The organism is Candidatus Pseudomonas phytovorans (assembly GCA_029202525.1).
In the GTDB taxonomy this organism is placed as follows: domain Bacteria; phylum Pseudomonadota; class Gammaproteobacteria; order Pseudomonadales; family Pseudomonadaceae; genus Aquipseudomonas; species Aquipseudomonas phytovorans.
Genome location: CP119325.1, coordinates 3,231,125 through 3,461,810, shown reverse-complemented (window position 1 = coordinate 3,461,810; position 230,686 = coordinate 3,231,125). Strand labels below are relative to the sequence as shown.

The 230,686-nt window shown below is 63.2% G+C and carries 194 protein-coding genes, 1 pseudogene and 1 riboswitch (1 of these 196 only partly in view); of the genes and pseudogenes, 83 read left to right on the top strand and 112 right to left on the bottom strand.

The genetic code is table 11. The features are described 5' to 3' along the window. The 27 genes from csgE to mdcA form a co-directional block, all read right to left on the bottom strand. Positions 1–79: the start of a curli production assembly/transport protein CsgE gene (gene csgE / locus P0Y58_15430; GenBank protein ID WEK28302.1), read on the bottom strand. 323 nt of this gene lie to the left of the window's left edge; 79 of the gene's 402 nt are visible here — the first part of the coding sequence; the start codon lies at positions 77–79; its stop codon lies off the left edge, out of view. Then, positions 76–603, bottom strand: a complete 528-nt coding sequence (locus P0Y58_15425) for a type II secretion system protein (GenBank protein ID WEK28301.1) — start codon at positions 601–603, stop codon at positions 76–78. Before P0Y58_15425 ends, csgE begins: the two co-directional genes overlap by 4 nt. Then, positions 578–952, bottom strand: coding sequence for a type II secretion system protein (locus P0Y58_15420; protein ID WEK28300.1), 375 nt, complete (start codon positions 950–952; stop codon positions 578–580). Before P0Y58_15420 ends, P0Y58_15425 begins: the two co-directional genes overlap by 26 nt. Before the next feature lie 5 nt (positions 953–957). Then, positions 958–1,437 (bottom strand): type II secretion system protein, encoded by a 480-nt coding sequence (locus P0Y58_15415; GenBank protein WEK28299.1) that lies wholly within the window; start codon positions 1,435–1,437, stop codon positions 958–960. Continuing rightward, positions 1,434–3,299: a secretin N-terminal domain-containing protein gene (locus P0Y58_15410; GenBank protein WEK28298.1), complete on the bottom strand. Its 1,866-nt coding sequence runs from the start codon at positions 3,297–3,299 to the stop codon at positions 1,434–1,436. The genes P0Y58_15415 and P0Y58_15410 overlap by 4 nt, the downstream gene beginning before the upstream one ends. Continuing rightward, the gene (locus P0Y58_15405) at positions 3,296–3,805 is read right to left on the bottom strand and encodes a hypothetical protein (protein ID WEK28297.1); all 510 of its coding nucleotides are present in this window, start codon (positions 3,803–3,805) and stop codon (positions 3,296–3,298) included. The genes P0Y58_15410 and P0Y58_15405 overlap by 4 nt, the downstream gene beginning before the upstream one ends. Continuing rightward, positions 3,805–4,368, bottom strand: coding sequence for a type 4a pilus biogenesis protein PilO (gene pilO, locus P0Y58_15400; protein ID WEK28296.1), 564 nt, complete (start codon positions 4,366–4,368; stop codon positions 3,805–3,807). The genes P0Y58_15405 and pilO overlap by 1 nt, the downstream gene beginning before the upstream one ends. Further along, positions 4,355–4,897 carry a pilus assembly protein gene (locus P0Y58_15395; protein WEK28295.1) on the bottom strand — a complete coding sequence of 181 codons (543 nt, stop codon included), beginning with the start codon at positions 4,895–4,897 and terminating at the stop codon, positions 4,355–4,357. The genes pilO and P0Y58_15395 overlap by 14 nt, the downstream gene beginning before the upstream one ends. A 1-nt stretch (position 4,898) precedes the next feature. Continuing rightward, entirely contained in the window at positions 4,899–5,678 is a 780-nt protein-coding gene (locus P0Y58_15390) for a hypothetical protein (protein WEK28294.1), read from the bottom strand. Beyond that, positions 5,662–7,335, bottom strand: coding sequence for a GspE/PulE family protein (locus tag P0Y58_15385; GenBank protein WEK28293.1), 1,674 nt, complete (start codon positions 7,333–7,335; stop codon positions 5,662–5,664). The genes P0Y58_15390 and P0Y58_15385 overlap by 17 nt, the downstream gene beginning before the upstream one ends. 166 nt (positions 7,336–7,501) lie before the next feature. Then, complete coding sequence (locus P0Y58_15380) at positions 7,502–8,035, bottom strand: response regulator (protein WEK28292.1); 534 nt, start codon at positions 8,033–8,035, stop codon at positions 7,502–7,504. 249 nt (positions 8,036–8,284) lie between these two features. Continuing rightward, a complete protein-coding gene (locus P0Y58_15375) occupies positions 8,285–8,926 on the bottom strand; it encodes a SurA N-terminal domain-containing protein (protein WEK28291.1) in 642 nt (213 codons plus the stop codon). A gap of 12 nt (positions 8,927–8,938) precedes the next feature. Further along, complete coding sequence (locus P0Y58_15370; protein ID WEK28290.1) at positions 8,939–10,456, bottom strand: ABC transporter substrate-binding protein; 1,518 nt, start codon at positions 10,454–10,456, stop codon at positions 8,939–8,941. Positions 10,457–10,461: 5 nt separating this feature from the next. Next, positions 10,462–11,127, bottom strand: a complete 666-nt coding sequence (locus P0Y58_15365) for an SCO family protein (protein WEK28289.1) — start codon at positions 11,125–11,127, stop codon at positions 10,462–10,464. Next, positions 11,124–11,780: an SCO family protein gene (locus P0Y58_15360; GenBank protein ID WEK28288.1), complete on the bottom strand. Its 657-nt coding sequence runs from the start codon at positions 11,778–11,780 to the stop codon at positions 11,124–11,126. Before P0Y58_15360 ends, P0Y58_15365 begins: the two co-directional genes overlap by 4 nt. Next, positions 11,777–13,753 (bottom strand): cytochrome D1 domain-containing protein, encoded by a 1,977-nt coding sequence (locus tag P0Y58_15355; GenBank protein WEK28287.1) that lies wholly within the window; start codon positions 13,751–13,753, stop codon positions 11,777–11,779. The genes P0Y58_15360 and P0Y58_15355 overlap by 4 nt, the downstream gene beginning before the upstream one ends. A gap of 18 nt (positions 13,754–13,771) precedes the next feature. Further along, positions 13,772–19,633 (bottom strand): manganese-oxidizing multicopper oxidase MnxG, encoded by a 5,862-nt coding sequence (gene mnxG, locus P0Y58_15350; GenBank protein ID WEK28286.1) that lies wholly within the window; start codon positions 19,631–19,633, stop codon positions 13,772–13,774. A gap of 197 nt (positions 19,634–19,830) precedes the next feature. After that, positions 19,831–21,348, bottom strand: a complete 1,518-nt coding sequence (locus P0Y58_15345; protein ID WEK28285.1) for a hypothetical protein — start codon at positions 21,346–21,348, stop codon at positions 19,831–19,833. A 142-nt stretch (positions 21,349–21,490) separates the two neighbouring features. Then, on the bottom strand, positions 21,491–22,255 hold the full coding sequence (gene madM, locus P0Y58_15340) for a malonate transporter subunit MadM (GenBank protein WEK28284.1): 765 nt from the start codon (positions 22,253–22,255) through the stop codon (positions 21,491–21,493). A gap of 2 nt (positions 22,256–22,257) precedes the next feature. Beyond that, positions 22,258–22,680: a malonate transporter subunit MadL gene (gene madL, locus P0Y58_15335; GenBank protein ID WEK28283.1), complete on the bottom strand. Its 423-nt coding sequence runs from the start codon at positions 22,678–22,680 to the stop codon at positions 22,258–22,260. Between the two features lie 198 nt (positions 22,681–22,878). Continuing rightward, complete coding sequence (mdcH, locus tag P0Y58_15330; protein ID WEK28282.1) at positions 22,879–23,799, bottom strand: malonate decarboxylase subunit epsilon; 921 nt, start codon at positions 23,797–23,799, stop codon at positions 22,879–22,881. Beyond that, positions 23,796–24,410 (bottom strand): malonate decarboxylase holo-ACP synthase, encoded by a 615-nt coding sequence (locus tag P0Y58_15325; GenBank protein ID WEK28281.1) that lies wholly within the window; start codon positions 24,408–24,410, stop codon positions 23,796–23,798. The genes mdcH and P0Y58_15325 overlap by 4 nt, the downstream gene beginning before the upstream one ends. 1 nt (position 24,411) lies before the next feature. Then, a complete protein-coding gene (mdcE, locus tag P0Y58_15320; protein WEK28280.1) occupies positions 24,412–25,203 on the bottom strand; it encodes a biotin-independent malonate decarboxylase subunit gamma in 792 nt (263 codons plus the stop codon). Continuing rightward, a complete protein-coding gene (locus tag P0Y58_15315) occupies positions 25,200–26,048 on the bottom strand; it encodes a biotin-independent malonate decarboxylase subunit beta (GenBank protein WEK28279.1) in 849 nt (282 codons plus the stop codon). Before P0Y58_15315 ends, mdcE begins: the two co-directional genes overlap by 4 nt. Then, positions 26,041–26,340 carry a malonate decarboxylase subunit delta gene (locus P0Y58_15310; protein ID WEK28278.1) on the bottom strand — a complete coding sequence of 100 codons (300 nt, stop codon included), beginning with the start codon at positions 26,338–26,340 and terminating at the stop codon, positions 26,041–26,043. Before P0Y58_15310 ends, P0Y58_15315 begins: the two co-directional genes overlap by 8 nt. A gap of 1 nt (position 26,341) precedes the next feature. Further along, entirely contained in the window at positions 26,342–27,193 is an 852-nt protein-coding gene (locus tag P0Y58_15305; protein WEK28277.1) for a triphosphoribosyl-dephospho-CoA synthase, read from the bottom strand. Positions 27,194–27,297: 104 nt separating this feature from the next. Continuing rightward, complete coding sequence (gene mdcA, locus P0Y58_15300; GenBank protein WEK28276.1) at positions 27,298–28,959, bottom strand: malonate decarboxylase subunit alpha; 1,662 nt, start codon at positions 28,957–28,959, stop codon at positions 27,298–27,300. 255 nt (positions 28,960–29,214) lie between these two features. On the opposite strand from mdcA, the gene P0Y58_15295 reads away from it, so the two are divergent. Both P0Y58_15295 and P0Y58_15290 read left to right on the top strand, forming a co-directional pair. Further along, positions 29,215–30,285 (top strand): enoyl-CoA hydratase/isomerase family protein, encoded by a 1,071-nt coding sequence (locus P0Y58_15295; GenBank protein WEK28275.1) that lies wholly within the window; start codon positions 29,215–29,217, stop codon positions 30,283–30,285. Between the two features lie 16 nt (positions 30,286–30,301). Then, positions 30,302–31,453: an acyl-CoA dehydrogenase family protein gene (locus P0Y58_15290; protein ID WEK28274.1), complete on the top strand. Its 1,152-nt coding sequence runs from the start codon at positions 30,302–30,304 to the stop codon at positions 31,451–31,453. A 185-nt stretch (positions 31,454–31,638) separates the two neighbouring features. On the opposite strand, the gene P0Y58_15285 is transcribed toward P0Y58_15290, so the two are convergent. Then, positions 31,639–32,571 (bottom strand): LysR family transcriptional regulator, encoded by a 933-nt coding sequence (locus tag P0Y58_15285; GenBank protein ID WEK28273.1) that lies wholly within the window; start codon positions 32,569–32,571, stop codon positions 31,639–31,641. Between the two features lie 126 nt (positions 32,572–32,697). Here P0Y58_15285 and P0Y58_15280 point away from each other — a divergent pair, with 126 nt between their 5' ends. Beyond that, positions 32,698–32,958 (top strand): DUF2790 domain-containing protein, encoded by a 261-nt coding sequence (locus tag P0Y58_15280; GenBank protein WEK28272.1) that lies wholly within the window; start codon positions 32,698–32,700, stop codon positions 32,956–32,958. 1 nt (position 32,959) lies between these two features. On the opposite strand, the gene P0Y58_15275 is transcribed toward P0Y58_15280, so the two are convergent. Then, the gene (locus tag P0Y58_15275; protein ID WEK28271.1) at positions 32,960–33,652 is read right to left on the bottom strand and encodes a tRNA (adenine(22)-N(1))-methyltransferase TrmK; all 693 of its coding nucleotides are present in this window, start codon (positions 33,650–33,652) and stop codon (positions 32,960–32,962) included. A gap of 137 nt (positions 33,653–33,789) precedes the next feature. Here P0Y58_15275 and P0Y58_15270 point away from each other — a divergent pair, with 137 nt between their 5' ends. The 3 genes from P0Y58_15270 to P0Y58_15260 all read left to right on the top strand — a co-directional run bounded on the left by P0Y58_15270 (position 33,790) and on the right by P0Y58_15260 (position 37,143). Further along, positions 33,790–34,170 carry a RidA family protein gene (locus P0Y58_15270; GenBank protein WEK28270.1) on the top strand — a complete coding sequence of 127 codons (381 nt, stop codon included), beginning with the start codon at positions 33,790–33,792 and terminating at the stop codon, positions 34,168–34,170. 208 nt (positions 34,171–34,378) lie between these two features. Beyond that, the gene (locus P0Y58_15265) at positions 34,379–36,379 is read left to right on the top strand and encodes a U32 family peptidase (protein WEK28269.1); all 2,001 of its coding nucleotides are present in this window, start codon (positions 34,379–34,381) and stop codon (positions 36,377–36,379) included. 206 nt (positions 36,380–36,585) lie between these two features. Further along, positions 36,586–37,143 carry a transcriptional regulator gene (locus P0Y58_15260; GenBank protein WEK28268.1) on the top strand — a complete coding sequence of 186 codons (558 nt, stop codon included), beginning with the start codon at positions 36,586–36,588 and terminating at the stop codon, positions 37,141–37,143. Positions 37,144–37,295: 152 nt separating this feature from the next. On the opposite strand, the gene P0Y58_15255 is transcribed toward P0Y58_15260, so the two are convergent. The 13 genes and pseudogenes from P0Y58_15255 to P0Y58_15195 all read right to left on the bottom strand — a co-directional run bounded on the left by P0Y58_15255 (position 37,296) and on the right by P0Y58_15195 (position 52,464). Further along, a complete protein-coding gene (locus tag P0Y58_15255; protein WEK28267.1) occupies positions 37,296–37,643 on the bottom strand; it encodes a hypothetical protein in 348 nt (115 codons plus the stop codon). Between the two features lie 48 nt (positions 37,644–37,691). Then, on the bottom strand, positions 37,692–38,474 hold the full coding sequence (locus P0Y58_15250) for a hypothetical protein (protein WEK28266.1): 783 nt from the start codon (positions 38,472–38,474) through the stop codon (positions 37,692–37,694). Positions 38,475–38,781: 307 nt separating this feature from the next. Next, the gene (locus P0Y58_15245) at positions 38,782–39,309 is read right to left on the bottom strand and encodes a hypothetical protein (GenBank protein ID WEK28265.1); all 528 of its coding nucleotides are present in this window, start codon (positions 39,307–39,309) and stop codon (positions 38,782–38,784) included. Positions 39,310–39,356: 47 nt separating this feature from the next. After that, on the bottom strand, positions 39,357–40,139 hold the full coding sequence (locus tag P0Y58_15240; protein WEK28264.1) for a hypothetical protein: 783 nt from the start codon (positions 40,137–40,139) through the stop codon (positions 39,357–39,359). Positions 40,140–40,187: 48 nt separating this feature from the next. After that, positions 40,188–40,970 carry a hypothetical protein gene (locus P0Y58_15235; protein ID WEK28263.1) on the bottom strand — a complete coding sequence of 261 codons (783 nt, stop codon included), beginning with the start codon at positions 40,968–40,970 and terminating at the stop codon, positions 40,188–40,190. Positions 40,971–41,018: 48 nt separating this feature from the next. Continuing rightward, positions 41,019–41,801 carry a hypothetical protein gene (locus tag P0Y58_15230; protein ID WEK28262.1) on the bottom strand — a complete coding sequence of 261 codons (783 nt, stop codon included), beginning with the start codon at positions 41,799–41,801 and terminating at the stop codon, positions 41,019–41,021. A gap of 47 nt (positions 41,802–41,848) precedes the next feature. Beyond that, on the bottom strand, positions 41,849–42,631 hold the full coding sequence (locus P0Y58_15225; protein ID WEK28261.1) for a hypothetical protein: 783 nt from the start codon (positions 42,629–42,631) through the stop codon (positions 41,849–41,851). Between the two features lie 48 nt (positions 42,632–42,679). After that, complete coding sequence (locus tag P0Y58_15220; GenBank protein WEK28260.1) at positions 42,680–43,462, bottom strand: hypothetical protein; 783 nt, start codon at positions 43,460–43,462, stop codon at positions 42,680–42,682. A gap of 25 nt (positions 43,463–43,487) precedes the next feature. Beyond that, on the bottom strand, positions 43,488–45,518 hold the full coding sequence (locus P0Y58_15215; GenBank protein ID WEK33337.1) for a lipase family protein: 2,031 nt from the start codon (positions 45,516–45,518) through the stop codon (positions 43,488–43,490). A gap of 73 nt (positions 45,519–45,591) precedes the next feature. Continuing rightward, positions 45,592–46,503: pseudogene (gene vgrG / locus P0Y58_15210) on the bottom strand (type VI secretion system tip protein VgrG). A gap of 510 nt (positions 46,504–47,013) precedes the next feature. Beyond that, positions 47,014–50,145: an efflux RND transporter permease subunit gene (locus tag P0Y58_15205; protein ID WEK28259.1), complete on the bottom strand. Its 3,132-nt coding sequence runs from the start codon at positions 50,143–50,145 to the stop codon at positions 47,014–47,016. Between the two features lie 15 nt (positions 50,146–50,160). Continuing rightward, positions 50,161–51,303, bottom strand: a complete 1,143-nt coding sequence (locus tag P0Y58_15200) for a MexC family multidrug efflux RND transporter periplasmic adaptor subunit (GenBank protein ID WEK28258.1) — start codon at positions 51,301–51,303, stop codon at positions 50,161–50,163. 102 nt (positions 51,304–51,405) lie between these two features. After that, positions 51,406–52,464: a sigma-54 dependent transcriptional regulator gene (locus P0Y58_15195; GenBank protein WEK28257.1), complete on the bottom strand. Its 1,059-nt coding sequence runs from the start codon at positions 52,462–52,464 to the stop codon at positions 51,406–51,408. 295 nt (positions 52,465–52,759) lie between these two features. On the opposite strand from P0Y58_15195, the gene P0Y58_15190 reads away from it, so the two are divergent. From P0Y58_15190 to P0Y58_15165, 6 genes are all read left to right on the top strand, one after another. Further along, positions 52,760–53,833, top strand: coding sequence for an ABC transporter substrate-binding protein (locus tag P0Y58_15190; GenBank protein WEK28256.1), 1,074 nt, complete (start codon positions 52,760–52,762; stop codon positions 53,831–53,833). 11 nt (positions 53,834–53,844) lie between these two features. Further along, the gene (locus tag P0Y58_15185) at positions 53,845–55,068 is read left to right on the top strand and encodes a lipase family protein (protein WEK28255.1); all 1,224 of its coding nucleotides are present in this window, start codon (positions 53,845–53,847) and stop codon (positions 55,066–55,068) included. A 12-nt stretch (positions 55,069–55,080) separates the two neighbouring features. Beyond that, on the top strand, positions 55,081–56,280 hold the full coding sequence (locus P0Y58_15180) for an LLM class flavin-dependent oxidoreductase (GenBank protein ID WEK28254.1): 1,200 nt from the start codon (positions 55,081–55,083) through the stop codon (positions 56,278–56,280). 4 nt (positions 56,281–56,284) lie between these two features. Further along, positions 56,285–57,838 carry an ABC transporter substrate-binding protein gene (locus tag P0Y58_15175; GenBank protein WEK28253.1) on the top strand — a complete coding sequence of 518 codons (1,554 nt, stop codon included), beginning with the start codon at positions 56,285–56,287 and terminating at the stop codon, positions 57,836–57,838. A 218-nt stretch (positions 57,839–58,056) separates the two neighbouring features. Next, on the top strand, positions 58,057–60,633 hold the full coding sequence (locus tag P0Y58_15170) for a TonB-dependent receptor plug domain-containing protein (protein WEK28252.1): 2,577 nt from the start codon (positions 58,057–58,059) through the stop codon (positions 60,631–60,633). 28 nt (positions 60,634–60,661) lie between these two features. After that, the gene (locus tag P0Y58_15165) at positions 60,662–61,750 is read left to right on the top strand and encodes an LLM class flavin-dependent oxidoreductase (protein ID WEK28251.1); all 1,089 of its coding nucleotides are present in this window, start codon (positions 60,662–60,664) and stop codon (positions 61,748–61,750) included. A 325-nt stretch (positions 61,751–62,075) separates the two neighbouring features. Here P0Y58_15165 and P0Y58_15160 read toward each other — a convergent pair whose 3' ends face one another. The 7 genes from P0Y58_15160 to P0Y58_15130 form a co-directional block, all read right to left on the bottom strand. Next, positions 62,076–63,860: an ABC transporter ATP-binding protein gene (locus P0Y58_15160; GenBank protein ID WEK28250.1), complete on the bottom strand. Its 1,785-nt coding sequence runs from the start codon at positions 63,858–63,860 to the stop codon at positions 62,076–62,078. Further along, positions 63,857–64,684, bottom strand: coding sequence for an ABC transporter permease (locus P0Y58_15155; protein WEK28249.1), 828 nt, complete (start codon positions 64,682–64,684; stop codon positions 63,857–63,859). The genes P0Y58_15160 and P0Y58_15155 overlap by 4 nt, the downstream gene beginning before the upstream one ends. Next, a complete protein-coding gene (locus P0Y58_15150) occupies positions 64,677–65,753 on the bottom strand; it encodes an ABC transporter permease (GenBank protein WEK28248.1) in 1,077 nt (358 codons plus the stop codon). Before P0Y58_15150 ends, P0Y58_15155 begins: the two co-directional genes overlap by 8 nt. Then, on the bottom strand, positions 65,746–67,320 hold the full coding sequence (locus tag P0Y58_15145) for an ABC transporter substrate-binding protein (GenBank protein WEK28247.1): 1,575 nt from the start codon (positions 67,318–67,320) through the stop codon (positions 65,746–65,748). The genes P0Y58_15150 and P0Y58_15145 overlap by 8 nt, the downstream gene beginning before the upstream one ends. Positions 67,321–67,330: 10 nt before the next feature. Next, on the bottom strand, positions 67,331–68,518 hold the full coding sequence (locus tag P0Y58_15140) for an LLM class flavin-dependent oxidoreductase (protein ID WEK28246.1): 1,188 nt from the start codon (positions 68,516–68,518) through the stop codon (positions 67,331–67,333). Positions 68,519–68,684: 166 nt separating this feature from the next. Continuing rightward, on the bottom strand, positions 68,685–69,416 hold the full coding sequence (locus tag P0Y58_15135; GenBank protein ID WEK28245.1) for a class II aldolase/adducin family protein: 732 nt from the start codon (positions 69,414–69,416) through the stop codon (positions 68,685–68,687). A gap of 18 nt (positions 69,417–69,434) precedes the next feature. Next, positions 69,435–70,496, bottom strand: a complete 1,062-nt coding sequence (locus P0Y58_15130; GenBank protein ID WEK28244.1) for an ABC transporter substrate-binding protein — start codon at positions 70,494–70,496, stop codon at positions 69,435–69,437. A 375-nt stretch (positions 70,497–70,871) separates the two neighbouring features. On the opposite strand from P0Y58_15130, the gene P0Y58_15125 reads away from it, so the two are divergent. From P0Y58_15125 to P0Y58_15075, 11 genes are all read left to right on the top strand, one after another. Next, positions 70,872–72,104 carry an acyl-CoA dehydrogenase family protein gene (locus tag P0Y58_15125; protein WEK28243.1) on the top strand — a complete coding sequence of 411 codons (1,233 nt, stop codon included), beginning with the start codon at positions 70,872–70,874 and terminating at the stop codon, positions 72,102–72,104. A gap of 93 nt (positions 72,105–72,197) precedes the next feature. Continuing rightward, positions 72,198–73,973 (top strand): ABC transporter ATP-binding protein, encoded by a 1,776-nt coding sequence (locus tag P0Y58_15120; GenBank protein ID WEK28242.1) that lies wholly within the window; start codon positions 72,198–72,200, stop codon positions 73,971–73,973. Beyond that, the gene (locus P0Y58_15115; protein ID WEK28241.1) at positions 73,966–75,816 is read left to right on the top strand and encodes an ABC transporter ATP-binding protein; all 1,851 of its coding nucleotides are present in this window, start codon (positions 73,966–73,968) and stop codon (positions 75,814–75,816) included. The genes P0Y58_15120 and P0Y58_15115 overlap by 8 nt, the downstream gene beginning before the upstream one ends. 474 nt (positions 75,817–76,290) lie before the next feature. After that, on the top strand, positions 76,291–77,439 hold the full coding sequence (locus P0Y58_15110) for an LLM class flavin-dependent oxidoreductase (protein ID WEK28240.1): 1,149 nt from the start codon (positions 76,291–76,293) through the stop codon (positions 77,437–77,439). A gap of 14 nt (positions 77,440–77,453) precedes the next feature. Beyond that, positions 77,454–78,518, top strand: a complete 1,065-nt coding sequence (locus P0Y58_15105) for an ABC transporter substrate-binding protein (protein ID WEK28239.1) — start codon at positions 77,454–77,456, stop codon at positions 78,516–78,518. Beyond that, entirely contained in the window at positions 78,515–79,573 is a 1,059-nt protein-coding gene (locus P0Y58_15100) for an ABC transporter substrate-binding protein (GenBank protein WEK28238.1), read from the top strand. The genes P0Y58_15105 and P0Y58_15100 overlap by 4 nt, the downstream gene beginning before the upstream one ends. 296 nt (positions 79,574–79,869) lie before the next feature. Then, on the top strand, positions 79,870–82,113 hold the full coding sequence (locus P0Y58_15095; GenBank protein WEK28237.1) for a TonB-dependent receptor: 2,244 nt from the start codon (positions 79,870–79,872) through the stop codon (positions 82,111–82,113). A gap of 140 nt (positions 82,114–82,253) precedes the next feature. Beyond that, on the top strand, positions 82,254–84,701 hold the full coding sequence (locus P0Y58_15090) for a TonB-dependent receptor (protein WEK28236.1): 2,448 nt from the start codon (positions 82,254–82,256) through the stop codon (positions 84,699–84,701). 266 nt (positions 84,702–84,967) lie between these two features. Continuing rightward, positions 84,968–85,720: an ABC transporter permease gene (locus P0Y58_15085; GenBank protein ID WEK28235.1), complete on the top strand. Its 753-nt coding sequence runs from the start codon at positions 84,968–84,970 to the stop codon at positions 85,718–85,720. A gap of 10 nt (positions 85,721–85,730) precedes the next feature. Then, complete coding sequence (locus P0Y58_15080; GenBank protein WEK28234.1) at positions 85,731–86,486, top strand: ABC transporter permease subunit; 756 nt, start codon at positions 85,731–85,733, stop codon at positions 86,484–86,486. 11 nt (positions 86,487–86,497) lie between these two features. Continuing rightward, positions 86,498–87,283: an ABC transporter ATP-binding protein gene (locus P0Y58_15075; protein ID WEK28233.1), complete on the top strand. Its 786-nt coding sequence runs from the start codon at positions 86,498–86,500 to the stop codon at positions 87,281–87,283. On the opposite strand, the gene P0Y58_15070 is transcribed toward P0Y58_15075, so the two are convergent. Beyond that, entirely contained in the window at positions 87,284–88,609 is a 1,326-nt protein-coding gene (locus P0Y58_15070; GenBank protein ID WEK28232.1) for a sigma-54 dependent transcriptional regulator, read from the bottom strand. Positions 88,610–88,950: 341 nt separating this feature from the next. On the opposite strand from P0Y58_15070, the gene P0Y58_15065 reads away from it, so the two are divergent. Next, complete coding sequence (locus P0Y58_15065; protein ID WEK28231.1) at positions 88,951–89,217, top strand: hypothetical protein; 267 nt, start codon at positions 88,951–88,953, stop codon at positions 89,215–89,217. A gap of 105 nt (positions 89,218–89,322) precedes the next feature. On the opposite strand, the gene P0Y58_15060 is transcribed toward P0Y58_15065, so the two are convergent. The 4 genes from P0Y58_15060 to cobW form a co-directional block, all read right to left on the bottom strand. Beyond that, positions 89,323–89,889 carry a VWA domain-containing protein gene (locus P0Y58_15060; GenBank protein ID WEK28230.1) on the bottom strand — a complete coding sequence of 189 codons (567 nt, stop codon included), beginning with the start codon at positions 89,887–89,889 and terminating at the stop codon, positions 89,323–89,325. 101 nt (positions 89,890–89,990) lie between these two features. Further along, positions 89,991–91,013, bottom strand: a complete 1,023-nt coding sequence (locus tag P0Y58_15055; protein ID WEK28229.1) for an AAA family ATPase — start codon at positions 91,011–91,013, stop codon at positions 89,991–89,993. 1 nt (position 91,014) lies between these two features. Then, the gene (gene cobN / locus P0Y58_15050; protein WEK28228.1) at positions 91,015–94,776 is read right to left on the bottom strand and encodes a cobaltochelatase subunit CobN; all 3,762 of its coding nucleotides are present in this window, start codon (positions 94,774–94,776) and stop codon (positions 91,015–91,017) included. Between the two features lie 3 nt (positions 94,777–94,779). Beyond that, entirely contained in the window at positions 94,780–95,847 is a 1,068-nt protein-coding gene (cobW, locus tag P0Y58_15045) for a cobalamin biosynthesis protein CobW (protein WEK28227.1), read from the bottom strand. Between the two features lie 99 nt (positions 95,848–95,946). Further along, a riboswitch (cobalamin riboswitch) is annotated at positions 95,947–96,161 on the bottom strand. A 171-nt stretch (positions 96,162–96,332) separates the two neighbouring features. On the opposite strand from cobW, the gene P0Y58_15040 reads away from it, so the two are divergent. The 3 genes from P0Y58_15040 (at position 96,333) to P0Y58_15030 (ending at position 99,597) form a co-directional block, all read left to right on the top strand. Next, on the top strand, positions 96,333–96,695 hold the full coding sequence (locus P0Y58_15040; protein WEK28226.1) for a hypothetical protein: 363 nt from the start codon (positions 96,333–96,335) through the stop codon (positions 96,693–96,695). A gap of 168 nt (positions 96,696–96,863) precedes the next feature. Next, positions 96,864–98,441, top strand: a complete 1,578-nt coding sequence (locus P0Y58_15035) for an ATP-binding cassette domain-containing protein (GenBank protein WEK28225.1) — start codon at positions 96,864–96,866, stop codon at positions 98,439–98,441. Between the two features lie 136 nt (positions 98,442–98,577). Continuing rightward, positions 98,578–99,597: a branched-chain amino acid aminotransferase gene (locus tag P0Y58_15030; protein ID WEK28224.1), complete on the top strand. Its 1,020-nt coding sequence runs from the start codon at positions 98,578–98,580 to the stop codon at positions 99,595–99,597. 195 nt (positions 99,598–99,792) lie between these two features. On the opposite strand, the gene P0Y58_15025 is transcribed toward P0Y58_15030, so the two are convergent. After that, positions 99,793–100,221, bottom strand: a complete 429-nt coding sequence (locus tag P0Y58_15025) for a multidrug/biocide efflux PACE transporter (GenBank protein ID WEK28223.1) — start codon at positions 100,219–100,221, stop codon at positions 99,793–99,795. A 92-nt stretch (positions 100,222–100,313) separates the two neighbouring features. Here P0Y58_15025 and P0Y58_15020 point away from each other — a divergent pair, with 92 nt between their 5' ends. Next, positions 100,314–101,168 carry a LysR family transcriptional regulator gene (locus tag P0Y58_15020; protein ID WEK28222.1) on the top strand — a complete coding sequence of 285 codons (855 nt, stop codon included), beginning with the start codon at positions 100,314–100,316 and terminating at the stop codon, positions 101,166–101,168. A 45-nt stretch (positions 101,169–101,213) separates the two neighbouring features. Here the strand turns inward: P0Y58_15020 and P0Y58_15015 are convergent, their stop codons facing one another. Both P0Y58_15015 and P0Y58_15010 read right to left on the bottom strand, forming a co-directional pair. Beyond that, complete coding sequence (locus tag P0Y58_15015; protein WEK28221.1) at positions 101,214–102,107, bottom strand: DUF2950 domain-containing protein; 894 nt, start codon at positions 102,105–102,107, stop codon at positions 101,214–101,216. Further along, positions 102,104–103,483, bottom strand: a complete 1,380-nt coding sequence (locus P0Y58_15010) for a DUF3300 domain-containing protein (GenBank protein WEK28220.1) — start codon at positions 103,481–103,483, stop codon at positions 102,104–102,106. Before P0Y58_15010 ends, P0Y58_15015 begins: the two co-directional genes overlap by 4 nt. Before the next feature lie 205 nt (positions 103,484–103,688). On the opposite strand from P0Y58_15010, the gene P0Y58_15005 reads away from it, so the two are divergent. Then, positions 103,689–103,940 (top strand): hypothetical protein, encoded by a 252-nt coding sequence (locus tag P0Y58_15005; protein WEK28219.1) that lies wholly within the window; start codon positions 103,689–103,691, stop codon positions 103,938–103,940. Positions 103,941–103,972: 32 nt separating this feature from the next. Here P0Y58_15005 and P0Y58_15000 read toward each other — a convergent pair whose 3' ends face one another. The 4 genes from P0Y58_15000 to P0Y58_14985 all read right to left on the bottom strand — a co-directional run bounded on the left by P0Y58_15000 (position 103,973) and on the right by P0Y58_14985 (position 106,220). After that, the gene (locus P0Y58_15000) at positions 103,973–104,845 is read right to left on the bottom strand and encodes a DMT family transporter (protein ID WEK28218.1); all 873 of its coding nucleotides are present in this window, start codon (positions 104,843–104,845) and stop codon (positions 103,973–103,975) included. 100 nt (positions 104,846–104,945) lie between these two features. Next, positions 104,946–105,356, bottom strand: a complete 411-nt coding sequence (locus tag P0Y58_14995; GenBank protein WEK28217.1) for a RidA family protein — start codon at positions 105,354–105,356, stop codon at positions 104,946–104,948. A gap of 97 nt (positions 105,357–105,453) precedes the next feature. Next, entirely contained in the window at positions 105,454–105,666 is a 213-nt protein-coding gene (locus P0Y58_14990; GenBank protein WEK28216.1) for a PLDc N-terminal domain-containing protein, read from the bottom strand. Positions 105,667–105,749: 83 nt separating this feature from the next. Next, positions 105,750–106,220, bottom strand: coding sequence for an FAD/FMN-containing dehydrogenase (locus tag P0Y58_14985; protein ID WEK28215.1), 471 nt, complete (start codon positions 106,218–106,220; stop codon positions 105,750–105,752). Positions 106,221–106,379: 159 nt separating this feature from the next. Between P0Y58_14985 and P0Y58_14980 the strand changes: the two genes are divergently transcribed. Beyond that, positions 106,380–107,387 carry a GlxA family transcriptional regulator gene (locus P0Y58_14980; protein WEK28214.1) on the top strand — a complete coding sequence of 336 codons (1,008 nt, stop codon included), beginning with the start codon at positions 106,380–106,382 and terminating at the stop codon, positions 107,385–107,387. Positions 107,388–107,394: 7 nt separating this feature from the next. Here the strand turns inward: P0Y58_14980 and P0Y58_14975 are convergent, their stop codons facing one another. Both P0Y58_14975 and P0Y58_14970 read right to left on the bottom strand, forming a co-directional pair. Continuing rightward, the gene (locus P0Y58_14975; protein ID WEK28213.1) at positions 107,395–108,066 is read right to left on the bottom strand and encodes a TetR/AcrR family transcriptional regulator; all 672 of its coding nucleotides are present in this window, start codon (positions 108,064–108,066) and stop codon (positions 107,395–107,397) included. Between the two features lie 117 nt (positions 108,067–108,183). After that, the gene (locus P0Y58_14970) at positions 108,184–109,068 is read right to left on the bottom strand and encodes a hypothetical protein (GenBank protein WEK28212.1); all 885 of its coding nucleotides are present in this window, start codon (positions 109,066–109,068) and stop codon (positions 108,184–108,186) included. 197 nt (positions 109,069–109,265) lie between these two features. On the opposite strand from P0Y58_14970, the gene P0Y58_14965 reads away from it, so the two are divergent. The 4 genes from P0Y58_14965 (at position 109,266) to P0Y58_14950 (ending at position 113,287) form a co-directional block, all read left to right on the top strand. After that, on the top strand, positions 109,266–110,246 hold the full coding sequence (locus P0Y58_14965) for an aliphatic sulfonate ABC transporter substrate-binding protein (GenBank protein WEK28211.1): 981 nt from the start codon (positions 109,266–109,268) through the stop codon (positions 110,244–110,246). Between the two features lie 16 nt (positions 110,247–110,262). Next, on the top strand, positions 110,263–111,654 hold the full coding sequence (locus P0Y58_14960) for an LLM class flavin-dependent oxidoreductase (protein WEK28210.1): 1,392 nt from the start codon (positions 110,263–110,265) through the stop codon (positions 111,652–111,654). A gap of 106 nt (positions 111,655–111,760) precedes the next feature. Then, positions 111,761–112,597, top strand: coding sequence for a bifunctional allantoicase/(S)-ureidoglycine aminohydrolase (locus P0Y58_14955; protein WEK28209.1), 837 nt, complete (start codon positions 111,761–111,763; stop codon positions 112,595–112,597). Positions 112,598–112,687: 90 nt separating this feature from the next. After that, a complete protein-coding gene (locus P0Y58_14950) occupies positions 112,688–113,287 on the top strand; it encodes an START domain-containing protein (protein WEK28208.1) in 600 nt (199 codons plus the stop codon). A gap of 453 nt (positions 113,288–113,740) precedes the next feature. On the opposite strand, the gene P0Y58_14945 is transcribed toward P0Y58_14950, so the two are convergent. After that, positions 113,741–114,163, bottom strand: a complete 423-nt coding sequence (locus P0Y58_14945) for an Lrp/AsnC family transcriptional regulator (GenBank protein WEK28207.1) — start codon at positions 114,161–114,163, stop codon at positions 113,741–113,743. Between the two features lie 190 nt (positions 114,164–114,353). Here P0Y58_14945 and P0Y58_14940 point away from each other — a divergent pair, with 190 nt between their 5' ends. Next, positions 114,354–115,406: an ornithine cyclodeaminase gene (locus P0Y58_14940; GenBank protein WEK28206.1), complete on the top strand. Its 1,053-nt coding sequence runs from the start codon at positions 114,354–114,356 to the stop codon at positions 115,404–115,406. Positions 115,407–115,477: 71 nt separating this feature from the next. Continuing rightward, entirely contained in the window at positions 115,478–116,380 is a 903-nt protein-coding gene (locus P0Y58_14935) for an arginine deiminase-related protein (GenBank protein WEK28205.1), read from the top strand. A gap of 196 nt (positions 116,381–116,576) precedes the next feature. Here the strand turns inward: P0Y58_14935 and P0Y58_14930 are convergent, their stop codons facing one another. Further along, positions 116,577–117,458: a LysR substrate-binding domain-containing protein gene (locus P0Y58_14930; protein ID WEK28204.1), complete on the bottom strand. Its 882-nt coding sequence runs from the start codon at positions 117,456–117,458 to the stop codon at positions 116,577–116,579. Positions 117,459–117,502: 44 nt separating this feature from the next. Beyond that, entirely contained in the window at positions 117,503–119,293 is a 1,791-nt protein-coding gene (ggt, locus tag P0Y58_14925; GenBank protein WEK28203.1) for a gamma-glutamyltransferase, read from the bottom strand. A 116-nt stretch (positions 119,294–119,409) separates the two neighbouring features. On the opposite strand from ggt, the gene P0Y58_14920 reads away from it, so the two are divergent. Further along, positions 119,410–120,060, top strand: a complete 651-nt coding sequence (locus P0Y58_14920; GenBank protein ID WEK28202.1) for an ankyrin repeat domain-containing protein — start codon at positions 119,410–119,412, stop codon at positions 120,058–120,060. 46 nt (positions 120,061–120,106) lie between these two features. Here P0Y58_14920 and pobA read toward each other — a convergent pair whose 3' ends face one another. Further along, positions 120,107–121,294: a 4-hydroxybenzoate 3-monooxygenase gene (gene pobA / locus P0Y58_14915; protein WEK28201.1), complete on the bottom strand. Its 1,188-nt coding sequence runs from the start codon at positions 121,292–121,294 to the stop codon at positions 120,107–120,109. 171 nt (positions 121,295–121,465) lie between these two features. Between pobA and P0Y58_14910 the strand changes: the two genes are divergently transcribed. The 3 genes from P0Y58_14910 (at position 121,466) to P0Y58_14900 (ending at position 123,739) form a co-directional block, all read left to right on the top strand. Beyond that, positions 121,466–122,344, top strand: a complete 879-nt coding sequence (locus P0Y58_14910; GenBank protein ID WEK28200.1) for a helix-turn-helix domain-containing protein — start codon at positions 121,466–121,468, stop codon at positions 122,342–122,344. Between the two features lie 77 nt (positions 122,345–122,421). Next, positions 122,422–122,820 (top strand): MerR family DNA-binding transcriptional regulator, encoded by a 399-nt coding sequence (locus P0Y58_14905; protein WEK28199.1) that lies wholly within the window; start codon positions 122,422–122,424, stop codon positions 122,818–122,820. A gap of 19 nt (positions 122,821–122,839) precedes the next feature. Next, the gene (locus tag P0Y58_14900) at positions 122,840–123,739 is read left to right on the top strand and encodes a hydroxymethylglutaryl-CoA lyase (GenBank protein ID WEK28198.1); all 900 of its coding nucleotides are present in this window, start codon (positions 122,840–122,842) and stop codon (positions 123,737–123,739) included. A 529-nt stretch (positions 123,740–124,268) separates the two neighbouring features. Here the strand turns inward: P0Y58_14900 and P0Y58_14895 are convergent. After that, positions 124,269–124,787 (bottom strand): MgtC/SapB family protein, encoded by a 519-nt coding sequence (locus P0Y58_14895; GenBank protein ID WEK28197.1) that lies wholly within the window; start codon positions 124,785–124,787, stop codon positions 124,269–124,271. Between the two features lie 253 nt (positions 124,788–125,040). Between P0Y58_14895 and P0Y58_14890 the strand changes: the two genes are divergently transcribed. From P0Y58_14890 to P0Y58_14870, 5 genes are all read left to right on the top strand, one after another. Next, entirely contained in the window at positions 125,041–125,280 is a 240-nt protein-coding gene (locus P0Y58_14890) for a DUF3203 family protein (protein ID WEK28196.1), read from the top strand. Between the two features lie 121 nt (positions 125,281–125,401). Next, the gene (ccoG, locus tag P0Y58_14885) at positions 125,402–126,805 is read left to right on the top strand and encodes a cytochrome c oxidase accessory protein CcoG (GenBank protein ID WEK28195.1); all 1,404 of its coding nucleotides are present in this window, start codon (positions 125,402–125,404) and stop codon (positions 126,803–126,805) included. Positions 126,806–126,855: 50 nt separating this feature from the next. Continuing rightward, positions 126,856–128,265: a GntR family transcriptional regulator MpaR gene (mapR, locus tag P0Y58_14880; protein ID WEK28194.1), complete on the top strand. Its 1,410-nt coding sequence runs from the start codon at positions 126,856–126,858 to the stop codon at positions 128,263–128,265. A gap of 56 nt (positions 128,266–128,321) precedes the next feature. After that, a complete protein-coding gene (locus P0Y58_14875; GenBank protein WEK28193.1) occupies positions 128,322–129,938 on the top strand; it encodes an ATP-binding protein in 1,617 nt (538 codons plus the stop codon). A gap of 151 nt (positions 129,939–130,089) precedes the next feature. Beyond that, positions 130,090–131,814, top strand: a complete 1,725-nt coding sequence (locus P0Y58_14870; protein WEK28192.1) for an ATP-binding protein — start codon at positions 130,090–130,092, stop codon at positions 131,812–131,814. 125 nt (positions 131,815–131,939) lie between these two features. On the opposite strand, the gene P0Y58_14865 is transcribed toward P0Y58_14870, so the two are convergent. Genes P0Y58_14865 through P0Y58_14855 form a run of 3 tightly spaced genes read right to left on the bottom strand, consistent with a single transcriptional unit; the run spans position 131,940 to position 135,169 of the window. Next, positions 131,940–133,475, bottom strand: a complete 1,536-nt coding sequence (locus tag P0Y58_14865; GenBank protein ID WEK28191.1) for a DHA2 family efflux MFS transporter permease subunit — start codon at positions 133,473–133,475, stop codon at positions 131,940–131,942. Further along, positions 133,472–134,665: an HlyD family efflux transporter periplasmic adaptor subunit gene (locus tag P0Y58_14860; protein WEK28190.1), complete on the bottom strand. Its 1,194-nt coding sequence runs from the start codon at positions 134,663–134,665 to the stop codon at positions 133,472–133,474. Before P0Y58_14860 ends, P0Y58_14865 begins: the two co-directional genes overlap by 4 nt. Positions 134,666–134,695: 30 nt before the next feature. Then, positions 134,696–135,169: a MarR family transcriptional regulator gene (locus P0Y58_14855; GenBank protein WEK28189.1), complete on the bottom strand. Its 474-nt coding sequence runs from the start codon at positions 135,167–135,169 to the stop codon at positions 134,696–134,698. Between the two features lie 284 nt (positions 135,170–135,453). Between P0Y58_14855 and P0Y58_14850 the strand changes: the two genes are divergently transcribed. Further along, the gene (locus P0Y58_14850) at positions 135,454–136,461 is read left to right on the top strand and encodes a FecR family protein (GenBank protein WEK28188.1); all 1,008 of its coding nucleotides are present in this window, start codon (positions 135,454–135,456) and stop codon (positions 136,459–136,461) included. Between the two features lie 12 nt (positions 136,462–136,473). Here the strand turns inward: P0Y58_14850 and P0Y58_14845 are convergent, their stop codons facing one another. Continuing rightward, positions 136,474–137,793 (bottom strand): Na+/H+ antiporter NhaC family protein, encoded by a 1,320-nt coding sequence (locus P0Y58_14845; protein ID WEK28187.1) that lies wholly within the window; start codon positions 137,791–137,793, stop codon positions 136,474–136,476. A 514-nt stretch (positions 137,794–138,307) separates the two neighbouring features. Between P0Y58_14845 and P0Y58_14840 the strand changes: the two genes are divergently transcribed. The 6 genes from P0Y58_14840 to P0Y58_14815 all read left to right on the top strand — a co-directional run bounded on the left by P0Y58_14840 (position 138,308) and on the right by P0Y58_14815 (position 145,160). Continuing rightward, positions 138,308–140,452, top strand: coding sequence for a methyl-accepting chemotaxis protein (locus P0Y58_14840; GenBank protein ID WEK28186.1), 2,145 nt, complete (start codon positions 138,308–138,310; stop codon positions 140,450–140,452). Between the two features lie 98 nt (positions 140,453–140,550). Next, positions 140,551–141,567, top strand: a complete 1,017-nt coding sequence (locus P0Y58_14835) for an ABC transporter substrate-binding protein (GenBank protein WEK28185.1) — start codon at positions 140,551–140,553, stop codon at positions 141,565–141,567. Continuing rightward, positions 141,564–142,412: an ABC transporter permease subunit gene (locus P0Y58_14830; GenBank protein WEK28184.1), complete on the top strand. Its 849-nt coding sequence runs from the start codon at positions 141,564–141,566 to the stop codon at positions 142,410–142,412. The genes P0Y58_14835 and P0Y58_14830 overlap by 4 nt, the downstream gene beginning before the upstream one ends. Positions 142,413–142,482: 70 nt before the next feature. Next, on the top strand, positions 142,483–143,346 hold the full coding sequence (locus tag P0Y58_14825; protein ID WEK28183.1) for a LysR family transcriptional regulator: 864 nt from the start codon (positions 142,483–142,485) through the stop codon (positions 143,344–143,346). Positions 143,347–143,597: 251 nt separating this feature from the next. Continuing rightward, complete coding sequence (locus tag P0Y58_14820) at positions 143,598–144,515, top strand: AEC family transporter (protein ID WEK28182.1); 918 nt, start codon at positions 143,598–143,600, stop codon at positions 144,513–144,515. Between the two features lie 33 nt (positions 144,516–144,548). Continuing rightward, on the top strand, positions 144,549–145,160 hold the full coding sequence (locus tag P0Y58_14815) for a cell wall hydrolase (GenBank protein WEK28181.1): 612 nt from the start codon (positions 144,549–144,551) through the stop codon (positions 145,158–145,160). A gap of 1 nt (position 145,161) precedes the next feature. On the opposite strand, the gene P0Y58_14810 is transcribed toward P0Y58_14815, so the two are convergent. Continuing rightward, positions 145,162–147,321 carry a TonB-dependent siderophore receptor gene (locus tag P0Y58_14810; GenBank protein WEK28180.1) on the bottom strand — a complete coding sequence of 720 codons (2,160 nt, stop codon included), beginning with the start codon at positions 147,319–147,321 and terminating at the stop codon, positions 145,162–145,164. Positions 147,322–147,581: 260 nt separating this feature from the next. Between P0Y58_14810 and P0Y58_14805 the strand changes: the two genes are divergently transcribed. Further along, positions 147,582–148,433 carry a CAP domain-containing protein gene (locus P0Y58_14805; GenBank protein ID WEK28179.1) on the top strand — a complete coding sequence of 284 codons (852 nt, stop codon included), beginning with the start codon at positions 147,582–147,584 and terminating at the stop codon, positions 148,431–148,433. On the opposite strand, the gene P0Y58_14800 is transcribed toward P0Y58_14805, so the two are convergent. Then, positions 148,400–149,404: a helix-turn-helix domain-containing protein gene (locus P0Y58_14800; protein WEK28178.1), complete on the bottom strand. Its 1,005-nt coding sequence runs from the start codon at positions 149,402–149,404 to the stop codon at positions 148,400–148,402. The genes P0Y58_14805 and P0Y58_14800 overlap by 34 nt on opposite strands. A gap of 105 nt (positions 149,405–149,509) precedes the next feature. Between P0Y58_14800 and P0Y58_14795 the strand changes: the two genes are divergently transcribed. Further along, positions 149,510–150,121, top strand: coding sequence for a LysE family transporter (locus tag P0Y58_14795; protein ID WEK28177.1), 612 nt, complete (start codon positions 149,510–149,512; stop codon positions 150,119–150,121). A gap of 153 nt (positions 150,122–150,274) precedes the next feature. On the opposite strand, the gene P0Y58_14790 is transcribed toward P0Y58_14795, so the two are convergent. Both P0Y58_14790 and P0Y58_14785 read right to left on the bottom strand, forming a co-directional pair. After that, positions 150,275–151,474: an MFS transporter gene (locus P0Y58_14790; protein WEK28176.1), complete on the bottom strand. Its 1,200-nt coding sequence runs from the start codon at positions 151,472–151,474 to the stop codon at positions 150,275–150,277. Positions 151,475–151,579: 105 nt separating this feature from the next. After that, positions 151,580–152,485: a LysR family transcriptional regulator gene (locus P0Y58_14785; protein WEK28175.1), complete on the bottom strand. Its 906-nt coding sequence runs from the start codon at positions 152,483–152,485 to the stop codon at positions 151,580–151,582. Between the two features lie 347 nt (positions 152,486–152,832). On the opposite strand from P0Y58_14785, the gene P0Y58_14780 reads away from it, so the two are divergent. From P0Y58_14780 to P0Y58_14770, 3 genes are all read left to right on the top strand, one after another. Continuing rightward, on the top strand, positions 152,833–155,250 hold the full coding sequence (locus P0Y58_14780) for a glucose/quinate/shikimate family membrane-bound PQQ-dependent dehydrogenase (GenBank protein WEK28174.1): 2,418 nt from the start codon (positions 152,833–152,835) through the stop codon (positions 155,248–155,250). 108 nt (positions 155,251–155,358) lie between these two features. After that, positions 155,359–156,627, top strand: a complete 1,269-nt coding sequence (locus P0Y58_14775; GenBank protein WEK28173.1) for a carbohydrate porin — start codon at positions 155,359–155,361, stop codon at positions 156,625–156,627. Positions 156,628–156,804: 177 nt separating this feature from the next. Then, positions 156,805–158,307, top strand: coding sequence for an amino acid permease (locus P0Y58_14770; GenBank protein ID WEK28172.1), 1,503 nt, complete (start codon positions 156,805–156,807; stop codon positions 158,305–158,307). Between the two features lie 114 nt (positions 158,308–158,421). Here the strand turns inward: P0Y58_14770 and argE are convergent, their stop codons facing one another. Both argE and P0Y58_14760 read right to left on the bottom strand, forming a co-directional pair. Further along, on the bottom strand, positions 158,422–159,582 hold the full coding sequence (gene argE / locus P0Y58_14765; protein ID WEK28171.1) for an acetylornithine deacetylase: 1,161 nt from the start codon (positions 159,580–159,582) through the stop codon (positions 158,422–158,424). Continuing rightward, entirely contained in the window at positions 159,575–160,252 is a 678-nt protein-coding gene (locus tag P0Y58_14760) for a DUF1028 domain-containing protein (GenBank protein ID WEK28170.1), read from the bottom strand. Before P0Y58_14760 ends, argE begins: the two co-directional genes overlap by 8 nt. Before the next feature lie 327 nt (positions 160,253–160,579). Here P0Y58_14760 and P0Y58_14755 point away from each other — a divergent pair, with 327 nt between their 5' ends. Both P0Y58_14755 and P0Y58_14750 read left to right on the top strand, forming a co-directional pair. After that, positions 160,580–161,899: an NAD(P)/FAD-dependent oxidoreductase gene (locus P0Y58_14755; protein ID WEK28169.1), complete on the top strand. Its 1,320-nt coding sequence runs from the start codon at positions 160,580–160,582 to the stop codon at positions 161,897–161,899. Further along, positions 161,899–162,315, top strand: a complete 417-nt coding sequence (locus P0Y58_14750; protein ID WEK28168.1) for a RidA family protein — start codon at positions 161,899–161,901, stop codon at positions 162,313–162,315. Before P0Y58_14755 ends, P0Y58_14750 begins: the two co-directional genes overlap by 1 nt. Here the strand turns inward: P0Y58_14750 and P0Y58_14745 are convergent. The 4 genes from P0Y58_14745 to P0Y58_14730 are packed head-to-tail and all read right to left on the bottom strand — an operon-like array spanning position 162,306 to position 166,088. Next, positions 162,306–163,136, bottom strand: a complete 831-nt coding sequence (locus tag P0Y58_14745) for a TIM barrel protein (protein WEK28167.1) — start codon at positions 163,134–163,136, stop codon at positions 162,306–162,308. The two genes, P0Y58_14750 and P0Y58_14745, sit on opposite strands and share 10 nt — an antisense overlap. Then, entirely contained in the window at positions 163,133–163,873 is a 741-nt protein-coding gene (locus P0Y58_14740) for an SDR family NAD(P)-dependent oxidoreductase (protein WEK28166.1), read from the bottom strand. Before P0Y58_14740 ends, P0Y58_14745 begins: the two co-directional genes overlap by 4 nt. Beyond that, a complete protein-coding gene (locus P0Y58_14735; protein WEK28165.1) occupies positions 163,870–165,219 on the bottom strand; it encodes an MFS transporter in 1,350 nt (449 codons plus the stop codon). The genes P0Y58_14740 and P0Y58_14735 overlap by 4 nt, the downstream gene beginning before the upstream one ends. 41 nt (positions 165,220–165,260) lie before the next feature. Further along, the gene (locus P0Y58_14730) at positions 165,261–166,088 is read right to left on the bottom strand and encodes an amidohydrolase family protein (GenBank protein WEK28164.1); all 828 of its coding nucleotides are present in this window, start codon (positions 166,086–166,088) and stop codon (positions 165,261–165,263) included. A gap of 147 nt (positions 166,089–166,235) precedes the next feature. Here P0Y58_14730 and P0Y58_14725 point away from each other — a divergent pair, with 147 nt between their 5' ends. Continuing rightward, positions 166,236–167,174 carry a LysR family transcriptional regulator gene (locus P0Y58_14725; protein WEK28163.1) on the top strand — a complete coding sequence of 313 codons (939 nt, stop codon included), beginning with the start codon at positions 166,236–166,238 and terminating at the stop codon, positions 167,172–167,174. Between the two features lie 161 nt (positions 167,175–167,335). Here the strand turns inward: P0Y58_14725 and P0Y58_14720 are convergent, their stop codons facing one another. From P0Y58_14720 to pgm, 4 genes are all read right to left on the bottom strand, one after another. Next, positions 167,336–169,741, bottom strand: a complete 2,406-nt coding sequence (locus tag P0Y58_14720) for a TonB-dependent receptor (protein WEK28162.1) — start codon at positions 169,739–169,741, stop codon at positions 167,336–167,338. A 66-nt stretch (positions 169,742–169,807) separates the two neighbouring features. After that, positions 169,808–170,752, bottom strand: a complete 945-nt coding sequence (locus P0Y58_14715) for a FecR domain-containing protein (GenBank protein WEK28161.1) — start codon at positions 170,750–170,752, stop codon at positions 169,808–169,810. Then, positions 170,749–171,261 (bottom strand): sigma-70 family RNA polymerase sigma factor, encoded by a 513-nt coding sequence (locus tag P0Y58_14710; protein ID WEK28160.1) that lies wholly within the window; start codon positions 171,259–171,261, stop codon positions 170,749–170,751. The genes P0Y58_14715 and P0Y58_14710 overlap by 4 nt, the downstream gene beginning before the upstream one ends. Positions 171,262–171,339: 78 nt before the next feature. Next, complete coding sequence (gene pgm / locus P0Y58_14705; GenBank protein ID WEK28159.1) at positions 171,340–172,977, bottom strand: phosphoglucomutase (alpha-D-glucose-1,6-bisphosphate-dependent); 1,638 nt, start codon at positions 172,975–172,977, stop codon at positions 171,340–171,342. A 167-nt stretch (positions 172,978–173,144) separates the two neighbouring features. On the opposite strand from pgm, the gene P0Y58_14700 reads away from it, so the two are divergent. Continuing rightward, positions 173,145–173,792, top strand: coding sequence for a DUF1345 domain-containing protein (locus P0Y58_14700; protein ID WEK28158.1), 648 nt, complete (start codon positions 173,145–173,147; stop codon positions 173,790–173,792). A 273-nt stretch (positions 173,793–174,065) separates the two neighbouring features. After that, complete coding sequence (locus P0Y58_14695) at positions 174,066–174,326, top strand: DUF1652 domain-containing protein (protein WEK28157.1); 261 nt, start codon at positions 174,066–174,068, stop codon at positions 174,324–174,326. On the opposite strand, the gene P0Y58_14690 is transcribed toward P0Y58_14695, so the two are convergent. The 9 genes from P0Y58_14690 to P0Y58_14650 all read right to left on the bottom strand — a co-directional run bounded on the left by P0Y58_14690 (position 174,323) and on the right by P0Y58_14650 (position 190,637). Beyond that, positions 174,323–176,410 (bottom strand): EAL domain-containing protein, encoded by a 2,088-nt coding sequence (locus tag P0Y58_14690; protein WEK28156.1) that lies wholly within the window; start codon positions 176,408–176,410, stop codon positions 174,323–174,325. The two genes, P0Y58_14695 and P0Y58_14690, sit on opposite strands and share 4 nt — an antisense overlap. A gap of 279 nt (positions 176,411–176,689) precedes the next feature. Then, complete coding sequence (locus P0Y58_14685; GenBank protein ID WEK28155.1) at positions 176,690–178,180, bottom strand: efflux transporter outer membrane subunit; 1,491 nt, start codon at positions 178,178–178,180, stop codon at positions 176,690–176,692. Further along, complete coding sequence (locus tag P0Y58_14680; GenBank protein WEK28154.1) at positions 178,177–181,284, bottom strand: efflux RND transporter permease subunit; 3,108 nt, start codon at positions 181,282–181,284, stop codon at positions 178,177–178,179. The genes P0Y58_14685 and P0Y58_14680 overlap by 4 nt, the downstream gene beginning before the upstream one ends. Continuing rightward, on the bottom strand, positions 181,281–184,379 hold the full coding sequence (locus P0Y58_14675; protein WEK28153.1) for an MdtB/MuxB family multidrug efflux RND transporter permease subunit: 3,099 nt from the start codon (positions 184,377–184,379) through the stop codon (positions 181,281–181,283). The genes P0Y58_14680 and P0Y58_14675 overlap by 4 nt, the downstream gene beginning before the upstream one ends. Then, the gene (locus P0Y58_14670; GenBank protein ID WEK28152.1) at positions 184,376–185,683 is read right to left on the bottom strand and encodes an MdtA/MuxA family multidrug efflux RND transporter periplasmic adaptor subunit; all 1,308 of its coding nucleotides are present in this window, start codon (positions 185,681–185,683) and stop codon (positions 184,376–184,378) included. The genes P0Y58_14675 and P0Y58_14670 overlap by 4 nt, the downstream gene beginning before the upstream one ends. 347 nt (positions 185,684–186,030) lie before the next feature. Then, on the bottom strand, positions 186,031–186,531 hold the full coding sequence (gene tpx, locus P0Y58_14665; GenBank protein ID WEK28151.1) for a thiol peroxidase: 501 nt from the start codon (positions 186,529–186,531) through the stop codon (positions 186,031–186,033). Positions 186,532–186,698: 167 nt separating this feature from the next. Continuing rightward, positions 186,699–187,979 (bottom strand): serine/threonine transporter, encoded by a 1,281-nt coding sequence (locus P0Y58_14660; protein ID WEK28150.1) that lies wholly within the window; start codon positions 187,977–187,979, stop codon positions 186,699–186,701. Positions 187,980–188,189: 210 nt separating this feature from the next. Next, positions 188,190–189,386 carry an aspartate/tyrosine/aromatic aminotransferase gene (locus P0Y58_14655; protein WEK28149.1) on the bottom strand — a complete coding sequence of 399 codons (1,197 nt, stop codon included), beginning with the start codon at positions 189,384–189,386 and terminating at the stop codon, positions 188,190–188,192. A gap of 225 nt (positions 189,387–189,611) precedes the next feature. Beyond that, a complete protein-coding gene (locus P0Y58_14650) occupies positions 189,612–190,637 on the bottom strand; it encodes an Ldh family oxidoreductase (protein ID WEK28148.1) in 1,026 nt (341 codons plus the stop codon). A 142-nt stretch (positions 190,638–190,779) separates the two neighbouring features. Between P0Y58_14650 and P0Y58_14645 the strand changes: the two genes are divergently transcribed. From P0Y58_14645 to P0Y58_14595, 11 genes are all read left to right on the top strand, one after another. Beyond that, entirely contained in the window at positions 190,780–191,652 is an 873-nt protein-coding gene (locus tag P0Y58_14645) for a MurR/RpiR family transcriptional regulator (protein WEK28147.1), read from the top strand. A gap of 22 nt (positions 191,653–191,674) precedes the next feature. Continuing rightward, the gene (locus P0Y58_14640) at positions 191,675–192,427 is read left to right on the top strand and encodes a transporter substrate-binding domain-containing protein (GenBank protein WEK28146.1); all 753 of its coding nucleotides are present in this window, start codon (positions 191,675–191,677) and stop codon (positions 192,425–192,427) included. Positions 192,428–192,571: 144 nt separating this feature from the next. Continuing rightward, positions 192,572–193,291, top strand: coding sequence for an ABC transporter permease subunit (locus P0Y58_14635; protein ID WEK28145.1), 720 nt, complete (start codon positions 192,572–192,574; stop codon positions 193,289–193,291). Further along, on the top strand, positions 193,288–193,998 hold the full coding sequence (locus P0Y58_14630; GenBank protein WEK28144.1) for an ABC transporter permease subunit: 711 nt from the start codon (positions 193,288–193,290) through the stop codon (positions 193,996–193,998). The genes P0Y58_14635 and P0Y58_14630 overlap by 4 nt, the downstream gene beginning before the upstream one ends. Positions 193,999–194,014: 16 nt before the next feature. After that, entirely contained in the window at positions 194,015–195,259 is a 1,245-nt protein-coding gene (locus tag P0Y58_14625) for an FAD-binding oxidoreductase (GenBank protein ID WEK28143.1), read from the top strand. Between the two features lie 22 nt (positions 195,260–195,281). Continuing rightward, a complete protein-coding gene (locus P0Y58_14620) occupies positions 195,282–196,064 on the top strand; it encodes an amino acid ABC transporter ATP-binding protein (GenBank protein ID WEK28142.1) in 783 nt (260 codons plus the stop codon). Positions 196,065–196,424: 360 nt separating this feature from the next. Next, positions 196,425–197,234 carry a gamma-glutamyl-gamma-aminobutyrate hydrolase family protein gene (locus P0Y58_14615; GenBank protein WEK28141.1) on the top strand — a complete coding sequence of 270 codons (810 nt, stop codon included), beginning with the start codon at positions 196,425–196,427 and terminating at the stop codon, positions 197,232–197,234. Positions 197,235–197,624: 390 nt separating this feature from the next. Continuing rightward, positions 197,625–198,536, top strand: a complete 912-nt coding sequence (kdgD, locus tag P0Y58_14610) for a 5-dehydro-4-deoxyglucarate dehydratase (protein ID WEK28140.1) — start codon at positions 197,625–197,627, stop codon at positions 198,534–198,536. A 104-nt stretch (positions 198,537–198,640) separates the two neighbouring features. Beyond that, on the top strand, positions 198,641–200,005 hold the full coding sequence (locus P0Y58_14605) for an MFS transporter (protein ID WEK28139.1): 1,365 nt from the start codon (positions 198,641–198,643) through the stop codon (positions 200,003–200,005). Between the two features lie 78 nt (positions 200,006–200,083). Continuing rightward, entirely contained in the window at positions 200,084–201,637 is a 1,554-nt protein-coding gene (garD, locus tag P0Y58_14600; GenBank protein ID WEK28138.1) for a galactarate dehydratase, read from the top strand. Between the two features lie 174 nt (positions 201,638–201,811). Next, a complete protein-coding gene (locus P0Y58_14595; GenBank protein ID WEK28137.1) occupies positions 201,812–203,392 on the top strand; it encodes an aldehyde dehydrogenase (NADP(+)) in 1,581 nt (526 codons plus the stop codon). Between the two features lie 83 nt (positions 203,393–203,475). Here the strand turns inward: P0Y58_14595 and P0Y58_14590 are convergent, their stop codons facing one another. Then, positions 203,476–204,225 carry a FadR/GntR family transcriptional regulator gene (locus P0Y58_14590; GenBank protein ID WEK28136.1) on the bottom strand — a complete coding sequence of 250 codons (750 nt, stop codon included), beginning with the start codon at positions 204,223–204,225 and terminating at the stop codon, positions 203,476–203,478. A 226-nt stretch (positions 204,226–204,451) separates the two neighbouring features. Here P0Y58_14590 and P0Y58_14585 point away from each other — a divergent pair, with 226 nt between their 5' ends. After that, positions 204,452–204,781 (top strand): hypothetical protein, encoded by a 330-nt coding sequence (locus P0Y58_14585; GenBank protein ID WEK28135.1) that lies wholly within the window; start codon positions 204,452–204,454, stop codon positions 204,779–204,781. A gap of 45 nt (positions 204,782–204,826) precedes the next feature. On the opposite strand, the gene P0Y58_14580 is transcribed toward P0Y58_14585, so the two are convergent. The 3 genes from P0Y58_14580 to P0Y58_14570 all read right to left on the bottom strand — a co-directional run bounded on the left by P0Y58_14580 (position 204,827) and on the right by P0Y58_14570 (position 208,078). Further along, positions 204,827–205,747: a LysR family transcriptional regulator gene (locus P0Y58_14580; GenBank protein ID WEK28134.1), complete on the bottom strand. Its 921-nt coding sequence runs from the start codon at positions 205,745–205,747 to the stop codon at positions 204,827–204,829. A 27-nt stretch (positions 205,748–205,774) separates the two neighbouring features. Continuing rightward, complete coding sequence (locus P0Y58_14575; protein ID WEK28133.1) at positions 205,775–206,749, bottom strand: quinone oxidoreductase; 975 nt, start codon at positions 206,747–206,749, stop codon at positions 205,775–205,777. A 114-nt stretch (positions 206,750–206,863) separates the two neighbouring features. Beyond that, positions 206,864–208,078 (bottom strand): YeeE/YedE family protein, encoded by a 1,215-nt coding sequence (locus P0Y58_14570; GenBank protein ID WEK28132.1) that lies wholly within the window; start codon positions 208,076–208,078, stop codon positions 206,864–206,866. A gap of 133 nt (positions 208,079–208,211) precedes the next feature. On the opposite strand from P0Y58_14570, the gene P0Y58_14565 reads away from it, so the two are divergent. Continuing rightward, positions 208,212–209,120 carry a LysR family transcriptional regulator gene (locus tag P0Y58_14565; protein WEK33336.1) on the top strand — a complete coding sequence of 303 codons (909 nt, stop codon included), beginning with the start codon at positions 208,212–208,214 and terminating at the stop codon, positions 209,118–209,120. On the opposite strand, the gene P0Y58_14560 is transcribed toward P0Y58_14565, so the two are convergent. Continuing rightward, positions 209,121–209,639, bottom strand: a complete 519-nt coding sequence (locus P0Y58_14560; protein ID WEK28131.1) for a DMT family transporter — start codon at positions 209,637–209,639, stop codon at positions 209,121–209,123. A gap of 216 nt (positions 209,640–209,855) precedes the next feature. Here P0Y58_14560 and P0Y58_14555 point away from each other — a divergent pair, with 216 nt between their 5' ends. Beyond that, entirely contained in the window at positions 209,856–210,620 is a 765-nt protein-coding gene (locus tag P0Y58_14555; protein ID WEK28130.1) for a hypothetical protein, read from the top strand. An 8-nt stretch (positions 210,621–210,628) separates the two neighbouring features. Here P0Y58_14555 and P0Y58_14550 read toward each other — a convergent pair whose 3' ends face one another. The 3 genes from P0Y58_14550 to P0Y58_14540 all read right to left on the bottom strand — a co-directional run bounded on the left by P0Y58_14550 (position 210,629) and on the right by P0Y58_14540 (position 213,075). Next, the gene (locus P0Y58_14550) at positions 210,629–211,210 is read right to left on the bottom strand and encodes a hypothetical protein (protein ID WEK28129.1); all 582 of its coding nucleotides are present in this window, start codon (positions 211,208–211,210) and stop codon (positions 210,629–210,631) included. Between the two features lie 147 nt (positions 211,211–211,357). After that, positions 211,358–212,650, bottom strand: coding sequence for a sorbosone dehydrogenase family protein (locus P0Y58_14545; GenBank protein WEK28128.1), 1,293 nt, complete (start codon positions 212,648–212,650; stop codon positions 211,358–211,360). Next, entirely contained in the window at positions 212,647–213,075 is a 429-nt protein-coding gene (locus P0Y58_14540) for a hypothetical protein (protein ID WEK28127.1), read from the bottom strand. The genes P0Y58_14545 and P0Y58_14540 overlap by 4 nt, the downstream gene beginning before the upstream one ends. Before the next feature lie 270 nt (positions 213,076–213,345). On the opposite strand from P0Y58_14540, the gene P0Y58_14535 reads away from it, so the two are divergent. Beyond that, a complete protein-coding gene (locus tag P0Y58_14535) occupies positions 213,346–213,645 on the top strand; it encodes a hypothetical protein (protein WEK28126.1) in 300 nt (99 codons plus the stop codon). Between the two features lie 124 nt (positions 213,646–213,769). Here the strand turns inward: P0Y58_14535 and P0Y58_14530 are convergent, their stop codons facing one another. Next, a complete protein-coding gene (locus P0Y58_14530; protein ID WEK28125.1) occupies positions 213,770–215,956 on the bottom strand; it encodes an OsmC domain/YcaO domain-containing protein in 2,187 nt (728 codons plus the stop codon). A 295-nt stretch (positions 215,957–216,251) separates the two neighbouring features. On the opposite strand from P0Y58_14530, the gene P0Y58_14525 reads away from it, so the two are divergent. Beyond that, positions 216,252–216,455 (top strand): hypothetical protein, encoded by a 204-nt coding sequence (locus tag P0Y58_14525; protein WEK33406.1) that lies wholly within the window; start codon positions 216,252–216,254, stop codon positions 216,453–216,455. A 13-nt stretch (positions 216,456–216,468) separates the two neighbouring features. On the opposite strand, the gene P0Y58_14520 is transcribed toward P0Y58_14525, so the two are convergent. The 4 genes from P0Y58_14520 to P0Y58_14505 form a co-directional block, all read right to left on the bottom strand. Further along, complete coding sequence (locus P0Y58_14520; protein WEK28124.1) at positions 216,469–217,257, bottom strand: transporter substrate-binding domain-containing protein; 789 nt, start codon at positions 217,255–217,257, stop codon at positions 216,469–216,471. 175 nt (positions 217,258–217,432) lie between these two features. Then, the gene (locus tag P0Y58_14515) at positions 217,433–218,074 is read right to left on the bottom strand and encodes a LysE family translocator (GenBank protein ID WEK28123.1); all 642 of its coding nucleotides are present in this window, start codon (positions 218,072–218,074) and stop codon (positions 217,433–217,435) included. 51 nt (positions 218,075–218,125) lie between these two features. Next, the gene (locus tag P0Y58_14510; protein ID WEK28122.1) at positions 218,126–218,326 is read right to left on the bottom strand and encodes a DUF1289 domain-containing protein; all 201 of its coding nucleotides are present in this window, start codon (positions 218,324–218,326) and stop codon (positions 218,126–218,128) included. Between the two features lie 8 nt (positions 218,327–218,334). After that, positions 218,335–218,652, bottom strand: coding sequence for a hypothetical protein (locus P0Y58_14505; GenBank protein WEK28121.1), 318 nt, complete (start codon positions 218,650–218,652; stop codon positions 218,335–218,337). Between the two features lie 309 nt (positions 218,653–218,961). On the opposite strand from P0Y58_14505, the gene P0Y58_14500 reads away from it, so the two are divergent. Beyond that, a complete protein-coding gene (locus P0Y58_14500) occupies positions 218,962–220,710 on the top strand; it encodes a BCCT family transporter (protein WEK28120.1) in 1,749 nt (582 codons plus the stop codon). A 62-nt stretch (positions 220,711–220,772) separates the two neighbouring features. Here the strand turns inward: P0Y58_14500 and P0Y58_14495 are convergent, their stop codons facing one another. Continuing rightward, positions 220,773–221,435, bottom strand: coding sequence for a response regulator (locus P0Y58_14495; GenBank protein ID WEK28119.1), 663 nt, complete (start codon positions 221,433–221,435; stop codon positions 220,773–220,775). Continuing rightward, positions 221,432–222,826 (bottom strand): ATP-binding protein, encoded by a 1,395-nt coding sequence (locus P0Y58_14490; protein WEK28118.1) that lies wholly within the window; start codon positions 222,824–222,826, stop codon positions 221,432–221,434. Before P0Y58_14490 ends, P0Y58_14495 begins: the two co-directional genes overlap by 4 nt. Before the next feature lie 151 nt (positions 222,827–222,977). On the opposite strand from P0Y58_14490, the gene P0Y58_14485 reads away from it, so the two are divergent. From P0Y58_14485 to P0Y58_14475, 3 genes are read left to right on the top strand one after another with little or no spacing between them, the layout of a single operon-like run. Next, the gene (locus P0Y58_14485) at positions 222,978–224,171 is read left to right on the top strand and encodes an efflux RND transporter periplasmic adaptor subunit (GenBank protein ID WEK28117.1); all 1,194 of its coding nucleotides are present in this window, start codon (positions 222,978–222,980) and stop codon (positions 224,169–224,171) included. 1 nt (position 224,172) lies between these two features. Continuing rightward, the gene (locus tag P0Y58_14480; protein WEK28116.1) at positions 224,173–227,307 is read left to right on the top strand and encodes an efflux RND transporter permease subunit; all 3,135 of its coding nucleotides are present in this window, start codon (positions 224,173–224,175) and stop codon (positions 227,305–227,307) included. Beyond that, entirely contained in the window at positions 227,307–228,686 is a 1,380-nt protein-coding gene (locus tag P0Y58_14475; protein ID WEK28115.1) for an efflux transporter outer membrane subunit, read from the top strand. The genes P0Y58_14480 and P0Y58_14475 overlap by 1 nt, the downstream gene beginning before the upstream one ends. A gap of 205 nt (positions 228,687–228,891) precedes the next feature. Here P0Y58_14475 and P0Y58_14470 read toward each other — a convergent pair whose 3' ends face one another. Beyond that, positions 228,892–229,371 (bottom strand): VOC family protein, encoded by a 480-nt coding sequence (locus P0Y58_14470; protein WEK28114.1) that lies wholly within the window; start codon positions 229,369–229,371, stop codon positions 228,892–228,894. 234 nt (positions 229,372–229,605) lie between these two features. Here P0Y58_14470 and P0Y58_14465 point away from each other — a divergent pair, with 234 nt between their 5' ends. Continuing rightward, positions 229,606–230,256, top strand: a complete 651-nt coding sequence (locus P0Y58_14465) for a TIGR04211 family SH3 domain-containing protein (protein ID WEK28113.1) — start codon at positions 229,606–229,608, stop codon at positions 230,254–230,256. A 61-nt stretch (positions 230,257–230,317) separates the two neighbouring features. Here the strand turns inward: P0Y58_14465 and P0Y58_14460 are convergent, their stop codons facing one another. Beyond that, entirely contained in the window at positions 230,318–230,596 is a 279-nt protein-coding gene (locus P0Y58_14460; protein ID WEK28112.1) for a hypothetical protein, read from the bottom strand. Between the last annotated feature and the right edge of the window lie 90 nt (positions 230,597–230,686).

The following is a 230,686-nucleotide window of genomic DNA, read 5'->3' as shown; positions in this document are numbered from 1 at the left end:
CCTCGTTACTGGCCCTGGCCGAAGTGGCCAGCACCGCCAGCAACAGCAGGCCCAGGTACAGCGCGGCCAGGCGATTCATGGCGTGTCTCCCGGGCCGCTGTGGGTCTGTACGCCACCGGCACTTTCGCTGAACGCTTGCTCTGCCACGAACTGCCAGTCGCTGTAGTGTTCCAGCCCTTCGAAACCGCTCCATTCGGCGCTGAAACCACTGTGTTTGAACGGGGTGGCGTCCGAGCGGCTGTGCACGCCGGTGATACGGCCGTCGATCGAGCGCAGCAGGCCCCATTCGTCGCTGTTGGTGATGGGGTCGGGGTACAACCGGCGAATGTGCCGCTTGGCCTGCGGGAAGCGGTTGTCCTGCAGCAGGTCGGCCAGGTCCTGTGGGTACTGGGCCAAACCCGGGGATGCGCGGTAGTAGCTGCGCAGTGCCTGGGCATACTGGCTGCCCACCCACAGCAGTTGGCGCTCCTGTTCACGCTGCGCTGCGCTGGCCCAGATCGTGCCGGTTGCAGCCAAGGCCACGCTACTGATCGCAATCAGCAGCAGCACGCCCAGGTAGGTGAAGCCGCCGTTGGCCTTACCACTCAGCGAAGAGGCTGCCATCACGCGCCCTCCCTGTAGCACCGCTCTTGATATCGGCCACGCCGCCGGCCACGCCTTCTGGCGGCGGCACCAACTGCCAGGCATCGCTACGCTCGGTAATCGGGTCGACCGGGGTGTTGCGCAGGTAGCGCAATTCCACCAGTTGCTCCAGCGAGTCGGGATAGTGGCCGGTGTCACCGTAGAAGTGGTCCAGCGATTCGCGCAGCACCGCCAGGCTCTGGCGCAGGGTGGCCTCACGGGAGCTTTCCAGGCTGTTGAAGTAGCGTGGCATGGCGATGGTCAGCAGCGTGGCGATGATCGCCATGACTACCAGCAGTTCGATCAGGGTGAAGCCTTTGCTGCGTTTCATGGCTGTCACCATTGCCCGTAAGGGATGTTGTTGAGGCCTTTGCCACGGGCCTTTGAATACACGTCGAACACGTCTTCGCCTTCACGCGGGCTGTCGGGGCTGCTGTCGTAGGCGCGCAGGCCCCAACCGCCTTCGTCTTCATCCTTGGCCGCCAGCAGCGGGTCGTGCGGGATGCGCCGCAGGAAGAAAAACTTGGCGCCCTTGGCACTGCGCACATCGCGCACGCCATCTACCAGCACTTGCAGGTTCGGCGGGTAGCCGCTGGCGTCCAGGCGCCGCTCGATGTAGCCGGCGTCGAAGGCGCGTTTGTAGGCGTCGAGGGCGTCGCGAATCTGGTACAGCGCCTCACGCAGCTGCTGTTCCTTGCCGCGGCGCACCACGGTTTCGGTCAGCGGCGCGGCCATGCTGGCCAGCAGCCCGAGCAGTGCCAGGGTCAGCACCACTTCGATCAGGCTGAAGCCCTGCATGCGGCGCTGCGCTTTCATGGCCGTGGGCTCACAATTACCGGGGTGGCCGCCATCTGGCTTTGCACCACGGGCGCGTCGGTGGTCGGCGCATTGCCGGGTACATCCATCGGCGGCAGCGGCGCCATCTGGCGTACCTGCATGGCCGACTCGGTGCCGGTAGAGAACTCCATGTCCGACGGGCTCTGGTACGGTAGGTTGCGCACGATGCGCGGGGTGATTGCCAGCACCAGTTCAGACTTGCTCATGTCATCCTTGTTGCTGCCGAACAACCGGCCCAGGCCGGGGATGTCGCCAAGGCCCGGGATCTTGTTGCCGCTGGCGTTGTGGTCGTTGCGCACCAGGCCGGCCAGCACCTGGGTTTCGCCATCGTGCAGACGCAGGCTGGTCTGGGCGTTGCGGGTGTCGACCTGAACCGGGATGGTGCCCTGGCGGGTGGCCTCCAGCGGGGTGGCGTTACTCACTTCAAGCGCGATCTTGATCGCCACTTCATTGTTCAGGTGCACGGTGGGCTGCACTTCAAGCTTCAGACCGACGTCCAGGTAGGTGACGCTTTCGGTGATCACCGGGCCCTGGGTGGACGGCACCGAAGTGGCGCTGATGATCGGTACCCGTTGGCCAATGTGGATGCGTGCCTGTTCGCGGTTGCTGACACGAATCACCGGGCTCGCCAGGGTGTTGATGTCCTTGTCCTGGGCGTTGATCTTGGCCTGTGGTGCCGGCCCGATGCTGATGCGGCTTGAATCGATCCCGCGCAGCTGGTCAAGCACGCTCACCGGCTTGCCGTCGGAAGTCAGCACCCCAAAGGTGTTGGGCCATTGCAGGCCAAGGTCGAGGATGCGCGAGGTGGCAACCTCCATCACCTCTACCTCCAGCACCACCTCGGGGTTGGACTGGTCCTGCGACTGCAGGAGCTTTTCGGCCATGCGCACGGCGTCGGGGGTATCACGCATGGTCAAGGTGTTGAGGCGCTCGTCGACGAACACATCGCGGGTCTTGAGCATGGTCTTGACCATGTTCAGTGCGGTGTTGGCGTCGATGCTGGTCAGGTAGAAGGTGCGCATGACCAGTTCCTGGTAGTCCTTGGCCTTTTGCGGCGAGTCGGGGTACACCATCAGGGTGTTGTCGTTGACGATCTTCTGGCGCAGCTGGTTCTGCTCCAGCAACAGTGCTATCGCGTCCTCGATGCGCACTTCACGCACGAAGATGGTGGCCTTCATGTCGGGGCGCATGTCTTTGTCGAAGATGAAATTGATGCCGGCGACCTGAGACAGCACTTCGAAGATGGTCTTCAGGTTGGCATCGCGAAACTCCAGGGTTACCGGCCGCTCCAGCTTGCTGCGCAGCTGCGGGAATGGCTGTGCGGTACGCGCCTGGACATTCTCGATGTCAGTGCGCAGGGCGATGCCCTTCTGGTTTTGCGGGTCCAGCCGCAGCACTTCGCGCATGTAGCGCTCGGCACCGAACAGGTCACCCTGGCGCAGCGACGCCTGGCCCAAGGCCACGCGTTCGTCGAGGGTACGGATCAGCTCCAACTGGCGGATGCCTTCCTGGGCGCGGCGGTTGTTTGGTTCCAGGGTCAGCACCCGACCATAGCCCATGCGGGCGTTCGCGAAGTCGTGGCGGATGCGGTCGCTGTCGGCCTGGGTCACCAGCGCCTCGACCGCCGCCTGGCGGCTGTGGGCCAGGGCGATGTTCAGCTCGGTGTCGCGCGGGTCATCGCGCAGGGCCTCTTCCAGGCGGGCGATGCCGGCCTCGTACTGGCCCTCTTTCATCAACTGGTCGCTGTCTTTGCGCACTGCACTGGAGCCGCAGCCGGCGATGGCCACGCACAACGCCACAAGCAGGAACGGAGCAGGCTTGCACAGCTTTGACGACTTCATGGTGCGCTCCCGACAGACAAGGTCTGCGACTGATGCAAAGGCAGGTAGACCAGGCTCAGCTCGCTGGCCGAGACCCGATCGAGGCGGTAGGTGTCTTCGATGACGTCGCCCTGGCGCACGACGTAAAGTTTTTCGCCGCTCTGCAGGAAGATCTGCAGGTCGTCGTTGTTGCCCATGCGGCCGATGAACTGGAACGGCAGCTCAGGGGCAGTCGGGGCGGCGGCCACGACCGGCGCGGCGACCACGGGATGTTCGGTAACGGTGGCCAGGGCCTGGAGTTTGGTCCACTGCTGCTTGGGGAACAGGTCTATGGAGGCCTGCTCCGGCCCTTTCGCGGCTAAAGCCGCTCCCACAGGATCTGTGGGCGCCGCCGAACCTGTGGGAGCGGGCGAGCCCGCGAAGGCCGCGACGCTGTCTTCCTGGCCGAACCAGTGTCCCGGTGCCCAAGCGATGACTGCGCTTACACCGAGGAAGCCGATCCAGATGACTGCACGTTGTGTGTTCATCATGACCTCGACAGGTAAAGGGTCATGCGCAGGCGGGCGTTCAGCTCGCTGTCGCCGATGCGTTTGCGTTGCAGTTCGAGGTCTTCCAGCACCAGGGTCGGCAGCTGCTTGAGGAGGCCTTTGAGGAAACCACGAATCTGCGGGTAGCTGCCGCGCACCGGCAGCACGATCTGGTAGCGCGCCAGCTGAGTCTTGGGATCGATGCCCAGGGCGTACTCACCGCGCGCCAGGCTGATGTGCTCGGCGCTGGCCAGGTGGTACAGGCGCTCGATCAGCTCGCTGGCCTGGGGCTGCCCCGGCAGTTGTTGGCGCAGGCTGTCGAGGGCCTCTTGCTCGGGCTTTACTGCAATCTTCAGCTCGCCACGTTTGACCCGCCCTACCTGCACACTGGCATCTGCTTCGGTGGCCCGCAGCTCACGCACGTTCTGCCACTGCGGCAGCACACCGACGGCACCCACAGCCACCGCGAGCAACGCCACGGCGACTGCGGCCAGGCCAACCGGGCCGACGCGGCGCAGGCGCTCCTGAAGGATCAGGCTGTTCAGCGATTCAAGGGCGCGCATGGCCGGTCTCCCAGGTAGCGGTGAGGGTGAAGCGCACCGGGTGCTCAGCCTGCGCGGCCAACACCTCGTGGTTGAGCAGCGATACATCGCTGAGCTCATCGCTGGCTTCCAGGCGCTGGTGGTACTGCAGCATCGCTTCCAGGCTGCGTGCTTCAGCGCTGATGCGCACCTGGCCCTTGCGCGCGTCCGGGGTCAGGCCAAGCAGCGCGACATCGTCCTGTGGCAGGGCTTCGAGCATGGCGAACAGCTGCTGCCAAGGGCGTTGCAGTTGCTGGGAAACGCTGCGCATCTGCGCCAGGCGCTCTGCCTGTTCGCGGCTGGCGGTACTGCTTAGTGGCGCGGCGGTGGCCGGGCGGCGGCCCAGTTGCAGCTCCAGGCTGTGCACGCTGGCTTCAAGGTCTACCTGCTCGGTCTGCAGGGTTTGTTGCAGCAGTACCAGGCCGGCGACCATGGCGCTGCCCAGGGCCAGCAGCGACCAGGCCAACGGGCCGCTGCGCCGGGGTTGGAATTCCAGTTCGAGGCGGCGCATGTCAGGCCACCGCCCGCCACATGGCGCACAGGGGGTCGGCTTCGCTGGCCGGTTGGCACAGCTGCACCGCCGCCAGTTGCGGCACGTCACCCCGGCCCGGGGCATGCAGGTACACCCGTGGCAGGTGCTCGCCATACAGCTCGCAGGTGCGCTCGATCAGCGCCTGCAGGGCCTGGTCGCTGTCGGCGCAACCTTGCGCCAGCACTTGCTGCCAGGCGCCGCCGGCGGCCAACAGCAGTACGCTGCGGCGTGGCTCGGCCAGCACGAACAGGAAGTCGCCCTGCTCCAGCTGTGGCGAGCAGCGGTTGTACGCGGCCATCAGGTACGGTTGCACCGAGCGCAAGCTCAGGCGGCTTTCCCGGCCCAGTGCCTGCAACCGTTGCAGCAGGGCTTCAGGCAGCGCCGTGGCGATGCGGGCGGCACCGGCAGGCTCGGGCGACAGCACGATGCGCCAGTCGTCCAGCGGCTGCCCGTAGAGGTTTTCGAAGCAGGCCCGGGCGTAGGCGTCCAGCTCGCGTGGGTGGCCGATGGCATCGCTCCAGGGCACCAGGCAGAAGCGGCTGTAGCGGGCCGACAACAGCACGCGCAACTGGGCGCCCCGCGAGGCATGCTGGGCCAGCAGCGTGGCCAGCGCATCGACGGCGGCTTCCCAGGCAGGTTGGGCGGCGTCGCAGGAAAATTCGTGGCTGCCAAGCCATTGATGGTGGTTGTTGTGCCAGCGACCCAGGCCGACACCCTCGGCGCCAAGCACGGCGCAGAAACGATCAGATGAATGTGACACGGTTGATCTCCTCGAGGGTGGTGCGGCCATCACGGACCAAGTCCAGGGCCGAAGCCCGCAGCAAGCGCAGGCCGCGCTGGCAGGCGAGCGTCTTGATTTGCGACAGGGGGCGGCGCTCGACGATCATCTGCCGCAAGTCGTCGTCCAGGTGCAGCAGTTCAGCGATCGCGCTGCGGCCACGAAAGCCACTGCCACGGCACTGGCCGCAGCCCTGCACGCGAACGAACTTCCAGCCGGCCACGCCTTCACGGGTCAGGCCCGAGCCATACAGGGTGTCGTCATCCACTTCGCAGGGGCTGGAGCAATGCGGGCACGCCAGGCGGATCAGGCGCTGGGCCAGCACTGCGTTCAGTGCGGAAACGAAGCTGTAGGGGTCGACCTGCATCTGGCTGAAGCGGCCGATTACGTCGAACACGTTGTTGGCGTGGATGGTGGTGAACACCAGGTGACCGGTAAGCGCCGACTGCACGGCAATTTGCGCCGTGTCCGGGTCGCGGATTTCACCGACCAGGATCTTGTCCGGGTCGTGGCGCAGGATCGAGCGCAGGCCGCGGGCAAAGGTCAGGCCTTTCTTCTCGTTCACCGGGATCTGCAACACACCGGGCAACTGGTACTCGACCGGGTCTTCGATGGTGATGATCTTGTCCACGCCATGGTTGATCTCGCTGATCATGGCGTACAGGGTGGTGGTCTTGCCGCTGCCGGTGGGGCCGGTGACCAGGATCATGCCGTAGGGTTCGGCGGCCAGCCGGCGCAGCGCGCGCAGGGTCTCGTCGGCAAAGCCCAGCGCTTGCAACTGCACGCCGCTGACCCGGTCGGACAAGTCCTGCTTGTCGAGCACCCGCAGCACGGCGTCTTCGCCAAAGATGCTGGGCATGATCGATACACGGAAGTCGATCTGGCGGTCGCCCACGGCAACCTTGAAGCGGCCATCCTGAGGTACGCGCTTTTCGCCGATGTCCAGCTCGGCCATGACCTTGATGCGCGAGATCACCTGGTCGGCAAAGGCACTGCCGCTGGCCTTGCCGGCGCCGTTGAGTACACCGTCGATGCGGTACTTGATGGTCAGGCCCTGGCCGGTCATGCCCAGGTGGATGTCGCTGGCGTGCAGTTTAAGGGCGTCGTACAGGGTGGAGTTGACCAGCTTGACCACGCGGCTCTGGTCTTCGCTGATGCTGGCCAGCGACAGGCGTTGCAGCGGGTCGCCTTCGCTGCTGGCCTCGGTATCGTGGTCAAGGGCGTCGACGGCGTGGAAGCTTTCTTCGTGGCGGGCCAGGAAGGTGCCCAGCTCGGCGGCGTGGGCCAGGTACAACGGTGCGCCTTGCAGCACATCGTCGATCCAGGCCAGGCGGGCGTGGTCGAAGGGGTCGGCGAACACGCCCAGCAGTTGGCCGCCCTGCTCGATCAGCACGAATTCGCGCTTCAGGCACTGGGCCAGGCTGACCTTGTCGAAGCGGGGAGTGCTGGCCAGCAGGGTGTGGCTGTCCAGTACCGGGTAATGCAGGGTCAGGCCCAGACGATGGGTGAAGGTGTCGGGGGTGTCGCAGGCCAGGCGTTCGAGGCAGTTGAGCAGGCGCTCGTCGCTGGCTTGCAGGCGGGCCTGGGCAAGGAGATCGCGGGGGTAGGCTGAGAACGGTGCCGGATTCTTCGCGGGCATGCCCGCTCCCACAGGTTCAGCGCAATCCTGTAGGAACGAGCTTGCTCGCGATTGGGCCGTTGCAGGCTGTAGCAGATCCCGGGTTGCATCGAATGCTTCTGGCATGGCCTGCGACTCCGCTCAGGGGGCGCGTCGCAGGCTGGCTCAGCCAGGGGTGCGGGCGCCGCTATTCCCCTGTAAGCAGTTGATCGTCGTCGGGCCCTGGGGGCTTGGCGCCATTACGGCGGCGGTCAGCCAACACCCAGCTTCCATCGTACAACTGCAGGGGGAACGATTGGTTCCTGTTCTGGCGTCGTTCGACGAACCCTTCAGCCGGGTTGTCCGTGGCCCTGCGCCGGCGCTCGATGCCCATCAGGTCGAAGATTGCACGGGCCAGTTCCACCAGTGGGAACGGCTTGAACAGGACATGGCTCACACCCAGCTCGGCGGCCCGCTCACGCACCTCGACGGTGGGGTGGGCGGTGATCAGCATGAAGTGGCACTGCCTGTTCTTGCGTACAGCCTCCAGAACCTGAAAACCTTCCATGTCGGGCAAGCGGTAATCCAGCACGATGACTTGTGGTGCCAGGCGTTCAGCCTGCTCGATACCACTGGCACCGTCGTGGGCAACATGAACTTCCAGGCCTTGCGCCTGCAGGTAAGCTTGCAGGTTCTGCGCAAGGGTCTGTTCGTCATCGACTACCAATACTCTGTTCACCAAGGTCGACTCCCAAGAACTGCCCGGTTACCCGGTCTGCGAAGTGCGCCCTTGTACAGGCTTGAGCAGGCTTCGTGCCAGGCGTGAATAGTCATGTTGCACCGCTTTAAGTCATTGATTTGCAAAGAGTGCCGGCCAGCACCCGAAACGCGGCGGGTAGGCACACCCGCCCGCTTCCCCACAAGCGGGGGAAATGATGGCACATTGCCAAACCTTAATTCCCCAGCATTGGGGGAAACGTCATCAGCGGCCTCAGTCAGCGATCTCCACTGTAGCGGATTCACGCAAACGTTGGCGCACGGACTGGCGCGCCTGCGCCTGCCGCTCACCGATGAGCGAGGCCCTGGCCAAATCCAGGCCCTGTGCGTGTATGACCGAAGGGTTATCACTTTGGTTCTGCGCTCCTTGCAGTCTTTCGCGGTTGGCATCATAGAATGCCTGCACGTCGGCCTGGCTCGGCGCGTCGACTGCGCTAAGCCGGGCGTACACCTGCTGGGCCGCCATGTCTTGCCGGGTGTACTCAGTGTACTGTGCCCTATCAAAGCCCGCCTCCGCCAGACGCCGCTCGAAAATTGCCGGGCTGCCAAAAGCGGTTTCTACCTCGCCGACATGCGTCGACACCTGTTCGTCGCTGATGGCGATGCCTTGGCGCCGCGCCTCCTGCCACAGGAGTTCCTTGTCGATCAGTTCGTCCAGGGCCCGACTGCGCAGGCGTTTGTACAGGCCCGGATTGCGAATGCTGGTCACCGCGCGGCCCTGGGCGCCCAGGTATTCGCTGAAGTAGCGCTCCAGGCGCATCAACCCGATCTCCACCCCATTGACCCGTGCAGCAGGTACATCGGCCAAGCTCGCCTTGGCCATTACCAGCAACAGGCACAGCAATACAATACGCATCGCAACCTCCGCTCAAGGGCTGTCCGGCACTGGCCGGTAAGGGGTGACGGCGGTGAAGCGCGGCCCGGGCAGGGCCACTGCCACCACATGGGCGCCGGCCATTCCTTGGCGGCGACCGGGGCCGAAGCCCAGTGCCGGGGTCAGGCCGGTAGCCACATCGTGCAGGCCTTCCAGGGCGCCAATCAGTTGCTCGCGGCTGGCGTCACGGCCAATCTGCTTGAGCGCCTCGCTCAGCAGGCGCAAGGCGCACAGGGTATTGACCTGCAACGACGCCTGGCGTGGGTCCAGGCCCTGGCGCTGCTGCAGCCCGGCGAGGGTGGCCAGCCCTTGTTGGGTCCAGTCTTCGGGTACATAGGGGTAAGCCAGGAACACCCGTTGCGACCATTGCTCGGGCAGGCGCGCCACGGCGCCGGCCACCTGGCTGGAAGCCGCGAACAGGTACGGCTGACGGCCCGCCGCCTGCAACGCCGTCGCCAGCTCGGCAAAGGCCTGGGCACGGCCGAGGAAGACGATGCCCTGCCCGTCCACGGCCTGGCCGTCGAAGGCCTCAATGGCGGGAGGCGCCCAGCCTTGCTGTAGCAGGCGCTCGCGTACCTGCTCGGCCGCCGCTGCCTGCTCGTTGCCGGCGTACACCACGCGCAAGTCGCCCGGTGCCAGGCCCAACCCGGCACGGGCGTGGCCAGCCAGGCTCAGCAATTGCGTAGGCAAACCGGGCAGTGGGTCGAATATCTGCGCGCTGCCGCCGCTGCGCGGCGTACTGCCGATCAGCGGCACATTCTGCGGTGCCAGCAAGGTGGCCAGGCGTGGGTCGAGCATCGGCGCCAGGGGCGAGATCAGGGCGAACACGCGCTCCTGCTCCAGCAACTGCTGCAAGGCTTGCTCGGCGCTGGCCGGGTCGAAACCTGGATCCAGCACAACCAGCTCCACCCGCCGCCCGTGAATGCCGCCTTGCTGGTTGAGTTGCGCCACCCCGTCCTCCAGCACCGCACGCACCACCTGGCCGGCTTCGGCCAGCGGGCCGGAAGCAGGCAGCAAGGTGCCCAGGCGCAGTACGCCCTCCTCAATACCGGGGTCGCGCTCATCTGCCAGGCGTTTGAGGTAGGCAGTGAGGTTGCGCTGGTCGGCCATGGTCAGCTCGAAGCGCGGCATAGCCGGGTCCAGGCGATTGCCAGCCGGGTCTACGCCATGCTGGATGGCCCGGGCCAGGCTGCGATCGGTATAGGCCGGGTAGCTGCGGCCGTTGGCTTCGCGTGCGCCAAGGCCTTGTGCCAGCCGTTGCCAGTCAAGATTGGGCGGGCGTACGCCGCCTTCGGCGCGGCCACGGCCGTCGTTGCCGTGGCAACTGGCGCAGGGCAGCACGCTGGCGGGGACGGTCATGTCGCTGGGGCCGACCCGGGCCTGCAGTTGTGCATCGCTGCTCGATACGCCCTCGCGATAGAGGCGTTTGCCAGCCTCCTCATGTTCGGTGAGGTCAAGGGCGAACGCGCCGCTGCACATGGCAATGCCTAACGCGATAGCCAAAGAGCGCATGATACTCACCGGCCTGCCAAAGGCTGGGTCAGCAGTTGCATGCGCTGGGCGATGGCCACGGCTGGCGCATCCGGGCGGATCTTGCTCCAGCGTTTGCCCGCCACATCGCCAGCAATCAGCTGCGTGGAGTGCTGCTCGGGGCTGGGCAGGAACTGGCCTATGCGGCCGAGTACCAGGTCGACATTGGCCTTGTCACCGGTCAGGAACAGCCAGTTCGGCCCATCCACCCCCTGCTTGCCGGCAAACGCCTTGAGCACCTCGGGGGTGTCGTTGAGCGGGTCGCTGCTGATCGACACGAAGGTGACCTGGCTGGCCAGTTGCGGCCCCATGGCCTCGCGCACTTCACGCAGCTTGCGGGTGATCAGCGGGCAGGCGTCGGTGCAGTGGGTAAAGATAACGTTAAGCATCACCACCTTGTCCTTCAGCACATCACTGTAAAACCGCAGCTCGCGGCCGTTCTGGTCTTTCAGTACGGTATCGGTGAACCAGCTCTGGGCATCGCGTGTACCGCTGCCACTGGTCATCGCCTGGGGGGCGGGCTGTGGCTGGGGCGCCTGCTCCACATGGCCTTCGTGGGCGAACGCCACCGAGGCAAGAATCCACAGGCAGCCGCCCAGCACCAGCCAGTCGAAACCGCGCATGCCGCCGCGGCGGGAGGTTACAGAGCTCATGGTTGCACCTCATGGTGGTCGGCAATGGCCGTGCTTTTGGCGTGCACCCGGCGGGCGCTGAGACGGTTGATTTCTTCGATCAGTACCGTTGGGTCGGTGAAGCCGTAATACCGCGTCCAGTGCCCGCTGCGCCCGTCACCCACCAGAATCAGCGGCGGGTGCTGGCTGAGGTCGGCGCTGAAGCTGCCCAGGCCCTTGAGGGTTTCAGTAATTGCATAGGGGGTACCGGTCAGCCAGCTCCAGCCCGGCCCCTTCTGGAAGGCCTTGGCGTAGTCTTGCAGGCGCTTGGCATCGTCACGCTGCGGGTCGACGCTGATCGACACCATATGAATCTCTTCGCCTACCCGGCCACCCAGCTGCTGCTGGACCTTGCCCATGATCGACGACACCACCGGGCACACCGTGGTGCAGCTGGTATAGATGAATCCCATGACCACCAGGTGGTCACCGACCAGGTCGTTCTCCAGGCGTACCGGCATGCCGTCCTGGTTCAGCAGGGAAACGTCGGCAAAACGCACACTGGTCTTCTCCTGGTGCGCCGCTGGCGGCTGCTCGGCGTGGCCTTTGTGATCGTGGCCGGCGTGGGCCATGGCCAGGTTGCTGGCGAGTGCCAGGCTCAGGGCCAGCAGTTGTAAAGAATGCTTGGCATTCATCGCACACTCCTCATGTCAGCCTGGGAAGCATTGGTGGCGGCGGCCGGCAGGACGCGCAGGCTGGTGTAGTTCTCTTCGGCAAACTTGCGGCCCAGCGATGGCGACTGCACATGCAGGTACCAGGCGCCGGCCTCGGGCAGTGTCAGCGCCGCCTGATAGACGCCCTCACCCACCTCCTGCAACTGCAGGTTGCGCGGCATCGACGACGGCGCCAGGAAGTAGCGCAGGCTCAGGTCGTTCAGGCCCAGCCGGGGCTGGCCGTCGTCGCCGACGATACGCACGCGTGCGGTAATGGCGCTGTGCTGCGGCATAGGTTGGTCCAGGCCGATGAACTCGGCATGGGCGGCCTTGTGCTTGCTGGCATTGGGCGCTTCGGCCACTTCGGCGCTGAAGCAGTGGATGATCTGCGGCTGGTTGAGCAGGAAGGCCACATCAAACTTGCCGGCGGCGGGCAGCTTCACCGTCGAGCCGTACACCCCGGGCGCCACTTCGCGCAGGCTGCGGTCGACGACGATGGCGGCGCGGGCCTGGTGGCCACGGTTGTTGTAGCCGGACATCGGCGCATTCATGCCCTCGGCATAGAAGTAGGTGGTGTTGTCCACCGGGTTGACCACGAAAACCGAATTGTCATCGCGCGACACCGACAACCCCTGTGCCAATGGCAGGTCACCGGCCTGGCGTGGCGCTGCCGGGCCGGCCTCGAAAGCCTGGACGATCGGCGTGCGCCCTTCGCCCAGGCTGGACAGGTTGATCATGGTCACTTTCGGCGAAGCCAGGCCGCGCACATAGGCATAGCCCTTGGTAAAGGTCAGTTGGTAGGGTTCGGCCGCCACCGGAACGTGGTGGATCAGCTTGTCGGTACTGGCATCGATCACCAGGGCCTGGTTCTCAAGGGTGTTGAGCACCACGCCGTAGCGGCCATCACTGCTGAAGCGCATCGGCCCCAGCCCCTGCTCGGCTTTGACCGTGTGGCGCAGTTCATGGCTGCGGGCATCGAACACCCTCACACTGCCCTCCTCGCCATCCACCACGTAAACGGCCTGGGACAGCGCCGAGTAGCTGACCGACAGCGGGTGGGGGCCAACCTTGATGGTTTTGGCCAGGCGCATTTCCGGGATATCAATCACGCTGAGGGTGCCGCTGTCGCGGTTGCTGACGTAGGCAAAACGCGAGTCGGCGCTAAAGGCGATTTCGTGGTGACCGGTGCCGGTGTTGAAGCTTTTCAGGGTAGTACGCCCTGGCACGTCAATTACCGTTACCCCACCCTTGGCCGGGTCGCTGCTGTTGTTGCCCACCCACAGCCGATGCTGGTCGGGTTGCAGGGCCACGCGCAGCGGCTGGTCGCCGGCGTCCAGATCGGCCACGCGAGAGAAGGTTTCGGTATCGATTACCGCCACCTTGCCGCGCTCCGGGATAGACACGAACACCTGCTTGTCATCGCTGGTGGCCACCCAGTCCATAGGCCGCCCAGGCAGGTCGATGCGAGCCATGGTGCTGGTCACGCCACCCACCGAGACGGTCGGGTCGATCACCGTCAGGCTGGCGTCGTTGTTGAGCATCAACAGGAAGTAGCTGTTCAGGTCGAGCAGCGGTCGGGCACCGATGCTGCTTTTGAGAAACAGCGCGACCCGCGCCTTGCAGCTTTGCGCGCGCTCGCCCAGCGGGGCTGACTGCGCCGGGTCGATCCACGCCCCCGGGGCCATGCCCGACAGCGGCTGGCCACTGGTCTGGTCGCTGACCTTGAAGCGGATGTTGGCGAAGGCGCCTTCCTTCAGCTCGCCCCCGGCCAGCGGCCGGGCCTCGAACTCCACGGTCACGCCGTCCCGGCTGAGCCGGTGCAGGGCCTGCGGGTCGGCAGGCTCCTGCAACAGCTCGCGGGGATCGCACCAGAGCTTTTCATACGCCACGCCCAGGCCGATCAGCGCCACTCCCAGCAATACCCCCAAGTAAGCAGGGCGAGTCTTTTTGTTCATGCTCGCGCTCCCCTTCTATCACTGCGCCGGGGCCGTTGCCGGCGGCGCTTCGTTGGTCACCCGCAGAATCCCCCACAGCCCCGAGAGGTTGCCGTAGGCGGCGTAGTCGCGGAACAGGTAGTCACCCGCCACCGCGTTGGCACCGCCGGCACTCGGCAGCATGAAGCTGAAGTGCGCCGCAGGCAGCACGCTCTCTTGTGCACCGATGTACATGGCCATCGGGTTGTAGCCGAAGCGCACCGAACCGATACCAGGCTGGTTCATCGGGTAGCCGTCCACGTCACTCTTCTCGGCCTGGTAGTTGTGCAATGGCCACAGGTGGCCGTCCAGCTGGTAGGTGATGCCGCGGCTGCCACCGCTGGGCATCAGTACATGGCTGCGCACCGGCTGGCCGGGCTTGGCATACAGCACCGGGGTTTGCGGGTCGCCGCCGACCAGGGCGTTGCTGTAGGCCATGTGCGCGTTGGGCACATCGGCCAAGCCAAAGCCATCGGCATGCCCGAAGGGTGCATCCGGCGCGAGGCCAAAGCGCAACCACAGCGGTTCGGTCTTGTAGTTCATGGCCATGTTGCCGTTGTCTTTCGGGTCCCCCGGCACGCCATTGCCTTCGGTGGCGATGCCTTCGACCGGGCGGCCGTCAGCCCAGCGCATGTTCATCGAGCGCTGCCACACCGTTACCAGGTCGCGGTAATCGGGTTGGCCTGTCACCTTGACCGTGGCCTGGGCCCGGCTGGCGGTGTCCTCGGTCCAGGTCGCGGTCTGTGGCAGGATGCTCATGCCCCCCACCAGGCCTTTTTGTGGCTGCTTGATGAAGTCCGACGGCGTCAGGTTCAGGCCACCGAACTCGATTGCCGTGGTGTTGATGTTGTCCACCGTGCGGCCCAGTTGCAGTATCGGTTTGCCCTCCCGCTCCAGGTGGCCGGCGTAATACTGGTACACCCGGCTTGGGTAGGCACCGCTGTTGCCCACCCGGGGTGGCACGGTTTGCACCGGGTTGGCACCCACGTTGGCACCGTCGGACTTGGTGATGTCGTACGCCAGCAGCTGGGCATGCAGGCCCACATGGCTGGACGGCCGCATCAGGTTGTTGTTGAAGGCGGTGGAGCCTTCGCTGTCGAAGCGGTCACGCTTGACCACGTTCTGCATCACTGCAGTGCTTGGCAGGTCGGGCATGACCTGTGGCAGGCGGTTCTCCAGGGTGATGCTGATGCAGTCGCCAGCATTGGCGCGCAGCACCAGCGGCTCCACCGGTACCCCGGCCTTGAGCTTGCCGGTGGTGGCGTCCAGGTCGGCCTTGCGTACGTACAGCACGGCGGTCGGGTCATGCAGTGGCGCGCTGTGGCCACCCACGGTGAAGGTGGTGCCGTCTTCTTCATCGACCACCGTCACCTGCGGGATGCTGGTCTTGCGGCTGTTGAACACCAGGGTACCGCCACTGGCCTTCAGCGGCCCGCCGACATGCTGGCCGACACCGGCCGGGTCATTGATGCTGACACCGTTGCGGTTCTCCAGAATGTCGTTGGCCAGCGCCGCGACAATTTCGTAGCTGCGTTTGACCGTGGTGCGGGTACCGATGCCGTTGGGGTTGGCCGTGGTTTTCGGGCAGATGCCGTCAAAGTTCACGGTATTGCGCATGGCCACAGGTTGCGTGTTGTTCGGCAGCGGGAACAGGTCGGCGCGTTGTGCGGTGTAGTTGCGCATCACCCCCCAGATACCGTTCCAGTAGCCTTCCAGGGCTGCGTCCATGGAGTACAGGTAATCACCATTGGTGGCAGCAGAACTGGAAATCATCGACACCGGTGCCATGAAGCCCATCTGTTCGGAAATACCGATCATCTGCGAGGCCTTCCAGCCCGAGTTGGAGCTGTTACCGAAGCCCGAACCGTTCTGCAGCCACTTGACGCCGTGCAGGGTCACGTTGTGTTCCTCTTCGTGGCCACCGGCGTGCAGGCGCAGGCGTACGTTGTCGCCAGAGTAGGTGCGCAGCATGGGCGTGAACGGGTCACCCGGCTCGCTGCCGGCCTTGTTGATGTGGGGTGGGAACTGTGTAGTCCCGCCGGTAGGCCCAACCGCCGAGGTAATCGCCGAAGGCGCCATGTTCATGGCCGGGATCGCACGGTCGGTGCGGCTCTGCAGGGCATAGCTCAAGTCACCGGCCAGGCCGTCAGCCTGCATGCCGCGCTTGCCATCGGGGCCGACCTTGTTCGGGTCGAATACCCGCAGGGCCAGCGGCTCGTTGCGGTAGTTGACGACGAACATGCCCGGGTCATCCACCGAAATCGCCTGTGGGCAAGGCCGGCTTGGGCAGCCAGGGGCCAGGCCACCGCGCGACTCGACCACCGACTCAAGCAGGTTGGAAGCTTTCTGCCGTACCGGAGGGTTGATCGCGTAGCGGAAGCTGTCGCCCGTGGCCGGGTAGGACTGGCCATTGGGGATGCCGTCAGGCCCTGCGCCCACATACACACCCGCTTCATAGGCATGCTGGAAGTCGCTGTACTCCAGGAAGAACTCACGGTAGCTGTCGTTCTTGCCATCGCCATCGTGGTCGCCCGTCTTGATCACCGCTTGCCACGAGGTGGGCCCGCCGTCCTGGCGGGTGGCCGGGTTATACAGCTGCTCGCCGGTTTCGGCGTGGTACCAGGTAGAGCCGGCAGGTTCTGCCAGCACGGTTGCATACAGCCCGAGTTGCTGATGGGTCGATGGGCCGAGGTGGTCGTGGGTGAAGATGGTGCCCAGGCCACGGTCAACGTTGTTCACGTTCACCAGCGGGTCAGCGAACCAGCGTTGCATGGCGGTGCGCGCACCCAGCCAGTCGGCCCGGCCAAAGCGGCCAAAGTACGGGTGTTGCTTGGCTCTCGGGCAAGCGGCAGTGCCATCGCGGCTGTCGCCCTCGGTGCAGCCGTTGTAAGAGCGGATGGCATGCACACGCTCCACCACGCTGCCGGGCGAGAGCACCCCGTCTTCATAGTTCCAGCCGTTGGCCGAGCCGTCGGCAGCAGTCAGGTCCCACTTGGGCAGGTGGATGTGCTGGCCGATCACGTCGGTCGGGGTACGCACCTGGTAGTCGTCCATTTCGTAATACGACGGGATCAGGTTGGTGTGGGTGTACATGGTGCAGTCAAAGGTGTTCATGCGCATCACCAGTGGCTCTGGCGGGCGCTGCTTGGTGATGACTGGCCAGGCGTCTTCCCACAGCGCCAGGATACGCGCCTGCGGGAAGTGGTAGCCGACCTTGTTGTACACCGCGTCAAACTGGATGTTGGCACCTTTGTAGATGCGCGGGCGGTCGGCAGTGAAGGTGGACGAACCACGGAAGTTCATGCCGGTCAGGCTCTCACCGCTCGCAAACTCGCCTACCCCCGAGGTTTGCGTCAGGCGCTTGCCACGGTCATCCATGCAGGGCTCGTAGAACGGCGCGCCGGCAGTGGGCAAGGCGCCGTTGGTGCGGAACGCCTTGGCCACCGGCTGGCTGCCGGGGATCAGGGCGAAGCTGGCGTGCTCGGCCTTGGCGTGGAACTGCATGGCAGCCTGCTCTACATCAGTACCTTCTTCAGGCAGGTAGATAGGCTTGGCCTTGTGCACCACCTTGGAGAAGTCCAGCTTGGTGGTGGTGGTCACGGCCTCGCCACCTGCGGATACACCGTCCAGCGCATGGCGGCCCAGGCCGCCATCCCAGCCATCGACCTGGTTGGCGTCGAGGTTGGCCCACAGGGCCTTGCCGCTGTCTTTCAGCTGCCGGGCCAAGGCCGGGTCGAGCATGTCCAGTGGCGGGGTTGGCGGGCGGTTGCCGACGCTGCTTTCCATGCCGCCGATCCAGAACGGGTAACCTGGGTTTTTCAGAGTGCCATCGGCGTTGCGGTTGGCATCGGTGCGGTCGACCAGCGCCAGCGAGCCGACGGCTTTGCGCACCGGCGGCTGGTTGGGGTGGTCGTCATCGCCTTCATTCTCGGCCTCGTTGTCATCGTCGTTGGCGGCGACCAGTTCTTCAGAGAGTTTGGGTACTACCACGACCTTGCCAGGCATCGGCGCCATGGCTTTGCCAGGCAGCGGCACAATGGCCGGGATCGGCGTGCCCGCAACGATTTCGCCATCAGGCAACGCCCGGGCGCCAGCCGCCGGCTTGCCGCTGCGCAGCGCAAACGGCGTGCTGTGGAAACCATTCTCGCCCTGCCCGCTCACTTCCAGCCGGGTGCCTTCCTCGAACACATCGTGTACCCGCCACATGGCCCACATGCCCTGGGCGAAGTGCGGGTAGAAGTGGCAGTGGTAGATGGCATCGCCCGCCACGCGGTTACGGTTGCCCGAACCGCCATTGGCGATCTCGTAGGTGTAACCGATACCCGGGCCAATGCCCTGGGCGTCGATGTAGTCGGAGTTGTCGTCGTTGGGGTTGAACAGCCACTGGTGGCCATGCAGGTGGAAAATGTGCTGTTCATGACCATTGTGGGTGTTGCGGAACTTGGTGAAATCGCCAATGTAGCTGTGGTGCACGTTGGCAGGCTCGGCCGGGTACAGGGCCATGTTGGCCTTGACCCCCACCGCGCTGGCCGGCGGCGTCTGGCCAGGGCGGATGTTTTCCAGGCCGACGTTGGCCGGCACGTCCACCAAAGTGCCGATATCGCCCACGGTGTGTGCACTGAGGAAGAACTCCTCGTAAGCGCACGACAGGCAATCATGCATCGGCCCCACACCCAGGCGGTTGGCGACCACTTCAGCGCCCATGCCGCCAGAGCCATAGTTGATCATGAACGAATCGCGGGTCGGCTCCAGCACATGGCCCATCACCGGGTCCGCCCAGTAACCCGGGAAGGCCTGGGTGGCAGCCACTTCATCGGCGAACTGCGAGGCGAAATCGCGGAATGCTTCCAGGCGGTTGGGCAATGCTGGGTTGCGTTTGTTGACGCTTTCCAGCGGGTAGGTCGAGCGCGGGAAGCTGCCGTCCGGGTTGGGCCCCATGACGATCGCGTCGGTTTCGCTGTTGAGAATTTCATTGCCGTCGACCATGGCAATAATCGGTTTGCCGGCCCTGCCTTCGCTGAGCCACGGTTGGGTCTGCGGGTAGCGGGCCTGGTAATCGATGACCGGTTGGCCGGTAGCGGTACGCCCGGTGGTGGCCAGGCGCATCTCTTCTTCGGTCAGGGTGTTGCGGAAGGTTCGCCCACCTTTGGGGACAACCACCACCTGGCCAAACAGGCCATTGGCGACGTTGCCCGCCCCGCCCTGGCCACCGAAGGTTGCGCCTTGGCTGGTTGCGGCGAAGGCGCCTTCACGTTCGGCATACAGGGTGTAGCTGCGCGTATTGCCCGGCGACACCAGAAAGTTGCCATTACGGCCAGTGTTGGCGGCGATGTCCCCGATACTGTTGACGGCTTGCATGCCGTTCACCTGGAAGCCGACATGCCGGTCAGTCACCTGTTCATCGGCGACGAAATCCTCACCGCCTTCATTCTCGATCTCGTTCTCCGGCCCTTCCTCTTCGCCTTCGGCTTCGTTCTCTTCGTGGTCGATGCCGTGCTTGTTGGGGTTGGCCTGGTAGGCGAGCAAGTTGGTCAGGTTGACGGTCAGGCAGTCACCTGCAGCCACGCGCAGCACGATAGGCCGTGGGCGTTTGTCCGGGCGCAAGGTGACTTTGCCCGGCACCGCAGCGCCGCCCTTGCCGAGGGGGACCTGTTTGTCGTCCACCACGTCTTCGCGCAGGGCGAACAGCATGCCATTGGCGTTTTGCGCGCCAAGGCGGTTGAACATCAGTGGCTGGTCGAGTGCCACCACGTTGGCGACCAAGGTGCGCTGGCACTGCACGGCCGCCTCGCTGGTCGATTCCCAGCCCAACAGGGCCAGAACGAGTGATGACAGAAGGGGGCCTTTGCGTGGCATAGACATGCTGCACCTCCGGGGCACGGGGAGTCTGGAGGATGCAGCAGCAAAGTGTATGCCAGAATATTATAATTTTATTTTTCAGATACTTACGTTACAAACCAGAACAGGTCGGGGAGGATGCCCCAGGGGTTTTCCCCGAATGAGGGGGGTAGCAGGCACGTGCCATTGCCTAACCCTAATAACCGTGGCGCAAGGGTGACTCAGCCTTGGATGAGACTCACGACCTCATCAGCATGCATAAGCGGATACGGCAAAATCGTCGCCCCCCAACGCCACTCATCCTGATTCCGCTCATCAATCCCCACGACCGTATTACAGGGCTCTGAACCCGGTGTGAAAATCCCCTCGTCGGACACCCTGCCATCGCCGGCCACCACCCTCCAGGTGATATTACCTTCAGGCACTTGCAACTCCTTTTTTTCTCTGCCGTTGTAATACCAGAGTGACAGCTTCAATTGCACGCCAGACTTCGCGACCCTGATAATATGAGTGGGGGGCACGATGTGCGTGACGAACGTTGAATACGCAACACTGCTCCCCACTGTTGCCTTGACTTTGTCGACCCTCACAGGGCTTTGCAAATTTGCTCGATAGGCTGGCGCAATCAATAGCTCAGTATTGTTGTTGAAAACAGCTTCAGGTTCGATCTGCAGAGGCGCCTTGTAATAATAATCGGCGCCCTCCTTCTCAAGTAGTCCACGTGCCTCCCCCTCAAGTACCCATTGTGCATTGGCAGCAGCAGGTGCAAGTGTCAGCAAAATGCGCTGAGCTCCCACAGCAAACACTTGCGAGAGGGGAGTGATCTGTAGTTCAGCCGAAGGCGCTGCGGACTCGGACGCTACCTTCGAGGGGTTATTAGTAACATAATCACAACTATAAAAATTCTCCGCATACTTCTCAGGGCCACTCATGCACCGCCAGGCATCGTCGGGCAGGAAGAGGCTGATCACCCAGTTTTTGTCGACAGGTTGCCGTCCAGCACGCAGGTTGGTAAATACAGTATCATTGAACCCAAGCACGACGTGAGACACCGTGCTGAGTGGAAATTTCGTTGGAACAACAGCCTGGGCGCCCGCCTTAGGAAGAACGCCGAAAATCATATACTGGGCGTTATTATCCGGCAGCGCCTGCATATTGATGCGTACATCGCGCATTGTGCTGTTAAATGGCTCTTTTAGTTTGCGAAGCAACATCGTTCGCTCTCTATTGTAATGTTCCTTCAGAATTTCTATCACATCCCCAAGCCCACTGGATGATTCGAACTCTGCCGGGTTGTCCCAGTACAACCTCAAGTATCCATCCGAAGCGCTGTACTCCAGATGTGCTTGCAGACCAGCGCGCACCTTCATGTCGAAAGACAGACCGCCGTCACGCCCTTCAAGAGCCACCCTTCTGACCTCCCGCCCCACTAAATTCACGTGCTCAGACGCCTGAACCCGAACAATCCCCCCCACTATATTTCTGCGCACTTGCAGTTCGTCGTTCGTGCCGTCACCGGAATAAGACAACCTTGGATAACCCAATGCCAGGAACACACCTTCCCAATGGTTTTCGACAAGCCTTCGGAGTTTCCAGACGCTGCCATTGTCGCCTGTAGACTCCCAGCCTTTTCGTTCGAAAACCCATTCCCAACGGATATTGAAATAAGATTGGATGAACCGAAATTCTACTGCGAAGGCACTCTGTAAATCCGTGACATCCATTGGCTCATGTGACATGTAAACCACCCTATGATCAGCATTGACTTCACTCGGCCTTTTTCAGTTCACCGCCGCCCAATATCTATAAAATCAGGTTCTGCCCTTATGAGATACTGTCAATTCTGGTAGTTGATGGCTACTAAACATGTGGATAAGAACGCTAGCCAATCAGGCCTCGTACGCAGAAATACAGGATCGATGGCCCCATCAAGCAGCCCAACCCGGTATGGAAGGTGGCCGTCAACGCCCCATACGGCACCAGCCTGCGATCTGTTGCCGCCAACCCAGCCGTCACCCCCGACACCGTGCCGGCCAAGCCACCGAACACCATCGCCGAGCGCGGGTTGTCCAGCGCCAGCAACCGCGCCGACACCGGGGTAAACACCATCACCAGGATCGCTTTGATCAGCCCGGTGGCAATCGACAACGCCATCACATCCGAACTCGCGCCCAGCGCCGCGCCGGTCACCGGCCCGACGATATACGTCACTGCGCCCGCGCCGATGGTGGTCATGCTCACCGCATCGCGGTAACCGAACGCATAAGCCACCGCCGCGCCGACAATGAACGGCAGCACCGTGCCCAGCAACAGCGCCACCAAGCCAATCATCCCGGCTTTGCGCGCCTCGGTGGCCTGTACTTCGAACGCCGTGGCAACAATGGCGAAGTCGCGCAGCATGGCCCCGCCCATCAGGCCGATACCGGAGAACAGCGCCATGTCGGCCAGGCCTTTCTGGCCGCCCGTCACGGTACCGCCAACCCAGGCCAGCACCAGGCCGATGACGATGGCGATGGCCGAGCCATGCACGCGGCCGAAGGTAAGGTATTTCGACAGTACAACCGACAACCACATGATTGCGCCCACTACAGCGAATGCGGTGACCAAGCCGTTGTGTTCCAGGGCATTTTCAATAATTGGCCACATGTTCAACGACCTCCGGCAGGGGCAGCCTGCGTGCGGGTTTCGGGGTTGGGTTCAAGGGCAGGCAATGGTTCGCCGCGATGGCTGCGGCTGATCAGGGCAATGGTTGCGCCGCACACCAGCACCGCACCTACTGCCGCCAGCAACGCCACCGGCCCGCCGTGCAGGGCGGTAACCACGTTCTGCTGGGCCGCCATGGCCACCACTACCGGAATGTACATGGCACCCCAGAAGCCCACGCCAAATTCGCATTCCTTGCTCATACCGCCATTGCGGTGCATGTACAGCCGCGCGCAGATCAGCAGGATCATGGCGATGCCGACCCCGCCCACATTGGATTTCACGCCCAGCAGCACGCCCAGGAAGTCGCCGACGACGACGCCGGCAAGCGTGCAGACCGCCAGCAGTGCCACACCATAGATGATCATTATTGTTGTCCTCAGGTAGTGTCGAAGTTGCTTGTTGTTGTTCTTCGCCATCAGTAAGCCTGCGGGTACCGCGCTGGTTTCTTCGCGGGTGAACCCGCTCCCACAGGTACAGCGCAGGCTTGAGGCTTATGCAGTATGTGGGAGCGGGTTTACCCGCGAACACGGGCGCAGCCCGTGCCATCCACCGCGATGCCGCCATCATCGGTCGCCGGCCACCTCCTGGCGCAGCAGCGCATCCAGAGTGTCCCAACGGGTGCCCTCCACAGCCACCACCCTGCCCTGTTCGAACACTGGCCGGGCCAGCCCGCTGAGCACGCTGCCGGGCGGCATCTCGATGTGCAGGCGCACCCCGCGTTCATAGGCGGTGCGCAACGTAGCACGCCAGTCGATCACCCTCGCCATATTGCCCGCCAGGTCGTCGCGCAAGCGCTGTGGGTCGAACACCGGCCGCGCGCTGCTGCCGCTGAGGTAGGTAATGCACGGGCGCTGCAATTCCACCGAGGTGAAGGCACTGCCCAGTTCCGCTGCCGGGCCATCCAGCAGCGCGCAATGCGACGGTACACTCACCGCAAGGCGCCGGGCGACGCCCTGGCCAAGCCCACGTGCACGGGCTGCAACCGCAGCCATCGCCGTATCACTACCAGCAATGACAATCTGGTTCTCACTGTTGAGGTTGGCGACATACACCTCACCACCCGCCTCGCTCAGCAAACGCTCGACACTGGCCAGGTCCAGCCCGCTGAGTGCGGTCATGCCATAGCCTTGCGGATAGGCACGCTGCATCAGCTCGCCACGCAGGGCGACCAGGCGCACGGCATCAGCAAAGCCCAACGCTTCCGCCACCACTGCAGCTGGATAGGCACCAATCGACAACCCTGCTACATAGTCGGGTGCAGGGCTGCGCTGCATCAGCCAACGGGCCCAGGCCACGCCGCTCAGCAGCAGGCACAGCTGCACGGCGCGGGTAGACTGCAAGGCTTGCTGGCTGTCCAGCGTCAGTGCCTGTTGGCCGAGGACATCACTGGCCTCTTCCAGTAGTTGCCCTGCCCCATCAGGCAGGCGCTGCAGCATGCCTGCCTGCTGGGCGCCCTGGCCGGGGAATGCGAACAGGCTACTCATGCAGCACGCTCCAGCGCCGCCCACGGGTCGCTGACCAGGCGTGGGCCATGGGCGGTCTTGAGTAGCACGCGGTGGGCAAAACCGGCCCACTCACGCAAGGCGATGGCACCCGTCGGGGTTTGCAGCTGCACGTCGATACGGCATGGGGCGCAGTCCAGGATATCCAGCAGCTCCCGCGCCTGTGCCCGCGCCAATGGCTGTGGTGTGCGCAGCAGCAAGTCCAGGTCGCTGTCGGCATGGACCACTTCAACACCGGTAGCGATCTGGTAGCCCACGCCACCTGTCGGCCCCCAGCTCAGGCCGCTGGCATTCAGTACCAGGGCGACCGAGGCCATGGCCTGCAACGCAGGCCACGGGCTTTGCATTGGCCAGCGCAGCCCTTCGGGCGCTTGTTGACGCTGGATATTGGCCAGGCGCGTCTGCACACCCAATCGCTGCCCTCGGCCCTGGCCTCGCACCCCCACCGCCACCCAGCCGTCTTCACAGACAGCACGACGCACCACCACCGGCTGACCGCTCACCAGCACATCCCGCGCCCATTGCGGCGAATCATCGGGCAAGCCCGACACAGGCATCCCCCAGAGCAGGTCGTGCGGCTGTGGCGCGTTCATCTCAAGCCCCCTGCCATTGGCGGCGCAGTTGCTCGCGCACTTGTCGCGAGGCACTGCGGTTTTCACCCGCCAGCCGTGACGACAGGTCGGTGGAGCCGCCAATATCGTGCACCGCCTCGGCCAGGCAGGCCCGGACCTGCGCAATGTCAGCGCTGCTCGGTGCCTCGGCGTTGTCCACTGCCAGACGGCGCCACAGCAGGCCCAGCGAGGCGTAGCTAGCCAGGTCATAAGCCATGGGTGGCACTTCGGCGGCCAGCGCCTCCAGTTGCTCGACGCTGCGCAGGGTAATCCGCGCCGCAGCCGCCTTGCCCATGGCGTGCACCATGACGCCGGTATCATCCAGCGCGATCAGGCGCTGAGCCTGGTAGCCGTGCGCCAGAAAGGCACCGGACATGGCCTTGCCGACCAGCAGACCGATCACCGGGTGCCCGGCCAACCGCGCTTGAGCATAGGCCTGCACGGCACCGGCCAATGCCTGGTGAATACCCAGGGCTTCCTCGCGGCGGCCATAGGCCTGGCTGGGCACGTCGATCACGGCGACGATGGCCCGCTTTTGGCCATCGCGGTCAGCCGCCACCGCCTCACTCACCGCCTTGGCCAGACCCCAACCTTCCAGCAGGCCGACCTCGCCCGAGCGGGCACGGGGGAACGGGTTGTCGGCATCTGGCACCACGGCGATGAAGCGCGCCGGGCGGTTGTCCAGTTCGCCGTCAATCACCTGCAACGACGCAGGGTAGCCTGACAAGGCTTGCCCGCCAGCAAGGCCCGGCAGCCAGTTCAAGGCACGGTTCATTGGGCTTCTCCTTGGTAAAGGGCGCGCACGGCGGCAGCATCCAGTTGCGGGCAGTCATCGCCCAGCCGCGCGAGTCGGTCGAGGAACCAGGCATGCTGGCTGGCACGGTCTCTGGACGGTGCGTCGAGCAGTTCCAGCAAGCGTTCGCGCAGCGCGTCGATGTCATCGGCCACGTAGCCGTCTACCAACCCGCTAGCATGGCGTTGCTCGCCACCCGTCAGGCTCCAGATGAAGGGGCGGTCCTTGGCGTCGTACTCGGCGATACCCGCTTCCTGTTCGATCACTTGCGGCCCGTTGAGGCCCAGGCGCGCTTCGCGGGTAACCAGCAGGTGGCTGCACAGGCCTGCGGCAATGGACATTCCGCCAAAGCAACCCACCGAACCTGCGATCAGGCCGATCACCGGCTGCAAGGCACGTAACTCGACAATGGCTGCCTGGATCTCGGCAATCGCCGCCAGGCCCAGGTTGGCTTCCTGCAGGCGCACGCCACCGGTTTCCAGCAGCAATACTGCGCAAGTGGGGATGCCATTGCGGTTATCTTCAACGGCCAGCTCCAGCGCGCCAGCAATCTTGGCGCCGCCCACCTCACCCATGCTGCCGCCCTGGAAGCCACCTTCGATGGCGGCCACAACCGCGTTGCGCCCGTTCAGCAAGCCTTTGGCAATGACCACACCATCATCGGCCTGCGGCACGATGCCTTGGCGCGGCAGCCACGGCGAAATCAGCCGGTCGAACGGGCCCAGCAGTTCGCGGAAGCTGCCTGGGTCGAGCACGGCACGGGCGCGCTGGCGGGCGCCCAGTTCGACAAAGCTGCGGCTGCGCAGCAAGCGTGCGGTGTCAGTCATGGGCAATCTCCTCGAAGCCTTGCTCAAGGCGCAGGCGTACCACGCCTGGGGTCGCGCCGAAGTCATGAATGTCGATGTTCACGGCTGGCCAGTCGCGGCCCTCGAACAGGCGCTGGAACAGTTGCGCCCAGCGGGCAGCGCTGCCATTGACCGAGGTCACCACATTGATCTGCAGGCTGCCGGCAGTACCCGGTTCGATCAGCACTTCGAGGTCGCCGGAGCTGACGCAGCCCACCAGCGTGCGGCCGCGGCCCGGTTCGGCGGCGGGAAAATGAAAGTTCAGGGTTTCCATGTCACAGGCTCCCGGCTTTATCGAGGAACAGGCAGGCGGCCAACAAATCGGCGGCGCCGCCCGGTGAGGCGTTCAGGTGCAGCAGTTCCCGGTCCAGTTGGCGCAGTTGGCGGCGCCCGGCCAAGGTGGCGCTACCGCCCTCGGCCAGCACGGCCAGCGCACCTTGCTGCACGGTGGCCAGGCCGGCGGGGCCGCTGCGCCAGAGCACGCAGGTGTCGCTGAGCACGGCCATGATTGCCAGTAAGGCGTCGAGCCGGGCGTGTTGCTCGCTGGCACCGGCTGCGCGGCAGCGCTGCAGCTGTGGCAGGCCGTGGCCGGTGATGGCGGGGAAGCCTTGTTGGGCCTGTTCGCGGGCGCCGCTTGTGCCATAGCGGCGGCGCACCTGCTGGCCGTGGCTGTCTTGCGGGGCCATGGCCGGGTCGTCCAGCACAGCGATGCGCCCGGCGCGGGCGGCCAAGGTGCTGGCATCGGCTTGGGTATCAAGGGCTGTGGCCGCTACCATCAGGCCCAGTGCCCAGATTGCGCCGCGGTGGGTGTTTACCCCGCCAGTGGTGGCGAGCATGGCGGCTTCGCCTTCACGGCCGAGTTGGCCGAGTGAAGCACGCAGGGGCTGGCTGATTTCGCCGAAGGCTTGCGCGGCTTCGGCCATCTGCCGCAGGCAGGGCCACAGCGACAGCGCCGAAGCGTGCATCAGGGACAGGGACATGTCGTGGTGGGCGCCATTGCTGCGGCGGTCGACCAGGCCAGGTTTGGGGGACAGGTCGGCTTCTTCTATCAGCGCCTCTACGGCCAGGTCAGCCAAGTAGTCTGGCAGTTGGATCTGGGTTGTCTGGGCTGGCCTCTTCGCGGGCATGCCCGCTCCCACAGGGATCGCACCAGTATCAAGTTCAGCAGTACCACTGTGGGAGCGGGCGTGCCCGCGAAGAAGCCGATGAGGTTGCAAGTCGAGTGCTTTCATCACCAGCTCCTGAATCGTGCAGGCGGGTTGTAGAGGCCGCCAGACCACTCGACCAGGTCAGCGATGCTGCGTGCGGCGAGCAGCTCACGGCTGGCGTCGGTGCGGCGGATGCCGAGGTCTTCGGGCAAGGCGATCAGGCCTTGCTGGCGCATGCGCAGGGTGTCTTTCGGGTCGTGGCGCAGGCCAATGGCGGTAACCCCGGCCACGGCGGCGATCATTTGCTGGCGTTCTTCCAGGCTACGGGCCTTATACAGATAGGCAATGCCCTCCTCGGTCAGCAGGTGAGTGACGTCATCGCCGTAGATCATCACCGGCGCCAGCGGCATGCCCGCTTTTTTGGCCACTTCCACGGCATCGAGGGTTTCCACGAAAGTGGGCTTGCCGCCTTCCTGGTAGGTCTCGACCATTTGCACCACCAGCTTGCGGCCGCGCTCCAGCAGGGTTTGCGGCACGGTCATGTCGAGCCAGGCCGGGGTCGCGTGGCGCCGGCCACGCGGGTCGTGGCCCATGTTCGGCGCACCGCCAAAGCCGGCCAGGCGGCCGCGGGTCACGGTTGAGGAATGGCCATCGCCATCCACTTGCAAGGTGGCACCGATGAACAGGTCGACAGCGTATTGCCCCGCCAGTTGGCACATCATGCGGTTGGAACGCAGCGAACCATCGCGGCCGGTGAAGAACACGTCCGGGCGTTGGGCGATGTAGTCCTCCATGCCCAGTTCGGTGCCGAAGCAGTGCACGCTTTGCACCCAGCCGGTCTCGATGGCCGGTATCAGGGTCGGGTGCGGGTTGAGCGTCCAGTTGCGGCAGATCTTGCCCTTCAGGCCCAGCGACTCGCCGTAGGTGGGCAAGATCAGCTCGATGGCGGCGGTATTGAAGCCAATGCCGTGGTTCAGCGACTGCACCTGGTGTTTTTCGTAGATGCCGCGAATGGCCATCATGGCCATCAGCACATGCACCGGCTTGATGTGGCGCGGGTCGCGGGTGAACAGCGGTTCTATATAGAAGGGTTGGTCGGCAACCACCACGAAATCGACCCAGGACGCAGGGATGTCGACTCTGGGCAGGTCATCCACGCGGTCCACCAGCTGGTTGACCTGAGCGATGACGATACCGTCGCTGAACGCGGCCGGCTCCACCAGTGCCGGGGTGTCTTCGGTGCTTGGGCCGGTGTACAGGTTGCCGTCGCGGTCGGCCATGAAGCCGGCCACCAGGGTGACGTTGGGGATCAGGTCGACCAGCAGCCGCGAGTACAGCTCGATATAGGTGTGGATGGCACCCACTTCGAGCAGGCCATCTTCCAGCAACTGGCCGATGCGCAGGCTCTGCGGGCCGGCAAAAGAGAAGTCGAGCTTGCGGGCAATGCCGCGCTCGAACAGGTCCAGGTGCTCGGCGCGGCTGACGCTGGGCATGATCATGTGCAGGTCGTGCAAGCGCCCGGGGTCGACCTTGGCCAGCGAGCGCGACAGGAAGTCGGCCTGCTTCTGGTTATTGCCTTCCAGCACCACCCGGTCGCCGGGGGCCAGCAGCAGTTCGAGGGCTTCGACGATACGTTCGGTGGGCAACACCACGCCGTCGGCGAGGTGCCGTACCCGGTCGAGGCGGCGCTGTTTTTCGGCGCGCCGTCGCGACCATTGCGGCGGTGGATTCTGAGTTATTGTCATGAAGGCTCCACAGGTTCGCTGTCGTGGAGGTCACCTTAGGGCTGCGCTGCGTGGCGGATCAATCAAGCTAGCGGCACGTTCATTACGGTAAAGTTAATGAATCCTCCTCCCAACTGACCCGCTCACAGCAAAAATGCACGATGCCCCTGCATAATTGTCGATTGTGCATGGCAAATTCGCATGCCAGGATCCTGCGATCCTCCAGCGAACTCCAGACTTCACTTGGAAAATCAATAACAAAGCAGGGAGAACGCAATGACTGCGCACGCTCAAACCTCGGCAACCGATCAGGTACTGGCCGAGGTCCGCTACCAGGTCGGCCACCTGACCCTGAACCGCCCCGCCGGCCTCAATGCCCTGACCCTGGACATGGTCCGCAGCCTGCGCCAGCACCTGGACCAGTGGGCCGAAGACCCGCAAGTGCACGCCGTGGTGCTGCGCGGCGAAGGTCCCAAAGGGTTCTGTGCCGGGGGCGATATCCGCTCGCTGTACGACAGTTTCAAAGCGGGCGACACGCTGCATGAAACCTTCTTCGTCGAGGAATACGCCCTCGACCTGCTCATCCACCGCTACCGCAAGCCAGTGCTGGTATTGATGGACGGCTTCACCCTCGGCGGCGGCATGGGCCTGGCCCAGGGCTGCGACCTGCGCGTAGTCACCGAGCGTAGCCGCCTGGGCATGCCCGAGGTCGGTATCGGCTACTTCCCTGATGTCGGCGGCAGCTACTTCCTGTCGCGCATTCCCGGCGAGCTGGGTACCTACCTGGGCGTCAGCGGCGCCCAGATTCAGGCGGCCGATGCCCTGTACTGCGGCCTGGCCGACTGGTACCTGGCCAGTGACCAGCTCGCTGCCCTCGACCAGGGCCTGGATCAACTGAGCTTTGGCGACAACCCGCTCAAGGACCTGCAGAACCTGCTGGCCAGGCTGGGCACGCAGGTGCTGGCTGATGCGCCACTGGAAAAACTGCGCCCGGTCATCGACCACTTCTTCGCCCTGCCTACCGTGCAAGCCATCGTCGAGCAGTTGCGTGCTGTCAGTATCGGCGACACCCATGCATGGGCCGTCGCCACTGCCGACCAGCTGGAAAGCCGCTCGCCGCTGGCCATGGCAGTTACGCTTGAGATGCTGCGCCGTGGCCGCGACCTGGGCCTGGACGACTGCTTTGCCATGGAGCTGCACCTGGACCGCCAGTGGTTCCGGCACGGCGACATCATCGAAGGCGTGCGCGCCCTGATCATCGACAAGGACAAACAGCCCCGCTGGAACCCGCCGACCCTGGCCGCGCTGCAACAGCAGCGGGTTGACCAATTCTTCGAAGGCCTGTGAGCCCGGGAGTACACAGATGCAAGACCTGGAACTGAGCGAAGAGCAGATCATGATCCGCGACATGGCCCGGGACTTTGCCCGTGGCGAGATCGCCCCGCACGCCCAAGCCTGGGAAAAGGCCGGCTGGATCGATGACGGTGTGGTACGCAAGATGGGCGAACTGGGCCTGCTGGGCATGGTGGTACCCGAGAACTTCGGCGGCAGCTACACCGACTACGTCGCCTACGCCCTGGCCGTAGAAGAAATCGCCGCTGGCTGTGGCGCCACCGGCGCGATGATGAGCATTCACAACTCGGTGGGCTGCGGCCCGCTGCTGGCCTACGGTACGGCTGAACAGCAACAGCAATGGCTGCCGCGCCTGGCCAGCGGCGAAGTGATAGGCTGCTTCTGCCTGACCGAGCCACAGGCCGGCTCCGAGGCGCACAACCTGCGCACCCGCGCCGAGCTGGTCAATGGCGAGTGGGTGATCAACGGTGCCAAGCAGTTCGTCAGCAACGCTCGCCGTGCCGGCTTGGCCATTGTCTTTGCGGTAACCGACCCGGACTTGGGCAAGAAGGGCCTCTCGGCGTTCCTGGTGCCCACCGACAACCCGGGCTTCAAGGTCGACCGCAGCGAGCACAAGATGGGCATTCGCGCCTCCGACACCTGCGCGGTCACCTTCGACAATTGCCGCATCCCCACTACCAACATGCTTGGCGAGCGTGGCAAAGGCCTGGCCATCGCGCTGTCCAACCTTGAAGGCGGCCGTATCGGCATTGCCGCCCAGGCGTTGGGTATTGCCCGCGCCGCGTTCGAAGCGGCGCTGGTCTACTCACGCGACAGGGTGCAATTCGGCAAGCCGATCAACGAGCACCAGAGCATCGCCAACCTGCTGGCCGACATGCAGGTACAGGTGAACGCCGCACGTTTGCTTATCCTGCATGCCGCCCGCCTGCGCAGTGCTGGCAAGCCGTGCCTGTCGGAGGCCTCGCAGGCCAAGCTGTTCGCTTCGGAAATGGCCGAGCGGGTGTGCTCGATGGCGATCCAGGTGCATGGCGGTTATGGCTACCTGGAGGATTACCCGGTGGAGCGCTATTACCGCGATGCGCGGATCACGCAGATTTACGAAGGGTCGAGCGAGATCCAGCGCATGCTGATTGCGCGGGAGTTGAAAAATTACCCGCTGTAACCAGAGCAGCACGGGGTGGGTAGCAGCTGTCCCGCTCAAAAGCTAGGAACATCCGCGATCTCTGTGCGAGCGGGCTTGTCCCGCGAACACCGGCAAAGCCGGTGCCATGCAGCGCGTCGTCTGCTTCGCGGGACGAGCCCGCTCCCACAATAACCCGTGTTTCCTGGAAGAAATGCGTCACTCGCCTATCGCCAATACCGTGCATCATCCACCACCTTGGCATGCCCCTCGAACAACGCCGGCAACTGCTCCTTCAGGTAATCGATCCAGGTTCGCACCTTGGCATCCAGGTAATGCCGTGACGGGTACATCGCATACAGCGCACTCTCCCTCAGCCGATACGGCGCCAGCAGCCGGCACAAGCGCCCCTGCTCGATCGCCTGGCTGGCGGTATAGAACGGCAGCAGACCAATACCCATGCCCAGCTCGCTGGCCACCAGCATGGCGTCGGCAACGTTGGTGGAGAAGCTGTCGTTCGGCGCGATCACACACTGGTCAACCCCTTGTGGGAACACCCAGTCGCCTTCATACATCGGGTACGCCATGCGCAGGCAGCGGTGGTTGTGCAAGTCTTCGGGGCGCTCCGGTACACCATGGGTGGTCAGGTAACCAGGGGCCGCGCAGGGGATGCTGAAGATATTACCCAGCGGCACAGCGATCAGCTGCGAATCCGGAAGCGCACCGTCCACGGTGATCACGACATCGTGCCCTTCGGCCAGCGGGTCGGGATTGCGCTGGGAAAGCGTCAGTTCGATCACCACCTCCGGGCACAGCGCGTTATAGCCGGCCACCAGCGGCATCAGCAACAGCCCCAGCCCGTGCGGGCAATGCAAGCGCAGGTGGCCACGCGGCGTAAGGTGTGCACCTCGGGCTTCGCCCACCGCTTCTTCGGTCAGCAGCATGATCTGCCGCGCACGCTCAAGGAAACGCTCGCCCGCCTCGCTCATACGCAGGCGCCGCGTGGTGCGGTGCAGCAGGCGGGTCTGCAACTGGTTTTCCAGCTCGGCGACGATACGCGAAACCTGTGCGGCGGAAATATCCAGCGCATTGGCGGCCGCAGCGAAGCTGCCGCATTCCACCACACGGGCGAAGGTACGCATGGCATGCAGCATGTCCATGAAGGTGAGCTCCTTGTTCAGTCTTATTCTTGCGTTACAGGCAGGAATCTATCACGGACTAGCCCATTTATTGTGGATGACCAATGAATACATCATTAGTCATACATTGAAGAAAAGGAGCCTGCCATGAAACGTTCGATCGCTGTCCTTGCTGTTGCCGCCACCCTCGCCTCGTTCGGTGCCCTTGCCGATGCAGGCAGTTCGCAGCCAGCCAGCAGCAACTATGAGTACGGCATGCCGGTGGACGTGGCCAAGGTCATCTCCATCACCCCAGCCAGCAACGCCGCCGACTGCCAGGTTGGCACTGCGCACATGGTGTATGTGGATCATCAGGGCCAGAAGCGCGAAATCGATTACCGCGAAATGGGTAACTGCTCGCAGCAGTGAGTCACGCCAATACCTGGGTGATCCAGCCCACTTGCTGATTGAAATCGTCGATTTTCACCTGAGGCACCGCATCGCGGGCCCGCTGGAAATTGGCCAGGGTCTGCTGTTTCTGCCGCAGCATGCGCCGCCACTTCACCAGAAACGCCTCGCTTTTTTCCTGCATCAACACAGGGCCGAAGTACAGCTGTTCAGCGCTATACGCCACCCTGCCCGGCTCGGCGACGATGATCTCGTAGTCGAAGCGGTTTTCCCGTAGCAGTTCTTCGTTGACGATCTGGTAGCCATTACCCGCCAGCCAATGGCGCAACTCGCACTCAGCGCCATTGGGCTGCAGCACCAGGCGCGTAACACCAGACAATCGCTGCTTGCCGGCCTCCAGGATCTCGCACATGGTTTCGCCACCCATGCCGCAGATGCTGACCGCCGAGATACGGTCTTGCGGCTCGATCGCAGCCAGGCCATCGGCCAGGCGCACGGTGATTTCGGCCTCCAGGCCGTTCCTCACCACAGTGCGCTGAGCGGAAGCGAACGGCGTCTGCGCCACCTCGCCTGCCACCCCGGCCTCGATCACGCCACGCAGCATCAAGGCCACCGGCAGAAAGCCATGGTCCGAGCCGATGTCGGCCAGGCGTGCGCCTTGCGGCACATGTGCAGCCACGCGCTCAAGGCGCCTGGACAAAGTCTGTTCGTTCAAAGTGTGCCCCCGGCTTTGCAATGGGGCGCGATTCTGACGGCGAACGCCGCGTATTTCAAACACCGGGGCGCCCTCGACCGGATCCGCCTGCTCGCGTAGGCTTGCCGCTTTCCTTCCGTAGCAAGGCAAAACACACCATGGCACAAGCAGACATCATCTACACCCCGGACCCGGACGCCGAGTCGATTTCGTCCGACGTCGCCGAGTACAACGGCGTGCTGGTCACCACGCAGATCCCGACCCACGCCGATGGCAGCCTGGAGCTGGGCGGCATCGTCGCGCAAAGTGAATGCACCCTGGAGGCGCTGAAAGTGGCGCTGGAGAAGGCCGGCAGCGGCATGGACCGCGTGCTGCACCTGACGATCTACCTCACCGACATGGCCGACCGTGCCGCGTTCAACGAGGTGTACCAGCGTTTCTTCAGCAAGCCATGGCCGGTGCGCGCGGCCGTGGGCGTGGCCTCCCTGGCGTTCGAAGGCATGCGCGTCGAAGTGACCGCAATGGCCGCCAAGCGCTGATCTGCTTTTTTGGGGCTGCTTTGCAGCCCTTCGCGGGCACGCCCGCTCCCACAGGGATCGCGCTTACTCTGAATTCACCACCCATCCTGTGGGAGCGGGCGTGCCCGCGAAGGGCCGTACAGCGGCCCCAGATTGCTTAATGATGCCGCCAGCCCGTTTCGCCGCTACAATGCCCGCCTAAACCGTGGCAGCCCGAAAATATAACGACATGTCCCTTCCAAAGAATCACCTGGAACTGCTCAGCCCTGCGCGTGACGTGGCCATCGCCCGCGAAGCGATCCTGCACGGCGCTGACGCCATCTACATCGGCGGCCCAAGCTTTGGCGCGCGCCATAACGCCTGCAACGAGGTCAGCGAGATCGCCGAGCTGGTCGAGTTCGCCCGTCGCTACCATGCACGCGTGTTCACCACCATCAACACCATCCTCCACGACAACGAGCTGGAACCTGCGCGCAAGCTGATCCATCAGCTGTACGACGCCGGTGTCGACGCGCTGATCGTGCAGGACCTGGGGGTGATGGAGCTGGATATCCCGCCGATCGAGCTGCACGCCAGCACCCAGACCGACATCCGTACCCTGGAACGGGCAAAGTTCCTCGACCAGGCCGGTTTCTCCCAGCTGGTACTGGCCCGTGAGCTGAACCTGCAGCAAATCCGGGCCATCGCCGCCGAAACCGATGCCGCCATCGAGTTCTTCATCCACGGTGCGCTTTGCGTGGCCTTCTCCGGCCAGTGCAACATCTCCCACGCGCAGACAGGCCGCAGCGCCAACCGTGGCGACTGCTCACAGGCCTGCCGCCTGCCCTACACGCTGAAAGATGACCAGGGTCGCGTGGTGGCGTTCGAGAAGCACCTGCTGTCGATGAAGGACAACAACCAGACCGCCAACCTGGCCGATCTGGTCGATGCCGGCGTGCGCTCGTTCAAGATCGAGGGCCGCTACAAGGACATGGGCTATGTGAAAAACATCACCGCCCACTACCGCAAAGAGCTCGACGCCATCCTCGAAGACCGCCCGCAGTATGCCCGCGCTTCCAGCGGCCGTACCGAGCACTTCTTCCTGCCCGACCCGGACAAGACCTTCCACCGCGGCAGCACCGACTACTTCGTTACCGACCGCAAAGTCGATATCGGCGCCTTCGACTCGCCAACCTTCACCGGCCTGCCGGTGGGTGTGGTGGAAAAGGTCGGCAAGCGTGACATGCAAGTGGTCACCGAAGTGCCACTGACCAACGGCGACGGCCTGAATGTGCTGGTCAAGCGTGAAGTGGTGGGGTTCCGCGCCAACATCGCCGAACCCCGTGGCGAATTCGAGGAAGACGGTCACAAGCGTTACCGCTACCGCGTCGAGCCCAACGAAATGCCCGAAGGCCTGCACAAGCTGCGGCCCAACCACCCGCTGTCGCGCAACCTCGACCACAACTGGCAGCAGGCCCTGCAACGCACCTCGTCCGAGCGCCGTGTTGGCGTGGAATGGCACGCGGTACTGCGTGAACAGCGCCTGATGCTGACCCTCAGCAGTGAGGAAGGCATCAGCGTGCAGGTGGCGCTGGACGGCCCGTTCGGCGAGGCCAACAAGCCGCAACAGGCACTGGACCAGTTGCACGACCTGCTCGGCCAGTTGGGTACCACGATGTACCACGCCAGTAGCATCGAGCTGGACGCCCCGCAGGCGTACTTCATCCCCAACTCGCAGCTCAAGGCCCTGCGCCGTGAAGCCATCGAGGCGCTGACCGAGGCGCGTATCAAGGCGCACCCGCGTGGCGGGCGCAAGGCCGAGACCACGCCGCCACCGGTGTACCCCGAGTCGCACCTGTCGTTCCTGGCCAACGTGTACAACCAGAAGGCCCGCGACTTCTACCACCGCCATGGCGTGCAACTGATCGACGCGGCCTACGAGGCCCATGAAGAACACGGTGAAGTGCCGGTGATGATCACCAAGCACTGCCTGCGTTTCTCCTTCAACCTGTGCCCCAAGCAGGCCAAAGGCGTGACCGGCGTGCGCACCAAAGTGGCGCCGATGCAGCTGATTCAGGGTGACGAAGTGCTGACCCTGAAGTTCGACTGCAAACCGTGTGAAATGCATGTGGTCGGCAAGATGAAAAACCACATCATCGACCTGCCAACCCCAGGCAGCGCGGTGGCTCAGGTGGTGGGGCACATCAGCCCGGAAGACTTGCTGAAGACCATTGCGCGCGGGATGCATTGACCGTCAGCCTGTAAGGGCCCTTTCGCGGCTAAAGCCGCTCCCACAGGGATATCACAGCCTTGAACACTGTGATTTCCCTGTGGGAGCGGCTTTAGCCGCGAAGAGGCCAGAAAAGACACAAAAAAGTCTCAAATGAGACTTCGGCACTTGATCCACCTCTCAATTCCTGCACAATAATTGCCCTGCGACCCAAGCGAGGCATGCCGATGCACCCCACCCCCCACGATGAACGCCTGCTAAAGGCCCTGGCCCACGCCATCGTGGTCCACCCCCGCGCCACCCTCAAGGAGCTGGCCGAAACCGCTGGCGTCAGCAAAGCCACCCTGCACCGTTTCTGCGGCACCCGCGACAACCTGCTCGCCATGCTCGAAAACCATGGCGAGCGGGTGCTCAACCAGGTGATCGACAATGCCGCCCTGGACACGGCCGAACCCGTAGCCGCCGTGCGCCACCTGATTGCCGAACACCTCAAGCACCGCGAGATGCTGGTATTCCTGATGTTCCAGTACCGCCCTGATACCTTGCTGGGCGACAGTGAAGACCGCCGCTGGCTGGCCTACACCCAGGCGATGGATGCGTTCTTCCTGCGTGCGCAGCAAATGGGTGTGTTGCGCATCGACATCAGCGCTGCCGTATTCACCGAAATGTTCATCACCCAGATCTACGGCATGGTCGACGCCGAGCGGCGTGGGCGGGCGGCCAGTGCCAATTCAGCACAGGCGCTGGAGCAGTTGTTCCTGCATGGGGCACGGGCAAGATCGTGAACGCCGGATTTGCAAGCCCCCTTGAGCGGCCTTGTTCAGCCACGCATCATGCTCAGAGTCAGCCTCCGTTCTGCGCGTAACGCGCATCGTCCACAAGAAAGATGTCCCTGGGCAGGCGGAAGCTGCGCAACTTGAGCAATGCCGACGGGCCTTCACCCAGCTCCGTTCGCGTTACTCAACTTCCATCGGCAAGACCCACCACCGTCGACAGCAAGATCAGTCCGCAAAATATCAGTACCTGCTTCACGCATAGACTGCACATCTAACTGCTTAAAACTATCCCGCGCATATGGATCTCCGTTTACCTCATAAGCGACGAACGTGCACACGGTCGAACGATAAATCGCCTGCACTTCGCGCGCCGCTAATCCGCTGGGCACCTTGACCCTTATGATTACCTTTTCCCCGTCATCGTCAGGAGACAAGTCATGACCCCAGGCAGAAACATCAAGCGCAAAGGTTGAAAATACAAACAACACTGCCAGCTCACTGACTGTCATAAGCCCCCCTAAACCGCAGTTACTTTAACCCCTCCACCATCGTGCCCCTTATTGTGCACTTTCAAGCTCAGCCGCCTTGCGGATTTCCTGAAGCTTTCGAAAGCTCGGCTCGCCCCACCCCTCAGTCGAGGTACTGCCATCTGAATAGTGAAATACTGCATGGTTACCTTTGCGTTTAATTTTCGGCCCAATAGAACGCACTAAATAGCCGGAGTGAAGGACAGGTTCAAAATTTACACGTCGAGCACTCAGCGCTAGATACGTAACATAAGGGCTACGACTCGTAACCAGATTTGCAGCCTTTCTATACCCCCCAATAAATCTCTCACTTAGCCATGGATAATAATCTGGCCTGATATCCACATCGCCATCAACTTTAATACCCAAACCACTACCTGGGGAATTGCTTTCATCAAACATCACAACAACGCCGCCACCCACACCATGAGCGACATTTCCACCAAACTGGCTCGTGTTCTCATATCTGATGCCGAATGTGACGTTGCTCAGCCTCCATCGACAACGCCCACCCCGGTCAACGGGCAGCTCAGTTCGCAAGACATTAGTATCGCCTTCACGCACAGACTGCACATCCAGTTGCCTATAGCCATCCCGCTTATATGGATTTCCATCCATATCATAAGCAACAGAGGTGCACACGGTTGAGCGATAAAGCGCCTCCACTTCGCGTGCCGCCAATTCGCTGGGCACCTTGACCCTTAGGATTACCTTTTCGCCGTCATCGTCGGGAGACAACTCATCCCCCCTGGCAGAAACATCAAGCGCAAAGGTTGAAAATACAAACAACACTGTCAACTCACTGACTGTCATAAGCCCCCCCCTTAAACCGCAGTTACTTCAACCCCGCCACCATCGCGCCCCTTATTTTTCACTTTCAAGCTCAGCCGCCTTGCGGATTTCCTGAAGCTTTCGAAAGCTCGGTTCGCCCCAGTCCTCAGTCGAGCTACTGCCATCTGAATAGTGAAATATTGTATAGTCACCTTTGCGTTTAACTTTCGGCTCAACAGAACGCACTAAATAGCCGGAGTGAAGGGCAGGTTCAAAATTTATACGTCGAGCAGTCAGCGCTAGATACCTAATATAAGGGCTACGCCTCGTAACCAGACTTGCATCCCTTCTATACCCCCCCAATAAATCTCTCATTTAGCCATGGATAATAATCTGGCCTGACATCCACATCGCCCTCAACTTTAATACCCAAACCACTACCTGGGGAATTGCTTTCATCAAACATCACAACAACGCCGCCACCCCCACCATGAGCGACGTTTTCACCAAACTGGCTCGTTTCCCCATATCTGATGCCAAATGTGACGTTGCTCAGCCTCCATCGACAAGGCCCACCCCTGTCAACGGGCAGTTCAGTGCGCAAGACATTAGTATCGCCTTCACGCACAGACGTCACATCCAGTTGCCTATAGCCATCCCGCTTATATGGATCTCCATCCACATCATAAGCAACAGAGGTGCACACGGCTGAGCGGTAAAGCGCCTCCACTTCGCGCGCCGCCAATTCACTGGGTACCTTGACCCTTAGGATTACCTTTTCGCCGTTATCGTCAGGAGACAAGTCATGACCCCTGGCAGAAACATCAAGTGCAAAGGTTGAAAATACAAACAACACTGCCAAATCGCTGATTGTCATAAGCCCCCTAAACCGCAGTTACTTTAGCCCCGCGACCATCCCGCCCCTTATTTTGCACTTTCAAGCTCAGCCGCCTTACGGATTGCCTGAAGCTTTCGAAAGCTCGGCTCGCCCCATCCCTCAGTCGAGCTACTGCCATCTGAATAGTGAAATATTGCAAAGTCACCTTTGCGTTGAATTTTCGGCCCAACAGAACGCACTAAATAGCCGGAGTGAAAGACAGGTTCAAAATTTACACGTCGAGCACTCAGCGCTAGATACCTAACATAAGGGCTACGATTCGTAGCCAGATATGCAGCCTTTCTATACCCCCCAATAAATCTCTCACTTAGCCATGGATAATAATCTGGTCTGATATCCACATCACCCTCAACTTTAATAGCCGTGCCACTACCTGGGGAATTGCTTCGATCAAACAGCACAATAACGCCGCCGCCACCACCATAAGCGACGCTTTCACCAAACTGACTCGTCTCCCCATATTTGATGCCAAATGTGACGTTGCTCAGCCTCCATCGACAACGCCCACCCCGGTCAACGGGCAGTTCAGTGCGCAAGACATTAGTATCGCCTTCACGCACAGATTGCACATCCAGTCGCCTATAGCCATCCCGCTTATATGGATCTCCATCCACATCATAAGCAACAGAGGTGCAAACGGTTGAGCGATAAAGCGCCTCCACTTCGCGCGCCGCCAATTCACTGGGTACCTTGACTCTTAGAATCACCTTTTCTCCATCAACATCAGGAGACAACTCATCGCTTTGGGCAGAAACATCAACCGCAAAGGTAATTGATACAAACAACACTGTCAGTGCACCGATTCTCATAAGACACCCTCAGCCGCAGTTTCTTTCAGCTAGCCACCATCGCGCCTCTTATTTTTCACTTTCAAGCTCAGCCGCCTTGCGGATTTCCTGAAGCTTTCGAAAGCTCGGTTCGCCCCAGTCCTCAGTCGAGCTACTGCCATCTGAATAGTGAAATATTGTATAGTCACCTTTGCGTTTAACTTTCGGCTCAACAGAACGCACTAAATAGCCGGAGTGAAGGGCAGGTTCAAAATTTATACGTCGAGCAGTCAGCGCTAGATACCTAATATAAGGGCTACGCCTCGTAACCAGACTTGCATCCCTTCTATACCCCCCAATAAATCTCTCATTTAGCCATGGATAATAATCTGGCCTGACATCCACATCGCCCTCAACTTTAATACCCAAACCACTACCTGGGGAATTGCTTTCATCAAACATCACAACAACGCCGCCACCCCCACCATGAGCGACGTTTTCACCAAACTGGCTCGTCTCCCCATATCTGATGCCAAATGTGACGTTGCTCAGCCTCCATCGACAAGGCCCACCCCTGTCAACGGGCAGTTCAGTGCGCAAGACATTAGTATCGCCTTCACGCACAGACTGCACATCCAGTTGCCTATAGCCGTCCCGCTTATATGGATCTCCATACATATCGTAAGCAACAGAGGTGCACACGGTTGAGCGATAAAGCGCCTCCACTTCGCGTGCCGCCAATTCGCTGGGCACCTTGACCCTTAGGATTACCTTTTCGCCGTCATCGTCAGGAGACAACTCATCCCCCCTGGCAGAAACATCAAGCGCAACGATTGAAAATACAAACAACACTGCCATCTCACTGACTGTCATAAGCCCCCCTAAACCGCAGTTACTTTAACCCCGCCACCATCGCGCCTTTTATTTTGTACTTTCAAGCTCAGCCGCCTTGCGCATTGCCTGAAGCTTTCGAAAACTTGGTTCGCCCCAGTCCTCAGTCGAGCTACTGCCATCTGAATAGTGAAACATTGCATAGTCACCTTTGCGTTTAATTTTCGGCCCAACAGAACGCACTAAATAGCCGGAGTGAAGGGCAGGCTCAAAATTTACACGTCGAGCAGTCAGACCCAGATACCTAATATAAGGGCTACGATTCGTCACCAGATTTGCATCCTTACTATACCCCCCAATAAATCTCTCACTTAGCCATGGATAATAATCTGGCCTGATATCCAAATCACCCTCAACTTCAATGGCCGAACCACTACCTGGGGAATTGCTTTCATCAAACAACACGATAACGCCGCCACCCCCACCACGAGTGACGCTTTCACCAAACTGGCTCGTTTCCCCATATCTGATGCCAAATAGGACGTTGCTCAGCCTCCATCGACAACGCCCACCCCGGTCAACGGGCAGCTCAGTTCGCAAGACATTAGTATCGCCTTCACGCACAGACTGCACATTCAGTTGCCTATAGCCGTCCCGCTTATATGGATTTCCATCCATATCATAAGCAACAGAGGTGCACACGGTTGAGCGGTAAAGCGCCTCCACTTCGCGCGCTGCCAATTCGTTAGGTACCTTGACCCTTAGGATTACCTTTTCTCCATCAACATCAGGAGACAACTCATCCCCCCTGGCAGAAACATCAAGCGCAACGATTGAAAATACAAACAACACTGCCAGCTCACTGACTGTCATAAGCCCCCTAAACCGCAGTTACTTTAGCCCCGCGACCATCGCGCCCCTTATTTTGCACTTTCAAGCTCAGCCGCCTTGCGGATTTCCTGAAGCTTTCGAAAGCTCGGTTCGCCCCATCCATCAGTCGAGCTACTGCCATCTGGATAGTGAAATATTGCAAAGTCACCTTTGCGTTGAATTTTCGGCCCAACAGAACGCACTAAATAGCCGGAGTGAAGGACAGGTTCAAAATTTACACGCCGAGCACTCAGCGCTAGATACCTGATATAAGGGCTACGACTCGTAGCCAGACTTGCATCCTTTCTATACCCCCCAATAAATCTCTCACTCAGCCATGGATAATAATCTGGCCTGATATCCACATCACCCTCAACTTTAATAGCCGTACCACTACCTGGGGAATTGCTTCGATCAAACAGCACAATAACGCCTCCACCACCACCATAAACGACGCCTTCACCAAACTGACTCGTCTCCCCATATCTGATGCCAAATGTGACGTTGCTCAGCCTCCATCGACAACGCCCACCCCCGTCAACGGGCAGTTCAGTGCGCAAGACATTAGTATCGCCTTCACGCACAGACTGCACATCCAGTTGCCTATAGCCATCCCGCTTATATGGATTTCCATCCATATCATAAGCAACGGAGGTGCACACGGTTGAGCGATAAAGCGCCTCCACTTCGCGCGCCGCCAATTCACTGGGTACCTTGACCCTTAGGATTACCTTTTCACCGTCATCGTCAGGCGACAACCCATCACCCCTGGCAGAAACATCAAGCGCAAAGGTTGAAAATACAAAAAACACTGCCAGCTCACTGACTGTCATAAGCCCCCCTAAACCGGAGTTACTTTAACCCCGCCACCATCGCCCCCCTTATTTTACACTTTCAAGCTCAGCCGCCTTGCGGATTGCCTGAAGCTTGCGAAAGCTCGGTTCGCCCCCCCCCTCAGTCGAGCTACTGCCATCTGAATAGTGAAATATTGCATAGTCACCTTTGCGTTTGATTTTCGGCCCAACAGAACTCACTAAATAGGCGGAGTGAAGGACAGGTTCAAAATTTACACGTCGAGCACTCAGCGCTAGATACCTAACATAAGGGCTACGACTCGTAACCAGATTTGCATCCTTACTATACCCCCCAACAAATCTCTCACTTAGCCATGGATAATAATCAGGACTGATATCCACATCACCATCAACTTTAATACCCAAACCACCACCTGGGGAATTGCTTCCATCAAACATCACAACAACGCCGCCACCCTCACCATGAGCGACGCTTTCACCGAACTGGCTCGTTTCCCCATATCTGATGCCAAATGTGACGTTACTCAGCCTCCATCGACAACGCCCACCCCGGTCAACCGGCAGTTCAGTTCGCAAGACTTCAGTATCGCCTTCACGCACAGACTGCACATCCAGTCGCCTATACCCATCCCGCTTATATGGATTTCCATCCACATCATAAGCAACAGAGGTGCACACGGTTGAGCGATAAACCGCCTCCACTTCGCGCGCCGCCAATTCCCTGGGCACCTTGACCCTTATGATCACCTTTTCACCCCCAACATATGGCAATACCTCATCGTCCTTGGCAGAAACCTCAAGCCCCAACGTTGAACATAGGAACAACACCGCCAACACCCTGACTCTCATGAGACACCCTGAAGCAAATTATTTGTTAACAGTACGTTTTCTCGCAATATACTTTCGGCCCCGTCGCGGCCTCAAATCTGCGTAACGCATCCGATCCACCGTCAATCTGCCGCGTGACTAGCAAGGCCCGACTCAAACGATTTTGCAAATCTAGAAACATGCGATTTCTTTGAAATTCACTCTCAGGGATGCGTTCACTGTTACTCATCATCTGTTGTTCAAATTTGTTCCTCTGAATTTGCCGAGCCTGTATGCGCTCAGGGCCGATCGACTCCAGGAGCTGATTGTGGATATAGGGCTGATACTCGTCCATGGAATGATTCCCGGCACTCAGCCGACCGCCCAAATCGGGATTTTTGTAAGGCTTGAAAAATTTATTCCTGTCCTCCGCAGCTAAAGAGTTAACCAATCGCTTCTGAGCTTTCTCTGCTTCCAAATCCTCCAATTCATCCAGGCTAGGCACTAGATAAAGCTTAGTTTTCTCGGGCAGCCGGTAAAGGATCTTTGTAGGATACGCCGGCCCGACCCTTCCGCCACGGTATGCGGGGAACGGCTTGCTTCTCCGTTCGACGTGCTGCTCAGTCATTAAAAACAATACAATTTCACCATGATGACTAAACGGATCGCCAAACTCGAAAAAGATGCTGGCCGCCGCCTTAGCCATTGACCACTTTAGCCCCAAGCTCGTCCCCAACGGGCCATAGAGCTTGTAGAAATGACTATCCAGGTCTGCTTCCGGAGGAACTTGAGGAACGAAATCCGAGTCATTCACATGTCTAAAATGACGCAACCAACTTAAACCCTTCACAGCTTCAAGCGTAAACGTTCGCGGCATTCCGTACGTATACACCAGTGGATCGAACTCTTTCAGTGAAGCTGCATGAATCAAAGCCAGCGCCCCGCCTAAGCTATGTCCACAGACAAACAAATCCCTATCCTGGGCCCTCTGAGGTAAATATTTTTTAAATATTTCTGAGTACACTTTTCGTGCCACCTTGAATGCCTGATAAAATCCTGTATGCACACTCCCTTGCGCTACCAGATCAGGACAAGGCACTCTGACATCACAATTATATTCATTTGACGGCCTTACCGGCCTGAAGGAGACATCTGTAACAAGATCTTTAATTTTAGTTGGTTCGGTGCCACGCCAAACCACCAGCAGCTGCGTTTCATTCAACGCATAAAAAAACTGAGTATGCCCCTGCGGCGGCCTTGCTTTGCTTGTATCCATAAGCGCGGCAGATGTATAACGATTCTTGAATGGCACATCCACAACTAAACATGGCCACGCTTGGCCTTTACTATCGACCCGCGGAGTACGAGATAGATCCGTACACTGGCGCGCAAAGAAAAATAAAACCGACCCGTAGACTCCAGGCAACTCATCACTGTAAGACAGGATGCTCATTAACCCTAAATTGTACGCATTTGCCAAACTATAATGCTGCTGGTGGTGCAGGACCAGTGACCAAGCTCGGAACGGACACACTTCGACCACGTGCCGCATGCTCAGTTGTTCATACATCACCGTAAAACCATTAAATTCTGGATCTGGAAAATGAAACTCTGGCAGAACCTGCAAATCCTCTTCATCTCCAAGGCTAGGTAATTGATCACACAATTCACCAATCCGTAAGTAATGATATAAATTGCCCTCCGCATGCGCTTGCATTTCAATCGGTGAAAACCCTGACTGCTGCGGCCCATAAAGCGGAGTAGGGTCACCTACTCCCGGCCTTGGGGGCTCAGGTCTCTCAGCCCTAAGCCTCCGGGTTGAGAGTTCTTCGGCCAGCGGATCAGCAGCCAGTTTTAAACAAATATCCAATGGATGCAGCCCCTCCAATCGGATCACTCCAGACTCATCACTCTGGCCTGTAAGCACAGGCGCACAACCCGAACGCGTGGCGTCGTTCTCAGCGCGGAAGGGTAAGTTCGCGAGCGGTTCGCCCAACTCGTCCACCAACTGAAATTCGACCCAATGCTGCTTTTGCTTGCCGCAAATAACCTCTTTAATTGGGTTGAGTGTATCGGTTCGGTGCAGTACGTCATTCATAAGCATGCAACCCCTCTTTTAATACGATGACTATCCCTGGGAAATTGAACCAGCAGTGCGACCTACCCCACATGAGGCGCGCATAGAAGTACCGGCTTTCGCTGAGCAGGTCTTCATCCCGGGCAATTGCATCACCCAGCGCGGTATAGGCTTCGCCATAGTGGTAACCCTCGCCATAGGTACCCGCCGCGCCCCGGCTGTGATCAACCTCCCCCTCGAGAAAAGCCGTAGCATCGCGGTGGTGATAGGCGCGAACATTGATGTGCTGCTCCACCACCTCGTGGCAAACCTGCAACGCCCAGACGCCATCCTGCCCACTGCTGGTCAGGCCCGACAAAGGCCGATGCGGCAGGCTGATATCAAACTGATAATGCTGTTGGTGATCGTGAAACTCGACAACGTCGATAAGCTTGTCGTTATGGCTAAAGCGATACCAGATACCGACTTCTGCCAACAAACGGCTGATGAAAGCCAGATCGCTTTCACCGTATTGCATGACCTGTTCACGCCTGGGGTATTCGCGGAGCAGGTCGAACAGGAAGTAATACGCTTCGAACTGGTGGCGATTGCGCAAGATGCTTTCGACGATTTCCGGTACCGACTGATGCTGGTAGATCCGGTACTGTTTGCCACGGCTGAGCAGTGCCAACCGCGCCTGCAGGGTTACCTCATAACGGGCTTCGTCCCTGGAACTGGAGACGCGCTTGAAACCGGTGATCACCCCATGCAGCGTGCGCGATGGGGCCTCCTGGGTCACATACTGCTGCGCCGGCCCTGACGACCCCATCTGAAAACTGGCGCCCTTGCCAAGGACCCTGGCAGCATCGATGTCCTGCGTCGTAGAGGTGAAGGCCACCGTGTACGTGAACGGCTGGCTCAGCCATTCCTCGCCCTTGAACGACAGTACATTGAGTTCGACCGCATCCAGTTCATCGATTTCAAGCGTGTAGTGGTTGTGGGTGAAGGGGTTTATCGGCTGCGCCATACCTGGGCCCTCTTGGCAGTCAGCGTTGCTGCATCGTATTCGCTAGAAAAGGGCAAAACCGTCGTGAACTGCTGCTCGTGCTTCACGCACAGCGGCGCCCCTAACTATTTCCTCGCAAAAACATGAACTAAACCTCGATTTTTCGCTACTGTTCACACGCAACTTCGGAAGCGTCCTACAAGAATTTGAAAAACGAGAGATGGCGGTCTTTTTCGTTACCTGCCCTGCAGAGCCACTTCAACTAGCGACAATTCTTATTAATGAACCTGTACTGATATAAATCAGTGAAGAGGGCCAAAGGAACGCCTGCAAACCAGCGCATAAATCCCGACCAATATCAACCCACCGATGCAAATTCAGAACTTTCCTACAAATACACGTTCCACTTCGGCCATATAACGTGCACGTGGTGGGTTGTAACGCGTACTGGCTTCGGTACTGACAAAAAAAAGGCCCCCGGGCACAAGTCCCGGGGGCCAAAACGGTTGAGTCATCCAACCAAAGGAGCCTTTATTCCAACACCTCGACGCGCTGGGCCTGCGGCGCCGGTTTGCGCTTGATCAGCGACAGCACCCAGACAAAACAGATCGGCACAAACACCACACCCAGCAACGTGGCGCTGAGCATGCCGCCAATAACGCCGGTACCAATCGCCCGCTGGCTGGCAGCACCGGCACCGCTGGCGATGGCCAGGGGCACCACGCCGAGAATGAATGCCATCGAGGTCATCACGATTGGCCGGAAGCGCAGGCGGGCAGCCTCGATGGCCGCGTCACCCAGGCTGTAGCCCTTCTCCCACAGCTCCTTGGCGAACTCGACGATCAGGATGGCATTCTTCGCCGCCAGGCCGATGATGGTGATCAGGCCGACCTTGAAGTACACATCGTTGGGCATGCCCATAACCATCACGGCCAATACCGCCCCCAGCGCACCGATCGGTACGATGAGCATCACCGTCAGCGGGATCGCCCAGCTTTCGTACAACGCCACCAGTAGCAGGAACACCACCACAATGGCCAGGGCGAACAGGCTGCTGGCCTGGCCGCTGGAGACCTTTTCCTGGTAGGACAGGCCTGTCCAGGCATAACCAATGCCCGGCGGCAGCTCACTGACCAGGCGCTCCATCTCGGCCATGGCCTGGCCGGTGCTGTAGCCCGGTGCGGCATCCCCGGAAATACGGATCGACGGGTAGCCGTTGTAGCGCACGATCTGTACCGGCCCTTCTTCCCAGCGGGTGGTAACGAAGCTGCTGAACGGCACCTGCTGTCCATCGGCGTTCGGCACGTACAGGCGCAGCACGCTTTCCGGTGTCATGCGCTCGCCCTGCTCGGCCTGCACCACCACACGCTGTTGCCGGCCGGCGTTGGTGAAGTCGTTGATTACCGCCGAACCAAATGCAGTGGCCAGAGTGCTGTTGATGGTTTCGAAGGGCACGCCCAGGGCCCTGGCCTTTTCCCGGTCAATATCGACCCGTAGCTGCGGCGCCTCTGCCAGGCCTTCCATCATTGCGTAAAGAATGACCGGGTTGCCGTTGGCCTCGCCAAGCACTTTGTCACGCGCCGCCAGCAAGGCATCACGGCCCAGGCCGCCACGGTCGAGCAGGCGAAGCGCGAAACCACCAGCGTTGCCCAGGCCATCGATCGGTGGCGGGTTGACCGCCATGATCGTGCCATCGCCATATCCGGCGAACTGCGCATTGATCGCCTGGGTTTCGGCATCCACCGATTGCCCGGCGCCCCGTACCGACCAGTCTTTGTAGGTTGGGAACGCCAGCGCGGCGTTCTCGCCCATGCCCGAGAAGCTGAAACCGCTGACCATGAACGCCGACGCCAGTGCTTCACGCGACATCAGGAACTGCTCCAGGGCCTGCCCGGTCGCGTCGGTGCGCACACGGCTGGCCCCCGGCGGCAACTGCACGTCGACAATCGCGTAGCCTTGATCTTCAACCGGCACGAAGGATTCCGGCAAACGCAAGTAGAAGTAGCCGAGCATCGCCACGATTCCGACATACACCAGCATGTACCGGCCAGCACGTCGAACCAGGGCTGCGTTCATGAGCGAATAGCGCTCGGTCAGCCGGGCGAAGCCACGGTTGAAGACACCGAAAAAACCGCGCTTCTCATGATGCCCGGGGGCCACCGGCTTGAGCAGCGTGGCGCACAGCGCCGGGGTGAAGGTAAGTGCCAGAAAGCCCGAGAACAGGATCGACACCGCCAACGACAGGGAGAACTGCTGGTAGATCACCCCCACCGAGCCGGACATGAACGCCAGCGGCATGAACACCGCCGACAGCACCAAGGTGATGCCGATGATAGCGCCAGACACCTGGCCCATCGCCTTGATGGTAGCGTCAACGGGCGACAGCCCCTCCTCGGCCATGATCCGCTCGACGTTCTCTACCACCACGATGGCGTCGTCGACCAGGATGCCGATGGCCAGCACCATGCCGAACATGGTCATCATGTTCACCGAGAAGCCCAACAGCTTCATCACCATCAGCGTGCCCAGCAGGCACACCGGCACCACGATCGACGGGATCAACGTGTAGCGGATGTTCTGCAGGAACAGGAACATCACCAGGAACACCAGCACCATGGCTTCGAGCAGGGTGTGGATGACCTTTTCGATGGCTACGTCGACAAAGCGCGAGGTGTCGTATGGCACCGAATACTCGACGCCCTCGGGGAAGAACGCGCTCAGTTCAGCCAGGCGCGCTTTGACCAGTTCGGCGGTTTTCAATGCATTGGCGCCTGGCGCCAGTTGTACAGCCCCGGCCACGGCAGGCTTGCCATTGAGGCGCGAGGAGAAGTTGTAGCTTTCCATGCCCACTTCCAGCCGGGCGACATCGGCCAGGCGCACCAGCGAACCGTCAGGGTTGGCGCGCAGTACCACACGGCCAAAGGCTTGCGGGTCGTCCAGGGTGCCTTGCACGGCCAGGGTGGCGGTGAGCTCCTGCTGGCTGGTGCCCGGCGCGCTGCCAAAGCTGCCGGCAGGCACCTGCACGTTCTGCCCGCGGATGGCGGTGCTCACGTCATCGATCGACAACCCGAAACCCACCAGCTTCTGCGGGTCGACCCATACCCGCATGGCTGCTTCCGACGAGAAGAACTGCAACTTGCCCACGCCCGGTACCCGACGCAGTTCGTTGTTGATGTTGCGCGCCGCGTAGTCACCCAACGCCGTGGTGTCGGCTTTGCCGGCGCCTTCCTTGTAATTGAGCGCGTAGATCAGCAAGAAACCGGCGCTGGTCTGCTCGACCTGGATGCCTTGGGTGATCACCGCCTGCGGCATGCGTGCCTCGGCCTTTTTCAGGCGGTTTTGCACATCGACCTGGGCCAGTTCCGGGTCGGTACCCGGCTCGAACGTGACCACCACTTCGGCCATGCCGTTGGAGTTGTTGGTCGACTCGAAATACAGCAGGTTCTTGGCGCCGTTGAGCGATTCTTCAATGATGCTGGTGACCGAGTCCACCAGCACCTTCGCCGAGGCGCCCGGGTAGGTGGCGGTGATGGTAATTTGTGGCGGCGCCACGTTGGGGTACTGGGCCACCGGCAGCGTGGGAATGACCAGCAGCCCGGCCAGGGAAATGAACAACGCCACGACCCAGGCGAAGTTCGGCCGTTTGATGAAGAACTTGGACATCTCGTTACCCTCGCCTCAACGCGCTGCGGCTTGTTGCGCCGGGGCCGGGGCCACCGGCATGCCAGGGGCCAGGCCGGCAGGGCTGCCGACGATCACCTGGTCACCCGGGCGCAGGCCCTCGGTGACCTGCCAGCGAGCGCCGTGCATGGCGCCGGTGCGCACACTGCGTGCCTCGGCAATCCCGCCGATGCCCACCAGCATCACCCGTGCCTCGCCGTCACTACCGCGCTGGATGGCCCGCTGCGGTACCAGGATGGCCTGGTTGTCGGTGCCTTGGGGGGTGCGTACGCGCACGTACATGCCCGGCAGCAGGATGCCGTCGGCATTGTCGAACCGACCGCGCAGCGTGACTTGGCCGGTGCCGCGGTCAACCGCAACGTCGGTGAACATCAGGGCGCCCTGGCGCTCGTAGTCGGTGCCTTCCACCCGGGCGGACAGGGCCTGCTGATCACCGGCTGCCAACGCGCCGTCCTTCAGTGCCTGGCGCAGGCGCAGGGCATCGGCGGCCGATTGGGTAAAGTCGATGTAGATCGGGTCCAGCTGCTGCACCCTCGCCATCAGCGTGGCGTCACCCTGCCCCACCAGCGCACCTTCGGTGACCAGTGCACGGCCGATACGGCCAGAGATAGGCGCCTTGACCGTGGCGTAACCAAGGTTCAGTCGCGCCGTTTCGACGTCGGCCTGGGCCGAGCGTACAGCGGCCTCAGCGCTACGCAGGTTGGCGCTGGCGGTGTCGAAGTCCTGCTGGCTGATGGCCTCGATCTTCACCAACGGCGCATAGCGGCGCTCCCGCGCCTGGGCTTCGAGCATCACCGACCGAGCCTTGCCCAGATCAGCCTCGGCGCGTGCCAGTGCAACCTTGAACGGCGCGGGGTCGATCTGGAACAGCACGTCGCCGGCCTTTACGTCGGCGCCTTCTTCGAAGCGCTTGTATAGAACGATGCCCGCCACCCGGGCGCGCACCTCGGCAACGCGCATGGGCTCGACCCGGCCCGGTAAGGTTGCCGCCAAGGTCAGGGGTTCGCTGGCGACCGTAACGGTCTGGACCGGAAAAGCGTTCTGGCCTGCGGTCGGCGGCGCTTCAGCCTCGCCGCAGCCGGCAAGGATGGCTGCTGCCGCCAGGCAACTGGCCATTCCTATTGCACGCAAGTTGCTCATTATTCACCCGAGCTCTAAATGAAAAATCGGCCCGAATGATATTTTTTAAGACTAAATGAGTCAATTTAGTCTCATATGATACTTTGTTAATAATTGTGAAACCTACGCCTTGGACAGCTCGCCAATCTTCTCCAACCGGGCGCGCACGATATTGCGGCTGATGTTAAGCAACCGCCCGGTCTGCAACTGGTTGCCGTGGCAATACCGATACGCCGCCCTGAACACCGTCTCCTCGATGTGCTCATACAGGTTCGGCACGTTCTGCTCGAACAATGCCAGCAACGCGCTTTCCAGGTCGGGCGCCGCCGCGCTCGCTGTCGGCAGGTACGCATGCGCAGCCGGCGCCGTCACCTGTGGCCGCATGTCGACCAGGTGCAAGTCCGCCGGCGCAACCACCTGATAGCGGCACACCAGCAATGCATGGTGAATGGCGTTTTCCAGTTCGCGAATGTTGCCTGGCCAACTGTGCGCCAGCAATTTGCGTTCGGCATCCGGGCTCAGCGTCGCACGCTCGTAACCGAGGCGCCGGCAATGTTCCTCGATGAAGAACTCGGCCAACGGCAAGATGTCCCCCGGCCGCTCGCGCAGCGGCGGCAGGCGGATAGTGGCGACGTGCAGGCGGTAGAACAGGTCCTCACGAAAATGGCCCGCCACCACCGCATCGGCCAGGTTGACGTTGGTCGCCGCCACCAGCCGCACGTTGATCGGGACTGGCGTGCGTGACCCCAGGCGCACCACTTCGCGCTCCTGCAGCACCCGCAACAACTTCACCTGCATGTTCAGCGGCAGGTCACCAATTTCATCGAGGAACAGCGTGCCGCCATTGGCCGCCTCGAACCAGCCAGCCTTGTTGCTGGTGGCCCCGGTGAACGCGCCTTTTTCATGGCCGAACAGCTCGCTCTCTACCAGCGTTTCGGCAAAGGCCCCGCAGTTTACTGCCACGAACGGTTCTCGCCCGCGCCGGCTGAGTTGATGGATGTGCCGTGCGACCAGCTCCTTGCCGGTACCGGTTTCACCGATGATCAGGGTATTGGCCTCGCTGGGCGCCAGGCGCTCGATGCGGCTGAGCAGCTCCTGCGAGCGCGGGTCCTTGAACACGAGCACGGTGGCACGTACCGACTTGGTCAGCTCGCGGGCATTGGGGTGGGTGATCAGCGACATAAGGGCATTCCTGGCAGTTGACGCGCTTGCCAATAGTGCATGAAACAAATTAGATCAAAAAATTATTAATTAGCATTTGAATATTCGAATTAGGAATATTCAAATTTTCCAGCAACCGGCTGCTGCTGTAGCAGCAACCCGCCAGCACTTCCCTGCCCGCCGATCAGCAGGCAAGGGCCTTGACCGCTCACCTGCACCTGGATGAAAGCCCCGCCACACGTGGCCTACAGGCCATTTTAAGCCGGCTGGCATGTATTTCGCTCCAGGCCTGTCAAACCTTTGCCTGGAGCTGCACATGAACAATCCCTGGCGTCATGCCTTCGCCCTGCTGGGCGGCCTGTTCCTCAGCCTGGCCGCGCTGGCTGCCGAGCCACCGGCGGCGGTGCGCATTGCCATCGTCGCCTTCACCCAGGGCGGTGCGCCGGTATTCGGCGGTATCCCTGGGCGGGTGATCGAGGAAGGCTGGCTGCAACAACAACTGGCCGCCCGCGGCGTGAAACTGCAATGGACTGCCCTGCCCCACGCCGGCGCCGGGCCGCAGATCAACGAAGGTTTCAGCAACGACAGCCTGGATTTTGCTGTACGTGGCGACCTGCCTTCGGTGATTGCCGGGGCTGGCCAGGTGCCTGGCAAGCTGGTGGTACCGGGTGGCAGCGGCAACAACATTTACCTGGTGGTACCCAGCGACTCCCCGGTGCGCAGCATCCAGGACCTCAAGGGAAAGCGCCTGGCCTTGCACCGCGGCCGCCCATGGGAGTTCGCCTTCAGCAACTTCCTGCAAAGCCAGGGGCTGGCACTCAGCGATTTCAAGATCGCCAACCTCAACCCCCAGGTAGGCGCCGCTGCAGTGTCAGCCGGCAAGGTCGATGCTGCCGTACTGCTCAACGAAGCCTATGCCCTGGAAGACAAAGGCGTGGCACGCATCCTCTGGTCGACCAAGCAAGGCGCCAACGACTGGCGGCTGGTTTCCGACCTGTGGGGCACCGACCGCTTCGTCGAGCAACATGCCGACCTGACCCAACTGGTGGCCACCGCCTGGGTGCGCGCGGCCTGGTGGATCTCTCAGGAGCAGCACCGCGATGGCTACTACGCGCTGTCGTCGCGCGCCGGTGTGAGTGAAAGCGTGCTGCGCCGTGACGACCAGGACGACCCGGTCGCGTGGAAGGCACGCTGGGCGCCAAAAAGCGACGCCCAGCTCAAGGCCCACTACGACGCACTGGGCCAATACGCGCTGGCCAACCGGCTGATCCGCACCCCCTACGACATTACCAGCGACCTGGCCACGGGCTTTACCCGCCAGGCGCTGATTGATCTGCAACTGACCCACTACTGGCCGTCCCTCGACGCCCAGATCAGCCAACAACCTTGAGAGCCTTACCCATGAAACTGCCTGCTTCGCTTGTCTTCGGTCTCAGCGCCCTGGCCCTGTCCATCGGTGCCATGGCCGCCGAAACCTATGCGCCCAAACCCGACCCGCAACAGGGTGATGGCCGTGTGTCGGCCTTCTACACCTGGAGCAAGGCCATCCCCGCCACGCCTGGCAAACTGCTGCGCAGCGAACCGCTCGACCAGGCACTCAGCCTGCCCGGTGCGGCCAGCGCACAACGCATTTTGTACACCTCCCTGGATGGCATCGACGGCAAGACCCCCGTCGTGGTTTCCGGCGCACTGTTCATCCCCAAAGGCAAGGCACCGGCAGGTGGCTGGCCGGTCGCCAGCTGGGGCCATGGCACCGTCGGCGTGGCGGATATTTGTGCGCCGTCCTGGGCCGGCCGTAGCTACCGTGACGTGCAATACCTCAACCGCTGGCTTGAAGAGGGCTACGCCATCGTCGCCACCGACTATCAAGGCCTGGGCGTACCCGGCGGACACCCGTTGCTGAACAACCGCATGGCCGCCTACGGCATTCTCGATGCGGCCAAGGCCGTGGTCGCCGGCGTGCCGGGCCTGGCCGACAAGGTGCTGATCATTGGCCAGTCCCAGGGCGGTGCCGGCGCCTTTGCTGCCGGCGCGTACGCGGCCACCTATGCGCCCAAACTCGGGGTCAAGGGCAGCATCGGCACCGGGGTGATCTACACCATCGGCGCGAAGAACGTCGGCGAACAGGACCAGGACAAGGTCGACCCGGCCCTGGCCTACGGCTTCTACACCCTGCTCGCTGCCCAGCAGTACGACCCGAGCATCGACCCACGCGATTTTTACACCGACAAGGCCCTGCCACTGTTCGAACAGGCGCGCACCAGCTGCCTGTCATCCTTGGTCAGCGATGTAGTCGGCACCGGCCTGACCCCGGCCAACGCCAAGAAAGACTACAAGGGCGATCAGCTCAAGCCGTGGCTGGCGCAGGTGTCGTACCCGACTTTGAAACTGGCCCAGCCGATCTTCATTGGCACCGGCGCCGAGGACAAGACCCCCGCCGCCGCCACCCAAGTAGCGCTGATGCAGGACGCCTGCAAGGCCGGCTCGGTGGTGCAGGGCCACCTGTACAAGGGCCTGGGCCACAGCGAAACGGTGAATGCCTCGCTGAAGGACTCGATCCCCTTCGCCCGTCAGGTCATCAGTGGCCAGCCGGTCACCCCCAATTGCAACCCAAGCGTGCAGTAAGGAGGCCAACCCATGAGCATCGAATTTTTCACCCGCCTGCCCCTGCATGGCGAAACCCAGTTCCTTCCCGGCGACCCGCGCAACCGCGGCGACTGGCATGCGGGTGGGCCCAGCACCGGTGCGGTCTCGGGGTTTGCCGTGGGTGATCACTTCACCTACATCGACTACCTCGGTCAAATCGCCCGCGCCGCTGAAATCAACGGCTTTGGCGGCGCGCTGATGGTCAACGCCCCCACCGGCGAAGAGCCATGGACGGTGTGCTCGCTGCTGGCCCGGGAAACCCGTACACTGAAATTCGTCACCGCGTTCCAGCCCTATCACTACACCCCGTGGGTGGCCGTGCAGCAGGCTGCGACCTACCAGCGCGCCACCGGCAACCGCTTGGTGTGGAACATCATCAACGGCGGCTCGGATGCCCTTCAGCGCCAGGTCGGCGATTTCGAGGACCATGACCAGCGTTACGCCCGCGCCACCGAATTCATGGACGTGGTGCGCGGCTATTGGCACAACGAGCAGTTCCACTACGAAGGCACCTACTACCGCGCCGAAGGCGGTGGCCTGCGCGGGCCGCTGAAAAAGGCCGAGTTGCCGCTGATCTGCACCGCTGGCTCGTCGGTGGCAGCGCGGGAGTTCGCCGCCAAGCACGCCGACTTCTACCTGATGCGCGCCGAGCACCCGGACGAGATTGCCGCGCTGATCGACGACATCCGCACCAGGGCGCTGAAGTGGGGCCGCACCGATATCCGCTTTGGCCTGTCCATCGACGTGATCGCCCGTGAGACCGAAGAAGCCGCGCTGGCCGAGGCCAAGCGCTTCTTCGACGAAGGCGTGGCCAAGGGCACGGTCAAGGCCCGCGCCGCCCACGCCGGCCTGCGCACGGCGCGGAAGCTGAGCTACGAGCACGGCTACGGCGACCAAGGCGAGCAACAGGCGTTCGACGACTTCTTCATCCACCCCAACGTGTGGACCGGTTTCGGCTACATCGGCGTCCCGCCGGGCTGCGCGCTGGTAGGCAGCTACGCCAACGTGGTGGCACGCATTCGCGAGTACCACGGCATTGGTGTCGACCTGTTTTTCCTGGCCGGCTACCCACACCTGGAAGAAGCCTACCGCATTGGCGAGCACATCCTGCCGCACTTTCGCGAGCAGCGTGCGCCCCTGGCCCGCCAGCCGGCCGAACCCGTGCAACTGCACGCCAGCAACGGAGCCTGACGCCATGGCCTGGGACGGATACCCACTGAGCCGGCGCACCTTCCTGGGCCACGCCGGTGTACTGGCCGGCGGTGTACTGGTCGGTTGCGGCCCGGCCGACAGCCCGACCCCTGCCGCAGCCGACCAGCCGCGCCATGGCGGGCGCCTGCGCTTAGGGATCATCGACGGCAACCAGAGCGGCAACCTCGACGCCCACAAGCCTGTTGGCAGCGGCATCGTGCGTGGCTTTGCCCTGTACAGCAAGCTGTGGGAATGGGACGAGCAGATGCAGCCGCGCCTGGCCCTGGCCGAGTTCGCCGAGCCCAATGCCGATGCCAGCGGCTGGACCTTGCGGCTGAAACCGGGGCTGGAGTTCCACCACGGCAAGACCATCGACGCCGATGACCTGATTTTCTCCATCCGCCGCCTTACCGACCCGCAGCTGGCCTCGCCCTATGCGGCGCTGCTGCACTGGGTGGACCGCGACAACCTGGTCAAGCTGGACGAGCGCACTGTGCGCCTGAGCTTTCGCGAGGGGCGCAGCTACCTGCCACTGCCGGAAACCTGGGTCAACTTCGGCGGCATTGTGCCGGTGGACTACCACCCGGTGACCAACCCGGTCGGCGCCGGGCCGTACAAACTGAAAAGCTTCACGCCAGGCCAGCGCTCGCTGTTCACCCGTTTCGACAACTACTACAAGCCCGGCAAGCCCTATGCCGATGAACTGGAGATCATCGATTTCAAAGACCAGACTGGTCGCCTGGCGGCGTTGCGCGCCGGGCAGATCGACATGGCCAATGTCATGTCCACCGAGCACCTGCAGGTGCTGCAGGCGGACTCACGGCTGCGGCTGCTGAAATCGGTGAGCGGCAACTGGCTGTCGTTCGACATGAACACCACCAAGGCGCCGTTCGACGACCCGCGTGTGCGTGAGGCATTCCGCCTGCTGGCTGATCGCGAGGAGCTGGTACGCCGTGCGCTGAATGGCCAGGGCCGGGTGGCCAACGACCTGTATGCACCGTTCGACCCTACCTTCGACCACAGCATTGGCCCGCGCCCGCATGACCCGCAACGCGCGGCGCAGTTGCTGCGTGAAGCCGGGCATGCGCAGTTGCAGGTGGAGTTGGTGACTACCCCCGGGCCTGGGCTGGCTTCGGCGCTGGTACTGGCCGAACAGGCAAGACGTATCGGCGTAACCCTCAACGTGCGCCAGGTCGACCTGGCCACTTTCCAGGGCCCGCAGCGCGACGACTGGACGTTGAGTACCGGTGGCAGCATCGGTGCGCCGTTTTTGGCCAGTGCCATTCACACCGATGCGCCGTTCGCCGTGGCCAACAAGACCCACTTTCACGACCGCGAATTCAGCGAGGCCTTCCTTGGCGCCATGGCCCAGCCGGACCTGGAGCAACGCAAGGCGCTGGTGCACCGGGCGCAACGTATCCAGTACGAGCGCGGTGGCATGCTGATCTGGGGCTTTGCCGACCTGCTCGACAGCGTCAGCACCCGCGTGGGTGGCGCGCAGGCCGAGCAGTCGCTGTTCAGCACCTGGCGGTTTGAGAGCTTGTGGCTGAAAGCCTGATCCACACGAAGGCAGCGTATATCCCTGTGGGAGCGGGCTTGTCCCGCGAATAGGCCCGCCTGGACAGCAGAGGTGCATGGCCAGGGCTTCGCCCTGGTTCGCGGGACAAGCCCGCTCCCACAGAACCTCCTGACAGGCTTGAGACATTCTCACTTAACCGCAGGCGCGGCTGCGCCCTCGCTTCTCCCACATTCTTACTATTGAACGAGGCCCAGCCAATGCCCCGCTTTACCCTGCTGCACCCCAAATTCCAGCCCAGCGCCCTGGCGCTGGCCATCCTTGCCGCCAGCGCACCGCTGGCCTACGCCGAAGACACTCAACTGCAAACCGTCACCGTACAGGCCGAACAGGCCGACGACGACGCCCTGCCCACCCGCCCGCCAGCCTCGATCTACGGCGGCCTGGAAACCAAGGTGCTGGACACCCCGCGCTCGGTCACCCAGATCAATCCCGAACAACTGGCCAACGACCCGATCCGCAGCTCCGACGACCTGGTCAAATACGCCCCCGGTATCACCCGCGGCGGTGGCCAGAACGCCGGCATCGCCCCGCAGATGCGGGGGCAGAACACCGAAGTGTTCCAGGACGGCCAGCGCGCCTATGGCGTGCGCCACCCGGCCAACTTCAATGCCTACGAAGGGGCCGACATCGTCGCCGGGCCGTCTTCGGTGACGTACGGTTCGGTCAGCGGCAGCGGCGGCTACGTCAATTACCTGAGCAAGAAACCCGACTTCACCCGTTTCCGCACCAAGCTCAGCGGCGAAATCGGCAGCTGGATCCCCGATGGCGAATCACGCGACGCCACCAAATTCAGCATCGACAACACCGGCCCGCTGACCGACAACCTGGCCTACCGGGTGAGCATCACCCGCCAGCGCCAGGAGGACTTCTACGACAATGTCGAGAACAACTTCGACGCCTTCTATGGCGCGCTCGCCTGGCGTAATGACAACCTGCGGGTGGACTGGAACGCCGCCTACGACGACTACTACGACTACAACATCACCCACGGCTGGAACCGCGCCACACAGGACCTGGTCGACCACGGCAAGTATTACGCTGGACGCGCCACGCCAATCGTCCAGAACGGCAATAACTTATGGTCGCCCGTGCTGTCTTCCGGCGCCGCCGACGCCCAGGTGCTTGGCTGGGTGCAGCGCCAGCGCAATGCTCAGGGCCAGTATCAGGTAGTCGATGGCAGCTTCCAGAATGCCTCGCCCAATACCCAGGCCAACCCCGGCAGCTTGCGCGGCTGGGTCTACGACCCGTCGTTGGCCGGCAATGGCCTGACTTCGTTGTCGTCACAGACCGGCCAGCGCGCGCAGGATGAAAACCGCTCGCGGCGCTTTACCACGCAACTGCGCGTCGAAGGCGACCTGACCCCGTCGATCACCTTGGCCAATAGCACTTTCTACCAGCACTCCACCGACACCACCGATGCCGTCGGGGCGTTTCAGGTGCAGGGCAAGGACGACATTTTCGACAACCGCTTCGAGTTCCGCGCCCGTGGCCAGTGGCAGCTGGGCGACCTGACCCTGCTCGACGACAGCAACACCGGGCTGATCTACCGCCGCGAGCGCAACGAGTCGATCGCCGCCAACAACAGCTTCGGCAGCACCATCAACGCCTATGACCTGACCCTCGACCCGACCTTGAAGAACCCCGGCGACCTGCTCGGCCTGAGCGGCCGCAACCCCGCCGGTGGCAACGCGGCCTGGATCGGCCAGCCCGGCGTGCCGCAGTTTTCCAGCTACTACGGCTGGCTCAACCTGCCCGCCATGTACCCGGCCGGGCACGGCCTGTATGCAGAGTCGGTGGCGCCCTACACCGCCGACAGCACCTGGACCACCAAGACCCTGTTCAGCCAGCACAACCTGCGCCTGGGCGAACGCGTGGGCCTGAACGTGGGCGCCAGCCGCAGCTGGATCGACGCCCGAATCGAAAATCCCTTCGTGCTGCCCGGCGGCAACCCGCGCAAGGATTCGGACAACTACCGGCTGTTCTCGGTACAGGTCAGCCCCTATTTCAAACCCACGGAAAACAGCACGCTGTACTACACCTTCGACCGCTCGCTGGCGGTGAATACCGGCTTCTTCACCAACGGCCTGGGTTGGGGCAGCGGCACCGGTGCCAACCAGCTCAACCCGCTGGCCTTCGAGAGCCTGAGCGTGCTGCATGAGGTCGGGTTGAAAGTGGAAGCGGTGCCCGACCAGTTGTTCCTTACCCTGGCTGCCTACAAGCAGGCCCGCGACCAGTCGCCAGACAGCAACAACAACATTGCCCGCCTCATCGTCAAAGGCTGGGAAGCGACCTTGCGCTACCAGGACCAGCACCTGCGCGGCGGCCTCAACCTTAGCCGCATCAGCGCCTACAACGAATTCACCAGCCAGGCCGGGTTCGCCTCGGCGGGTTTCATTCCCGATAACGGCACCGTATTCGGCGACAACAACAGCCTCAACCAGCGCCCGTCCGGCAAGTTCGATGCGGTGCAGATCCCCGAATACAACGCCGGCGGGTATGTCGACTACCGCTTCGACTCAGGATTTGGCGTCGAGCTTTCCGGCTGGTGGACCAGCAGCTGGTACCTGAACCTGAGCAAGACGGTGAAAGTACCGGACGAATACAACCTCGACCTTGCCGTGTACTACCGCCAGCCGCAGTGGGGCGTGACGGTGCGCATGCTCAACGTTACCGACGAGCTGAATTTTGTCAGTGGCCTGGCCGGCTCTACCAATACCTTCCTGCAACCGATGCCGGGCCGCACGCTGCTGGCCCAGGTCGATTACCAGTTCTGATCCCCCCTCAACCTGAAAGGCCCCAACAATGTCCATTGAATTCGTCGGCATGATCTTTCCCCGCCAGTGGTCCGAGACCCGTGGCGTACGCACACCCGACTTCGACCTGCCCTTCATCCGTCACCACGCCCGCGCCCATGAGCATGCCGGGTTTGATCGGGTGCTGATCGCCAGCGGCCCTGGCAGCGCCGACAGCCTGCAAATTGCCGCCTATGCTGCCGCCCACACCGAACGCCTGGGTTTCATGATTGCCCATCGCCCGGCCCTGACCGCGCCTACGGTGGCTGCACGGGCATTCGCCACCCTTGACCACACCACCGGCGGCGGGCGCATCCGCCTGCATGCGATCACCGGTATCACCGCCGAGCCGCAAGAGGGCGACACGCTGCTGGACAAGACCGAGCGCTACCGGCGTGCCGACGAATACCTGGAGATTGTCCGTCGCACCTGGACGGCCGAAGAGCCGTTCGATTTCGAGGGCCGCTACTTCAACATCAAGGGTGCCTTCTCACCGGTGAAGCCGCTGCAGCAGCCACATATCCCGATTTCCTTCGGGGGCTCGTCCGACATCGCCTACCAGATCGCCGTCAAGCATGCGGACCTGTATGCCTTGTGGGGTGAGCCGCTGAGTGGCGTTGCCGAGCAGATCGGCAAACTCAAGGCTGCCGCCAACGCAGCGGGTGTGGCGGCGCCAAGGGTCAGCCTGTCGGTAAGGCTGATATTGGGCGCTACCGAGGAGCAGGCCTGGCAGCGTGCAGAACAGATTCTTGCGCAGATCAAGGCCAACCCACAGTTTGCGGCCGACAGCCCCTGGCAGAAGCGCATCAAGGGCACCGGCTCCGAACGCCTGCTCGCCGCCGCCGCCCGTGCCGACCGGCATGATCGGGCGTTGTGGATGCCGACGGCGACCGCAGTGGGGGCCTATGGCGATACCACCGCGCTGGTGGGCACGCCGGAGACCGTGGCCCAGGCGTTGCTCGATTATGTCGACCTTGGGGTGACCACCTTTCTCAACCGGGGTTATGACCCGTTGTATGACACGGTGGATTACGGGCGTTGGGTGATTCCTGCGGTGCGCGAGGAAGTACGGCGGCGGCAGGCGCGGTTTGTGGGGTGAAGATGGGGTGTATGGCTTGGGGTTGCATCTGGTTTGCCAGGTGCATGCCTTGGGTTGTTTGGCGCCTTGGAGATCGAGCGCCGCCCGCGCGGCGCATCGCGAGCTGCGCTCGCTCCCACGTTTGTTTCGGGCCAATTATTCCTGGGGGATTTTCGCGCGAACCCTTTGGTGCTCGGCTCGATATCGCGTCGTACCAACCAGGCGGTCGCGCGCGCCTGTCACAGGTGTTACTGGCCCGAAACAAACGTGGGAGCGAGCGCAGCTCGCGATGCGCCGCGCGGGCGGCGCTCGATCTCACAGGCGCTGCATATCCCAAGGCATACACCTAGAGGCCAGCACGCAACCTGGGCGAATGCTCCACCAACGCCCGGGTATACGCATCAACCGGCCGCCCCAGAACCTGCTCGGCAGCCCCCTGCTCCACCACCCGCCCCTGGCGCAACACCAGCACCCGGTCGGCAATCGCCCGCACCACCCCAAGGTCGTGGGTCACGAACAACAACGTCAGCCCCTCCCCCTGCAGTCGCTTCAGCAAGGCCAGAATCGACGCCTGCACCGACACATCCAGTGCCGAGGTAATCTCGTCACACACCAGCAACTTCGGCTCGCAGATCAACGCCCGGGCAATCGCCACCCGCTGGCGTTCACCACCAGAGAGGCTATGCGGGTACAAGTCGGCCACGCGCGCCGGCAGCGATACCCGCTCCAGCACGGCCTCGACCCGCTGACGCGCTTCACCACCACGTATCCCGAAAAAATGCGCCAAAGGGGCGCTTAGCGTTTGCCCGATCGTGTGCCTTGGATTCAAGGCCCGATAAGGATTCTGGAACACATACTGGATCTGGTGACGCAACCGGGCATCACGTTCGCGCGCGGCGAACGGCAAAGGCTTGCCGGCGTAACCGAGTTGCCCTTGAACGTTTTCGCCCAGCCCGGCGATGGCCCTGGCCAGGCTGGTCTTGCCCGAGCCCGACTCGCCCACCAGCGCCAGGCACTCCCCTTGCCCCACCCGCAGGGAAACATCGAACAGCACCTGGCGATCGTAGGCGACATCCAGCCCCAGAACCTCCAGCAATACTGCTTCGCCCGGCACAGCAGCAGCCTCGAAAAGCGCCCCGCCGAGGGGCAGCGGCTCCCGGTGCGGCACCAGGCAAGCCACCCGATGACCGCCGTCATGCACCAGCAAAGATGGTTCGATCACTGAACACTCTGCACGACGCCTGCCGCAGCGCGGCGCAAACGCACAGCCATCCGGGCGCTGCCCCGGTGCCGGTGCGTGCCCGGCAATCGCCTGCAACGGCTGGCGCCGGGCAATGTCGGGAATGGCCGCAAGCAACGCACGGGTGTAGGGATGCAGCGGCCCGCGGAACAGCGCCTCGCGCCCGGCCACCTCCACCAGCCGCCCGGCGTACATCACCATCACCCGGTCCACCAGATCACGCACCACCGCCAAGTCGTGGGTGACGTAAAGCGCCGCCACACCCTGCTCACGGCACAGCCGCTTGAGGGTCTGGAGCACATGGGCCTGGGTGGTCACGTCCAGCGCGGTGGTGGGTTCGTCGAGTACGATCAGGCGAGGCCGCAAGACAAACGCCAGCGCCAGCATCACCCGCTGTTGCTGCCCGCCAGACAGCTGATGCGGGAACCGCCGCAGGAAAGCGTCGTCATCCGGCAGGCCTACATCCAGCAGGGTTTCGCCGATGCGCTGGCGTACTGCCTCACGCGACAGCGCGGGCTGGTGCGCCAACAGGGTCTCACGCAGCAAGGTCCCCAGGCGCAACGCCGGGTTCAGCGCCGTGGCCGGGTCCTGGGACACGTAGCCGACCAGCCCGCCACGGGCCAGGCGCAAGGCCTCGCCTTCGAGTTCGAGCAGCGATTGCCCGGCCACTACCACTTGCCCGCCAACAATGCGCGCGCCCTGCCGGGCATGGCGCAATAACGCCGTGGCCAAGGTGGTCTTGCCCGAGCCGGACTCGCCAACCAGGCCAACGATCTCCCCTGCCGCAAGGCTAAAGGACACATCGGCCAGCACATCGACCTGCCCGGCCAACTCTACCCGCAGCTCGCTTACCTGCAACACTTCACTCGCCACATTCAACAGCGCGCTCATGGCTGCTTCTCCCCAATCCGTGCACTGGCCCGGCCGATGCCTTCGGCAAGGATGTTGGTGCCATAGGCAAACACCCCGATCAGCAATGCAGGGGCCAGTACGGCCCAGGGCTGCACCAGCAGGCCGGCCTGGTTTTCATTGATCATCAAGCCCCAGTCTGCCGCTGGCGGTGCCACCCCGTAGCCCAGAAAGCTCAAGCCGGACAGCATCCCCACAGCCCAGGTCAGCATGTTGCCGAAGTGCACCAACAGCGGCGTAAGGATGTTCGGCAGGATTTCATGAAAGAGGATGCGCCAACGCGGGTAACCCATCATCTGCGCGGCCTCGATGTACTCCTGCCCGGCCACCGCCACGGCACTGCCCCGGGCCAGACGGACAACCCCAGGGATAAAGGCGATGGCCACCGTCAGCACGATCAGCCAAGGCGCCCGACCAAGCATGGACACGATCAACAGCACCAGGATCAGGTCCGGGAACGCCAGCGATACATCGGCCGCCCAGCTGATTGCCTGGTCCAGGCGCCTGCGCGAGAAGCCAGCCAACAGGCCCAGGCTGCCGCCGACCAGCAATGCGAGGGTGGCCGCAGCCACCGACATCCAAAGCACCGACTGGCCGCCGCTGAGCAACCGCGACAGCAGGTCATGGCCCAGAAAATCGTGCCCCAGCGGTGCCCCCGCGGCCGGAGGGCCGTACACCGGCCCAACCATCGCCGTGGGCGCGTGGGGTGCCAGCCAGGGGCCGAAGGCGGCCAGCAGCGCCACCAGCAAGGTGATCACAGCGCCGCGCCGTATCTGCGGGTCGGCCAGCCAACGGGAGTCAGTCATGGGTAGCCTCCTGGGCGGGGGTGCTGCGCGCGCGCCGCCACCATGGGCGAATGCCACGGCGGATACGGCGGATCATCCGCACCCGGCGTGCCGTGCGCAGCTTGGGGGTCAGCAGTACAGTCAGCAGGTCGGCCAGCAGGTTGATCAGCACCACCGCCAGGGTGATGACCAGCACCACCGCCTGGATCATCGGCAGGTCGCGCATCTGGATCGCTGCGTTCAGCGCCGTGCCGATGCCCGGGTAGCTGAAGATCACTTCGGCCAGCAGCGCACCGCCGACCAGCGTGCGCAAGGTCAGCGCCACGCCCTGGATCGCCGGGGTCAAGGCGTTAGGCAAGGTATGCCGCCAGACGATGCGCCGCTCGGGGATGCCACGCAGCCGCGCGGCGATCACATACTCGGACTCCAGTGCCTCGATCATCGAAGCCCGTACCATGCGCGTGAGGTACGGCAACGCAGTCAGGCTCAGCGCCACGACCGGTAGCACCAGCGACGGCCACTGCCGCCACAGCGGCAGCTGGAGGTCGAGGATCGACACCGCCGGCAGCCAGCCCATGCCCGGCATGGAAAACAGCAGCACCAGGCCGATGGCCAGCAGAAAACCCGGCGTGGCCTTGAGCAGGATCAACGCCGAAAGCCCCCAGCGGTCAAGCCTGCTGTCACGTCGTAGGGCCAGGCTTACCCCCAGCAGCAACGCCAGCGGCACGACCAGCGCCAACACCCCGACCAGCAAGGCCAGGGTGTGGCCGAGGCGGCCGAACAACAGCTGCGCCACCGGTACCTGGGAGTCCAGGGAAATGCCCAGGTCCCCGCGTAATACGGCGCCAAGCCATCGCAGATACTGCAGCAGGATCGGTTGGTCGAGGCCCAGTTGCCGTTGCAGGGTGAGGATGCTTTCCAACGGCGCATCCGGGCCGAGAATCACCCGCGCCGGGTCCGAGGGCAGCGCCTGGGTGGCGATGAACACCACCAGACTGATCACCCAGGCGGTCAGCAGCCCGTAACCGAGGCGGCCAATGAACCAGGCCAGCCAGGCCGGCGTGCGGGGTGTGTGTCGAGTATCAGGCATTGGGGTTCAACCAGAGTTCGTCAAAGCGCCAGGAAGCGAAAGTGGTCTGTTCCGGGGTAAGCCCGCCAACCTTGGCCGACGCTGCATCGAGCACGTCAGAAAAACCCCAGATCAGCAACCCGCCACGTTCATGCTGGATGGCCTGGGCTTCGTGTACCAAGGCCTTGCGCCGCGCCAGGTCGGGCTGGGCCAGGGCTTGCTGGAACAGTTCGGTAAAGCGTGGGTCGTGGAAGTTGCTGCGGTTGTAGATGGCCTGTGGCGCATCGTTGTGCAGCGCCGAGGCGAGAAAGCCGCGCGCCGGCGTCGAGCCCGGCGAAAGTTCCCATTGCTCACGTTGCGGGCCATTGAATACCGAACCATCGACTTGGTTGACCTTCACCTGTACTCCAGCCTTCAGGGCCTGCTGGGCAAACACCAACGCGGCGTTGACGCCAGGCCCCGGCGTGGTGGTCAGCTCGACGCGCAGGTCAGTTTGCCCAGCCTGGCGCAGCAGCGAACGTGCCTGGTCCAGGTCGTACGGGCGCTGGGCAATGGCGTGGTTGTAGGTTGGGTCGTGAGGCGAATACAAGTCGTTCGCCACCCGGCCAAAGCCATTGAGCCCACGCGCCACCAGTTCCTGGCGGTCGGCCAGCAGGCGGAATGCCTGGCGCACGCGCACATCCTGAAACGGCGCCTTGGCCAGGTTCAGGTTGAAACCAGTGAACGAGGTGGTTGGCGAGGCATACAGGCGCAGCCGTGGGTCGGCCTTGAGCAGTGCGCTGTGCTCGGCCTGCACACCACTGGCCACGTCGATCTGCCCGGCGCGCAGCGCAGCAGCCCGCGAGACCTGATCCTTGAATTCGATGATTTCCAGCTCGTCCGCATAGGGGCGATTGGGCTTGAAGTAATTTTCAAAACGGGTGTACAGCGAGCGCTGGCCGGGGATGAAGCTTTTCAGGCGGTACGGCCCGGCACCCACCGGTTTGGTCACCGGGTGGTAGTCGGTAGGCACGATGCCGCCGAAGCTGATCAACGTTTCATCCAGTGGGTAGAAGCTTTGCCCCTGCTTGAAACGTATTTCAATGGTGCGCTCATCCAGCTTGCGCAGGGCCTGTCGATCAATCGCGCCGACCAGGCCGGCGAATGGCGAAGCCAGTTGCGGGTCGGTCAAGCGCAGAATCGAGAACAGCATGTCGTCGGCGGTGATGCTCTTGCCGTGGTGGAATTCCAGCCCAGGCTTGAGGCGGATGGTCCAGGCGCTGGCGTCGGCATTCGGCTCGGCGAACTCGGCCAGTGCCAGGCGCGTGCTGACGTCGGCGTTCCATTCCCAGAATTTGGCGTACAGCGCCCAGCCACGGATGATACCGCCACCCACCGGCTTGTGCGCATCAAGGTTGCCGGCCTGGTCACCATCGATAATGCCTACCCGCAGGCGTCCACCGTGCACCGGCGTTCCCGGCAGCGCCGCACTGGCCGCTGCCGGCGCGCCGCTGTCGCAGCCGCTGAGCAGCCCACCGCCGAGAATCAGGCCGCCGCCAACGGCCAGGCTGTTGCCGAGAAACACCCGGCGCGAAAACAGCTCGCTCATCACCCTCTCCTCATGCCGGTTGCGCCACGCCGGGCTTGCTGGCTGCGCCCAGGCGCGGCACTTCAAAGCCATGGTCCAGGTCCAGCAGCGGGAACAGCAGATCTGCCACCCGGTGTGCCTCATCAATCAGCGGGAAGCCTGAGAGGATGAATGCCGATGTGCCCTGGGCCTCGTATTCACTGATACGCTCGGCGACCTGCTCGGCGCTGCCGACCAGGTAAGTGCCGGCTGCAGGGCCAAGGATGTTGAAGCCGAACAGGCTGGGGCCCAGCCAGACGTTGGGGTAGATCTCCAGCTCGCGGGCGGTGGGCAGGCGCCCGGCGCGGATGCTGTCGAGGTTGCGCTGGATACGCGGATCGTCGCTGACGTAGCTGTCGAAGGTTTGTCCAGGGGGCAACTGCCGCTCGATGGCCGCGCGCGCGGTGGCCAGCGAGGTCCGCTGCAACAGGCGCTCTGCATGGGCCCAGGCTTCTTCCTCGGTCTCGCGCACGATCACCTGCAGACGGGTGCCGTAGGTCAGCTCACGGCCGATCTTCGCCGCCTCGGCCGCCACCCGGCGGAACTTGTCGCCAAGCTTTTGCGGGGTGTCAGCGAAGCTCAGGTAAACATCGAGCAGTTGCACTGAGTGGGCCACACCTGGTGCCGAGGTACCAGCGCCCCACAGCGGGATGCCGGGCTTTTGCTTCGGTGGGTGCCAACCGCCCAGCGGGTGATGGGCAGCGCCTGGCGAACGGGGTGAAAGCTTGACGTAGCGGCCGTCGTAACCGGCGGTTTCGCCGGCGTAGAAGCTTTGGAAGGCACGCCAGTATTCCAGGCTGAAGTCGTAGCGTTCATCGTGCGGGTAATGCACGCCCAACGTGGCCAGGCCGGCGTCGTTGCCGTTAACCACGTTGAACAGCAGGCGGCCGTTGGAGAACTGGTCGAAGGTCAGCGCCCATTTGGCCAACACCGCTGGCGACAGCTCGCCCGGGTGCTGGGCGACCAGGAAGCGCAGGCGCTTGGTGGCGTCGATCAACGCCGCCGACACGGCCAGGCTTTCGTTGGGACTGGAGCCGAGCAACGAGCCGTAGAATCCCAGGCGGTCGGCGGCGATGGCCAGTTGCTTGAGGTGTTCGAAATCGGTGTGCCAGCGGCCTTCGGGTTCCCAAGGATAAGGGCCGTCGGGGGTGGTGAGGTACCAGAGGATTTTTACTGCCATGGGGGTGGGTCCTTTTCTTGAGTGGGGTGCAAGGCTTGAGGGCCTTGGGGCTGCTTTGCAGCCCATCGCGACGCAAGGCCGCTCCTACAAGGGTCCTGTGTACGCCGACCGATGTAGGAGCGGCCTTGTGTCGCGAAAGGGGCGCACGGCGCCCCCAGCGATCGAATCAGTTACGCCGATCGATGCCAGGCACCAAGCCGAGCTCAGTCGCACGGTCATACAACCCGCTCATTTTCCACTGCTGCGTCAGCACCCCCGGCCCATAAGGCCGCGAGCCACCCAGGGCATCAGCCAGCAATTGAATCTGTGCGCCCTCCTCCAGCAACAGGATGAACTCTGCCGTGGCCCGCAGCCCCTGCTTGCCCCACACCGTAGAGCCGCCGTTGGCTTCCAGAATGGCCAGGTTGAACGGGTTTTCGGCGATCTTGTCGAGGATAAAATCCACTTCGGCCTGGCGCCGGTCGATGTACACCGGCAGCTCGCGGGCCAGCTGGTAGCGCTGCACCGGTACATAGTGGAACGGCAAGGTGCGGTGGGTCTGGGCCCAGGCACCGAGGTACGGGCTGTGCACGTGTGACACGGTCGTAACGTCGGCGTGGGTCTGGAACAGCTTGGTGTATCGGCCCAGCCCACCTTTGCCCTTGCCGACGATGACGTTGCCGGCAAAGTCAGTGACAGTGGCCTGCAGCGGCTTGCGGTGGTTCCACGGCCCGCCGTAGTTCACCGATACCAGCAGTTCTTCACCGGGCACCCGCTCGATGAAACCGACTGTGCCATTGGCGGTGATGGTGTTGGTTTCGCGAAATACGCTGAAGGCCGCTTCGGCTTCGGCCAACACCTGGTCGATAAAGGCCTGCAGTTCGGCAGTGACGGGGCGTTCGTTGATCAGTGCGGTCATGTTCAATCTCCAGTCAGGTCAGGCGCGGCGTTGGGCCAGCAGTTCATGGGCAGCTTGCAAAGGCCGCGGGTCGACCCAGTCGGCGATGTCGAAATCGGCTTCGAGGAAGCCGTGCAGGTACAGGAAGTCTTTTTGTGTGCCGAGAAATGCCAGGCGCTGGGCGGACAGGTCCGGCGCAAGTGTGGTGTGGAAATCACCGCGGTAGGCCTCGGCCACACCCTGGCTGCCGGCACGCGTTTCTTCTTCAAGGATGCTGTTGAGCGCGGCGCGGTTGCTGGCTGCCCACTCGGCGGCGCGCAAGGTCTGGGCGAGGAAGCGCACCACCAGGTCGAAGTGGTTGTCGAGCAGGCGCTGGTGCACGGTGATCGGCCTTGGTGTGCCGTTGTTGATGCGGTGGCGCGGGTCGGCCAGCAGGTCGAGGTCAACACCGACCACCAGGCCAAGTCGCCGGGCAGCATCCGCCGCCGCCGCGCCCTTCACGTACACCGCATCGACTTCTCCGCGCGCCAGGTAGTCCAGGCCCGACCACAGCCGCTGCAAACCCAGCTGCGGGTCGGCGGCTGCAGCCTGATCGAGCAAGGCAACCTCCACCAGTTGCACATCATCCAGTTGCAGGCCTGCCGAAGCCAAAGCGCCTTTGTAGCCATGCAGGCTCATGGCGCGGGCGATGCTGCCAGGGCGGCTATCGCCCCAAGCCGGCAGGGCCAGCCGCTTGCCACGCAGGTCAGCGGCACTGCGGATACCGGAATCCGGGCGGACCAGAATGGTTTGCCATTCCTCGATCCAGGTCAGGCCGATCAACCGGCTGGGCGAGCCTGCTGCACGTGCCGCCAGTGCCGGCACGTTACCGCCTTCGCGAAACAGCCCGGGCAGTTGGTGATCGTAATGGTGATGGCCAAGCTGGCGGGCCTCCTGCAGGGTCGAGACGGGCAAGCCATCGGCAGCAAACTCTTGCTCAAGCCAACCGAGCTTGTAGGCCAGGCCTGAGGCGGTAGGCACCGGGCAGCGGGTAAACCATATGCGCTCCAGGGCGGAGGGGTCATCTGCCAGGCGTTTTGCTACGGGGGTTGCGAGGGTCATGGGGTGGCTCCTTGGGCGTCGTGCAAGCACCATTGCAGTGTGCGTGCCAACCGTTGGAGGCCCTGATTTACCTGGGTTTGGCTGTTGCATCAGGGTGCTGGGTGCTTGGCTGGGAGCAGGATTGCGGGCGGGGTGCTGCCAGATCAGCAGAGTGACTGCTGCTGGGGCAGCAAACAGTTGTGCAAGCCGCGCAGGATGGGGCTTGGGGAGGGATGGCAAAGATATTGCTCAAGAGCTTTTTACCGCGGTGTGGCCATTCGCGGGTGAACCCGCTCCCACAGGGACCGCGCACAGCTCAGGCAATGCGGTCCCTGTAGGAGCGGGTTTACCCGCGAAGCAGGCGCACTGGCCCTTCAGACAATCCGAGACCCCACAATGAGCGCCATAGAACCCTCCCCCGCCCGCCGCCTGACCAGCGAAACCGAAGCCATCGAAACCGCCCGCCAGGTCGCCGCGCAAATTGCCGAGCTGGCCGCCGACCCGCGCAACAACGGCCAGCTCCCCCACCGCCAGGCCGAACTGCTGTCCAGCAGCGGCCTGACCGCCATCGCGGTACCTGCCAGGTTCGGCGGCCTCGGTGCCTCGGTGCAGACTGTGGTCGAAACCGTGCGCCTGATCTCTACCGCCGACGGCGGCGTCGGCCAGTTGCTGCAGATTCACAACGTCATGCTGCGCGGCATCTTCACCGGCTACCCGGATGAAGTACGCGACCGGCTGATCGCCGACGTGCTGGCCGGCAAGCGCTTCGGCAACGCCCTGGCCGAAGTCGGCGGCAAGAACAAATTTGCCCTCAAGACCCGCGTCGAGCGCCGTGCCGATGGCCAGTGGGTACTCAACGGCAGCAAGTTCTACTCCACCGGGTCCTACCTGGCCGAGTGGATTTCGCTGACCGCTGCCAGCGAAGACGGTGGCGTCGGCGTGCTGCTGCACCGCGACACCCCCGGGCTGACCCTGATCGATGACTGGCAGGCCTTCGGCCAGCAGAACTCGGTGAGCGGCACGGTGAACTTCGACAACATCGTGCTCGACGAGCGCTACCTGACCCGCCGCAGCGGCCCAATGAAACGCACCGGCCTGACCTTCCCGCAGATCCTCCATGCGGCCATCGACACCGGCATCGCCGCTGGCGCCTTGCAGGCAGCTGTCGAGTACCTGCGCGAGCATGCCCGGGCCTGGGTGGAAAGCGGCGTCGAACGCGCCAGTGACGAGCCACATGTGATTCGCCAGATCGGCGAATACGCCGTGGCGCTGCGCGGTGCCGAGTCAGTGCTGCGCGAGGCGGCGCGGGTGTTCGACGAACACGAGCGCGACCCAGAGAACAAGGCCTTGCAGGATGAGCTGATCTTGTCGGTGGCGACTGCCCGCGCGCATTCCGATGCTGCGTCGCTGAAGATTTCCAGCGACCTGTTCTCGTTGTTGGGGGCCAGCGCGTCGCTGAGCAAGTGGAACCTCGACCGCTTCTGGCGCAATGCCCGAGTGCACACCACCCACGACCCTATCCGCTGGCGGCTGCACAACGTGGGTAACTACTACCTGAACGGGGCCGATCCGGGGGAGTACACGGCGGTGCTAAATGCCAAGGAAACCCAGGGCGCTACCCGCCGTTGACACGGGGTTTGGACGGAGGGGCGCTTTGCGCCCCTATCGCGACACAAGGCCGCTCCTACAGGGGGCGGCGTCGCATTTTGATCGAGCATTTACATGAACCACCCTCTTCTTCGGGCTTTGGCCATCTATCGCGAAATGCCCTGGCGCTTCGCACTGGTCACAGCCTTGTACATTGCCGGCAACCTCGGCCTGGCCTGGCAGCAGTGGCTGATCGGCCGTGCGGTCGATGATGTCAGCGCCGGCCGCGCCGTGCTGCGCCTGGCCGACGGCCGCCTGGACGCCAGCGTGGCCTGGCACTGGCTGTGGCTGCTGCTGGCCATCGCCCTGGGCCGCGGCCTGCTGCAGTACGCCGCTGCCGTGCTGTCGCTGGTGCTCAGCCAGGCCCTGCTCACGCGCCTGCGTGAACGCATCCTCAACCAGGTGCAGCGCTTGCATCTGGGCTACCACTGGCACCACGGCATGGGCGAGCTGGTCACGCGCACCACCCGCGACGCCGACAAGGTGCGCGACGCGCTGATCACTTTCTGGCGGCAGATCATCGAAACGCCGCTGGTGGTCATCGCCGCCGTGGGTTTGTTGAGCTGGTACGACCCACTGCTTGGCCTGGTGCCGTTGCTGCTGACCGGCGCCGGGTTGTGGCTGTTCGTGGTGCAGACCGATCGGCTGGTCAGCCTGGACCGCGCAGTGGGCGCTGCCTATGACCAGGTCAGCCAGGACCTGGCCGAAGGCATCGGCGGGGTGCGGGTGATCAAGGCCTTTGGCCTGGAAAACCAGCGCATCGCGCGGTTCGCCAGCCAGGTCGAGGTGTTTACCGGCCACGCCCGCGCCGCCCTCGCCTACGCCAGCTCGCGGATTCCACTGCCGCAGGCTGTGGTGGCGCTGGGGCATGTGTGGATCCTGGTCTACGGTGCCCACCGTGTGGCAGCCGGCGCGCTGGGCATCGGCGAGCTGGTCGCCGCGCTGCTGGTGGCCACCACGCTGGTGTTTCGCATCGAAGGCATTGGCCGGGTGATGCAGACGTTCGCCGATGCCCGCGCCAGCGCCGAACGCATCTGGCAGTTGCTGGACGAACGCCCGGCCATCATCAGCGGCCATGCCACCCTGCCCGCAGGGCCGTTGGGGCTTAAGCTGAACCAGGTGCAAGTCAGTGCAGCGGAAGCTGGCCGGCCTGTCCTGCAGGACTGCTCGCTGACGCTGTTGCCCGGTGAGGTGGTGGCACTGGTCGGTGCCACCGGCACCGGTAAAAGCCTGTTGGCCAGCCTTTTGCCACGTTTGGCCGATGTGCAGCACGGCAGCGTGCAAGTCGGTAGCGACACTGCCGGTTGGCAAAACGTGCGCGACCTCGACCTGGCGGACCTGCGCCGCCGCGTGCAGGTATTGCCGCAAGAGAGCTTCCTGTTCTCTGACAGCCTGGCTGCCAACTTGCGCCTGACCGCGCCGCAGGCCAGCGATGCACAGTTGCGCGAAGCATTGCGCCTGGCCGCCGCCGAGGATGTGCTGGAACGCCTGCCTCACGGCCTGAATACCCCGCTGGGCGATCGTGGCGTAACCCTGTCCGGCGGCCAACGTCAACGCCTGTGCCTGGCCCGCGCATTGCTCGGTGCACCCGACATCCTCTGCCTGGACGACGCCACCAGCGCACTCGATGCCTTGGGCGAACGGCAGGTGCTGGACAACATCCGTCGCCTGCACCGCGCGAGCGGCCAAGGCCCGACTTTGCTGCTGATCACCAGCCGCCTGTCCACCCTGCTACTGGCCGACCGTGTAGTGATGCTGGAAAACGGCCGCATTACCGCCAGCGGTAGCCATGCCGAGCTCAGTGCAGACAACGCCCACTACCGCGACTTGCTGGGGATCGACCATGAGTGACACGCAACACACACCTGCCAGCGATATCGACATCGAGCAACGCCTGGCCCGCCAGGCGCTGGACCGCGGTATGTTCCACCGCCTGCTGCCGCTGTTGCGGCCAATTCGTGGGCAAATCCTGACAGTGATCGGCATCGAGTTGCTGCTGGTGTTCACCGTTTTCCTGCGGCCGTGGTTCGTGCGTGAACTGCTGGACAAGGGCCTGGTGCCCAGCGCCGACCACTGGCTGCTCGACGAGCGCCTGGTGCTGTGGCTGGGCCTGGGGCTGGCAGCGAGCTGGCTCGGGCGCTTCTTGCTGGCCGGGGTGTCGCAGTTCATTGCCGGGCGCGCAGCGATAGGCGTAATCAACGCCCTGCGGGTGAAAGTGTTCGCCCATGTGCAGGCGCTGTCGGTGAGCTACTTCGACCAGACCCGGGCCGGGCGTATCATTTCCCGTGCCGACCGTGACGTGGACGCGCTGGAGCCCTTGCTGGTGCAAGGCCCGCCCGAGCTGCTCGGCGCCCTGCTACGTTGCGGCCTGGCAGCGGTAATGCTATGGCGCATCGACCCCAGTTTCTTCTACAGCCTGGTTGCCACGGTACCGCTGCTGGCCGTGGCCACCTGGCGCTTCAAGCGAGTATCGCAACGCAACTGGGCCAAGGTGGCCGAGCAGCGCAGCCGCTTCACCGCGCACCTGGTGGAAAGTGTGAGCGGGGTACGGCTGATACAGCAATGCGGGCAAGAGCAGACCAACCAGGCACGCTACCGGGGCCTGCTGGAAGACTTCAACCAGGCACTGATCCGCGGCAGCCTGCGCGCTGGCTGGTTCGCCCCTTTCACCGCACTGCTGAGCACCGCCGGCATGGCCGTGCTGTTGCTGGTCGGCGCCTACGGCCTGGCCGAAGGCAAGGTCAGCGTGGGCCAGGTGGCCGAGAGCCTGTTCTACGTGTTCCTGTTCCTTGGCCCGCTGCAAGAGCTGTCGGACCTGTTCGAGCGCTACGCCACCGGCAGCGCTTCGGCCCAGCGCATTTTCCTGTTGCTCGACACCCGCCCGCAGGTGCTCGACCCCCCCGCGCCGCGCGCGCTGGCCAGGGCACGCGGCCAGGTGGACTTCGACGCGGTCGGGTTTGCCTATGCGCCGAACAGCCCGCGCCCGGTGATTGACGGGCTGAGCCTGCATATCCGTGCCGGCGAGGTGCTGGCCATCGTCGGCCCCTCGGGGCATGGCAAGAGCACGCTTGTACAGTTGCTGACGCGCTTCTACGAAGTGCAGCAAGGCGCAGTCAAGCTCGATGGCATCGACCTGCGCGCGCTGGCCCAACATGACCTGCGGCGCAACGTAGGCGTGGTGCTGCAGGACAACGTGCTGTTCAGCGGCAGCATCCTCGACAACCTGCGCCTGGCCGCGCCCACCGCCAGCGATGCACAGCTGGTGGCAGCAGCCCGCGAGCTGGGTGCCGACGAGGTGCTGGAACGTTTGCCACAGCGCTACCACACTGAAGTCGGCCCGCTGGGCGCGCACCTCAGCCACGGCCAGCGCCAGCTGGTGTGCCTGGTGCGGGCCTATCTGGCCGACCCGGCAGTGCTGGTGCTCGACGAAGCCACTTCGGCGGTGGACGTGCACACCGAGCGGCGTATCCAGCGTGCCCTGCGCCGGCTGTGCCAGGGGCGCACGGCGATCATCATTGCTCACCGACTGGCGACCATCCGCGATGCAGACCGGATTGCCGTGGTGAAACATGGGCAGGTGGTGGAGCAAGGGGCGCATGCCGAGCTGATTGGCCGGGGTGGGGCTTATTCAGCGCTGTATGAAGCGTATCTGCGCAGTGCCGGGGAAGTAGCAACTGCGGCGGTCGAAGTCTGACTTGCCGGCCTCTTCGCGGGTGAACCCGCTCCCACAGAACTGCACTTAGCTAACTGATTAGCAGGGTCTCTGTGGGAGCGGGCGTGCCCGCGAACACCGGCGCAGCCGGTGCCATACACCGCGTTGGATTCTTCGCGGGCACGCCCGCTCCCACAAAGTCCGCGTCGCGCTTACGAATTCAGCTCTCTGCGTGACAACGCAGCCCAAAGGGCTGGGTAATCTCCCACAGGTACAGCGCAGGTCTGACAGGCAGCGCAGAACCTGTGGGAGCGGGTTCACCCGCGAAAGGGCCGGAACAGATATGCACCGCACCCTGCTGCCACCCCAGCATCCATTGCTGCCGCACTGCTGCCACAGCAGCACCCCTCTCCCCGTCTACTCATCAAACCCCCGCCCCACAGGCCCTACGCCACGCATGGCACAGCCGTTGCACCACCCTCCCCATCTGCACAACCTCCCTCTTCAGGAGCCCCCATGACCACCGAATTCTTCTGGCGCCTGCCTTTAGGCACCGACGGCCCGCAGCTGTCCACCGACCGCCATAACCGCGGCAACCCCGCCCACCGCCCCGGCAACATCGCGCCCGGCCGATTGCCCGACGGCCAGGCGGATGGTTTCACCTACATCGACTACATCGCCCAGGTCGCCAAGGCGGCCGAGCTCGCCGGGTTCGAAGGCGCGCTGCTGCCCACCGGCCCGGAGCCGTGGATCGCAGCCGCCGCGCTCGCCCGCGAAACCCGGCGCATTCGCTTCCTGATCGCTTTCCAGGCCACCTGGACCTTGCCCGCTTATGCCGCCCAGCAGGCGGCAATCCTGCAGAACCTCAGTGGCGGTCGCCTGGACTGGAACATCATCACCGGCGGCAACCCGGCCAGCCAACGGGCCAATGGCGACTTCCTCGAACATGACCTGCGCTACAAGCGTACCGGCGAATTCCTCGACGTGATCCAGGGCCTGTGGACGCAGGACAAGTTTTCCTATGAAGGCGATATCTACCGCCTGGAAAACGGCAGCCTGCCACCGGGGCTGCAACACGAACGCAAACCGGGCGTGTACTTCTCTGGCTTTTCCGATGCCGCGCTGGACGTGGCTGCACGCCACGCTGATGTGTACCTGAATTGGGCCGAACCCATCGACAAGCTCAAGCCACATATCGAGCGTGTGCGCGAGCTGGCCGACAAGCAAGGCCGCACGGTGCGTTTCGGTCTGCGTGTCGACCTGTTCGCCCGCGAGACCGAGGAACAAGCCTGGCGCGAGCTGCGCCAGCAGTTCGAGCGCCTGGAAGGCAAGGCCAGTGCCAGCGCCAAGGGCTTCGTGACCGGTTCGGACTCGGTAGGCGGTGCACGCCAGGCAGCCTATCACCAAGGCTTGCAGGGCTTCGACGAACTGATCCTGGCGCGCAACCTGTGGGCCGGTTTCGCCAAAGCCAAGCCCGGCCCCACCGTGGGCCTGGTGGGCAGCCACCAGAACATCGCCGAACGCCTGGCCGAATACCGCGATGCCGGTTTCAGCACCTTCATCCTCGCCGCCAACCCGCACCTGGAAGAGGCCCTGCGCATCGGCCAGGAAGTGCTGCCGCTGGTGCAGGCCGCCACCCCTACCCCTCTGCAAGCCAGTGCCTGACCCGGAGCCAGAACATGAGCCAAACCCTCGATACCTTGTGGTACACCCGCTGTCCGGTGCCCACCGGCCTGGGCATTGCCGTGCAGCAAGGCTGGCTGCAGGAAGACCTGGCCGGCCTCGGCACCCAGGTACAGTCCCTGCGTGAAGCCGACCAGCAGGCGGTGCGCGAATCGCACTTCGACCACAGTCTGCTCAATTCGGTGCGCCACGGCGGCAGCATCCCGGCCATCTGGGCCCGCGCCCAAGGCCGCGACACCCGGGTGATCGGCCTGTCATGGGCAGATGAGGCGCAATTGATCCTGACCCGGCCAGACAGCGGCATCCACACCGTAAAAGACCTCAAGGGCCGCCGCTTCGGCCTGCCCGACTGGGCCGCAGCACAGATCGACTTCACCCGCGCCCAGGCGCTGCGCGGGCTGGAAAACGCCCTCAAGCTCGCAGGGTTGCAAGTGGGCGACGTGGACTTGGTCAACTACCGCTACGACGGCACCTTCAGCGACCGCCCGGTGCGCAACGTGGCCGGCACACCGGTGTCCAGCACCCAGAGCGAAGGCCGCAACCTGGAGCTGGCCGGCCTGCTGCGCGGCGAGGTCGACGCAATCTTTCTCAAAGGCGCCAGCGCCGTGCAACTGGCCCACGCCTTCGCCCTGCACACAGTGATCGACACCGGCAGCCACCCCGACCCGCTGATCCGCAGCAACAACGGCACACCACGCACCCTGGCGGTGGACAGCCACCTGCTGGCGCAGCACCCGCAGGTGGTGCACACGCTGCTCGGTTCGGTGCTGCGCGCCGAGCGCTGGGCACATCAGCACCCCGACGAAACACGTCGCTACCTGGCGCGGGAAACCAACTGCAGCGAGTATTGGGTACAAGTGGCTTACGGCGCTGACGCCCACCTGCGCCTGAGCACGCGCCTGGAAGAACAGGCCATCGATGCCTTGCAGGACTTTGTCGAGTTTCTGAAACGCTGGCGCTTCATCCCGGCCCGCTTCGAGGTGCGCGACTGGATCACCCGCGAGCCACTCGACCAACTGCTGGCTCCCCTCCAAATGGACAGGAAACCCGTTACCCCATGACCAAGCCCCTGGAAACCCTCTGGTACACCCACAGCCCAGTTCCCACCGGGCTCGGCATTGCCGTGCAGTCGGGTCGCCTGGCCGAGGCGTTTGCGCCGTTCGGCACCAACATCCAGTCGCTGCGCGAGTCCAGCGAACGCGAAGTGCGCGAAGCCCATTACGACCATCACTTGCAGAACTCGGTGCGCCACGGCGGCAACATCCCGGCGATCTGGGCCTACGCCAGCGGCGTCGAGACCCGCGTGCTGGGGTTGTCGTGGAGCGATGAGGTGCAATTGATCCTCACCACCGAAGAAAGCGGTGTGCGCAGCATTCGCGACCTTAAAAACCGTCGCTTCGGCATACCGAAGTGGGCGAATGTACAGATCGACTTCACCCGCGCCCAGGCCCTGCGCGGGCTGGAAAACGCCCTGAAGCTCGAAGGCCTGGCGGTGGCCGATGTGGAGCTGGTCGACTACCCCTATGGCGGCACCTACAGCGACGATGCCAAGCAGCACCTGTACGGCGCCGAAGTGAGCCTGGACACCAGCCGCTTCAGCCGGCGCAACAACGAGCTGATCGGCCTGCTGCGCGGTGACATCGACGCCATCTTTCTCAAAGGCGCGCACGCCGTGCACCTGGCCCACGAGTTCGGCCTGCGCGTAGTGGTCGACACCGGCAGCCACCCCGACCCGCTGATCCGCAGCAACAACGGCACCCCGCGCACGCTGACCGTGGACCGGCACTTGCTGGAAAACCACTTCGATGCCAGCCGTACGCTGGTCGACACGGTGCTGCGCACCGAGCAATGGGCCTGGGCCAACCCCGAGGAAACCCGGCGCTTTCTGGCACGTGAGCTGAACACCAGCGAATACTGGGTGGCGGCGGCTTACGGCGATGATGCGCACAGGCGCTTGCGCACGACGCTGGACAGCCGCTCGATCGACGCGCTGCAGGACTTTACCGAGTTCCTGTTCAGGTGGGAGTTCATACCGCGGCGATTTGACGTGCGCGACTGGATTGATTTTCACGTACTGGAGAGTGTGATCGGTTCGACTTCGCGGTTAGCCGTTTGAGATTTTTGGGGCTGCTGCGCAGCCCATCGCGACACAAGGCCGCTCCTACACAGTCCTGCATACGCCGGTCGATTGTAGGAGCGGCCTTGTGTCGCGATAGGGCCGCAAAGCGGCCCCAACAATCTCAGCCCAACGACTGCTGCCCCAGCAGCACCCGCCCAGCACCCCACTGCTGCCCAATCTGCAACACCCTCTCAAAATCAGAATTAAATCTTTATAGTTCAATGACTTAACAACATGGCACAGTCCCTGCTCTAGCTCTCCCCAACAACGCTTTACATACGGGGAGATCCACCATGCACCAGCTCAATCCACTAGCCCGCCAGATCAGCCTCGCGCTGCTGCTGGCCGGCACCGGCAGCCAGGCCATCGCCGCCAACGAAGACAACAAGAGTGAACCGGCCCTGGAAACCGTCACCGTCACCGCCCAGCATCGCGAACAGACCTTGCAGGAAGTACCGGTAGCGGTATCGGCCATCAAAGGCACCAGCATCACCGCCGATGGCGTGCGTTCGATGGGCGACATCACCACCTTCGTGCCCAATGCCTCGGCCAAGAACCCCGATGGCGACGGCCGCCCGCGTTGGTACATCCGTGGCCTGGGCACCGGCGATACCGGCGCGGCAACGGTCTTCCCGGTAGGTATCTATGCCGATGACGTCTACCTCAATGCTCCCATCGCTGGCGGCGGGCCGCTGTTCGACCTGGAGCGCATCGAAATCCTGCGTGGGCCACAAGGCACCCTGTATGGCAAGAACACCACTGCCGGTGCAGTGAACGTGATCTCGAAGAAGCCCACCTTCGACACCGACGGGTATGGCACCGTCGGCTTTGGCAGCAAGAACGAACGTATCGTCACAGGCGCCATCGGCGGCGCGCTGGTGGACGAAAAACTGGCCGGACGAGTAGCGCTGTATTCCGAGGAGCGTGACGGCTTCCAGAACAACGACTTCGACGGCAACACCTATGGCGATGTGAACAAGAAGGCCATCCGCCTGCAGTTCCTGGCCCAACTCAACCCCGACCTGGATGCCCTGCTCAAGCTACACAGCCGCCAGTTCAAGGGCGACGGCAGCAATGGTTCGCTGCCAGTGGGCCGCTACTACAACGTTGGCTACGAACGCCCGCATGGCCGCGACATCTCGCTGAACGTCAACGAGGACTATCGCCTGGACCACGACGGCGCCTCGCTGACGTTCAACTGGTACCTTGGCGACTACACGCTGACCTCGATCAGCGCTTACGACTACATCCGCAACCGCTCCACCAGCGACGCCGACTACACCCCCTACGAGGTCAACGGCGCGTCGATCACCGACAACAGCTACCGCCAATGGTCGCAAGAGCTGCGCCTGGCCTCGCCGGAGGATCGCCCGCTGCACTGGCTGCTGGGTGCGCACTACTTCCACGAAGACCTCGACAGCTCGGCACAGCGGGTGGTTACCCCTGGGCCAACGCCCAACGGCACCGGCTCGAACCAGGTGGGCACCACGGCGTTGCGCGATATGGGCTTTGACCACCGCACCGACAGCTACGCGCTGTTCGGCAACCTGACCTACGACTTCACCGATGATTTCAGCGTCACCGGCGGCCTGCGCTGGACCCAGGAGAAAAAGGACATCAACCTGGACCTGGTGCAACTGACCCGTGCCACCGCCAACGGCCCGCTGATCCCGCTGGGTGGCGTGGGCACCAACGGCAACCGCCAGGAAGACAAGACCTGGGAAGCCTGGACCTACGACCTGACGCCCGAGTACCGCATCAACGACAACCTGCGGGTGTTCTTCCGCTACGCCCACGGGTTCCGCTCGGGTGGCTTCAACACCGGGCTGTCGACCAGCCTGGCGCAGCTGACCACGGTTGACCCGGAAGAGCTGGATGCCTACGAGCTGGGGCTGAAGTCAGAGTGGTTCGACCGCCGACTGACCGTCAACGCCAATATCTTCTACTACGACTACTCCGACATCCAGGTGAACCTGCTGACGGTGAACAACGGCGTGCTCACCACCGCGCTGACCAACGGCGCCAAGGGCAAGGTCAAGGGCGCAGAGCTGGAGATCGAAGGCCAGCCGACAGAGCGCCTGCACTTGCGCGCGGCGGTGTCGTTCCTGGACACCGAGTACACCGACTTCAAGAACACCAACCCAACCACAGGCGCAGTGACCGGCGACTACAGCGGCAACAGCTTTGTGCGTTCGCCGCGTAACGTGGTGTCGCTGGGCGCCGACTACACCATCCCATTGGAAGTGGGCGGCAAGCTGGTGGCAGGGGGCGACGTGAGCTTCCGCGATAAGGAGTACTTCCTGGCCGACCGCCAGAGCAGCGCTGACGAAACCCTCAGCCAGCCCCACTACACCCTGGCCAACGCGCGCCTGAGCTGGTTCAGCCACGACGACAAGTTGAGCGTGACCGGGTTCGTCAACAACCTCACCGACCGCCGCTACCAGGTACACGGCCGGCCCAACGGTACCGCCGGGCAGTACGTGATCACCTACGGCGACCCACGCACCGTCGGGCTCAGCGTTACCAGCCGCTTCTGAGTTGCCCTTCAGGGCCTCATCGCCGGCAAGCCAGCTCCCACAGGTACAGCACAGGGCCTGAAACGTGTGGGGACCTGTGGGAGCTGGCTTGCCGGCGATGAGGCCTGCACTGCCAATACATCATTCAGCAGGAAAATCCCATGCCCCACCACTCCCCCTTGGCCAGCGCCATCGCCCTGGCCATCGCCGGCCTCGCCGTGCCCGCCTTCGCCGCCGAATCCAACGACCGCCTGGACACGGTGGTCGTAGTCGGCACCCACCGCAGCGACGTCACCGCCCTGCAAAGCGCCGCCCCGGTCGATGTACTAAGCGGCGAAAAACTGCAGGAAACCGGCGCCGCCGACCTGTCCGCCGCGCTCACGGCGCTGTCACCGTCGTTCAGCTTCCCGCAATCGCCGCAAGGCGCCTTCGCCGGCTCCATTGCCCAAGGCGCCTCGCTGCGCGGCCTGGCATCCGACCAGGTGCTGGTGCTGGTCAACGGCAAGCGCCGCCACACCAGCGCCAACGTCACCCGCCAGGGCCTGGTCAACGCCCGTGGCGCGGCAGCGGTGGACCTCAGCCTGATCCCGCTGTCGGCCATCGAACGCGTGGAAATCCTGCGCGACGGCGCCGCCGCCCAGTACGGTTCGGACGCCATCGCCGGGGTGATCAACATCGTGCTCAAGGAGCGTGACGACGGCGGTAACGCCGGCTACCGTTTCGGCGGTTACAAGAAAGGCGACGGCCTGCAACGCAAACTCAGCGGCTGGAAGGGCTTTGCCCTGCCCAACGACGGCTTCCTGACCCTGGCTTTCGACGCCGGCAGCCAGGACCCGGCCAGCGACACCCGCGACGACAACCGCATTTTCTACCCCGGCTCCACCAGCATCGACACCGCGCGCGAGCAGAACAACCGCTACCGCAACTGGCGCTGGGGCTCAGGCAATGTCTCAGACCAGTACAACTTTACCGCCAACGCCGAAATGGGCCTGACCGAGGGCTTGAGCGCCTACGGCTTCGCCACCTATGCGCACAAGAATACCGACGCCGAAAACTTCTTCGACCCACCCACCACCCTGCGCAACAACTATGGCAGCGTAGCCTTGGCGCGCTACCCGGACGGCCGCCTGCCGGTCACCCGCTACGGCCTGGAAGACTTTGCCGTCACCGGTGGCCTGCGCTTCGAAGACCAGGCCCTGGGCAAATTCGACCTGGCGCTCAATTACGGTGACAACCGGGTCGACTCCACCGACCGCGACGCCATCAACCCCAGTTGGGGCAGCGCCAGCCCGTCGACCATCTACACCGGCCGCCGCGAGGCCGATCAGACCAACCTGACCCTGGACTGGACCCGCGACTTTGCCAACGACTGGCTGTTCAAGCCGTTGACCGTGTCCGCCGGGCTGGCCTGGCGCCAGGAAAACTACGACCTCAGCGAAGGCGACGCCGCAGGGTGGTCCAACGGCCCCCTGTTCAACACCAACGATCCCATCACCGGCCGACGGATTCCGGGTTACTACTCGGGCATCACCCAAGTCGATGCCGTGTCACTCGACCGCCGCGTAATAGGCGCCTACTTCGATGTCGAAGCCCAGCTCACCGAGAAATTCCAGGCTGGGGTTGCCGTGCGCAGCGAGCATTACTCGGACTTTGGCGACACCACCAACGGCAAGCTGTCGTTGCGCTATGATTTCACCCCCCAGATTGCTGCCAGGGCCAGCGCCAGCACCGGTTATCGCGCGCCTTCGCTGGTGCAGAGCGGTCTGTCGTCGTTCAGCGTGCAGGTGGTGGAGCAGCCGCCAGGCAGTGGCAACTGGGTCGAGGTGCAGCAGCGCACCCTGCGTGCCGACAGCCCGGAGGCAGCCCTGGTGGGCGGCAAGGCACTGAAGCCTGAGGAGTCGACCAACTTCTCCGTCGGCCTGGTCTGGCGGCCACTGCCCAACGCCTCGGTCACCCTTGATGCCTACCGCATCGACATCGACAACCGCATTACCCTGTCCGACCAACTTCCGGCCGCGGTGGTCGGCCCGATCTTCGCTGGCACGCCCTACGCCAACATCCAGAGCGCGGCCTTCTACACCAACATTGCCGACACCCGCACCGACGGCTTCGAACTGGCCGGCCATTACCAGCTGGACGTGGGCCGATGGGGCCGTGTGGACTTCAACGGCGGTTACGCGCGCAACAACACCCGCATCACCGGGCTGGACGATGTTGGCAGTATCCCCGGCAACCAGATCATCGGGCGCAACACCCAGGGGCTGATCGAAGACGGCACACCCGAGGACAAGCTGACCCTCAGCGCCAACTGGCTGTATGAAGGCTGGAGTGTCACCGTTGCCCAGCGCCGTTATGGCGAATGGAAAAACCGCAACGCCGCCAACCCGACGCTGGACCAGACCTTCAGCCCGCAGTGGGTAACCGACCTGGACGTGTCTTATCGCTTTGACCTGGGCCTGACCTTGTCGGCGGGCGCGATCAACCTGTTCGACAGCCACCCGGACAAGCTCGAGGGCGCGCAGTTGTATGGCGTGCCGAAGTACTCCATTACCAGCCCGGAGGGTGCGCAAGGGGCGTTCTACTACACCAGTGTGAATTACGACTTCTGATCTGATGATCTGAAACCGCGCTGGCTTCTTCGCGGGCTTGCCCGCTCCCACAGGAGGGCACCGACCTGCAAACCTGCGTAGTACCTGTGGGAGCGGGCGAGCCCGCGAAGAAGCCAACACTGATGCTGCTGACAGACTGCTGCTGTAGCAGCACCCCACTGCTGCCCCAGCACCACCCTCCCTCTCAGGCCCCGTAATCCCGGCTCTGCACCGCCTGGCACAGCTCTTGCGATACCCCTTTACCCTCTGCTTTCCCAAGGCCGGCCATGCACGTGCTCTCCCGTCTTTCCTGGTTCATCTCCCCCCTGGCCCTGCTCACCCTCTGGGCCGCAGTGGCCAATGCCGGGCTGTTTCCCGCCAACCTGCTGATCCCGCCTCTGGAGGTTTGGCATAGCCTGAACGATCTGCTCGCAACCGGCGAGCTACAAGAGCACCTGGCCGGCAGCCTGTCGCGACTGGCCCTGGGTTTCACAGGCGGCACGCTGGCCGGCCTTGGTTTTGGCGCGGCGCTGGCCTTGTCAAAAACCGTGGAGGCTTATTGCGCACCGCTGTTCCACACCCTGCGCCAGGTGCCCAGCATCGCCCTGATCCCGATGTTCGTGCTGCTGTTCGGCGTGGACGAAACCTTCAAGGTGGTGATCGTTGCCAAGACCGCATTCTTCCCGGTGGCGCTGGCCACCTGCGAAGGTATCCGCGCCATCCCGCGCAGCCACTTCGAAGTGGCCGCGGTGTACCGATTGCGCTGGCCCACGCTGGTAGGCCGGATTGCCCTGCCCGCTGCAGTGCCAGCTATCGTCACCGGCATACGCGTGGCCCTGACCCGGGCCTGGGTAGTGCTGGTGGCATGCGAACTGCTGGCGGCCGACAGCGGCCTGGGGCAGATGATCGAGATGGGCCGGCAGATGCTGCGCATTGATGTGGTGATGGTCGGCGTGGTGCTGACCGGGCTGATCGGCTTCACCCTGGATTTCACCCTGCGACGCTTGGAACGGCACTTGTCCGCCTGGCAAAGCCGTTGAGGAGGCTGTGATGAAACGACCTGATTTGCGTGGCCTGGTACTGCCACTTTTGCTGCTCGGGGCCTGGGAGTACGCCTCGCGCCAGGGTGCAGCCGGGGCCTATGCCTTCGTGCCACTGGCGCAGGTGGGCACAGCACTGGCCGAACTGCTGGGCAGCGGTGAATTACTGGTCAACCTGTGGGCCAGCCTGATGCGCACCTGCAGCGGTCTGGCCATCGGCATTGCCGGCGGTATCGGCCTGGGTGCATTGATGGCCATGTGCACACCCGCCAACCGCCTGATCGCGCCGCTGTTCCACGCTTTGCGCCAGGTGCCAATGCTGGGCTGGATCCCGCTGATCGCCTTGTGGCTGGGTAACGGCGAAGGCGCCAAGTTGCTGATCGTCAGTTTGGCGGCGTTGTACCCGATGGTGCTCAACACCTTCGAGAGCCTGCGCCAGGTCGCAGGCCAGCACCGCGAAGCGGCGCGGGTACTGATGCTGAGCCGCTGGCAGCAGCTTTGGCTCATTCTGTTACCCGCCGCACTGCCAGGCATTGCCGCCGGCGTGCTGCAAGCCATGGCCTTCGCCTGGGTGACCTCAGTGGGCAGTGAGTTGTTCCTGTCTGCCGGGGCGGGCCTGGGCAGCCTGATGATGAATGCCGAAGCCGCCGCGCGCATGGAAATCATCGTGGTCTGCGTGCTGTGCATCGGCCTGAGTGGCTACCTGATGTCCTGGCTGTGCACCCTGCTCACCCGCCGCCTGCTGCGCTGGCGCACCCACTCTTGAAAGGCCCCACCATGAACGCCATCGCCCACGCTCTACCCACCACCGCCAGCACTGGCGCGCTGACCATACGCAGCCTGAGCAAAGCCTACCCGCTCAAGGGCAAGCCTGTGCCAGTGCTCGAAGGCATCAACCTGGACATCCGCCCTGGCGAATTCATCAGCATTGTCGGCGCCAGCGGCTGTGGCAAATCCACCCTGCTGCGGCTGATTGTCGGCCTCGACCAGGACTACCAGGGGCAGATACTGCTGGACCAGCAACCCGTAAGCGGGCCGGGCCTGGAGCGCGGTATCGTGTTCCAGGACCATCGCCTGTTCCCGTGGATGACCCTGCAGCAAAACATTGCCCTGGCCTTGAAAAACCACGTGCTACCCGCAGCCGAGAAGCACCGGTTGGTGGCCGAGCACATCGAACTGGTCGGCCTGAGCGGCTACGAGCAGGCCTATCCGCACCAGCTGTCTGGCGGCATGGCCCAGCGCGCGGCAATTGCCCGGGCGCTGGTGAACAAGCCCAAGGTCCTGTTGCTGGACGAGCCGCTGGGGGCGCTGGATGCCCTGACCCGGGTGCGCCTGCAACAGGAGCTGCAGCGTATCTGGGTGCAGGAGCGCTGCACGGTGATCATGGTGACCCATGACATCGAGGAAGCGCTGTACCTGGGCGATCGGGTGATCGTGATGGATGCGCACCCAGGGCGGATTCGTGAGGACCTGCGCATTGACCTGCCGCATCCGCGCCAGCGGGACAGCCAGCTGTTGCAGGGGTACAAGCAGCGCTTGTTGGGGGAACTTGTAGGGCATTGATCAGCGTATCTGATGCTTATGCAGCAAGCGGTAAAAGGTCGGCCGCGAAATCCCCAGCACTTTCGCCGCCAGGCTCATGTTATCGCTATGCCGGTTAAGCACATCGCACAGTGCCTGGCGCTCGGCCCGCTGCTTGTATTCATCCAGCGTGCCCAGCGGCTGCTGCCCCTGTTCCAATGTCTGCAGCCCCAGGTCCTGCGCCTCGATCTGCCGGCCCTCAGCCAGCACCAGGCCGCGACGCACCCGGTTGGCCAGCTCGCGTACATTGCCCGGCCAGTCGTGCCGGCCCATGGCCGCCAGGGCATGGTCGCTGAACGAGCGCGGCCGGCGTCCGGTTTCCAGGCTGTAGAAATGGGCAAAATGGCTGGCCAGCATCGACAAGTCACCATGCCGGTCGCGCAGTGGCGCGGTCACCACCTGCAACACGTTCAGGCGGTAATACAGGTCTTCGCGAAAACGACCCTGCTCGATGGCCCTTTCCAGGTCAACGTGGGTGGCGGCCAATACCCGCGCGTCCACGGGTATCGGCTGGCTGCCGCCCACCCGCTCAATGTGCTTTTCTTGCAAAAAACGCAGCAGATTGGCCTGTAGCTCCAGCGGCAGGTCACCGATTTCGTCAAGGAACAGTGTGCCGCCATGGGCGGCTTCAATGCGCCCGGTCTTGCGCTGATGGGCACCGGTGAAAGCGCCCTTCTCATGGCCGAACAGTTCGGACTGGATCAGGTGCTCGGGGATTGCCCCGCAGTTGATGGCGATGAACGGCTGCTCGCTGCGTTGTGACTGCCGATGCAGGGTACGGGCCACCAGTTCCTTGCCTGTACCGCTTTCACCACGGATCAGCACAGGCGATTCGGTGGGCGCCAACTTGCCCAGCAGCTTGCGCAGCTCGCGGATCGGCCGGCTTTCGCCGAGCAGTTCGTGGGTCGCCTCGTCCACCTTGACGGCCCCTTTGCCGCGCAACCGCGCCATGCCGAACGCCCGGCCAAGGGTGACCTGCACGCGGGAGACATCGAAAGGCAGGGTGTGGAAGTCGAAGAACCACTCGCAGACAAAATCGCCGACAGCCGGCATGCGCAACTGCTCGGCGCTGAGCACCGCGATCCATTCTGTGTTACTGCGCTTAATCATGTCCTTGACCGCGTCCGGGTGCCTGAGGTGCGAAGCCTGCAAGCGCAACACCCCCACATCACAAGGATGATCCAGCGCGGCACCGAGCATGCAACTGTCCACATCCCAGCCTGCGCTACTCAGGCCAGGTAACAATTGGTGGCAGTCGTCGCAGGGGTCGACGATGAGCAAACGACGTTGAGCGGCAAGCTGCTGCATGACCGATCCTTGGCGCCAGTTTTTGGTTTTATTAAGTAAAACAGTAAGTTGTGGCGCCCGTTTAACAGTAGCAACGAAGTTGACGGTGCCCACTACCGTCTGTCTGCTGACGCATTTTTTTACAAAGTGCCACGGGAATTTTCGCACTCTGTCGACATCACATGGCGGCGCAGCAAACAACGGATACAGGCCTGACAAAATATTTTACACCTATTGTGTGACTTGCCCCCGGACAACGAGCATCAGTACACATAACCCCGCGCTGCACTTCGCGACTCTTGAGGCGACTTTAAAGCAACGCGGAATCACTTCGATGTTTGGGACCATAGAGAGACCGAACCATGAATGCCCCGCTCCGTGTCAACGAAGCACTGCTGATTGCCGACCACGCCTTCGAACCTTTCCAGTGCGTAGCCTGGGATGCACCCAATGGTACTGGTGAGCTGAGCCTGGCAGTGATCGACCGGACCAGCACCCGCATCGGCAGCAAGCAAGTGTCTTCGCGTATCTACTCCGACCCTGCCCAGTGGGCCAGCCTGATCGAAGAAGTACGCGCCGAATTGTGTGAAAAAGGTTACGACCTGCAACCGTGGTCGATGCCAAAGTAACATTGCCGGGTAAAAAAGTGCGTGCAACGCCACGCACTTTTTCAAATACCAAGTTGCTGTTCTGGCAACTTTCACTATTGCGACACAGTGTCGCACCCCTGCTGTTCAGTCCGCGACGTTGAACTGTTGCAAGTGCTGGTAATCGGCGTGCAGTTGTTCGGCCAGACGTCGCGCACGCCCAACACGTACCGGCGCCAACTCCATGTCCACCACCCAGGTTGAGCAGGGCATGGGTTGTACGGCGTTCCAGTGCTGAAGGCGACCATCGGTAAACACCAGGCAGCGTACCGTTTCATCCGGGTGGGCACGCTGACGCACCTGTAGCCAATGCCGGGCCTGCTCCAGTGCAGCGATCAACGGTGTACCGCCACCGGCGCCCAAGGCCTGCAGCCATGGCTGCAAGGCCGCCGAGGCCTTCAGGCCGTGGCGCTGCCACTGCGGTGTGCGCCCGCTGGCAGTCAGCAAGGCCAAGCGGGCACGCTGCCGGTAGGCCTGGTCGAACAGTGCCGCCAGCAGCCCTTTGGTCTGCGCCAGCGCCTGGTGACGGCGGGTCGAGGCCGAGGCATCGACGATCACCAGCCACAATTCTGCCGGTTTGGCCTGACGCTGTTGCCAGCACAGGTCCTGGCGCAGCCGTGGCCGCCCTTTGAGCAAGGTCGGCAGCCAGGCCACCCGGCCGCTTGCCGCACTGCGTGCGCGGCCACGGCTGGCACCGCTCTGCTTGCCTGCGCCCGCTTTGGCATCCGCCCCTTTTGCAGGTGACTGGGGGATGCTCAGGGCTTTTTTGCCCAGTTCGGTACCTCGCGGCGTGCGCCGCTAGCCACCGGCTGCGCCGGCAACGCCCCCCAGTCGCCCTGCCCGCCCTGTTCGCCCGGGTTGCTGGCGCTCTGCTGGCCGGGCTGCTGGTCCGGCGGCTGCGGCGCCGAAGGCGGATTGCCCTGCGGCGCCACGCGGCGGCGATGGCGCAAGGCGAACTCGGCGACCGCTTCGACATCCACTTCTTCGATGACCGCACCACCGCGCCAGGCGCAATGGGCGCGCGCAGCACGTAACCACACCAGATCGGCGCGCATGCCGTCGACACCCGCGGCGTAGCAACGCTCGGTGATCCAGGCCAATGCCTGGTCGTCCAGAGCAATGGCAGCCAGGGCATGGCGCGCCGCCTGGCAGCGCTCGCGCAGTTGCGCCTGGGCAGCAGCCCATTGCGTGCAGAAAGCCTGCGGGTCACTGTCAAAGGCCAGGCGCCGGCGGATGATCTGCTGGCGCGCCCCAGGCTCAGGCTGGCCCTCCAGGGCCACATTCAGGCCGAAACGGTCGAGCAACTGCGGGCGCAGCTCGCCTTCTTCCGGGTTCATGGTGCCGATCAGCACGAAGCGGGCGCTGTGCCGGTGCGAGATGCCGTCGCGCTCAATGCGGTTGGTGCCACTGGCAGCCACGTCGAGCAACAGGTCGACCAGCGTGTCGGGCAGCAGGTTGACCTCATCGACATACAGCACGCCACCGTCGGCCTGAGCCAGTACGCCCGGGGAAAACTGCGCCTTACCCTGCCCCAGCGCGGCATCCAGGTCGAGGGTACCGACCAGCCGTTCTTCGCTGGCACCCAGTGGCAGGGTGACGAACGGGCCCTCACCCAGCAGGTCAGCCAAGCCACGGGCCAGGGTGCTCTTGGCCATGCCACGCGGCCCTTCGATCAGCACACCGCCGATTTTCGGGTCGATGGCGGTCAGGCACAGCGCCAGCTTGAGGTCGTCGGCACCGACCACGGCGGCCAGCGGAAATTGTACGGGTTCACTCATTTCAAGCCTGTTCCTCGCCGTCGAGCAGTTGCTCCTCAAGGGCTTCGCGGTAGTCGCCCGGCGCCTGCCAAAGCCCGCGCTGCTGAGCCTCCAGCAGGCGCTCGGTGAGGTCGCGCAGGGCCTCGGGGTTGTGCTCGCGCATGAAATCGCGGGTGGCCGGGTCGAGCACGTAGGCATCGGCCAGCCCCTGGTAGTGATGATCGTCGATCAGGTGCGTGGTGGCATCGAAGGCGAACAGGTTGTCGACCGTCGCTGCCATCTCGAAGGCGCCCTTGTAACCGTGGCGCTTGACCCCGTCGATCCACTTGGGGTTGAGCGCGCGGGCGCGGATCACCCGGTTCAGCTCTTCCTTGAGGGTGCGGATGCGTGGCCGGTCTACCTGGCTGTGGTCGCCGTGGTAGCTGGCCACAGGCGCCCCGGACAAGGTTTCCGACGCGGCCAGCATGCCGCCCTGGAACTGGTAGTAGTCGTTCGAGTCGAGCAAGTCGTGCTCGTGGTTGTCCTGGTTTTGCAGCACCGCCTGCACTTTGGCCAGGCGCTGGGCGAACTGGGCGCGGGCCGGGGTGCCGTCATCGCTGCCGCCATAGGCGTAGCCGCCGTGGTTGAGGTAGACCTCGGCCAGGTCGTCGCGGCTGTGCCACAAGCGCCCGTCGATGGCGTTCTGCACCCCGGCACCGTAGGCACCGGGTTTGGCGCCGAACACCCGCCAGCCTGCCTGCCGGGCGGCCTGCTCGGCATCCACTCCCTGCGCTTGCAGGGTGGCGCGCTCGCTACGTACGCGGGCGGCCAAGGGGTTGAGGTCGTCGGGTTCGTCCAGCGCGGCCACCGCCTGCACGGCGGCGTCGAACAGCCGGATAAGGTTGCCGAAGGCATCGCGGAAAAAGCCCGAAACGCGCAACGTCACATCCACCCGCGGGCGGTCGAGCAGGCTCAGCGGGAGTATTTCAAAATCGTCAACGCGCTGGCTGCCGGTGGCCCACACTGGCCGCACGCCCATCAGCGCCATGGCCTGGGCGATGTCGTCGCCGCCGGTGCGCATGGTCGCCGTGCCCCACACCGACAGGCCAAGCTGGCGCAGGTGATCGCCGTGGTCCTGCAGGTGGCGTTCAAGGATCAGGCTGGCCGAAGCGAAGCCCAGCCGCCAGGCCGTGGTGGTGGGCAGGTTGCGCACGTCCACGGTGTAGAAGTTGCGGCCCGTGGGCAGCACATCGAGGCGCCCACGGCTGGGCGCACCGCTTGGCCCGGCAGGCACGAATCGCCCGGCCAGTGCCGCCAGCAGGCCATTCATTTCAGCAGCGCCGCAGGCATCCAGGCTGGGCGCCACCGCTTCGCGCAAGGCCTGCAATACCTCGCACACCGGCTGCCATTCGCTCATGTCGGGCAACTGTAGGGTCCCGCCCAGCGCCTGCTCGATCAGCTGCTGCGCCAACAGTTCCAGGCGCTCGCGGGTATCGCCACAGGTGCGCCAGGGGTCAATGCTCATGGCCAGCAGTTGCTCAGGGCGTGCGCCCTGCCAGGGCAGCCCAAGCTCACAATCGAGCGGGTCAAAACCTGGGACCAGTGCCCTGGCCAAGGCCCGCAGCAGGCTGGCGTTGCCGCCGCGACCGTCGCCACGCTCAACCCGCAACAGTGCCAGCAGCGTATCCAGGCGCAAGCGCCCTTCTGGCGACTGGCCAAACACATGCAGGCCATCGCGGATCTGCGACTCCTTCAAGTCGCACAGGTAGGTGTCCAGGCGCGGTAGCCATACGGCGGCATCGTCAAGCTGCCCTTCCAGCTGCAGCTCACGGTCGATGTGGTTGACCTTGACCAGTTCGAGGATGTCGCGCTGCAACTCGCGGGCACGCCGCGGGTCGAGCAGTTGCGCTTCGTAGAACTCGTCGGCCAGTTGTTCCAGGTGACGCAGCGGCCCGTAGGTTTCGGCACGGGTCAGCGGCGGCATCAGATGGTCAATGATGACCGCTTGAGTACGGCGCTTGGCCTGGGCACCCTCGCCCGGGTCGTTGACAATAAACGGGTAGATGTTCGGCAGCGGGCCAAGCAGCGCATCTGGCCAGCACTGTGCCGACAGGCCGACGCCCTTGCCGGGCAGCCATTCGAGGTTGCCGTGTTTGCCGACATGGATCACCGCGTCGGCGGCAAATGCGTGGCGTAGCCAGAAGTGAAACGCCAGGTAGCCGTGTGGCGGCACCAGGTCGGGGTCGTGATACACCGCGCTGGGGTCTACCTGGTAGCCCCGGGCTGGCTGGATACCGACAAACGTCAGGCCAAAGCGCAAGCCGGCCACCATCAGCCGGCCGCTGCGGTACATCGGGTCTTGCTCGGGCGGCCCCCAGCGCTCCAGCACGGCCTGGCGGTTGGCCTCGGGCAGGCGCTCGAAGGCCGTCTGGTAGTCGGCCAGGCTCAGGCTCTGGGCGCAGGGGCGTTGGTCCAGGTGGTCGAGGTCGTTGGTCACGCCGCCGAGCAGCTGGTGGATCAGTTGCGTGCCGCTGCCCGGCAAATCGGCCAGCGGATAGCCTTCGGCCTGCAGCGCCTTGAGGATGTTCAGGGCAGCAGCCGGCGTATCCAGGCCGACGCCATTGCCAATGCGGCCATCGCGTGTCGGGTAGTTGGCCATGACCAAGGCTACGCGTTTCTGGGCGTTGGGCAGCCGCGCCAGCTCGACCCAGCGACGGGCCAGCTCGGCGACAAAGTCCATGCGCTCGGGGTGGGCGCGGTAGCACACCACATCGGACTGGCTGCGCTCGCTGCGCCAGGCCATGTCCTTGAAACTGACCGGCCGGGTGATGATGCGCCCGTCCAGTTCGGGCAAGGCAATGTGCATGGCCAGGTCGCGCGCGCCCAGCCCCTGTTCGCTGGCTTCCCAGCCGAGCTGGTTGTCTTGCGCGCAAATGGCCTGCAGCACCGGAACGTCGCGGCGGAACGGGCGCAAGTTGGGCCGTTCGGGGCTGGACAGGGCAAAACCGGTGGTATTGACCAGCACTTCGGCACCGACCTCGTCCAGCCAGGCTTCGACCTGCTCCAGGCAGGCGCTTTCTTTGAGGCTGGCCACGGCGATCGGCAACGGGTTCAGGCCTGCCGCCTGCAGCCGCTGGCAGAACACATCGATGAACGCCGTATTGGCAGCCTGCAAGTGCGAGCGGTAGAACAGCAGCGGCGCCACCGGGTAATCCGGGTGCCAGTGCGGGTACCAGACTTCCAGCGCCACGCTGCCCTTGGTCGGGTGATACACGGCGGTGCGCGGCAAGGGTTGCGGCTCGTCCCAGGCATAATCGCGGCCCAGCCACTGGCTGGCCAGGCAGTTGTACAGGTTGATTGCATTGGCCTTGCCGCCCTGGCGCAGGTAGTGCCAAAGGCGCTCGGCCTGCTCGCCACTGACGTTGCCCAGGCGGGTCAGCTCCGGGTCCGGGCGGTCATCGCCCGGCACCAGAATCAGCTTTACGCCCCGGGCGGCCAGCTCGACCAGTTGCTCGACGCCATAGCGCCAGTAACCCACGCCGCCGTGCAGCGACACCAGGATGACCTTGGCGTGGCGCAGCACCTGGTCGACATACAGGTCGACCGACGCGTGGTTCTGCACCTGCATCGGGTTTGCCAGGCGCAGGCTGGGGAAGCCTTCGGGCAATTGCTCGGCGGTATCGGCGAGCAATGCCAGGTGCGAGTCGCCGCTGCAGAGAATCACCAGTTCGGCGGGTGTCTGGCCGAGATCGGCAATGCTGTCATCCGGCACGAAGCCGCCGGGCTGGGTCCGCAGCAGGTGCATGGGTCAGGCGCCCAAGGCCTGGCGCAGGCGCGCTTCCAGCTGTACGGCGTCGAGTTCCTGGCCGATCAGCACCAGGCGGGTGATGCGCGGCTCGTCGGCACGCCAGGCGCGGTCGAAGTGCTTGTCGAAACGGGTACCCACGCCTTGTATCAGCAGGCGCATCGGCTTGCCCGGGATGGCCGCGAAGCCTTTGGCGCGCAGAATGCCGAACTCCACCACCAGCTGGGTCAGGGCGTCGAGCAACAGGCTTTCGTCAGCCTCCGGCAGGTCAATCGAGATGGAATCGAAGGCGTCGTGGTCATGGTCGTCATGATCATCGCCGTCGTGGTGCGAATCGTGGTGGGTACGACGGCCATCGATGTGCGCCTCGGACTCTGCGCCCACGCCCAGCAGCACCTCCAGCGGCAGCTTGCCGCTGCTGGCCTCGATCACTTTTACCGCCGGGGGCAGCTCTTCAGACACTTCGGCACGCACCTTTGCCAGGCCTTCGGCGTCGATCAGGTCGGCCTTGTTCAGTACCACCAGGTCGGCGCTGGCCAACTGATCGGCGAACAGCTCGTGCAGCGGCGATTCGTGGTCCAGGTTCGGGTCGAGCTTGCGCTGGGCATCGACCTGGTCCGGGTAGGCGGCGAAGGTGCCGGCAGCCACGGCCGGGCTGTCGACCACGGTAATGACCGCGTCGACGGTGCACGCGTTACGGATTTCTGGCCACTGGAAGGCTTGCACCAGCGGTTTCGGCAAGGCCAGGCCGCTGGTTTCGATCAGGATGTGGTCCAGGTCGCCACGGCGTGCCACCAGCTCGCGCATGACCGGGAAGAACTCTTCCTGCACGGTGCAGCACAGGCAGCCGTTGGCCAGTTCGTATACACGACCGCTGGCTTCTTCTTCAGTGCAACCGATGCTGCATTGCTTGAGGATCTCGCCGTCGATGCCCAGTTCGCCGAATTCGTTGACGATGACCGCGATGCGGCGGCCCTGGGCGTTGTCGAGCATGTGCCGCAACAAGGTGGTCTTGCCCGAGCCGAGGAAGCCGGTGACGATGGTAACGGGGAGCTTGGCCAGTGTTTTCATGTCGCATTGCCCTTGGCAGTATGGCGCGGGCATGCAGGACGACAGCCGCGGGCCAGGCCGGCCGGGCTTGTTCGCCACCGGATCACCCCGCCCGGTTGAAAGTCGAAAACGTGACGAGGCAGGTCTCCTGGCTTGCACCGTTCCATTGGCCTGACAAACAGCAGGCGGTGGCGGGATGACGCCTTCCCGCGCGTTGGCGCAGTGGCTGTGTCGATCCGTTGTCGGTGCTTACAGTTGCGGGGGCAGCCGCGGCTTGTACCGCGTTCCCGTCTTAGCTTCGGCCTGGCCGAAGAACCTCGAAGTGGCAAGGCTACGCAGTGGCTGGCGGGTGGTCAACCATTGCTGCGGGCTGGCCGACCACAAGGGATGCAACTGCGCTACAGTGGCACCTTTGCCCACTGCCCACGACGCCCCATGCCCCTCGCCCCCGCCATACCGGTACAGCGCCTGCGCTTTTGCCAACTAATCGATAACGAGGCCTACCTGTGAAGGCCCTCGGCAAACGCGAAATGGCCCGCCTGGAGCGAGAGCTGGTGGCATGCCTGACCGAAGCCTGCGAAACCGCCAAGGCGCAAATCATCGGGTTCACCTGGCTCACCCACCGGCTTGATCCCGATGATTTCCCTACCAGCCTGCGGATTACCTGGGTTTTCGAGCATGAGGCCGAAAAAGCCGCTGCCGTGGCGGGCGAAGCGAAGACGCGCATGTTGGCGCTGACCCGTCAGGCGCTGGACCAGGCCGGCATACAACTGGATCACCCTGCCTGGCATGTGCGCTTCGACAGTGAGGAGGCCTGCACAAACGGCCACGGTGGCGACTGGGCCAAACGTCTGCAGAAGCAGCGCTGAGGCCAGCTCGCGGGCGGTGCTTTACCCGCCCCCCTCGGTCCGTTAGGCTACGCATTCCCCAACTACGAGGTGTTCGTCCAATGCGCCATTAATGCCGCCGTCCCTTCGACGGCCAGTCTTCAGCCTCCGGTTCGCTCCGGAGATGTCGCGGCATTTGTGGAGTTGTACATGACGAACACGTCGATCCTGACGCTGGATAGCGTCTCCCTGGTCTTGCCTGATGGCCGGCCACTGTTCACCGACCTCAACGAAACCTTCGACCAACGCCCTACCGGCCTGGTCGGGCGCAATGGTGTGGGCAAGAGCCTGCTCGGGCAGGTGCTTGCCGGCCAGCGTGCACCGAGCAGCGGCCATTGCCGACGCCTGGGGGCTGTCCATTTACTGAACCAGCAGGTAATCGAGCGCAGCGCGACACTTGCCGACCTGGCACAGGTAGGGCCGGTGGTTGCGGCGCTGGAGCGCATCGAGCAAGGCAGTGTCGAAACCCGAGATTTCGACACGGTTGGCGAGCGCTGGGACATCCGTGAGCAATTGCAGGCGCATCTGCAGCGCCACGGCCTGGGCCAACTCGACTGGCGTCAGCCCGCACGAAGCCTGAGCGGTGGCCAAGCCATGCGCGTGGCGCTGATTGGCGCATGGCTCAGCGATGCCGACTACCTGATACTCGACGAACCGAGTAATCACCTGGACAGCGGCGCCCGTGCCCAGCTGCTGAGCATGATCGAAGCCTGGGACCGTGGCATGCTGGTCATCAGCCACGACCGCAGCCTGCTGGCGCACATGGTGCGCATTGTCGAACTCTCCAGCCTGGGGTTGCAGGCCTATGGCGGCAACTACAGCTTCTATACAGCACAAAAAGCCAGCCAGACGGTGCAGGCCCAGCAACAACTTGCCCGGCTTAAACAGCAGCAACAACGCCAGGCCTGTGAGCTGCAGCGCCAGCGCGAAGACCTGGAACGGCATCAAGCCCGGGCCGGGCACCAAGCCAGGCACGCCAACCAGGCCAAAATTCTGGTCGACCGCCAGCATGAGCGCAGCCAGGCCACTGCGGGCAAGCAGCGCCGCGACCATCGCGATGCCCAGCAAGCACTGCTGGGCAAAGTGCGTGCCGCCGCCCGCGAGGTCGAGCAAGACAACGCCATTACTTTGCATGCGCCCACCCCACAGCGCCATGCAGGCCGCGAAGTGCTGGCCCTGCACGCACTTCGCCTGCCCCACGGCACCAGCAAACCGCTTGACCTGCGCTTGTGCCTGGGCCAGCGGATGGGCCTGACCGGCGCCAATGGCAGTGGCAAGTCCACCCTGCTTCGGCTGCTGCACGGGGAAATACCGGCATCGCCCGACCATGTGCGCCTCAGTGGCGACACCGCCCTGCTCGACCAGCACTGCAGCGCACTGCCGGGCCACAGCAGCGTGCTTGAGCACCTGCGCCAGGCCAACCCCGTGCTTGCCCAGGGCGAGTTGCGCAGCCGCCTGGCGCAACTGGGCCTGGATGCGCCCCGTATTGAACTGCCCAGCAGCCTGCTCAGCGGCGGCGAGCGGATGAAGGCGGCACTGGCCGCCGTGCTGTACCGCGAGCGGCCACTCGACCTGTTGCTGCTGGACGAGCCGGGCAACCACCTGGACCTGCCCTCACTGGCAGCCCTGGAGCGCATGCTCGGGCAGTTTCGCGGGGCGCTGATAGTGGCGTCCCATGATGCAGTTTTGCTGGAAAACCTGGCACTGGATGAGTACCTGCAGTTGTAGAAACCGAAAAAAAAGCATCGCAGGCTATCAATTCGTGACTGGCCGTTCCCGATCCGCGACGGATGTATTATGGTGACGTGGTGCGCATATAACAGCAGCCCGAGCGATCGGGCACTTGCAAGACAATGAGGGTGTCATGAGCAACGAAAGCATTAACTGGGACAAGCTGGGTTTCGACTACATCAAAACCGACAAACGCTACCTGTCCGTATGGCGCAATGGCGAGTGGGACAAGGGCACCCTGACCGACGACAACGTCCTGCACATCAGTGAAGGCTCCACGGCCCTGCACTACGGCCAACAGTGCTTCGAAGGCCTCAAGGCCTACCGTTGCAAGGACGGCTCGATCAACCTGTTCCGCCCGGACCAGAACGCCGCCCGCATGCAGCGCAGCTGCGCCCGCCTGCTGATGCCGCACGTGCCGACCGATGTATTCATCGAGGCGTGCAAGCAAGTGGTCAAGGCCAACGAAAAGTTCGTGCCACCGCACGGCAAAGGCGCCCTGTACCTGCGCCCGTTCGTGATCGGTACCGGTGACAACATCGGCGTGCGCACCGCCCCCGAGTTCATCTTCTCGGTATTCGCCATTCCGGTTGGCTCGTACTTCAAGGGCGGCATGAAGCCGCACAACTTCCAGATCTCCAGCTTCGACCGCGCCGCCCCACAAGGCACCGGTGCAGCCAAGGTCGGTGGCAACTACGCTGCCAGCCTGCAGCCGGGCGCTGAGGCCAAGAAGGCCAACTTTGCCGACGCCATCTACCTCGATCCGCTGACCCACACCAAAATCGAAGAGGTCGGCTCGGCCAACTTCTTCGGCATTACCGGCAACAACGAGTTCGTGACCCCGAAATCGGCCTCGGTGCTGCCAGGCATCACCCGCCTGTCGCTGATGGAACTGGCGCAATCGCGCCTGGGCCTGACCGTGATCGAAGGCGATGTCGAGATCGACAATCTGGGCCGTTTCATCGAAGCTGGCGCCTGCGGTACCGCTGCGGTGATCACCCCGATCGGCGGTATCGAGTACAACGGCAAACTGCACGTGTTCCACGACCTGGAAAAGGTCGGCCCGGTTACCCAGAAGCTCTACAACGAGCTGACCGGCATCCAGAGCGGTGATGTTGAAGCACCGGCTGGCTGGATCGTCAAAGTCGCCTGAGGCGGTTTAGCGATTTGAAAACGGGGCATGCCAGCGATGGCATGCCCCGTTTTTGTTGAAGGGGTTGAAGCCCCTGTGGGAGCGGGCGTGCCCGCGAACACCGGCGCAGCCGGTGCCATCCACCGCGTCGCCTGCTTCGCGGGCGCGCCCGCTCCCACAAGGATCGCGTGAGCGTTCGGATTTGCGAGCAACAAATTATGCCAGGCGGCGCTGCATCATCAGGTGCCGGGCTTTGTCGAACGCCCAGTTGTACAGCACGGTGTAGGGCAAGATGATCACGAAAAAGCCCAGTTCGACCATGAACGCCTGCAGCAGCGAAATATCCAGCATCCACGCCGCCACCGGCAGGCACCACACGACCAGCCCGGCCTCAAAGCCCAGGCCGTGGACAAAACGCGCACTGGCCTTCCAGTGGATGCGTTCAGTCTGCACCCAGCGATCAACCAGCGCGTTGTAGACCATGTTCCACAGCATGGCGATCACCGACAGGGTTACCGCCAAGGCACCCGCCGTCGCCAGCGATTTGCCCATCACCCAGGACAACAGCGGTGCGCACAGCAGCACAGCGAATACTTCGTAGCCCACGGCGTGTACCAGGCGTTCGGTGAAAGACACGTTTTTCATTGCAAAGTCCATCCATTGCGTGAGTCGTGCTTCCTATTTTCTTTGATAGAACTGATACTCGCGACATAGCTACCATCGGTTTTATCAATGCCATGCGCTACTCACCCGAAGCTTTGGTCGCCTTTGTCGAAGCTGCATCGCTGGGTTCGTTCTCTGCTGCGGCGCGCAAATTGCGCAAAAGCCAGTCCACCGTCAGCATCGCCATTGCCAATTTCGAGGCTGATATCGGCTGCACGCTGTTCGATCGCGGTGGCCGCCACCCCACGCTGAATGAGGCAGGCCGGCAGGTGCTGACCCATGTCGAGTCCATTCTCGATGCCAGCGCACAGCTGGACGCCCTGGCGGTAAGGCTGGCAGAGAATATCGAGGCGCTGGTCTCGGTGGTGATGTCAGACAGCTACAGCGTCACCTTCCAAGGCGCGGTAATGGCCAACTTCGCCCAGCACTACCCGCATACCGAACTGCGCTGCGGCCCGTCAGAAGATGCCGATGTAATCGAGTTGATCCAGCAAGGGCTGGCACATATCGGCATTCTTGCCACGCAACCCGGCTACCCCGCCGATGTGGCTGTGGCGCGCTTGCCGGAGCAGGCAGAATTTGGCGTATACGTGGCCAGCGGCCATCCGTTGGCAGGCTTGGCGCAGGTGCAGGCACAGCACCTGGAGAACGCACGGCAGCTGTACATCAAGACCTATGCGCCCAGCCTGCACCACGGCCGCGGCCAGGCCTGGTCGGCACCAGACTACCTCACGCTGCTGGAATTTGCCGTGCGCGGGTTTGGCTGGGCCGAACTGCCCAGGGCGTTGGTGACACGCTTTGGCAACGAGCTGGTGGAGCTGCAGATCGCAGGTTACCCACGCCGGGTGGACATGGATGTGGTCTGGTCGAGCCGGCGAGCGCTGGGGCCGGCGGGGCAGTGGCTGGTACGGCAAATGCTGGGACAATAGATCTATTCCACCGTCCGGGCGGCGCGATCGCATTTATTGTCGGGCTCAATCCCCGGCCGCTACATCCACCACCTTCCAGCTGTCATCCGGATCAAAGCGTTTGATCTCCTTGGCCAGCCGCTCCCCATGCGGCCCAAGGTCTTTCTCGAACACCTGGCCGTCATGGCTGATCATGAAGCTCATCACCCCGGTGTCGTCGTACCTGGCAGGCCAGGCGACCATGGCGAAGCCCCGGCTCATCTGGTTGCCGATCAGGTAGCTGTAGGCGCCGCCGGGGGCAGAAGGGCCTTGTGCGTCGAGGATACGGAAGTGGTAGCCATACCAGTCATCGCCAACCACATCCTGACCGAACAACGGCCCCAATGGGCTGACTTGCCCGTCGCCGTCATCGTCCCAATACAACCCGTCATGCTTGCCCGGCTCGCTGAAAATCTTCTGCGCATACTCCAGCGCACCGTTGCCGTTTCGGTCCTGGGAGGCATAGTCCATCTGCGCGTCGTGGTAGGCCAACAATGCCTGCATGGCCGCCAGTTCGTCGCGGCCGATGCGCCGGGCGCGAATTTCGGCGCTGCCAGCCTTGAGGTCGAAGCGCCAGCCGTGGCTGCTTTTGGTCAACGGTATGGGCAAGGTCCAGTGTTCACCGCCCACCGCCAGGATGGCCTTGCCCTCGCCTGCCATGTCGATACTGTGCTGCGCGCGGTACTGCGCCAGGAAGGTGTCCACGTCGCTGCGTTGCACACCCCCACGCGGTATGTAGGTGCGCCAGTCATCACCCAGCAACTGGGCCAGGCGGGCTTCATCAGCTTTCTCCGTGCCCAGCGCCGCAACGAACGACTCCACGGCCTTATCTGGCGTCGGGAAGGCTTCCTGGGCAGCTGTCAGGCAAGTCCATGCCAAGCCTGCGGCAAGCAGCGATGCTGCAAATACTGGACGTTTCATCGGCGGCCTCCTCCACCGTGGCGCATTGGGGCACTGGGTCGGGAGATCTGGTGCCCGGCGGCACGTGACGCGTTGGGCCGCTGGGCAAACGCCTGGCTGGTACGACCACGGTTGGCCTGCAGGCTGGTGCGCGACGGCGAACCCACGCCGTCGAAGGCATTGTTACGCGCCCGGCCGGCGCTGTTGGCGGGCCGGTTCTGGGCCACTTGCCGGGCTTGGGCATTACGTGTTTCCTGGCGGCGCTCAGTTGCGCCCGCATTGTCGCCACGGGGTTGCATGCGGTTGCCCAGCGAATTGCCCGCCTGCGCCTCGCGCATTTGCTGGCGTGCCTGGCGGTTGTCGGTGGCAGGCCGTTCCATACCGGCGCGGTCCATCGAGGCCCGGGCCTTGTCCCGTGCCTGCGCCCGCTGGGCGTCGTCGCCCCGGAAGGCATTGCGCTGCGTGGCGCCGTCCAGTTGGCGGCCATACTGCTGGCGGCTACGGGCATCGCGGTAAGGCACACCTTCGCGGTTCGCGGCATTGTGCTGCCATTTGTTCTGGTTGTTGGTGATGCGGTTGTTGACGTTGATGTTGTTGTAGCGGTTGACGTCGATGTCGATGTCGTTGTGGCCCCAGTCACAGTCGCCCCACAACGAGGCGACGACCGCCACGCCAGTACCGAAGGCCAGGCCGGCCACCAGTGCGGAACCTGCGGAGTACATCGGCGGCGGCGGATAGTAAACGGGCGGCGAGGCCGGGTAGGCCCAGGTACCGTAGATGGTGGTCGGGTTGTAGCTGGGCACGTACACCACCTGCGGGTCGGCCGGCTGGATGATGATGGTGGACGCAGGGCTACTGGAAGGTTGTGCTACCGGGGCGGCCTGCACGGTCACGTTCTGGTACTGGTTGCTTTGCAGGTTGCCGGCAGCCTGGGCCTGGTGACGCAAACGCTGCACCGCGCCCATGACATCGTCGGGCTGCGCCAGGAAGGCATCACCCAGGCGCTGCACCCACACCGGGTCCTGGCCCAGAGTCGCCAGCAACTGCGGGAAAGCCACCAGTGCTTGCACGCTCGGGTCCCACGGCTGCTTCGCTACCTGTTTGACTGCCGCATCGCCAGATGCCTTGGGGTTGGCCTTGGACCAAGCCACGGCCTCGCTCACCTGCCCCGGGTAAGTGGCCGCCATCAGTACCTGAGCCAGCAGCGGATCCGGGTACAACGCAACCGGCGCCAGCATCTGGTCCAGCTGCGCTTGAGTGAACACCGGGGTCTTGGCCGCGACCGTGTCGGTTTGCGGGACTGGGTCGGGGGCTGGTGCGTCCTGTGCCCGCGCCAGACCGGGCGCCGCGTTCAGGCACATCAGCGCTGACAGCAAAGCAAACAATGGCATGCGCATCGCTTATCCCCAGGAGGTCAGATCGCGTGGGTTAAGGGTAGCAATGGCGATGCTTTTGGCCAGAGCCGCGGGCGCAAACTTTTCGCACTGATGCTTGCGTCAATAGTGACTATCGAACATGGCAATTTCTACTGATCGTCCCGGCTTAATAACCTAGCTCCATCGATTCGAACCTGGCGAATCCCCTGCATTCCGGAGCTGCTCGATGAACACCAAGGCCCGCCTCTTTCTCATTGCCCTGGCCGCTACCAGCATTGCTGTGCTGGCCGGCTGTGCGAACCACCCTGAACTGCGTGCGTACAGCGCTGAAGAAACGCGCCAACTGCAACTGGAGGCGTTGCAGCGCCGCGGCCTGTCTCTGGACGATTACGAGCAGCAACGGCGGGTAATCCAGCGTGCCGGCAACCTGCCAGTGGTGACCGAGGCCGCCGACGCAGACCGTTCGACCAAAGGCTGAGTGGTCACGCTCAAGGCGCAGCGCAGTTTCTTTTAGCGCCGTGACGCCAGCGCCAGCGCGATACCACCCAGCACCACCACACACGCCATGAGCAAACGCAACGACAACGGCTCGCCAATCAGGACAACCCCACCCAGTGCGGCAATCACCGGCACACTTAACTGCATGGTGGCTGCCTGCTGCGCACTGACCTGCCTGACCACGCCGTACCACACGGCGTAGCCCGCGCCAGAGGCCAGCACGCCGGAGCCCAAGGCATACAGCAAGCCCAGCGGTGTGAGGTGCGGACCGGCGCCCAGCAATAACATCGGTAGCAGCAGCACCAGGCAAGGCAGGCTGCGGGCAAAATTGCCGGCAGTATCGGCAAGCGGTCTGGGCGAGCCTCTGCCCAGCAACGTGTAGACGCCCCAGGCCACGCCAGACAGGGCCATCAGCAATGCACTGGCCAAGGGTGGCGCCGCTGCACCGGGCAACAACAGCACCAGCAGGCCGAAAAAGGCGATGAGCATGCCCAGCAGCATCCGTGCGCTGATGCGTTCGCCTTTGTACCAGGCAAAGCCAAACATGGTGATCTGCACTGCACCGAACAGCACCAATGCTCCCGCACCGGCGCCCAGTTGCAGGTAAGCCGTAGAGAACAGGAAAGCGTAGAGGAACAGGGCCAGCCCGCCACGCCAGCTGCCGCCCATGGCCAGCGCGGGTTTGCGCAGGCGGATCAACAGCAGCAGGAACAACGCACCACTGGCCAGGCGTACCACGGTGAACAAAGCCGGGTCGATGGCCCCGTCCTTCAGCGCCAACCGGCAGAACACCGAGTTGGCGGCAAAGGCCATCAGGCTGAAGAGTGCGGGCCAGATCCAGGCCCTGGCCCTGCGATCGGTCAGCGTGGTGGTGCCGGTGCTCATGGTGTGGTCACCTCTGAGGGAATATTGTTGTTATAGCGGCCATGCGTATACCGATATACAACAAAGTGTTTCCAAAGCGCCACCACAGCATCACCCAGCGTTAAAGCGCTGCCACCGCGTCGATCTCCACAAGCATGCCGTCCAGCGCCAGGCGGGGTACCGGGATTAGCGTACAGGTCGGTTTCATGTGCGGGCCCCAGGCCCGGTCGGCTTCGGCCACCCATTGACGCAGGCGCGTTTCGGAATGCTCGACAATCAGCAAGGTCAGCTTGAAAACGTGGGCCAGGCCGGCGCCTTTGGACGCCAGCGCCACCTCAAGGTTGGCTAGCGCCTGGCGGGCCTGTTCGGCGAACAATGGCGACAACTGGCCGTTACTGTCTTCCCCGCCTTGGCCGGCGATGAACAGCAGACGGCTGTCGGCACTCACTTCGGCGACATGGGAGTAGGCATTGCCACTGGGGTCGTACAGCCCCTCAGGATTGGTCAGCTGGAATGCGGTTGATTGGGTCACGACAAGCCCTCACTCGGTAGGAAGAGTGGCGCAGTATCAGACCTGAAGCTAACTCGAGGTCAAGCGCAGGTGCACCCCGCGCCTGGCATTGGCGCGGTTATTTCTCCTGCAATACCGCCCGCCCCTTCACTGCCCGCGGGCCGCGCCAGGCCCAGAACAACAAACCGGGGAATGGTGCGTAGACAACGAACACGACCCACAGCATCTTGCGCTCGGCGCGCTGGTCACTGCCGATAATGTGCCAGATGGCCCAGATTTCCAGCAGGATGACCAAGGCCGCGATGATGATCCAGATCGTTCCGATTTCCATGAGCGCTCTCCCATTTGGCATGTATTGGGTTGGGTTACTGCCAGCGCTGAGGGTTCAGATTCATTTGGCCAACTGCATGGCTCTCAACGCTGCCGGGCGCTCCCCAGCGCCGCCTTCAACGCCGCCGCATCGGCGAACGCCCGCTGGCTCACCAGCACGCCCTGCTCCACCTGCAACCACTGCACCTGGCCATCCTGTCCGGGATAACGGCCGGCGACGCGCCCGTCACGGTCGAGCAGCACTCTGTAATTGTAATCGCGCATGGCGGGAATCGCGAACAGCTTGCTGATCAGCGCCGGCATCCCCTGGATGTCGGCAACAAACACTGCATCACGCGCCTCCAGGTAGCCCTTGGGCTGCTCGGCCAGGGCCGCCTTTACCAGCTTGGCGCCGTCCATGTCGCGGGCTACCAGCAAGATGTGCGTGCTGGTATCCAGGCTGTAGGCCTGGTCGTGCTGGTCGAGCAGCGACCACGGGGCCAGTTTTTCACCCGGCTCCAGGGCATTGGCCAGCAACGGCAACAGGCTGAACAACAGGGCAACGGCGTATTTCATCAAAGGCGTCCTCAGTGACAGTGGGCAACATCGCGGCAAAGTGCCAAGCCAGACAGGTTGCCTGAACACGACCTGAAATACGACACGTCCACCCGGAACATTGTCTTTCCCCCGGCCACCCGCCACACTCTGCAGGCCAGCCAGGAAGCGGAGTCCAGAGTGCCCACGCCACGTCAGTTCAGCAAGAAGACCAGTACCAGCAACATGCTGCGGCTGAAATCCACCAGCGCCAATGCCCAGGCCCCCTATCGGGTTGATTTCGTCCTGCTCGAACACTTCTCGATGGCCAGCTTCACCGTGGCCATGGACGTGCTGGTCACCGCCAACCTGCTGCGCGCCGACAGTTTCCAGTTCACCCCGTTGTCAATGAACGGCGACCGGGTAACCAGCGACCTGGGGTTGGAGCTGGTGGCCACCGAGCTGTCTGCTGGCGAGCTGAAAGCGCTGGACCTGCTGGTGGTCTGCGGTGGCTTGCGCACCCCGCTCAAGTACCCTGAACTCGACCGCCTGCTGGACGACTGCGCCGCCCACGGCATGGCCCTGGGCGGCCTGTGGAATGGCGCCTGGTTCCTTGGCCGCGCCGGAGTGCTGGACGACTACGGCTGCAGTATCCACCCCGAGCAACGTGCCAGCCTGTCCGAGCGCAGCCCGCAAACACGCATCACGCCCGCCAGTTTCACACTGGATCGCGATCGCCTCAGCGCCGCCAGCCCCAACGGGGCCATGGAGCTGATGCTGGGCCTGGTGCGCCGGCTGTATGGTGACGGGCTGGCCGAAGGCGTGGAGGAAATCCTGTCCTTCTCTGGCGCCCGCTACCGCCAGGTTGGCCCAGGGGCGAAGAAGTCCATGAGCCTGCACCTGCGCACCATCGTCGAGCTGATGGAGAACAACCTGGAGGAAACCCTCAGCCTCGACCAGCTGGCCGCCTACAGCGGGCGCTCGCGCCGGCAGATCGACCGGCTGTTCCAGGCTCAGTTGGGCACCTCGCCACGGCGCTACTACATGGAGCTGCGCATCACCAAAAGCCGCCGGCTGCTGCAGTACTCCGACCTGTCGGTGATGGAAGTGGCGGTGGCCTGCGGGTTTGTGTCGGTGTCGCACTTCAGCAAGTGCTATGCAGCGTACTTCGGTTACCCGCCGTCGCGCGAACAACGGCTGGGCGAGTAGGCGGGGTTCAGGCGCAGATATAGCGCAACACGGCGTCACAAATCATGGCTTTGTGGCGCTGCTTGACCTGGTCATCAGACAGGTCGATCTGAAAGATTTCGCCAAAGGTATGGCGGTTGGAAACCCGGTAGAAGCAGAACGCACTCATCAACATGTGCAGGTCGATAACCTCGATACCGGCGCGGAACACACCCTCCTCCACACCGCGGCGCAGGGTATTGCCCAAGGCCTCAAGCACCAGGCTGCTCATTTCGCGAATCGCTGGTGACTGCTTGACGTACTCGCCATAGTGGATGTTTTCGGTGCAGATGATCCGCACGAAATCAACGTTGCGGTCGTGGTGGTCGAAGGTGAATTCCACCAGCCGGCGAATCGCCTGCTCGGCCGGCAGCGACTCCAGGTCCAGACTCTGCTCGGTTTTGCGGATATCGCCATACAACTTCACCAGGCACTCGCAGTACAACTGCTCCTTGCTGCCGAAGTAGTAGTAGATCATGCGCTTGGAGGTAGCGGTGCGCTCGGCGATGGCGTCGACGCGGGCGCCGGCCAGGCCTTGCTGGACGAACTCGGTGATGGCGGCCTGAAGGATGTCTTCGCGCGTTTTCTCGGGGTTGTTCTTGCGCGTCTTGCGCCCACCTACGGTTTCAGGCTGGCCAAGGCCGACTACGGAATCACTCATACCCACTCACAGGCTGTTTATTGGAATGTGAGGGATTATCCGTGAGCACGGGCGTGCAGGGAAGCACGCTGTTGGTCGGGTAGCCATGATGCACTGCCGCTGACGGGCAAAGCAGGGTCAGTCGCGCGCAGCGGTGCTACGTTCAACTGGCGGGGTCAGGTGCAGCACGCGGTTGCGCCCGCCTTCGGCCAGCAGGTAGCCGCCCTTGCCATCCGCAACAATCGACTGAGGCGCTTTGAGGAAAGTCAGCACGGTGTGCTGGCTGCCATCGGCATCGATGCGCAACAGGCGCGCACGATGGGTGTTGTCCTCGCTGATCCACAGGCCACGCTGGTCGCAGAACAGGAACGTCGGGTTGCGCAGGCCCTCGACCACCACCGGGTCCTTGCCATCGTCAGACAAGGCACGGACCTTGCCATTGGCTTTTTCGGTGTACAGCAAGCGCCCGTCGTTGCAACGGGTGAGGCCTTCGGTTTCGGTCAGGCCGGAACGCAGCACATCAAGCTGGCCGCTGGCCCAGTCATAACGCATCAAGCGGCCATTGCCCTTGCGGTCCTCGATGGCATACAGGTGGTCGCCGTCATTCCACAGGCCCTGCACGCTTTCACCGTCGAACAGGTGGGTCACCTGGCCATCGCGGGCCAGGCTTACAGGCGCTTGGCCGCCTTCCTGGCTGAACACCCAACCGCCCTGAGCCGCGACCATGCCATCGGGCTTGGACAGGTTGTCGACCACTACTACGCGGTCGCCTGTCGCGGTGATCTTGAGGATGCTGCCACGGCCATCATCCAGCTCGCGGCTGACCAGCAGGCTGCCATCCGCTTGCGGCAACAGTGATGCAGCCTTGGCGACATCGCGGTGCAGCACTTCCACGTCCCAGCCAGCGGCCGCCTGGACCGGGTAGAAACTCTGCCAGGCGAAGAAACCCAAGGTGGCGGTCAGCAAGCCGGTAGTGGCGGTCAGGGCGATGCGGGTGCTGCGCTTGCGCAGGAAGTGCGGCATGTAGGGCTCCTCGGGAATGCCGGGGATGCTAGCAAGCGAATGTGAAAAAAATGTCGAAACAATGCAAATCGTTACAAAACAAAAGGATATAAAAATAACAAAACAATCTAACAAAACGGAATATAAAAATTGAAAGCCACACGCCACCTCCTTAGTCTGGGCGCATCGCTTCCCACCTGATTCAAAGGAGCCACACCATGGCAATTCGAGCCTTCTCACCCCTGCGCCGCCTGCTGATCGGCGGCCTGCTGGCCAGTGTTGCCAGCGCCCTACTGCCTTGGTCCGAAGCACTGGCCGACGACGCCAAGACCCTGCGCATCGGTTACCAGAAGTTCAACAGCATCAACATTCTCAAGGGCAGCGGCGCTCTGGAAAAGGCCTTGGCCCCGCAAGGCGTGAAGGTCAGCTGGCACGAATTTGCCGCTGGCCCGCAGTTACTCGAAGCCCTGAGCACCGGCGCCATCGACCTTGGCCACGCGGCCGATGCACCGTCGGTGTTCGCCCAGGCGGCCGGCAAACCGGTGGTATACCTGGCGGCCGAGCAACCCTACCCACGTGGCATCGGCCTGGTGGTACGCGAGCAGGACCACCTGGCTGGCGTGCAGGACCTGAAAGGCAAACGCGTAGCCACCGGCCGTGGCTGGAACGCCCAGTACCTGCTGGCCGTCGCACTCGAACAGGCCGGCCTGAGTTATCAGGACATCACCCCCGCCTACGTCAACAATGCCGCCGATGCCGTGGCCGCCTTGCAGTCAGGCAGCGTCCAGGCCGTTACCCTGTGGGACCCGTTCCTCGCTGCGGCTGAAAGCCAGCCAGGCCTGAAGAACCTGCGTGACGGCAGCGGGCTTTCCAACAACCGCACCTTCTACCTGTCCACCGCCAGCTATGCCGACCAGCACCGTGCGCTGCTAAAGACCTTCTTTACCGAACTGGGCAAGGTCAGCCAGTGGGCCAACGCCAAGCCTGCAGAGGTCGCCGCACTGTTGGCCCCGCAGCTAGGCATCAACGCCAACGTGCTGGAAGTGGCCAGCGAGCGGCGCAACTACAACGCCGTGGCCATCACCCCGCAGATCGTCGCCGAGCAACAGAAACTGGCTGACACCTTCCAGGGCCTGGGCCTTATCCCACACAAGCTGCAGGTGGCCGACGCGGTCTACCCGGCTTCCGTATTGCCTTGAGCGGAGCACACCTGACATGTCCCGCCCGATCCGCTTCAACGCTTTCAGCATGAACGCCGCCAGCCACCAGTCCCCCGGCCTGTGGCGCCACCCCCGCAATACCAGCGTCGCCTTCAACCGCCTGAGCTACTGGACCGACCTGGCCCGCCTGCTGGAGCGCGGCCTGTTCGACGCCCTGTTCATTGCCGATGTGCTGGGTATCTACGACGTCTACCAGGGCGGCCCTGAAGCCGCCCTGCGCGGTGGCGTGCAGGTGCCGGTCAACGACCCGCTGCTGCTGGTGCCGGCCATGGCCGGGGTCACCGAGCACCTGGGGTTTGGCGTGACTTTCTCGCTTACCTACGAGCACCCCTACCCGTTCGCCCGGCGCATGTCCACGCTTGACCACCTGAGCAATGGCCGCGTCGGCTGGAACATCGTCACCGGCTACCTCGACAGCGCCGCACGCAACCTCGGCCTTGCGCGCCAACTGGGCCACGACCAGCGCTACGACCTGGCCGAGGAATACCTGCAGGTGCTATACAAGCTGTGGGAGAAGAGCTGGGACGACGACGCGGTGCTGCTGGAGCTCGACAGCGGGCGCTACATCGAGCCATCCCGGGTGCACCCCATCAACCATGCAGGCGAGCACTTCCAGGTGCCCGGCATGCACCTGTGCCAGCCGTCACCGCAACGCACGCCGGTGCTGTTCCAGGCCGGCGCTTCGGCACGCGGCCAGCAGTTCGCCGCGCGGCACGCCGAATGCGTATTCATCAGCGGCCCGACCCCCACCGTGTTGCGCCGCTACGCAGACGGCATTCGCCAGGCCAGCGAAGCCGCCGGGCGAGGTCGCGATGAAGTGCTGATCTATGCCCAGGCGCTGTTGATCGTCGCCCCTACCCGGGCAGAGGCCGAGGCGCGGTTCACCGAATACCGTCGCTACGTCGACCTGGACGCTGCCCTGGCGCTGCTGTCGGGCTGGACCGGCATCGACTTTGCCGGCCTCGACCCCGATGCGCCGATCGAATACGTCGAAAATGACGCCGGCCGCGCCGCCCTGGCCGCCTTTACCGCAGCCGACCCGAACCGCCGCTGGAGCGTACGCGAGGCCGCCGAATTCGTTGGTTTGGGCGGGCGCGGCCCGGTATTGGTAGGCGCCGCCAGCGAAGTCGCCGACCAGCTGGAAAGCTGGCTGGACCAGACCGGCATCGACGGGTTCAACCTGACCTACGCCGTGCAGCCGGACGACCTGACCAACGTGGTGGAGTTGCTGGTGCCCGAGTTGCAACGCCGTGGCCGCTACCCGTCGAGCTACACCGAAGGCACCCTGCGCCACAAACTGTTCGGCCAGGGCGATCAACTGCCAGAACAGCACGCCGGGCGCCAGGTCGACATTCAGCGATCAAATACCGGGTATTCCAACATTTAATTTGTGGATGGCTAGCGCTCGACCCTATTCTGTTGCCACATCCCCTGCGCCGCACCGGCCGGTGCGGTTCACGGCATGGGGAGAGAACAACAAGTCGAGATTGTCCATGTCGAACCATTCGTACTTCGCCCCCCACGGTGGGCACCCGGCTCAAACCGAGCTGCTGACTGACCGTGCCATGTTCACCGAAGCCTATGCCGTCATCCCAAAGGGTGTGATGCGTGACATCGTCACCAGCCACCTGCCGTTCTGGGACAAGATGCGCATGTGGGTCATCGCCCGCCCGCTGACCGGTTTTGCCGAAACCTTCTCGCAGTACATCGTCGAACTGGCCCCGGAAGGCGGCAGCGAGCGCCCTGAGCTGGACCCTAACGCCGAAGCCGTGGTGTTCATCGTCGAAGGCGAACTGGACATCACCGTTGAAGGCAAGCACCACACCCTCGTACCGGGCGGCTATGCCTTCCTGGCCCCGGGCGCCGAGTGGAGCCTGCGCAACAACAGCAAGTCCAACGTCACCTTCCACTGGCTGCGCAAGCACTACCAGAAGGTCGAAGGCCTGGACGTACCGGAATCGTTCGTCACCCACCGCGACAACGCCACCGTCATCGAGATGCCGGGCACCGAAGGCCGCTGGAAAACCACCCGCTTTGTCGACATGGCCGACATGCGCCATGACATGCACGTGAACATTGTCACCTTCCAGCCGGGCGGCGTGATCCCGTTCGCTGAAACCCACGTGATGGAACACGGCCTGTATGTGCTGGAAGGCAAAGCGGTATATCGCCTGAACCAGGACTGGGTCGAAGTGGAAGCCGGCGACTTCATGTGGCTGCGCGCCTTCTGCCCGCAAGCCTGCTACGCCGGCGGCCCAGGCAACTTCAGCTACCTGCTGTACAAAGACGTCAACCGCCATGTGCACCTGACGCTGAACCCTAAGCGCTAAGCCCAGAGTGATGCCCGCAAGCCCGCCTACCTGGCGGGCTTTCTGTTTGCCGCGCATACTCAAACATCCATCCCCCGCGCGGTACCGGCCATGAACCGCTGCCTGCTGCTCGCCGCCCTGCTGCTGTGCACCCCTGCCCTGGCCGCCGATGACTGGAAGCTGGCCTATGATCGCGAAGGCATCCGTGTCTACCTGAGCGACACCAGTGGCACTTCCTACCAGCAATTTCGTGGTATCAGCACCATGAAAGCCAGCGTGCGTACCCTCACCGACCTGCAAGAGAACCTGCGCGTCGCCTGCAAGTGGCTGTACGCCTGCGACCAGATGCGTTTACTGGACGTGGATGGCGAGAACACCTGGGTGTACCTGACCACCAATCTGCCATGGCCGACGATGCCGCGGGATATCGTGCTGAAGGTGAGCAGCGAACGGCTGGAGGACGGCACGCTGCTGCGGCACCTGAGCGCCGAGCCCGACAGGATTCCCAAGGTTGATGGCCTGATCCGGGTGCAGCATCTGAGCGGTGAGTGGCGGATGAAACCACTTGGCGAGCGCGAGACGGAGGTGACCTACGAGTTGCAGGCCGACCCGGCTGGCGATGTGCCCGGCTGGCTGGCCAACCGGTTCGTGGTGGATGCGCCCGTGGTGACGTTGCGGACATTGCGGGCTGTGGCTGAGCGCCAGCCCTGACGGGTATTGATGTACCTGCTCAGTCCCTGCGGGGCAACCAGCCCGCCATCTGAACAGGTAACTGGGGTCGCTTTGCGGCCCCAGATAGTGCATTACTCGGTTGATGCACAGTCGACCTCTTATTCTTTTTTTGTAAATCTTCAGCGCCCCGCGTCGCACCAATTGATGGGTACCAAGGTGCAGGTTCCATGTGATTGAAAATGATAAAAAAGCAGGTAATAACGAAGACGGACACTCATGCCCATTGCAACTTCGCAGCGGGCATTTTTTATTGTTTGAAACGCACCCTGGGTGATGCGCCTTATACGGCTGTGCAAAAACTGTTTCATCCTGCCCGCGGCTTGGGCCAAGCGGAACGCTACAGAATGCCCACAGCCCAAGGGATTTTTTGCACTGTGAAAAGCCTGGGTGACAGTTTGTGCAATGCACCTGTCAAAAGGCCTGACCCAGCGGTCACATCTTGTAGGTCGAGAGCAGGATGCTGGTCTCGGTATTCTCGATGTGCGGGATGGAGCGAATGGTGTTCAGCGCCCGGTCGAACGCTTCAAGGGTGTCGGCGCGCAGCTCTGCCATCAGGTCCCAGCGGCCATTGGTGGTGTGGATAGCCACCACATTGGGATGCCCGCGCAGCGCGTGCTTGACCTCTGCGGCGTGGTGGCCGCTGATGCCGATGCTGGTAATCGCCCGCACCCCCTGGTCCAGCGCGTCGGAGCGCAAGCGCACCGTGTAGCCGATAATCACGCCCTGCTCTTCAAGCCGGGTAATGCGGTTTTGCACCGTCGCCCTGGCCACCTTGAGTTTTTTCGCCAGGGTCAGCACGGGGGTACGTGCATTGTCCCGCAACAGCGCAATCAGTTCCCGATCGATCGTGTCCATAGGCCTGCCAAATAATCAGATTGCTACTTTGGGGTGGCAGATTGTCTAGAAAGTTGGCAAAACTGGCAACCTGCATTCTTCCTGTTGACGCAACCTTTCATCAAAATGTTCCAGCCGGCGACACTTCGATAATCTTAAGCGTTCACCCTGCAATATCTGGGGTCAGCGCACAATAACAAGGTGAAAGAGCATGACGTATTTCATTGATGTCCCAACCATGTCGGACTTGGTGCATGACATTGGCGTAGCGCCGTTTATTGGCGAACTGGCCGCGGCCCTTCGTGACGACTTCAAACGCTGGCAGGAGTTTGACAAGTCCGCGCGTGTTGCCAGCCATTCGGAAGTGGGTGTGATCGAACTGATGCCCGTTGCCGACAACAGCCGCTACGCCTTCAAATACGTCAACGGCCACCCGGCCAACACCGCTCGCGACCTGCATACGGTGATGGCCTTCGGCGTGTTGGCCGATGTCGAAACCGGTTACCCGGTACTGCTGTCCGAGCTGACCATCGCCACCGCCCTGCGCACCGCAGCCACATCGCTGATGGCAGCCCAGGCACTGGCCCGACCTAACTCGCGCAAGATGGCGCTGATCGGCAACGGCGCGCAAAGCGAATTCCAGGCGCTGGCCTTCCACAAGCACCTGGGCATCGAAGAAATCGTCGCCTACGACACCGACCCGCTGGCCACCGCCAAGCTGATTGCCAACCTCAAGGAGTACACCGGCCTCACCATTCGCCGGGCCGGCTCGGTGGCCGAAGCCGTGAAAGGCGTGGACATCATCACCACGGTGACGGCCGACAAGGCCTACGCCACCATCATCACCCCCGAGATGCTCGAACCCGGCATGCACCTGAATGCCGTTGGCGGTGACTGCCCGGGCAAGACCGAGCTGCACGCCGATGTGCTGCGCAACGCCCGGGTGTTCGTCGAGTACGAGCCGCAAACCCGTATCGAAGGTGACATTCAGCAATTGCCAGCGGACTTCCCGGTGGTTGACCTGTGGCGCGTGCTGCGCGGCGAAACCGAAGGCCGCCAGTCTGACAGCCAGGTGACCGTATTCGACTCGGTGGGCTTCGCTCTGGAGGACTACACCGTACTGCGTTACGTACTACAGCAAGCCGAAAAGCGCGGCATGGGCACGAAGATCGACCTGGTGCCATGGGTGGAAGACGACCCGAAAGACCTGTTCAGCCATACCCGCGGCCGCGCTGCAAAAAGCCGCATCCGACGCGTTGCCTAACCCTGCTCCCTATCCGGTATTTTCAAATGGCATTCCCAACGCGTTCGATTCAAGCACCTGCAGCAGTGGTCATGGTCAGGCCACATGCGTTCACGCCCAACCCGGAAACAGCAGCCGACAACTCGTTCCAGCGCAGCAGCCCCGACATCGCGGCGCAGGCCCTGGCCGATGTAGCACGCGATGAAGTCACTCAGGCCGCCGGCAAGCTGGAGGCCGAAGGTGTGCGCGTGCACCTGTTCGACGACTTCGGTGAACACAACACCCCGGACTCGGTCTTCCCCAACAACTGGTTCTCCACCCACCCGGGCGGGCACATCGCGATCTACTCGATGTACTCGCGCAACCGCCGCCGTGAGCGGCGCGCGGATGTGATCGAGATGCTCAAGCACGATTACCGCGTGCAAGACGTGATCGATTATTCGGGGCTGGAGCAGGACGAGCTGTTCCTTGAAGGGACCGGCGCCATGGTGTTCGACCACCTGTCGCGGGTGGCTTACACCGCGCGCTCCAACCGCGCCGACCCGATCGCCCTGGAGCGCTTCAGCACGCATTTCAACTTCGAGCCGATGGTGTTCGACACCGCCGACGAGCAAGGCACGCCGATCTACCACACCAACGTGCTGATGTGCGTGGCGACCGAGTTTGCCCTGGTGGGTTTTGGCACGTTCACCAACAAGGCGAGGGCCGAAGAAGTGCGCATGCGGCTGATTGAATCGGGCCGTGACGTGATTGACCTGAGCAACCAGCAGATCAGCCAGTTTGCCGGCAATGCCATCGAACTGTCCGGGCGTGACGGGCGCATTCTGGCGCTGTCACGCAAGGCCTTTGACAGCCTGACCGGTGAGCAGCGTCAGCGCATCGAGCGCTCGGCGCGGCTGGTGCCGCTGGACGTACCGACCATCGAGATGGCTGGCGGCTCGGTGCGCTGCATGATTGCCGGTATTCACCTGTCGCCGCGGGCGGCTGCGGCCTGACCCTGACCCATCAACCTTCGGCCGACTCGATCTTCTGTGGGAGCGGGCGCGCCCGCGAAGGCACCAACACGGTGCCTGGCACGGGCTTCGCCCGTGTTCGCGGGCACGCCCGCTCCCACAGTGATCTGAGCTGGGCTCCGGATGTTGGACACCCATTTAACAGCAGGGCGTTCAATTCCACATTCAGCCCAGATCCTCAGATCCCGCCGCCTGCCAGCAGTTGTGTCATCACTTCGGCCAAAGCCTTCACCATCACATCTGCCGTCGGCCGGTGGACGATAACGATTTCATAACTGTCGACCTCCGGTAACCCCTGCCCTGCCCCCAATACCCGGTGCTCCCCCGTGGATGCCCTTGGCGGCAGCAGGCTCACGCCCATGCCATCGGCAACTGCCGCCTGGATACCACTGAGGCTGGAGCTGGTGAAACTGATGCGCCAGCGCCGGCCCATGCTTTCGATGGCGTTGATCATGTCTTCGCGGTACAGGCCGCGCGGCGGGAAGGTCACCAGCGGGATCGGGTCCAGCTCGAAGGCGGGTGTGCGCGCACTGTCGATCCATTGCAGGCGCTCGGGCCAGCAGGCCACGCCCTCTCGGGTGTTGCGCCGCTGCTTGAGCAGCACCAGGTCGAGCTCACCGTTGTCGTAGGCCTGGCTGAGGTCGCGGCACAAGCCGCTGGTCACTTCCAGTTTCACTTGCGGGTGCAGCCGGCTGAACGCCGACAGTGCATTGGTGGTACGCCCGCCAACGAAATCTTCAGGCACGCCAAGGCGTACGGTGGTGCCCACCATCGCCCCGGCAAGGGCTTCAAGCATCTGGTCATTCAATGCCAGCATATGCCGGGCATAACCGAGCAAGGTCTGCCCGGCGTCGGTCGGCAGCACATCGCGGTTACCCCGCACCAGCAAGCGGTGGCCGACCATGTCCTCCAGGCGGCGGACCTTTTGGCTGATGGTCGACTGGGTCGAGTGCAGGCGCGCCGCCGCCGTGGTGAAGCTGCCGCAATCGGCCACCACCACGATGGCGCGTAGCAGGTCGAGGTCGAACAAGGCTCTATTCGATTTCACGCTGATAGACATCTTGGTATTCAACTGCTGAATGACAAGACTGCGTTCTATCACGGCTAGTCGCCGAGGGCCACACCTTCACGCCGAGGGTCGGCGCCGCCTGACCAACCCTCGCCGTTGCGCTGGATGATCTGCATGCCGCTTGTCATGGTCATCGGTGTCACTTCATGACCCCAAGTCGCCAGTTGCCGGATCAGCGCCGGACTGGCCAGCCCGGCTTCCACTTCAGTGCCGGCATTGCGGCTGCCGAAATTGGGCAGGCCGGCAGCCTGCTGCGGGTCGAGCTGCCAATCCAGCAAGCCGATCAGCGCCTTGTTCACGTAGCCTATGATCTGCGAACCGCCCGGTGAACCAAGGCTGGCGACAAGCTCGCCAGAGGCACGGGAGAACACCAGTGTCGGCGCCATTGCCGACAGCGGCCGCTTGCCCGGCTGCACCCGGTTGGCCACGGGCTTGCCGTGCTCCTGGGGGATGAACGAGAAGTCGGTCAGATGGTTGTTGAGCAAAAAACCCTTGACCATCAGGTGCGCACCGAACGCGGCCTCCACCGAAGTGGTCATGGCCAGTGCCTGGCCGCTGTCATCCACCGCGCTGAGGTGCGAGGTGGAAATGCGCAGTGCCGAGCGGTCGGGCGCCAGGGCCAAATCAGCGCCTTGCGGTTGGCCTGGGCGAGCGCGCTTCATGCTGTGCTCGCCGATCTGTGCTGCCCGGCTGGCCAGGTAGCCGGCGTCGATCAGGGCTTTGACCGGCACCGGTACGTAATCGCTGTCAGCCAGGTACTGCGCGCGGTCGGCATAGGCCAGGCGCTCGGCTTCGGCGATCAGGTGCACGGCCAGAGGCGATGCCTCCAGGCCTGCCGGGGACGCATTCGGCAACGGCCGCAACGCCGCCAGGTCGCGTTGTGGGGTGGCGCGCTGTACGGCCTCAAGCATGCCCAGCGTCTGTAATACCGTCACCCCGCCCGACGAGGGCGGCGGCATGCCGCAGATGCGCCAGGCCTTGTAGGGGCCGCACACCGGCTCGCGCTCCTTGGCGCTGTACTGCTCAAGGTCCTGCAACGACAGGAAACCGGCATTGGCATGGCTGCGCACCTTGGCCACGATGGCCGCGGCGATTTCACCGGTGTAGAAAGCCTGGGGACCGTGCGCGGCAATCTGCTCGAACGTTTGCGCAAGTTCGGGGTTGCGCAACGTCGTGCCCACCGGCAGCGGCTTACCCTTTTCATCCAGGAAATAGCGTGCCATGGCCGGTGAGCGGGCAATATACGGGTCGCCGGCCACGAGGGTGTGAAGGCGTTCGGAAACCGGGAAACCGTTTCGTGCCAGCGCAATGGCGGGGGCAAAGAGTTGCCGCCAAGGCAGCTTGCCATGCTGCCCGTGGGCTAGCTTCAGCGCGCGCAGAACCCCAGGCACACCCACTGAACGCCCGCCGATCTGTGCCGACCTGAACGGCATCGGTGAACCATCGGCTTGCAAGAACAGCTTTTCCGTTACCCCCGACGGGGCCGCCTCGCGGCCGTCGAAAGCCTGCACGCGCTTGCCGTCCCAGTAGAGGATGAAAGCCCCACCGCCAATGCCACTGGATTGCGGCTCGACCAGGGTCAGCACCATTTGCATGGCGATCGCCGCGTCGATGGCGCTGCCTCCAGCACGCAGCATTTCCCGCCCGGCTTTGGTGGCCAGCGGGTTGGCTGCGGCGGCCATATGCCGGCTGGCGTGCACCGGTTGCAGGCCAGTGCGGTAGCCGGAGGCCAGTTCGGGTGGCGCAGGCAACACCTGATCGGCACAGGCCCACCCACTTGCGACCGCCAGGCACAGCGCGCTCATCAGCGGTATCGGCAACTTCATCGTTTTGTTTCCTGCCTTGTCTGTCCAACAGACCACTGTCGGTCATGCGTAGACTTGACTTCAAGACCTGATGTGATCTTTTCAGGATGCAGGCAGGTCATTCAGGAGCCCAACCGATGCGTACACCCTTTGCAGCCATGCTGTTCACCCTGCTCACCAGCTTTGCCGCCCACGCCGAGAACACCACCATGGACAACCGCCTGCACAACGCCGCCCGCCAAGACGACGTGCGCACCCTGCAACAGTTGCTGACACAAGGTGCCCCACTGGACAGCCGTGATGAGCAAGGCCGCACTGCCCTGCTGGTGGCCACCCACGGCAACCAGGTTGCGGCGGCCCAAGCGCTGATCAAGGCCGGTGCCGACGTGAACGCGAAAGACAATATTGATGACAGCCCCTATCTGTACGCCGGCGCCCGCGGCCTGAACGACATCCTGCGGCTGACCTTGAGCCACGGTGCCGACCTGAAGAGTACCAACCGATACGGGGGAACGGCGTTGATCCCCGCGGCCGAGCGTGGCCATGTCGAGACGGTGCAGATGCTGATAGATGCCGGGGTGGACGTGAACCACCTGAACCGGCTGCACTGGACGGCACTTATGGAGGCAGTGATCCTGGGGGATGGCGGGCCACGGCATGTGGAAATCGTGCGCCGGCTGCTGGCGGCGGGGGCGGATCGGCAGATTGCCGACAAGGACGGGGTTACCGCGCTGGAGCATGCGCGCCAGCGAGGGTATCGGGAGCTGGAAGTGTTACTGGCTCACTAATCGAGCCTGACTCTGGAATGCCGGGGCTGCAAAGCGCCCCCAGAAATCAGACTACTTCTTCGTACGGCAGCCCCACATAGTTCTCGGCAATGTTCAGCAAGCCCGCCGGGGAGTTCAGGAAATACTCGCGGTCAGCCTCCTGCATCTTCTGGTCCCAGGCATCTTTGTGGCTGCCAAAGTCATGCAGCAGCTGGGTCATGAACCAGCTGAAGCGCTCGCCCTTCCACACCCGGCGCAGGGCCAGTGGCGAGTATTGCTGCAGCAGGTCGGTGCGCCCTTCGCGGTACACCTTGACCAGAATCCGGAACAGGTAGTTGACGTCCGAGGCCGCCAGGTTCAAGCCCTTGGCACCGGTAGGCGGGACAATATGCGCGGCGTCGCCGACCAGGAACAGGTGGCCGTACTGCATGGGTTCAACCACCAGGCTGCGCAGTGGCGCAATGCTTTTTTCCAAGGCTGGGCCGGTCACCAAATCCGCCGCTACGTCAGCGGGCAAACGGGCTTTGAGTTCGTCCCAGAAGCGCTCATCGGACCATTCCTCGACCCGGTCCTGCAAGGGCACCTGCAGGTAGTAGCGGCTGCGTGTTTGCGAGCGTTGACTACACAACGCAAAGCCACGCTCGTGATGGGCATAGATCAACTCGTGATTGACCGGTGGTGTGTCCGAGAGCATACCCAGCCAGCCAAACGGGTAGACCCGCTCGTACTGCTTGAGCACGCCTTCAGGGATGCTCTGCCGCGAGACACCGTGGAAACCATCACAGCCGGCGATGTAGTCGCAATCCACCCTGTGCACCTGGCCGTCTTTTTCGAAGGTCAGGTAGGGTTTTTCGCCCTTGAGTTCATGCGGCTGGACATTGCTGGCGGAATAGATGATCGGCGCACCGCTGGTTTCACGGGCCTGCATCAGGTCACGGGTGACTTCGGTCTGACCGTACACCATCACCGTCTTGCCACCGGTCAGGGCCTTGAGGTCCAGGCGTTGACGGCGCCCGCCAACCAGCAGCTCGACACCTTCGTGCACCAGGCCTTCACGGTCCATGCGCTCGGCCACACCGGCTTCGCGCAGCATGTCGACAGTGCCTTGCTCCAGCACACCGGCGCGGATGCGACCCAGTACGTACTCGGGCGTCTGGCGTTCGACGATGACGTTATCGATGCCGGCCTTGTGCAGTAGCTGGCCCAGCAGCAGGCCAGACGGACCTGCACCAATAATTGCAACCTGAGTTTTCATTGTTGTTGTCTCTGTTCGGACGATGCCGCCCTGGACTGGCAGTGGGGCGGCATCTGCTGTTAGGGTTTGCCATTGCATCTTTACTGGTATAAACCGCCAAATAAGTGTGCTATTCCATGAGAAATCTGCACTTTTACAAAAAACGTTCGATTAACGGACAGGCCAACCTGCATGAAATCCACCCTCCCCGGCGTCCCGTTGTTCAAGCTGTATGGCGAAAATCAGGCCTGGCCCGGCACCGACCTGCTGCACTGCGAGTCGATCCCTGCGCGTAGCCGCCTGCACCACTGGGAAATCAAGCCGCATCAGCATGCCGAACTGTTCCAGCTGCTTTACGTACAGCGCGGCCAGGCTCAGGTGGAGATCGAAGGCGTGCGCAGTGCCATTGGTGAGGCGGCGATCCAGGTGGTGCCGCCGATGACCGTCCATGGCTTTCGCTTCAGCGCCGATATCCAGGGCTATGTGCTGACCTTTGGCACCGCACTGGTGGCAAACCTGGAACAACGCCTCGGCGCACCGCTGACGGTGCTGACGAAAGCAGCGTGCTACCCGCTGGACCAGGACCGCGTGCACCTGCGCAGCCTGATCGGCATATTGCAGCAGGAGTACCAGGGCAACGCCCCCGCGCGGGCGGCCTTGCTTGAGGCACTGGTGACCGCGTTGATGGTGTGGATCAGCCGCCGCCAGCAATTGGGGCAGCCGCCACGCACTCGGGATGAGCGTGACCGCCAGTTGCTGGGGCAATACCTGCGCCTGGTCGAGGCGCATTACCGCGAACATCTTTCAGTGGAGGATTTTGCCGCGCGGTTGAATGTTCCGAGCCTGCAGTTGAACCAGCTGTGCCGGGCGCTCAGTGGGCAGACGGCGCTGCAGGTGGTGCACCAGCGGTTGCTACTGGAAGCGCGCCGTAGTCTGGTTTATACGCGGATGAGCATTGGGCAGTTATCGGACAGCTTGGGGTTTACCGACCCCACTTACTTTGCCCGTTGGTTCAAGCGCTTGAGTGGGCAAACACCCAATGGGTACCGGCGGGCGGTGCAGCCTGACTGACTTGCGACTGCCTGCTGCTTGACGTATACGTCAACCTACCATCAGGATACCCGCATACCCCACGCCGAGCCCCCAGCATGAGCACCCAGACCTACAGCATCTCCGACCTGTCCCGCGAGCTGGACATCACCACCCGCGCCATCCGCTTCTATGAGGAGCAGGGCCTGCTGAGCCCGGAGCGCCGAGGCCTGGAGCGTATCTATACGGCGCGCGACAAGGTCAGCCTGAAGCTCATCCTGCGCGGCAAGCGCATCGGCTTTTCGCTGGCCGAGTGCCGCGAGCTGATCGAGCTGTACGACCCCACCAGCGGCAACATGAAACAGCTCAACAGCATGCTGGCGAAAATTGCCGAACGGCGCGCCCAGCTGGAACAGCAGATGCTCGACATCCACCAGATGCAACTGGAACTGGACACCGCCCAGGAGCGCTGTGAACAAGCCCTGGCCGCCACCCTGAACCACAAAGACAACCGCTGAACGCCACAGGAAACCCGCCATGCACTTGCCCAAAGAAGTCCGTCTGGTCGAAGTCGGCCCCCGCGACGGTTTGCAGAACGAAGCCCAGCCCATCAGCGTCGCCGACAAGGTACGCCTGGTGGACGACCTCACCGACGCGGGCCTGGCCTATATCGAGGTAGGCAGTTTCGTCTCGCCCAAGTGGGTGCCGCAGATGGCCGGTTCCGCTGAGGTGTTCGCCGGTATCCAGCAGCGCCCCGGCGTTACCTATGCGGCACTGGCGCCAAACCTGCGCGGCTTCGAGGACGCCCTGGCTGCCGGCGTTAAGGAAGTGGCGGTGTTTGCCGCCGCCTCCGAAGCGTTCTCGCAGCGCAACATCAACTGCTCGATCAGCGACAGCCTCAAGCGCTTTGAGCCGATCATGGACGCTGCGCGCAGCCAAGGCGTGCGCGTGCGCGGCTATGTGTCGTGCGTACTCGGTTGCCCTTATGAAGGTAAAGTCAGCGCCGAACAGGTGGCACCTGTGGCCCGCGCCCTGCACGAAATGGGCTGCTACGAGGTCTCGCTGGGCGACACCATTGGCACAGGTACCGCCGGCGATACCCGGCGCCTGTTCGAGGTGGTGTCGGCCCAGGTACCGCGCGAACAACTGGCCGGGCATTTTCATGATACCTATGGCCAGGCATTGGCCAACGTCTATGCCAGCCTGCTCGAAGGTATCAACGTGTTCGACAGCTCGGTGGCCGGGCTGGGGGGCTGCCCTTACGCCAAAGGCGCTACCGGCAACATCGCCACGGAAGACGTGCTGTACCTGCTGCAGGGGCTGGGCATTGCTACCGGTATCGACCTGGACCGGTTGATCGCTGCGGGCCAACGCATCAGCAGCGTGCTTGGCCGCAGCAATGGGTCGCGGGTAGCACGGGCGCGCAGCGCGCAATAAGTCATACGGGTGTCACATACGTGTGGGTGAAGTGTTACCGCCCCCACGTTTCACAGCAAAAAATCGGGTAACAGGGAAACAAATCGACAGAATTTCAGGCAAGGAGATTTCGATTAAAATCGCCAAGTGCTTGATTTTAAAGGATTTGAAAAAGTTGGCACGCACCCTGCTATATCTTTGGTACAAGAACAAAAAAAATGTGACGCCCAATAAAAACAACAGGTAACGGCTCTGACATAACAAGAACAACACGGCAGAGGCGTAGCAAGCAGATCTTTTTGGAGTCGACACGCTTTTCAGGGGTACGCCCCGCGGTCTGGCACAGAACAATAAAACTACCTCAAGGTAGCTACAGCCAGGTTCGGATCATTGATGAAAGCAGGTCAGCGCTCAAAAAAATACGTTTGCTCTTGACCCCGCATGGGGGTCGCACGCAACACCAAGGCAGGCTTACAAAAACAACAAAAAGCCGGTCTCAATAATAAAAAAAGAGCAAGCAGCAACGCTTTGGGGGGAGCTTCGGCTCCCCTTAGTGCTTCCCGCCCTCTTCCTCCTTCTGCTTTTCCTCGTCTTGCCCCTCTACCTTCTCCACCAGCAACGGCATCGTGCCCAGCACCAGCAGGGCCAATACCGTGCTGATCAGCGCCGTGGCTTCGCGACCCATACCGGCTGCCGTACCAATGGCAGCGGTCATCCACAGCCCGGCGGCGGTAGTCAGGCCTTTCACATGGCTGGTGTCGTGGCCGTTGCCCTTGAGGATGGTGCCCGCCCCGAGAAAACCGATACCGGCGACGATACCCTGGATCACCCTGCTCAACGCCTGCTCGTCAGCGCCGGCCATGCTGGGTGCCAGCACGAACAGGGCGGCGCCCAGCGAGACCAGCATGTGCGTGCGTACGCCGGCAGACTTGCCTTTGTGTTCACGTTCGAAGCCCAGCACCGCGCCGAGTACGGCTGCCATCAGCAGGCGCACAACCACCTTTATCACCTCGCGCTCGTCTGTGATATCGGCAAATTCGGCCTGGATCGTTTGCCAGATGAGGTCCATTGCCTTGTTCCCATGCTGAGCGTCGTGTTAACAGGCCCGGCCTCTTCGCGGGCTCGCCCGCTCCCACCAGGTCATCGCAGGTTTCAAAAACTGTGCAGTACCTGTGGGAGCGGGCATGCCCGCGAAGAGGCCAGCCCCGCCACCTACAAGAACTGACCTCCACACACAGCGCAAAGTGCCGCTCAGCCTGCCAATGCAGCAACCCGCCCCTCACCGAGGTCCACCTTTTATCACCCACCAGGAGGACACCACCATGCCCGTTGAAATCGATGAAGCCACCCGGCGCTGCACCCTGATCGGCGAAGACCTGCGCATCGAGGGCGATGGCCCGGATATCGAAATCATCACCGACGAACAGCTGCGCATGTCGGTGGCCCTGCTCGCAGGCCAGCGCGTGCCCATCACCGAAGCCGAGGCCGATGCACTGACCGTGGCAGGTGCGGTGGATAGCCGCAGGCATCTGAAGGCCAGCGTGCCGGGCTCGGTAATCTAAGGGCTGGCAGGGCCAAGCGGATAATCTGATACGGTTTTTATCGCAAAATCTGAGCCTGTGCTGATAACAGCCTCAAGGCCATAGTGCTCATGCCTGATCGAGGCCTGATGAGCACCGAACCATGAATAATAGAATCCCTTTTACAGAGATCGCCGCCGCCCCAGCCACCCACGCACCGCGACGCATCGACAGCGGCATCCACACCCGCAGCTTTACCGGCGTTTACCGCAACCTGCGCATAGGCTTTGCCGGCGCCCTGTTCGTGCTGTTCTTTGGCACTGCCTGGCTGACCTGGAACGGCCGGCAAGCCGTTTTGTGGGATCTGGCCGAGAGTAAATTCCACATCTTTGGTGCCACCTTCTGGCCGCAGGATTTCATCCTGCTGTCGGCGCTGTTGATCATCTGCGCCTTCGGCCTGTTCGCCATCACCGTGTACGCCGGCCGCGTCTGGTGCGGCTACAGCTGCCCGCAAAGCACCTGGACCTGGCTGTTCATGTGGTGCGAAAAGGTCACCGAGGGCGACCGCAACCAGCGCATCAAGCTCGCCGCCGCGCCCTGGAGCCTGAACAAACTGGCGCGCCGTACGCTGAAACACAGCCTGTGGCTGGCCATCGGTGTAGTCACCGCGCTCACCTTCGTTGGCTACTTCACGCCAATCCGGCCACTGGCCGTAGAACTGTTTACCTTGCAACTGGGCGGCGTGGCGCTTTTCTGGGTGCTGTTCTTCACCGCTGCCACTTACATCAACGCAGGCCTGTTGCGCGAAGCGGTTTGCCTGCACATGTGCCCGTATGCACGCTTCCAGGCTGTGATGTTCGACAAGGACACCCTCGCGGTCGCTTATGACCCGCGCCGTGGTGAAGCCCGTGGCCCGCGCAAGAAAGGCAGTGATGTGGGCGCTCAAGGCCTGGGAGACTGCATCGACTGCACGCTGTGCGTGCAAGTGTGCCCCACCGGCATCGATATCCGCGATGGCTTGCAAATGGCCTGCATCGGTTGCGCAGCCTGCATCGACGCCTGCGACGGGGTGATGGACAAGATGGGCTACGCCCGCGGGTTGATCGGTTACAAGTCCGAGCACAATTTGCAGGGCGGCACCACCCACTGGTTGCGCCCGCGCCTGCTGGGCTATGTCGCGGCGCTCGGGGTGATGATCGCAGCACTGGTGGTGGCCTTGCAGATGCGCCCGATGGTTTCGCTGGACGTCATCAAGGACCGCGGCCTGTTCCGTGAAAACGCCCAGGGCCAGATCGAGAACATCTACCTGCTCAAGGTCATCAACAAGACCGAGCGCACCCGGCACTATGCACTGCGCCTGCTGGACGCTGACGGTTTCACCCTGCAGGGCACCACTACCTTGGTGATCCCGGCCGGCGAAATGAGCGAACTGCCGGTATCGGTGGCGATGCTGGCCGAGCGCCCGACCAGCAGCTCGCAAACACTGAGCTTCGAAATAAGCGAGCGCGACGACCCTGCCATTCGCAGCGTGGCCCAAAGCCGCTTCGTCGCGCCGATGAATCGCTGATCCCTTACACTGACTCCACCTTGCCTGCCAGGCTTCGACAGAAGGCCAGAATGAAACGCTACGAACGCTTCGCCGACGACATTGCCGAACTGATCCGCTCCGGGGTGCTAGGCCCCGGCCAACGCGTGCCTTCGGTACGCTACGCCAGCCAGACCCACGGGGTCAGCCCGTCCACCGTGTTCCAGGCCTATTACCTGCTGGAGCGCCGGGGGCTGATCCGTGCCCGGCCGCGCTCGGGCTATTTCGTCAACGCCCACGCCCCGCGCCAGTTCAGCGAGCCACAGGCATTGCAACCGGTCAGCGAGTCCACTGACGTCGATGTCAGCGGGTTGGTGTTTTCGATACTCGACTCGATCAAAGACCCCAACACCATCCCGTTCGGCTCGGCCTTCCCCAGCCCGGAACTGTTCCCGCTGCAACGCCTGTCGCGCTCGCTGGCCAGCGCCAGCCGCAGCATGGACCCGCGCATGGTGGTGACCGACCTGTCGCCCGGCAACCCACAGCTGCGCCGGCAGATTGCCCTGCGCTACATGGTCGGTGGGTTGATGCTACCGATGGAGGAGCTGCTGATCACCAATGGTGCACTGGAAGCCTTGAACCTGTGCCTGCAGGCGGTTACCCAGCCGGGCGACCTGGTGGCGATCGAGGCGCCCGCCTTCTATGCCTGCCTGCAAGTGCTGGAGCGGCTCAAACTCAAGGCGGTGGAAATCCCCGTGCACCCACGCGAAGGCATGGACCTGGGGGTACTGGCGCAGACGCTGGAAAAGCACCCGGTGAAAGCCGTGTGGTGCATGACCAACTTCCAGAACCCGGTAGGTGCGAGCATGCCAGAGGCGAAGAAACAGGCGCTGGTTGAACTGCTGGCGCGTCACCAGGTGCCGTTGATCGAAGACGACGTGTACGCTGAACTGTATTACGCGCAACAGGCGCCCAAACCGGCCAAGGCCTTTGATACCCAAGGCCTGGTCATGCACTGCGGCTCGTTCGCCAAAAGCCTGGCACCCGGTTACCGCATCGGCTGGGTGGCGGCCGGGCGCTTTGCGCAGAAGATCGAGCGGCTGAAGCTGATGACCTCGCTGTGCGCCTCGATGCCGGCGCAGGCAGCGATAGCCGACTACCTGCAACACGGCGGCTATGACCGCCACCTGCGCAAATTGCGCTACGCCCTGGAGGGCCAGCAGGCCAACATGCTGGCGGCCATCGCCCGCCACTTTCCGGCACAGACACGGGTCAGTCAGCCTTCCGGCGGCTACTTCCTGTGGCTGGAGTTGCCCGAGCAGATGGACGCCCTCAAGCTGTTCCACATGGCCTTGGCGCAAGGCATCAGCATCGCCCCTGGGCCGATCTTTTCGCCCACCCGGCGCTTCGGTAATTGCATTCGCCTGAACTACGGCAGCCCTTGGCATGACGGCGCCGAACGGGCGATGGAAACCCTTGGAAGGATCATTCGCTCATTCTGAGGTAAAGCTGTCGAAGGCCAGCTATAGTTGCCGGACTCGCAGGCAGGATAGCCAGCATGTCCCAAGACAACACCCCAGGTTGCATAGAGCAGCTACAGGAAAAACTGCTGGACCTTGAGGCGCAGAATGCTGAGTTGCGGCTGCTTGGCGAGCTGGTCGACCACAGCCTGGCCAATGTCTTCGCGGCCGACCGCAACTTCAGGCTGCTGGCGATCAACCGCACAGCACAAGAAACTTTCAAGCGCCTGCGCGGTTTCGTACCCAAGGTCGGTGATTACATTCCGCAGTTCCTGTCACTTCAGCCGGATATCAGGCGCCAACTGGAGCCGGTTTGGCCTCGCGTGCTGGCGGGCGAGGCATTCGTCGAGACCATCGTCCTGGGTACCCCGCAAGCATTGCGTCACTACGAACTGCGCTACAACCCTTTGCGTGACGCTCAGCAGCGCATCCAGGGCGGCTACCTCTTTGCCTACGACATCACGGAGCGCGTCGCAGAGCAGGAGCGCCTGCGAGAAATCGAAAACGCTTTGCGCCAGTCCCAGAAGATGGAAGCCGTCGGCCAGTTGACCGGCGGTATATCCCATGATTTCAACAACCTGCTGGGCAGCATCCTGGCAGCGCTGGAAGTGGCCGCCCAACGCCTGGCCGAAAACCGTTACCCGGAAACCACACGGCTGCTGGCCATCGCCCGACAGGACGCCCAGCGCGCCGCTTCGGTGGTACAACGCCTGCTGGCCTTCTCACGCCAGCAAACCTTGATTGCGCAAACCACAGACGTGCATCAATTGGTGGCCGGCATGCACGACCTGATCAAGAGCTCGCTGCATGAAGGCATCGACTTCGTTGACCAGACCATGGCCGGCCAATGGCTGATAGCCGCTGATCCTCCGCAGCTGGAAAGCGCTTTGCTCAATCTGTGCATCAACGCCCGTGATGCCATGCCATCGGGTGGCCAATTGTGTATCCGTTGTGCGAACACCCGACTGGATCAAGCACGCGCCCGCGTACTGGACCTGCTGGCGGGTGACTACTTGCAGATCTGTGTCAGCGATAACGGCATTGGCATGCCCGCCGACGTAGCCCAGCGCGCACTGGAGCCATTCTTCACGTCCAAACCATTGGGTCAGGGCTCGGGCCTCGGGCTTTCGATCGTCTACGGTTTCATCCGCCAGTCCGGCGGGCAATTGCAGATCACCAGCGAGCCGGGGCATGGGACCCGTGTCGACCTGTACCTGCCCAGAGATAACGAGGCAACAGTGACGCCGCCTGCGCCTGACAAGCCCACGCCAGACAAACCTCGATGCACACCTCGCCTGATCATGCTTGTGGAAGACCAGGCAAACCTGCGGCTGGTGGTCGAAGAAATACTGGAAGAACTAGGGCACGACGTGCGCACATTTGTCGATGGACGCAGCGCACTGGATGCATTTCAGGCTGGCTTGCGGCCTGACCTGCTGGTCACTGATATCGGCCTGCCGGGCGACATCGACGGCAGGCGGTTGGCCGCAGCGCTTCCCGCAGGAGTGGCGGTGCTTTACATGACCGGCTACAGCACTGATCAGGTAGGCGTTACAGCATCGAAGCACTGTAGCGTGCTGTACAAGCCATTCACCCTGGCGTCACTGACCCAGCAAATCGAAAACCTGCTGGCTAACCTGCATTCGCCACAATGAACAGCTATACCTTCTAGGGCCTGCCACAGTAAAGTCTGACTGATACTTATCTGGAATGTCGCCATGCCCCACCGCGACCTGACCGGCCTGCAGCACTCCCGCGTGCTTACCAAACCCACCTTCAATGGCCTGTAGACACGGAGCGCCAAGGATGAGCAATGACTGCGCGTTGGCAGGCGCCGAAGAGCTGCAACGCCTGCACGAAAGAATTGCGTACCTCGAACAACACAATCACCAGCTGCAATCCGCTCTGGCCAGCATTGCCCAACGCATGCAAGAGGCGGATCGGTACCGGTTCCTGTTTGAGAACATGGAAGAAGGCTTCTGCATCATCCAGTTCGTTGACGGCCCCCATGGCCGTCTGAGTGACTACGTTCACCTGATGGCCAACCCGGCCTACTGTCGCCATGCCGGGCTCACCCATGTGGTGGGCCGTAGGTTGCGAGAGGTAATTCCTGAGGAGGCGCAGGTCTGGCTGAATTATTTCGGCACCGTGGAGCGCACTGGAGAACCGCTGTACTTCGAACATGAGCTGCTCGCTACCGACCGTTGCCTGGGCTTGGCAGCGATCCGGATCGAACCGGCCGAGGATCACCTTGTCGCAGTAATCTTTCGTGATGTGACTGCCCGCAAACAAGCTGAAGACGCACTACGGGCCCTGAACGAAGACCTGGAGGAACGCGTCGCACACGCAGTGGCCAAGCACCAGAAAGCCGAAGCAGCCCTGCAGCAGGCGCAAAAGCTGGAAGCGGTCGGCCAGTTGACCGGGGGGCTTGCCCACGACCTCAACAACCTGCTCGGTGGCGTGCTTGGCGCGCTTGAGCTTGCCAGGTGCAGGGTGACCGACGAACACCAGACAGCCACGCTTCCTGCGCTGCTGGGCAGTGCGCACGATGCCGCGCACCGGGCTGCCGCGCTTATTCACCGGTTGCTGGCATTTTCCCGCCAGCAGACCTTGCAACCCTGTTCGACGAATGTTTCAACGCTGGTCAGTGGCATGCTGGAGCTCATCAGCCGCACGATTGGCCCACACATCACGCTCGGCTGCAGCCCCAATGAGGCGGCGTGGACCGTGCGCATTGACCCGCCACAGCTTGAAAGTGCGCTGCTCAATCTTTGCATCAACGCACGCGATGCCCTCCCTGCCGGAGGCAGGATACGGATAACGCTGGATAATCTGTCAATCCCTGCAGACCGCGCCCAACCACTGGACCTGGCACCTGGCGAATACCTGTGCCTGAGCGTTGAGGACAACGGGCGCGGGATGGCAGATGATGTTCGGGCGCGGGCTGTCGACCCGTTTTTCACCACCAAGCCCTTGGGCCAAGGTACCGGGCTTGGTCTGTCGATGGTGTACGGCTTCGTGCGCCAGTCAGGCGGGCAGTTGCAAATCGAGTCGGCACAGGGCCAGGGGACGCGGGTGAGCATGTTTCTGCCACGGCATCATGCGCAACCAGTCCCACGCTTACCCGGCCCGGAAACCCCAGCGCCGTCCCTTGCTGCAAGCTCCGTGCGCGAAATCGTCGTGGTGGAAGACGTAGGCGCCATGCGCCTGGTCATTGCAGAAGCGCTGCATGACCTGGGGCATAGGGTCAAGGTGTTCGAAGACGGCCCCATGGCGCTTGCCGGGATGGCCGGCCACCCCCGGCCCGACCTGCTGATCAGCGATGTCGGGTTACCGGGGGGGATCAACGGGCGACAATTGGCTGACAGGCTGCGCTTGTCTTACCCGGGCCTCAAGGTCTTGTTCGTCACCGGGTACGATGAGCACGCCGTGCTTGGGGATGGCACCCTGGAAGAGGGCATGAGTGTCTTGACCAAGCCGTTCACCCTGCCAGCACTGGCAACGCGCGTCAGCCAAATGCTTGAGGCGTGAATTGACGCATACGCCCTCGCCTGCCACTTCTTTGGCCAAACCGATGATGAAGGTATCGAGCGCGCCCCGCGGGAGGCGCTCGATGTCCGCCTCACCCAGCATCCCGAGCCGTTCGCCTCATCGTTTCAATGCCCCGCCGATGCCGGCCCTGCCTTGGCAGTGAAAGGTGGCTTGGCGAACCACACCAACAGGATCAACCCGGCAAACACCCAGGTCATCAAGGTGAAGTAGTCCACCGTCGACATCATGTAGGCCTGGGCATTGAGTATCTGTTCCAGCTGCGCATAACTCTGCGGGTTAGCCCCGCCCAACTGCTCAAGCGTATGCCGCGTCGCAGGGTCGAACTGGCTGATGTTCTCGCTGAGATAAGCATGGTGCTGGTCCGCCCGGCGAATCCAGATCCAGGTGGTCAACGATGCGGCAAAACTCCCGCCCAAGGTACGCAGGAAAGTCGCCAGCCCCGAACCATCGGCTATCTGGTCTGGTGGCAAATCGGACAACAGGATGCTCAAGGTCGGCATGAAGAACAACGCCACACCAATACCCATGAACAGCTGCACCAGGGCTACATGCTGGAAGTCCACCTCGCTGGTGAAGCCTGCTCGCATGTAGCAGCTGGTGCCAATCGCCAGGAACGCCAGCCCCGCCAGCACCCGCAGGTCGAAGCGGTGCGCGTACTTGCCCACGAACGGCGACATGATCACCGGCAGCAGGCCGATCGGTGCCACCGCCAGGCCCGCCCAGGTGGCGGTATAGCCCATCTGCGTCTGCAACCATTGCGGCAGGATCAGGTTGATGCCGAAAAACCCTGCATAGCCCCCGACCAGCACAATGGTGCCGACGCGAAAGTTGCGGTGAACGAACAGGCGCAGATTGACCACGGGGTGGCGGTCAGTCAGTTCCCAGATCACGAATACCGCCAGGAACACTACCGAAACGATGCTGCCGACAATGATGAACGACGACTCGAACCAATCCAGGTCGTTGCCTTTGTCGAGCACCACCTGCAAAGCCCCGACACCGACGATCAGTGTCAGCAAACCGATGTAGTCCATGGGCTGTCGGCTGGTGACCACCGGCCGGGTGCGCATCTGCTGGCGCACCACGGCGGCGGCAAACAGGCCAATGGGCACGTTGATGAAGAAGATCCACGGCCAGCTGTAACTGTCGGTGATCCAGCCCCCCAGAATCGGCCCGGCAATCGGCGCCACCACCGTGACCATCGCCAGCAGCGCCAGGGCCATGCCCCGTTTGGCGGGGGGGTAGACGGCAATCAGCAAGGTCTGGGTCATCGGATACAACGGCCCGGCAACCACGCCCTGCAGTATCCGGAAACCGACCAGCTCCGGCATCGACTGGGCAATACCGCACAGGAACGAGGCCAGCACGAATAAAAGCGTGGCCCAGATAAACAGCTTCACTTCGCCAAACCGCCGGCTGAGCCAGCCCGTTAACGGCAAGGCGATGGCATTGCTCACCGCGAATGAGGTAATGACCCAGGTGCCCTGCTCGTAACTCACCCCCAGGTTGCCGGAAATGGTCGGCAATGCCACGTTGGCAATGGTGGTGTCGAGCACCTGCATGAACGTCGCCAGCGACAGCCCGATGGTGGTCAGCAGCAGGCTCGGTGGCGTGAACTGGGCAGCAGCGTTGTTGCTCATCGCTGGGCCGTCTTGCCGGTTGCGCTGTTTTCGTGGATCAACCGGGCGATCAGGTTGTCGGCCTCGACCAGCTGACGGTCGTACACCTGGGTGGTGTAGCTGGCCTGCTGTGGGGGCTGCTGGGCCAAGGCCGGACCGCTCTGGTCGTGTAAGTCGACTTCCACCACAGTGGACAGGCCAATGCGCAGTGGGTGGTCCTTGAGCTGGTCGGGGCTCAGGTGAATACGCACGGGGACGCGCTGGACGATCTTGATCCAGTTGCCAGTGGCGTTCTGTGCCGGCAGCAGGGCGAAGGCACTGCCTGTACCGGCGCCGAGGCTGTCAACCGTGCCGCTGTATTTGACCTCGCTGCCGTACAGGTCGGCGCTGATCTGCACCGGCTGGCCGATGCGCATCTCCCGCAGCTGGGTTTCCTTGAAGTTGGCGTCGATCCATACCTGGTCCAGCGGGATTACCGCCATGGTCGCGGTGCCCGGCTGCAGGCGCTGGCCCAGCTGCACGGTGCGCTTGGCAACGTAACCGGTAACCGGTGCCACCAGTGTGGTACGGGCGTGGTCGAGGTAGGCCTGGCGCAGGTCGGCAGCGGCGGCCATCACCTCCGGGTGCGAGGAAACCACGGTGTCATCGACCAGCGCGCTACTGGTGTTGAGCTGCTGACGTGCGCTGTTGACGGCGGCAAGGGCCACACTCAGGTCATCGCGAGCGTGAGAGAGCTCTTCGGCAGCAATCGCCCCGCTATCAGCGAGCACCTTGCGCCGGTTGAAGTCCTGCTGGGCTTTGCGCAGTTCTGCCTGCCGGGTTTCCAACTGTGCCTTGAGCGAGTCGACATTACTGTACAACCCGCGTACCTGGCGCACGCTGCGCGCCAGCTTGGCTTCGGCAGACTGCAGGGCTACCTCGCTGTCGGCCGGGTCAAACTGCAGCAATACCTGGCCGGCATGCACAAGGTCGCCGTCATCGGCACCAATGCTGGTGACAGTGCCGGTGACCAGCGGGGTGATCTCCACCACGTTGCCGTTGACGTAGGCATCGTCGGTGCTTTCATGCCAGCGGCCGACCAAGCTGTACCAGGCCCAGGTGCCAATACCTCCAAGGATCAGCAACAACAACAGGCCAAGCAGCCAGGCCTTGCGCTTGCGCGACGGCTCGGGCACGGCGGAGGGAGTCGGGGAGTCTGCGGGAGTGGCCATGACAATACCTTGGATAATTCGTGACAGGGTTCAACGGTCGCCAAAGCGGCGGATCGTCAACGGGTCGCCGGCAGCGAGCAGCACCTTGGCCAGCAAACCTTCAAGAGCCTTGAGCTCTTCGGGTGCCAGCACGCCGCACAACTCGTTCATGGCGGCTGCGCCAATCTCCGGCAGGCGGTCGGCCAGGCGCTGGCCATCGGCGGTAAGCGCCAGGCGCACCAGGCGGCGGTCGTCGGCGCAGCGGTTGCGCACAATCAGTTCCTTCTGCTCGAGCCGGTCGAGCATGCGGGTCATCGAGCCACTGTCCAGGCCCAGGTAGCGGCACAGCTCGGCCGGGGTATCCACCTGGTACTGGGTGACGATGATCAATACCTTGAACTGCGCGGCGGTGACGCCCTCTGATTCGAGGTGCCAATCGAGAATGCGGTCCTTCAGGATTGCCGCGCGGCCAAGCAGCATGCCGATGGCGCAGGTTTGAAAGTTTTCGGGAGAGAAATGGGCCATCGGAGGCAGCTCGGACAATTGTGTATAAATATTACTGCCTAGGCAGTGAATGTCAAAGCCTTGATTAGCTAGCTATGTACAATTTCATATTTTCTGGCTGTCGCGATGACTTGTGAAGCAACCCCGACGATTTCAACCTGTAAATGCGTACGCGAAGGGTTCTCAGACGCGGAAAAACCGTTGCAAATCCGACGAAAAACCGTCACAACTGATAGTCATTCGCCATTACGCCGGTTCTCGGGGGCCCTTCTGCAAGGGTAGAATGCGCAAAACCCGGAGCCGCAATGAACCACGACCGCCTCAATTCCAGCCCTGACGATGCCATTACCGACGCCGCCGCGCATTGGTGCATGCGCCTGCATGCCGAAGATTGCACGGCGTCCGAGCGCGAGGCGTTTGCCCGCTGGCTGGCGGCGGACCCGCGGCATGCCGAGGAATACCAGGCGATGCTGGAAATCTGGCAAACCGCCGACCTGTTGCCACGCAACGCCACCGTCGTCGAATTCAACCCGCCCACCCGTCAACCTTCACGCCCACACAGCTGGCGGCCGCTGGCATCTGCCGCCGCCATCGCCCTGGCCGTGCTGCCGCTGGCCGGCTGGGTGGGCTGGGAGCAAGGCTGGCTGCCCAACCACTACCAGCATTTCGAAGCCGGCGACCGCATGCAGACCGTGGAGCTGAGCGACGGCAGCTCGGTACAGCTCAACCTCCACACCGAGCTGACCTACCTCAACTACAAAGACGAGCGCCAGGTCAAGCTCACGCGCGGCGAGGCGTTCTTCAAGGTGCAGCACGACAGTAGCCACCCGTTCATCGTGCACGCCGGGCGTGGCCAGACCCGCGTCACCGGCACCCAGTTCAATGTGTGGAAGTACCAGGACCAGGTAAAGGTCACCCTGGTGGAAGGCTCGGTGCTGGTAACCAGCGACGGCAGCGCCGGTGGCTATCGCCTGGGCCCGGGGATGCAGGCCAGCTATCATCAAGGCGATTTCGAGCCGCAGCTGGAGCAGAGCGACGACTACGGCAACAGCCTGGCCTGGCGCAGTGGCAAGCTGGTGCTCGACAACCTGAGCCTGGAGCAGGCGCTGCCCGTGATCAACCGCTACCTCGACGCGCCACTGCAACTGGCCGATGCCAGCACCGGCCGTATCCGCATCAGTGGTATCTACAACACCCGTGAGGTAGCCCGCCTGGTCAACAACCTGCCCAAGGTGCTGCCGATCTACCTGACCCGCAGCAAGGACGGCAGCACCGTGCTCAACCGCATCTCGCCGCCGCCTGACAAGGGCTGACACCCTCGCCCCTTACAACGTCATGGCCGCCACCCACCCGAACGCCAGCAATGGCAGGTTGTAGTGGATGAAGGTCGGTACCACGGTGTCCCATATATGATGGTGCTGGCCATCCACGTTCAGGCCCGAGGTCGGCCCCAGGGTCGAGTCTGAAGCCGGCGAGCCCGCATCCCCCAAGGCACCGGCAGTACCGACGATGCACACGGTGGCCAGCGGGTCGAAGCCCAGCTGCACACACAGTGGCACAAAGATCGCTGCCAGAATCGGCACGGTAGAGAACGACGAACCGATACCCATGGTCACCAGCAGGCCCACCAGCAGCATCAGCAAAGCCCCGATACCCTTGCTGTGGTCGATCCACTGGGCCGAGGTTTCCACCAGGCTTTTCACCTCACCGGTGGCCTTCAGCACGTCAGCAAAACCTGAAGCGGCAATCATGATGAAGCCGATCATGGCCATCATCTTCATGCCTTCGGTGAACAGGTCGTCGGTGTCCTTCCACTTGACGATGCCGGACAGCGAGAAAATCAGGAAGCCGACCATGGCACCGATGATCATCGAATTCAGCAACAACTGGACGATGAACGCAGCGCCAATTGCCAGTCCCGCCACCAGCAGCGTCAGCGGGTTGTACTGCACGCTCACCTGCTCCACCTGCTCGATGCGCGCCAGGTCGTAGTCACGCTTCTTGCGGTAGCTGATGAATACCGCCAGCAGCAGGCCGGCCAACATACCTGCAGCCGGGATGGCCATGGCGTGGGTGACATTGACGCCACTTACGTCGACGCCGGCACGGGCGACATTGGCTAGCAAAATTTCGTTGAGAAAGATGTTGCCGAAGCCCACCGGCAGGAACATGTACGGGGTGATCAGGCCGAAAGTGATCACGCAGGCGATCAGCCGGCGGTCGATGCGCAGGCGGGTCAGTACATACAGCAACGGCGGGACCAGAAGCGGAATGAATGCAATGTGGATGGGCAGGATGTTCTGCGACGACACCGCCACCACCAGCATCAAGCCGATCATCAGCCATTTGACCTTGCCGCCATTGGCTTGGCCTTGGCGATCGATCATGGCCAGTGCACGGTCTGCCAAGGCATGGGCCAGGCCGGACTTGGCAATGGCCACGGCGAAAGCGCCCAACAGTGCGTAAGACAAGGCAACCGTGGCGCCACCGCCAAGGCCACCGTTGAACGCCTTGAGCGTGCCCTCGATGCCCAGGCCGCCCACCAGCCCACCGACCAGGGCACCGATGATCAGGGCGATGACCACGTGAACACGGGACAGGCTGAGTATCAGCATGATACCGACCGCGGCGATCACTGCATTCATGGTTGGCTTACCTCATTACGACAGAAAAAAGCGCGCACTCTGAAGCAGTGGGCTGCAGATGTCAAAAGCGCCATGTTGCGGCGGATTACCAATGCCTTGCAGCGAATCCGAAAATTAAATTGAACGTTTGAATAAAGAAAAAATGGAGTGGGCCGATAAGGTGTTGGGCTAAGGGTGCCTGGCTGGAGATTTTTGTCGCTTGTGAGACCGAGCGCCGCCCGCGCGGCGCATCGCGAGCTGCGCTCGCTCCCACGTTTGTTTCGGGCCAATTATGCCTGTCCGATTTGCGCGCGAACGCCTTGGCGCACGGCTCGATTTTGCGTCGTACATACAAGGCGGTCGCGCGCGGCTGGCACAGGCGTCACTGGCCCGAAACTAACGTGGGAGCGAGCGCAGCTCGCGATGCGCCGCGCGGGCGGCGCTCGGTCTCACAAACGACAAAGATCTTCAGCCAAGCCCCCAGCCTGCCAAAAAAGCCATAACCCTTACTCCCCCAGAAAAGGGATCCGCCCCCATGCCTTTGCGCCAACTTTCCATCCAGTGGAAGATCACCCTGCTCGCCGGTCTCTGTCTGGCTGGCATCGTCACCTTGCTCGTCGGCCTGTCGTTGTACCGCATGGACCACAGCTCGGACCTGGTCAAGGCCAGCAGCATGCAGATGCTGACCGAGGCGGCGCAATCGCGCATCGAGTCGCAGGGTGAAGTGCAGGCGCTGAACATCCGTCGCCAGTTCATGGACGCCTACCAGTACGGCGCCGGCTTTGCCCGCCAGGTGCTGTTCCTGCGCGAGCAGGCTGAAAAGCGCTACCTCGACGCCTTTGACCTGCGTGAAGACATGACACACCAGGTGCGCACCGCCCTGCAGGCCAACCCCGACCTGCTTGGCCTGTCGCTGGTGTTCGAACCCAACGCGCTGGACAGCAAGGACAGCCTGTTCGCCGGCAAGGCGGAGCTGGGCAGCAACGAAACCGGGCGCTTTGCCCTGTACTGGTCGCAGCCCCGCGCCGGCCAACTAACCGCCATGGCGCTGCCCGAACATGACATGGCCAACACCGAAATCGGGCCCAGTGGCCAGCCAGCCAACACCTGGTGGGTGTGCCCGCGTACGACCGCCAAGGTGTGCGTGGTGGAGCCCTACTTCTATGACATCGATGGCCAACAGGTGCTGATGACCAGCATCGTCTTCCCGCTGGCCGTCAACGGCAAGATCATTGCCACCCTGTCCATCGACATCAACCTCAACAGCCTGCAGGCCCTGAGCCAAGAGGCCAGCCGCAGCCTGTACGAGGGCCGCACCACGGTCGGTATCCTCAGCCCGGTCGGCCTGCTGGCCGGCTACAGCGCCGATGCCAGCAAACTGGCCCAGCGCTTCGACCAGGTGGACCCAACCAAGGGCGCCGAGCTGGTACGCAAACTGGCCGGTGGCAAGATGACCATCCTGCACGACCAGCAGCGCCTGAAAGTGCTGGCCGCGTTCCGGCCGATCCCCGACGCGCAACCCTGGGGTGTGCTGCTGGATGTGCCGGAAAATGCCCTGACGGGGCCTGCCGAGAAACTGAAGCAGGAACTGGACACGCTTAACACCAGCGGCACCCTGCTGGAGCTGGGCCTGGGCCTGGCGGCGGCCATTGCCGGTCTGCTGATGGTGTGGCTGATGGCCCGCGGCGTTACCCGGCCGATCCTTGGCGTGGCTGCCATGCTCAAGGACATCGCCAGCGGCGAAGGCGACCTCACCCGCCGCCTGACTTATCAGAAGCAGGATGAGCTGGGCGAACTGGCCGGCTGGTTCAACCGTTTCCTCGACAAGTTGCAACCGACCATCGCCGAGGTCAAACGCTCGGTGCAGGCTGCCCGAGGCACCGCCGACCAGTCCTCGGCAATCGCCACGCAAACCAGCGCCGGCATGGAGCAGCAATACCGCCAGGTCGACCAGGTGGCCACGGCCTCGCACGAAATGAGCGCCACCGCCCAGGACGTGGCACGCAGCGCTTCCCAGGCCGCCCAGGCCGCCCGCGATGCCGACCAGGCGACCCGCGAAGGTTTGGCGGTAATCGACCGCACCACCCAAAGCATCGATGCCCTGGCCGCCGACATGAGCAACGCCATGGCCGAAGTTGAAGGCCTGGCGCAGAACAGCGAGAAGATCGGTTCGGTGCTGGAAGTGATCCGCTCGATTGCCGAGCAGACCAACCTGCTGGCGCTCAACGCCGCCATCGAGGCAGCCCGCGCGGGTGAAGCCGGTCGTGGCTTCGCCGTGGTTGCCGATGAAGTCCGCAACCTTGCCAGACGCACCCAGGAATCGGTGGAAGAAACCCGCCAGGTGATCGAGGCCTTGCAGGACGGCACCCGCGAAGTGGTCGGTGCCATGGACAACAGCCACCGCCAGGCCCAGGGGGGTGTCGAACAGGTTGGCCAGGCCGTGACTGCGCTGCAGCGTATCGGCCAGGCTGTGACGGTGATCACCGACATGAACCTGCAGATCGCCTCGGCCGCCGAAGAGCAAAGCGCCGTGGCCGAAGAGATCAACAGCAATGTGGCAACCATTCGTGATGTCACCGAATCGCTATCGGGGCAGGCCAATGAGTCTGCGCGTGTCAGCCAGTCCTTGAACAGCCTTGCTAACCAGCAGCAGGCGCTGATGGACCAGTTCCGCGTCTGAGCTGAACGGGGGCCGCCGCGTGCGGCCCTGAGTCCCGCCAACACCTCGTCGTCTACACTTGCCACACCCCCCAAGGCGCGGCAAACGACGAGGTCTGGATGAAAAAACTTTCAACGCTACTGGCCGGCCTGCTGCTGGCCGTAGGCCTGGCCAGCACCGACAGCGCGGTATCTGCAGAGCCACGCCCACCGATCCACTTCGGTGCCATTGGCTGGGAAAGCGGCGCCCTTACCACGGAAATCCTCCGGCTGATCGTGGAGCGCGGCTATGGCTACACCACCGATACCCTGCCCGGCAGCACCGTCAGCATGGAAGTGGCACTGGCCCGCAACGACCTCCAGGTGATTGCCGAAGAGTGGGCCGGCCGCAGCCCTGCATGGGTCAAGGCCGAGCAGGCAGGCCAGGTGTTCGCATTGGGCGACACGGTCAAGCATGCCGAAGAAGGCTGGTGGGTACCCGCGTACGTGATCGAAGGCGACGCTGCCCGCAACTTGAAGCCTTTGGCGCCCGAGTTGCGTAGCGTCGACGACCTCAAGCGCTATCCGCAGGTCTTTCGTGACCCTGAGTCACCCGACAAGGGTCGTTTTCTGAACAGCCCTAGCGGCTGGACCTCGGAAACAGTCAACAGCCAGAAACTCAAGGCGTATGGCCTGAATGACCTGTACATCAACTTTCGCAGCGGCTCCGGTGCGGCCATGGATGCCGAAATCGGCTCGGCCATCCGCCGTGGCCAGCCGGTGCTGTTCTACTACTGGAACCCGACCCCGTTGATGGGGAGATACAAACTCATCCGCCTGGAAGAGCCACCGTTCGATGCCCAGGCCTGGGCGACCCTGACGGATGCCGGCAACCCCAACCCCAAAGGCAGCCGCTCACTGCCGGCGAAGCTGTCGATCGGTGTATCGAAGGCCTTCCGTGAAGGCTACCCGGATTTGGTGGCGGTATTCGAGCAGGTCGACCTGCCGATCGATCGGCTTAACAGGGCGCTGGCCGACATGAGCGAAAAGCGCACGCCACCGCGCGAGGCCGCCCTCGCCTTCCTGCGTAGCAACCACGACGTGTGGAAAGCCTGGCTGCCGGCAGACGTTGCTGCCAAGGTCGAGGGCAGCCTGTGAGCAACGGGTTTCCCCAAGCCCTGCAGTTTTCGTTCGCTGACAGCGTAAACAGGCTGGTGGACTGGCTGGTGCTGAATTACGGCGATCACTTGCGCGCCTTGTCTGAGCAGTTGCTGCAACTGCTGGTCGGCCTGGAGAGCCTGCTGCGCCTGCTGCCGTGGTGGCTACTATTGCTGCTGGTTGGCCTGTTGGCCTGGCACGCCAGCCGTAGCTTGCTGCGCAGCGCGGGGCTGGTGGCGTTGCTGGCCCTGATCGGCATGCTCGGGCTGTGGGACAAGCTGCTGCAAACCTTGGCCTTGGTACTGGTGAGCACCGGCCTGTGCGTGCTGGTGGGCGTGCCACTGGGCATACTGCTGGCCTCCCGGCCACTGGCAAAGCGGGTGCTGTTGCCGGTACTGGATGTAATGCAGACGCTGCCGGCCTTCGTTTACCTGATCCCGGTGCTGATGCTGTTTGGGCTGGGCAAGGTCCCCGCCGTGTTCGCCACGCTGATCTACGCCCTGCCGCCACTGGTGCGTTTGACCGAACTGGGCCTGAGCCAGATCGACCCTTCGCTGCTGCAGGCCGCACACGGCTTGGGCGCCAGCCGTTGGCAGCGCTTGCGGCGTATTGCCCTGCCACTGGCGCTGCCGAGCATCATGGCCGGGCTGAACCAGTCGGTGATGATGGCCTTGTCGATGGTGGTGGTGGCATCGATGATTGGTGCCCGCGGGCTGGGTGAGGATGTGCTGTCAGGCATCCAGACGCTGAATGTCGGCCAGGGGGTGGAGGCCGGCCTGGCGATCGTCGCCCTGGCCATGGTGATCGACCGAATCAGCCAGGCGTATGGGCGCAATGCGCGCTGAGGCGTCTTGTGCTGCGAAACGGCCGGGCCTGACAATGCAGCACTGACCGCTCAACCCTGGACCCGCCTGCATGTCCCTCAAAGCCCTGCGCACCCTGGTGACCATCGCCCGCCACGGCACCTTCGCCCGCGCCGCCGACCTGCTCAGCCTTACCCCGTCGGCGGTGAGCCTGCACATCAAGACCCTTGAAGACGAGTTGCAGGTCACCTTGTTCGACCGCAGCCGCAGGCAGGTGGTGCTGACCGAAGCAGGCCAGCTGGCGGTGGCCCGCGCCGAGAACATTCTGGCTGGCTACGACGAACTGGCCGACGCTTTGGCCAGCGGCCCTGGCCTGCGCGGCCGCCTGCGCCTGGGGGCGATCCATACCGTGCTGGCGCGGCGCCTGCCCAAGGCGCTGGTGTGGATCAAGGCCAACCACCCGCAATTGCACATCAGCGTGGCCTCGGGCATGTCGGCGGAACTGGCACGCCGCGTAGAAGACGGTGAGCTGGATGCGGCGATCACCACCGAGCCAGTCAGCCCATACCCACAGAGCCTGGATTTCACACCGCTGTTCGAGGACCGCTTCTGGGCCATCGCCAGCCCTGAACTGGCCGGGCACAGCGTGCCGGAGCTGCTTGCCAGTCAACCGTTCCTGCGCTTCGACAAGCGTGCCTGGGCCGGGCGGCAGATCGAGCAGGAACTGCGCCGCCAGCATTTGCAGGTGAGCGAGCAGATGGAACTGGACAGCCAGGAAGCCCTGGCCAGCATGGCCGTGATGGGCCTGGGTGTGGCAATCATCCCCATGGCAGACGACGACCTGAAACGCCTGCCTCCGGCCACCTGCCTGCCATTTGGCGAGCCCCAACTGACCCGGCGTGTGGTGTTGCTGGAGCATGAAAAAAGCCAGCGCAGGCATTTGAGTGCGGTGCTGAAGACTGCGCTAGAGGCGTAGTTGCACATTACTGCGTGTTCTAGCAGGACCTCTGTGGGAGCGGGCGCGCCCGCGAACACCGGCGCAGCCGGTGCCATCCATCGCGTTGGATTCTTCGCGGCGGTTCGACGCCTCGACGCGCCCGCTCCCACAGGGACCGCGTAATGCCTACACCATGCATTTTTTCTCAACGGTCAGTGCAGAAAACAACGTTTTTACAAACCCTTTAGCGCCCGTAGTCTGTACACGTACCCGACCACGGAACGTCGATCATGCTCCACTTGCTGCTGACCACCCTGCTCCCGATCATCCTGCTGATTACCCTGGGGACTTTCCTGCGCCTGCGCGGCTTTCTTGCCGAGAGCTTCTGGCCCGGCGCCGAACGGCTGAGCTATTACGTACTGCTTCCCTCGCTGTTCCTGCACGGTCTGGCCACCGCGAACCTTGATGGGGTACCGGTGCTGGGCATGGTCGGCGTGCTGATGCTCTCGACCCTGGCCGGCGCCGTACTGCTGGTGCTGTACCAGGGCGCGATCAACCACGACGGCGCGGACTTCACTTCAGTCTTTCAGGGCGGCATCCGCTTCAACAACTACATCGGTGCCACCCTGGCCGCCGGTATCTACGGCAGCGCCGGCATCGCCCTGGCGGCAGTGGCCAATGCCGCCATCGTGCCTCTGGTCAACCTCCTCTGCGTGCTGGTGTTCGCCCGGTTCAGCGCCCGCCACAGCTCTGCAGCCACGGTGCTGCGGGCAATCTTCGCCAACCCGCTGATCGTTGGTTGTGCGGGTGGGCTGCTGCTGCGGGTAACGGGGCTGGGCTTGCCGGCAGGCATCGAACCCACGGTCAAGGCACTGGGCCAGGCCGCCCTGCCGCTGGGCCTGCTGTGCGTGGGCGCGGCGCTGGGAGGGGCACGCCTGGGCCAGCAGGTGCGTCCGCTGATGGCAGCGTCGATGTTCAAGTTCCTGGTCATGCCCTTGACCACCTGGGGCCTGTGCCGCGTGCTTGGCCTGAGTGGTCAGGCAGCGGTTGTGGCAGTGCTGTTCCAGGCCTTGCCCACCGCTTCGTCCTCGTATGTGATGGCCAGGCAAATGGGAGGCAACGCCCCCCTGATGGCCACCATCATTGCCCTGCAGACCGTAGCCGCCGCCGCAACCCTGCCTTTGGTACTAATGCTTACGCTTGGCTAGACTGAGAAGCACCCCCCACTCGGAAGCGTTGTCATGCGCCTTGCCTGGATAGTGATCAGCTTGACCTCGGCCCTGCTCGCAGGCCCCTTGCACGCAGCCGACACAGCCAAGGCCGCGGTCGCTGAAGACAAAGCCGCAGTGCTGGAGGAGAAGGTAGTCAACGATGCTCCGCCGCCGAAAAAAGCAGAAAAACTGACCTCAAGCGAAGCCCAGGCGGTCGACCCGGCCGGCCAGGCGCCACTGGACGACAGTATCACCTGCCTGGCCCGCACCATCTACTGGGAAGCCAAAGGCGCCGATGCCGAAGACATGTCGGCCGTGGCCAGCGTGGTGCTGAACCGCCTGGGGCATGACGGCTTCCCCGACACCATCTGCGGCGTGGTCAAACAGGGCGTGGAGACCAAGGCCTGCCAGTTTTCCTGGTGGTGCGACGGGCGCCCGGACCAGGTCGAAGAAGCGCAGCGCTACGATGTCGCCAAGGAGATCGCACGCAAGGCGCTCAACCAGCAATTGAAAGACCCAACCGGCGGTGCACTGTATTTCCACGACCGCACGGTGCACCCCGACTGGGCCAAGGCCTACCGCAAGACTGCACAGACCACGCACTTTCTGTTCTACAAACCGAACCAGGCATTGGCGCGGTGAATCAGAAATCGACGGTGCCCGAAAACTTGACCAGCCGTGGGTCACCTTGGGTCAGGTAGCCGCCATTGGCTGATGCCCAGTAGTTCTTGTCGGTCAGGTTTTCCACGTTCATGCGCAGCGTGACGGCTTTGTCTTGTACTTTGAAGCTATAACGTGCGCCCACGTCGAAGCGGTTCCAGGTCGGCAGACTAAGGGTATTGGACGGGTTGGCATACTGGCCGCCGGTGCGCAGCATGCGGGCGTTGACGGCCACGCCCTGCAAACCCGGCACATCCCAATCGACACTGGCGTTGAGCTGGAAGGTGGGCACCCCGACGGCATGGTTGCCGTCGTCAGCGCCACTCTGGGTGTTCTTCAACTCGGTATCCATGCGCGTGCCGCCCGCCATCAGGCGCAGCCCCTGCAACGGTTCGCCGAACACGCTCAGCTCGATGCCCTTGTTGACCTGCTCGCCATCCTGGACAAACACATTGCCCTGGACAAAGCCATCAGTGGGCCGCTCGATGCGGAAAACCGCCAGGTTGGCGCCGAACGTCTGGTAGTCGAATTTGACGCCCGCTTCCACTTGCTTGGTCTTCGCGGGCGGGAACACTTCACCCACGTTGACGATACCCTGCCCGGAAGCCGTCGCGCCCTGAGCCAGGCCTTCGATGCGGTTGGCATACAGCGAGATCGACGGATTGACCTTGTAGACAATGCCATACACCGGCGTAGTGACCGACTCGTCGTAGAACGCGTTGCGCCCCAGATCCGGCCCTTCGCCATCGTAGGCGTAGCCCTCTACCCGCAGCTGCTGACGGCGCACGCCCAAGGTGATCAGCAGGGTGTCGTCGAACAGGCCTACCGTGTCGGACACCGCCAGGCTGCGGTTGCGCGTTTTGCCGGTAACCCCCGGGTCGCCCAGCTTGCCGCCGGTAAAGGTCGGCGTGGTCGGCCTTGGCAATGGGTCGGTGTGGTAGATGTTGGTGGCTTGCGAGTTGTAGAAGACAAAGGCGTTTTCCTGCTGGGTCCAGATGCTGGCCGCGCCGAGGTTGAGCTGGTGGCTGACCGGCCCAGTCTGGAAACGACCATTGATGCCGCCCATCAACGTGGTGTTGTCTTCATTGTGGGGGATTTCAGAGCCGGCGATGGTGGCATCGCCGGTGGCCGCATCGGTCAGGATCGGCGTACCGTAGAAGCCGTTCTCGTGGGTGTGCTTGATACCACCGGCCAGGTAGCCGCTCCAGTTGTCGTTGAAGTCGTAGTCACCACGGACCATGCCGAAGGTGTCCTCGGTTTCCGTCCATGACCAGTCCTGACCGTAGTTATGGTCGGCAGCCGGTGCACGCGGAATATCGGTCAGGCCGGCCCCCAGCCGCACGCTGTTGCGCATGTGGTTGACGCGTTGCTTCTGGTAGCCGATGTCGGTGGACAGGCGAAAGCTGTCACCGCGGTAATCGAGCCCGACGATGAACAGCTTGCTGCGTTGGTGCTGGTCATCCACTGCGGTTTCACCTTCGCGCTGCGACAGGTTCAGGCGCACGCCAAAGCGGTTGTCCTCGCCGAAACGCTGGCCGATGTCCAGGTGTTCGCCAAGGCGACCATCGCTGCTGATGTCCTGGGTATAGCGCCGCGTGGGTGTGTCACCGGCACGCTTGGGTTGCAGGTTGACGTTGCCACCCAGGCCGGTGCCTGTGGGGCTGGCACCGTTGAGGAAGGCATTGGGGCCCTTCAGCACTTCCACTCGCTCGATGGCATCAGTGGAAATCATCTGCCGCGGCAGTACGCCGTACAGGCCATTGAATGCTACGTCATCACCATTGAGCGGCAGGCCGCGTATGACGAACACCTGTGACTGGTTGCCGAAGCCAAACGACTGGCGCACGGACGGGTCGTTGAGCAGCACGTCACCAATGTCTTCAGCCTGCTGGTCCTCGATCAGCTGCGAGGTATAGCTGGTCATGGTGAATGGCACATCCATCATGTCCTGGTTGCCCAGGATACCCATCTGCCCGCCCCGGGCTACCTGCCCGCCGGCAAAAGGCTCCGGTGGCTCGCCCTTGGGCCGTGTGGCCTCGGCATTGACGGCGGTGGCATCCAGCTCGACGACACCCTCGGCGGCCTGGGCATTGAACGCAACGGAACAGCAGACAGCAAGAAAGGTCGATTGATACCGTGCCATGGAAGGCTCCCGATCAGGTGGGTACTGGCCTTCCTGGCAGGCTGGGAATTACTGGCGTTTGAGTATTGTTTCTAGTCGATGTTACGAATGATTACCAAGTGGTCGCACTTTTCCGCCGACCAGTGGTCTACTCCCTCTTTTGCCGCCAGCAACGATTGCCGGCGTTTTCATTGCTTTGCACCCGCCAGGGGCCAAAAGCCCCGGGCTTGTGTAGGATGAGCAGCGCATACCACGACGCTGCCAGTCATAGGGAGATCCACATGCGCGTCCTGTCATCCGTTGCCGCCTTGTCGCTGGGCCTGGTCGTCTCGACCGGGGCACTGGCTGTCACCGGCGAAGAGGCGCAACTGATCGATTCGATCAATGTCTACCGCAGCAAGGCCCAGCCTTGCGGTGGCGAGGCGTCGCTGGAGCTGCCGCCGCTCAACAGCGACACCCGCCTGGCGCTGTCGCCAGAGGGCACCCGTGACCTGCAGCAGGCCATGACGCGAGCCGCCTACCCCATGGTCAACGTCCAGGCCATCAGCCTGTCGGGGCCTCGCGATGCGCGCGCGGCCATGCACGCTATTGAAGAAAGCTTCTGCCAGGTGGTACTCGACCCGCAGTTCGTCGATATCGGCGTCAGCCAGGAGGGCCGCGACTGGCGCATCGTGCTGGCCCGGCCGCTGCTCAGCGGCCGCCTGGGCGACTGGCAGGCCGAGGGGCAGAAGGTATTGCAAGAGATCAACGCTGCGCGCAAGGTACCGCGCCAATGCGGCGGCCAGCCATACGCAGCAGCCCCCGCACTGAGCTGGAGCACGGTACTGGCCGGGGCCGCCGCCAACCACACGCGGGCCATGGCCAACCAGAACTTCTTCGACCATATCGACAAGGATGGCCGCACCCCCGGTGACCGGGCGGAGCTGGCTGGCTACCTGTACCAGCAAGTCGGCGAAAACATCGCCGCCGGGCGTGACACCGCACACAAGGTGGTAGATGGCTGGCTACAGAGCCCCGGGCATTGCGCCACGCTGATGAACCCAGAGTTCCGTGAGCTGGGCGCTGCCTACGCCGTGGACCCGAAAAGCGATGCCGGGATCTACTGGACAGGGTTGTTCGGGACGCCGCAGTAAGCCGGGTGCCTGGCTGCCCGCAACGCCAAGGCTGTGCAGCCAAACCGCCGCCGTACCCGTTTACCCAGGTAACTGGCGTCGCCCAGCCCTACTTCGTCGGCAATCTGCGCCAGGCTGTGGCTGGAATTCAGCAAGCGCCAGCGCGCCTGCTGCAAGCGCATCTCCAGCCACCAGGCCTTGGCACTCATGCCGTGGCTGGCCTGGAACTGCCGGTCCAGCTGGCGTCGGCTGATACCCAGTTCACCGGCCAGTTGCTCTATCGCCAGCGGGGTGCCCAAGTGGTGACGCATCAAGGCCTGCGCCCGCTGCACCTGGCGCCCCTGGCCCACGCTCAGCTCCAGCGAACGCAAGGCATGACGACTGTCGCGGGTTTCGTCCACCAGCATGTCCGCCAGCCCTTTGAGCGCCCGGGTGCGCCCACAGGCTTGCGACAGCAGCGCCACTGCCAGGTCGATGGCCGCTGTGCCGCCAGCACAGGTGATACGGTTTGCGTCGATGCAATAAAGTTGATCGCGCAGCACCTGCAACTGTGGGAACGCTGCACGAAACTCAGCTTCGTGACGCCAATGCACGACCACCTTATGCCCCCGCAACAACCCACAAGCGGCCAGCAGGAAGGCGCCATTGTCGACCCCCACCAGCTTGACCCCGGCTTTGCCAGCCTGCCTGAGCAAGCTTTGGTAGCGCGGCGCCAAAGCAGCTGTAGCCATGGCGTTGCGCCCGCCGAACACCACCAGGTAGTCGAAACTGGCCAGTTCAAGCTGGCCGGCCACCGCCTCGACCTGCACCACCGCCCCACTGCTTGAGGGTACCGGGTCGAGGGTGAGCCCTGCCACGGTCCAGCTGCAATAGCGCTGCTGGCTGTAGTCTTCGTCGTCGGCGCTGAAGCGCAATTTGTCGAGAAAACCGCCGAATGGCAGCAGGGCGAAATCCGGTAACGGCAGGATCAGCAGGCGGAGATCAGGCAGCATGGCATTGCGTCCAGAAACGACTATTCAATGTCCAGATCATACCCTTGCTGACGCAGCATCGCGCCATAGACTGGCACCCTCTCCATCACCAAGGCTGCAACCACCATGGCACTCGACACCTGGCTTATCTACCTGCTGGCCAGCATCGGCCTGTCACTGACACCTGGCCCAAACAGCCTGCTGGCACTGACCCATGGCGCCCTGTATGGCGCCCGCCGCACTTTGTTCACCATTGTTGGCGGCGTGGTCGGCTTCAGCGCGCTTATCGCCCTGGCCATGTTCGGTCTCAGCGCGTTGCTGCAAACCTCGGCCTCGGTGTTGAGTGTGCTGAAGTGGGTAGGCGGCGCGTACCTGGTCTGGCTGGGTATCCAGCTGTGGCGTAGCCCCGGCCTGCACCTGGAATTGACCGAACGCAGCGCGCGGCTTGGCAATGCTGGCCTGTTCCGCCAAGGCTTGTTGTCGGCCATGGCCAACCCCAAGGTGCTGCTGTTTTATGGCGCATTTCTGCCGCAGTTCATCGACCCGCAACGCGGGCTGATGCTGCAGTTCGTGGTGATGGCGGCGACCTTTGCCAGCGTCGAGTTTCTGGTCGAGTACCTGCTGGCGCGCCTGGCCTTTCGCGTTCGGCCGTGGCTGGCCAAGGGCGGCAAAGGTTTCAACCGCTGCTGCGGCAGCCTGTTTGCCTTGATTGGTGTGGCGTTGCCGCTAAGCCGATAACACGGGGACAGATATGCACAATTTGTAGGAGCGGCCTTGCGTCGCGAAAGGGCCGCAACGCGGCCCCGGCGATTCTGCATGATTCCAGGAATTTGGGGGCGCTTCGCGCCCCTATCGCGACGCAAGGCCGCTCCTACAGGGACCGCATGCCATTCAAGCTCGGGGAGCTTTGGCCAGAAAAGCGATCAACGCGACACCCGGTAACGCAGCCCCCACCAGCGCAACCCCCTGCCAGCCAAACTGGCTGAACAGCGCACTGGCCACCGCCGACCCCAGCGCCCCACCCAGAAAGATGCTGGTCATGTACACCGCGTTCAGCCGACCGCGGCTGGCCGGGTCCAGGGCATAGACTTCGCGCTGGCCGATGACCATGTTCATCTGCACCGCAAAGTCCAGCAGCACCCCGGTCAGGCCCAGGCCGATCACGCTGTAGCCCGGCGCCGTCAAGCCCAGCAACAAGGCAGCCGGCGCCAGCAGCAGCGCCAGCAGCGATCCGGCCCGCGCATGCCCGGCGTCTGCCAGGCGGCCAGCCAAGGGCGCGGCAACGGCCCCCACCGCGCCCACCAGGGCGAACACGGCGATCTGGCTCTGCGACAGGCCATGCTCCCCTGCCAGCGCCATGGGCACCGCCGTCCAGTACAGGCTGAACGCTGCGAACATCAGTGCCTGGTACAACGAACGCTGGCGCAGCAGTGGATAGCGGCGCAACAGGGTGAGTAACGACAGCATCAAACCGGCATAACTGGCTTTGTGTTCCGGCCGCCGCTGCGGCAGGGTCAGGGCCAGCAGCAGGATGATCGCCAGCATCACCCCGGCAGCACCAATGAACACCGCGCGCCAGCCGAAGTGGTCGGCCACCAGGCTGGACAACGGCCGCGCCAGCAGGATACCCAGCAACAACCCGCCCATGATGTTACCGACCACACGGCCGCGCTGCTGCTCCGGCGCCAGGTGCGCCGCCAGCGGGATGAGCATCTGCACCGCCACCGAACTGAACCCGATCAACAGCGCATAGCCCAGGAACAGCTGCCCCTGGCCGCTGCTGCTGGTCCCTGCCAGCAGCAGACTGACGCAGGCCAGCACAGCGGTGGCGACCATCAGTCGGCGGTTTTCCAGCAGGTCAGCCAGCGGAACCAGCAACAGCAGGCCCAGGGCATAACCCAACTGGGTGAGCGAAACGATCAGGCTGGCATGCTCGGTGGACAGCCCCAGGTCCGGGGCAATCAAACCGACGATAGGCTGGGCGTAGTAGATGTTGGCAACGATCGCGCCGCAGCAGAACGCCAGCAGTACTACCAAGGCCCGGCTCAGGCTGTTGGCTGCGGGCTGCGCGGCGGCAAGGGAGGGATTCATGCGGGGTTCCTCGACAAGGGGTGGTCTATGCCGGCTACCTTACCCATGCACGTCGTTGGCGAGAATCCAGGGATGGCGCAATGCGGCTTTGCGCACTGCGCAACGCTAAGCGCCGTGCTTCAGCAAATTTTCGCAAAAGTCTATAAAGGCATTCACCCGCCGCGAACCGCGGTGGTTGGGCAGGTACAAGGCGTTAATGCTGTCATTGGCCGTGCCGGGGCTGGCTCGCCAGTCGGGGAACACCCGAAGCAGGCGCCCGGCCAGCACGTCCTCGCGCACCAGCCAGTCGGCGAGCAGCGCAATGCCGCTGCCCGCGAGTGCAGTTTCACGCAACATGTCGGCATTGGCGCTGCGCAAAGGCCCGCTTACATCCAGTTCCAGGCTGTCCTGGCCACGCACCAGGCGCCAGGGTCGTGCTTTTTGCCCATAGCGAAAGCGCAGGCAGGCGTGCTCCAGCAACTGCCGAGGATGCTGCAACGTATCCCGCTCGGCCAGGTACGCCGGGCTGGCCACCAACCAACGCTCGAAGCGGCCAAGTTGGCGGCACACCAGTTCGTCATTGGGCGAAGGGTCGCCCAGGCGGATCGACAGGTCATAACGCCCGTCCAGCAGGTCATCCAGCCGGTCACTGAGGTCGATATCCAGTTCCAGTGCCGGGTGCTGCGCCAGAAAGGGCCCCAGGTACGGAGCGATGACCCGCCTGCCGAACTCCACCGGCAGGCACAGCCGCAAGACACCGACAGGTTCCTCGCCGCGGTCGGCAACGCTGGCATCGGCTTCGTCCAGCGCCTCGAAAATGCCCCGGGCGCGCTCATAGTAACGGGCGCCGGCTTCGGTCAGGCTGACCTGGCGCGTCGAGCGGTTGAGCAACGTGGCACCCAACGCTGTTTCCAGGGCATCGACCAGGCGGGTTACCGACGATGTCGCCAGCCCAAGCCTGCGCGCAGCGGCGGAAAAGCCTTGGGCATCGACAGTGGTCACGAACATCTTCATCGCCAGGAGTTTGTCCATTTGCTGTCCGCCCACCAAATCTCGGAAAGTTCTTACAAACAGCCGGGCGGGTCAAGCAGCGCGCTGGCTGCCCTGCCCCCTTGCGACGACACCGGCGCCGAACGTGTCGTTGAACTGCTCAGCCGCACCGGCGTGCGTGTGCATACTCGACCAAAGTATCAACGCATATTGCATACCCCACCTGAACACGCCGTTTAATGCTTTTTTCGATACCTGATCTAGACTTTTAGCCACACCATCGCACGTTCAGCCCTGCGACAATCAGCCTCATAAAATTATGTACCAACTTGTTAATTAGCAAGCTAAGGGCTTAGACTGCGCGCATTCCACCTGCTGAGATCCCTGGCATGAACGAAACACCGCGCGCTCCTGGCGCCACAAACATCATTCTGATTGGCCTGGGCGTGATCATCGCCCTGCTCGGCCTCCTCCTGGCTGCTGGCGGCATCAAGCTGGCCGGCCTGGGCGGCTCCCTGTACTTCCTGATCGGCGGCCTGGCCATGGCCATCGCCGGTATTCTCATCGCCCGTCGCAAAAAGGCCGGCGCCTGGCTGTACGCGGCGTTTCTGATCGGTACCGCAGTCTGGGCGCTGATCGATACTGGCCTGGTATTCTGGCCGCTGTTCTCACGCCTGTTCATGTTTGCCGCGATCGGCATGGTGGTGGCGCTGGTTTACCCGCTGCTGGCCCGTGCCAATGGCGCCAGCGCTGGCCGTGGTGCCTACGGCGTTGCCGGGGTGATGGCCGTGGCACTGGTGATCGCCGCCGGCAACATGTTCGTTGCCCACCCGAGCGTCGCCCCAACCGGCAAAGGCCCGGGCATGACCCCGGTCGAAGCCGGCAAAGAGCAGAAAGACTGGGCCCACTACGGCAACACCGAAGGTGGCAGCCGCTTCGCCGCGCTGGACCAGATCAACCGCGACAACGTCAACAAGCTGAAAGTGGCCTGGACCTACCACACCGGTGATGTGGCCATCAGCGACGGCAACGGTGCCGAGGACCAGCTGACCCCGTTGCAGATCGGCAACAAGGTGTTCATCTGCACCCCGCACAACAACCTGATCGCCCTTGATGCCGACACCGGCAAAGAGCTGTGGAAGAACGAAATCAACGCCCAGTCCAAGGTCTGGCAGCGTTGCCGTGGCATGGCCTACTTCGACGCCTCTGCCGCCATCGCCCAGCCGACCCAGCCGAACAGCTCGCCAATCGCTGGCGGTAGCGTGCCTGCAGGAGCCAACTGCCAGCGTCGCCTGCTGACCAACACCATCGATGGCCGCCTGATTGCCGTCGACGCCGACAACGGCGAGTTCTGCCAGGGCTTCGGCACCAACGGCCAGGTCAACCTGATGGCCGGCCTGGGCAATGTGCCAGACTCTTTCTACCAGCTGTCCTCCGCGCCGCTGATGGCCGGTACCACCGTGGTGGTCGGCGGCCGTGTTGCCGACAACGTCCAGACCGACATGCCAGGCGGCGTGATCCGTGGCTTCGACGTGATCACCGGTGAAATGCGCTGGGCCTTCGACCCGGGCAACCCGGAAGATCGCCAGGCACCGCAGGGTGACAGCACCTACGTGCGCAGCACCCCGAACAGCTGGGCACCGATGTCTTACGACCCGGCGATGAACACCCTGTTCCTGCCAATGGGCTCGTCGTCCACCGATATCTACGGCGTGGAACGCAACAAGCTGGACCACACCTACGGCGCTTCGGTGCTGGCCCTGGACGCCACCACCGGCAACCAGAAGTGGGTTTACCAGACCGTTCACAACGACCTGTGGGACTTCGACCTGCCGATGCAGCCAAGCCTGATCGACTTCACCAAGGACGACGGCCAGTCGGTACCTGCGGTGGTGATCGGCACCAAGGCCGGGCAGATCTACGTGCTCGACCGCGCCACCGGCAAGCCGCTGACCCAGGTCGACGAAGTACCGGTCAAGCCAAGCAACATCCCGAACGAGCCGTACTCCCCAACCCAGCCGAAGTCGGTGGGCATGCCGCAGATCGGCGCGCAAACCCTGACCGAGTCGGACATGTGGGGCGCCACCCCGTATGACCAACTGCTGTGCCGCATCGACTTCAAGAAAATGCGCTACGACGGCCTGTACACCGCACCGGGCACCGACCTGTCGCTGAGCTTCCCGGGTTCGCTGGGTGGCATGAACTGGGGCAGCATTTCCACCGACCCGGTCCATGGCTTCATCTTCGTCAACGACATGCGCCTGGGCCTGTGGATCCAGATGATTCCGTCGCAGAACAAAGGCGGTGCATCTTCCGGTGGCGAAGCGCTGAACACCGGCATGGGCGCAGTACCGCTCAAGGGCACCCCGTATGCGGTGAACAAGAACCGTTTCTTGTCGGTAGCCGGCATCCCGTGCCAGGCACCACCGTTCGGCACCCTGACCGCCATCGACATGAAGACCCGCCAGGTCGCCTGGCAAGTACCGGTGGGCACCGTTGAAGACACCGGCCCGCTAGGTATCCGCATGCACCTGCCGATCAAGATCGGCCTGCCAACCCTGGGCGGCACCCTGTCGACCCAAGGCGGCCTGGTGTTCATCGCCGGCACCCAGGACTTCTACCTGCGCGCCTACGACAGCAGCAACGGCAGCGAAATCTGGAAGGCCCGCCTGCCAGTGGGCAGCCAGGGCGGCCCGATGACCTACGTTTCGCCGAAGACCGGCAAGCAGTACGTAGTCATTACCGCTGGCGGCGCCCGCCAATCGACTGACCGTGGCGACTACGTGATTTCTTACGCGCTGCCGTAAGACCGCGTCGCCTGCTTCGCGGACACGCCCGCTCCCACCAGGACCGCACTGCCGGTTGTGGGAGCGGGCGTTCCCGCGAATGGCCCCAATACAATTCGAGACAGAGCAATGCCATCCGTAATTCGCATCACCCCTACCCTGCTGTTGGCCCTGGCCAGCACCACCGCCCTGGCCGACGGCGACCTGCTGACCCGCAATACCCTCACCGGTGACTGGGGCGGCCTGCGCCACCAGCTGGAAGAAGACGGCGTCAAGATCTCCGGCGACTACAGCGGTGAAACCGCCTACAACGCCCATGGCGGCCTGCACCGCTCGGCGCGTTACTCGCAGAACGTCAAGCTGGGTGTGCAGTTCGACCTGTCGAAACTGTACGGCCTGGACAACGGTGGCAAGGTCCAGCTGACCATCAACGACCGCCGCGGTAATAGCGCCTCGGAAGACTTGGTAGGCAACCGCCTGCCCATCCAGGAAAACTTCGGTGGCCTGTACACCCGCCTGACCGAGCTGAGCTACGAGCGCACCCTGTTCACCCCGGCGCTCAACGTCAAGCTGGGCTACATGGCCATGGGTAACGACCTGGGTGGCCTGGACAGTGGCATCCTGTGCAACTTCATGAACGCCGGTTTCTGCGGCCACCCGCTGAACATGTCCGGTGGCAGCGGCTGGACCAACTACCCCAACGCCCACCTGGGCGTGCGGGTGAAGTACGACCTGTCGCCTGCCTGGCAATTGCGCGTGGCGGCGTTCAACGTCGACCCCGAGAGCAACGGCAATTCCAGCCGCGCCTGGCACCTGGGGCCAAAGCACACCACTGGTACCGTGGTACCGGTGGAACTGGTGTACAAGCTGCAGGGTGAACTGCCGGGCGAGTACAAGCTGGGCTACTACTACGACAGCTCCGATGTGAAACGCATCGGCAGCGATGATGAAGTATCCGGCCGTGGCGGCCATTACCTGCTGATCGACCAGGCCGTCTGGAACGACCCAGGCTCGCCAGGCCGCAGCCTGCACGCCTTTGGCCAGTATTCGGCATCCAGCAAGGCCGCTTCGCCGTTCACCAAGTGGTATGGCACCGGCGTGGTGCTGTACAAGCCGTTTGAAGGCCGCCCGAAGGATACCGTGGCGCTGGGTTACGGCCGTGCCGTGCCCAACCCGCGTAGCCGCGATGTAATGGAAGATGCCGCGTTCAACGCTGGCCAGCAGTTCCCGGATATCGACAGCGCCGAGCAGTTGATCGAGCTGAGCTATGGCTACCAGGCCACGCCGTGGCTGAACCTGCGCCCGGATGTGCAATACATCATCGAGCCGGGTGCGTTCTCCGGGAAGGACATCGACAACGCGCTGGTGGTTGGCCTGCAGGTCAAGGCTACCTTCTAAATTGCCGGGGCCGCGTTGCGGCCCATTCGCGGGCTCGCCCGCTCCCACAGGGACGGTGCAGCACTCAAGGACTGCGCCGTCCCTGTGGGAGCGCCGCCATTGAAAGAACGCTGCAACTGGCACACCCCCTTTCCCCGGTCTTTACTCAACCCTTCACTGCAAGGGAGCGCAAAGCCAATGAGCAGCGCAACGGAAGGCAAACTCAACGTCTGGTCGCTCACCGCCCTGGTGGTAGGCTCCATGGTCGGCGCCGGCATCTTCTCCCTGCCCGCCACATTCGGCCGCGCCACCGGTGGCCTCGGTGCAATCATCGCATGGTGTATCGCCGGCCTTGGCATGCTGATGCTGGCTTTCGTGTTCCAGACCCTCGCCCGCCGCCGCCCGGACCTGGACTCGGGTATCTACGCCTACGCGAGCGCCGGTTTTGGCAGCTACCTGGGCTTTGCCTCGGCCTTCGGCTTCTGGGCCGGCACCTGCATCGGCAACGTGTCGTATTTCATCCTGATCAAGTCGACACTCGGCGCATTCTTCCCGGTGTTCGGCGAGGGCAACACAGTAGCGGCCATTGCCGTGTCGTCAGTGCTGCTGTGGGCCTTCCACTTTCTGGTACTGCGCGGCGTACAACAGGCGGCGGTGATCAACAGCATCGCCACCGTGGCGAAGATGATCCCGATTCTGGTGTTCATCGTGGTCATCATCGCCGCCTTCGACAGCGAGCTGTTCAACCAGAACTTCTGGGGCACCGCTGCAATCGGCCCGGTAGTCGACCTGGCACACCTCGACGACTACGGCCGCGTCGGGCATGCCGCCGCCGAGTTGCTGCCACCCGGTGAATCGCTGTTCGAGCAGGTACGCAGCACCATGCTGGTGACCGTGTTCGTGTTCCTGGGCATCGAAGGCGCCAGCGTGTATTCACGCTATGCACGCAACCGCCGCGATGTCGGCATCGCCACGGTGCTTGGTTTTGTCGGCGTGCTGTGCCTGCTGGTGCTGATCACCTTGCTCAGCTATGGCGTGATGCTGCGCCCGGAGCTGGCCGGGCTGCGTCAACCATCCATGGCCGGGGTACTGGAGTCGATTGTCGGGCGCTGGGGGGCGATCTTCATCAGCATCGGCCTGATCATCTCGGTACTCGGGGCTTACCTCTCATGGACCCTGCTGGCGGCAGAAGTGCTGTATTCGGCCGCCCATGACCAGGCCATGCCGGCCTTTCTTACCCGGCAGAACCCGCAACAGGTGCCCTCGGCGGCGCTATGGCTGACCACCTTGTTCGTGCAGTTGTTCCTGCTGCTGACATGGTTCACCGAGTATGCCTTTACCCTGGCGCTGGAGCTGACCAGTTCGTTGACCTTGATCCCGTACCTGATGGTGGCGGCTTATGCGCTGAAGCTGGCGGTACGCCGGGAGACCTATGAAAACGACACAGCCGAACGCGGCAAGGACCTGCTGGTAGCCCTGCTTGCAACCGCCTATGCGGTGCTGATGGTTTGGGCGGGCGGGATGAAGTACCTGCTGCTGTCGGCGGTGATCTATGGGCCGGGGACGGTGCTGTACATCATGGCGCGGATGGAGCAGCAGCGGCAGGTGTTCAACGGGTTCGAGCGGGCGGTTTTTGCGGTGGTGGTGCTGGGGGCAGTGATTGCCGTTTATGGGTTGGTCACTGGATCAATCGAAATCTGATGTTCACGCTGATGGCCTCTTCACGGGCTCGCCCGTTCCCACAGGGATCCCACTGGTCTCAAGGACCGCGCAGTACCTGTGGGAGCGGGCAAGCCCGCGAAGAAGCCAACCCGATCAATCCTGCTTAAGGTAATCCACCAGCCTGAGCAGCATGGCATCACAGCCCTGCAACTGTTCGACACTGACAAATTCATCCGGCTTGTGGCCTTGGTCCATGCTGCCAGGTCCACACACTACGGTCGGAATGCCCGCCTGGTCGAACAGCCCGCCTTCGGTACCAAACGCCACCGTGCCGAATTCATCCGAGCCACTGAGCAACGCCACCAGCCGCGCAGCTTCGCTGTCCTCCGGTGTGGCCAGCCCAGGGTAGGCACTCAGCGCTTCCAGGCGAATGTCACTGTCGGCGTGGACCTTGCGCATGCGCGGCAGCAACTCCGCTTCAGCATACGTCTGTAACTGGTCGGCCACCGCCTGTGCTTCAAACCCCGGCAAGGCGCGCACTTCGAAATCGAACTCGCACTCGGCCGGCACGATGTTCAACGCCCTGCCCCCTTTGATCACCCCGGTCTGCACCGTGGAGAATGGCGGGTCGAAGCGCTCGTCATGATGCTCCGGCAAGGCCAGGGCATCGCCGATATCGCCCAGCTTGCCGATCAGCTTCGCCGCGTACTCGATGGCATTCACGCCATACGGTGCATACGCCGAGTGGCAAGCTGCACCGTGCACCTGGCAGCGCATCGCCAGCTTGCCCTTGTGCCCCAGCACCGGTTTCAGTTCGGTGGGTTCGCCAATCAGGCACAGCCTTGGTTTGTACGGGCGCTGCTCCAGCGCCGCGAGCATCGAGCGCACGCCCAGGCAACCGACCTCTTCGTCGTAGGAGAACGCCAGGTGCACCGGCATGCGCAGCGGCTGGGCGAGGAACGCGGGCACAGCTGCCAGCACCGACGCGATGAAGCCTTTCATATCAGCTGTGCCACGCCCATAAAGGCGGCCATCGCGTTCGCTGAGCGCAAACGGCTCGACCGTCCAGGCCTGGCCGTCCACCGGCACCACATCGGTATGCCCGGACAGCACTACACCACCCACATCCTTGGGACCGATGGTGGCAAACAGGTTGGCCTTGGTGCCCTCCGGGTTATGGAACAGCTCGCACTCTACCCCCAGATCGGCCAGATAATCGCGGATGAAGCCGATCAGGGCCAAGTTGGAGTCGCGGCTGACCGTGGCAAAGCCGATCAGCCGCGCCAGCAGCGTGCGGCTGGCAAATTCACTCATCGCCCGGCACCCCGTAGGTTGGCGCGGCGGTCGGGTTGAGGGCGCGGGTAACGTAATCCTGCATCTGCGGGCGGTACGCTTGCCACAGGCCGTCGAGCACACCGATCGGATCGGTTTCGGCCCAGTCCACCCGCAAGTCCACCAGTGGCCAGGTCAGCTCGCCAGCAATCTTCAACGCCGCCGAGTGCACCGGCCCGGCTTCGCCACCTGCGGCCATCGCCGCGTGCATGGCCGCCAGCAAACGGTCAGCCAGGTGCCCGCCGGCCTGTTCGAAGGCCGCGACCATCGCTTCGATCACCTGGGTCGAAGACAACAGGTTACCCGCCGCCGCACATTGCTCACCGGCCACGGCGTTGTGCGTGCCCAATGCCTCGCGACCGGTGAACAGCGCCACCTGGCCGTGGCTGTCGATTACCGTGACCTGGCGGTACTCGCTCCAGCCATTGGCGCTCAGCACCCGGTCCAGCACAGCAGCGGGCGGCAACTGGCCCTGCTCCAGGGCATCAAGAATCTGTGGTCCCAGCGCCGGCAAGGTGATGTTCTGCGTGGAAACAGCGCCGACACCCGCACGCACCCAAGGGCAGCGGGCGCCCACGGCGATGCTCGACGAACTGATGGCGATGCCGACCTGGCCGGTTTCCTGGCAGCGGCCGATGATGGAGAAGGTCATGGTAAAGCTCCTGTTGTCCTGTGCGATGCAGGCCATTCTGGGCGCAACCTTCTACCCCACGAAACCAACATTTTCCGAGGGGTTAAGCAGGAAAATACTGTGCTGTGGCTGAGATCGCGCGGCGCATCGCGAGCAAGCTCGCTCCTACGTTTGTTTCGGGCCAGTTTCTCCTGTGCAGGCCCAAAGAATTCGGGGCCTTCGCGTTTTTATCGGCAAGCACCAGCTAAATACTATTTTCGCCATTTGTGCAGCATCCCTAGTCTGGCTCCAGGCAACGGCGGTCCTCCAAACCGACCTTACAAAAACCGCCTGAACAAGGGCTCGGACATGACACTGAACAACCTCGAAATCGACACGCTCGTCGTCGGCGCCGGCCAGGCCGGCGTGGCCATCAGCGAACACCTGAACAAGCTTGGCGTGCCGCACCTGGTGCTGGAGCGCAACCGCATCGCCGAGGCCTGGCGCTCAGGCCGCTGGGACTCGCTGGTGGCCAACGGCCCGGTCTGGCACGACCGCTTCCCGGGCCTGGAATTCAACCTCGACGCCGACGCCTTCGCAGGCAAAGAACAGGTGGCCGACTACTTCGAGCAGTACGTACGCAAGTACAACCTGCCAGTACGCACCGGCATCGAAGTGAAGCGCGTGGTGCGCAACAGCGATCGGCCTGGCTTCACCATCGAAACCAACGAAGGGGTTATTCGCGCCAATCGTGTAGTCGCTGCTACCGGCCCGTTCCAGAAGCCGGTGATCCCGGCCATCGCGCCTAAAGACAGTAACCTGCACCAGATCCACTCCGCCGCCTACTTCAACCCTGAGCAGTTGCCCGAAGGCGCGGTGCTGGTGGTGGGGGCCGGTTCTTCCGGGGTGCAGATCGCCGAAGAACTGATGCGCGCAGGCCGCCAGGTGTACCTGTCGGTCGGTGCCCACGACCGCCCGCCACGGGCCTACCGCAACCGCGACTTCTGCTGGTGGCTGGGTGTGCTGGGTGAATGGGACGCAGAAATCGCCAAGCCCAGCCGCGAGCACGTGACCATCGCCGTCAGCGGCGCCCGCGGTGGCCACACCGTAGACTTCCGTGCCCTTGCCCACCAAGGCATGACCCTGGTCGGCCTGACCCAGTCGTTCGAGAACGGCGTGGCGCGCTTCCAGGACAACTTGGTCGAGAACATCAACCGCGGCGACGAAAACTACCTGGCCCTGCTGGACGCCGCCGATGCCTACATCGAAAGCAACGGCCTGGACCTGCCGGAAGAACCCGAAGCCCGCACACGCCTGGCCGACCCGGCCTGCATGAGCAACCCGCTGCGTGAGCTGGACCTGGCCAAGGCCGGCATCACCAGCATCATCTGGGCCACCGGTTACGGCGTGGACTTCAGCTGGCTGCAGGTGGACACCTTCGATGCCAACGGCAAGCCCCAGCACCAGCGCGGCGTGGCCCGCGAACCTGGCGTGTACTTCCTTGGCCTGCCGTGGCTGTCGCGCCGTGGTTCTTCTTTCATCTGGGGCGTATGGCACGACGCCAAGCACGTCGCCGGCCACATCGCCACGCAACGCACCTACCTGGCCTACCGCGACCGCGAGCAGCGCGAAGCGGATGAGCAGCAAGCCAACACGATCAGCAACGTCAGCACCCTCGGAGCCCACTGATGCCTACCCATACTCGCATCCGCATGTTCAACACCAAGGTCACCTACCCCAACCAGACCCTGGACAACGACCTGTGCCAGGCTGTACGGGCCGGTAATACCATTTATGTACGCGGCCAGGTCGGTACCGACTTCGAAGGCAAGCTGGTGGGCCTGGGTGACCCTCAGGCACAGGCCGAACAGGCGATGAAGAACGTCAAGCAGTTGCTTGAAGAAGCCGGCTCGGACCTGTCGCACATCGTCAAGACCACCACCTACATCACCGACCCGCGCTTCCGCGAGCCGGTGTACAAGGAAGTGGGCAAGTGGCTGAAGGGTGTGTTCCCGATCTCCACCGGGCTGGTGGTGGCCGGGTTGGCCCAGGCCGAGTGGCTGATGGAGATCGACGTGATCGCCGTGGTACCGGATCAGGAGTGACCGGCAACCTGCGCAGCGGGCGGCACCGGTCGCCTGCCATGCAGCCAGGCATGGGTTACCTGCGCCGCCGCTTGCAGCCGCTGTTCAGCAGGCAAGCCGGCAGACGGTACTTCCACGCTGATGTCCATGTCCCCCGGCAATGCCGCCAGCAATGCTGCCAGCGGCAGCTGCCCTTGCCCCGGCAGCAAACGGCCCTCGCGCGCCTCCGGGATGATCAGCGCCTCAGCGGGCGCCAACATCGGTGCATCACACAGTTGCACCGCACGCAGCCAACGCGGGTCGACTGCCGCGATGTCGGACACTTGGCCACCGGAGCGGAACAGGTGCAAGGCATCGATCAGCACACCACCGTTGCCCTGCCCCGCCCCGGCCACCACCGCGCAAGCCTGTTGCAAAGTCGCCACCGGCCGCCAGCGCATGAACTCCAGGTCAACGCGCAGGCCATGGCCACGCGCCATTTCACACAGCACTGCGAAGTTGCCGGTCAACCGCGCAACATCTTCATCGTCGCCGGACACTGTCAAGCTCTGCGCGCCCAGCTCGGCACCTGCGGCCAACAGCGCCTGGTAGTCCGCAACCCGGGTGTGCGCCGTCAGCGACACAAACTCGATGTCCGTCACACGCACGCCTTCACCTGCCAGCACGCCCCGCAGCTCGCGCATCGACTGGCTACCGGCCGCAACCGGGTAGGCCAGCGCACCCGCCATCACCGGGTGCAGGCGCAGCCCCACCGCACTGAACCCGGCGCGGCGTGCCTCGCGTACCAGCCTTGCCGGCGCCAGCGCCAGCGCCGTCAGGTGCGCCACGCCCAGGCCATTCAATAGGTCGCCCTCCCGCCACTGAGGTCGAACACAAAGCCGGTGGTAAAGCTGCATTCGGGCCCGGCAATCCAGCTGACCATGTTGGCGATCTCCTCGGCCTTGAGGAAGCGCCCCATCGGGATCTTGGCCTTGCTCGCGGCAATATGCTCCGCCGTCATCTCGGCCATCAGCGGCGTCTCGACCATGGCCGGTGCCACGCAGTTGAGCAGCACACCGTCCTGCGCGAGCTCCTTGGCTGCTGCCTTGGTGAAGGCGATGACCCCGGCTTTGGCGGCCGAATAGGCCGAGATGTACTGCACGCCATCCTTACCGGCCATGGAGGCGATGTTGACGATGCGCCCGTAGCCGTTTTCACGCATGTGCGGGATGACGGTGCGGCAGCAATAGAACACTCCGTTCAGGTCGATGGCGATGACCTTGTCCCAGGCCTCTGGCGGGTAATCCCACGAGGCCACCACCGGGCCGTTGATGCCGGCATTGTTGACCAGAATCTGTACCTGCCCCAGGCGCGCCAATGTCTCGGCAAAAGCCGCCTCCACCGAGGCCAGCGACGACACATCGACCGCCTGGCGCAGCACTGGCTCAAAGCCGTTTTCCATACTGTTCCAACCATCGACAGCGAGGTCCCAGATAACTACCTGGGCGCCGGCGGTATGCAGGCGCTGGGCGATCGCCAGGCCGATGCCACGCATGCCACCGGTCACGATCGCGGTCTGGCCTTGCAGGTACTGGCTCATTGTTTAGCTCCATTTTCGACAGAAGGAATTTCCGGCAAGCGACGCAGGTCGCTGACCATGAACAGGTAGCACAGCGCCCCCAACACAGTGATCGACGACACGAACACCAAGGCCCAGACGAACGAGCCGGTCAGCGAAACAATGATGCCGATGGTCAGGGGGGTAACGATGCCCGCCGCGTTGGCAAACAGGTTGAACAGGCCCCCACTGAGGCCCAGCAAACCTTTGGGGGCGATGTCGGACACGATCATCCAGGCCAGCGCCGACATGCCCTGGGCGAAATAGGCGATGCACAGGATGGTGATGACCAGCGCATCTGACTCGACGTAGTTGGCCAGCACGATCACCGAGGCAGTCAGCAGCCCGGCGATAACCGGCAGCTTGCGCGCAACGTTCAGCGAGTAGCCACGGCGCAGCAAGGCGTCAGACAGCCAGCCACCGACCAGGGTGCCCAGCGAAGCGGCAATGAACGGCAGCACCGCCACCCAGCCAACCTTGAGCCAGGGCATATGCCGCTCGGTCACCAGGTAGGTGGGGAACCAGGTCAGGAAGAACACGTTGGTGGAGTTGCAGGCGAACTGCCCGAGGCAGATGCCCAGCATGTTGCGGTGCTTGAGCAGCGCCGGGATCTGCGACCAGCGGAACACCGTTGCTTTCTGCCCACCATCGACCACCCCGCCGCCAGCAGCGATGTAGTCGAGCTCGGCCTGGTTGGCCGTGGTCGACTCGTGCGGCTCGTGGTATTTGCGCCACCACACCAGGCCATAGAGGATGCCCATCAGGCCTACGGCCATCAGCAGGAAGCGCCAGCCGTAGGCATGCAACACCCAGAACAGCAGCGGTGTGAGGAACGCCAGCCCGGTGTATTCGGCAAAGGTGTAGATACCCGTCGCTCTTGCCCGCTCACTCTGCGGGAACCAGGTAGCCACCACCCGGCTGTTGGTAGGGAAGCACGGTGCCTCGGTCACCCCAACCAGAAAGCGCATGCCCAGCAACGACAGGAAGCCCTGCGCCAGCCCTTGCAGGCCGGTGAACAGCGACCACAGCGTCAGCGCCAGCCAATAGGTGAGCTTGGTGCCCAGCCGGTCGATAAGAATGCCACCCGGGATCTGCGCTGCTGCGTAGGTCCACGAGAAGGCAGAAAAGATCACCCCCATCATCGCCGCGTTCAGGCCCAGGTCGGCACTGATGCTGGGCGCGGCAATGCCCATCACGCTGCGGTCGAGGTAATTGATCATGGTGCCACCCGAAATCAGCGCCAGGATCATGAAGCGGGTGCGGGTGCGTTGCTGCGCGCGTGCCGGGGTGTCGAACACCCCGACGCTGGCGTTCTGTTCTGTGTTCATGACGGTTGCTCTCTTGTTATTGGAATGGCAAAAACGAGGTTCTAGGCGAACCCGAACAGACGTCGGGGGGTGTCCCACATCACCGTGTGGCGTAGCCGGGCATCCGGCATCAACCGCTCGGCCAGTTTCAGCAGTGGGCCGTAGTCCACACGCGAGCGCTGGCGAATGAACGGCCAGTCCGAGCCCCACACACAGGCCTGGGCACCAAACGCTTCAAGCAGGGCATGGACGTAGGCACGGCTCTGCTCCAGCAACGCATCGGCCGCAGCGAACTTCTGCATGCCTGACAACTTGACGCTGGCGCGGCCACTGTCTGCCAGTTGCAACAACGCCTGGAAGCCAGGCTGCTGCACGCCAGCCGCCACGTCCGGCCGGCCGCAATGGTCGATCAGCAGGCGTGCACGCGAGCCCTGAAGCAGGCTGCGCAGTTCAAGCAACTGGTCTTCGCATACCTGCACCTGGGCGAACAGGTCGAGCTCGGCGAGCTTGCCGAACAACCGGCCAACGTCCTTGAGGCTGGCCACCCCGTACAGCGCGGGGTTGAAGGCGATACCGACCACCCCCTGCGCCTGCAGTGCGGCGAGCGCATCAAGGTGTATATCCGCCTCGACCACCGCCACACCCTTGAACCGCCCCTGCCCGGTGGCCAGGGCATGCAGCAGGCAGCGGTTGTCGGTGTGGTAGCCGCTGTTGGGGCCCACCAGCAAGGCATGCTGTACACCGTAGGTGTCCATTACCCGGCTGAACTGTTCCTGGGTGGCGACTTCCTGGCCGGAGGGCGCATAGGGCGCGTCGGGGTGGTAAGGGAAACGGGCAGGGTCAAACAAATGGTTATGGCAATCGATCTTCGGTTCGTCAAAGATGTTCACGCAGCACTCCCGACAAGCGCCACTGCGCTTGCCTTCAGATCTTGTTATTGTGCGCCGCAAGGGCGATTTGGCTGGGTTCAAGATACTGCGTGGCCGTGTTTGACGCTCATATCCAGATGGCAAAGACCATAACCGAAGGTAATACACATGCAGCTTGGCAATGAAGGCGCAGACGCAAGCCCCATGGTGTTCAAACTGCGCCACATGGAAGTGTTCCGCGCGGTGATGCTGACCGGCTCGATCAGCGCGGCGGCCAAGCTGCTGTATGTATCGCAGCCAGCCGTCAGCAAGTTGATCCAGTACATCGAAGGGCGTTTGAGCTACCGCCTGTTCGAGCGCATCAACAACCGCCTGGTGCCTACGGCCGAGGCGCAGGTGCTGTTCCGTGAAGTCGAGCGGGTGTATCAGGCGGCGCTGGAGGTCAACGAATGCGCCCTGTCACTGGGCGCAGGCGGCCACCGCAAGTTGCGCATCTCGTGCAGCGCTTCGCTGTCGACGGTGGTCATCCCGATTGCCCTGGCCCAGCTCAAGCGGGAGGCACCGTCGCTGAACATCGAATGGCAAACCTCGCTGATGGGCGAAATGCCCAACCAGATCCTGTCGAAAAAGGTCGACCTGTCGATTGCCGCCCTGCCGGTGGTGCACGACCACTTGCATTCGCAGGCCTTCATGCGTGGGCGCATGGTGGTGGTGATGCCACCGGACCACGCTTTGGCCGGGCACACCTCGCTGACGTTGCGGCAACTGGAAGGCCATGCCCTGCTGTTGTTCAGGCCCGACATGCCGTTTGGCAAGCTGCTGGCCGGGCACATCGAGCGGCACGGCGTGCAGTTGGTGTCACTGTTGTCGTTTACCAATGCCAACGAGGCTGTGGCATTGGTCAAGCAGGGCATGGGCATCAGCGTGATCGACGAGTTCGTGGCGCAAGACAGCGGCCTGGCGGTGGTGCCGCTGGCGGACGAGATTCACTTCGACATCAGCTTTGTCTATTCGCGCTTCGAGCCGCCGTCGCATGCGGCGATGCATTTGATGCGGGTGTTGCAAGCCCAGGCGCAGAAGCTGGGCCGGGCGATTGCGCCAACCTGATCGTCTACAAGAGCGACTGTCTTGCACGCGCCCCTGTGGGAGCGGGCATGCCCGCGAACACCGGCGGAGCCGGTGCCATCCACCGAGTCGCCTGATTCGCGGCGGTTCGACGCATCGACACGCCCGCTCCCACAGAGTATGCAAAAGGCTTGCGGGACGGCTTAGAAACCCACGGTTGCCGAGAGCAGATAGGTACGTGGCGTGGAAAGGGTCAACCCCGGCTCACTGTCATCCGAAGCCCCCGCCGAGCTCCAGTAGCGGTCATCCAGCACGTTCTCGACACTGGCCCGCAAGGTCACCTCGGTGGCATCCACCTTGAACGCATAACGCGCCCCCACGTCATAGCGCTCCCAGCCATCGATCTGCTTGCTGTTGTTCTGGTCCAGGTACTGCGAGCTGGAGTGAATGCCCCGCGCCGTCAGGGTCAGGCCATTCCCCCCCGGCACGTCCCATTCGGCGCCAAGGTTGACGTTGTACTCTGGCGTGGCCGGTGCACGGTTGCCATCAAAAGCGCCACCGACGGTATCGGTCAGTTCGCTGTCGATATACATCACCCCGCCCAGCACTCGCACCCCTTGCACGGGTTCACCGAACACGCTCAGCTCGATACCGCGGTTATCCCGCTTGCCATTGGGGCCGAACACCCGCGAGGTCGTGTTGGTCTCGTACGCGGGCTGGCGAATGCGGAAGGCGCTGGCGGTGAAGGCCACCTGGCCGAAGTCGTACTTTGCCCCCACCTCGACCTGACGGCTGGTGAACGGCGGGAAGATCTGGTCTTCGTTGATCGAGGTCGACGGCGCGATCTTGCCCTGGCTCAGGCCCTCCATGTAGTTGGCGTACAACGATAGCTGGTCGGTGACCTTGAGCAACACGCCGCCAGAAGGCGAGACCTTTTCTTCGTCGTAGGCAGTGTCTCCCTTGACCCCGTCGCTCCAGTCATCCACTTGCACCCGCTGCCAGCGCGCGCCCAATGTCAGCAGCAGGCGGTCGTCGAAAAAGCCGAGCGTGTCGGCCAGCGCCACACCGGAGAAGCGGTTTTCGGTGTAGACCTCGGGGTCGATACGGGTTGGCGTGCCCGGCGTCGGCGTGGCTACCGGGTTGTACAGGTTGCTCGGCGCCGAAGCATAGCGCGCACCGCCGTTGGTGAAGTCCATGTAGAAGTAGCTGGCGGCCAGGTTCAGCTCATGGCTGACCGGCCCGGTATGGAACCAGTTGCGCAAGCCGGCCATGGCCGTACGCACCGATTCATCCCGGGTGAAGTCGCGCGGCTGCACGGTAAAATCACCAGCGTCGTTGGTGATCGAGACATTGTGCCGCAGGAAGTCATGGTTGCTCTTGCGCGCGCCAACCGCACCATAAGCCAGCAGTGACTCGCTGATATCGTACTCGGCATGCAGCGCGCCGAAGGTGTCGTTGGTGCGCGCCTTGCTCCAGGCCTGGGCGTAGTTGCGACGTACATCGTTGGCATCCGGCACCTTGGCGTTGGCACCCACCAGCACACGCTCCTGGGGCGCATCGGTATCACGTTCGGTATGGCCCAGGTCCGCCGACAGCCGCAGGCGCTCGCCACGAAAATCCAGGCCCAGCACCGCCATTTCGCGGTCGACACGCTGGTGGTCCCATTCGGTATCGCCCGACTGCTTCACACCGTTGAAGCGCACGCCAAACTGCTGGCCTTCGCCAAAGCGCCGGCCAACGTCCACCGCGCCGCCTGCCTGACCAGCCGACGCATAGCTGCCGGTGAACTCGGTGATCGGCTTGTCGCCGGCCCGCTTGGGCTGCACGTTGATCCCGCCGCCCACGCTGCCACGCGGCGAAATACCATTGATCAACTGGCTGGGGCCTTTGATGATATCGACCCGGTCGGCCATTTCCATGTCGATCGAGTAGGTCGGCAGGATGCCGTACAGGCCGTTGTACGCAACGTCACTGTTGAACAGGCTGAAGCCGCGGATGGTGAACTGTTCGAAACGCCCACCTGCCGGGTTGGTGGCACGCACCGAGGGGTCGCTGGCGATGAGTTCGCCCAAGGTTCGCGCTTGCTGGTTCTTCACCGCCTCGCTGGTGTAGCTGGTGATGCTGAACGGGGTTTCCATGAAATCGCGCGACCCCAGCAGCCCCTGTGCACCCTGGCGTGCCACCTGCCCACCCGCATACGGCTGGGTTTCGTTACCTGCGGCCAGGCCACCAACGATGCTGGTCGGGGCGATTTCCAGCGCGCTACCCGCCTGGGTTACAGGCACCAGCGTGAAGGCCCCCTCGCCCACTGGCAGCAACTGCAAACCACTGCCGCGCAGCAGCTGGGTGAACCCTTCATCGACACTGTAAGTGCCAGACAGGCCATTGCTTTGCCGGCCTTTCACCAATGCCGGGTCCAGTGAGAGGCTGACGCCGGCCTGGTCGGCAAAACGGGTCAACGCAGCGCCCAGGCTGGCCGGCGCTACCTGATAGGCACGCCTGGCCGGTTCATCAGCCCAGGCCGGAGCCGACAACAACAGGCTCATGGCGAACAACGGACGCGCTGCACGCACCAATGGGCGCAGGCGACAAGACTTTACTGCAGACATAGAACAAGGCTCCCCTTTATTTTCTCCTACCGGTAATGACCGGCGAGTAAAAAAAAGGGGACAGCCTCATGCACGATTTTCTCGCGCAGTCAGACTTACCCAATAACGCGTGCGCGTCTGCACCTGCAGCGGCAGGCTGGCGGCGAGCAAGGCCAGCAGCCGGTCGCTGTCGTCGAGGCGGAAAGTACCGGTAACCCGCAGGTTTTCCAGTTCCGGCGCCCATCGCAGCACGCCGGGGCGGTACCTGCGCAGCTCATGCAGCAGTTCGCCCAAGGGGCGGTCATCCAGCCGCAACACACCCTCGCGCCAGCCCAGCGGCCACTGCTCAAAACCTGTGACAGGGCCAACGCCATCAGCTTGCAGGCTGGCCTGCTGGCCCGCCTGCAGCATCAATGCCGCGCCGCGCACCGGCTGCAAGCGGGCCGCGCCGCTGACCACCGTCACCCGGCAGGCCTGCTCGATCAGGCGCGCACATACTTCGCCGGCATTGAGTGCCACCTGGCCATAAGGCACCTGCAAGGTCAGGCTCAGGCTATCGGGCACCTTGACCGCCACCTCACCCCGCAGCAATGTCAGGCGGCGTGCTGCAAGGTCGATATCGACCGCACTGTCGGTGTTCAACTGCACGAATGTGCCATCGCTCAGCAATACCTGCCGGCGCTCCCCTACCGACGTGCGCAGGTCGGCTGTCCAGGCGTCCAGCGGTAATTCACGCCTCACCAACCAGGCCGCCGGCAGCAGTGCCGCCACGCCCAGGGCCTGTTTGAGAAACACCCGCCGGCCGGTATCAGGGCGGTCCAGAGTGGCCATGGCCAACGCCCCGGGCAACCCGGCAAAACGCTCGCGCAGCAAGGATGCCTTCTGCCAGGCGTCTTCGTGCAGGCTGCTGCTGGCCCGCCACTGGGCCAGGCGCAGCAAGTCGGTCTCGCTGGCGTCGCCAGCATCCAGCAACGCCAGCCAGCGAGCGGCAGCACGCACCGCTTCGCGGATTTCGGGGGAGTGGGTGGTCATTGCAACTCTGCCAGCAGGCAATGTTCGTAAGCCTGCGCCATGTAGCGTTTGACAGATCGCTCACAAACGCCCAGGCGCTTGCCGATCTCGGCGTAGCCCAGGCCTTCGAGCTGGCTCCAGAGAAAGGCCTTGCGCACCGGCGCTTTCAGGCCGTCCAGCAATTCGTCCAGCGCTTGCAGGGTTTCCAGCAATACCCAGCGCTGCTCAGGCGACGGCACGTGCTGCGCGGGCAGATGCACCAGGGCATCAAGATAGGCCTGCTCCAGGCTGCGCCGCTGGTGGAAATTACTCAGCAGCCGCTTGCCTACGGTCAACAGGTAGGCACGTGGCTCGCGAATGTCTGCCAATGGCTGGGCACTGGTCAGTACCCGCAGGAAAGTGTCCTGGCTGAGGTCGGCGGCATCCCAGGCATTGCCCAGGCGCCGACGTAGCCAGGTTTCGAGCCAGCCGCGATGCTCCCGGTACAGGGCTGGCAGGCTAGGCTCCGGTGGCGGCGCGGCGTCGATCATGGGAATGGCCCTGCGGCAGCGTAAATAGGATTAATTCTAATTTACGTTGCGCCGCAGCACCAAGCGGTTTGTTACCGGTCAGGCAATCGCCGCATCCACAAGCACCTGCGCTTCCTGCACCAGGCGCTGCAGGTGCGCCTCGTCGATGAAGCTTTCGGCGTAGATCTTGTAGATGTCTTCGGTGCCCGACGGGCGTGCGGCGAACCAACCGTTGGCGGTCATCACCTTCAACCCGCCAATCGCCTGGCCATTGCCCGGGGCGTGGCTGAGGATCTGCACGATCGGCTCACCGGCCAGTTCGGTCGACTTCACCTGCTCCGGCGCCAGCTTGCTCAGCAACGCCTTCTGCCGCACATCGGCCTTGGCCTCGACACGGGTGGCGAACGGCTTGCCCAGTGCTTCGGTCAGGTCGGCGTAGGCCTGGCTCGGGTTGCGCCCGGTGCGGGCGGTCATCTCGGCGGCCAGCAAGGCCGGGATCAGCCCGTCCTTGTCGGTGGCCCAGACCGAGCCATCGCGGCGCAGGAACGACGCACCGGCACTTTCTTCGCCGCCAAAACCAAGCGAGCCGTCGAACAGCCCTTGGGCGAAGAATTTGAAGCCCACCGGTACTTCGTACAGCTCACGGCCCAAGCGCTGGGTGACACGATCGATCAGGCCGCTGGAGACCACGGTCTTGCCCACGGCGGCGTCGCTGCGCCATTGCGGGCGGTGGCGGTACAGGTAGTCGATGGCCACGGCCAGGTAGTTGTTCGGCGCCAGCAGGCCGTCCGAGGTGACGATGCCGTGGCGGTCGTGGTCCGGGTCGCAGGCGAACGCCACATCGAAGCGCTCGCGCAGGCCGATAAGGCCCTGCATGGCGTACGGCGATGACGGGTCCATGCGGATCTGGCCGTCCCAGTCGACGGTCATGAAGCGGAAGGTCGGGTCCACCTCAGTGTTAACCACTTCCAGGTCCAGCTTGTAATGCTCGGCAATCGCCGACCAGTAACGCACCCCTGCCCCACCCAGCGGGTCGACACCCAGGCGCAGCTTGGCGCTGCGGATAACGTCGAAGTCGATGACGTTTTCCAGGTCGGCCACATAGTTGCTCACATAGTCATGGCGCTGGGTGGTCGGTGCCTGCAAGGCCTGGGCATGGTCCATGCGTTTGACGCCCGCCAGGTTCGCTGCCAGCAGCTCGTTGGCCTTGGCCTCGACCCACTTGGTCACGTCGCTGTCGGCAGGGCCGCCGTTGGGTGGGTTGTACTTGAAGCCACCGCTCTGCGGCGGGTTGTGCGACGGGGTGATGACCACACCGTCAGCCAGGCCCTGCGTGCGGCCACGGTTGTAGCAGAGGATGGCGTGGGACACAGCCGGTGTGGGCGTGTACTCGTCGTCCTTGGACAGCATGACCTGCACACCGTTGGCGGCCAGCACTTCCAGGGCGCTGGCAGTGGCCGGGGCCGACAGCGCGTGGGTGTCGGCACCAATGAACAGCGGGCCATCGATGCCCTTTTCCTGGCGGTACAGGCAGATGGCCTGGGTGATGGCCAGCACATGGTACTCGTTGAAGCTCAACTCAAGCGACGTGCCCCGGTGACCGGAGGTGCCGAAAGCCACCCGCTGGGCCGCCACGGCAGCGTCGGGGCGGCCGGTGTAGTAGGCGGTGAGCAGTCGGGGAATATCGACCAGCACGCTGGCCGGAGCCGGCTTGCCTGCCAAAGGACTGAGCGTCATGCAAAAACCTCGAGTTCAACAGATGTTGGTGTTGGAACGTGCAGTGTACTGAGAGTTGCAATGCCGTGCGATGGGAGGCAACAAAGAAAGAACAAGCACCGCGCATGCCGCTCATCCAGCGTATGAAGGTCTAGAGTAGAGGCCATACCCATCGAAACAGAGGCCTCATGGCTTTCCACCGCCTGACCCGTACCCACCCTCGCCTGAGCTTCGCTGCCGCAGTCGGCCTTGTCGGCGCCTGGCTGATCCCCGCCGATGACACCGTGCAGCATATCCTCGCCGGCTGGAACCTTGGCGTGTGGCTGTACCTGTTATTGGTGCTGTACCTGACCTGGAATGCCAGCCCGGAAAAAGTCCGCAAGGTCGCCCGCGTCGAAGACGAAAACGCAGGCATCGTCCTGCTTACCGTGTGCATCGCCGCCATCGCCAGCCTTGCTGCGGTCACCCTGCAACTGGTTTCCAGCAAAGGCCTGCAGGGCACGGCACTGGCCCTGCACTACCTCTACACCGGCCTGACCGTGGCCGGTTCCTGGCTGCTGATCGGCTGCATCTTCAGCCTGCATTACGCCCGCCTGTTCTACACCGGCCAGAATCATGAACCACCGTTGCGCTTCGCCGACGGCGAACGCAACCCGGACTATTGGGACTTCCACTACTTCTCGTTCACCATCAGCGTGGCGGTGCAAACTTCTGACATTGGCGTCGCCGGCAGGCAACTGCGGCGGGTAGTGCTGGCGCACTCGCTGGTGGGCTTTGTGTTCAATACGGCGATCCTGGGATTCACCATCAACATCGCAGCCGGGCTGCTGGGATGAGCCCGCCGCTCGTCCGATAAGTGCCTCGCCGACGACACGTGAAATCTACCGGATTGAAGCAGCTAACGGGGGCGATCGTGCGAGGTAAACGTTTGCCTGAAGGCAGCTGCCGCATGGGTATGATGACCAGGATGTGACCGTTATCATGGATTGGCACATTTGTCTTGCTTCCAGCCGAGAAACACCAGCGGTAGCTGCTATGTTTACATTCCCGGCAGCCGCAGGTGTGTGGCTGGCTGTTCACCACGTCCAGGCACGGACAAGGAGGCTGGCATGAACAAGATGACGTTCCCCAACGCCTGCCAGGTGATGCGCTGGCACTTCCATCCATTGGGTTTCGAAGCCAACATGGATGCGCCTCGCAGCATGGTCGCGCGGCTGTTCGACCGCGCCACCGGCGAAACCCTGATGGCCATCGCCGGTATCCCGTGTGCAGCAATCATGGCAGCAGCCGATGTGGAGCGCATCATCGAAGCCGTCGAAGCGGAAATGGACGCGTTCATACCCACCTTTTCCCTGCGTAACGCTGTCTAGCTGACGGCGCTCTTCTCCTGGCGCAAGGCCTGCAACTTGTCCATGAACTGTTCGGCCGGTACCGGCTGCCCCAGCAGATAACCTTGCAGCGAATCACAGCCCAGACGGGTCAGGAAGTCCTGCTGCCTGTCGGTCTCCACCCCTTCGGCAACAATACGCAGGCCCAGCGCCTGGCCCAATGCGACGATTGCCGAGACAATCGCGGCATCGTCACTGTCCTGCTCCAGGTCACGCACAAAGCCACGGTCGATCTTCAGTTCGTTGGCAGGCAGGCGCTTGAGGTACATCAGGCTGGAGTAGCCGGTACCGAAGTCATCGATGGACAGGTCCACCCCCATGTCGGACAAGCGCTGCAGCACCATCAGGCTGGCGTCGGCATCATGCATGGCGGTGGTTTCGGTAATTTCCAGGGTCAGGCAGTTGGCCGGCAGCCCGTTCTCCCGCAGGGCCCGGGCCACACTCTCGACCAGCCCTGCATGGCAGAACTGGATGGCCGACAGGTTCACCGCCATGCGCCAGCCTTCGTGCCCCTGATCCAGCCAATGGCGCATTTGCCGGCAGGCTTCGTCCAGCACCCACTCACCGATCGGGATGATCAAGCCGGTTTTTTCCGCCAGGCCGATAAAGCGGTCAGGCAGCAAAAGACCGTGCTGCGGATGCTCCCAACGCAACAAAGCCTCGGCACCAATCGGCAGGCAGGCCTGGGCGTCGAACTTGGGTTGGTAGTGCAAACGGAACTGGCGTTGTTCCAGTGCCTGGCGCAAGTCCTGCAACAGTTGCAGTTGCTGGCGGGCATTGCTGTTCATCGACACATCGAAGAAGCTGTAGCCGTTTTTGCCGGCGCTCTTGGCGTGGTACATGGCGGCATCGGCATTGCGCAGCAGTTCGTGCTGGTCCTGGCCATTGCCCGGGTACAGGACGATACCCAGGCTCGCCGACAGTTGCAGGTCGTGCTCGGCCACCCGGAATGGCCGTGACACCAGATTCACCTGTTTGACCGCCACGTCCATGGCATCCTCCGGTTCCTGCAACTCCACCAGCAGCACAAACTCGTCACCGCCAATACGCGCCAGCGTGTCCTGGCTGTGCAGGTGGCCGCGCAGGCGCCCCGCCACGGCCTTGAGCAGCAGGTCGCCGATGTGGTGACCAAAGGCATCGTTGACCGGTTTGAAACCGTCCAGGTCGATGAACATCAAGGCGAAGCAACCGCCCTGCTCCGCCACCTTGGCGATAGCCTGCTCGATGCGGTCGGCCAACAGGGTGCGGTTGGGCAGATCGGTGAGGGTGTCGTGCAGGGCGAGCTGGGTCAGTTCCTGGTTGGCCAGGGTCAGCGAACGGGCCAGTTCGGCTGTGCGCGCTTCAAGGCGGGCATCCAGCACCGAGGTCAGCAAGGCCACCGCCAATACCGCCAGCGTGGTGATCAATACCAGGTAGACCAGGCCATCGCCCTGCAACCCGCCACCCAGCGCACCGCAGAAGCTGCCTTCGGGGAAGTTCGCTGCGGCCATGCCGGTGTAGTGCATGCCGACGATGGCAAAGCCCATCACCACTGCCGCCAGTCCGCGGATTTGCCGCACGTAGGGGGTGTGCTTGCGCAGGCGGAAGGCGATCCACAACGCCGCCGCCGAGGCGCCCACGGCAATCAGCAGCGAGGCACCGAACAGCGTTGGGTCGTAGTCAATGCCCGGCAGCATGCGCAAAGCAGCCATGCCGGTGTAGTGCATGCAGGCGATGCCGGCACCCATGATCAGCGCGCCGAGCCCCAGCTGCAGCCCCGGCAAACTCGGCTGGCTCACCAGCCACAAGGCAAAACCCGAGGAAAGCACGGCAATCAGCAGCGAGAGCGCGGTAAGGGCCAAGTCATAGCCCAGGTCAATGGGCAAGCTGAAGGCGAGCATGCCGATGAAGTGCATCGACCACACGCCGATACCCATGGCCAGCGCGCCGCCGCCCATCCACAGGTAAGCAGCCCGGCCCTTGGCTGTGGCGATACGGCCAGTAAGATCAAGGGCGGTATAGGACGCCAGGATGGCCACGCAGAGCGAAATCAACACCAGCGAAGAGGAGTAGCTACCGGTCAGCATTGGGAATTCCAGCGACGGGACAGGGGGCCCGGCAAAAGCTGACGATTGTACTCAAGCTTTAGCGAAACGCACGGGGTTTTTGCGAATGGGAATGGATCCAATACGCCGAAATACGCCGCTATGGGAAGAACTGTCTCACTCCAAGTCTGAAAGCTTGCGCGATCACTGTGGGAGCGGGCATGCCCGCGAACACGGGCGAAGCCCGTGCCATCCTCCGCGCAGCCTGCTTAGCGGGCACGCCCGCTCCCACAGAGTTTCGTAGTACGTCGGCAGAATGCGTCATTCCTGCTCGGCAAACGCCTGTTCGGCGTCCCAGCCACCGCCCAGCGCGGCTACCAACTGCACACTGGCCACCAGCCGCCCTTGCAGCAGGTTCAGCACGCTGCGCTCGTTGCTCAGTGCCGTGGTCTGCACGTTGACCACATCCAGGTAGCCGATCAACCCGGCGCGGTACTGGTTCTCGGTCAGGCGCTGCGACTCGCGGGCGGCGTCCAGCGCCTCTTGGCGCACCACTGCTTCATCGCCATACACCTTCAACTGCACCAGCAGGTTTTCCACTTCCTTGAAACCGTCCAGCACTGTCTGGCGGTACTGCGCGACGGTCTGGTCATACACCGCCACCGTGCGGTCCACCTCGGCGCTGCGCTTGCCGGCGTCGAACAGGGTCAGTGCCAGCTGCGGGCCTACCGACCAGTAGCGGTTGGGCAGCTCGATCCAGTTGTTGAACGTGCTGCTGGAGTAACCGCCGCTCATGCTCAGGCTGAGGTCAGGGAAGTACGCGGCCCGGGACACACCAATGTTGGCGTTGGCAGCCATCACGTTGCGCTCGGCTGAGGCAATGTCCGGGCGCCGCTCCAGCAATTGCGACGGCAGCGAAACCGGAATCTGCGGCAGCGCCGGAATGCTCTTGCTGTCGGCCAGGCTGAAGTTGGCCGGGGTCTTGCCCATCAACACGGCAATGGCGTTCTCGAACTGGGCACGCTGCCAGATCAGGTCGATCAGGTCGGCCTGGGTGCTCTTCAGCTGGGTACGCGCCTGGGCAACCGCATCCGGGCCAGCGACACCGGCGCGGTACTGGTTTTCGTTCATCCGCAGTGAGCGCTCATAGGCCGCCACGGTCGCTTCCAGCAAACGTTTCTGCTCGTCGATCACGCGCAATTGCAGGTAGTTTTGCACCAGCTCCGACTGCTGGCTCAAGCGGATCGAAGCGAGGTCGGCGAGGCTCGCTTCGGCGCTGGCCTCGTTGGCATTCATGGTTTCCCGCAGCTTGCCCCACAGGTCGATCTCCCAGCTCACACCCAACTGAGCGTTGTAGGTGTCGCGGATACCGCTGCTGTTGTTGGACAGGCTGGAGCTGGAGCTGCCAGTACCTTGGGCAGAGCGGTTCTTGCCGACCGTCAGGTCCAGGCTTGGGAACAACCCTGCCCGGCTGCTGCGCACCAGTGCCTGGGCCTGGCGATACTGCGCTTCAGACTGGGCGACGGTCTGGTTACTGCGGTTCAGTTCCTCGACCAGTGCATTGAGCCCGGCATCGCCGTAGATTTCCCACCAGGCGCCACGGGCAATGGCGTCGGACGGCGTGGCCTGGGTCCAGCCTTCGGCGTGCTTGAACTGCGCTGCGCTGGTATCGAGTTCGGGGCGATGGTAGTCCGGGCTCAAGGTACAGGCACTGAGCAACGCCACGCACAACCCGGCGCCGAGCAGGCGCGAGCCACGCCCTCGGGTCAACGCTTGCAGCGCACGGTGAAGTGGGGTCTGGGCAAAAGTCATAGCGGGGTTTCCAGGGCGGCGTCGGTGCGCACGCCGCGCCAACGGTTGAAACGGTGGCGCAGGCGGTCCAGATACAAATAGACAACCGGCGTCGTGTAAAGGGTGAGGACCTGGCTGAACACCAGGCCACCGATGATTGTCAGGCCCAGCGGCTGGCGCATTTCCGCGCCTTCGGCGTGGCTCAGCAACAGCGGCAAGGCGCCAAGGATGGCGGCCAGGGTAGTCATCAGGATCGGTCGCAAGCGCAACAGGCAGGCCCGGCGGATCGACTCTTCCGGCGACAGGCCCTGGTGGCGCTCCAGCTGCAAGGCCAGGTCGATCATCAGGATGGCGTTTTTCTTCACCACACCGATCAGCAGGAACAAACCCAGCAGCGAGATCAGGCTGAACTCGCCCCCCGTCACGTACAGGGCCAGCAAGGCACCGACCCCCGCCGAGGGCAGCGTCGAGAGAATGGTCAGCGGGTGAATGTAGCTTTCGTACAGAATGCCCAACACCAGATACACCAGCACCAGCGCGCCGAGGATCATGAACGGCTGGCCTTCCTGGGTTTTGGCAAAGGCATCGGCCGTACCGCCGAGCTTGGCGATCACTTCTTCGGGCAGGCCCAGCTTGGCGACCGCACGCTCCAGCGCCGCCATGGCCTGGTCGGGGCTGTAGCCTTCGGCGACGTCGAAGGCGATGTCTTCCGAGGCGAACTGGCCTTCGTGGCTGACCCGGTCGTTGGCCAGGCTGTTTTCGTAGCGGGCGATGGTCGACAGCGGCACGCGCGCGCCGTCGGCCGTGATCACCTGTACTTGCTCCAGGGTGCTCGGGTCCCAGGCGTATTTCGGGTTGATCTCCAGCACCACCTGGTACTGGTTGAGGCTGTCGTAGATGGTGGAGATCTGCCGCTGGCTGTAGGCGTTGTTCAGCACCGTGGTGACCATGTCCATGTCGATGCCCAGGCGCTTGGCCTGGTCGCGGTCGACCACCAGCGTTACTTGCTGGGTACCCGCACCGTCGTGGGCGTCGATGGCCGTCAGTTCCGGCAGTGCACGCAGCGCCGCAACCACCTTGGGGAACCACTGGCGCAATGCCGCCAGGTCGCCGCTCTGCAGGGTATACAGGTACTGCGACGACGTCTGGTCACGGCCGCCGCCGCCCAGTTGCAGGTCCTGATCGGCCATCAGGAACAGGCGCCCGCCGGGCACCTTGGGCATTTCCTTACGCAGGCGCTCGATCACTTTCTGGGCATCCAGCTTGCGCTCGCTGATCGGTTTCAGGCGCACCAGCACCATGGCATTGTTGGTGCCGCTGTTGCCGCCGATGAAACCGGCAACACTCTGCACCGCCGGGTCAGCCAGCAAGGCGCGGCGGTAGATTTCCATTTTTGGCTGCATCACGGTAAACGACAGGCCGTCGTCGCCCCGGATAAAGCCCATCAACTGGCCGGTGTCCTGCTGCGGCATCAGCGTCTTGGGCACCACCACGTACAACGCGATGTTGATACCAATGGTGGCCAGCAGGCTGAACAGGGTCAGGCGCTTATGGCGCAGGGCCCAGCCCAGGCTGCGGTCATAGCCGCTGACCATGCGCTGGTGCAGGTTGTCGCTCCAGCGCTGCAGGCGGTTCTGCTCGGCCTGGTGTGGTTTCAGCCAACGGGCACACAGCATGGGCGTGAGCGTGAGCGAAACCACCAGCGAGACGATGATCGCCGAAGCCAGGGTGATGGAAAACTCCTGGAACAGGTTGCGCACGATGCCGCCCATGAACAGGATGGAGACGAACACCGCCACCAGCGACACGTTCATCGACAGCAAGGTGAAGCCCACTTCCTTGGCACCGAGGAAGGCGGCCTTCATCGGCGGCTGGCCGTCCTCAATGTGCCGGGAGATGTTCTCCAGTACCACGATCGCATCGTCCACCACCAACCCCGTGGCCAGGATCAACGCCATGAGCGACAGGTTGTTGAGCGAAAAACCACACAGGTACATGACCGCAAAGGTGCCCACCAACGAAACGGGCACCGCCAGGCTTGGAATCAACGAGGCCCGCAGACTGCCCAGGAACAGGTAGACCACCAGGATGACCAGCCCCACGGCGATCAGCAGGGTGTGTTCGGCTTCTTTGAGGCTGGCCTTGATGACCGGCGAGCGATCCATGGCTACGTTCAACTGCACACTTGCCGGCAGGAGCGATTGCAGCGCTGGCAACTGCGCCTTGATCTGGTCGACCGTCTCGATGATGTTGGCGCCGGTCTGGCGGTTGACCACCAGCAACACGGCGCTCTGATCGTTGAAGAAACCACTGTTGTAACGGTTCTCTACGCCATCGGTGATGGTCGCCACGTCGGCCAGCCGCAGGATAGTGCCATTCTGCTGGCGGATCACGATTGGCGCGTAGTCCTTGGCCTTTTCCAGCTGGTCGTTGGCACGCACCTGCCAGTTGCGCTCGGCATCCTCGACGAAGCCCATGGGCCGGCGCTGGTTGGCATTGGACACCGCAGTGCGCACGTCGTCCAGCGACACACCGTACTGGTTGAGCAGTTGTGGCTCGACGGCGATGCGCACTGCCGGCAGTGAACTGCCGCCGATCTGCACCTCGCCTACCCCCGATACCTGGGCCAGGCTTTGCGACAGGATGGTGTCGGCCAGGTCGTACAGCTGGCCTTTCTGCAGCACGTCCGAGGTCAGCGACAGCACCATGATCGGTGCTTGCGACGGGTTGATCTTCTTGTAGGTGGGCATGCTGCGCATGCCGCTGGGCAGCAGGTTGCGGGTGGCGTTGATCGCCGCCTGCACCTCGCGTGCCGCGCCGTCGATGTCACGGCCCATCTCGAAGCCGATCACCACCCGCGTGGAGCCCTGGTTAGAGCTGCTGGTCAGCGTGGTCACACCGGCAATGCTGCCCAGCTTGCGCTCCAGCGGCGTGGCAACCGTGGACGCCATGACCTCGGGGCTGGCGCCGGAGAGGTTGGCCGATACCACGATTACCGGGAAGTCCATCTCAGGCAGCGGTGCCACCGGCAGTAGCCGGAAGCTCACGCCGCCCAGCAGCAAAATGGCCAGGCACAGCAACATCGTCGCCACCGGACGACGGATGAAAGGGCCGGACAGGTTCATGCTTCGGCCTGCTTCACGTCAGTGGCCGGGCGAAAGCGGCGGGCCAACCGGTCGAAATACAGGTAGATGACCGGGGTGGTGAACAGCGTCAGCACCTGGCTGACCAGCAACCCGCCGACCATCACCAGGCCCAGCGGCTGGCGCAGCTCGGCGCCAGAGCCGGTGGCGAGCATCAGCGGCACCGCACCGAACAACGCGGCCAGGGTGGTCATCAGGATCGGCCGGAAGCGCAGTAGCGCCGCCTGGAAGATGGCATCGCGCGGGCTCATGCCCTGATGGCGCTCGGCCTCAAGGGCGAAGTCGATCATCATGATCGCGTTCTTCTTGACGATACCGATCAGCAGAATGATGCCGATGATGGCGATCATGCCCAGGTCATTGCCGCTGATGAGCAGGGCAAGCAACGCACCTACCGCTGCCGACGGCAGGGTCGAGAGGATGGTCACCGGGTGGATGTAGCTTTCGTACAGCACGCCCAGCACGATGTACATGGTCACCACCGCCGCCAGAATCAGCAGCAAGGTGCTCGACAGCGACGCCTGGAAGGCTTCTGCCGCGCCCTGGAAGCGGGTTTGTACGCCCAGCGGCATGCCGATGTCCTTTTGCACCTGCTCGATCACCTGTACCGCTTCGCCCAGCGACGCCCCGTGGCCCAGGTTGAAGGACATGGTCACCGCGGGGAACTGGCCGATGTGGGAAATGGCCAGTTGGGCCTGGCGTTGCTCGATGCGCGCCAGCGCCGAGAGGCGCACTTGTCCCCCATCGGTGGCTTTGACGTGAATCGACTCCAGCGCCTGCGGGCCAATGACTGCCGCGTCCTGCGACTGCAGCACCACCCGGTACTGGCTGGCCTGGGTGTAGATGGTCGAGATCTGCCGCTGGCCGAAGGCGTCGTACAGTGCGTTGGTGATCTGCGACACGGTGATGCCCAGGCGGCTGGCCATGTCACGGTCGATCACCAGGTACACCTGCAGGCCTTTGTCCTGCAGATCACTGGCCACATCAGCCAGTTCCGGGCGTTGATGGAGTGCCTGTACCAGCTTGCCGCTCCACTGCGCCAGCAGGTCGGCGTCCGGCGACGACAGGCTGAACTGGTACTGGGTACGGCTGACCCGGTCTTCGATGCTCAGGTCTTGCACCGGCTGCATGAACAGGCGGATGCCCACCAACCGGTCGACTTGTGGCTGCAGGCGGCTGATCACCTCGCCGGCGGTGACATCACGTTCGCCGTGGGGCTTGAGGTTGATCAGCAGGCGGCCACTGTTGAGCGTGGCGTTGTCGCCGTCGACGCCGATGTAGGACGACAGGCTCTGCACGGCAGGGTCCTGCAGAATCACCTTGCTCAAGGCCTGCTGGCGCTCGCTCATGGCGGCGAACGAGGTGGACTGCGGTGCTTCGGAAATGCCCTGGATCACCCCGGTGTCCTGCACCGGGAAGAAGCCCTTGGGCACCACCATGTACAGGAACACGGTCAGCACCAGGCTGGCCACGGCCACCAACAGGGTCAGCGGCTGGTGTTTGAGTACCCACTGCAGGGCGTTGCCGTAGTGTTTGATCAGCCAGTCGATCCAGGCGCCGCTGGCGCGGTAGAAGCGGCTTTGTTCCTCTTCCTTGGGCTCACGCTTGAGCAGGCGCGCGCACATCATTGGCGTCAGGGTCAGCGACACCACCAGGGAAATCAGGATGGCCACTGCCAGGGTAATGGCGAATTCGCGGAACAGGCGGCCGACCACGTCAGCCATGAACAGCAGCGGGATCAGCACCGCGATCAGCGAGAAGGTCAGCGAAATCAGGGTGAACCCGATCTGGCGGGCGCCCTTGAGCGCCGCCTGCATGGGCGTCTCGCCCTCTTCGATGTGCCGGGAGATGTTTTCCAGCATGACGATGGCATCGTCGACCACAAAGCCGGTGGCAATGGTCAGGGCCATCAGCGTCAGGTTGTTCACCGAAAAACCGGCCAGGTACATCACACCGAAGGTACCGATCAGTGACAGGGGCACAGCAATCGACGGGATGAGGGTGGCGCTGAAACGGCGCAGGAAGACGAAGGTGACCATCACCACCAGCACGATGGCGATCAGCAGTTCATGCTGCACATCCTTGACCGCAGCACGGATGGTCTGAGTGCGGTCGGTCAGCACCGAGACATCGAGGCCGGCCGGCAGGTTGTCGGTGATCGAAGGCAACAGCTCCTTGATGCGGTCGACCACTTCGATGACGTTGGCGCCTGGCTGGCGCTGGATGTTCAGCAGCACCGCCTGGTTCTCGTTGGCCCAGGCAGCCAGGCGCTCGTTTTCTGCGCCATCGACAATTTCGGCCACATCTTTCAGGCGCAGCGGTGCACCGTTGTTGTAGGCCAGGATCAGGTTGGCGTATTCCTCGGGGGAGCGCAGCTGGTCGTTGGCATCGAGCATCGACACCCGGGTCGGGCCGTCGAAGTTGCCTTTCGGCTGGTTGACGTTGGACGCACCGATCAGCGTGCGCACGTCATCCAGGTTCAGGCCGTTGGCAGCCAGGGCATCGACGTTTACCTTGATCCGCACCGCCTGGCGCTGGCCGCCGGCAATGCTGACCATGCCTACACCGCTGATCTGCGCGAGCTTTTGCGCCACGCGGGTGTCGACCAGGTCGTTGAGCTTGGGTAGCGGCATGGTCTTGGACGAAATGGCCAGGGTCAGCACCGGGGTATCCGCCGGGTTGACCTTGTTGTACACCGGCGGTGCCGGCAGGTCGCTGGGCAACAGGTTGCTGGCGGCGTTAATCGCAGCCTGCACCTGTTGCTCGGCAACGTCCATGTTCATGTCGAGGTTGAAGCGCAGGGTCAGCACCGAAGCGCCGCCGGAACTGGTCGAGGCCATTTGCTCCAGGCCAGGCATCTGGCCGAACTGGCGCTCCAGCGGTGCGGTAACCGCACTGGTCATCACCTGCGGGCTGGCGCCGGGGTACAGGGTCATGACCCGAATGGTCGGGTAATCCACCTGCGGCAAAGCCGACACTGGCAGCAGCTTGTAGGCGATCAGGCCGGCCAGGACGATGGCCAGCATGCTCAGCGTGGTGGCGACCGGCCGCAGGATGAACAGACGCGAGAGGTTCATGCGCCCGCCTTGCCTGCTGCTTTGCCAGGCTGTGCTTCACCGGTGTGCGCCGAACCATTGGCGTCCTGGCCTTGCAGGTGCTGCCCAGGGGTGGTCGGCACTTGCGAGCTGTCTTCGACCACTTCCACCTTGGTGCCTTCGCGCAGGCGGTCGGTGCCTTCCAGCACCAGGCGGTCGCCGGCCTTCAGGCCTTCGAGGATGACGCTGTTCTCGCCATCGCTGGCGCCGACCTTGAGCTTGCGCACATTCACGGTGTTCTCGGCGTTGACCACATAGGCAAACGTGCCGTCGTTGCCGAACTGGATAGACGCGGCCGGGGCCATGACCACCTGCTTGAGGGTATCGGCCAGCAGGCGCACGTTGACGAACTGGTTGGGGAACAGGGCCAGGTCCTTGTTCTCGAAGCGGCCCTTGAACTTCAGGGTGCCGGTGGTGGTGTCGATCTGGTTGTCAATGCTGCCCAGCACGCCGCTGGACTGCAACTTGCTGTCACTTCGGTCCCAGGCCTCGACCGGCAGGCTGGCGCCGCTGCGGTAGCGCTCCAGCACGGTGCTCAGCTCGGTCTCCGGCAGGGTGAAAGCGACGCTGATCGGCTCGGTCTGGGTGATCACCACCAGCGCGGTGGTGTCGTTGGCCGCTACCAGGTTGCCCAGGTCGAGCTGGCGCAGGCCCACGCGGCCGTTGATCGGCGCACGAATCTGGGTGAAATCGAGGTTCAGGCGGGCGTCGTTGACCTGCGCCTGGTTGGTCATCACCAGGCCCTGGAATTGCGCCACTTGCGCTTCGGCAGTATCGAGAGTCTGTTTGGCAATGCTGTCTTCGGCATACAAGCCTTTATAGCGTGCCACATCGACCTGGGCGTTTTTCAGCTGCGCCTGGTTTTGCGCCAAGGTGCCTTCGGCCTGCTGAAGGGCAATGCGGTACGAGCGTGGGTCGATTTCAGCGAGCAGGTCGCCGGCCTTGACCTGCTGGCCTTCCTTGAAGTGGATTTTCACCAACTCGCCAGCCACGCGGCTGCGCACATTAACCGTGTTGGTCGCGGTGACTGTGCCCAATGCCTTGTAATACAAGGGGAAGTCGCCTACCCGCACCGGTTCGATGCGTACCGGCACCGCTTCGGTGGAGCCGCCGAAGCCGGGGCGGCCGCCCATCATGCCCTTGCCACCGCGCCCGCCACCGCTGCCGGCTTCTTTATGCGCAGGCGTTGCTGCAGGCCACAGCCACCAGGCCAGTGCAGCCACCAGCAGCAGGATCAGCAGGCCGACGAGCCAGCGACGGGGGGAACGGGGATTGGACGCTTGCATGGGTTGAACGAACCTTGTTCGGAATGGCGGCTTGGGGAGGGTGAACGATAAGCAATGGCATCGTTTTAGCAAAGGGCCTTTACCAGAGGTTTACCTTTGGCTGACGTTGCCAAGAGCCTGAACTTTAAATGAAAACGGCCCGGAAAGCGTTCCGGGCCGTAACAGGGTGTTGCTTGGAGCGTTGGCGGGCTGAAAGGTTTCGGTTGCCTGAGCAGGCCTCTTCGCGGGCACGCCCGCTCCCACAGGGAAATCACAACCTTTGAAAGCTGTGCCGTACCTGTGGGAACGGGCGTGCCCGCGAAGAGGCCGGCACAGGCTACAGGCGCCCGCCCTGCCCCACGCAATCCTTACTTCAGTACAGCCAGTGCCGCCTCGTAGTTCGGCTCGTCAGCGATTTCGCCAACCAGCTCGCTGTGCAGCACCTTGTCGTTCTCGTCCAGCACCACAACAGCACGGGCAGCCAGGCCGGCCAGCGGGCCATCAGCGATGGCTACGCCGTAGTCTTCGAGGAACTCGCGGCCACGCAGGGTCGACAGGTTCTTCACGTTCTCCAGGCCTTCGGCACCGCAGAAACGCGCCTGGGCGAATGGCAGGTCGGCGGAGATGCACAGCACCACGGTGTTGGCGACATCGTTGGCCTGGGCGTTGAACTTGCGCACGGAAGTGGCGCAGGTTGGGGTGTCGACGCTCGGGAAGATGTTCAGCACCTTGCGCTTGCCGGCGTAGTCCTTCAGCGACTTGTCCGCCAGGCCTTCACCGACCAGGGAGAATGCCGGAGCCTGGGCGCCGGTTTTCGGCAGCTCGCCTTTAACCTGAACCGGGCCGCCTTTGAGAGTCACTTGAGCCATGACGAAATCCTTATGCTGGGTTTGAAAAGGACGCTGAGTTAAGCATGAAGGCGGCCGGGTGCCTATGGGGGCAGGTGAAATTGTTCTATTTCCAGACAATTTTTGTGGACAAAAAAATGCCCAGGTTGCTACAAGCGACCCGGGCATTCTCTATTTCAGGCAGCGAATCAGCCCAGCAGGCCGTACACCACCGAAGTCAACGCGACCAGGCCGACCACCACAACGAACACGTTGGAGGCCGCACCGCTGTACTTGCGCATCGACGGTACACGGCGGATGGCGTACATCGGCATCAGGAACAGCAGCACCGCAAGGATCGGGCCGCCGAGCGATTCGATCATGCCGAGGATGCTCGGGTTGAGGGTGGCAACGATCCAGCAAACCACCAGCATCAACGCGGCTACCACGCGGTCCAGTGTCTTGGCGCCCGGGCGTGCGCCGGTCTTGGCGATGATGCCCTTCAGGCCTTCGCTGGCACCGATGTAGTGGCCCAGGAACGACTTGGAAATGGCCACGAAGGCGATCAGGGGCGCAGCAAACGCGATGGTCGGGTTGCTGAAGTGGTTGGCCAGGTACGACAGGATCGAGAGATTCTGTGCCTTGGCTTCGGCCAGTTGGGCGCTGCTCAGGGTGAGCACGCAGCTGAACACGAAGAACAGCACCATCACCACCATCAGCAGGTGGGCGCGGCGCAGGATCTGGCCGCTGCGCTCGTCGGCATGCTCGCCGTAGCGGCGCTTCTGGTCGACGGCGAAGGCCGAAATGATCGGCGAGTGGTTGAACGAGAACACCATCACCGGAATGGCCAGCCACAGGGTATGCAGGAAGGCCGAGGCCGGTGGCACCTGGGTAGCGCTGTCGAGGATGCCACCGGTCCAGTGCGGCACCAGGTACAGACCCAGCAACGCCAGGGCGACGATGAACGGGTACACCAGCAGGCTCATGACCTTGACCGTGGCCTGCTCACCGCAGCGCACGATGGCCAGCAGGCCGAGGATCAGCACGAACGACAGGATGGCCCGCGGCGGCGGCGCCATGTGCAGTTGGTGCTCCATGAAGCTGGACACGGTGTTGGTCAGCGCCACGCTATAGATAAGCAGGATCGGGAAGATCGCGAAGAAGTACAGCACCGTGATCGAGGCACCGGCGTTGCTGCCAAAGTGCTCCTTCACCACTTCGGTGATGTCGCCGCCATTGCGCCCGGAGAGCACGAAGCGGGTCAGCCCGCGGTGGGCGAAATAGGTCATCGGGAAAGCCAGAACGGCGAGGATGATCAGTGGCCAGAAGCCGCCAAGGCCGGCGTTGATCGGCAGGAACAGGGTTCCGGCGCCAATGGCTGTGCCGAACAGGCCCAGCATCCAGGTGGTGTCGTGACGCGCCCAGCTGCCGAGGGTGGCGGGGGTCGATTCTACATAGCGTTGTTCAACGCTCGGGGCCTGCTCATTCATTCCGGGTGAAGCTCCACTCGCAAGACTGCAACAGGCTGAGAATGGCGAAATAGTGCTATCGCCCAACTCAACCGGAAAAGAGGGGCGCGATTGTGCACGGAAAGGTTGCACTTGCGAAGCCCTTTTCCGAGGGGCGGTTGCACTTGTCTTTACAAGCAGGGTGTGCAGGCAACAATGTGGGAACGGGCCGCGAAGCGGCCCGGTACCTTTTTACTTCTGAACAGCAGCGAACGCTTCGGCAACCCGTTGCAGGTTGGCCGGGCGCAGGCCGGACATGCACACGCGGCCGCTGTCGATCAGGTACACGCCAAATTCGTCACGCAGGCGGCGCACTTGCTCGACACTGAAACCGGTGTAGCTGAACATGCCGCGCTGACGCAGGAAGAACTGGAAGTCCTGACCTGGCAGCAGCACGGCCAAGGCATCGACCAATGCCTGGCGCATGTCGAGAATACGCTTGCGCATCACTTCGACTTCCTCGGCCCACTGGGCATTGAGGGCAGCATCGCTCAGCACGCCTGCGACCAGCTGGGCGCCGAAGTTGGGCGGGCTGGAGTAGTTGCGGCGCACGGTAGCCTTGAGCTGGCCAAGCACGCTCTGGGCTGTGGCGTCGTCATCGCAGACCACCGACAGGCCGCCAACCCGCTCGCCGTACAGCGAGAAGATCTTCGAGAACGAGTTGCTGACCAGGCACGGCACGCCGGCGCGGGCCATTTCGCGGATGGCGTAGGCGTCTTCCACCAGTCCTTCGGCGAAGCCTTGGTAGGCAATGTCGAGGAACGGGATCAGCTGGCGTGCCTTGACCACTTCCACCACTTGCTGCCACTGGTTTTGTGTAAGGTCGGCACCGGTGGGGTTGTGGCAGCACGGGTGCAGCAGGACCACGCTGTTGGCCGGCAGGGTCTGCAGGGTGGCCAGCATGCCGTCAACGTCCACACCGCGGGAGGCCTGGTCGAAGTACGGGTAGGTGTTCACCTTGAAACCGGCACCTTCGAAGATGGCGCGATGGTTATCCCAGGTCGGGTTGCTGACCCAGACTTCCGACTGCGGGAAGTAGCGTTTGAGGAAGTCGGCACCGACTTTCAGGGCGCCCGAGCCACCCACGGTCTGCACAGTGGCCACGCGACCGCCGGTCACGGCCGGGTGATCGGCACCGAACAGCAGCGCCTGGATCGCCTGGCGGTAGCTGGCCAGGCCTTCCATTGGCAGGTAGAGGGATGCTTCGTGGTCCTGGCCGGCCATGCGTTTTTCCACCGCATCCACCGCCGCCAGTTGCGGCACCACACCGGCCTCATCGTAATACAGGCCGATGCTCAGGTTGACCTTGTCGGCGCGCGGGTCGGCCTTGAAGGTTTCCATCAACGAGAGGATCGGGTCGCCGGCATAGGCATCGACATGTTTGAACACAGCGTGCAACTCCTTGGATCAGGACAGTTCGAAAAGGCAGACCCGAGCATACCCGTAGTGCGGGCTCAGGAACATCCACGATTGTGCAAGGTTGTCTATGCAACATTGCATGGCTAGAGATCTGTGCAGGATCCTTCGCGGGTGAACCCGCTCCCACAGTGATAACGCTGCCCTTGAAACCTGTGCAGCCCCTGTGGGAGCGGGCGTGCCCGCGAAGAGGCCGGGTCAGCCAAGCAGCTCTTTCAGGCCCTGCAACTCCTGCTCAGTCACCGCAACCCCCTCCTCCTCAGCCACCTCGCGCTCGCGGTAGCGGCGCTCACCCGGCATACGCGTCAGCCCCACTGCCTGCATCTGCTCCACCAGCTCACGGCTGCGCTGGGCAAAGCGCTCGCCCTCGGCTTTGCTCGGGTCGATGACGATGATCAATTGCCCGGTCCATGGCGTCTTCGCCCCAGGGTGCCCCGACCAATCGAACTCCCAGGAGAAATTACCGCCGGTCAGCGCCGCCGCCAGCAGTTCGACCATCATCGACAGCGCCGAGCCTTTGTGCCCGCCAAACGGCAGCAAGGCGCCGCCTTCCAGAATCGCCTTGGGCTCGGTGGTCGGTTCGCCATTGGCATCCACGCCCATGCCTTCCGGCAGTTGCTGACCGGCACGCGCGGCAATCTGGACGTCGCCGTGGGCCATGGCGCTGGTGGCCATGTCGAAGACGATCGGGTCATGTTCGGCACAAGGCGCAGCAAAAGCGATGGGGTTGGTACCGAACAGTGGCTTGCGTGCACCATGCGGCACCACGCAGGTCATGCTGTTGACCACGCTCAGGGCCACCAGGCCCTCTTCGGCGAACGGCTCTACATCAGGCCACAACGCGGCAAAGTGGTGCGAGTTGTGAATCGCCAGCACGGCAATGCCGGCGTTGCGCGCCTTGGCCACCAACAGCTCACGGGCCGCCGCCAGTGCCGGCTGGGCAAAACCGCCCGCAGCATCGACACGCACATAGCCTGCAGCCACGTCGTTGACCTTGGGTGTGGCCTGGCCATCGACCCAGCCACTGGCCAAGGTCGAGACATAGCCAGGTATGCGGAACACCCCGTGGCTGTGGGCACCATCGCGCTGGGCGCTGGCACAGTTGTGAGCCAGCACCCGGGCCACGGCCTCGCTGCACCCATGACGCTGGAAAATGGCCTGCAAAAGGTTCTGGAGCTCGGTAAAAGGCACGCGCACGACGCTGCCGGTGGAAGGTGCGGACATCTGAAGCTCCTTGTTGATTTTGGGATGGCTACAGCGTTGCAACGACAAAAACTTTCCTGCATGTGACAGCATTCTGTCAAACATTGACTTGATGACAGAAAACATTCATTTTCTTTCCACGCCCTACCCCTGGAGCCGCAGCATGAGCCAACCGATCAAGCAACGCCTGGAAAACAGCCTCGAAGGGGCCGCTGCCTCGGGTCGCCAGATCGCCACCTACATGCTTGCCAACCTGCACGAACTGCCGTTCCAGACTTCGGCCAGCATTGCCGCCAAGCTGGGCGTCAGCGAATCCAGCGTCGGGCGCTTCTGCCGCTCACTGGGTTATGCCCATCTCAAGGCGCTCAAGCAAGACCTGCAAAACAATCTGGGCGATGGCCCCTGGCTGGTGGGCGACCGCCTGCAGGATTATCGCCAGAACCAGGACGCCAGTGACAACGCCGGCAGCCTGGAGCTGGAAATCGCCGCCTTGATGCGCGTCCACGAATACCGCCAGAGCCCGACCTGGCACAGCGTAGCGCAACGCCTGGCAAGCAAGCCGCGGGTGTTCATCGCCGGTTTCCAGACCGAGCGTGGCATCGCCATGTGCATGAGCCACCTGCTGCAATACCTGCGCGATGGCGTGCAGCTGGTAGATATCAGCGCCGGGCACTTCGGCGAGGTGTTGCTGGGCCGCGCCGAAGACAGTGCCTTGGTAGTGTTCGAGGCCCGCCGTTATTCCCGTCACGCCCTGCAACTGTGCCAGAAGGCGCGCGAGGCGGGCATTGCGGTCACCCTGGTGACCGACACTTTCTGTGACTGGGCCGATGCCAACGCCGACGAGGTGTTCCGCATCCCCACCGAGTTCAATCTGTTCTGGGAATCCACCTCGACCATGCTGTCGTGGGTGCACCTGATGGTCAACGAGGTCTGCAAGAAACTCGGGCCTGATGTTGAAAAACGCTTGGAAGCGACTGCCGCTCTACATAACGAATTCGTCGGCTACACCTCGTGGCCAACGGGCAAACAACAATAGCAAGAGTGCAATGAGGTGCGAGATGAACAAGACCATGGCCTTGGTGGGTGCGTGTGCCCTGCTGCTGACGGGTGCCGCCAGTGCCGAAACCCTGCGCTTCGCCACCGAGGGCGCGTACCCGCCCTTCAACTATGTAGACGCCGATAACAAGCTGCATGGCTTCGATATCGACATCACCCATGCCCTGTGCGAACAGATGAAAGTCGAGTGCACGCTGGTGGCCCAGGACTGGGAAGGGATTATTCCGGCGCTGATGGCGCGCAAGTATGACGCGGTGGTCGCGTCGATGATCGACACCGCAGAGCGGCGCAAGAAAATCGCCTTCACTGACCACTACTACCGCACTCCGCTGACGGTGGCGGTAGCCAAGGACAGCAAGATCGACAGCGCCCAGACCGACTTCGTCGGCTACACCGTCGGCGCCCAGTCGTCGTCCACCCAGGCGATCTACGCCGAAGACGTGTACGGCAAGGCCGGTGCCGATGTAAAGCTGTACCCGACCATGGACGAAGCCAACGCCGACCTGGCCGCCGGACGCCTGGACGGGGTGATTGCCGACAAATTCCCGCTGCACGAGTGGATGACCAAGAACGGCGGGGACTGCTGCAAGATCCTTGGCGACGTCGCCGAGACCAAGGCCGATGCTGCCATTGCCGTGCGCAAGGACGATGAAGCCCTGCGCCAGCGCCTGAACACCGCGCTGCAACAGATCGTGGCCAACGGCACCTACCAGAAGATCGCCAGCAAGTACTTTGCTTTCGATATCTACAACTGACCTTAGAGCCCGCATCGCCTGACCGGGCCCTATCGCCGGCAAGCCAGCTCCCACAGGACCGCACAAGGCCTGAAGGATGCGCAGTCCCTGTGGGAGCTGGCTTGCCAGCGATAAGGCCGGTGAGGTCAACACAAGGTGTTCGTCATGCTCGATCAATTGTCCTTGCTGTCCTTCGCCAGCGGAGGCTGGGGCCAGGCGCTGCTGGCCGGCGCCCTGGTTACCGTTTCACTGGCCTTGGCCTGCCTGCCCATCGGCCTGCCGCTGGGCCTGGTGGTCGCCTTGGCGGCGCGCTCGCGCAAACGCCTGCCACGCGCCTGGGCCACCACGTTTTCCACCGTGTTCCGCGGCCTGCCCGAGCTGCTGACGCTGCTCATCATCTATTACGGCTGCCAGATCGCCGCACAGAAGATCCTCGCTGCCATGGGCTATGAAGGCGAGTTTCTGATCAATACCTTCCTTGCCGCGATGGTTGCCTTCAGCCTGGTGTTCGCTGCGTTCTCCAGCGAGATCTGGCTGGCGGCCTTCAAGACCTTGCCCAAAGGCCAGCTGGAAGCCTGCTCGGCGCTGGGCCTGAGCAAACGAACCGGCTTCTTCAAGGTGCTGCTGCCACAACTGACCCGTATCGCCCTGCCCGGCCTGTCAAACAACTGGCTGTCGCTGCTGAAAGACACCTCGCTGGTGTCGACCATTTCGCTGGTCGACCTGATGCGCCAGACCAACCTGGCCGTCAGCGTGACCAAGGAACCGATGTTCTTCTATGGCGTTGCCTGCGTGGGCTACTTGCTGTTCGCAGCGCTTTCCGGGCGCGTGTTCGCCTTCATCGAACGGCGCAGTAACCGCCACCTGCAAGGAGCACGGGCATGAGCTTCGAACAACTGCTGGCACTGGTGCTCGACCCCGACCTGCTGGAACGCTACGGCCCACGTTTTCTCGATGGCCTGCTGGTAACCGCCAAACTGGTGGCCATTTCGTTTAGCCTGGGCGCGGTGCTCGGACTGTTGCTGGCCCTGGCGCGCATGTCACGCAGCTTGCTGCTGCAACGCATGGCCGCCGGCTACGTGTACTTCTTCCGCGGCTCGCCGCTGCTGGCCCAGCTGTTTCTGCTGTATTACGGCCTGGGTTCGCTCAAGGGCTTCTGGCAGGACGTCGGCCTGTGGTGGTTTTTCCGCGAGGCGTGGTTCTGCACCTTGCTGGCCTTCACCCTGAACACCGCCGCCTACCAGGCAGAGATCTTCCGCGGCAGCCTGATGGCCGTCGCGCCGGGGCAGCACGAGGCGGCACGGGCGCTGAACCTGAAGCGTTCAACCACCTTTTTCAAGGTAATTCTGCCGCAGTCGTTGCTGGTGGCCATCGGCCCGCTGGGTAACGAACTGATCCTGATGATCAAGGCCAGCGCGATTGCCTCGCTGGTGACCATCTACGACCTGATGGGCGTGACCAAACTGGCCTTCTCGCGCAGTTTCGACTTCCAGATCTACCTCTGGGCCGCCGTGCTCTACCTGGTGATCGTCGAACTGGTGCGGCGCCTGCTGAAACACCTGGAAGGCCGCCTGGGCCGCCACCTGAACTGACCGAAGGATACGTTCCATGCATTGCCAGACCCTTGTCCTCGGCGCCGGTATCGTCGGCGTCTGCACCGCCCTGCACTTGCAGGCCCGCGGGCGCCAGGTCGTCCTGATCGACCGCGACGAACCCGGCAGCGGCACCAGCCATGGCAACGCCGGGCTGATCGAGCGCTCCAGCGTTATCCCCTACGCCTTCCCCCGGCAGTTGGGAGCCTTGGTGCGCTACGGCCTGAACCGCCAGCCCGATGTGCGCTACAGCCTGGCACACCTGCCCAAGGCCGCGCCGTGGCTGTGGCGCTACTGGCGCCAGTCGGCCCCTGGGCGCCTGGCGGGTGCTGCCGCCGACATGCTTCCACTGGTGTCGCGCTGCATCGAAGAACACGACGCGTTGATTGAAGCCGCCGGCCTTGAAGGGCTGGTGCAGGCCAAAGGCTGGATCGAAGTGTTCCGTGACCCTGCACTGTTCGAGCAGGCCAAGACGGACGCCAAAGGCCTGAGCCGCTATGGCCTGCAATTTGAAATCCTCGAATGCGGGCAGTTGCAGGCCCGCGAGCATCAGCTGGACACCACTGTGGTCGGCGGCATCCACTGGCTCGACCCCAAGACCGTGAACAACCCCGGCGCCCTCACCCGCGGTTATGCGGCGCTGTTCTTGCAGCGCGGTGGGCAGTTCCTGCATGGTGATGCCCGAAGCCTGCGCCAGGCCAACGGCCAATGGCGGGTAGAGAGCCGCCGTGGCCCAATTACCGCCGACGAGGTGGTGGCCTGCCTCGGCCCGCAGTCGGCCGACCTGTTCAGCGGCCTGGGCTACCCGATTCCGCTGGCGATCAAGCGGGGCTATCACATGCACTACAGCACCCGTGACGGTGCGACGCTCGAGCATTCAATCTGCGACACCCAAGGCGGCTACGTGCTGGCGCCGATGGCGCGTGGCGTGCGCCTGACCACCGGCATCGAGTTCGACGCCAGCAACGCACCCGGCAACCAGATACAACTGGGCCGCTGCGAGGCCCTGGCACGCAAGCTGTTCCCGGCCCTGGGGGAGCGCCTGGACGACACGCCGTGGCTGGGCCGCCGCCCATGCCTGCCCGACATGCGCCCGGTGATTGGCCCCGCAGCGCGCCACCCGGGGCTGTGGTTCAACTTTGGCCACGCCCACCACGGCCTCACCCTGGGCCCGGTCAGTGGCCGGCTGGTGGCCGAGCTGATCACCGGCGAGCGCCCTTTTACCGACCCCGCGCCCTACAGCGCGACCCGTTTCGACTGAACCCACGCGGGAGAAAAACAACATGACCGCATCATTGAGCCTTGCAAGCCTTGCCCCCGAGCCCGATCCACGCCCGGTGCTGATCCGCATCGAAGGCCTGAACAAGCACTACGGCGCGTTCCAGGTGCTGCACAACATCGACCTGCAGGTGCGCGAAGGCGAACGCATCGTGCTGTGCGGGCCGTCCGGCTCGGGCAAGTCGACCCTGATCCGCTGTATCAACCGCCTGGAAGTGGCCCAGCAGGGCAACATCCAGGTGGACGGCATCGACCTGGCCGCCACCACCCGTGAAGCGGCGCAGGTGCGCAGCGACATCGGCATGGTGTTCCAGCATTTCAACCTGTTCCCGCACATGAGCGTGCTCGACAACTGCCTGCTGGCCCCCACCAGCGTACGCGGGCTGTCGCGCAAGGACGCCGAGGAACGGGCACGCATGTACCTGAGCAAAGTGGGTATCGAAAGCCAGGCGCACAAGTACCCCAGCCAGCTGTCAGGCGGCCAGCAGCAGCGCGTGGCGATTGCCCGGGCACTGTGCATGAAGCCGCGGATCATGCTGTTTGACGAGCCCACCTCTGCACTGGACCCGGAAATGGTTGCCGAGGTGCTGGATGTACTGGTGCAACTGGCCGGCACTGGCATGACCATGCTCTGCGTCACGCATGAAATGGGCTTTGCCCGGCAAGTGGCCGAGCGAGTGCTGTTCCTGGAGGGTGGGCAGATCATTGAAGACAGCCCACCGCAGGTGTTCTTCAGCCAGCCCCGTACCGAGCGGGCCAAAGCGTTCCTGGCGCAGATACTCCACTAAAATCTGAACCGGCCTCTTCGGGGTGGCTCGACGACTCGAAGAGGCCGAGACAGCAGTACTTCATTGCACCGCTGCAAAGACCCAACTGCATCGTTAAATATTATTGACCGTCACCCCTGCCAAACCCACGCCGCCACAGGCGTGCACCGTTTTTAACCCCCAAAAACCGGTGCATTCCCCGCGTTAAAGCGCTCTTCAGTCGTTTGACATATCGAACGGCTCTGGCAAGCTATCTACATGCCCCGACCGGAATCGTCGCCTCTGACGAGCCGGCAGTGCTCGGAGCTACAGGCTGCACCCAGGGCCCCGCGCCGTGCACCTGCACAACAACGACAGGCTGAACCTGTCCCAAGGTGACATATGTCCAACAGCAACATTGGCAACAAGCAACCTTCCCTGCGCAAACCCGTCGTCCTGATGACCATGGGCAGCCAAGAGCGCAAAGGCCATGACTATCAGGTCATGACCCACAAATACATCACCCCGCTGGTCGAGTTCTCTGATTGTGTCCCGGTGCTGGTGCCCACTTGCTGCGGCACTGAAGACCTCGACACCTATCTGGACATGGCCGATGGCGTGTACCTGACCGGCGCCGGCAGCAACATCGACCCGGCCCTGTACGGCCAGGAAAACGAAACCCCAGGCAAGGGCCAGGACCAGAACCGCGACCTGTTCGACATTCCGCTGGTGAAAGCGGCGATCAAGCGTGGCCTGCCCATCTTCGGTATCTGCCGTGGCATGCAGGAAATCAACGTGGCCCTGGGTGGCGACATCTACCAGAAGGTGTACGCCGAGCCTGGCTTCAACGACCACCGGGAAAACCCGGAAGACCCGGTTGAAGTGCAGTACGCCCAGGTACACGGGGTGAAGATCAAGCCGGGCAGCTGGCTGCGTGACACCCTGGGTACCGATGAGATTCGCGTCAACTCGCTGCATGGCCAAGGCCTGCGCACGCTCGGCGCCGGCCTCGAAGCCATCGCCCTCGCCGAAGACGGCCTGGTCGAAGCCATTCACGCCCCGAGCATTTCGCCGTTCCTGTTCGCGGTGCAGTGGCATCCGGAGTGGCAAGCTGCGAAAAACCCTGATTCGATCAAGATGTTCAAGGCCTTCGGCGATGCTTGCCGGGCCCAGGTACGCAAGGCGCAGATCAAGCGCCAGCACGCTGCCTGACCTTCAGTTGCCTCTGCTTTGATCGCGGGGCGGCGCAAGGCCGCCCCCGTTTCCCCGGTCACCCTCTGCTGGTCCCAGAACACTTCCCGTGGATGCGGGCGGCGGGCTTGTGCCTGTCTCCGCGATCGTTTTTTCCCCTCCCCCACCAAGAGATACGATGACTGATTGCCGGAAATCTGCAATCGGCGTCTTTTCCTTCCGTTATGCCTCGCCTGTACCGGCCTCTCCGCGGGCGTGCCCGCGAAGAGGCCGGTACAGGCGACCACACCTCTGTCCCACCCCCTACAAAAAAATCTCAAGCAGGGACTAGTCATCGCACAGGTTGTACGATAACTTACCTCCAACGCAGAACAACACCCTTCACCCAAGCGCCACAGGATGCCAACAACAATGAATCCACAAGAACTGAAATCCATCCTCTCCCACGGCCTGCTGTCTTTCCCGGTCACCGACTTCAACGCCCAGGGCGACTTCCACCAGGCTGGCTACATCAAGCGCCTGGAATGGCTTGCCCCCTACGGCGCCAGCGCCCTGTTCGCCGCCGGCGGCACCGGTGAGTTCTTCTCCCTGGCCGCCAGCGAATACAGCCAGGTGATCAAGACTGCCGTCGACACCTGCGCTACCTCGGTGCCTATCCTTGCCGGCGTTGGTGGCTCCACCCGCCAGGCCATCGAATATGCGCAAGAAGCCGAGCGCCTGGGTGCCAAAGGCCTGCTGCTGCTGCCGCACTACCTGACCGAAGCCAGCCAGGACGGTGTTGCCGCCCACGTCGAAGCCGTGTGCAAATCGGTGAAGATCGGTGTAGTGGTCTACAACCGCAACGTCTGCCGCCTGAACGCCGACCTGCTGGAAAAACTCGCCGAGCGCTGCCCGAACCTGATCGGCTACAAGGATGGCCTGGGTGATATCGAACTGATGGTGTCGATCCGTCGCCGTCTGGGTGATCGTTTCAGCTACCTGGGAGGCCTGCCGACCGCCGAAGTGTATGCTGCCGCCTACAAGGCCCTGGGCGTACCGGTGTACTCCTCGGCCGTGTTCAACTTCGTGCCGAAGACCGCGATGGACTTCTATAACGCTATCGCCCGTGAAGATCACGCCACCGTTGGCAAGCTGATCGACGACTTCTTCCTGCCGTACCTGGACATCCGCAACCGCAAGGCCGGCTACGCCGTGAGTATCGTCAAGGCAGGCGCAAAAATCGCCGGTTACGACGCAGGCCCGGTACGCACGCCGCTGACCGACCTGACTGCAGAAGAATACGAAATGCTCGCCGCCCTTATGGACAAGATGGGTCCGCAATAAGCGAACCCCTGCGGCCTGCCAATGCCGCACCCGGAGTGGGAAGCCCCCACTCCGGTTACAATTCGTGAGCCCGCACAAAAATAACTAGTGGGAGTATTACCAGCATGCAAGCGACTAAGAAGACGCATGTGCGCTACCTGATCCTGTTCATGCTGTTTCTGGTGACCACGATCAACTATGCCGACCGCGCCACCATTGCAATCGCAGGCTCCAGCCTGCAAAAAGACCTCGGCATTGACGCCGTAACCCTCGGCTATGTTTTCTCCGCCTTCGGATGGGCTTACGTGGCTGGCCAGATTCCTGGTGGCTGGCTGCTCGATCGCTTCGGCTCCAAGAACGTCTACGCCTTCAGCATCTTCACCTGGTCGCTGTTCACCCTGCTGCAGGGTTTTGTCGGTGGCTTGCCGGTAGCCTGGGCTGTAGTCACCCTGTTCACCCTGCGCTTTCTGGTCGGTTTTGCCGAAGCCCCGTCGTTCCCCGGCAACGCCCGTATCGTTGCGGCCTGGTTTCCCACTGCAGAACGTGGCACAGCCTCGGCAATCTTCAACTCGGCGCAGTACTTCGCCACCGCACTGTTCGCCCCGATCATGGGCTGGATCGTCTTCACCTTTGGCTGGGAACATGTGTTCGTGGTCATGGGCGTGCTTGGCATCCTGTTCTCGTTCGTGTGGATGAAAACCATTTACAACCCCAAGCAACACCCGCGCATCAGCCAAAGCGAGCTTGAGCACATCGAGCAGAACGGTGGCCTGGTGGACATGGACCAGAAACGCGGCAACGACGGCCCGAAATGGGGTTACATCAAGCAACTGCTGACCAGCCGCATGCTGTTGGGCGTATACCTGGGCCAGTACTGCATCAACGCCATCACCTACTTCTTCCTCACCTGGTTCCCGGTGTATCTGGTGCAGGAACGCGGGATGACCATCCTTAAAGCGGGCATCATCGCTTCGCTGCCGGCCATTTGTGGTTTTATCGGTGGTGTGCTCGGTGGCGTGCTGTCGGACTGGCTGCTGCGTCGCGGCAACTCGCTGACCTTCTCGCGCAAGCTGCCGATCGTCTGCGGCCTGCTGCTGTCGACCACCATGGTGTTCTGCAACTATGTCGAGGCTGAATGGATGGTGGTCGGCTTCATGACCCTGGCGTTCTTCGGTAAGGGCATTGGCGCGCTGGGCTGGGCGGTGGTGGCAGACACCTCGCCGAAGCAGATCGCCGGGCTGTCCGGAGGCCTGTTCAACACCTTCGGTAACATCGCTTCGATCACCACCCCAATCGTGATCGGTTACATCATCAGCGCCACCGGCTCGTTCAAGTGGGCGCTGGTGTACGTGGGTGCCAATGCCCTGGTAGCCGTGTTCAGCTACCTGGTAATCGTCGGCCCGATCAAGCGTATCGAGTTGCGCGACGACGCCCCGAAGCCACAGGCTGAGCCTGCCGCCAACGGCGGACTGGCCAGCTCGCGTCACTGAGTGAACACGCCCGCGCCGGGCAGCCGGTGCGGGCGGATGTACAAAAAAGCCTGAGAACCTGACAAGTAGGGCCCAAACATGCAGTTGATCGAACATTCCGACTCGCCCCGCTACGTCCGCCTGCACGATGACGATAATGTCGTGGTCGTGGTAAACGACGGAGGCCTGGGCGAAGGCGCCCGCTTCCCCGATGGCCTGACCCTGGTTGAAGGCGTGCCACAAAGCCACAAAGTTGCCACTGTGCTGATTGCCAAAGGCGAGCCGGTACGCCGCTACGGGCAAATCATCGGGTACGCGCTGGAAGACCTGCGCCAGGGCAGCTGGGTGCAGGAAAACCAGCTGGCCATGCCTTCGGCCCCCGAACTGGACAGCCTGCCGCGCTGCGACGCCGTGCCTGCCCCGCTACCGCCACTTGAGGGTTTTACCTTCGAAGGTTATCGCAATGCCGACGGTACGGTGGGTACCCGCAACATCCTCGGCATCACCACCACCGTGCAGTGCGTGACCGGCGTGCTGGAGCATGCAGTCAAGCGCATTCGCAACGAACTGCTGCCCAAGTACCCCAACGTTGATGATGTGGTAGCCATCACCCACAGCTATGGCTGCGGCGTGGCGATCAACGCCCGCGACGCGTACATCCCGATCCGCACCGTGCGCAACCTGGCACGCAACCCCAACCTGGGCGGCGAAGCGTTGGTCATCAGCCTGGGCTGCGAAAAGCTGCAGGCCGGTCAGGTGATGCATGACAACGACCCGTCGGTAGACCTCAGCGACCCTTGGCTGTACCGCCTGCAGGACGCCAGCCTGGGCTTTGTGGAAATGATCGAGCAGATCATGGAGCTGGCCGAAACCCGCCTGAAAAAACTCGACCAGCGCCGCCGCGAAACCGTACCGGCCAGCGAGTTGATCCTTGGTATGCAGTGCGGTGGCAGCGACGCCTTCTCAGGCATCACCGCCAACCCGGCGTTGGGCTATGCCTCTGACCTTCTGGTCCGGGCCGGCGCGACCGTGCTGTTCTCGGAAGTGACCGAGGTGCGCGACGCCATCTACATGCTCACCTCACGCGCTGAAAACCAGGACGTCGCCGAGGCATTGGTTCGCGAAATGGACTGGTACGACCGCTACCTGCAGCAAGGCGCCGCTGACCGTAGCGCCAATACCACACCGGGCAACAAGAAGGGTGGTCTTTCGAATATCGTCGAGAAATCGCTGGGCTCGATCGTCAAGTCCGGCAGCGGCGCCATCCAGGGAGTGCTTGGCCCGGGCGAGCGGGTCAACCGTAAAGGCCTTGTCTTCTGCGCCACCCCGGCCAGCGACTTCGTCTGCGGCACCTTGCAGCTGGCGGCTGGCATGAACCTGCACGTGTTCACCACTGGTCGCGGCACCCCTTACGGCCTGGCCATGGCGCCAGTGGTCAAAGTGTGCACGCGCAGCGAGCTGGCGCAGCGCTGGCCCGACCTGATCGATATAGACGCCGGGCGCATCGCCACAGGCCGTTCGACCATCGAAGAGCTGGGCTGGGAGCTGTTCCACTACTACCTGGACGTGGCCAGCGGCCGCAAGCAGACCTGGGCCGAACAGCACCGCCTGCACAACGACATCACCCTGTTCAACCCGGCACCGATTACCTGATGCCAAGTGCTTGCCCGACAAAACGATGCGACGCGGTCACTGTGGGAGCGGGCATGCCCGCGAACACCGGCGAAGCCGGTGCCATGCACCGAGTCGGCTGCTTCGCGGGCGCGCCCGCTCCCACAGGTCATGTGTAAACCCGCCAGATTTTCTTTCAACCTACAGGAGCACCCCATGCCTGAGATTCTCGGCCACAACTTCATCGCCGGCCAGCGCAGCGCCGCTGGCTCCCAGCGCCTGCAGAGCCTGGACGCCAGCACTGGCGAAGCCCTGCCCTACAGCTTTGCCCAGGCCACTGAAGCCGAAGTGGACCAGGCCGCCAAAGCCGCCGCCGCCGCCTTCGCCGAATTCCGCCAGTTGGCCCCAGCCCGCCGCGCCGAGTTCCTTGACGCCATCGCCGCAGAGCTGGACGAACTGGACGACGCCTTCGTTGCCATCGTCTGCCGCGAGACCGCCCTGCCCGCCGCCCGTATTCAAGGCGAGCGTGGCCGCACCAGCGGCCAGATGCGCCTGTTCGCCCAAGTGCTGCGTCGTGGTGATTTCCTCGGTGCCCGTATCGACCTGGCCTTGCCAGAGCGCCAGCCGCTGCCACGCGTGGACCTGCGCCAGATGCGCATTGGCGTCGGCCCGGTCGCCGTGTTCGGCGCCAGCAACTTCCCGCTGGCCTTCTCTACCGCCGGTGGCGACACCGCTGCAGCACTGGCCGCCGGTTGCCCGGTGGTGTTCAAGGCACACAGCGGCCACATGGCCACCGCCGACCTGGTCGGTTGCGCCATCGTGCGCGCCGCCGAGCGCACCGGCATGCCCAAGGGCGTGTTCAACATGGTGTTCGGTGGTGGTGTAGGTGAGTGGCTGGTCAAGCACCCGGCCATCCAGGCCGTCGGCTTCACTGGCTCGCTGAAAGGCGGCGACGCCCTGTGCCGCATGGCTGCCGAGCGCCCGCAACCGATCCCGGTGTTCGCCGAGATGTCGAGCATCAACCCGGTGATCATCCTGCCAGCCGCCCTGGCCAAGCGTGGCGAGGCCATTGCCCGCGAACTGGCCGGCTCGGTGTGCATGGGCGCCGGGCAGTTCTGCACCAACCCGGGGTTGGTGATCGGCCTGCAGTCGCCCCAGTACAGCCAGCTATTGGCCGAGCTGGGCCAACATCTCGAACAGCAGGCCGGGCAAACCATGCTCAACGCGGGAGGCCTGCGCAGCTACGTTGGCGGCCTGGAGCACCTGCACGGGCATGCCGGTATCGAGCACCTGGCTGGCCAGGCACAGGAAGGCAACCAGGCGCGTGCCCAGCTGTTCAAGGCCGATGCCCGTTTGCTGGTCGAGTCTGATCCGCTGCTGCAGGAAGAAGTGTTCGGCCCTACCACTGTGGCCGTTGAAGTGCAGGACAATGATCAACTGCGTGCCGCCCTGCTTGGCTTGCGCGGCCAGCTGACGGCGACATTGATCGGTGAAGCGGAAGATTTCGAGGCCTACGCCTGGTTGGTGCCGCTGCTGGAGGAGAAAGTCGGGCGGATCCTGATCAACGGCTACCCGACCGGTGTCGAAGTGTGTGATGCCATGGTGCATGGCGGGCCTTACCCGGCAACTTCGGATGCGCGCGGTACATCGGTCGGCACCCTGGCTATCGACCGCTTCCTGCGCCCGGTGTGCTACCAGAACTACCCGCAGGCCCTGCTGCCTGAAGCCCTGCGCGACGGTAACCCACTGGGGCTGCGCCGCCTGGTGAACGGGCAATGGAGTGATGAGGCGATCTGAATGATGGCCTGATACAAGAAAGCCCCGCACATGGCGGGGCTTTTCTTTATGGGTTCACTGGCCTCTTCGCCGGCGCAATGGCCTCAGGCCCCTTGCGCTTCAGCCTCTTCATGCGCCTGACGCAAGCGCTCGCGGCTGTTGCTCAGGTGCATGCGCATGGCCATCTTCGCCCCTTCGCTGTCACGCCGGGCGATGGCTTCATAAATCGCCTCATGCTCATGCATCAACCGGCTCATGTAATGCGCCTGGTCATCATGGGCCAGCCGCGCCGAATTCAGCCGGGTACGCGGGATGATGCTGGTGCCCAGGTGGTTGATGATGTCGGCGAAGTAGTGGTTGCCGCTGGCCTGGGCAATGCGCAGGTGGAACTGGAAGTCTGCCGACACCGCATCCGTGGCGTGGGCGGCACCTTCGTTGAGTTCGTCCAGCGCTGCGCGCATCCCGGCCAGCGCTTCATCACTGCGCCGCTGCGCCGCCAGGCCCGCCGATTCGATTTCCAGGGCAATGCGCAACTCCAGCACCGCCAACACCTCACGCAGGGTGACCACAGTCGCCGGGTCGATACGAAAGCCCCCGGTGGCCGGCGCGTCAAGCACGAAAGTGCCAATGCCGTGGCGGGTTTCGACCTGCCCGGCAGCCTGTAGCCGCGAGATGGCCTCGCGCACCACGGTGCGGCTGACGCCCTCTTCGACCATGATCTGCGATTCGGTCGGCAGCTTGTCGCCACGCTTGAGCTGGCCGCTGCGAATACGCTCGGTCAGCACTGTGACCAGTTCCTGGGCCAGACTGCGTGGCTTGCGCCGGGGCCTTGCCTGTACCTGCTGCTCTGTCATTGCCCTGTATTTCACCTTGGAAGACAGCGCTCATCATAGCGCAAGCAGTTGTACGATCACATACACCCGGTGCGGTATTTATAACGCCCTCTTGCAAGCCCCGCTGGCAAGGGTCGGGCTTGCGGCCGAAGGCCAGGATCACCGGCATGTGACGGCAATTTGGTGGCCCCTGACAGCCGAAAGCGGAGGCAAACTCCTTTCTTCTTCATATGCTTAGGACAGCAACATGCGAGTAATTCTAGCAACGATGGCCGGCTGCCTGCTGACCACCCTCGCTTTTAGCGCTCAGGCCCGGGCGCTGAGCCAGAACGATCGCAACACCTGCGGCTGGGGTGCACAGATAGCCGCCGAGGCCCAGCAGGCCAAGCTGTCCGGGGTGACCCTGTACGCAACACGCAAGAAGTTGCAGGTACGCAAGTTTCCCAAACCCTGGATGCGCATGACCGCCTTCGGCATTACCGAGCAGACCTACAACAGCCGCTCGCGGCTCAAGCCTGCTGCAATCAGGCAGACCTACTATGAGCAGTGTGTTCAGCATGCGGTAGCCAAAAGATAAATCGTTATTTATCAGATATTTATATATAGAACATGAAGTTAAATATCATGACCGCCATGGCGCTCCGGCCTGGAAGCGGTCTTCCAGCCACGCCTTGAAGGCGCCCAGGGCCGCGGTGTTCAGCCGTGCGGTCGGCCGCACCAGGTAGATGCCCGCCGCAACATCCAGCTGCCACTGCGGCAGCACCCTCACCAAGCCTCCGCTGGCCAAGTCCTCTCCCATCAACCAGTCTCCGCCTGCAAGAATGCCCACGCCGCGCCGCGCCGCCTCCAGCAGCGCTTCGTTGTCATTACTGCGCAGGCTGCCGGCGACTTTCACGCTAAGCTGGCGCTCACCGTTCATCAATCGCCACTCAGGAAATGAACGCAAGCCACTGAAACATAGACAATTATGACCCGAAAGCTGTTCCGGCCGAGCAGGTGCGCCATGCCGAGCAAGGTACTCGGGCGACGCACACAGGATGCGTATGTGATCGCACAGTTTCCTGGCTACCAATCGATTGTCTGCCAACTCACCAATGCGGATGGCGGCATCGAAACCCTCGCCGATCAGGTCGACGAATCGGTCGGCATACTCGGCCTCCACCGTCACCTGCGGATAAGCCAGCACGAAGTCGGCGAGCATCCCGCTCAACCAGCGCCGCCCCATGGCCGCCGGCAATGCCAGGCGCAAGCGCCCTCGTGCCGTTGCCGCTCCCTCGGCAGCTTCCTGCTCAGCTTCGGCGATCAGCCGATTGGCCTCGCGCACCTTGGCCACCAGCCGCTTGCCTTCATCGGTAAAGCGCAACTGCCGCGTACTGCGCTCCACCAGGCGAATGCCTAGCCGTGCCTCCAGCGCACTCAGGCGCTTGGACAGCACCGTGGGATGGCGCTCCAACTGCCGCCCGGCAGCGGCAAACGACCCCTGCTCGTGCAAGGCCAGCAAGGTGGCAAGTTCATCGGCGCGGCGACTGTCGAAAGCATCCATGGCTAGACTCGGTGGCAGATTCAGGCATCAGACGGTAAGGACCAGCGCGCCCTCCGACAGCCCTTGCTCCAGGTCCCCGTGGGCCCTGGCCACTTCGGCCAGCGGGTAGCGACGCCAGACCCGAGGCTGGATGATACCCTCGCCGACAGCTGCCAGCACATCAGCGGCGCGCTGTTGGTACTCGTCAACCGTTCGCGTATGTGCCGCCAGCGACGGCCGGGTCAGGTACAGCGAGCCCTTGGCATTGAGCGTGGCGACCTCGATCGCCGCCGGCGCGCCGGAAGTGCCCCCGAACGACACCAGCAGGCCACGTACCCGCAGGCTGTCCAGCGAAGCTTCCAGCGAGACCTTGCCGACACAGTCATAGACCACGTCCACGCCCTGCCCCTGAGTCAACTTGCGCACTTCACTGGCCAGCGTTGCCGCGTCGAACACCAATACATGGTGGCAGCCCGCTGCCTGCGCCCTGGCCACACTCTGCGGCCGCGATACCACGCCAATCACCGTCGCACCGAGATGTCGCGCCCAAGGCGCCATGAGTTGGCCTAATGCGCCTGCAGCACCGTACAGCAGCACCTGCGTACCCGGGCCCACAGGGTAGGTGGTTTTCAGCAGGTACTGCGCCGTAATGCCTTTGAACAGCACCGCTGCGGCGGCCTCGTCACCCAGATTCGCTGGCAGCTTGACCAGCCGCTCGGCGGGGAACAATCGGCCGCTGGCGTAGGCACCGACCGGCCCCATGGCATAAGCGACCCGGTCGCCCACCTGCACGTTGTGCACCCCATCACCGACGGCAGTGACCCTGCCTGCGCCTTCCAGCCCCAGGCCCGAAGGCAAAGTCAAGGGCGCACCGCCTTTGCGCTGCAACAGGTCCAGCGGATTCACGCCCATGGCCGTCTGCTCCAGCCAGACCTGGCCGGGCCCTGGGGGTTGCGCCTGTACGTGTTCAGGCTGCATGACATCGGCACTGCCGGTGCAATTCAGGGTGATACGGGTAGCCATGATCGAATCCTGTTGGATGGGGGTTCGAGTCAGGCTAATCGGGCAGGAAAATTTGAACAATCGGGCGAGGTGCAGATGATTTCTGCACCCCTTGCAGCAATGCTGCTCAGTACTTCAGCAGCCCGTCAGCGCCGCAGGGCGCCGCTCACCGGCGAAAAACAGCGGGCGCAGGCGCACGCCGATCAGGTTGCCGGCATACGCCGCCACCAGCCACAGCCAGCCATGTACGCTGCCCGAGGCAATGCCACTGAAATACGCGCCAATATTGCAGCCATAGGCCAGGCGCGAACCGTAGCCCAACAGCAGGCCGCCGATGACTGCAGCAACCAGCGACGGCAGCGGGATTTTCAGGCTTGGCGCAAAGCGTCCTGCCAAGCCAGCTGCCAGCAATGCACCCAGCACAATGCCCAGGTCCATCACCGTGGTGATGTCTTGCCACAGCGGTGAGGCCAGAGCCTTGGCATTGGCCGGCGCCTGCCAGAACACCCAGCTGCCAACATCCACGCCAAGGCCGTTAAGGGTTTTGGCACCCCACAAGGCGAAGGCCGAAGTAATGCCCCACGGCCGCCCGGCCAGCGCCAGGGTCGCGTAGTTGAGCAATGCCAGGGCGATCGCGCCCCACAGCAACGGCCAAGGGCCACGCAGGAAGCGACGCAGGCCCTGGTGCTCGCTGCCAATCGGCACTTCCAGCCCGCCGTGCCGGCGCTTTTCCAGCACCACGGTGGCCCAGGCAATCAGCCCGAACACTGCCAGGCTCACCAGTAGCGCCGGCCCTACACCCCAGGCTTGCACGATCGAGGTTGCCGGGAACGACGGCAAGGCAAACCACCAATCGGCATGATGGGTGGCGGTCACCGAACCAATGATGAAGAACAGCAGTGTCACCAGCATGCGCGCGTTCCCACCGCCAACGGTGAACAGCGTGCCCGAAGCGCAGCCGCCGCCCAGTTGCATGCCGATGCCGAAGATGAACGCGCCAAATACCACCGACACACCCGCAGGGGCCACCAGCCCGGTGACCGGGTTGCCGAACAGCGTGCCTGCTGCCAGGGCCGGGAAGAACAGCAGCACCGCCAGGGTCAACATGACCATTTGCGCCCGCAAGCCTGCGCCACGGCGCTCGTTGATGAACACCCGCCAGGCAGAGGTGAAGCCGAAGGCCGCGTGGTAAAGCGTCAGGCCAAGCGCCGCGCCGACCAGCAGCAGCAACACCTGCTTTAAGCCGGCATTCAGGTTGAGAAACCAGGCGCCTGCCAGCAGCAGGGCCATGGCGATCAAGGGGGCGCCCAGGCGACGCGGTTCAGGTGTGGCAGCTGTAGAAAGACCCATCGAAGTACTCGGATAACAGTAAAACGGACGGGGAGTATACCCCCAACACCCGACGCGGTCGTTGGAGCGTGGAAGGCTCAAGCATTTGATAAGCTGATATCAGCCGCTCACAATGACCAAGGCCATTCACCCCATGGATGAACTGCGCAAGATCGACCTGAACCTGCTGCTCGCCCTGCACGCCCTGCTCAGTGAAAAGCACGTGACCCGTGCCGCCCTGCGCCTGCATCGCAGCCAACCGGCGGTGAGCCATGCATTGGCACAGCTGCGCAAACACTTCGACGACCCCTTGCTGGTACGCCAGGCTGGCGGCATGGCACTCACCGCCCGTGCCCAATCGCTGGTAAAACCGTTGCAGGATGCCCTGAGCAATCTCAACGGCCTGCTGGCCACCCCCCAGTTCGAGCCAGCCAGGGCCCAGCGCCGTTTCCGGCTGTCGCTGTCCGACTACTCCTCGCGCATTATTCTGCCGCCCCTGATGCGCCACTTGCGCGAAGTAGCACCCGGGGTAGACCTGGCTATCAGCCAGGCCAGCCGCGAAACCATGCTGGCCCAACTGTTCGATGGCGAGTTGGACCTGGCACTGGGCCTGTTTCCCGAACTGCCCGAGGACATCATCGCCCAACCTCTGTTTGCCGACCATTTCATCAGCATTGCCGATCGCCAGGTGCTGCCTGCCAGCGGTGGCCTGCCACTGCAGGAATGGCTGGCACGGCCGCATGTGTTGATGGCCATGCGCCCGGATGCCTTCGATGAGATCGAACGTGCGCTGGCCGCCAAAGGGCTACGCCGCCGAATCGCCCTGGCCTTGCCGCACTGGAGCGCGGCGGTCGAGGTTTTGGCCGGTACCGACCTGATCCTGACGGTGGCCAGCCGCGCCGTGGGCACGCTGCACCAGCACAAGGCGTTACGTCAGTTCGAACCGCCGCTGACAATCCCCACGTTCGACTACCAACAGGCCTGGCACAGCCGCAAGGAAAGCGACCCAGGGCATCGCTGGCTGCGCGAAACCGTGTGGGCCTGTAGCCAACCGGGGCGCTGATCAGCCTTCTGACTGTTTCGCAACTGCCGTTGCGCCGGCCGGTGACGCCGTCCCCCAGGTGCCCTGCACCAACAGCACGCCACACAGGATCAACGCCACCCCCGCCAGCCGGGCCAGGTTGAGCGGCTTGCCACTCAGGCCCATCACCCCAAAGTGGTCGGCGAGCACTGCCGTAATGATCTGCCCCGCCACCACCAGCACCAGAAACCCTGCCGCGCCCAGTTTAGGGATGAGCGCCGCAGCACCGGCCACATACATTGCCCCCAACACTCCCCCGACCCACAACCACCAAGGCCCTTGCAGGGCCTTGCCTATGTCCGGCGCAGGCACACGAAGGATCAACAGGGCGGCGATCACCACCAGCGAGCTCACCGTCAACGACGTGGCCGCACCCCACAACCAGTGCCCCAGCGCCCGGCCGACGGCGGCGTTACTTGCGGCCTGAAACGGAAGCACTGCCCCGGCAAGCAACGCCAAGGCAAACGGAAGTGCCATAACACACAGGGCTTTACTGAACATGGCAAACCTCATCCCCTAAAGTGATGAGGCCATCATCCTTAAATTCCCGCTATCTATGGAAATTGAAAGTGTGCACCAACACTATTCGCAGCGTGGATACCATACATACATAGGCTGCCGACTGGGCTAGGATGCTGTCCGGTCGCGGCGCCCTGACTCGCTTCAGCACGGTCCCGACCGAAACCACACCAAACCGTATGTGATGGAGCACATTCGATGCCAGATGAACGCAAAACCCAGATCGATCACGGGCAGTTGGCAACCCGCAACCTCGCCGAGTGCCTGGCTGTAGACCCAATCATCCTGCTCGGCGCCTTGGCAGGCCAACTGCCTGCCGCGCTGATCGAAACGTTGACTGCATGTGCCAGAGACACCCGGGCACTGGGCCTGTCGAAGAAAGTCGCAGCCATCGGACAAAACTTGGGACAGTGGCTGGAACAAACCCCTTCGCCGTTGCGCGAACAAGTCCTCGAGGATTGCAGTTCACACACTTCCGATACGGTGCGCAGCTGGGCGAGCTTCGCCCAGGCTCACCTGTCGCGCACCCAGGGGCTCGAGGCCGCCCTACTGGCTCAGTTGCGTTTCGCCCGCGATGAGCATTTCGGCGTACGCGAATGGGCCTGGATGGCGTTGCGGCCGCGCCTGAGCTGCGAGCTGGAGCACGGCCTTGCCCTGCTCGGTCAGCATGCCGCCGATACCGACCCGCTGGTACGGCGCTTCTGCATCGAGGTGCTGCGCCCCCGTGGTGTGTGGTGCGAGCACATCGGCACCCTCAAGCAAGCACCGGAAGTGGCCGAGCCCATGCTGGTGCCCCGCCTGGCCGAAGCCGACAAGTACGCTCAGGACTCGGTTGCCAACTGGCTCAACGACGCCAGCAAGACCCGGCCCGATTGGGTTATCCAGCTCTTCGAGCGGTATCCGCCGTCGTGCAAGGCCTCACGGCGGATCCACACCCGGGCAACCCGCAGCCTGCCCCGATAGAGAGGGCGTCAGCGTGAGGTTTCGACGCGTAGCACTTCGGTAAAGATCGCATCGACCGTCTGACCGACCTTGAGATTCTTCATGCGCGCCTGCAAGTCCGGGTTTTCGACCTGGACCACCTGCAACTTGCCCTCAGGTGGCAGCAGGCTCACTTCATGCTTATCGAGGTCGATCTTATTGATCTGCGAGGTGACCCGCACCTGGCGGAATGCCTCGCCGCCCGGGTTGGGGTTTTGCGCCGTGGCGCGTATGGTGCCGGACTCCTCGCTGGCCTTCGGTGCCCCGCCCACATCGGTGTTGAGCACATAGGCCACGGAACGCGTCACGTAGATGTCGACCTGGTCACCGACCTTGAGGTTAGGCAGTGCCTTGGCCTCTTCGGTGAGCTGGAACGTCACCTCCCTCTTGTTATCCGGGCCTTTCACCGTGACCTGGCGGTTTGCCAGGTCGATGGCGGTCACCTGCGTGGTGACATGGCTTTCCAGTGCCTCACTGGCAATCGGAATATCGGCAGCATGCACCGTGAAGCTGGCAGCAGATGCCAACGTGGCCAGGGCAACAGCACGAGTGAGAGAGCGAATCGGGTTCATAGGCCTGCTTCCATGTGATCAAGACCGGATAGGAGCGCGAAATGTTCACGCGCCCACAAGCATAGCCGTTGCCCACCGGCGCAGGGACTTTGTAGGAGCAACTGCCCCCATCGGGTGGTAGTTGCTCCCAACTTGCCACGCTACTGCTCAACGGTTACGCGTCACCCGCCACACCGTATTGGCCAGGTCATCGGCAATGATCAACGCGCCCCGCGGGTCCACGGTTACCCCCACCGGTCGCCCACGGGTCTTGCCATCCTCACCGCGAAAGCCCGTGGCAAAGTCGACGGGCTCACCGGCCGGCCGGCCATTGCTGAACGGCACGAAAATCACCTTGTAGCCCACGGGGTCGGGCCGGTTCCAGCTGCCGTGCTCACCCACGAACACACCGTCGGCAAAGCCCTCGCCCATGGCCGGGATCGAGAAGTCGACACCCAAAGCAGCCACATGCGAACCCAGGCTGTAATCCGGTTTGATCGCCGCCGCCACCTTGTCCGGGTTCTGCGGCCGCACCCGGTCATCCACGTTCTGACCCCAGTAGCTGTAGGGCCAACCATAGAAACCGCTTTCGCGGACCGAAGTGAGGTAGTCCGGCACCAGGTCAGGGCCCAGCTCATCCCGCTCGTTGACCACCGCCCACAACTGCCCGCTCTGCGGCTGAATGGTCAATGCCGTCGGGTTGCGCAAGCCGGTGGCGTAGGGCCGGTGCGCGCCGGTTTCTGCGTCAACCTGCCAGACCATGGCCCGATCGGCTTCCACCTCCAGGCCGCGCTCGGTAATGTTGCTGTTCGAGCCGATTCCCACATACAGATAGCGACCATCCGGGCTGACCGCCAGCGCCTTGGTCCAGTGGTGGTTGATCTCGGCCGGGAGGTCGGTGACCTTGGAGGGCGGGCCGTCGGCCTGCGTCTGGCCGTCTTTATAGTCGAAGCGCACCAGCGCATCCTGGTTGGCCACATACAGCTTGCCGTTGGCATAGGCCAGGCCATACGGTGCGTTGAGGTTTTCTGCGAACACGGTCTGCACCTCGTAGGTGCCATCGCCGTCGGCATCGCGCAACAGGGTCAGGCGGTTGCCACCCTTGACCTGCGTATTGCCCTTGGCCTTGATCTGGCTGGCGATCACATCCTTGGGCTTGAGCTTGGCCGCGCTGCCACCCCTGCCCTCGGCCACCAGAATATCGCCATTGGGCAGCACCAGGCTCTGCCGCGGAATCTTCAGGCCAGTAGCAATGGCCGTGACGCTGAAGCCCTCCGGCACGTTCGGCTTCTGCTCGCCCCAGGCAACCGGCTGCGCAATCTTCATGCTTGGCAGTAACCCACGCTGTGGCTCTGGCAGTTTAGGGTCCGGGCCATGGGCCTGGGTCGGCTCGCCGTCGCCACCGCAGGCGCTCAGCAGCAGTGACAGGCTCAACAGGCTCAATGCATGCAAAGGCTTCATGCCGCACCTCCCGAACGCAGGTTGCTCAAGCCGGTCCATGCCGCCACAACCGCGAGCACGGTCACGATCACCGACAACACCAGCCCGGACGGCATCACCGCCCAGGCATCCTTGGCGTGCTCGAAAGCATTGACCAGCCCAAGCACCCAGGTTACCAGCAGCAGCACGAAGTACAGGGTAGCGCGCCCGCCCTTGCGCTCGGCGCGGACCAGGTTGGCCAGCGCGAACAACAGTGCCAGCCCGCAGAACACCAAGGCACCGGCGATCAGCCAGGCGGCGAAGTTGCTCCACTGGATCTGGTAACTGTTGAAGTAGGCGATGTCGCTCAGCAGTGCGCCAAGGAACAACGGCACACTGCCCGCCAGCAGCAGGGCGTGAAGCGGGCTGGGCGTACAGCGGTAGAGGGTTTGGTCAGTGGCGGTCACGGTGCCTCCTTTTCATTCAGTGACCCAAGGGGCTGATGGACGTGCGCCATCAGCTGAGCGCAGGGTGCGCCTAGCAAAGGAGCCCCTTCGCGACGCGATAGTTCACCGTTTCGCTGGAATGAAATATCCTGCAAGGCATTGGATGCAGCGGCTGGCGCAATCTTTGTGTGTGTGGGTTCATCGAGGCGTCGAACCGCCGCGAACACCGGCAAAGCCGGTGCAATCCTTTGCCTGAGGCTGTTGCGTCCCACTGCCAACAAGGAGACAACCATGAGCAGACAACCGATTCGCCCACAAGCGTCCTGGGCGCTGGCAACCCTGCTCGCCCTCTGCCTGGTGCTCATCGCAGGCTGCTCCGGCAAATCTGCCAAGGCTCGCTACGTCACGCCTGCCACAGGGTCCAATTGCTTCGCCAAAGCCGTGCCCACGACCGGCGAAGGTGGCCTGGCCTGGGGCGATACACTGAGCATTGCCCGTCAGAAGTCCATGAATAATTGCATACGCTATGCCAGCCGCTCGGGAGGCACGCCCCGAACTTGCCAAGTCGTGATGGCCAAGTGCAAGAACTGACACTCGGGGTCCAGTTGATATGGCACCGGCTGCGCCGGTGTTCGCGGGCAAGCCCGCTCCCACAGGGATTGCGCAAACGCTTAGGTATCGAGCAGCGCTACAAGCCCTGCTCGAGATCGTGCTCTCAAGCGAACTTGGCCCGGGCCGCGTGCAGCTTCTTGTAGCTGTCGATCAGGCGCAGGTGGCGATCAAGGCCTTCGAGCTTCATGCTGGTCGGGGTCAGGCCATGGAAGCGCACGCTGCCGTCCACCGAACCCAACACTGCGTCCATGCGCGCATTGCCGAACATGCGGCGGAAGTTGGCTTCGTAGTCGTCCATCTCCAGTTCGTCATCCAACTGCACTTCCAGCACCACGTTCAGCGCCTGGTAGAACAGGCCGCGCTCGACGGTATTGTCGTTGAACTGCAGGAACGCCTCGACCAGTTCCTTGGCTTCCTCGAAGCGCTGCACTGCCAGGCAGATCAGCAGCTTGAGCTCCAGAATGGTCAACTGGCCCCACACCGTGTTCTCGTCGAACTCCACGCCAATCAGCGTGGTGATGGTGGTGTAGTCATCGACATCGCAGTTATCCAGGCGCTTGAGCAGCAGCTTGAGGGGGCGGCTTTCCAGGCTGTGCAGGTTGAGGATATCGGCACGGAACGACAAGGCGCGGTTGGTGTTGTCCCAGATCAGGTCCTCGACCGGGTAGATTTCCGAGTAGCCTGGCACCAGGATGCGGCAGGCCGTCGCGCCCAGGTTGTCGTACACGGCCATGTACACTTCCTTGTCCAGGTCTTCGAGAATGCCGAACAGGGTGGCGGCCTCCTGAACATTGGAATCCTCGCCGTGGCCGGAGAAGTCCCACTCGACGAACTCGAAGTCGGCCTTGGCGCCGAAGAAGCGCCACGACACCACGCCGCTGGAGTCGATGAAGTGCTCGACGAAGTTGTTCGGCTCGGTCAGCGCATGGCTTTCGAAGGTCGGCTGCGGCAGGTCGTTCAGGCCTTCGAAGCTGCGGCCCTGCAGCAGCTCGGTAAGGCTGCGCTCCAGCGCCACTTCAAGGCTCGGGTGGGCGCCGAACGAGGCGAACACGCCACCGGTGCGCGGGTTCATCAAGGTGACGCACATGACCGGGAACTCGCCGCCCAGCGAGGCATCCTTGACCAGCACCGGGAAGCCCTGCTCTTCCAGCCCCTGAATGCCGGCGACAATGGCCGGGTATTTGGCCAACACATCTTGCGGCACATCCGGTAGGCACAGCTCGCCTTCGAGGATTTCGCGCTTCACGGCGCGCTCGAAGATTTCCGACAGGCATTGCACCTGCGCCTCGGCCAAGGTGTTGCCAGCGCTCATGCCATTGCTGAGGAACAGGTTTTCGATCAGGTTGGACGGGAAATACACCACCTGCTGGTCGGACTGGCGCACGAACGGCAGCGAGCAGATACCGCGCGCGGTATTGCCCGAGTTGGTGTCGTACAGGTGCGAACCACGCAATTCACCGTCCGGGTTGTAGATTTCCAGGCAATGCTCGTCGAGGATCTCGGCCGGCAGCGCGTCGCGCGGGCCAGGCTTGAACCACTGCTCGTTCGGGTAGTGCACGAACGGCGCGTTGGCCAGCTCCTCGCCCCAGAACTGGTCGTTGTAGAAGAAGTTGCAATTCAGGCGTTCGATGAACTCGCCCAGCGCCGAGGCCAGCGCCGCTTCCTTGGTCGCGCCTTTGCCATTGGTGAAGCACATCGGCGACTGCGCATCGCGCACGTGCAGCGACCATACGTTGGGCACGATGTTGCGCCACGAAGCGATCTCGATCTTCATCCCCAGCCCGGCAAGGATGCCCGACATGTTGGCGATGGTCTGCTCCAGCGGCAGGTCTTTGCCGGGGATGTAGGTGCTGCTGTCAGCCACCGGCATCAGCAGGCCCTGGGCGTCGGCATCGAGGTTGTCGACCACTTCGATCACGAACTCGGGGCCGGTCTGCACTACCTTCTTAACGGTGCAGCGGTCGATGGAGCGCAGAATGCCCTGGCGATCCTTCTCGGAAATGTCCTCGGGCAGTTCGACCTGAATCTTGAAGATCTGGTTGTAGCGATTTTCCGGGTCGACGATGTTGTTCTGCGACAGGCGGATGTTCTCGGTGGGAATGTCGCGGGCCTGGCAGTACAGCTTTACAAAGTAAGCCGCGCACAAGGCCGAAGACGCCAGGAAATAGTCGAACGGGCCTGGGGCCGAACCATCACCTTTGTAGCGGATCGGTTGATCGGCGATCACCGTGAAGTCGTCGAACTTGGCTTCGAGACGGAGATTGTCGAGAAAATTGACCTTGATTTCCATGCGGGTTTACCGTGATTTAAGCGTGCAAAACGAAATTGGCCGGCATTATCCGGGTTTTCGCGGCCGAAGTCCTGTTTACCTCATCGCTTGCGCATTCCAGGGGATTGCTTGCCTGATCCTCTGAACCTGCCCGCACCACCAGACGAGCGGTCGCACCCCTGTGCTATGAATCGTTCCTTGATGAACTGGCCGACAAGGGCGGCAAAGACCCGTTCGAACTGCGCCTGCACCTGCTGCGCGACAACCCGCGCCTGACCAACCTGCTGAATCCGCCTGGGGGAACCATGGCGGCGCCGTGGATGCACAGGCGGTGGCCAAGTTGCGTGGGCATACCGCCACCATGGCCCTGTTCAATGGCTTCAGTGTTTCGCTGTGCGATCCCGAGATCGCCGTCAGTGTCATGGCCGAAATCCTCGCGGCAAAAAACAACGTCACCCTGCCCGGTGCGGTCAACGTAAGCCGGGCCAAGGAAGCCGAACAGTTGACACACGCCTTGTAGCCGGTGAGCTGGGTCACTGCCAACGTTCCAGGTTCTGCTGCAACAACTGCTGCGGTAGCGGGCCAGCCACGATTTTTTCCATTTCTCGCGCCAGCGCCTCACGCAATTGCGGCTGATTGCAGTGCGAATCGTGCGACAGCGCCACGTACAATCCTTCGCTGGAAACCGGTGGTTCCAGCACCTGCACGGTGCCTGCAATGCCCAATGTACGTGCCAGCGCCATGCCGGGGTACTGCTCGTACACCACATAGTCGCTGCGCTTGTGCATGAGTTTCTCGAAGGCCTGCCTGGCACCGGGCACCGCTTCGAGCGTGAGATTGGCTTTGGCGTAATCGTCGAACTGCTGGCCATGGCTGTTGTTGACCAGTGTCCCGCCCTTGCGACCTTTCAGGTCTGACCATTGGCGGTAGGCAAAGGCATTGTCCTGCCGCACCCAGACCACGCTCGGGGTGCGCAGGAACGGCGGGGCGACAAAGTCCATCTGTTGTTGTCGGGCCTGGGTAATGAAGTACCCGGCCAGCAGGTCGATCCGGCCTGTGCGCACTTCTTCCTGGGCACGCGACCAGGGCCCACCGTAGACCACCTCGATTTCAAGCCCCAGTTGCTTGCCCAGGTATTTGAGCAGGTCGGCGTTGGCACCGATCAGTCGCTGAGGGTTCTGCGGGTCGCGCCACAGGTAAGGGGGGTATTCAGGGTTACCGGTAGCCGTTAGCCGTCGGCAAGGCTCATCCGCTGCGGCCGCCAGGGGCAGCAGCAGGCAAGGCAACAGCAGCAAGGCTTGGCGCAAGCAACGCTCGATCATCTACAACCCTCGGCACATGTAACATCCGGCGACCCGGCGTGGTGGCCAAAGGCTGCCACATCCTGTGCTTGACCGCAGCATTCATCTGCGCGTGCTGTAGACAGTCTGGACTATGAGTTGCTGGTGGGGCGGCCTTTCATCGGCCAACAAAAAACTTTGCCGATCGCAGCGCCACTCAGGCCCCTTGTCGGCGCATTGCCAGGATCGCCGCGCCAAAGCCGATGAAGGTGGTCCCTACCACGCGGCTCACCCAGCGTGACATCGACGGCCGGGTCAACACACCCTTGGCTCGCGCTGCCAGTGCCGCGTACAGGCTCAGCGAAGCCAGCGACAAACCCACGAAGATCCCGGTCAGGGTGAGGAACTGCGGCAACAACGCCGCCCCTTGGTCGATGAACTGCGGGAACAGCGCAGTGAAGAACATGGTCGCCTTGGGGTTGGTAACCGCCGTGAGGAACGCCGATTTGTACAACTTCAGCGGTGTAGGGCGTACCTTGGCAGCCCCCTCTGCTGCGCCCTGCTCCAGCATCGGGCTCTTTTTCAGCAACTGCCGCGCCCCGAGGTAGAACAGGTAACCTGCCCCAAGGATCTTCACGCCATTGAACAATACTTCGGAACTGGCCAGCAACGCGCCCAGCCCAAGCATGGCCGCAGCTGAAAGGCAGAACAGCCCCGAGCCATTGCCCAGCGACGACCAGATCGCGCTGCGCTGGCCGTGGGCAAGGCTGTTGTTGATGGCCATCAGGGTGGCAGGACCGGGGCTGGCGATCGCGATGGCGGCGACCAGGGTAAACGCAAACAGCGAGTGAGAATCCATTTTCAGGCTCGTCAGGCAAATCAGGATAAGCCGCGTGCAAGGCACGCAGGTTCAGTCAGCATTCTGCCGCTTGGCTACCTTCTTGGCGATCGCTTTCATCCGCGTCGCGGCGCGCTGCACGGTGGCCATCTTTTCCGGGCGCTTCATGCCCCGCCATTTGCGAATTTCGTCACGGCTGCGGCCACAGCTCACGCACAGCTCGCTGTTGAGCTGACATAACGAGACGCAGGGGTTATCGATGTCTTTGGCCATGCCACCACTCAGCCAGGCATTGCTGCCCGTGCACGTTCGGCAGCGCCCTGGAACACCTGGCGTACTTCTTCAGCCTTGGCTTTGCTGACCGACCGGGCCGCCAGCAGTTCGTCGACCACACGAATGCACTGGCCCAGGGCGGTGTCCAGTTGCTCAGCGTCGGAGGCGTCGGCGATATCACCCAGATAAGGAGCGATGAGGTACACGTAACGGTCCTGCAGCTTGAGCGCTGCCAGCGCGTCGAGGGCTTTCTGGAACCGATCGGCAGCGGCAGGGCTCATGCTCAATTTATCGAAATGAATCAGGCTCACACGGTCAGTGGCCATTGACGAATCTCCGTTTCCTGGTGCGGCCTGGCCCACAAGCAGCAGCGCTTCTACGGTACTCAAATGTGCAGGCCAGGGTAATGCCGACAGGGTACCAGAACGCGAGGCAGAAAGGGCCATCGCCCCCAGAACTAAAAGTATTTGGCAGGTCGCGCAATGGACGCCCCAGGACGTTTACGGGACAGGATCAGCGGATTCGGGCACAGGATAATCGGCCGGTATTCTCCCGCCGAGGCCGTCATCGAACTCGGTAGCCCACACAACAACAAGCCTGCGCGTGCAGGTAAACCACAAAGGGCCTCATCATTCATGGCAAAGGAACACATCACCGAAACACTCGACCTTGGCGTGACAGACCCCTCGAAAACCGCAGAAGCCCGCCAGGACCGGCATTTCGAGGGCAAGCTCGACTGGATCGTCTTCGGTTTCACCAGCCTCCTGGCCATCGCGTTCGTCCTCTGGGGCCTCCTCAACCAGGCCAGCCTTGCCAGTAGCGCCTCCAGCGCGCAATCCTGGGTGATTCTCAACTTTGGCTGGTTCTTCGTGCTCACCTCCACACTGTTCGTGGTATTCGTGCTGTGGCTGGCCGCCAGCCGTTATGGCCGGGTGCCGTTGGGCCGTGATGGCGAACAGCCAGAATTCCGCACGGTGTCCTGGGTGGCCATGATGTTCAGCGCCGGCATGGGCATCGGCCTGATGTTTTTCGGCGTTGCCGAGCCGCTGTCGCACTATGTGACGCCGCCACCCGGTTCGGCCACCGGGCAAACGAGTGAAGCGATGCAGGTGGCCATGGCCACCACCCTGTTCCACTGGACGCTGCACCCATGGGCCATGTACGCCATCGTCGGCCTGGTGATTGCCTACGGCACCTACCGCCGCGGCCGCTCGCAGCTGATATCCGCCGCCTTCCGGCCGTTGATCGGCAAGCACGCCAACGGCCCGCTCGGCCGAATCATCGACATGATGGCGATCTTCGCCACGCTGTTCGGCTCGGCGGCCTCGCTGGGCCTGGGTGCGCTGCAGATTGCCGGCGGGCTGGAGTACAACGGCTGGGTCGAAAACCCCGGCAAACTGTTCTACATCGCCATCATCACCCTGCTGACCATCGCCTTCGTCACCTCGGCGGTGTCAGGCGTCGGCAAGGGCATCCAGTGGCTGTCCAACACCAACATGGTGCTGGCACTGGTGCTGGCGGTGTTCGTGTTCATGGTCGGCCCTACCCTGCTCATGCTCAACCTGCTGCCGACCTCGATCGGCATCTACATCAAGATGCTGCCGGAAATGATGGCCCGCACCAACGCCAGCGGCGGCGATCAGATGAACAGCTGGCTGGCCGGCTGGACCGTGTTCTACTGGGCGTGGTGGATTTCCTGGACACCGTTCGTGGGCATGTTCATCGCCCGCATCAGCCGCGGCCGCACGATCCGCCAGTTCGTCACCGGGGTGCTGCTGGTGCCGAGCCTGGTCAGCCTGGTGTGGTTCACCATTTTCGGCGGTGCATCCATCGATGCCCTGCGCGAAGGCGCCTTGCAGTTGACCAACGGTGCAGTCAACAGCAACCACGCGCTGTACCAACTGCTGGACAGCTACCCGCTGGCATCGGCCTCCTCGGTATTAGTGATGATCCTGGTGGGTATCTTCTTCGTCTCCGGTGCCGACGCCGCATCACTGGTGATGGGCACGCTGTCGGAACACGGCACCACCACGCCATCGCGGCGCACGGTGATTTTCTGGGGCGCGCTCACCGGGACGGTGGCGGCGATCATGCTGGCGATTGGCGACCCGCGTGACCCGGGCGAAGCGCTGACCGGGCTGCAAAACCTGACCATCGTCGTGGCCCTGCCTTTTGTGGTGGTGATGGTGCTGCTGTGCCTGGCGCTGTACCGCGACTTGCGCAAAGACCCGATGATGCTGCGCCACCTGCGCGGCAACGAACTGATTGAAAAAGCCGTGTTGTATGGGGCCGTGAAGCATGGCGAGGAGTTCTATATCGTGGTGCAGGAGAAGAAGACTTCAGTGAAAGTGACGCCAGCAGAGGCGGAAGTGACCGGCAACTGATCGGGTTAATCCTTTGAACCTGGGGCTGCTGCGCAGCCCATCGCAGCGGCCCCAATGACCCATCACTCGAACTCCAGGCTGTAGCCCACCCCATACACCGAGCGGACCGGGTCATGCCCCGGGGTGATCGCGGTCAGCTTGCGCCGCAGGTTCTTCACATGGCTGTCCACGGTACGGTCGGCCACTACCCGATGGTCCTGGTAGATGTGGTTCATCAACTGGTCCCGCGACAGCACCTGCCCCGGGCGCACCGCCAGCGCCGCCAGCATGCGGAACTCCACTGGCGTGAGCTCCAGTGCGACGCCCCGGTAGCGGGCCTGGAATGCCCGGGCATCCAGCTCCAGGCCCAGGTTGCCAGGCAGTTCGCCACTGCGGCGTAGCACCGCCTTGACCCGCGCCACCAACTCACGCGGCGAGAACGGCTTGCAGATGTAGTCGTCGGCACCCAGCTCCAGGCCCAACAACCGGTCGATCTCATCCACGCGCGCGGTCATCATGATCAGCGGCAGCCGGCTGAAACCGCGTAACTCACGACAGATGTCCAGGCCGTCACGACCCGGCAGCATCAGGTCGAGCAGCATCAGGTCGTACTGGCCCTGGCGAATGGCCGGCATCACCGCCAGGCCGTCAGCCAGGTGCTCGACGCTGTAACCACCCGCACGCAGATAATCGCCCACCAGTGCGGCGAGCTTGGGCTCGTCTTCAACCAGCAAAATCCGGCTCATGCTTCATCTCCTGCAACCGGCAGGGCCAGCGCCAGCAGCAGCCCGCCCATTGCGGAGGCCTTGGCGGTCAACCGGCCGCCGTGTACTTCCGCGATACCGCGGCAGATTGCCAGGCCCAGCCCGGTGCCGCCACTGGCGCGGTTACGCGAGCGCTCCACGCGGTAGAAGCGCTCGAACAGGCGCGCCAACGACGCGCTGTCCACCCCGGGGGCTGTGTCTTCACATTGCACCAGCACCTGGTCACCCTCCTGGAATGCACGCAATACCGTATGGCCACCCGCATCGGTATAGCGACGGCTGTTCTCCAGCAAATTGTGCAACAACTGCCCAAGGCGCGACTCGTCGCCCATCACCCACAACGGCTGCCCAGGCAACTCCAGCTGTAATGCCAGGCCGCGCTCGGCAAAGCTGGCCTGAAAGGCTTCGGCCATCACCGGCAACAATACGCACAGGTTGATACGTTCGCGGCGATACGTGGGGCCGCCGACCTCCGCCAGCGACAAATCGGACAGGTCGTCGACCAGCTTGCTCAGCGCCCCAACCTCCCCCAGCAATGAACGCAAGGCATTGCCGTCGAGCGGGCGAATACCATCTTCCATCGCTTCAAGCTCCGCTCGCATCACCGCCAGAGGGGTGCGCAGTTCATGGGAAATGTCCGCCATGAAATCGCGGCGCAGGCGCTCGTTGCTGGCCAGCGTGGCGGCCATGCGGTTGAAGTCACCGGCGAGTTGCCCGGCTTCGTCTGCCGAGCGCACCGGCAACTGGATGGCGTAATCGCCTGCTGCCAGACGATGGGTGGCGCTGGCCACCTCGCGGATGGGCCGCAGCAAGGCGCGGCTCAGCCACCAGGCGATGACTGCCGTGGCCAGCAAACAGGCCAGACCGATCAGCAGGCTGGAGCGCAGCTGGTTGAGCTGGAAGCGCTGGTCGCCAACGCTGGCGACCGACTGCAAGGGAGCCAACGCCATCCAGCCAACCACCTGGCCTTGATGGCGGACAGGGCGTAACAGCATGTCGGCCGGGGCCCCCTGATAGCCAATGATCGGCTGGCGTTGTACGTCGAGCAGGGCAAAACGCACAAACGCGCCGGTCAGGTCGGAAACGGTCAACAGGCTGGGGTCGAAACGGGCATTGGGCAGCACATCTTCCGGGCGCAGCAGCTCGAACCACTGCTCCTTGTCCTGGCGGATGAAGTCCCAATTGCCATGGCGCGCATAGGCTTGCTCGACCCGAGGCACGATGCGCTCCATGCGCTCCTCGGCTTGCTGGTTGAGGTAGCCGAGAAAGCCGTATTTCAGGCTCAGGTAGGCGGCAAACACCATGCCCAGGACGGCAAACGCGCACACCGCGAGCATGGCGAGGAAGAACTTGCGCGAAAGGCTGACTCTCATGGCACCGCCGGCACGTTGGAATAGCCCGTATTGAAGCGCGCAGGCCCTGGTGCTGCAAGGCATGCAGGGCAATCTCCATGCTTTCTGCACATTGCCTGCACATTTGCCGCGCACGCTGGAGCCATCGAAATCCTTTGGCTCGGAGCCTGCGATGCCTACTTTATTCCACTCCCTGATGTTCGCCCGTTCGCCCCTGACGCGCGCCCTGTTGCTGAGCGCCGGCCTGTTGCTCATCGGCGGTTGCCGCGAGGAAGAAACCGCTGACGCAGCGCCGCCCGTGCAAGCAGTAGCCGTGTACGAAGTGACCACCGCCGCCCAGGCCCTGACCACGACCTTGCCCGGCCGCGCCAGCGCCCACCTGATTGCTGAAATCCGCCCGCAAGTAGGCGGCATCATCCAGAAGCGCCTGTTCAACGAAGGCGACACGGTCAAGGCTGGCCAGGCGCTGTACCAGATCGACCCACAGCCGTATCAGGCCGCGTTGGCCCAGGCCGAGGCCACCGTCAGCTCGGCCCGCGCCACGCTCAAGGCCGCCGAGCTGAAGGCCAGGCGCGATGCACAACTGGTGAAGATCGACGCCATCAGCGCCGAAGACAACGAAAGTGCCCAGGCCGCCCTGCTCCAGGCCCGCGCCAGCCTGCAATCGGCTCAGGCCGCGCAGCGCACTGCGCGTATCAACCTCGACTACACCCGCATCAACGCCCCGATCGAGGGCCGTACCGCCACCTCCTCGGTCACCCCCGGCGCGCTGGTTACCGCCGAGCAGACCACGGCGCTGACCACGGTGCAGCAACTGGACCCGATCTACGTCGATTTCACCCAGCCCAGCAGCACCCTGCTGCGCCTGAAACGCGAGCTGGCCGAAGGCAAACTGGCCCCCGGCACGCAGCAAGACGCCACACGGATCAGCCTGGAACTGGAAGACGGCAGCGCCTACATCCACGCTGGCACCCTCACCTTCAACGGCGTGAGCGTGGATGAAAGCACCGGCAGCGTGACCTTCCGCGCCGTGGTACCAAACCCCGACGGCGTGCTGATGCCGGGCATGTACCTCAAGGCCACCGTACAGGAAGGCGTGCAGGCGGACGCCATTCTGGTGCCACAGCAAGCCGTGAGCCGTGACGAGCGTGGCGAAGCCTCCGCCTTGGTGGTGGTCGACGGCAAGGTGCAACAGCGCGAGTTGACCCTGGCCCGCGCGGTGGGCAACCACTGGTGGGTCAGCCAGGGCCTGGTCGCTGGCGACCAGTTGATCGTTCAGGGCCTGCAAAAGATTCGCGTCGGGCAACAGGTCCAGGTGCAGGACAACGCCCTGACTGCCCGCAACGACAACAACCGAGGCGAATGACATGGCACGTTTCTTCATCGACCGGCCGATCTTCGCCTGGGTCATCGCCATCCTGGTGATGCTGGGCGGCGGCCTTGCCATCTTCCAGCTGCCGCTGGCGCAGTACCCCAACATTGCCCCGCCGCAGATCAGCCTCAGCGCCACCTACACCGGCGCCTCGGCCAAGACCATGGAAGACTCGGTGACTCAGGTCATCGAGCAGCAGATGACCGGCCTCGACGGCCTCACCTACATGTCGTCCAGCAGCAGCTCGGCGGGCAGTGCCTCGATCACCCTCACTTTCGAGGCCGGTACCGACATCAACACTGCGCAAATGCTGGTACAGACCAAGCTGGAGCAGGCCAAGGCGCGGCTGCCCGAGGCCGTGCAGCAGCAAGGCATCGAGATTCACAACTCGGCCAGCGACTTCCTGATCATCCTCTCGCTGGTGTCGGACAACCCCGATGTCAGCGCCACCGATATCAGCGATTTCATCTCCAGCACCCTGTACGACCAGATCAGCCGGGTCAGCGGCGTCGGCCAGGTGACCACGTTGGGGTCGAGCTACGCCATGCGCATCTGGCTCGACCCGGACAAGCTCAAGCAGTACGCACTGATGCCATCGGATGTGAGCAGCGCGCTGGAGGCACAGAACGTCGATACCTCCGCCGGCCAACTGGGCGCCCTGCCGGCCCGCGCCGGCCAGCAGCTCAACGCCACCATCAATGCCCGCAGCAAATTGCAGACCGCTGCGCAGTTCCGCGACCTGGTGCTCAAGCACAACAGCGCTGGCGCAGTGGTGACCCTGGCGGACGTGGCCCGGGTGGAGCTCGGCAGCGAAAGTTATGACGTGGTCGCCGAACACAACGGCCGGCCCTCGGGCGGCCTGGCGGTGAGCCTGGCCACAGGTGCCAATGCGCTGGACGTGTCTGAAGCGGTTCAAGCCAAGCTCGCCGAGCTGGAACAGTTCTTCCCCGCCAAGCTGCAACTGCGCAGCGAAGTCGCCTACAACACCGCGCCGTTCGTGAAGATCTCCATCGAGGAGGTGGTCAAGACGCTGTTCGAGGCCATCGCCCTGGTGGTACTGATCATGTACCTGTTCATGCAAAACCTGCGCGCCACGCTGATCCCGGCCATTGCCGTACCGGTGGTGTTGCTGGGTATCTTCGGTGTGCTGGCCTTGCTGGGTTACTCGATCAACACCCTGACCATGTTCGGAATGGTGCTGGCCATCGGCTTGCTGGTGGACGATGCCATCGTGGTGGTGGAGAACGTCGAACGCATCATGGCTGAAAAAGGCCTGCAACCGCGCGAGGCGACGCGCCAGTCGATGGGCGAGATCAGCGGCGCGCTGGTCGGCATTGCCGTGGTGCTGTCGGCGGTCTTCGTGCCCATGGCATTTTTTGGCGGCTCCACCGGGGTGATCTACCGGCAGTTCTCAATCACGCTGGTGGCAGCCATGACGCTGTCGGTACTGGTGGCCATGTCCCTCACCCCGGCCCTGTGCGCGACACTGCTCAAGCCTGTGTCAGCCCACAGCGAACCGCGTCACGGTTTCTTCGGCTGGTTCAACCGCCACTTTGAGCGCACCTCCCGGCGTTACCAGCAGGCTGTCGGCAAGGTACTGGCACGGCCGCTGCGTGGCCTGCTGGTGTACGCCCTGGTGCTGTGCGGTGTGGCGCTGATGTTCCAGAAACTGCCGTCGGCGTTCTTGCCCGAAGAAGACCAGGGCATGCTGATGATGCAGATGACCCTGCCGGTGGGCGGCACCGACGAACGCCTGCAAGCAGTGAGCAGCCAGGTGCAGGACTACATGCTGCAGCAACCGGAAGTCGCCTCGATCCTGACCGTGCGTGGCCTGGGCAATGGCGGTAACGCCCAGAACTCGGGGCGCGGCTTCATCAAACTGAAGGACTGGAGCGAGCGCCAGGGCGAAGCACACAGCGCCGCGGCGGTGGCGCAACGGGCCAACATGGCATTGTCGAAAATCCTCGATGCCAACGTGTTCGTCATCGCGCCACCGGCCATTCAGGGCCTGGGGCAGAGCTCGGGCTTTGATGTGCAGTTGCAGGACCTGGCAGGCCTGGGCCACGCCGAGCTGCTCAAAGCACGCGACCAGTTCATCGAACTGGCGGCCAAGGACCCACGCCTGGCCAATGTGCGTGCCCAGGGCCTGGAAGACACGCCACAGCTGAACGTTGCCATCGACGACCGCAAGGCCGGTGCCATGGGTGTCGCCGCCAGTGACATCAACGCCACCCTCAGCACCGTGATGGGTGGCAGCTACGTCAACGACTTCGTCGATGCCGGCCGGGTGAAAAAAGTCTACCTGCAAGGCGAAGCCGACAAGCGCATGCTGGCCGAGGACATTGGCGCCTGGTACGTACGCAACGACAGTGATGCCATGGTGCCGTTGTCGGCGTTTACCAGCACTTCGTGGAGTACCGCCTCGCCGCTGCTGGAGCGCTTCAACGGCTTTGGTGCTTACGAACTGGTTGGCGAACCGGCCAGTGGCGTCAGCTCTGGCGTGGCCATGGCGGCTGTCGAGCAGATCATGGCGCAGTTGCCGGAAGGCATCGGCTATGCCTGGGCCGGCCAGTCCTACCAGGAACGCATGGCCGGCAACCAGGCCCCGTTGCTGTATGCCATTTCCATTCTGTTCGTGTTCCTGTGCCTGGCGGCACTGTACGAAAGCTGGTCGGTGCCGTTCGCAGTCATGCTGGTGGTACCGGTGGGTATCCTTGGCGCGCTGGTACTGACCGGGGTCCGCGGCCTGGCCAACGATGTGTACTTCCAGGTCGGCCTGCTGACCACTGTGGGCCTGGCGGCAAAGAACGCGATCCTGATCGTCGAGTTCGCCAAGGAAGGATACGAACGCGGCCAGGACTTGCTGACCGCCACCCTGGAGGCCGTGCGCATCCGCCTGCGCCCGGTGCTGATGACCTCGCTGGCGTTCATCCTCGGCGTGCTGCCGCTGGCCCTGAGCAGCGGGGCCGGTGCCGGCGGGCGCCAGGCCATCGGTACCGGTGTGCTCGGCGGCATGCTTGCCGCCACCCTGCTTGGCCTGTTCTTCATCCCCTTGTTCTATGTGCTGGTGCAGCGCCTGGCCGCGCGCCGCAACGCCCCACGCACCGACGTTGTCGCAGGAGAAGCCTGATGCGCCTGTCCCCTCTTCCCTTGGTGTTGGTGCTGGCCCTGGCCGGTTGCGTGAACCTGGCCCCGGACTATCAGCGCCCGGCTGCCCCGGTGGCCGAGCAATGGCCAGATAACACGGCCAACAGTAGCACCAGTGCCGACATCGCCTGGCAAGCCCTGTTCGTCGATGCCCGCCTGCGTGACACCGTAGCGCTAGCCTTGGCCAACAACCGCGACCTGCGCGTTGCGGCATTGAATGTCGAGTACCAGCGCGCGCAGTACCGTATCCAGCGTGCAGCGCTGTTGCCGTCCGTTTCTGCCAGTGCCGACGGCACCCGCCAACGCAGCGTGAGCGATGGCAGTAACGCAGTCAGCAGCCAGTACAGCGTCGGCCTGGGGGTAAGCAGCTACGAGTTGGACCTGTTCGGCCGCCTCGGCAACCTCAAGGACGCGGCGCTTGAAGACTATCTGGCACTGGAGCAGACTCGGCGCAGCACGCAGATCAGCCTGGTGGCTGAAGTGGCCAGTGCCTGGATGACCCTGGCGGCCGACCAGCAACTGCTGGCGCTGGCCCGGGACACCTACGCCAGCCAGCAGAAAACACACGATCTGGTGCAGCAAAGCCACGCGCTGGGTGGCGAGTCGGGCCTCAGCCTGGCGCAGGCGCTAAGCACGGTGGAGTCGGCGCGTGCCGACGTTGCCAGCTACCAAAGCCAGGTGGAGCAGGACCGCAATGCACTGGAATTGCTGGTGGGGCGTCGCCTGGACGACAAGCTGTTGCCGGGAGATGCCCGCCTCGATGCAGCGCTGCTGGTCGGCGTGCCGGCAGGCTTGCCTTCAAGCCTGTTGCAGCGGCGCCCGGATGTGCTGGCCGCCGAGCACACGCTCAAGGCAGCCAATACCGATATTGGCGCGGCGCGGGCGGCGTTCTTCCCTAGCGTTACCCTGACCGCCAGCGGTGGCAGCGCCAGCACCGAGCTGTCCGGGTTGTTTGCCGGGGGTAGCCGCGCCTGGAGCTTTGCGCCGTCGGTCAACCTGCCGATTTTCAATGCCGGCAGCAACCGGGCGGCCCTGGATGCGGCCAAGGTCAACCGCGACATCGAAGTGGCCACCTATGAAAAAACCCTGCAGACCGCCTTCAGTGAGGTGGCAAATGCGTTAGCCGTGCGCGGGCACATCAATGAGCGTCTGGAGGCCCAGCGTGGCCTGACCAGTGCCACCGAAAAAAGCTATGACCTGTCGCTGGCGCTGTACAAGCAAGGGTCGGACAGCTTCCTTGAGGTACTGGATGCGCAGCGCTCGCTGTACTCGGCGCAGCAGACGCTGATCAGCCTGGCACTGGCCGAGCAGCAGAACCGGGTAACCTTGTACAAGGTGCTTGGGGGTGGCTGGCAGGGTTGAGATTCAAAACCTTGAAACTTGCTCACAATACCTGTGGGAGCGGGCGTACCCGCGAACACCGGCAAAGCCGGTGGCATTCACCGCGGTGGCTGCTTCGCGGGCTTGCCCGCTCCCACAGGGGCTGCGATACACCTTCAGGCTGGCTTCAGCCCTGCTCCTGTCAATCGCGCAGGAAGCTTTCCTCGGTCGAGCTGCACCTGAGGGCTCACCCCTTCAATGCCGCCGCAATCCTGGCCACGTCGATCTTGCCCATCTGCAGCATGGCCTCGAACGCCCGCCTGGCCGCCGCGCGGTCGGTGTGGCCGATGGCCTCGATCAGAATGCGCGGGGTGATCTGCCAGGAGATCCCCCATTTATCCTTGCACCAGCCGCACACGCTGGCCTCGCCGCCATTACCGACGATCGCATCCCACAAGCGGTCGGTTTCGGCCTGGTCTTCGGTACTGACCTGGAATGAAAACGCCTCACAGTGCCTGAATGTCGAGCCGCCATTGAGCCCGACACAGGGTATGCCCATGACAGTGAACTCGACGGTGATGACATCGCCCTCCTTGCCCGAGGGGTAGTCAGCTGGCGCCTTGTGCAGCGCGATCACCTTGCTGTCCGGGAAGACACTCGCGTAGAAGTTGGCTGCCTCCTCGGCATCGTTGTCGTACCAGAGGCAGATGGTGTTCTTGGCAGTCATGGTCTTGCTCCATGAAGTGTGTGAAGCCTTGAGTCTAGCCCCACCCTTGGTCAAATCGGGCTATCGGCAGCGAAGCGCTCTGGGGCGGGTTCTGCAACATCCTGCAGACATTTCCGACATCAGGTAGTGAACCTGCTTACAAAAAATGGGTCTTTGGCTGACGGTCAACTCACCGACCGGTTCATCGGCCCAGTCACCGGGCCTACTTTTGTCCTGTTTCAGCGAAGACCTAACATGCCCGATTCCCGCCCAACCGCTTCCGTCCTCCCTGCCCTGCGCGGCGGCCTGATTGCCGCCCTGGTGGCCCTTGCCGCACCGGTGCACGCCGAAGAGCCCGTCAGCGACGCACGCTGGGTCAGTGACAGCCTGAGCACCTATGTGCGCAGCGGCCCCACCGATGGCCACCGAATCGTCGGCACCCTGAAGTCCGGCCAACAGCTGGCCCTGCTCGGCACCCAGGGCAACTACAGCCAGGTGCGTGGGCAGAATGGCGATGTGGTGTGGATACTCAGCAACGACCTGCAGGCGGTGCCGGGCCAGAACGAGCGCCTGCCGCAACTCGATGCCCAGGTCGCGCAGCTGACCGGGCAGTTGAAGACCATCGACGACAGCTGGAAGAGCCGCGTGCAGGGCATGCAGGAAACCCTCGACTCACGGAAAAAGCTGATCGACGAACTGGAAGCGCGCAACAAAGCGCTGAACGAGCAGTTCGACGAAAGCCAGTCGACCCTGCGCGATACCCAGGCGCGTCTGGGTGACGAGAACAAGCAGGTGATGATGCGCTACATGGTGTATGGCGGCAGCATTGCTGGGGCGGGCCTGCTGGCGGGGCTGATTTTGCCAGCGCTGACCCGGGGGCGGAAGAAGAACGATCGCTGGTTCTGACAGCGGGGCCATCCTGCACAGGCCTCTTCGCGGGTAAACCCGCGAAGAGGCCTATAAGCGCTTACCTGCTACGCGCCTTGTCATAGATGGCCTTGGCTTGCCCCGCTGAGGCGTTACATTGAGCCATATCACCCTTTTTCTGAGCATCCTTCGCAGTTTGCAGATGCACTTTGAAGTCATGGGCCATACCGCCATGCATCGCCTGACCACTCGCCTTGTGGAAGTCCTCAAGCTGCTTGATCTTGGCTTCGCAGTTGGTGGCCGCCGAGTCATCAGCATGGGCAGCAAAACTCAGCACAGAAGCAATCACCAACAAAGGTATGCATTTTGTGGATTTCATGGAGCGTTCTCCTGGAAAACCATAGGGTTCGTCGAGGTGTATTCGGCTCGACGCAGCGAAAAGCATAGTTGGCCGATTCCTGTAGCGCAG

Bases quoted from the DNA above. Each gene is read 5' to 3' on its own strand.
- P0Y58_15425 (WEK28301.1), bottom strand. From the start codon at position 603: ATGGCAGCCTCTTCGCTGAGTGGTAAGGCCAACGGCGGCTTCACCTAC.
- P0Y58_15420 (WEK28300.1), bottom strand. From the start codon at position 952: ATGAAACGCAGCAAAGGCTTCACCCTGATCGAACTGCTGGTAGTCATG.
- P0Y58_15415 (WEK28299.1), bottom strand. From the start codon at position 1,437: ATGAAAGCGCAGCGCCGCATGCAGGGCTTCAGCCTGATCGAAGTGGTG.
- P0Y58_15410 (WEK28298.1), bottom strand. From the start codon at position 3,299: ATGAAGTCGTCAAAGCTGTGCAAGCCTGCTCCGTTCCTGCTTGTGGCG.
- P0Y58_15405 (WEK28297.1), bottom strand. From the start codon at position 3,805: ATGAACACACAACGTGCAGTCATCTGGATCGGCTTCCTCGGTGTAAGC.
- pilO (WEK28296.1), bottom strand. From the start codon at position 4,368: ATGCGCGCCCTTGAATCGCTGAACAGCCTGATCCTTCAGGAGCGCCTG.
- P0Y58_15395 (WEK28295.1), bottom strand. From the start codon at position 4,897: ATGCGCCGCCTCGAACTGGAATTCCAACCCCGGCGCAGCGGCCCGTTG.
- P0Y58_15385 (WEK28293.1), bottom strand. From the start codon at position 7,335: ATGCCCGCGAAGAATCCGGCACCGTTCTCAGCCTACCCCCGCGATCTC.
- P0Y58_15375 (WEK28291.1), bottom strand. From the start codon at position 8,926: ATGCGTATTGTATTGCTGTGCCTGTTGCTGGTAATGGCCAAGGCGAGC.
- P0Y58_15370 (WEK28290.1), bottom strand. From the start codon at position 10,456: ATGCGCTCTTTGGCTATCGCGTTAGGCATTGCCATGTGCAGCGGCGCG.
- P0Y58_15365 (WEK28289.1), bottom strand. From the start codon at position 11,127: ATGAGCTCTGTAACCTCCCGCCGCGGCGGCATGCGCGGTTTCGACTGG.
- P0Y58_15360 (WEK28288.1), bottom strand. From the start codon at position 11,780: ATGAATGCCAAGCATTCTTTACAACTGCTGGCCCTGAGCCTGGCACTC.
- P0Y58_15355 (WEK28287.1), bottom strand. From the start codon at position 13,753: ATGAACAAAAAGACTCGCCCTGCTTACTTGGGGGTATTGCTGGGAGTG.
- mnxG (WEK28286.1), bottom strand. From the start codon at position 19,633: ATGTCTATGCCACGCAAAGGCCCCCTTCTGTCATCACTCGTTCTGGCC.
- P0Y58_15345 (WEK28285.1), bottom strand. From the start codon at position 21,348: ATGTCACATGAGCCAATGGATGTCACGGATTTACAGAGTGCCTTCGCA.
- madM (WEK28284.1), bottom strand. From the start codon at position 22,255: ATGTGGCCAATTATTGAAAATGCCCTGGAACACAACGGCTTGGTCACC.
- madL (WEK28283.1), bottom strand. From the start codon at position 22,680: ATGATCATCTATGGTGTGGCACTGCTGGCGGTCTGCACGCTTGCCGGC.
- mdcH (WEK28282.1), bottom strand. From the start codon at position 23,799: ATGAGTAGCCTGTTCGCATTCCCCGGCCAGGGCGCCCAGCAGGCAGGC.
- P0Y58_15325 (WEK28281.1), bottom strand. From the start codon at position 24,410: ATGAACGCGCCACAGCCGCACGACCTGCTCTGGGGGATGCCTGTGTCG.
- mdcE (WEK28280.1), bottom strand. From the start codon at position 25,203: ATGAACCGTGCCTTGAACTGGCTGCCGGGCCTTGCTGGCGGGCAAGCC.
- P0Y58_15315 (WEK28279.1), bottom strand. From the start codon at position 26,048: ATGACTGACACCGCACGCTTGCTGCGCAGCCGCAGCTTTGTCGAACTG.
- P0Y58_15310 (WEK28278.1), bottom strand. From the start codon at position 26,340: ATGGAAACCCTGAACTTTCATTTTCCCGCCGCCGAACCGGGCCGCGGC.
- P0Y58_15305 (WEK28277.1), bottom strand. From the start codon at position 27,193: ATGCCCGCGAAGAGGCCAGCCCAGACAACCCAGATCCAACTGCCAGAC.
- mdcA (WEK28276.1), bottom strand. From the start codon at position 28,959: ATGACAATAACTCAGAATCCACCGCCGCAATGGTCGCGACGGCGCGCC.
- P0Y58_15295 (WEK28275.1), top strand. From the start codon at position 29,215: ATGACTGCGCACGCTCAAACCTCGGCAACCGATCAGGTACTGGCCGAG.
- P0Y58_15290 (WEK28274.1), top strand. From the start codon at position 30,302: ATGCAAGACCTGGAACTGAGCGAAGAGCAGATCATGATCCGCGACATG.
- P0Y58_15285 (WEK28273.1), bottom strand. From the start codon at position 32,571: ATGGACATGCTGCATGCCATGCGTACCTTCGCCCGTGTGGTGGAATGC.
- P0Y58_15280 (WEK28272.1), top strand. From the start codon at position 32,698: ATGAAACGTTCGATCGCTGTCCTTGCTGTTGCCGCCACCCTCGCCTCG.
- P0Y58_15270 (WEK28270.1), top strand. From the start codon at position 33,790: ATGGCACAAGCAGACATCATCTACACCCCGGACCCGGACGCCGAGTCG.
- P0Y58_15265 (WEK28269.1), top strand. From the start codon at position 34,379: ATGTCCCTTCCAAAGAATCACCTGGAACTGCTCAGCCCTGCGCGTGAC.
- P0Y58_15260 (WEK28268.1), top strand. From the start codon at position 36,586: ATGCACCCCACCCCCCACGATGAACGCCTGCTAAAGGCCCTGGCCCAC.
- P0Y58_15255 (WEK28267.1), bottom strand. From the start codon at position 37,643: ATGACAGTCAGTGAGCTGGCAGTGTTGTTTGTATTTTCAACCTTTGCG.
- P0Y58_15250 (WEK28266.1), bottom strand. From the start codon at position 38,474: ATGACAGTCAGTGAGTTGACAGTGTTGTTTGTATTTTCAACCTTTGCG.
- P0Y58_15245 (WEK28265.1), bottom strand. From the start codon at position 39,309: ATGACAATCAGCGATTTGGCAGTGTTGTTTGTATTTTCAACCTTTGCA.
- P0Y58_15240 (WEK28264.1), bottom strand. From the start codon at position 40,139: ATGAGAATCGGTGCACTGACAGTGTTGTTTGTATCAATTACCTTTGCG.
- P0Y58_15235 (WEK28263.1), bottom strand. From the start codon at position 40,970: ATGACAGTCAGTGAGATGGCAGTGTTGTTTGTATTTTCAATCGTTGCG.
- P0Y58_15230 (WEK28262.1), bottom strand. From the start codon at position 41,801: ATGACAGTCAGTGAGCTGGCAGTGTTGTTTGTATTTTCAATCGTTGCG.
- P0Y58_15225 (WEK28261.1), bottom strand. From the start codon at position 42,631: ATGACAGTCAGTGAGCTGGCAGTGTTTTTTGTATTTTCAACCTTTGCG.
- P0Y58_15220 (WEK28260.1), bottom strand. From the start codon at position 43,462: ATGAGAGTCAGGGTGTTGGCGGTGTTGTTCCTATGTTCAACGTTGGGG.
- P0Y58_15215 (WEK33337.1), bottom strand. From the start codon at position 45,518: ATGAATGACGTACTGCACCGAACCGATACACTCAACCCAATTAAAGAG.
- P0Y58_15205 (WEK28259.1), bottom strand. From the start codon at position 50,145: ATGTCCAAGTTCTTCATCAAACGGCCGAACTTCGCCTGGGTCGTGGCG.
- P0Y58_15200 (WEK28258.1), bottom strand. From the start codon at position 51,303: ATGAGCAACTTGCGTGCAATAGGAATGGCCAGTTGCCTGGCGGCAGCA.
- P0Y58_15195 (WEK28257.1), bottom strand. From the start codon at position 52,464: ATGTCGCTGATCACCCACCCCAATGCCCGCGAGCTGACCAAGTCGGTA.
- P0Y58_15190 (WEK28256.1), top strand. From the start codon at position 52,760: ATGAACAATCCCTGGCGTCATGCCTTCGCCCTGCTGGGCGGCCTGTTC.
- P0Y58_15185 (WEK28255.1), top strand. From the start codon at position 53,845: ATGAAACTGCCTGCTTCGCTTGTCTTCGGTCTCAGCGCCCTGGCCCTG.
- P0Y58_15180 (WEK28254.1), top strand. From the start codon at position 55,081: ATGAGCATCGAATTTTTCACCCGCCTGCCCCTGCATGGCGAAACCCAG.
- P0Y58_15175 (WEK28253.1), top strand. From the start codon at position 56,285: ATGGCCTGGGACGGATACCCACTGAGCCGGCGCACCTTCCTGGGCCAC.
- P0Y58_15170 (WEK28252.1), top strand. From the start codon at position 58,057: ATGCCCCGCTTTACCCTGCTGCACCCCAAATTCCAGCCCAGCGCCCTG.
- P0Y58_15165 (WEK28251.1), top strand. From the start codon at position 60,662: ATGTCCATTGAATTCGTCGGCATGATCTTTCCCCGCCAGTGGTCCGAG.
- P0Y58_15160 (WEK28250.1), bottom strand. From the start codon at position 63,860: ATGAGCGCGCTGTTGAATGTGGCGAGTGAAGTGTTGCAGGTAAGCGAG.
- P0Y58_15155 (WEK28249.1), bottom strand. From the start codon at position 64,684: ATGACTGACTCCCGTTGGCTGGCCGACCCGCAGATACGGCGCGGCGCT.
- P0Y58_15150 (WEK28248.1), bottom strand. From the start codon at position 65,753: ATGCCTGATACTCGACACACACCCCGCACGCCGGCCTGGCTGGCCTGG.
- P0Y58_15145 (WEK28247.1), bottom strand. From the start codon at position 67,320: ATGAGCGAGCTGTTTTCGCGCCGGGTGTTTCTCGGCAACAGCCTGGCC.
- P0Y58_15140 (WEK28246.1), bottom strand. From the start codon at position 68,518: ATGGCAGTAAAAATCCTCTGGTACCTCACCACCCCCGACGGCCCTTAT.
- P0Y58_15135 (WEK28245.1), bottom strand. From the start codon at position 69,416: ATGACCGCACTGATCAACGAACGCCCCGTCACTGCCGAACTGCAGGCC.
- P0Y58_15130 (WEK28244.1), bottom strand. From the start codon at position 70,496: ATGACCCTCGCAACCCCCGTAGCAAAACGCCTGGCAGATGACCCCTCC.
- P0Y58_15125 (WEK28243.1), top strand. From the start codon at position 70,872: ATGAGCGCCATAGAACCCTCCCCCGCCCGCCGCCTGACCAGCGAAACC.
- P0Y58_15120 (WEK28242.1), top strand. From the start codon at position 72,198: ATGAACCACCCTCTTCTTCGGGCTTTGGCCATCTATCGCGAAATGCCC.
- P0Y58_15115 (WEK28241.1), top strand. From the start codon at position 73,966: ATGAGTGACACGCAACACACACCTGCCAGCGATATCGACATCGAGCAA.
- P0Y58_15110 (WEK28240.1), top strand. From the start codon at position 76,291: ATGACCACCGAATTCTTCTGGCGCCTGCCTTTAGGCACCGACGGCCCG.
- P0Y58_15105 (WEK28239.1), top strand. From the start codon at position 77,454: ATGAGCCAAACCCTCGATACCTTGTGGTACACCCGCTGTCCGGTGCCC.
- P0Y58_15100 (WEK28238.1), top strand. From the start codon at position 78,515: ATGACCAAGCCCCTGGAAACCCTCTGGTACACCCACAGCCCAGTTCCC.
- P0Y58_15095 (WEK28237.1), top strand. From the start codon at position 79,870: ATGCACCAGCTCAATCCACTAGCCCGCCAGATCAGCCTCGCGCTGCTG.
- P0Y58_15090 (WEK28236.1), top strand. From the start codon at position 82,254: ATGCCCCACCACTCCCCCTTGGCCAGCGCCATCGCCCTGGCCATCGCC.
- P0Y58_15085 (WEK28235.1), top strand. From the start codon at position 84,968: ATGCACGTGCTCTCCCGTCTTTCCTGGTTCATCTCCCCCCTGGCCCTG.
- P0Y58_15080 (WEK28234.1), top strand. From the start codon at position 85,731: ATGAAACGACCTGATTTGCGTGGCCTGGTACTGCCACTTTTGCTGCTC.
- P0Y58_15075 (WEK28233.1), top strand. From the start codon at position 86,498: ATGAACGCCATCGCCCACGCTCTACCCACCACCGCCAGCACTGGCGCG.
- P0Y58_15070 (WEK28232.1), bottom strand. From the start codon at position 88,609: ATGCAGCAGCTTGCCGCTCAACGTCGTTTGCTCATCGTCGACCCCTGC.
- P0Y58_15065 (WEK28231.1), top strand. From the start codon at position 88,951: ATGAATGCCCCGCTCCGTGTCAACGAAGCACTGCTGATTGCCGACCAC.
- P0Y58_15055 (WEK28229.1), bottom strand. From the start codon at position 91,013: ATGAGTGAACCCGTACAATTTCCGCTGGCCGCCGTGGTCGGTGCCGAC.
- cobN (WEK28228.1), bottom strand. From the start codon at position 94,776: ATGCACCTGCTGCGGACCCAGCCCGGCGGCTTCGTGCCGGATGACAGC.
- cobW (WEK28227.1), bottom strand. From the start codon at position 95,847: ATGAAAACACTGGCCAAGCTCCCCGTTACCATCGTCACCGGCTTCCTC.
- P0Y58_15035 (WEK28225.1), top strand. From the start codon at position 96,864: ATGACGAACACGTCGATCCTGACGCTGGATAGCGTCTCCCTGGTCTTG.
- P0Y58_15030 (WEK28224.1), top strand. From the start codon at position 98,578: ATGAGCAACGAAAGCATTAACTGGGACAAGCTGGGTTTCGACTACATC.
- P0Y58_15025 (WEK28223.1), bottom strand. From the start codon at position 100,221: ATGAAAAACGTGTCTTTCACCGAACGCCTGGTACACGCCGTGGGCTAC.
- P0Y58_15020 (WEK28222.1), top strand. From the start codon at position 100,314: ATGCGCTACTCACCCGAAGCTTTGGTCGCCTTTGTCGAAGCTGCATCG.
- P0Y58_15015 (WEK28221.1), bottom strand. From the start codon at position 102,107: ATGAAACGTCCAGTATTTGCAGCATCGCTGCTTGCCGCAGGCTTGGCA.
- P0Y58_15010 (WEK28220.1), bottom strand. From the start codon at position 103,483: ATGCGCATGCCATTGTTTGCTTTGCTGTCAGCGCTGATGTGCCTGAAC.
- P0Y58_15005 (WEK28219.1), top strand. From the start codon at position 103,689: ATGAACACCAAGGCCCGCCTCTTTCTCATTGCCCTGGCCGCTACCAGC.
- P0Y58_15000 (WEK28218.1), bottom strand. From the start codon at position 104,845: ATGAGCACCGGCACCACCACGCTGACCGATCGCAGGGCCAGGGCCTGG.
- P0Y58_14990 (WEK28216.1), bottom strand. From the start codon at position 105,666: ATGGAAATCGGAACGATCTGGATCATCATCGCGGCCTTGGTCATCCTG.
- P0Y58_14985 (WEK28215.1), bottom strand. From the start codon at position 106,220: ATGAAATACGCCGTTGCCCTGTTGTTCAGCCTGTTGCCGTTGCTGGCC.
- P0Y58_14975 (WEK28213.1), bottom strand. From the start codon at position 108,066: ATGAGTGATTCCGTAGTCGGCCTTGGCCAGCCTGAAACCGTAGGTGGG.
- P0Y58_14970 (WEK28212.1), bottom strand. From the start codon at position 109,068: ATGCCGCACTTCCTGCGCAAGCGCAGCACCCGCATCGCCCTGACCGCC.
- P0Y58_14965 (WEK28211.1), top strand. From the start codon at position 109,266: ATGGCAATTCGAGCCTTCTCACCCCTGCGCCGCCTGCTGATCGGCGGC.
- P0Y58_14960 (WEK28210.1), top strand. From the start codon at position 110,263: ATGTCCCGCCCGATCCGCTTCAACGCTTTCAGCATGAACGCCGCCAGC.
- P0Y58_14955 (WEK28209.1), top strand. From the start codon at position 111,761: ATGTCGAACCATTCGTACTTCGCCCCCCACGGTGGGCACCCGGCTCAA.
- P0Y58_14950 (WEK28208.1), top strand. From the start codon at position 112,688: ATGAACCGCTGCCTGCTGCTCGCCGCCCTGCTGCTGTGCACCCCTGCC.
- P0Y58_14945 (WEK28207.1), bottom strand. From the start codon at position 114,163: ATGGACACGATCGATCGGGAACTGATTGCGCTGTTGCGGGACAATGCA.
- P0Y58_14940 (WEK28206.1), top strand. From the start codon at position 114,354: ATGACGTATTTCATTGATGTCCCAACCATGTCGGACTTGGTGCATGAC.
- P0Y58_14935 (WEK28205.1), top strand. From the start codon at position 115,478: ATGGTCAGGCCACATGCGTTCACGCCCAACCCGGAAACAGCAGCCGAC.
- P0Y58_14930 (WEK28204.1), bottom strand. From the start codon at position 117,458: ATGTCTATCAGCGTGAAATCGAATAGAGCCTTGTTCGACCTCGACCTG.
- ggt (WEK28203.1), bottom strand. From the start codon at position 119,293: ATGAAGTTGCCGATACCGCTGATGAGCGCGCTGTGCCTGGCGGTCGCA.
- P0Y58_14920 (WEK28202.1), top strand. From the start codon at position 119,410: ATGCGTACACCCTTTGCAGCCATGCTGTTCACCCTGCTCACCAGCTTT.
- pobA (WEK28201.1), bottom strand. From the start codon at position 121,294: ATGAAAACTCAGGTTGCAATTATTGGTGCAGGTCCGTCTGGCCTGCTG.
- P0Y58_14910 (WEK28200.1), top strand. From the start codon at position 121,466: ATGAAATCCACCCTCCCCGGCGTCCCGTTGTTCAAGCTGTATGGCGAA.
- P0Y58_14905 (WEK28199.1), top strand. From the start codon at position 122,422: ATGAGCACCCAGACCTACAGCATCTCCGACCTGTCCCGCGAGCTGGAC.
- P0Y58_14900 (WEK28198.1), top strand. From the start codon at position 122,840: ATGCACTTGCCCAAAGAAGTCCGTCTGGTCGAAGTCGGCCCCCGCGAC.
- P0Y58_14895 (WEK28197.1), bottom strand. From the start codon at position 124,787: ATGGACCTCATCTGGCAAACGATCCAGGCCGAATTTGCCGATATCACA.
- P0Y58_14890 (WEK28196.1), top strand. From the start codon at position 125,041: ATGCCCGTTGAAATCGATGAAGCCACCCGGCGCTGCACCCTGATCGGC.
- ccoG (WEK28195.1), top strand. From the start codon at position 125,402: ATGAATAATAGAATCCCTTTTACAGAGATCGCCGCCGCCCCAGCCACC.
- mapR (WEK28194.1), top strand. From the start codon at position 126,856: ATGAAACGCTACGAACGCTTCGCCGACGACATTGCCGAACTGATCCGC.
- P0Y58_14875 (WEK28193.1), top strand. From the start codon at position 128,322: ATGTCCCAAGACAACACCCCAGGTTGCATAGAGCAGCTACAGGAAAAA.
- P0Y58_14870 (WEK28192.1), top strand. From the start codon at position 130,090: ATGAGCAATGACTGCGCGTTGGCAGGCGCCGAAGAGCTGCAACGCCTG.
- P0Y58_14865 (WEK28191.1), bottom strand. From the start codon at position 133,475: ATGAGCAACAACGCTGCTGCCCAGTTCACGCCACCGAGCCTGCTGCTG.
- P0Y58_14860 (WEK28190.1), bottom strand. From the start codon at position 134,665: ATGGCCACTCCCGCAGACTCCCCGACTCCCTCCGCCGTGCCCGAGCCG.
- P0Y58_14855 (WEK28189.1), bottom strand. From the start codon at position 135,169: ATGGCCCATTTCTCTCCCGAAAACTTTCAAACCTGCGCCATCGGCATG.
- P0Y58_14850 (WEK28188.1), top strand. From the start codon at position 135,454: ATGAACCACGACCGCCTCAATTCCAGCCCTGACGATGCCATTACCGAC.
- P0Y58_14845 (WEK28187.1), bottom strand. From the start codon at position 137,793: ATGAATGCAGTGATCGCCGCGGTCGGTATCATGCTGATACTCAGCCTG.
- P0Y58_14840 (WEK28186.1), top strand. From the start codon at position 138,308: ATGCCTTTGCGCCAACTTTCCATCCAGTGGAAGATCACCCTGCTCGCC.
- P0Y58_14835 (WEK28185.1), top strand. From the start codon at position 140,551: ATGAAAAAACTTTCAACGCTACTGGCCGGCCTGCTGCTGGCCGTAGGC.
- P0Y58_14825 (WEK28183.1), top strand. From the start codon at position 142,483: ATGTCCCTCAAAGCCCTGCGCACCCTGGTGACCATCGCCCGCCACGGC.
- P0Y58_14820 (WEK28182.1), top strand. From the start codon at position 143,598: ATGCTCCACTTGCTGCTGACCACCCTGCTCCCGATCATCCTGCTGATT.
- P0Y58_14815 (WEK28181.1), top strand. From the start codon at position 144,549: ATGCGCCTTGCCTGGATAGTGATCAGCTTGACCTCGGCCCTGCTCGCA.
- P0Y58_14810 (WEK28180.1), bottom strand. From the start codon at position 147,321: ATGGCACGGTATCAATCGACCTTTCTTGCTGTCTGCTGTTCCGTTGCG.
- P0Y58_14805 (WEK28179.1), top strand. From the start codon at position 147,582: ATGCGCGTCCTGTCATCCGTTGCCGCCTTGTCGCTGGGCCTGGTCGTC.
- P0Y58_14800 (WEK28178.1), bottom strand. From the start codon at position 149,404: ATGCTGCCTGATCTCCGCCTGCTGATCCTGCCGTTACCGGATTTCGCC.
- P0Y58_14795 (WEK28177.1), top strand. From the start codon at position 149,510: ATGGCACTCGACACCTGGCTTATCTACCTGCTGGCCAGCATCGGCCTG.
- P0Y58_14790 (WEK28176.1), bottom strand. From the start codon at position 151,474: ATGAATCCCTCCCTTGCCGCCGCGCAGCCCGCAGCCAACAGCCTGAGC.
- P0Y58_14785 (WEK28175.1), bottom strand. From the start codon at position 152,485: ATGGACAAACTCCTGGCGATGAAGATGTTCGTGACCACTGTCGATGCC.
- P0Y58_14780 (WEK28174.1), top strand. From the start codon at position 152,833: ATGAACGAAACACCGCGCGCTCCTGGCGCCACAAACATCATTCTGATT.
- P0Y58_14775 (WEK28173.1), top strand. From the start codon at position 155,359: ATGCCATCCGTAATTCGCATCACCCCTACCCTGCTGTTGGCCCTGGCC.
- P0Y58_14770 (WEK28172.1), top strand. From the start codon at position 156,805: ATGAGCAGCGCAACGGAAGGCAAACTCAACGTCTGGTCGCTCACCGCC.
- argE (WEK28171.1), bottom strand. From the start codon at position 159,582: ATGAGTGAATTTGCCAGCCGCACGCTGCTGGCGCGGCTGATCGGCTTT.
- P0Y58_14760 (WEK28170.1), bottom strand. From the start codon at position 160,252: ATGACCTTCTCCATCATCGGCCGCTGCCAGGAAACCGGCCAGGTCGGC.
- P0Y58_14755 (WEK28169.1), top strand. From the start codon at position 160,580: ATGACACTGAACAACCTCGAAATCGACACGCTCGTCGTCGGCGCCGGC.
- P0Y58_14750 (WEK28168.1), top strand. From the start codon at position 161,899: ATGCCTACCCATACTCGCATCCGCATGTTCAACACCAAGGTCACCTAC.
- P0Y58_14740 (WEK28166.1), bottom strand. From the start codon at position 163,873: ATGAGCCAGTACCTGCAAGGCCAGACCGCGATCGTGACCGGTGGCATG.
- P0Y58_14735 (WEK28165.1), bottom strand. From the start codon at position 165,219: ATGAACACAGAACAGAACGCCAGCGTCGGGGTGTTCGACACCCCGGCA.
- P0Y58_14725 (WEK28163.1), top strand. From the start codon at position 166,236: ATGCAGCTTGGCAATGAAGGCGCAGACGCAAGCCCCATGGTGTTCAAA.
- P0Y58_14720 (WEK28162.1), bottom strand. From the start codon at position 169,741: ATGTCTGCAGTAAAGTCTTGTCGCCTGCGCCCATTGGTGCGTGCAGCG.
- P0Y58_14715 (WEK28161.1), bottom strand. From the start codon at position 170,752: ATGACCACCCACTCCCCCGAAATCCGCGAAGCGGTGCGTGCTGCCGCT.
- P0Y58_14710 (WEK28160.1), bottom strand. From the start codon at position 171,261: ATGATCGACGCCGCGCCGCCACCGGAGCCTAGCCTGCCAGCCCTGTAC.
- pgm (WEK28159.1), bottom strand. From the start codon at position 172,977: ATGACGCTCAGTCCTTTGGCAGGCAAGCCGGCTCCGGCCAGCGTGCTG.
- P0Y58_14700 (WEK28158.1), top strand. From the start codon at position 173,145: ATGGCTTTCCACCGCCTGACCCGTACCCACCCTCGCCTGAGCTTCGCT.
- P0Y58_14695 (WEK28157.1), top strand. From the start codon at position 174,066: ATGAACAAGATGACGTTCCCCAACGCCTGCCAGGTGATGCGCTGGCAC.
- P0Y58_14690 (WEK28156.1), bottom strand. From the start codon at position 176,410: ATGCTGACCGGTAGCTACTCCTCTTCGCTGGTGTTGATTTCGCTCTGC.
- P0Y58_14685 (WEK28155.1), bottom strand. From the start codon at position 178,180: ATGACTTTTGCCCAGACCCCACTTCACCGTGCGCTGCAAGCGTTGACC.
- P0Y58_14680 (WEK28154.1), bottom strand. From the start codon at position 181,284: ATGAACCTGTCCGGCCCTTTCATCCGTCGTCCGGTGGCGACGATGTTG.
- P0Y58_14675 (WEK28153.1), bottom strand. From the start codon at position 184,379: ATGAACCTCTCGCGTCTGTTCATCCTGCGGCCGGTCGCCACCACGCTG.
- P0Y58_14670 (WEK28152.1), bottom strand. From the start codon at position 185,683: ATGCAAGCGTCCAATCCCCGTTCCCCCCGTCGCTGGCTCGTCGGCCTG.
- tpx (WEK28151.1), bottom strand. From the start codon at position 186,531: ATGGCTCAAGTGACTCTCAAAGGCGGCCCGGTTCAGGTTAAAGGCGAG.
- P0Y58_14660 (WEK28150.1), bottom strand. From the start codon at position 187,979: ATGAATGAGCAGGCCCCGAGCGTTGAACAACGCTATGTAGAATCGACC.
- P0Y58_14650 (WEK28148.1), bottom strand. From the start codon at position 190,637: ATGTCCGCACCTTCCACCGGCAGCGTCGTGCGCGTGCCTTTTACCGAG.
- P0Y58_14645 (WEK28147.1), top strand. From the start codon at position 190,780: ATGAGCCAACCGATCAAGCAACGCCTGGAAAACAGCCTCGAAGGGGCC.
- P0Y58_14640 (WEK28146.1), top strand. From the start codon at position 191,675: ATGAACAAGACCATGGCCTTGGTGGGTGCGTGTGCCCTGCTGCTGACG.
- P0Y58_14635 (WEK28145.1), top strand. From the start codon at position 192,572: ATGCTCGATCAATTGTCCTTGCTGTCCTTCGCCAGCGGAGGCTGGGGC.
- P0Y58_14630 (WEK28144.1), top strand. From the start codon at position 193,288: ATGAGCTTCGAACAACTGCTGGCACTGGTGCTCGACCCCGACCTGCTG.
- P0Y58_14625 (WEK28143.1), top strand. From the start codon at position 194,015: ATGCATTGCCAGACCCTTGTCCTCGGCGCCGGTATCGTCGGCGTCTGC.
- P0Y58_14620 (WEK28142.1), top strand. From the start codon at position 195,282: ATGACCGCATCATTGAGCCTTGCAAGCCTTGCCCCCGAGCCCGATCCA.
- P0Y58_14615 (WEK28141.1), top strand. From the start codon at position 196,425: ATGTCCAACAGCAACATTGGCAACAAGCAACCTTCCCTGCGCAAACCC.
- kdgD (WEK28140.1), top strand. From the start codon at position 197,625: ATGAATCCACAAGAACTGAAATCCATCCTCTCCCACGGCCTGCTGTCT.
- P0Y58_14605 (WEK28139.1), top strand. From the start codon at position 198,641: ATGCAAGCGACTAAGAAGACGCATGTGCGCTACCTGATCCTGTTCATG.
- garD (WEK28138.1), top strand. From the start codon at position 200,084: ATGCAGTTGATCGAACATTCCGACTCGCCCCGCTACGTCCGCCTGCAC.
- P0Y58_14595 (WEK28137.1), top strand. From the start codon at position 201,812: ATGCCTGAGATTCTCGGCCACAACTTCATCGCCGGCCAGCGCAGCGCC.
- P0Y58_14590 (WEK28136.1), bottom strand. From the start codon at position 204,225: ATGACAGAGCAGCAGGTACAGGCAAGGCCCCGGCGCAAGCCACGCAGT.
- P0Y58_14585 (WEK28135.1), top strand. From the start codon at position 204,452: ATGCGAGTAATTCTAGCAACGATGGCCGGCTGCCTGCTGACCACCCTC.
- P0Y58_14580 (WEK28134.1), bottom strand. From the start codon at position 205,747: ATGGATGCTTTCGACAGTCGCCGCGCCGATGAACTTGCCACCTTGCTG.
- P0Y58_14575 (WEK28133.1), bottom strand. From the start codon at position 206,749: ATGGCTACCCGTATCACCCTGAATTGCACCGGCAGTGCCGATGTCATG.
- P0Y58_14570 (WEK28132.1), bottom strand. From the start codon at position 208,078: ATGGGTCTTTCTACAGCTGCCACACCTGAACCGCGTCGCCTGGGCGCC.
- P0Y58_14565 (WEK33336.1), top strand. From the start codon at position 208,212: ATGGATGAACTGCGCAAGATCGACCTGAACCTGCTGCTCGCCCTGCAC.
- P0Y58_14560 (WEK28131.1), bottom strand. From the start codon at position 209,639: ATGTTCAGTAAAGCCCTGTGTGTTATGGCACTTCCGTTTGCCTTGGCG.
- P0Y58_14555 (WEK28130.1), top strand. From the start codon at position 209,856: ATGCCAGATGAACGCAAAACCCAGATCGATCACGGGCAGTTGGCAACC.
- P0Y58_14550 (WEK28129.1), bottom strand. From the start codon at position 211,210: ATGAACCCGATTCGCTCTCTCACTCGTGCTGTTGCCCTGGCCACGTTG.
- P0Y58_14545 (WEK28128.1), bottom strand. From the start codon at position 212,650: ATGAAGCCTTTGCATGCATTGAGCCTGTTGAGCCTGTCACTGCTGCTG.
- P0Y58_14535 (WEK28126.1), top strand. From the start codon at position 213,346: ATGAGCAGACAACCGATTCGCCCACAAGCGTCCTGGGCGCTGGCAACC.
- P0Y58_14530 (WEK28125.1), bottom strand. From the start codon at position 215,956: ATGGAAATCAAGGTCAATTTTCTCGACAATCTCCGTCTCGAAGCCAAG.
- P0Y58_14520 (WEK28124.1), bottom strand. From the start codon at position 217,257: ATGATCGAGCGTTGCTTGCGCCAAGCCTTGCTGCTGTTGCCTTGCCTG.
- P0Y58_14515 (WEK28123.1), bottom strand. From the start codon at position 218,074: ATGGATTCTCACTCGCTGTTTGCGTTTACCCTGGTCGCCGCCATCGCG.
- P0Y58_14510 (WEK28122.1), bottom strand. From the start codon at position 218,326: ATGGCCAAAGACATCGATAACCCCTGCGTCTCGTTATGTCAGCTCAAC.
- P0Y58_14505 (WEK28121.1), bottom strand. From the start codon at position 218,652: ATGGCCACTGACCGTGTGAGCCTGATTCATTTCGATAAATTGAGCATG.
- P0Y58_14500 (WEK28120.1), top strand. From the start codon at position 218,962: ATGGCAAAGGAACACATCACCGAAACACTCGACCTTGGCGTGACAGAC.
- P0Y58_14495 (WEK28119.1), bottom strand. From the start codon at position 221,435: ATGAGCCGGATTTTGCTGGTTGAAGACGAGCCCAAGCTCGCCGCACTG.
- P0Y58_14490 (WEK28118.1), bottom strand. From the start codon at position 222,826: ATGAGAGTCAGCCTTTCGCGCAAGTTCTTCCTCGCCATGCTCGCGGTG.
- P0Y58_14485 (WEK28117.1), top strand. From the start codon at position 222,978: ATGCCTACTTTATTCCACTCCCTGATGTTCGCCCGTTCGCCCCTGACG.
- P0Y58_14480 (WEK28116.1), top strand. From the start codon at position 224,173: ATGGCACGTTTCTTCATCGACCGGCCGATCTTCGCCTGGGTCATCGCC.
- P0Y58_14475 (WEK28115.1), top strand. From the start codon at position 227,307: ATGCGCCTGTCCCCTCTTCCCTTGGTGTTGGTGCTGGCCCTGGCCGGT.
- P0Y58_14470 (WEK28114.1), bottom strand. From the start codon at position 229,371: ATGACTGCCAAGAACACCATCTGCCTCTGGTACGACAACGATGCCGAG.
- P0Y58_14465 (WEK28113.1), top strand. From the start codon at position 229,606: ATGCCCGATTCCCGCCCAACCGCTTCCGTCCTCCCTGCCCTGCGCGGC.
- P0Y58_14460 (WEK28112.1), bottom strand. From the start codon at position 230,596: ATGAAATCCACAAAATGCATACCTTTGTTGGTGATTGCTTCTGTGCTG.